Genomic DNA, 221692 nt, shown 5'->3' with positions numbered 1-221692 from the left:
CTCGTGCAGCTGTTCGGCGAGTCGGATTCGATCCAGCTCGACACCTATTTTGTATATCCCGAGGAGTTGAAGACGGTGGCGCGCGTGCAGGTGTTCCGCGACTTCGTGGTCAGCAAGGCGCAGCGCTGGCCGTCCTGATTTCCGCATGACTGACATGCGGCCTCGGCTGTTGCTGCAGGACGCTCGTCAAGCTCATACTGTTTGCACGCTGAGCCTTCGCGTTGCGCATTTGTCCCCCTCCTCCAGTGGCGCGGGAGTTCAGTAATCCCTCTTGGAAGGTGATTGTGTCGGCCTCACGTGGCCAATACCTTAAGCCGGGCTCTTTGAGCCCGGCTTTTTTTCGCCCAAATCGGCCTTCGCCTTCCGCGTGTATTGACAGTTCCACGCATACCCCGCATCATTTGCAGATGATCACGAAGCCGTGCGCAGCAATCTCGAAAAAAGGCCCCCATCCCGGGGCCTCGGATTTTTGCGCGCACTAGCTAAGCTTCGTCATCGCTGCAAATCCCGAAAACCCCGCCGCCTGGACGGGGTTTTTTCATGTGCCCTCCGTCTCAGGCCTTTTTTCCCGAGAAGGAGATGGAAACATGACTGGTCTACAGGAACAATTGCACGGGCTGTGGCTGCCGCTGGTGACGCCGTTTCAGGGCGGCGCGCTCGACGAGCGGTCGCTGCGGCGGCTGACGCGGCACTACAGCGCGCAAAGCATCGACGGCTTCATCCTGGGGGCGACCTCCGGTGAAGGCATGACGCTGCGCGAGGCCGAGCTCGAACGGCTCGTCGCCGTCGTGCGCGACGAGATGGCGGCGGGCCGCCGCAACGTTCCGGTCTGCCTCGGACTATCAGGCGCCGACACCTCGCGGCTCAAGGAACGTCTCGACGAGACCGCGGACTGGCCGATCGACGGTTATCTGATCGCAAGCCCTTACTACGTGCGGCCCTCGCAGCGCGGGCTGCTGGCGCATTTCGAGACGCTCGCCGATCACGCCGCCTGGCCGCTCGCGCTCTACAACATTCCCTATCGCACCGCGGTGAACATCACCAACCAGACCATGCTGCGGCTCGCCGAGCACAAGAATATCGTGGGCCTGAAGGATTGCGGTGCGAGCCGCGAGCAATCGATCGCGCTGCTGCGCGACAGGCCGAGGGAATTTCGCGTGCTCACCGGCGAGGACGCGAACTATTTCGAGGCGCTTGGTGACGGCGCCGACGGCGGCATCGTGCTGTCGGCCCATGTCGAGACCGCGGCGTTTGCGGCGGTTTACGCCGAGCACAAGCGCGGCAATCACGACGCGGCGCTGGCGCGCTGGCAGGAGGTTGCCGAGCTGACGCGGCTGTTGTTCACCGAGCCGAGCCCGGCGCCGGCAAAGTACTGGCTGTGGCGGGTCGGCCTGATCGACAGCCCCGAAGTGCGACTGCCGATGGTGGAGGTCAGCAGCGAGCTCGCGGCGATGATCGATCGCGAAATCGAGCGACGCATGCAGGTCGCGGCGTAGCGCTTCCTTCACCCTCCCCTGGAGGGGGAGGGTCGCTACGCATGCAGCGAAGCGGAATGCGTAGCGGGGCGGGGTGACAGTCCCTCCACGTCCAACGCTGCCCGAGTTGGGAGATCACCCCACCCCGCTCGCGCTGCGCGCGATCGACCCTCCCCCTTCAGGGGAGGGTGAGCGCGCCCTTGGTTAACCGGACCCCAACGCCCTTCGCTCCCGCCGCACGGTGCATCCACGCCTCGTTTACGCACTGGTGCCTATCGTTGTCCCTTCGAAGCCTTCTCATAGGGGGAATGACCATGGGGCATCGCACCCAGCCTACGGCCGCGAGCCAGTTCGCGCCCGCCGATCTCTTGCAGGGAATTCTCGTCGTATCGTCGTTCGGGTTCTGGGCGGTGATGCTCGGCCTGATGCCGGTGCTGCTGTTTCGGGTCTGGCTCGCCTGAGGCGGCTCTTCGCGCAGATGGTTAAGCGGAGGTCGCAAATGCGCTCAAAATGCGAGCGGGATTGCAAGCCGGAATCTTAAAGCATCCCGCGTAACGTCCACGCCCATAAGCGAAGAAATCGCGGGGGCGTTTGTGAATAGTCATAATGAGATGGCGTCGCATTTCGGCGCCGGACACCAGAATCTGTCCACCGAACAGAACTTTACCACCGAGGACATTCTCTGGGCCGTCGGAATCTGGTCGGTGATCCTGACTCTGTCGCCGGTCATCGTGTTCTACATGCTGATGGTGGCGTAATCTTCATTTCGTCATTCCGGAGCGGACGAACGCCACAAACGCAAAACGCGCGGACATCCGCGCGTTTTTCGTCCGGGGAATGATTTAAAAAATTATGCAGCCTGCTTGTGCATTGCGCCGGATGCCGACGCCGTGCCGCGAATAGCCTTCACTGAACGCTCGATCGCCGCCCACAGCCTTGCGATTTCCTGAGCCGCACGGCTCTCGGCCTGATACTCCCGCGCGCCTTCGCCGTGGCTCAACGCCATCAGCAGATCCGAACGGTTGGTGATCTGGCCGCCCCACACCGGAGCACGGAATTTCGCCAGCGCTTCGCGAGCGATGGTGACGATCGGGCTTTCGGCTTCGTCGCGCTTGGCCGGCGCACCATTCAGCACGACCGCGTAGGGCTTGCGCGCGGCGCGGCACATCTGGATGGTTTCCTGCACCGCGTTGACGTCGAACACGCCAGGACGGGCGGGAATCACGACCATGGTGGCGTTGCGGATCGCGTCGTCGACGACGGCCGACAGGTTCGGCGGCGTGTCGATCAAGACCCATTCATAACCGTCGCGCTTGGCAGCGGAGACGATGCCGCTGACGGAGTTCACGGCCGCCTTGATCGGCGGTTCGTTGGTACCACGCAGCTTGTGCCACAGCGTCAGCGAGCCCTGAGGGTCCGCGTCCACCAGCATGACCTGTTTACTCGCCTTGATCTGCGCGGCGAGATGTGCAGCCAGGGTACTCTTGCCCGAGCCGCCCTTACGCGATGCAAAAACAATAACGTTCATACCTTCGGCCTCCAGATTGACCCCAGGCCGCGAAAATGAATCACGACGCTGATTCGTGAAAGATAAATTTATCGGGAGTGGCGCCACGGTCACGAAATAACAAGGCGGGCTGGCTTTTGAGTCACACTGTGATGTGCGGGGCGCGACGAGAGCTGCAATGGACGTGCGCGCGCGTGTGTGCGTTTCTTGAGCAGTCGTTCGGGATAGAGCGGAATGCAACCTCGCCGCGCAAACCGGCATCCGACTCTTTTCCGTCGCGCTTGCGTCGCAGGCCTCACGCCAGTCGGCGCGAACAAAAGGAGTCCGTTACCTTACGAAGTTTCGCAGGGGGAACGCGGATAGCCTCAGCCGTCGCTGGTCTTTTTCTTCTTGGCCGCCGGCTTGGCGGTCTTCTTCGCGGTTTTGGGCGCGATGTTGGTCGGCCTGCCGGCGCGCTGCTCGCTTGGCTCCGGTCCGCGGCGGAAGAACACCGCGCATGGCGGCGAGAGCTGCGCCTTCTTCTTGATCATGCAGGCGGTGATGGCATCGACGTTCGGCACGAACTCGCCGCACAGCCGCATCGCATCCGGCGTGCAGGCCTGCTGCTCCTCCTGGGTGTAGGCGAAGCCGGCACCGGGCTGGACCAGCACGGCGAGGGCCATGCCGAGAGTGGCAGCAGCCAAGGATGTCTTGAAGCGAAGCGCCGGCATTGAAACCCCCACATGTCGAGTCAGAGGGAATAGTGGGTGAACGGCGGTTCGTTGGCAACGAGGGGGGACGCGAAAGGTCGGAGCTGTGCGGTCTCGGCAACAGGCGGGCCAGCCCGGCACCAGCTAGGGCTCCGCAGTTCCCGGGGCTCCCTCGCAAAAATCGCGAAAACAACCCCATGCACAGTAGCCAAGCCACGGTAATCCCTCGCGTTTCACCTCTTAGGATTAAGCGAACCGCGTTTGACTTGTCGGGCAAAACAGGGGCATCATGTCGTCATCAAGCAGATGCGCGTGAGGTGGTTGGCTCGTCTCCTGCGCTTGTCGAAAAGCGCACGGAGGAGGACGGTCGCATGGAAGGGAATGAGGCGGAGCTGCCGCTGGCGGGTGTCACGGTGGTCTCGCTCGAGCAGGCAATCGCAGCGCCGCTGGCGAGCCGGCACCTGGCGGACTGGGGCGCGCGGGTCATCAAGATCGAGCGGCCGGGCACCGGAGATTTCTGCCGGGACTACGACCACGTGATGAACGGCATGTCGAGCCAGTTCGTCTGGACCAACCGCTCCAAGGAAAGCCTCGCCATCGACATCAAGAGCGAGGACGGCCGCGAGGTACTCGACGCCCTGCTGCCGCAGGTGGACGTGTTCATCCAGAATCTCGCTCCCGGCGCGGCGGAGCGGCTCGGCCTCGATGCCGCATCGCTGCTGCGCAAATATCCGCGCATCATCGCCTGCGACGTCTCGGGCTATGGCAGCGGCGGCCCCTACAGCGACAAGAAGGCCTATGATCTCCTGGTCCAGTGCGAGGCCGGCGTGCTCGCCGTCAACGGCACCGAGGCGGAGCCGGCCAAGGTCGGGCTGTCCGTGGTCGATATCGCCACCGGCATGTACATCCTCAACGGCGTGCTGATGGCGCTGTACCGGCGCGAGCGGACCGGCAAAGGCACGGCCTTCCAGGCCTCGCTGTTCGATTCCATCACGGACTGGATGAGCTATCCCGCCTTCTACACGGAGAGCACCGGCCGGCCGCTGCCGCGCACGGGCGCGCGGCACGCGACCATCGCGCCTTACGGCCCGTTCCGGGTCGGCGACGGCAGCACGATCTTCTTCGGCATCCAGAACGACCGGGAATGGCGGTCGCTGTGCCGCATCGTGCTCGGCGACGCCGGCTTCGCCGACGACCTGCGCTTCCGCACCAATCCGCTGCGCATGCAGAACCGGACCGAACTGGAGGCGCATATCGAGCAGCGCTTCGCGGCGATGACCGGCGACGAGGTGCTGCGGCTGCTCGACGAGGCCGCGATTGCCAACGCGCATCTGAACTCGGTCGAGGCCTTCCTGAAGCACGAGCAATTGCATGCGCGCGGGCGCGTGCAGAGCGTCGGCTCTCCCAACGGCCCGGTGACGAGCTTCCTGCCGGCGCTGACCATTCCAGGCCTTACGCCGCGGATGGATCCGGTGCCTGATTTGGGCGAGCACAACGAGGCCATCCTCCGCGAGCTCGGCCTCGGCGGGGAGAATTGACGATGGCCTCGCTGCGGCCGAGCCGGGCCTGGTTGGCTGTTCCCGCCCATCGCGCCCGTCTCGTCGCCAAGGCGGCGGCTTCAAACGCGGATGCGGTGTTCATGGATCTCGAAGACGCCGTGCCGCCAACCGAGAAGGGCGCCGCGCTGGAAGAAGCGGTGCGGTCGCTGTCATCGCTCGACTGGGGCGACAAGCGCGTCGCGGTCAGGCTGAACGCGGTCGACAGCCCGTTCATCGCGGACGAGATCCGCGCGCTGGCCGCCCTGCCCCAGCTGGATGCGGTGATCGTGCCGAAGGCGGAGCGCGCCGGCGACATCGTCGCCATCGCCGATCGCTTGCGCGCCGCCGGGCCGGACCGCGCCGCGCCCGTCGCGCTCGACCTGCTGATCGAGACCGCGCTCGGCCTCGTCAATGTCGATGCGCTGGCCGCAGCGCACCCAAGCGTCGCCGCGCTGCATCTCGGCGTCGGTGACCTCGCGGCCTCGCTCGGCGCACGCACCTCCGACATCGGGATTTCGCCGGACGGCTACCGCCATCTCGGATCGGCGCAGAGCGGCTACGCTTCAGCGCCGCTCGACCTGTTCGCCTATCCCATGATGCGCATGCTGGTGGCCGCGCGCGCCTTCGGCCTGCGCGCCATCGACGGCCCCTGCGGGGCGTTCCGCGACGCCAGGCTGACCGAGGCCAGTGCGCAGAAAGCCGCGGCGATGGGCTTCGACGGCAAGCAGGTGATCCACCCCGATCAGATCGAGCCGACGCTGCGCGCCTTCACGCCGTCGGAGGAAGAGCTGGCGCAGGCGCGGCGCGTGGTCGAGGCCATGGAAACCGCGGAGGCGCAAGGCCAGGGCGCGGTCACGCTCGACGGCAAGATGATCGACTATGCCAATGTGCGCATGGCGCGCCGGATCATCGAGCTGGGATCGTAGGCGCGCATGGCAACCTTGCTGATCGTCGCGCCGGTGTTTGCGCTGATCGCGGCCGGCTATGCGTCGGTGCTGTTTCGCTTCGTCTCGGAGGGCGCGCACAAGGGCATCAGCGAATTCGCCTTCAGCATCGCGATCCCTGCGCTGCTGTTTCGCACCATCGTCGTCTCGGAATTCCCCGATGTCAGCCCCTACAGGATGTGGGGCGCCTATTACGGCGCGCTGGCGCTGATCTGGCTCGCGGGGATGGCCGTCTCGGCGCTGCTGCGCCGCGGGCGCGGCGGCAGCGAGGATGGCGTGGTGTTCGCGATCGGATCGGTCTACGGCAACATCGTGATGCTCGGCATTCCGCTCGTGCTCTCCGCGCTCGGCAACGAGGCGGCGGGCCCGATGGCGCTGATCCTGTCGGTGAACACGCCGCTGCTCTGGCTGTGCGGCACGCTGCAGATGGAGTTCGTCAGCCGCAAGCAGGCGGGCTCGCCGCTTGCAATCGTCTGGCCCGTGATCGCCGACCTCGCGCGCAACCCGTTGATGCTGGCGATCGGCTTCGGCGTGATCTGGCGCTTCTCCGGCCTCGGCCTCACCCCCGTCGTCGACCGCACCATCGAGCTGCTGGCGCAGGCGGGCTCGCCGACGGCGCTGATCGCGCTCGGCATCAATCTGTTTCGCTTCGAGGTGAAGGGCGAGAAGCTGAGCATTCTTGTGATGTGCGCGCTCAAGCTCGCGGCCATGCCGGCAGCAGCGTTCGTGCTGGCAAGGATGCTCGACCTGCCGCCGATCGCCGCCGGCGTCATCGTGCTGTTCGCGGCGATGCCGACCGGCGCCAACGCCTACATCTTCGCGGTGCAGTATCAGCGGCTGGTGAACCCGGTCTCAGGCGCGGTCGCGCTGGGCACGCTGCTGGCGGCGCTGACATTGCCGGTGGTGGTGTGGGTGGTAACGCGGTGAGGCGTCCGGGGCTTTGCGGGCAACGCCGCACGGCCTCCCCGCGTCGAATTGCCAATCAGCGCAGGCCGAAGAACGAGAGCACCGCAGCAATCACGACGATCAGCCCGATGATATAGATGATACCGTTCATAGCTCCACTCCCTCAGCGTTGTCAGTCCTGCCGCAGCTACAAACACTCAGGGACATGAAAAGGTTCGCCGATGCCGGCTGCCGTTTTCTGCCGAAACCGGGGAACGAAAACGAACCATCCTGCTTCGGCGCGCTGGGCGCCGCGCGATGATTTTGCCTTTACACGCAAAGGTCGCCAGGCTTGCCTGATACCTCTTTCAGGGAGGGTGACATGGGACAGCGCGAAGACATGCTCACATTGATCAGGGCCGGCTACGCCGCGCGCGACGGCGGTGACACCGATAGCCTGGTCTCAGCTTTTCATCCCGAGGGCGTGTTCACCTTGATGGGCAACAAGAGCGCGCTCGAATTGACAGGAACAATGCAGGGCCACCCGACCCTGCGCGAGGCTTTCACTCAGTTCACCGCCGGCTTCGGCTTCGAAGGCCGCGAAATCCTGAGCGAGCTGGTCGACGGAGACCGCGTCGCCGTCCATTCGCGCGTCAATGTGCGATACCACCCGACCGGGAAAGCGGTGGGCACCGAGATACTGGACCTGTTCAGATTTCAGGATGGGAAGATTGTGGAGTTGATTGAATTTGCGGATACGGCGCAGATCAAGGCGATGATTGCGTGAGGCGCGGGCCCGGTACATTGTCGCCGTCATTCTGATGACGGCCGAGCGCTATTCAGTGCGCTGGCCCACGCGCCAGCCCATCTCCCAAAAGTCTGCCTCGAGGCGGGTGGCTTCCTTGAAGATCGCGATCAGCTCTGCCTCGCGGGCCGGCGTGGCGTAGAGATCGGCGAGATGATCCAGATGCGCCCGCGCGTTGGCAGCGACCTCCTGGTACGGCACGCCGGCGTACTCGGCGATCCAGACGCGATAGGCGTTCGTCGCCGCGTCCGCATGGGGTCGCGCGGCAAGCCGCGTTGCGATCTCCGCGTACCCGATCACGCAGGGCGCAAGCGCCACCTTGAGCGCGAGCAGATCGCCGCGCATTCCCGCATCCAGCACGTAGCGCGTATAGGCCAGCATCTCGGCCGCCGGAGGAGCCTGTTCGAGGTCGGCCGGGGATAGACCCCAATCGGCACAGAGCTTCACATGCAGGTTCATCTCGACATCGAGAATGGCCGACAGCCCGGCCGCTGCCTCACGCATGTCGGCAAGCGTGGGCGACTTGTAGACCGCAAGCGCGTAGGCGCGAGCAAACTCGATGAGAAACAGATAGTCCTGAACGAGATAGTGACGAAACGCCGCCTCGGGGAGCGAGCCGTCCGCCAACCCGTTCGTGAAGGGATGTTCGGTGTAGGCCCGCCATTCAGTGGATGCTGCTGTCTTGAGACGCTCGAAGAAACTCACGATGTCTTTTTGCCTGGGTTGCTTGTCGATGAACGTCTCTGGTCCAATCGATAGCGCATTGCGAAGGGAGGAGCTACGGTGACAGACACAAAATTGGCTTTGAGCAGCGTTGCAGACACACCCCGCTTCGAGAGCTTGGTGCCCTGTCTGGTGCACAACCGTAACTGCTTCGATCGTGGATCATACCGCTTATCAGCCTCATCGAACCGGACACCTCACGACTAAATGCCCGCCGCTCACACCGCCCGGGCATCGACTCAGTCCCATGCGCGTCTCCTCGCGCAACTTCGTTTTTACGTACAGGTTGTGATTCCGAACGCCCATCTTGCAGTTAAGGCCAACCCTGCTAGCATGTTCATATTTCGTTCCGGTGAGACATGGCTCAGAATTCAACGATTGAGTGGACCGACGCTACTTGGAACCCAGTTACGGGCTGCACGAAAATTAGCCCCGGCTGTGATCATTGCTACGCTGAACGATTCTCTGAGCGCTTTCGGGGTGTGAAGGGACATCCTTTTGAGTATGGCTTTGATCTAACTATGCGCCCGGAGCGACTTGAGCAGCCGCTCGCTTGGAAGCGCCCGAGGATGATCTTCGTGAACTCAATGAGCGATCTCTTCCACAAGCTCATCCCTTCCGACTTCATCTCAACTGTCTTCGATACGATGGAGATGGCCGACTGGCACACCTTTCAAGTGCTGACCAAGCGAAGCTCGATTCTCCGGTCGTTTATAAATGCTCGATATCAAACTCGTCCGGCACCATCGCATATTTGGCTCGGAGTATCGGTGGAGGACAGCAAACGAACGTCACGTATACGCCATTTGCAAGAAACCAATGCCAGCGTCCGGTTTGTATCCATCGAGCCTCTACTTGGGCCGCCGGGTACGATCAATCTCTCCGATATCTCTTGGGTAATTGCCGGGGGTGAGAGTGGACCGGGTGCGCGTCCGATGGAACTTGCTTGGGCACGCTCGGTCCGCGACCAGTGCATCGCCCAACGCGTACCATTCTTTTTCAAACAATGGGGCGGCTTGCGACCGAAATCCGGTGGCAGGGATTTGGATGGTAGGGAATGGAATGAATTTCCCGTTCGCTCGAAACTTCAGGCCGCTGAGTAGATGCGATGCCTGATCCAAGCCTTTATGTCGGCCGTGAACAAACGTACGTAAAGCACTTTTTTCTCGAGCGTTATCTCGAGCGAGTCGCCTACATCATCTACTCGTTCCAAAGCGATTTCGTTTACGTCGATGGATTTTCTGGCCCATGGAAGTCAGCCGCAGAAAGCTACAACGACACGTCCTTTAGTCTCGCGCTGAAGCAGCTGCGGGCCGTCCGGTTGGGGCAGAAGGAGGGACGTAGGAAGGACGTGACGTTCAGGTGTCAGTTTGTTGAAAAGGATCCTCGGGCGTTTGCAGAGCTGAAGACGACGGTCGCAGGCATCGATGATGTGACGATTGAACTGATCAACGGCAAGTTCGAGGACCACATCGCAGATGCCGTAAAGTTTGTCGGGCAGTCCTTCTCATTGATCTTCATCGACCCGACTGGGTGGACAGGCTAAAGCCAAAGTCAGACCGGACCTATTTTTACCTGATCTACGCCACACGCCATCGCAAGGGAATTGAGGAGTTTCGCGCAATCGAGCAGGAGGCGATTAACGTCCAAGAGAGCCTTCGCAACGACGTGAAGTATCAAGCGGCAGTATTACGCACCGGCCAGCCCGGATTATTCGGGTCAGCGATCTCAGATGGTGCAGTCGCTTCTTATAAAGATGAACGCAAGATGCAGCTTGATCAGGCCTACGCCAAGCTTCTTGAACTGCTCCGTTCTCATACCGAAGGCATATCGTTCGGAGCCATTATCGGGCCAATCATGGAGACGCCGCTTACGTGGAAGAGCGACCTTAACGCTTGGATCAACGACTTGCGGAAGCAGGGTAAGGTTGAGGTTCTTGGGATGAAGCCAAGAGAGCGAACCTACAAACCAGAGCATCGAATTGTCCCAAGGGGTGTATTGTAATTTGGCCTATCGCCGCAGCCCCCTTCACTGGAGCTGTGATGTGCGCGCGCCGGTGGTAACGCGAAGCGGCAGTGTTGGACGACTCACGCCTGTTACCGGGCCACGCTGAACTGTTGGAATCGCTGGTACAGTTGGGTGGGCTCGAACCACCGACCTCCTGTTCCACAGACAGGCGCTCTAACCAACTGAGCTACAACTGCATCCTTGCGAGCCGCCCTGAAGGGGTGCCTGAAAAGGCTTGACGCCTGAGGGGGCTGGACGGGGCGGAAACTAGGTGCAACGGCCCGGTTTGGCAAGGCCGCAATGGGGTGAAAAACCGGGTGAAATCGCCCTGTGTGCTGGCGCTTATAGGGCGTTCAAGCTTCCACAACCTCGCGGCCGGGCTTGTCCCGCCTGCGGGGCCGAAGCCCCTTCGGCGCGGCGAAGGCCCGGCCATCCACGCCTTTGCCCGCGGCACTGAGAACGTGAATGCCCCGGACAAGCCAGGGCATGACGACCTTCTGGAAGCGCGAGAGGTGAAGAAAAACCCGGGCGTTTCGGCCCGGGTTTCTCTCAACTCAAACCGGCCTTACCGCTCAGGCGGCGGGCTTGTAGTACTTCGAGGCACTCGCCTTGATCGGCTCGGCGGTCTCGGCGGCGACGCGCTGGGTGAGCTCGACCAGCTCCTTGGCCTGGGACTGGAAGGTCTCGAACTGGGTGCGGGTGTGGCCGGTCCACAGCTCCAGCGCCTCGGTCGGCGACTTCAGGCCGAACAGCTGCTGGGCGAAGTCGAGCTGGGCGTTGCTGTTGGCCTTCATGAACTCGACCAGCTTGGCGGTGTACTCGCTCGCGCCCTTGGAGGCGGAGGTGAAGACGGCCTCGACGGTGCCGTTGTGGGTCTCGGCCGCGTCCTTGAACTTGGCGTAGCTCTCGCGGGCCTGCGCCGCGCCCTTTTCGGCGAACGCACGCATCTGCTCGGGAACCTCGAACGGAATGATCGAGGCAGAAAACGGATCAGTCGCACCTGTCATGGTCGTCCCTCACGATAATGAAAATAATGGAGTGAGCCTTCTGGCGCGCCCGCCGGCCAACCGGGGCCATCTGATGGCGGGAACGAAGACTGGCAACGCGAAACAAACGATGTGGCTCGCCCAGTGCCCAGGATTATGGCAGCCTATCGTGTCAACATTGTGCAGCGCAACGCGCCAACAGGGTGCATTGCGAAATTTAATCTAGGTGAGGGCGAGGTTCCGGTATTGGGGAACCGGGGGTTGAGGGTGGATGTGCGCGCTATCCCGCCGTCATTCCGGGGCGCGACGAAGTGGCGAGCTATGGTGCGCAATTGCGCACCGGAGAATCCATTCCTCCACCGTCTCTGCGGCCTGATGGAGTCCGGGCTCCCGCTGCGCGCCCCGGAATGACGGAGGAGAGACTTTCGAATCCCTTGGATGAACCGGGCGGCGGCTTGCGGGGGTGGCCGGATTAAGGTTATCGCGGCTTTGGGGGACCTCCGAGGGGCCGGGCCGTGGACCTGCCCGCGCCCGCGGGCGATAACCCTTTCTTAAGGCTGTCATTCCCGGCAGCCGCCAGCTTCATGCGTGAGACTAAAGCCGGTCGGATGACGAGTTCGGATTTCCAGTTGCGAGGTGTGGGCGATCCCCGGCTGGCCGTGCATGCGACCTCTCAGCAGCCCGCCTGGCTGTGGTCGACCGACGGCGCGCGCGTGCTGTGGGCCAATCCGGTCGGCGCAAGACTGTTCGGCGCGGCAAACAGCGCTGCGCTCGCGGACAGGATGTTTGGCCCGGCGGACAGCCATCGGCGTCAGGTTATCAGGCTCGCCCGGCAACTGCCGGCGAACGGCTCCATCAGGCTCGAACGTCTGCGCGGTTTCGGCGCCCGGCTCGGCACGCTGATGACCTGCGCCTGCGCACGGCTCGACTTTGCCGACGGCAGTCATGCGGTGCTCGTCACCGCGATGGACCCGAGCTTGCGCACCATGCCGCTGGTCGAGCGGCTGCTTCGTCTGGTCGACGGCGCCAAGGTGCCGATGGCCGCTTTCGCGCCCGACGGCCTGTTCGTCGGCGCCAGCGAGGCCGCCCGCTCCCTGCTCGGCTTTCGCGATCTCGGCGAGGCCGGCCTCGACCGTGCCCGAAGCGATGCGCTGCGCGAAGGCCGCGCCGAGACGCCGATCGGGATCGGCCAGATGGTGCTGCAACGGGTCGGCACGGGCGCCGATGTCGGCCTGGTCGCGTTGATCGAGCCGGCCGCCGCCGCGCAAGCCGCGCCTGCCGAGCATGTAGCTGAGCGCGCGCCAAGCGAAGCGACGCCGGCCAGCATCACGGAGCCCGCGGCGGCGATGCCAAACGAGCCACCGCCCTCGCACGAGGCGCCGGAAGGCATCGCCTTGTTCGACGCTTTCGCGGAGCCGGTCGAGGCGCCCGCGAGCAATGAGACGATCGCGGGCGAACCGCAGCCAGCCGCGACGGTTCAGGCCGCGGCCGAGGAGACTGTTCGAGACGCGGCCGGCGAAGCCGCGCTCAAAACTCCGGTTGAAAACCCGCCGGCAGCCATTGTGTCGCCGCAGGCCGCGCCGATCACATCAGTCATGGTTGAGCCGCCGTCGGGCCACGAGCCGCCCGCACCGCGTCAGCATCCGCTGCGCTTCCTCTGGCAGATGGATGCAGAGGGCCGCTTTGTGCTTCTCTCCGACGACTTCATCCGCCTGATCGGCGCGCGCACCGCCGCGGGCTTCGGCCGCCCCTGGCGCGAGATCGCCGAGCAATTCTCGCTCGATCCTGATAGCCGCGTCGCGCAGGCGCTGGCGAGCCACGACACCTGGGCCGGAATCACCGTGAACTGGCCGACCGACAGCGGCGAGCATCTGCCGGTCGAGCTCGCAGGCCTGCCGGTCTACGATCACGCGCGCAACTTTGCCGGCTTCAAGGGCTTTGGCGTCTGCCGCGATCTCGACGCCCTCAACCGGCTCGATTCGCTCAGGCGTTTCGAACTGCGGGCCGAACCGCCGCCTCCGCCGATCGAGCCGCCGGCATCCGAGGCTGAGCCAGGTCCCGAGCCCGAACTGCCCGAACCCACAAGCGACGCGAATTCACATCCAACCGAACCGGACATGACAGTGGAAACGCCCGTGGAGACTCCCCTGGAAACACCTCCCAATGTCGTGCCGTTCCGCCCGCATGGCGATGTAAGGTCACAGGGTGACCAGAGGTCACAAGGTGACCAGAGAGCGCCGACGCTGACGCCGGTCGAGAACAGCGCGTTCAACGAGCTTGCCCGGCAATTGTCCGAACGGCTCGAGCGCGAGCGCGAGACGATCGCGGCAGATAGCGCCGAGACGACGGCGGAGATCACCCCCGAACCACCGGCGCCCGAGCCCGAGCCCGAGCCGCCGCAAGCTGCGGCCGAATGGCTGACCGAGCCCGCGCCGCCGCCACGCGGCGCCAGCGCGCGCGACCGCACGCTGCTCGACCTCTTGCCGACGGGCATCCTGATCTACCGGCTCGACCGCCTGCTCTACGCCAACACGGCGTTTCTCGCGCGGATGGGTTATGCCGACATCCATGCGCTGGAGGATGCCGGCGGGCTGGATGCGCTCTATGTCGAGCCCGGCGTGTCCTCCGCGAGCAGCACCTCGCAAGCCGGCACGCCCGTGACGATCAGCGCGACGGTTGCGAACGGCGAGCAGCCGCTCGCGACCACCGAAGCGCATCTGCACACGATCGACTGGGACGGCGAGAGCGCGCATGCGCTGATCTGCGCGCTGCCGCAGGCTGCACCTGCCGTCACCGCGCCCGGCATTGCCGAGCCCGTCATCACCGCGGCGGTCGTCGCCGAGCCCATTGCCCCGGAGTCCTTCCCTTTCGCGGCCGAGCTCGAGCCCGCCCCCGGCGAGGCCGAGGCCGAAGATCTCGCCGCGATCCTCGACACCACGGCCGAAGGCATCGTGATGTTCGATGCCGAAGGCAACATCCACGCCTGCAACCGCAGCGCCGAGGCGCTGTTCGGCTATGACGGCGAAGCGCTGCTCGAGCAGAATCTGGTGACGCTGTTCGCGCCCGAGAGCCAGCAGATCGTCGCCGACTATTTCGAAAGCCTGAAGAGCCAGGACATCGCGAGCCTGCTCGACCACGGCCGCGAAGTGCTGGGGCGCGAGAAGAAGGGCGGCGCCATTCCGCTCGCGATGATCATGGGCCGCACGCGGCCCGACGGGCCGAACTTCTTCGCCGTGTTCCGCGATCTCTCGCAGAGCAAGAAGGGCGAGAGCGAGCTGACGCAGGCCCGCCGCCTCGTCCACAGCGCGGCCAACGCGAAAGCAGACATGTTGGCGCGGATCAGCCACGAGATCCGCACGCCGCTCAACGCCATCATCGGCTTTGCCGAGGTGATGATCTCCGAACGCTTCGGCACGCTCGGCAACGAGCGCTACGGCGAATACATGAAGGACATTCGCGCCTCCGGCGAGCGCGTCATCGCCATCATCGACGATCTGCTGGAGCTGTCGCGGATCGAGACCGGCAAGCTCGACCTGAATTTTGCGAATCTGAACCTCAACGATCTCGTCGAAGCCTGTGTCACCATCATGCAGCCGCAGGCCAATCGCGAGCGCATCATCATCCGCACCTCGCTCGCGCATGCGCTGCCGCAGGTCAGCGTGGACGCGCGCGCGATGCGGCAGATCGCCATGAATTTGATCTCGAACTCGATCCGGCTGGCCAGCGCCGGCGGCCAGGTCATCGTCTCCACCGCGCTGTCAGACCGCGGCGAGATCGCGCTGCGCATCCGCGACACCGGCCATGGCCTCACCGAGCGCGAGGTCGCCGCCGCGATGGAGCCGTTCCACACCCCGCCGCCAGGCGATGCCGCGGACAGCGCGGCGCTCAACCTGTCGCTGACCAAGGCCCTGGTCGAAGCCAACCGCGCCCGCTTCAACATCAAGAGCGCCGGCCACGGCACGCTGATCGAAGTGGTGTTCGCGCCGGCGCTAGCGGGGGCGTAGGACGGACGCAATAAGTCAAACGCCCAAGCCGTCATTCCGGGCTCGTCGCTCCGCGCCCCCCGGAATGACGACCGGTTGGGACGTTGCTTACGCCGCGCGCACCGTATCCAGGAACCTGCTGACCTCGATCTTCAGGCGGCTGCTGTCGTTCGACAGGGACTGCGCTGCGGAGAGAACCTGCGAGGAGGCCGAGCCGGTCTCGGTCGCGCCCTGGCGCACGCTACTGATGTTGGCGCTGACCTGGGTGGTGCCGGCGGCGGCGTTCTGGACGTTGCGCGAGATCTCGCTGGTCGCGGCGCCCTGCTCTTCCACCGCGGCGGCGATGGTGGAGGAAATCTCCGACAGCCGTTCGATCGTGCCGCCGATGGACTTGATGGCGCCGACCGAATCCTCCGTCGCGATCTGGATGCTCGAGATCTGCTGACCGATATCGCCCGTCGCCTTCGCGGTCTGCGCGGCGAGCGCCTTCACTTCCGAGGCCACCACGGCAAAGCCGCGCCCGGCTTCGCCCGCGCGGGCGGCCTCGATGGTGGCATTCAGCGCCAGCAGGTTGGTTTGGCCCGCGATGGCGTTGATGAGCTCGATCACGTCGCCGATTCGGGCGGCCGCCTTCGACAATTCGCCGACACGATCATTGGTCTGCCCGGCCTGGCTGACGGCCTCGCCGGCCATGCGGGCGGAGGCCTGCACCTGCCGGCTGATCTCGTTGACGGAGGCCGTGAGCTCCTCCGCGGCGGAAGCAACCGACTGCACGTTGGTCGCGGCTTCTTCCGAGGCAGCCTCCACCAGCGTGGCAAGCTCGGTCGAGCGGCTGGCGGTGGTGGTCAGGGACGTGGCCGAGGCCTCGAGCTCGTTGGCGGCGGATGACACCGTCTCGACGATCTCGCCGATCGCGCCCTCGAAATCATCGGCCATCCTGATCATGTCGGCGCGGCGGCGCTCGGCGGCGAGCTTGTCCTGCCTGATCTTCTCCTCGGCTTCTTCCTGCGCCTTCCGCTCGGCATTGATCTTGAACGTCTCGACCGCTTGCGCGATCTCGCCGATTTCGTCGGGACGGCCGAGCCCCGGCAGAACGACGGCGAAATTGCCGTTGGCGAGCTCGATCATCGCAGCGCGCATCGCGGACAGCGGCCTCGAGACCGATCGCCCGATGAACACGCCGAGGCCGAGCACGCCGGATGCAATCAGCGCGATGGCGACGCCGATCCACCATTGAATGCCGTCGCGCTCGACATCGTTCAGCCGGTCGGCTTCGACACGGATCCCATCGACCGATTTCGACACCTGCTCGATGACCGGCTCGACGGCGGCGAACGCCTCGGACATCGCCTTCTGCCGGGCCGCGAGCGTGAGCGCTGCGTCCATCCAGGCGGAAAAATCACGCTGATAATCGGCAAGTTTCGCGCGCAGCTCCGTCTTCGCGGCATCCGACATATCGGCAGCATCGAGGCCCGAGAGAAACTCGCCCGCGCGCTTCTTCATATCCGCGCCGTATCTGGCGTCGCGGCGCAGCATGAAATCCTTCTCGTGACGGCGCATCATCAGCATGGTCACGCGGAGCGGCGCATTGTGCAATTGATCGACCCTGGCTTCGATGTCGTGCACGGAGGCCCGCAGGCGTCCCTCGAGGCCGGACTTCTCGTCGAGCCCAAGCCGCTGCTTGGTCTCGACCACGGCGGTGAACTGCGCCTGATAATCCCTCAGCGAGGCATTCATCGCGTCGATCTGGCGCACCAGGTCGGGCTTGCCGAGCGCGGCGATCCTGCCGCGCATCTTCTCGATGTCGACGGCAACCTCCCTGCCGATCTCGACCTGGCGCTGCGCCTTGCCGGCATCATTGCGTAGCAGGAAATCCTTCTCGGCGCGGCGAGCCTCGAGCAGCTCGATCGCGATCCTGCTGTTCAGCTCCTGGATCGTGCGCGCGTTCTCGGCCGCATCGCGATAGACCGCCATCGCGCGCTCGCCATAGAGATGGATGCCGCCGATCAGGACGACGCCAACGACGCCGATCACGCCGATTGCCGTGATCTTGTGAGTGAGACGGAGGGAAAGGAACCGCATCTGATAAACCCGATGGTGGCAAATGCGGTTGATGAAGCCCCAAGGGGTGAAAGCTTCCGTTAATTTGCGGGCACGTACGAATACGTGTATTCGCCACAGCGCTCGCCCTTGTGCACGGTGAGATGCACAAGCCGGTTCCAAAAAAGAAACACGGCGCTTGCGGGCGCCGTGCTTCCTGTCGTCTCGCCTTGGAAAGCGGATCGTCTCAGCTATAGATTTCGAACAGCCCGGCTCCGCCCTGGCCGCCGCCGATGCACATCGTCACCACGCCCCACTTGGCCTTGCGGCGCGCGCCTTCCTGCAGCAGGTGGCCGGTGAGACGGGCGCCGGTCATGCCGAAAGGATGGCCGATCGCGATCGAGCCGCCATTGACGTTGTACTTGGCGGGGTCGATGCCGAGCTGGTCGCGGCAGTACAGGCACTGGCTGGCGAAGGCTTCGTTGAGCTCCCACAGATCGATGTCGTCGACCTTGAGGCCGGTGCGCTTGAGCAGCTTCGGAATCGCGAACACCGGACCGATGCCCATCTCGTCTGGCTCGCAACCGGCGGTCGCCCAGGCGACGAAACGGCCGAGCGGCTTGAGGCCGCGCTTCTCGGCATCCTTGGCTTCCATCAGCACGACGGCGGCGGCGCCGTCCGAGAGCTGGCTGGCATTGCCGGCGGTGACGAACTTGCCGGGGCCCTTCACCGGCTCGAGTTTGGCGAGCCCCTCCAGCGTGGTCTCGGGGCGATTGCATTCGTCGCGGTCGACGACGTAATCGACGATCGACTCCGCCTTGGTCTGCTTGTCGACGACCTTCATCCTGGTCTTCATCGGGACGATCTCGTCCTTGTACTTGCCCGCCTGCTGCGATGCCGCCATGCGGCGCTGCGATTCGAGCGAGAACTCGTCCTGGTATTCGCGGCTGAGCTTGTAGCGCTCGGCGACGATGTCGGCGGTGTCGATCATCGCCATGAAGATATCAGGCGCGACCTTGAGCAATTCAGGATCGATCGATTCCTTCGGCGTGCCGCCGCCCGGCATCGAGATGCTCTCGACTCCGCCGGCGACGATGCAGTCGGCGCCGTCCGAGCGGATCGAGTTGGCGGCCATCGCGATGGTCTGCAGTCCCGAGGAGCAGAAACGGTTCACCGAGACGCCGGCCGTGGTCTTCGGCAGGCCCGCGAGCAGCGCGGCCTGACGGCCGATATTCGGCGCGCCATGGGCGCAATTGCCGAGATAGCAGTCCTCGACGTAATCCTTCTCGACGCCGGCGCGGTCGACCGCGTGATGAATGGCATGGGCCGCGAGCGACATCGGCGGCGTGATGTTGAACCCGCCGCGGCCTGACTTCGCGAGGCCCGTGCGCGCATAGGAAACGATGACGGCTTCACGCATGTGTTTTCTCCCTTGTCGAACGATTTGAACGGAGCGTCCTGACGCCATTGGTACACAAAGTTGGAAGGCTGAGGGAGAAATAAAATCGCCGCCTCCGGTAAGGAGGCGGCGATGTTCCGCGGGTCGGAATTTGGATGCGGGCGTCACTCTATCCGCTCGTCATGCCCGGGCTTGTCCCGGGCATCCACGTTCTTCGTTCCGCGAGCAAGGCGTGGATGGCCGGGTCAAGCCCGGCCATGACGAAGGTGAGAGTTGATCAGAACGTCAGCGCCTTGGCCTGCTTGACTTGCGGCAGTGCCTGCACCTTGGCGAGCAGATCCGGCGGCACTGCCCCGTCGACCTCGACCAGCGCGATGGCATCGCTGCCGGGCGCGACGCGGCCGAGATGGAAGGTCGCGATGTTGAGCTTGGCGTCGCCGAGCAGGCTCGCGAACCGGCCGATGAAGCCCGGCTTGTCCTCGTTGGTCACGTAGATCATCGATTTGCCGAACTCGGCATCGACGCGGATGCCCTTGATGTCGACGAGGCGCGGCTTGCCGTCGGCATAGACCGTGCCCGAGACCGACCGCTCCTGCCGTTCGGTGGTGACGGTGACGGTGATCAGGCTCTCATAGTCGCTCTGGGCGGCGCGGACGATCTCGTCCACCACCATGCCGCGCTCCTTGGCGACGACGGGCGCCGACACCACGTTGACCTCGCCCAGCATCGGCCGCAGCAGGCCCGACAGCACGGCGGAGGTGATCGCCTTGATCTTCATCTCGGCGACGTGGCCCTCATAGGTGATCTCGACCTTGAGGATGCCGCTCTCGGTGAGCTGGCCGGCAAACGAGCCGAGCTTCTCGGCGAGCGAGATGAACGGCTTCAGCTTCGGCGCCTCTTCCGCAGTGATCGAGGGGAAGTTGACCGCGTTCGAGATCGCGCCGGTGAGCAGGTAATCCGACATCTGCTCGGCGACCTGGAGCGCGACGTTCTCCTGCGCTTCCGTCGTGGAGGCGCCGAGATGCGGCGTGCAGATCACGTTGGGATGGCCGAACAGCACGTTCTTGTTGGCGGGCTCCTCGACGAAGACGTCGAACGCGGCGCCGGCGATGTGCTTGGAATTGAGCGCATCGACCACCGCCTGCTCGTCGACGAGACCGCCGCGGGCGCAGTTGATCAGGCGCACGCCCTTCTTCATCTTGGCGATTGCGGCCCCATCGATGATGTTCTTCGTCTTCTCGGTCAGCGGTGTGTGCAGCGTGATGAAGTCGGCGCGCTTGAGCAGATCGTCGAGCTCGACCTTCTCGACGCCGATGTCCCTGGCGCGCTCGGGCGACAGGAACGGATCGAACGCGATCACCTTCATGCGCAGGCCGAGCGCGCGGTCGGCCACGATCGAGCCGATATTGCCGCAGCCGACGACGCCGAGCACCTTGCCGGTGATCTCGACGCCCATGAAGCGGTTCTTCTCCCACTTGCCGGCCTGGGTCGAGGCGTCGGCCTGCGGGATCTCGCGGGCGAGCGCCAGCATCAGCGTGATGGCGTGCTCGGCAGTCGTGATCGAATTGCCGAACGGCGTGTTCATCACGATGATGCCCTTGGCCGTGGCGGCGGGGATCTCGACATTGTCGACGCCGATGCCGGCGCGGCCGATCACCTTGAGGTTGGTCGCCTTCTCCAGGATCTTGGCGGTCGCCTTGGTCGCGGAGCGGATCGCAAGGCCGTCATAGTTGCCGATGATCTCGGCGAGCTTGTCCTTGTCCTTGCCGAGGTTGGGCTGGAAGTCGACCTCGACGCCGCGGTCTTTGAAGATCTGCACGGCGGCGGGGGAGAGCGCGTCGGAAATGAGAACTTTGGGTTTGGTCATGGGGGGTGTTTTCCTTCACACCCTCCCCTGGAGGGGGAGGGTCGGCGCGAAGCGCCGGGGTGGGGTGAAGCTGCAACAAAGAAAATTGCCGGTGCGCCGTGTGGAGAGATCACCCCACCCCGCCGCACCTAACGGTGCGTCGACCCTCCCCCTCCAGGGGAGGGTAAGAACTCAGGCCGCCTTGGCGAGCGCGGCCTTGGTCTCGGCAAAGGCCCAATCGATCCACTGCGTCAGCAGCTCGACGTCCTTGGCCTCCACCGTGGCGCCGCACCAGATGCGCAGACCGGCCGGCGCGTCGCGGTAATAGGCGAAGTCGTAGCCGGCGCCTTCCTTCTCGACCAGCGCGACCAGCTTCTTGCTGAAGTCGGCCTGCGCGTCCTCGGAGAGCGAGGTGATGGCGGGATCGGTGAACTTCAGGCACACCGAGGTGTTGGAGCGGATCGCGGCATCCTTGGCCAGGAAGTCGATCCACGGCGTCTTCGCCTTCCAGTCGGCGAGCACCTTGGTGTTGGCGTCGGCACGCGCGATCAGCGCCTTGAGGCCGCCGATCGACTTGGCCCAGTTCAGCGCGTCCAAATAATCCTCGACGCAGAGCATCGACGGCGTGTTGATGGTCTCGCCGACGAAGATGCCTTCGTTGATCTTGCCGCCCTTGGTCATGCGGAAGATCTTTGGCAGCGGCCAGGCCGGCTTGTAGGTCTCGAGCCGCTCCACGGCGCGGGGCGAGAGGATCAACATGCCGTGCGCAGCCTCGCCGCCGAGCGCCTTCTGCCAGGAGAAGGTGACCACGTCGAGCTTGGCCCAGTCGAGCGGCTGGGCGAATGCAGCCGACGTCGCGTCGCAGATGGTCAGGCCTTCGCGATCCGCCTTGATCCAGTCGGCGTTCGGCACGCGCACGCCAGAGGTGGTGCCGTTCCAGGTGAAGACGACGTCGCTCGCGGGATCGACCTTCGACAGATCGGGAATCTCACCGTAAGCCGCGTTCAGCTTGGTGACGTCCTTGAGCTTCAATTCCTTGACGATGTCACTGACCCAGCCTTCGCCGAAGGATTCCCAGGCGAGCGTGGTGACGGGCCGTGCACCGAGCAGCGACCACAGCGCCATCTCGACCGCGCCGGTATCGGATGCCGGCACGATCCCGATGCGGTAATCGGCGGGCACCTCGAGCACTTCGCGCGTCAGATCGATCGCGAGCTTGAGCTTGGTCTTGCCGACCTTCGCGCGATGCGAGCGGCCGAGCGCTGCGTCCTTGAGATTTTGTGCGTTCCAGCCGGGGCGTTTGGCGCAGGGGCCGGAGGAGAAATGCGGCACGTTCGGCCGCGAAGCGGGCTTCGCTACAGTCATGATCTACCCTTCCAGATAGTAAGCCTCCCGTTGGGGGGAGGTGTCCCGCCGCGGCTGATACGGGAATCGGGAGGGGCAGTCAAGGAAGTTCCGGCGCCTCACGGCGGCTTGACGGTGATTCCGCTGCGATACCAGGGGATTCAACGACGGCGAGCGCATTGAGCAAGTCCGTGGCTTCACTGATCAATTGCGCCGCCTTGCGGCGGCTGCCGACTTTCAAAATGCACTGGTCATTAGCCTGCACGACATAGTCGTTGCCGACCTTGACCATCGAATAGCTTGTCATTGAAATCCCCGAACCGAGCCGAGCCCGGTGGCTAGATGCCGCCGTAGCACCGATCGTTCCTTCATCAACGTGAACGACCGACGGGTAGTTTACCGCCTCTTAACATGAACGAATGCGCGATCTGAATTTGTTGATTGCGCAAGGCCCGCAAGCAACTGGCTCAAAAGCGGACAGTCATGCCGACGTGACTCGCTGTGAATCCGAGCCGCTTGTAGAATCGCTGCGCATCGACGCGCGTCTGATGCGTCAGCAATTCGACCAGGCTGCAGCCGCGCGCCTTTGCTTCCGCGATTGCCCACTGCACCAAGCGCTCGCCGATCCCGCGGCTGCGACAATCCGTGGCAACCCGCACGTCTTCGAGAAGGCCGCGCACGCCGCCTTGCGAGCTGATGCCCGGCAGGACAGCGAGTTGCAGGCAGCCGACCACCCTGCCCTCGATCTCGGCCACCACGAGCGCCAGATTCGGATCACGCGCGACCCGCGCGAATGCGTCGTAATAGGCAGCGGGCAACGGATCCTCGACACGCTCGCGCCCGCGGCCGAGATGATCGTCGGCGAGCATCGCCACGATCGCGGGAACGTCGTCGCGGCGCGCGCGGCGAATGGAGACGGACTCGGCGCTCATCGCGAAAACTCCACCTCAGTGCGCCGGCGGAAGGCCGAGAAACGCTTCGACTTCGCCGATCCAGCGGCGGACGGAAGCATAACGGCCGAGGTCGAAGGCGCCTTCATGCGCCGCGCGGGTATAGGCGAGCAGGGAGACATCGGCGAGTGAAACTTCCTCGCCGGCGAAGAAGCTGCTGGCCGCCAGATGCTGCTCCATGCGGTCGAGCGCCGCATAGCCGCGCTTCACCTTCTCGGGATCCAGCTCGGACGCATCCTTGCCGAGATAGACGAGGACGAAGCGGCACACCGCGATGTAGGGCTCGTGGCTGTACTGCTCCCAGAACAGCCATTCATCCATCTTGGCCGCAGCGAAGGCATCGCGCGGAACGAGCGCGCTGTCGCGGGCGAGATAGCGGATGATGGCATTGGATTGCGCCAGCGCGCGGCCGTCGTCGAAGGCGATCGTCGGCACCTGGCCGGCGCCGTTCATCCCAAGGAATTGCGGCGTGCGGGTCTCGCCCTTGCGGGTGTCGATCTCGATCCACTGATAGGGCAATGCGAGCTTGTCGCAGACCCACTTCACCTTGAGGCAATTGCCGGAATTGCTGTCGCCGTAGATCTTCATCGCTGCCGCCCCGCTTTGCAGCGACAGAGCATCAGGACGACGAAGCTGTGTCAACCGGCTGCGAACGCGGGCTTAGAATTTGTAGCCGGCACCCACGCGGAAATTGTTCAAGTTGACCGAGATGTTCTTGGCGTTCGAGAACCCGACATGCTCCCACTCGCCGCGGAGGATCAAGCAGTCGAGCAGAGCGTATTCGATACCGATGCCCGCCGTCCATCCGTAGATGAAGCTGTTCGCACGCCGCTCAGTCTGCGTCATCGTACCTGAGTCGATGGTCGTACGCGTCGTGACGCCGGTGTTCGGATCCGTAAAGTCGTCGTATTTCAGATACGACACCGTCGCGAACCTCGACACATCGGCGCGTCCGATCGCAAGGCCGCCGAACGCATAAGGCATGAAGTCTCCGCCGGACCATCCGACCCGACCTCGGAAGGTCGCATAGTCCTTGAGCTGCAACGCGGCGCCGCCGCCGAGCGTCGTATCGTAGGTGTAGACGTGATTCGTAGGCGCGGTTTCACCTGGGATCAACCGCGTCATGGAATCGCTCGCGCTGCTCCCGTGATTGTTCATGTAGCTGTAGTTGGCTTCGACGCCCATCACGGCGTCATAGAACTGCCAATTGCGGCCGACATAGGCACCGAATCCCGTGCCCTGAACGTGGTTCTTCGGCAGCAGCGACCAACCACCAACCGGCGCCTGCAGGATGCTGTCGCGCAGCATGAAATCCGTCATCGATTTCGGGGCGCGGCTGAAGTCCATCTCGGACGTGGCGAAACCGAATTGACCACCGACATAGAAGCCTTCCCAATTGACTGAGGACTTCGACAGACCGTCGGTAAAGCCGCCGCGCAGAATCGGCAGGTCCGGCATGTCGGCCGCGTGCGCGGCAGACACCGTCCCCAACATCGCTGCCGCCAAGATCAGCCTACGCATCGCAACGCTCCATCGGACTCGAACTGTTGCGATGATCATCGCCTGTTAACCTTAACCAATGGTTGCGCCGGCCGCCTTCGTCGCGACCAGGCCATGAAAAATCCGCAAAGCAAAACGGCGCGGGATGATCCCGCGCCGTTAAGAAGTCCTAACCGATCGAAGTTTCGATCAGCCCTTGGTGACCAGCGGCGGCGGCATGTAGGCCGGCGGGCTGTTGAGATCCCAGCGGACGCCGATCTTGACGTCGTGCGAGGTGATGTCCCTGATCTTGATCGACGTCGGGCCCGAGGCGCTGTTGTCGAACAAGCGGTAGTTGCCGGGCGCCGCGTCGCCGAGGTTCATGTAGCTGTAGGCGAGTTCGACGGTGAACCCGGGATTGACCTTGTAGGCGAGACCGGCGTGAGCGGCCCAGGCGAGGTTCCACTTTCCGTGGTCGCCGAAGTAGGCAACGCTGTTGTTGAGCAGCGGGTTGTAGGACACGCCGTCGTCGCGGAAGCCGCTGATCTTGTTGTAGGAGCCACCGACACCCGCGCCGATGAACGGAGTGATGCACCACCAGGTGCCGAGATCGACATAGGCGTTGGCCATGACGACCCACTCGGACTTGCTGCCGCTGTAATTGTTGACGCCGACGAAGCCGGGTCCAACCACGTTGTCGCTGCCGTGCAAGTTAGCCTTGCCGCGGTACTGGCCGATCACGTCGGCACGAAACCAGTTGTTGAAGCGGTAGCCGGCGCCGAGGCCAAACAGCGGCGAGGAGTCAAAGCCGACGCCCTCGGTTGTCTTCGAATATCCAGCCGGCAGGGCGCTCTCGATGCGCTTGGCGCTCTGGTTGGTCATGCCGATATCGCCACGGAGATACCAGCCGCCAAAATCGGCGGGCGGAGCCGGCGGCGCGTACATGGGAGGGGGCGCCGCGATCGGCATATCGGCGGCGAACGCCATCGACGAGATCAGGGTTGCCGCACCCGCGGCAAGGAGAGACTTAACGCTACGCATTGGCTTCGTCCTTTTGGCCGGTGAGGCAAATACGCAGGCCTCACGTTCTGGAAACTCACGGAGGGACGATGCCAGCAAATGTTTAAGCGCCACTTAACCCTAATTTTTAAGGTTGATTTTTTCTCACCTCACACGCGGATGCGGCTGGAGCGTTGCAAAAATGCGGCGGTCGCGCGCCGCAATTGCTAACGATTGATGAAGCCGCAATGCAGCGAAGCAGGATTTGTTAACGGGTGTGCCGGGGCAGCCTGGGCAGAAACACCGCAAGCAGGCCGATCGCCGGCAGATAGGCGCAGACCTGGTAGACGAACTCGATCGAGGTGTGATCGGCGAGCTTGCCGAGCACGGCAGCTCCCAGCCCCCCGATGCCGAAGGCGACGCCGAAGAACACGCCGGAGATCATGCCGAAGCGATGTGGCACCAGCTCCTGCGCGAACACGATGATCGACGACGTCGTCGAGGAGATGATCAAGCCGATGACGACTGACAGCACAGCGCTCGCAGCGAGCCCGGCATAGGGCAGCGCCAGCGTGAACGGCAACGCGCCCAGGATCGAAATCCAGATCACGATCTTGCGGCCGAAACGATCGCCCAAGGGACCTCCCAGAAACGCGCCGACCGCGTTCGCCGCGAGGAAGATGAAGAGATACATCTGCGCCGCCTGCGTGGAGACGCCGAAGCGGTCGATCAGATAGAAGATATAGTAGCTCGACAGGCTCGACACGTAGAGCTGCTTTGAGAACAGCAGCGCGACCAGAACGAGCAGCGCAACGGCGACGCGTCGCGGGCTCGGCGCGTCGGGATGGGACTGAAGCGCCACCGACTTCTTCGCCTTGATCTGCGGCGCATACCAGCGGCCGATGCGCCAGAGGATGAGGATCGCCAGGAACGCGATCGAGGAGAACCAGGCGATGCTGCCCTGCCCGAACGGCACGACGATCAGCGCCGCCAGCACCGGTCCCATCGAGGTGCCGAAACTGCCGCCGAGCTGGAACACCGATTGCGCAAAACCGTAGCGACCGCCGGAGGCGAGCCGCGCGATGCGTGCGGACTCCGGGTGAAACACCGCAGAGCCGAGACCGACCAGCGCGGCCGCAACGAGAATGACGAGATATTGATGCGCGGCGCTGAGCAGCAAGAGGCCGAAGAAGGTCGAGGCCATGCCGATCGCCAGCGAATAGGGCTGCGCCTTCTTGTCGGTGTAGTGCCCGACCACCGGCTGCAGCAGCGAGGCGGTGAACTGGAAGGCCAGCGTGATCATGCCGATCTGCGCGAAGTCGAGCGCGTAGGTGTCCTTCAGGATCGGATACACCGACGCGATCAACGACTGCATGGTATCGTTGAGGAAGTGCGAGACGCTGATGCCGGCGAGCACGACATAGGCCGGCCCTGCCGCCTTGGCGGCGGGTGCCACGTCAGCGACGACGACCGGCTCGGTCAGCGTTTCCTCGGAGACGACGACAGGCTTGTTCAATGCAACGATCCCGGCGCGGCAGATTGCCGCGACGTGCTGATTACGATGCAAGCGGCGGCCAGGCCACCGCCAATCGCTGATGGCTGGGATGCGTGTCTACCCTCTCCATGAGTCCAGTATCACGGGGGCAAAGGCGCTCTTGCGTACGATACTGCCCGCGGGGTGCGATCACCTCACCCCGCTCGCGCTTGAAAAACCTTACGCCGCCGCCTGGCCCAGCGCGGAGACGATGGTGTCGACGACATCCTCGACCAGGACCCGGTCTTCGCCTTCACCCATGACGCGGATCACCGGCTCGGTGCCGGAGGAGCGGATCAGCAGACGGCCGTGGCCGTTGAGGCGATTTTCGCCGTCGGAGATCGCGGACTTCACCTGGGAATCGTCGAGCGGCTTGCCGCCCTTGTGGCGGACGTTCTTGAGGATCTGCGGCAGCGGATCGAAGCGGTGGCAGACCTCGGAGACGGGGCGGCGCAGCTTCTGCACCACCGCCAGCACCTGCAGGGCGGCAACGAAGCCGTCGCCGGTGGTGGCGTAGTCGGACAGGATGATGTGGCCGGACTGCTCGCCGCCGAGATTGTAGCCGCCGTTCAGCATCTGCTCGAGCACGTAGCGGTCGCCGACCGGCGTGCGCACGAGATCGATCCCCTGCCCTTTCAGGAAGCGCTCGAGGCCGAGATTGGACATCACGGTGGCGACGATGCCCGGACGCGACAGCCGGCCGTCTTCCTTCCAGCTCTGCGCGATCACAGCGAGCAACTGGTCGCCGTCCACGACATGTCCGCGCTCGTCGACCAGGATGACGCGGTCGGCGTCGCCGTCGAGCGCAATGCCGATGTCGGCGCGCATCTCGCGCACCTTCTTCGATAGCGCTTCCGGCGAGGTGGAGCCGCAATCCTTGTTGATGTTGAAGCCGTCGGGCTCGACGCCGATCGGCACCACGTCGGCGCCCAGCTCCCACAGCGCTTCCGGCACCACCTTGTAGGCCGCGCCGTTGGCGCAATCGATCACGACGCGCAGGCCATCGAGCGAGAGATCGCGCGGCAGGGTGCGCTTGGCGAATTCGATGTAGCGGTCATGCACGCCGTCGATGCGGCGGGCGCGCCCCAGGCTCGCACTCTGTGCGAGCCGCTTGTCGATGGGCTCGTCGAGCAGCTGCTCGATCTGCCGCTCGACGTCGTCGGAGAGCTTGAAGCCCTGCGGCCCGAACAGCTTGATGCCGTTGTCCTCGAACAGATTGTGCGAGGCCGAGATCATCACGCCGAGATCGGCCCGCATCGACTTGGTCAGCATCGCGACCGCCGGCGTCGGCATCGGGCCGACCAGCAGCACGTCCATGCCGACCGAGGTGAAGCCCGCGACCATGGCGTATTCGATCATGTAGCCGGACAGGCGGGTGTCCTTGCCGATCACGACCCGGTGGCGGTGATCACCGCGCTGGAATGCAAGGCCTGCGGCCTGACCGACCTTGAGCGCGAGCTCCGGCGTGATCAGTCCGTTGGCGCGGCCCCGTATCCCGTCGGTCCCGAAATATTTGCGGCTCATATCGTCCCCCAAGCAACAACCAGGGGATCCCCTCTACAACCACGGGCTGCCCGAACGGGGCCCGCATCCCTGATTTGCTGGGGCCTATATAATGCCTGTGCGGCTAACTTGGCTTCAAAAAATATGATGAATCGTTACGGAACCGGGGCTGCCACCGGCGCGATAACGTCTTGTTAACATTATATTTCCTGCCCATCGCGCCGAAACAGCGCGGAACCCGCTAATCGCTGCGCTTCACATGGCCATCCCCGCGGCTCGGCGCCGGCTGGGTGACGTTGACGGGATCGGACCCCGGAAAGGTCTCCTCCAACCCCTCTTCCAGCGCAGCCTCGAGATCGCGCTTTTCCTTGATCTCTTCCGGGGAAGGCTGAGCGTGCGGCCTCGTCATGGCGCTCTCCTGCAAAACGTTCTGCAAACGATTTGGCTGTGCATCCAACCATGCTAGATGACCTCGAAATCTTCCGATGCAAGACTTCCGAGTGAGACGGGCCGGGGAAACGAGCATGAAGCATATTACCTGTATCGACGATCTTCGCGCCCTGCATAAGCGCCGCGTGCCGAAGGCGTTCTTCGACTATTGCGATCGCGGCTCCTATGCCGAGGAAACGCTGCGCGCCAACCGCGAGGACATGCAGGCGATCAAGTTCCGCCAGCGCATCCTGGTCGACGTCTCCAAGCGCGACACCTCGACCACGATCCTCGGAGAGCCCTCGACCATGCCGCTGATGCTGGCCCCCGTGGGCCTGCTCGGCATGCAGCATGGTGACGGCGAGATCCACGCCTGTCGCGCCGCGCAGGCCGCCGGTATCCCGTTCACGCAATCGACCATGTCGATCTGCTCGATCGAGGACATCGCGGCCAATGTCGAGAAGCCGTTCTGGTTCCAGCTCTACGTCATGAAGGACCGCGGCTTCATCAAGGATTTGATCGAGCGCGCGATCGCGGCCAAGTGCAGCGCGCTCGTGCTCACCGTCGACCTCCAGGTGATCGGTCAGCGCCATGCCGACATCAAGAACGGCATGACGGTGCCCCCCGAATGGTCGCTGTCGAAGCTGCTGGATTTCGCCAGCAAGCCGACCTGGGTCTCCGGTGTGCTGCAAGGCAAGCGCCGCACCTTCGGCAATATCGCAGGTCACGTGAAGAACACCGAGGATCTCAACCGCCTTGCCGAATGGACGGCCTCACAGTTCGATACGTCCCTGAACTGGAAGGACGTCGAGTGGGTCCGCAGCATCTGGCCGGGCAAGCTCGTCATCAAGGGCATCCTCGACGTCGAGGATGCCGAGGAGGCCGTCAAGACCGGGGCGCAGGCCCTCGTCGTCTCCAACCATGGCGGCCGTCAGCTCGACGGCGCGCCCTCCTCGATCGAGGTGCTGCCCGAGATCGCCGACGCGGTCGGTGACCGGATGGAGATCATGTTCGACGGCGGCATCCGCTCCGGCCAGGACGTGATGCGCGCGCTCGCGCTCGGCGCGAAGTCCTGCATGCTGGGCCGCGCCTATGCCTACGGCCTTGGCGCCGGCGGCCAGGCCGGCGTCGCCAAGGCGATCGACATCATCCAGAAAGAGCTGCTCACCACCATGGGCCTGTGCGGCGTCAACCGCATCGACGAGATCGACGATCATGTGATTGCGATGTGAGGATTGAGGCGCGAAAGGCCCGCCTCGACACCACTGTCGTCCCGGATCTTCGCTGGCGCTTGTCCGGGACGACGGCGGAGGTCGTGGCGCGTGTGCGCGCTACACCCGCTCCTGCTCACATCGGCGGCGTCAGGCCGTCACGGCCGACGCTGACGCGGTTGGTCTCGAACGAGCCGTCCGGCAATTGCTTCATGAAGGCGATGACCTTGGCGCCGGCCTTCAACTCGGATTTGTCGCCGGGCACGAAGGTCACCACCGGCGTGTTGTCGGCCACGAACACCTTCTTCTCGCCGTCCTTGTACTTGACCAGCAGCGTATGGCCGTCATTGCCGACGACGCTTTCCGCCACCGTGGCATTGGTCATGCTGGAGTTGGGCTTGAGATCATAGGGCCGCGAGCCCTCGCCGGTGCCGCGCATGCTCTCCGGAAACACATGCACCTCGACGGCGTTCTGGCCGCCGTCCGGCCCCGGCACCGTGGTCGCGCCGATGAACGAACCCGGCTTGATGTCGGCGAGCGAGATCCTGGTAATGCCCGAGACGTTCACGTTAGGAGCGATACGCAGCTTGACGTCCTCGCCGCTGCGCGACTTCACCTGCATGATGTCGCCATTGACGGCTTCGATGGTGCCGCGCACGCGCGTCGGCACCGGCGCCTTCTGGGCGAAGGCGCAGTAAGTCGAGACGGCCACCATCGCGACGGCGATCAGCGGACGTGTGAAAGTTGCACGTTGAACAGACATGACGGTCTCCGATTGTCCCCACGGATAGAGAACTCCGAGACACCGTGCGCTATTCTCTCAAGTCTTTGTGAGATCGGCCTCGACCAATGCGCGCAGCTCGGCCGTGACCTCAGGCCGCCGGCCGAACCACAGCTCGAAGCCGCGTACCGCCTGATGCAGCAGCATGCCGAGCCCGTCGGCGGTCCTCAGGCCACGCGCCGCGGCGGCGGCGAGCAGCGGCGTCACCAGCGGGACATAGACGAGGTCGGCAACGACCGCCGCCGGCGGCAGCCGTGCGACATCAACATCGAGTGATGGTTGGCCATGCATGCCGAGCGAGGTCGTGTTCACGAGAAGTTTTGCGCGCGGCAGCACATCGTCGATGCCGTCCCACGGCAGCGGATGCACGCTTGGCCCGAACTGCCTTGCCAGCGCCTCGGCCCGCGCGAGGGTACGGTTGGCAAGATGGACGCGTTTGATGCCGCGGTCGAGCAACCCGAATATGACCGCACGCGAGGAACCGCCGGCGCCGAGCACCAGCACCTCCTCGGCCGCTCCCCAGCCGGGCGCGCTGGCGTCGAGATTGTTGATAAAGCCTTCGACATCGGTGTTGGTCGAGCGCAGCTCGCCGTCGGCAAACCACAGCGTGTTGGCCGCGCCCACCGCCTTTGCACGGGCATCGGGCGTCGACAGCGCCAGCACGCCCTCCTTGTGCGGAATGGTGACGTTGGCGCCGACGAAGCCGCGCAACGACAGCCGCAGCACGAAATCGCGCAAGTCGTCGGGCGGCACCGCCTCGATGACGTAGCCGCCTTCAATGCCCAGCGTGCGCAGCCAGTAATGATGGATCAGCGGCGAGCGCGAATGCGCGGCGGGCCATCCGATCAGACAGGCTGCAGGAGCTTTGGGCGCGGTCATCTTTCCCTCGGGGGTCGTGTTCCCGAGGCGATCCATTTCGTGTCGCGCCCGGCCTGTCAAGCGCGGTGCCGCGGTGGCGGCGGGAAGTGCCTGCCGTCAACTCGCAGCCGCCTCCTCGCCCGCGCCGCCCTTGATGTCGGCAATCGCGCGCTCGAGGCTCGTGCGATAGCGCGCGCGCGGCGGGGTCACGCCATGGGTGAGCAGCGCCCTGCGGACCGTGGGCGAAGCCCCCGTGATGAACAGCCGGATGCCCTGGCGGTGCGCCTTGGCGGCGACGCGGCCGAGCACGTTGGCCGCCGTCGAATCCAGGAACGGCACCGCGGAGAAATCCACCACGAAGGCCTTGCGTTTGTCGGCGACCCCGTCGAGCACCCCTCCGATCGCGGAGGCCGCGCCGAAGAAGAACGCACCGGTGATGCGATAGACCAGCACGTCGCGATCGACCGCAAGCGCAGGATCGTAGGGCACGCGATCGCCATTGCCGTCGTCGGGACGATCACCGGCGACCAGTGGAGAACGCTCCTCGATGCCCGTCATCTCCGCCATGCGATGGATGAACAGCACCGCGCCGAGCGCGAAGCCCACCAGGATGCCCTCGGTCAGATCGCGGAAGATCGTCAGCAGGAACGTCGCGAGCAGCACGACGGCGTCGCCCCATGACGAGCGCAGCAGCGTCGCGAATTCGTGCTTCTCCGCCATGGTCCAGGCCACCACGACCAGCACCGAGGCAAGCGCGGCGAGCGGGATGTAGCTCGCGAGCGGCGCCGCGATCAGCATGAACAGCAACAGGAAGACGGAATGCAGCATGCCCGCGAGCGGCCCGCGCGCGCCGGCACGGATGTTGGTCGCGGTGCGCGCAATCAGTCCGGTGACGCAAATGCCGCCGAACAGCGCGGAGCCGATATTGGCGGCGCCTTGCGCCACCAGCTCGCAATTGGAGCGGTGGCGGCGCCCGGTCATGCCGTCGGCGACCACCGCGGACAGCAACGATTCGATCGCGGCCAGCAGCGCGAACGCGATCGCATCCGGCAGCACGGCGCTCGCCTTCGCGATCGAGAACGCCGGCAAGGCTGGCGACGGCAATTCGCGCGGAATGCCGCCGAAACGCGAGCCGATGGTCTCGACCGGGAGCGAGAACACCGCACATATGACAGCCGCGAACACGACGGCGATCAGGATGCCAGGCCAGGACGGCCGCCACCGGCGCAAAATCGCGATGATGGCGACGCTGACGATGGCGACCGCGACGGCTGAGGGATTGACGGTATTGATGCCACCGGCGAGCGCAACGAGCTTCGGCACGAATTCGCTCGGCTCTTTCCCGGCGAGCGTGATGCCTGCGAGATCGCGGAGCTGGCTGGCGAAGATGATCACGGCGATGCCGGCGGTGAAGCCGACCGTCACCGGATAGGGAATGAACTTGATGTAGGTCCCGATCCGCAGCAGGCCCGCGGCGATCAGAAACAGGCCCGCCATCATGGTGGCGAGAATGACGCCGTCGACGCCGTGGCGCTCCGCGGTCGCTGCGACCAATACGATGAACGCGCCGGCAGGTCCGCCGATCTGAAACCGGCTGCCGCCGAGCAGCGAGGCGATGAAGCCGCCGACGACGGCGGTGTAGAGGCCGCGGTCCGGCGTCACGCCCGAGGCGATCGCGATCGCCATCGACAGCGGCAGCGCCACGATCGCAACGGTCAGGCCCGCGAAGACGTCGGCGCGGAAATCCGCAAGGCCGTAGCCCTCCCGCCAGACGGTGACGAGCTTGGGCAGATACAATTCGGCAAAGGTCGGCTGACGCAGCTGATGCAGCCGGCTGGCGTGATCGCTTGTGATGCTCATCTCGGCAAAGTGCTCCGCTGCCCCACGATGCTCCAAAACATCGTGCGCGTCCCTGTTGCCGAGGTGCGACGATGCACTAGCCCATCTTGATCCCGAGCACGATCAACGTCCCGATCATGCCCCGACGCGGCGCGGCGGCCCGGGCTCCTTCAAGCGAACGCCACGCCCGCCGCTGTCGCTGCGGACCTGCTCGCCGATGAGCTCGACGCCGGCCCGGTCGAACGCCTCGACCACCTTGATCAGGGTCTCGACCACGCCACGCACGTTGCCGGTGCTGGCCTCCATCCGCTGGATGGTCGGCAACGAAACGCCGGCGAGCTCGGCCAGGGTTTTCTGGTCAATGCCGAGCAGCGCGCGGGCTGCCCGCATTTGAAACGAGGTAATCACCTTGGCCTCACGTATGAGATAGTATAAGTGATATCCTAAACATATACAATGATGTAAAATACATCATCTTAGGACGAATGCAAGCGCCTCCTCCGTCATTGCGAGCGCAGCGAAGCAATCCAGAATTCCTCCCCGGAAAGACCCTGGATTGCTTCGCTGCGCTCGCAATGACGCTTGGAGAAACCGCAGCCTTAAGGAAGCTCCGCACGCGCGGAGGCAGCCGCTCACGCTTCCCTCTCACCGTAAGAACGGGGAGAGGGAGTGAGAGGGCGGTGCGTCCCTTACCGCGCGAAACCGATCACGCGGCGTGTTGATGCGCGGCGATGATCTGGTCGGCGGCGCGGCCGGTGACTTCGGCCATGTGGTCGAACTGGCGCGTGAAGCTGCCGGCCCCGGCGGTGGCCGAGCGCAGCTCCACGATCAGCTCGCCGATCTCGGCTTCCGGCATCATGGCGCGGACGCAGTCCCAGCCACTCCAGCCGTCGCGAGTGTCGAAGCCGAGGATCTGGCCACGCCGCGCCGACAGGATCGCATTGATCTTGGCGGTCGCATCGGTCGGGCAGACGATCTCGACGACGTGGATCGGCTCCAGCAGCACCGGCTGGCATTGCGGCAGGCCTTCATTGAGGCCGATCCGCGCCGCCGTGCGGAAGGCAAGGTCGGACGAGTCGACGCTGTGGTAGGAGCCGTCGGTCAGCGTCACCTGCACGTCGGTGACGGGGAAGCCGAGCGGACCGCGCGCCAGTCCGTCGACGACGCCTTCCTCCACCGCGCCGATGTAGTTGCGCGGCACGGCGCCGCCCACCACCTTCTCGGTGAATTTGAAGCCGTCGCCGCGCGGCAGCGGCTTGATGTCGAGCACGACGTCGCCGAACTGGCCGTGGCCGCCGGACTGCTTCTTGTGGCGCCCGCGCTGGGTGATCGGCTTGCGGATGGTTTCTTGATAGCCGATCCCGGGCGGATGCGAGGTGAGCTTGATACCGAAGCGGTCGCGCAGCCGCTCGCTGGCGACGCGCAGATGCATCTCGCCCTGCCCCCACAAGACAGTGTCGTGGGTCTGGGCGTTCTGCACGACGACGAGCGAGGGATCCTCCTCGTGCAGCCGCGCCAGCGCCTGGCCGAGCTTGACGTCGTCCTTGCGGTCGGTGGCGGCGATCGAGATCGCAAGCACCGGCGGCGTCGGCTCCGTGACGGCCAGCGCGGCCGGCGGGGTCTTGCCGTTCGATATCGTATCGCCGGTCCTGACGGGATCGAGCTTGGCGAGCGCCACGGTGTCACCGGCTTCGGCCATAGCGCGCTTGGTGTCGTAGGCGCCGTTGACGGCGAGGATGCCGGAGATGCGCCCGGAGCCGCCGGAGGCGGATTGCAACGTGGCACCGTCGTCGAGATGGCCGGCAAGCAGCCGCGTCAGCGACAGCTTTCCACCATGCTGCGAATGCAGCGTCTTGAAGACGTAGCCGAGCGCATCCTTGCTCTCGGGCACGCCGAGACGTCTTGCGGTCTCCGCGACGCCCGGCGCCTCGTGACGCAGCGCCTTCATCAGGCGCAGCACGCCGTTCTCGCGCGCGGCGGCGCCCAGCAACACCGGGCAGATCAGCCCCTCGCGCAACTCGCGGGCGAGATCGTCGAACACGGCATCACGCGGCGGCTGGATGTCCTCGAGCAGTTGCTCCATCAGCGCATCGTCGTGATCGGCGAGCTTCTCCAGCATCGAGAAGCGGGCCTCCTTCTCGCGATCGAGATCGCCGCCTTCGAGCGCGATCACCTCGGAGGCCTTGTGCTCGCGATAGATGAAGGCGCGTTCCAGCGCGAGATCGACGAAGCCCTCGATCAGCTCGCCCTTCCAGATCGGGATCTGGCGCAGCACCAGCGGCACGCGGGAGGCGGGCTGCAGCATCGCGAGCGTCTCACGGATGCGCTGGCTCGCGCGGTCGATCTTGTTCAGGAACAGGAAACGCGGGATCTTCAGCTCCTCCAACTCGCGCAGGATGATCTGAAGCTGCGGCAGCTTCTTCTCGTCGGCCTCGCAGACCACGATCGCCGCATCGACCGCGGGCAACGCGGCGCGCATGTCGTGGGCAAACTCGACGGAACCGGGACAATCGAGGAAGGTATAGCTGTCGCCCATGAAACTCGTGGTGGCGGCAGTCAGCCCGACGGTCATCTTGTGATGACGGGCCTCCGGGGTGGCGTCGCCGACGGACGTTCCGGCGTCGACGCTGCCGGCGCGCGGGATTGCGCCCGTTCGCGCCAGTATTGCTTCGAGAAGTGTGGTTTTACCGCTTTGGAAAGGGCCCACCAGCGCGATGCACCGTGGACCTCGGGGACTTCTGACGTCTTGTCCCATTCGCCGCCTCCTTCTTGTGGAGCTCGGCCCATGATTGGGTCGGCAAACGGAGATGCTCTGCCCGTCCCCGAGATTTGGCAAGCATCAAACGTCGCTGCGGTGCGTCGATGGTGTTCCACCTCTCCCGAGAGAGGCAAGCAGCACTTCCGTCGTCGGGCGTCAGCGGCCCGGACGAAGTTCCAGGCTCTCGAGGCCAGCGGCAACGTTGAGGCCGACCTGACCCTGAACGCTGAGCGGCTGGAGCGAGATCGAATTGTTGGAGCCGCCGACCAGCACGTTGCCGCCAAGGCCGACGCCGACCGAGGCGCTGCCCTGCGCGCCCGCGTAGTTGCCGGAGAGATCGCCGGGGCCGAGCCGGTCGACCGGTGCGAACACGCCCCACGCCAAAGCCGTCTCCTGGGTGATGCCGATGTCGAGACCGACTTTACGGATCGTCGCGACGTAGCGATCGTCGGGCAGGCCGTCGGCACGCAGCACGCAGCCGAGATGGGTCACCGATCCCACGATGAAGCCGACACTGGCGCCGCCACGGCATTCGAGCACACCGACCCGCGCCATCCGCTGCTGCGCGCCGGCAGCAGCGACGGAGACAATGAGGCTGGCGGCGGCGAGCCCGGCGAAGATGAACGAACGGCGCATGAAATATCTCCGGCGATGATGTGATGCGAGCAGAGAGCGCCCGCCCCGCGTGGAGCGTCTATGCCACAAGAGGCTCAATGGTGCCAGATCGCGCGCGGCGATAAGCGTGCGCGCAACAAAAAGGCCCGCCAGTGGCGGGCCGTTTCGCGAGGCCTTGCAGCGTGCTTACCGCAGATTCCCGCAGAAGCGCTGGATGCGCTTGCAGGCGTCTTCGAGATCCGAGGTCTTGGTCGCGTAGGAGATGCGGAAGGCAGGTCCAAGGCCGAAGGCCGAACCCTGCACCACGGCGACGCCTTCGGTCTCCAGGAGCTCGGTGACGAAGTCCTCGTCATTGCCGATCACCTTGCCCGACGGCGCGGTCTTGCCGATCGTGCCGGCGCAGGACGGATAGACGTAGAAGGCGCCCTCGGGACGCGGGCATTCGATCCCCTTGGCCTGGTTGAGCATGGAGACGACGAGGTCGCGCCGCTCCTTGAACACCTTGTTGTTGGCGGGGATGAAGTCCTGCGGACCGTTCAGAGCTTCCACCGCGGCCCATTGCGCGATCGAGGACGGGTTCGAGGTCGATTGCGACTGGATCGTCGACATCGCCTTGATCAGCTGCGCGGGGCCACCGGCATAGCCGATGCGCCAGCCCGTCATGCAATAGGCCTTCGATACGCCGTTCACGGTGAGCGTGCGGTCGTAGAGCTTCGGCTCGACCTGCGCGACCGTGGTGAACTGGAAGTCGTCATAGACGAGGTGCTCGTACATGTCGTCGGTCATCACCCACACGTGAGGATGCTTCACCAGCACGTCGGTGAGCGCCTTCAGTTCCGAACGCGTATAGGCGGCTCCCGTCGGGTTCGACGGCGAGCACAGGATCACCCATTTGGTCTTGGGCGTGATCGCACGCTCGAGCGCCTCGGCCTGGAGCTTGAAACCGGTCGCGGCGGTGCAGACCACCGGCACCGGCTCGCCGCCGGCGAGCGCCACCATTTCAGGGTAGCTGACCCAATACGGCGCGGGAATGATCACCTCGTCGCCCGGATTGATGGTGGCCATCAGCGCGTTGTACAGCACCTGCTTGCCGCCGGTGCCGACGATGATCTGGTTCGGCTTGTAAGTGACGCCGTTCTCGCGCTGAAACTTGGCGATGATCGCGTCCTTCAGCTCGGGAATGCCGTCGACCGCGGTGTACTTGGTCTTGCCGGCCTCGATGGCGTGGATCGCCGCCAGCTTGATGTTGGCGGGCGTGTCGAAGTCGGGCTCGCCGGCGCCGAGGCCGATGACGTTGCGGCCCGCCGCTTTCAGCGCGCGTGCTTTATCCGTGACCGCGATGGTCGCGGACGGCTTCACACGGTCGAGCGCAGCGGCAAGGAAGGACATCGTCATCTCCTGACAAGCGTCGTGAAACATTTCGCCTCACGACTCCGATTGTGGGAATGCAGCCACCCTAAAACGTGAGTCACTGCACCGCAAGAAACTTCGGCCCGATCCCGGAAAAACTTACGGGCGGAACGCGTTTCGAGGCGAGATTTCCCGCAATTTTCCGCAACTTTGCCTCCGGATTTGCTCATATCCGGCAAGGCCTGTCCTCGGAGCAATTTTGCACGTTGGAATGCGCGCAGAAACCGGCACGCCGTCCTGCCCGGGCTGGTCCCGCCTGCCCGGGCGAAGCCGCTTGGGCGAAGCGAGCCCAGCCAGACGATGCGGAGGCATTGGTCCCGCCCGTTCGTCGATACGATGCTCTGCCTGCTTCACGATCTCGCAGGGCAATGCGCCGGAGCATTGACGCAAGCGTGATCCGATTTGCAGCGTCGCGCGAAAATGATCTTCTGCACCGTTGCAGTGCGGTAGGGTTTTCGAGTTTTTCTATTGGCCGGCCCTTGCGGCGGATTCGCATCGGCATCATTGTTTAGCCGCGTCGCGAGGTCACGAGCGCCGCGCCTTCCCATCCCCGGATCCGAACTTCCCAGAATGTACAAGCTCTATTCGATGCAACGCTCAGGCAACAGCTACAAGGTCCGCCTTGCGCTGGCGCTGCTCAACCTGCCTTACGAAGCGATCGAGGTGGACATTCTGCGCGGCGAAAGCCGCACGCCGGACTTCCTGACCAAGAACCCGTCGGGACAGGTGCCGCTGCTCGAGGTCGGCGGCGACCGCTATCTCGCAGAGTCCAACGCCATCCTCTGGTATGTCGCCGTCGGCACTCCGCTTGCGCCCGAGAACCGCATCGACCGCGCCGAGGCGCTGCAATGGATGTTCTTCGAACAGCACGCGCTCGAGCCGAACATCGGCGCCGCCTATTTCTGGCTGTCACTGGTCAAGGGCGGCCGCGACCTCCAGACCCATTCGCTGGAAGATTGGATGGAGCGCGGCTATGGCGCGCTCCAGGTGATGGAAAACCACCTCAAGACCAACGCCTATTTCGCCGCGCGCCAGCTCACGGTCGCCGACATCGCGCTGTACGGCTATACCCACCTGGCCGACCGCTGCGACTTCGATCTCGAGGCCTTCCCTGCGATCCGGGACTGGCTGAAGCGGGTGGAAGCCGCTCCCGGCTTCGTATCGATGGACTGGCGGCCAGCCGATATCGACGACCCCGCCAGCATCGCCGCCAGCGCCTGACGGCGCCCGTCCTGCCCGGCTCCAGGAAATAGCGGGTATAAAGGTAATATTTGCCGCAATTTGGCCATTTTCAGCACGAGAGCCGCCGCAATGTTGCCGGTTGAAACTGGGAAATTGTGGAAAGTCGCGGGTGATTCGCTCGCGCATTGAAGGATTTAGACCATGATACGGGCGTCCGGCACGGCAGGCTTTCGCGGCCATCCCGATACCGTCGCGTCTTCCCGGCTGACCAACGCGGTCGCGGCCTCGCTCGCCGTCGCCGCGCTCTCGCTGTGCCTGATCGTCACCCTGACGGTGCTGTCGACCAAGGCGACCATGGCGATGGGTCTGCCGGTCTGATTCCCGTTTCATCCTGGTCCAGCCGTCAAGGCGCTGCATGCCCCGGGCCGACCGGCATCGCAACGGGACGTCGATGAAATCACCTGTGGTAGTCGTTGCAATCACATTGACCGCGGCCATCCTGGTCGCGGCATCACTGTTGATTGTCGTCGGCACCCGCAAGGGCCCGGGAACGTCGACGCTGAATGGGCCTGCGCTGCAACAACCCTTCAAGCTCGCGCATCTGATCTAAAATCATCCGAAAGCCTTACACTTGCCGACAAGCGGGCCTTAAGCACACCGCGCGAAAACGCATCGCTGTGGCGCAACGATCAGTCAGAGTTGCGGTCTTACCTCGTTCGGGAGGAGCGAGACTGGTCCATGCGGTTCGGATGGCGTGCGATCTCCGGTCCGGTGCTGACGGCAGCAACCCTGCTGCTGGCGATGCTCCTCGATCGCCTTGTCCCCACTCCCTCGCCCGCGCCGTTGCTCGTCGGCATCGTGGCGCTTGCCGGCGCATTGTCGGGTCTCGCCTCGGCCATGACCAGCGCAGCCGTCGCGGTGATCGGCGCCGCGCTGCTCTTCCTCAACCAGCACGGCGTCGCCGGATATGGCAACCCCGATCTGGTCCGGCTCGGCCTTCTGGCCATCACCGCTGCCGGCACCGCAGCCATTACCGGCCTGATGCGCGAGCGGCTGCTCGGCACGTTCGCGGCCGAGCGCCGAAGCCACGCCACCGCCGCACGGCTGTCGGCCGCGCTCGACCAGGTCGATATCGGCATCGTGCTGCTCGATGCCGAGACGCGGGCCGAGTTCATAAACCGCGCGTTCCGCGATTACTTTGCGGTGCCGGACGAGATCGCCGACGGCAAGCCGCCCTTCATCGCGCTGATGTATCACGGCCGCGACACCGGCGCGTTCGAGCTGCCCGAAGACGAGCTCGGGACCTTCATCGCGCAGCGAATGGAGATGGTGCGGATCGGCGATGCTACGCCGATCAACATCGCCTTGCGCAACGGCGAGGTGCTGCGCTTCGTTTGCGCCGCGCTGCCCAACGGTGGCCGGATGCTGAGCTACACGCCGGTGACCGATCTGGTCCGCCACACCGACGCGCCGTCACGAGCCGACTACTACCGCTCGCTGCGCGATCCCGCAGGCCGCAAGCTGATCCGGTATCTGCGGGTCGCGGAGTGATGTAACGACACGATTGATCGGCAACGCGATCATCACGTATGAAGGACATCTCTTCGTCGTGCCCCGAGATCGCGGAATTTTCCATGTCGCTCACCATTCGCTCCGTCACCAGGCAGGACTACGATCACTGGCTGCCGCTGTGGGACGGCTACAACGCCTTCTACGGCCGCTCCGGCCCGACCGCGCTCGCTCCCGAGATCACGCGGATGACGTGGCAGCGCTTCTTCGACGCCTATGAGCCGGTGCACGGGCTGGTCGCCGAGAGCGACGGCAAGCTGCTCGGCATGACGAACTATCTGTTTCATCGCAGCACCACCGCGATCGAGCCGTCCTGCTATTTGCAGGACCTGTTCACGCTTGAAGCCGCACGCGGCAAGGGCGTCGCCTCGGCGCTGATTCACGGCGTGTATGAGCGGGCGAAACTGGCGGGATCGCCACGCGTCTATTGGCAGACGCACGAGACCAATCTCACGGCGCAGCGCCTGTACGACAAGGTCGCGGAGCGGTCCGGCTTCATCGTCTATCGCAAGCTGTTCTGATCGCAGCACGCATCCTGTGGATAACTCCGCCTGTCACCCGCGCGTAACATAGCGCGGCTACGCTGCACCTGCGTCTGATCTGGCCCCCCGTCACCGATCAAGCGCCCCAAAGCGGTCCCCGTCAGTCGCCGCGTCTGACAGGGGCCGCATTTTTTTGTCCGCCTTGCCGGCATGGCAGCAGCGCGGCGAGCGCCTTGCTGGGGCGGCGCGCGGTGGTCAGAATGAGTGGCTGCTCATCTCTGACAGGGTCTCCCATGGAAATTCGCAATCTCGGCGCCTCCGGCCTTCGCGTGTCTGCGGTCGGACTCGGCTGCAACAATTTCGGCCAGCGCACGGATCTGGAGACCTCGCGCAAGGTGATCCATCGCGCGCTCGATCTCGGCATCACGTTGTTCGACACCGCCGACATCTATGCCGGCATGGGCGGCTCGGAGACGGTGCTCGGCACCGTGCTCGGCGACCGCCGCAAGGACATCGTGCTCGCCACCAAATACGCCAAGCCGATGGCGACCGACGGCACCAGGCAGGGCGCCTCGCGCCGCTACATCATGGACGCCGTCGAGGCCAGCTTGAAGCGGCTCAAGACCGACTACGTCGATCTCTACCAGCAGCACGACTATGACCCTCTGACGCCGATCGAGGAGAGCCTGCGCGCGCTGGACGACCTCGTCCGCCAGGGCAAGGTGCGCTACATCGGCAATTCCAACTTCCCGGCCTGGCGCATCGCCGAAGCCGAGTTCACCGCGCGCGCGATGAACGTCAGCCGCTTCGTCTCGTGCCAGGACGAATACAGCCTCGTCGTGCGCGACATCGAGAAGGATCTGCTGCCGGCGGCGCAAGAGTACAAGCTCGGCCTGCTGCCGTTCTTCCCGCTCGCAAGCGGCCTGCTCACGGGCAAGTATCAGCGCGGCGCGGCCGCACCTGCCGACACCCGCTTTGCAAAGGCACCGGCCCTGCGCGACCGCTATGTCACAGCGCGCAACGAGGACATGGTCGAGAAGCTCCAGGCCTTTGCCAAGGCCCGTGGTCACAGCATGCTCGAGCTCGCCTTCTCCTGGCTTGCCGCGCGCCCGCAGGTGTCCAGCGTGATCGCCGGCGCCACGCGCGTCGAGCAGATCGAGGAGAACGTCAAGGCGATCTCCTGGAAGCTCAGCGCCGAGGAGATGGCCGAGATCGACAAGATCACTCTGGGCTGATCTTCGACGCGGCGCGTTACTTGGCGCCGCGTCCGACCGTCTGCATCACCTCAAAGCCTTCGAACTGGGGATGGCCGAGGTAGAGCGGCTTGTTGTCACCGGCCCGGTGATGCGCGGCCCGAAATGCTTCCGACTTGGTCCAGGCCTCGAACGCGGCGTGGTTCGCCCAGACCGTGTGCGATGCATACAGCGTGTGGTCCTCGAGCTCGGGGCCCCGCAGCAGATGAAATTCGACGAAGCCCGGCACCTTGTCCAGATGCGTGTCGCGCGAAAGCCAGACCTGCTCGAAGGCGGCCTCGGAGCCCTTGGCGACGCGGAAGCGGTTCATGGCGATGTACATGGGGATTCTCCTGATGCTCGGGCGATTATCTCGTCATTCCGGGATGCGCCGCAAGGCGCAGGCCTGGAATCCATTTTGCAGCAGAGCCAGCGGGGAGATGGATTCCGGGCTCGCGCTTCGCGTGTTCCGGAATGACGACGGATATGTCTCAGCCGACCAATCCCTTCATCGGCCTTGCACTCGCGCTGTCCGGGAACACCGTCTCGGCCAGCACGCGGTCGGACAGGCCGAACTGATCCTGCAGCACGCCCTTGATGACCGAACGCAGATCCGTTGTGGGCTTGAGGTCACGCCCTTCATGGAGGTTGGCGAGCTTGAGGCCCGGCCAGTCCGAGATGACGCGGCCGCCCGTCACGGCGCCGCCGGCGAGCAGCGCGATCGTGCCGGTGCCGTGATCCGTGCCGTCGGTGCCATTGATGCGCGCGGTGCGGCCGAATTCGGTGGCGACCACAACGACGGTGTCGCGCCAGCGATCGCCGAGGCCGCTTTCGAATTCGGCGATTGCGCCGTCGAGCCCGCCGAGCAGGAAGGCGAGACGGCCGACCGGGCCGCCTTCATTGGCATGCGTATCCCAGCCGTCGAAAGCAAGTGCGGCAATGCGCGGGCCGTCGTCCGCCGCCATCAGCTTGGCCGCGCCACGCGCCACCTGGCGCATCTGCGCGACGGCATTGCCGGGCTTCCGCTTCATGTCGTCGCCGCTCGCGGCCTTGTCGAGCTGGAGGCCTTGCGACAACGCCATGGCCAATGCGGGATCGCGGTGACGGTAGAGATCGACGAGGCGCATCGCGGTGTCGTCGTCGGCTTGCGGCAGCGCCACCGGCGCCCAGCCGACCGTCGGCGCATTGCCGCGCAGCACCAGCGGCGTGGTGGGTCCGACCGCAAGGCCGCTCGATACGCGCTCGCCGCGCGGCAGCGCTTCCAGCGCGCGGTTGAGCCAGCCGGATTGCACGCGTCCCGGGCCGGCGTAGCCGCTTTCGAGCACGTCCTGGCCGTCGAAATGCGAGCGGTCGCGATAGGGCGTCGCCACCGCGTGGATCACCGCGGCATGCCTGTCGCGGTACATGCGCGCAAATTCCGGCATGGCCGGATGCAGCACGAAGAAGCTACCGAGCATGATCGCGGGATGCGCCCCATCTGCGCTGAGCGCGATCGAGCCGTGCAGGCTGGCATAGTCGGGGTCGCCGAGCGGCGCCACGGTCGCCAGCCCGTCGAGCGCGCCGCGCAGGATCACCACGATCAGGCGGGGATCGCGCCCATCGGCGGCGCGTGCGAATTTCGGCAGGTAAGCCCAGGCCGCGAACGAGGCGCCGCCGAGCAGCAGACCGCGGCGCGAGGTGAGAAGCCGGTTCTCGACGCAATCGATCATCGTCATCTCCGTTGCATTTCCGGCGACATCAACAGCAGCGTCAGCGCCTGCTGTCGCGACTCCGCACGCTCGACCGCTCGCCGCGTCTCGATGGAGGCCGCATCGGCTGCCGCGAATTCCAGGAGGTCGATCGGATCGATATTGCTGCCGAGCCGCGAGCCAATCTGCGCCGCGATGTCGAGCCTGAGCTTCATGCCCTCGGGCGCGGCCCAGGCTGCGTTGGTGTCGGGAAAGCCGTTGGGCCCGGCCGGCGACCATAGCGGTTGCCCCAGCAGATTGAGGCCATTGAGATAGCGGCTCGGATCTTCCGGCACCCGCGCGAGCAGCCGGCCGCTCGCGACGAGGAACTCGTAAGGCGAGCGCATCTTGGTCAGCGGCGCTTGCCACGCTTCCTCGGAATCGACCAGCGCCATGGCAAGCGCCTTGAGGTCGCCATCAGTCTTGACGAAGACATCGCGCAGGCGCGCGACGAGTGCCGGCGGCGGATCGTCGGCAACGAAGTGGCGGACGAATTTGGCGGCGATGAAGTTCGCGGTCGACGGATGCCGCGCGATGTCGGCGAGCGCGGCCTCGCCTTGCGCGAGCCCCGTCGGCTCATAGGTCTTGCCGAGCAGCATTTGCGGCCCGGGCTGGTGCGCATTGGAGTTGAACACGAAGGAGCCGGGGGCGCCGAGCTGCCCTTGCCGGCCGGCGAAAGTCCAGCCGGTGATGATGCGCGCGAGCGAGGTGACGTCGTCCTGCGTGTATCCCCCGCCGACGCCGAGCGTATGCAGCTCCATGATCTCGCGCGCCAGATTCTCATTGAGCCCGCGCTTGCGGTTCTGGCCAGCGCGCGAATCCGGGCCGAGCGATTGCTGGTTGTCGAGGAAGAACAGCATCGCCGGATGCTGCTCGACGGCTTTCAGCATGTCGGCGAAGCGCCCGAGCACGTGCGGCCTGATCGCCTCGCGCTCGAACGCGCCGGCCCAGATCCGCGCCAGCTCGCCCTTGCTCGCTGAGATGCAGAAATGGTTGGACCAGAACACGACGAGGCGCTCGGTGAAGCCGCATTCGGCCAGCGTGGCGCGCTGCAGCCGCGCCAGCGCCTCGGCGCGGAAGGTCTTTTGGATGACGTTGAGCGGCTGCGGAGCCGGCTTTGCGGCCGGCGGCGCAGCGGCGTTGGGCTGCATCGCCTCCGGCTTCGCCGCGTTATCCGCCGGCTTTGCCTCCGTCATCTGGCCGGCGACCTCCGTTGCTGCCGCATTCAGCGAGAGATTGCGGCGGAGGGCGGGCTTCTGCTCGGCTGGCGCAACCGGCGGCGTCTCGGCCGGCCCGGCGGCCTTCGCGGCTTCGCGCGCCTGCCTGACCTGATCCTGATAGGCGAACACGGCTTGCCCGAGCTGCTGAGTCGATTGCAGGCCGGGCGCCTCCAGCAGCACGCCGCTCGCACGCGCGAGCTCGGCCTTCACGAAGCCGCGCGGATCGGAGCTTGCGTTGACGAGATCGCCCGAGGCGCCGCCGCGGGCGCCGAAGCCAAAACGGTTGAGCGCGACGAGCGCGGCTTGCGAATCGCGGGCCATCGATTTGTCCTTCGCGTGGCGGGAGCCGCTTTCCGAGTCCGCGCGCGATGCCTAATATACCGCAACGACCGATGAACCCGACATGAAAATCACGGCGAAGCTTCGACGTAAATCATGACAAATCCGCAAGAATCTTCGTCCCAGGAACCACGCCGCCTCGCCTGCTCCCGCTGCGGCACCGAATTCGGCTGCGACCTCTCGGGCACCTGCTGGTGCGCGGAGGAAACGGCGCGCCTGCCGATGCCGGTCAAGGGCGAGGATTGCCTGTGCCGGGACTGTCTGAGAAAGGCGGCGGCAGAGGCAGCGAGCGCGGAGTAAGGGTGTAACGCTCTGGGTGATGCCGGAGCCCGGGCCACACCCTCGGTGTCGTCCCCGCGAACGCGGGGACCCATAACCCCAGGGAGACGTTTGGCGAAGACTGGTCGTGCGGTACTCCGACCATCCGCAATCGATACATCACGCGGTATGGGTCCCTGCGTTCGCAGGGACGACCGTGAGGAGTAGAGTTCGCCCTACACGGGATGCCCCGGCGATCGCCTTGCCATGCCGTCGAACGCGTCGAGCAGTTTTTCGCGCCAGGCATAAACCGGATCATCGGCTTCCAGCAGCTTGAACGGGCTCACCACGCGCGCCCATTGGAAGCCGCCGAACACGATGTAGTCGGCGTAGTTCGGCGCCTCGCCGCCGAGATAGGGCTGCTTCTTCAGCGTCTGCCGCATGATCTCGAGCGACTTGCGGAAGGCGACCACGCCGGTGTCGCGGCTCGCCATAACCTCTTCCAGGCTCTTGCCACCGAACCGCGCCTCACGCGACTTGCGGAAATAGTCCGCGTCGGTCTCGGCCAGATTTTTCGGGATGTCGGCAACGATCAGCGGAAAGATGCCGCCGACGATGGCGATGTCGCCGAAGGCGTTGATCATGCGCGCCATGGCGCGGCCGCCCTCGCCGCCGAACAGCGACGGACCGTCCGGGAAATTGTCCTCGAGATAGTTCGCGATCGTCCAGGAATCGACCACCGCCCTGTCGTCATGCAGCAGCACCGGCACCTTCTCGGAGCCGTGCGGCGCAAGCGCGCTCTTCTCGGTGAAGCGCCAGGGCAGAGATTCCGCCGACAGACCCTTGTGCGCGAGCACCATCCTCGTGCGCCAGCAATACGGGCTGAACGGGCGCGAAGCGTCGGTGCCGACGAGTTCGAACAGCTTGAGTGACATGCAAGGCGCCTCCATTCCGCTCCGTCATTGCGAGCGCGGCGAGCAATCCAGCCTGCCGCCGCAAAAGACATTCTGGATTGGTTCGCTCGCGCTCGCAATGACGATGTGGGAGACGGATGTGCGCTTCACCGCCCGTTTGTCAGCAACCTCTCCCCGTTCTCCGTCACCGCGATGACCAGCCCGAGGCCGGCAATCGTCTCGCGCGCGACGTAGCCGCGGTCGGCGGCGTCTTCCCAGATGGTGAGGCGCGGGCACGAGGTCTTCCACGTCGCGACCACCTCGGCATAGGCGCGCGGCTCACGCGCGACCCATTCGACGAAGTCCAGCACCAGCGGATCGGCTGTCTCGCTCATTGCAAAACTCCCTTGTCGAAGGCGACCGCTACCTCCGTGCGCAGCATGAGCCAGCCGCCATAGGCGATGTAGTAGCAGGCGATGGTGGTGATCAGTTTGTTCGACCAGGCCAAGAATTGCTGGTCGGTCATGGCTTCGAGGATGCGTCGCGCCAGCGTGGTGCCGAGCATCGAGGCGGCAATCGCGACACCGGCAAGCACGGGATCGAGGCTCGCCGCCTGGTCGATGATGCCGCCGAAATAGATCAGCTTGGTGAAGTGGCTGACGAGCTGGCACATCGCCTTGGTCGCCACCTTCTCGCGGCGGCCGAAATCGCCGCCGAGGAAGAAGGTGTCGAGCAGCGGGCCGGAGACGCCGGTCATCAGCATCAGGCCCATGCAGATCGTGCCGTAGACCGTGCCTTGCCAGAGCCTGTCAGGATCCGGCTTGATGCTCGCCGGCAGCAGCCGCGCCATGAACGGCGTGATGCCCAGCAGCAGCAGCGCCATCGGCTTGTCCGGCACGTAGCGGGTGAACGACCAGGCCGCGAGCGCGACGGCCGCGCCGACCAGATAGTTCGCGACCGGCCGCCAGCGAATATGCGCCCGCCACAGAAACGCACGCCAGCCGTTCGAGGCCATCTGCGTGATCGCGTGCAGCACCATCGCGGCCGGCAGCGGCATCAGGGCCAGGAGCACGCCGATCAGGATCAGCCCGCCCGCCATGCCGAACAGCCCCGACAGAAACGCGGTGGCGACCATCAGCAATCCGAGGGCAGCGGTCATGATGGGCGTCACGAACGTCTCCTGTCGGTGTGTGGCGAAGGCGAACGTGCCTTGCTTGCTCATCTCGCGCAAACTGGGTTATCTTGGTCTGGCATCAGCTTTCCTGAGGGTCTGGCATTTGCGGCGGCTGCTGTTTCTCAACGGCATCAAGGCATTCGAGGCGGCGGCGCGGACCGGCAGCTTTGCTGCGGCCGGGCTCGAACTGAGCGTGTCGGCGGCCGCCGTCAGCCGCATGGTCCATCTCCTGGAAGAGCGGCTCGGCGTCGCGCTGTTCGAGCGCAAGGCCAATCGCCTGGTGCTGACCCAGGCCGGCCGCGCCTATCAAAGCGGGCTGACGCCGATCTTCGACGCGCTGGCGAGCCTCACCGCGCAGGTGACGGCGCCCTCGAGCGTCCGCGTGCTCACCATCGGCGTCGGCCACACCTTTGCGATGCGGTGGCTGATCCCGCGCCTGTCGGAATTCCGTAACGAGGAGCCCGACATCGAGGTTCGCTTCACCACCGGCGGCGCAGCAGTACCGTTCGGGGAGGACTGGAGCTGCGGCATCAAGCTCGGCACCGGCGACTGGCCCGGCCTCGTCGCCGAGCCGCTGTTCGCCGGCGACCTCACGCCGGTCTGTGTGCCCCGCCTCGCGAGCGGCCTGAAGCGCCCGGCCGACCTGAAGGGACCAAGCCTGATCCGTGTCGCGCACTCACCCGAGGACTGGCCGATCTGGCTGAAAGCCGCGAACCTCGCTCGTATCAACGCGCGCGGGCCGGAGTTCCAGTTCTACGGCCAGGCGCTGCAGGCCGCGGCCGACGGGCTCGGCATCGCCATGGGGATCCGGCCCTATATCGACGACGACCTCGCCGCCGGCCGGCTGGTCGCGCCATTTGACCTTTCGGTCCCCAAGGGCATGCGCTGGTACCTGCTCTATCGCAGCTTCCAGACCGAGCAGCGCGACTTTGCCGCGTTCCGCCGCTGGATCATGCGCGCGGCGGCGGAACCCGCGGCCCGCCCCGTGAAACGGAGCGGCCGCACCGCCGCTCGGAACTGACGCCCCAAGACCGACGTCCCAAGACTGCGTCCAAAGACAAAAAGCCGGCCACTTGTGAACGGCTTCACATCCCAAATTCCGCATTCGTGGTCCCCTAACCCTCCAACAAGACACGTACGGAACACTTTGGGGACGACCATGACGACCATCTACGACGGCTTTGACATCGAATCCTTCGAGGCCGGCAAAGGCCTCTGGCACGCCCGCATCCGCCGCGCCGATCTCAGCCCCCTCGCCATCGACGGCGTCCTGTTTCCGGCCATGGAAGTCGGTTTCGCCTGGCCCGACCAGAACGCCGCGATCGCCGACGCCAAGCACCATATCGACCGCTTCCGCCGGCGGGCCGATAGCGACGACGAATAAGCGAGCAGGACGGCAAGCGAACCAGGGACAGCACAAAGGGGGCCACCGGTCATGTCCGTCATCGAAATCGAAGACACCTCGCAACCGAGGATCTACACCCGCGCCGTGCTCTCCAACTGCCCCGAATGCGACGGGGATCTCTCGGTGCTCCGCGTGATCGGCGGGCGCGCCGGATGCGAGTACTGGACCATGCGCTGCACCGATTGCGGCGGCATCCACCTCGACGTCCTGAAGCCGAATGTCACGGCGCAGGACGACGAGGGGCCGCTGCCGGCGGCGTGAGGCTCGAGGCTGCTGCCAACCTGCTGTCAGCAGCCTGCATGACGACGGGCATTCGCCCTTTATCGCGGGCCGGACTCGTCCCATATTCGCTTCATGGCGAAGAAACCTGCATCCTCCGAAAAATCCGGCAAATCCCCCAAGACCAAGGCTCCGAACTCGAAGGCACATCGCCCCGATGTGCAGCCGATTGGGCCGGCGCTGGCCGAATTGCTCAATCCCGCGATCAACCGCGGCGATGCGGGGCTCGGATCCGGCACCGGGCTGCAGCCGCCGCCGGACAATTCGCGCGACCGGCGATCCGGCGGCGAGGCCGCGGCGCATCGGGCGCGGGCCTCGACGCCCAAGGAGTTTCCGCAGGATGTGACGCGGCCGATGCCGTTGCGGCCCCATCCGCAGCCGCCCGGCGCGCGCTCGTCATCCGAACTGGCGGGCTTGGAGGAAGCGCCGCAGGCCAATTACGGAACCGCCGCCACGATCCCGACGCTCGATCCGGAACTGGCGCGGCAGCTCGGACTGCCCACGGAGGAAGACGACGCCGAGGCGCTGGCGCGTCCGCCGCGCAGCAAGATGGAGGCGCTCGGCGTCAAGGCGACCGCCGATGCGCTGGAGTCGCTGATCCGCGAGGGCCGTCCGGAGTTCCGCAAGGACGACGGCTCCACCAAAGTGTGGACGCCGCACCGGCCGCCGCGCCCGGAAAAGTCCGAAGGCGGCGTGCGCTTCGAGATCAAATCGTCCTACGAGCCGCGCGGCGATCAGCCGACCGCGATCGCCGAGCTGGTCGAGGGTATCGGTCGCAACGACCGCACCCAGGTGCTGCTCGGCGTCACCGGCTCGGGCAAGACCTACACGATGGCGCAGGTGATCGAGAAGACGCAGCGCCCGGCGCTGATCCTTGCGCCGAACAAGACGCTCGCCGCCCAGCTCTACGGCGAGTTCAAGAACTTCTTCCCTGACAACGCGGTCGAGTATTTCGTTTCCTATTACGATTACTACCAGCCGGAAGCCTACGTCCCGCGCACCGACACCTATATCGAGAAGGACTCGTCCATCAACGAGCAGATCGACCGCATGCGCCACTCGGCGACGCGCGCGCTGCTCGAACGCGACGACGTCATCATCGTCGCCTCGGTGTCCTGCATTTACGGTATCGGCTCGGTCGAGACCTACACCGCGATGACTTTCGCGCTGAAGAAGGGCGAGCGCATCGACCAGCGCCAGCTCATCGCCGACCTCGTCGCGCTGCAATACAAGCGCACCCAGGCCGATTTCACCCGTGGCACCTTTCGCGTGCGCGGCGACGTCATCGACATCTTTCCGGCGCACTATGAGGACCGCGCCTGGCGCGTGAACCTGTTCGGCGACACCATCGAAACCATCGAGGAGTTCGATCCGCTCACCGGCCACAAGCAGGACGAGCTCGAATTCATCAAGATGTACGCCAATTCGCACTATGTGACGCCGCGCCCGACGCTGGTGCAGGCGATCAAGTCGATCAAATCAGAGCTGAAGCAGCGGCTCGACCAGCTCCATCATCAGGGGCGCCTGCTGGAGGCGCAGCGGCTGGAGCAGCGCACCACTTTCGACCTCGAGATGATGGAGGCGACGGGAAGCTGCGCCGGCATCGAGAACTATTCGCGCTATCTCACCGGACGCCGCCCCGGCGAGCCGCCGCCGACGTTGTTCGAATACGTCCCCGACAACGCGCTGATCTTCGCCGACGAAAGCCACGTCACCATCCCGCAGATCGGCGCCATGTTCCGCGGCGACTTCCGCCGCAAGGCGACGCTGGCCGAGTACGGCTTTCGCCTGCCGTCGTGCATGGACAACCGCCCGCTCCGCTTCGAGGAATGGGACATGATGCGGCCGCAGACCGTCGCGGTGTCGGCGACGCCGAGCGGCTGGGAGCTGAACGAGAGCGGTGGCGTGTTCGTCGAGCAGGTCATCCGTCCCACCGGACTGATCGATCCGCCGGTCGATATCCGCCCGGCCCGCACCCAGGTCGACGATCTCGTCGGCGAGGTCCGCGCCACGGCGCAGGCGGGCTACCGCTCGCTGATCACGGTGCTCACCAAGCGCATGGCGGAGGACCTGACCGAATACCTGCACGAGCAGGGCATTCGCGTGCGCTACATGCACAGCGATATCGACACCATCGAGCGCATCGAGATCATCCGCGATCTGCGTCTGGGCGCCTTCGACGCGCTGGTCGGCATCAACCTGCTGCGCGAAGGCCTCGACATTCCCGAATGCGCGCTGGTCGCCATTCTCGACGCCGACAAGGAAGGCTTTTTGCGCAGCGAGACCTCGCTGATCCAGACCATCGGCCGCGCCGCGCGCAACGTCGACGGCAAGGTGATCCTCTATGCCGACCAGATGACGGGCTCGATGGAGCGCGCCATCGCCGAGACCAACCGCCGCCGCGAGAAGCAGGTCGAGTACAACACCGCCAACGGCATCACGCCGGAGAGCGTGAAAAAGCAGATCGGCGACATCCTCAACTCCGTCTACGAGCGCGACCACGTGCTGGTCGAGGTCGGCGGCCACGACATGACCGACGACGTCATCTCGATCGGCCACAATTTCGAAACCGTGCTCGCCGATCTGGAAACGCGGATGCGCGAGGCCGCCGCAGATCTGAACTTCGAGGAAGCCGCCCGCCTGCGCGACGAAGTCAAGCGCCTGCGTGCCACCGAGCTCGCGGTCGTCGACGACCCCACGGTCAAGCAACGGACCGTCGCGGGCAAGGCCGGCGCCTATGCCGGCACCAAGAAGTATGGCGAGGCCGCCAATCTCCCCGTCAGCGCCATGAAGAACAAGAGCGCCGCAACGGCCCTCAAGGCCGGCGCCGGCAAGGGCTCACGCGTGCACAAGCCGCACCTCGACGAGATGCACGGCCCGGAGTCGCTGCCCTATCGCGAGAAGCAGACGCTGCCGGCGAAGCCGTTCGGAGGGAACAGCCGGATCATCCAACCGACGGATTCACGGCAGTCGGGCCCGGAGTTCGGACCTGCGCCGAAGTCGACGGGCGGGCAGCCGGGGCGGCGGGGTGGGTGGAAGAAGAGGTAGGCACACTATCGCTTCACCACTGCCGTTCGTGACTATGAATTATCAGATGCGCAATTGCGCATCATAGCTCGCCGCTTCGCGACGCCCCGAAATGACGAGGAGGGATTTGTGCCCTTCACCCCACGCTCGCCGTCACCACCGCCATCACCGACAGCAGCAGCACGATGGTGACAAGCTGGAGCGAGGCGACCGGCTGGGTGCGCCATGCGGTGATCTTGTCGGACAGCGACAGATGGGCCTCGAAGAACTTCGGCTCATAGACGGTCTTGAAGAAGACGGGGAAGCTCGGCCCGAGGGCTACCGCGATCAGGGCGTGGGTCAACGAGGCGATGGCGACGAAGATGGCGACGCCGGGGTCGCCGGAGAGGTCGTGGTCGCCGCAGAGCTTGAGCAGGAAGGCGGCGGCGGCGAAGGTCGGGAAGCTCTGCAGGGTCGCGGTCAGCGCGAGGCCTTCGAGCGCGTTGTGCAGGCGGGATTTTCTGGCGGTGGCGATGGCGGCCATGGCACGTCTCCCTGATGACATGGCAATGACGTTAGGCGGGACGTCGAAGCGGTGATGTGAGATGGGTCACGCGGCCCCTTCACCTCGCCCCGCGCTTGTCAGCCCAAGCTTGGCGGGTGCGGGTGGTCGCCGGTCCATGCGTGACCTCCGGCATTGCGCTTTCGTCCATGCGCGCCTGCGCGCCACGCGGCTGACTGCGGCGGGGAACCGGGCGACGAAGCTCCGGCTCAACCGGCAATTGCACACCATGAACCTGGCATTGTACTCGCGCGTCATACCGGTTGGAACATCCCGGTGATCGTGCGGATTGCCGGTGCGTGAGCCCACGCGTTAGCCTTGCGTAACGCACAAGACCAACAAGGACGGGCGGAATGACGGTGGAGAAGCTGAATCGCCAGCGCGTCGTGCAACTGCTCGATGCTTTCGCGCGCGGCGATCTCGAAGCCGCGCTGGCGTGCTGCACCGACGACGTCGACTTCCTGACCCACGCGCCCATCGACGTGCTGCCGCACATGGTGCCGCGCCACGGCAAGGCGGAGTTGCGCGAACTTTGGCAGACGATCTGGTCGCGCTATTCGGAGGTCCGCTACAAGGCACCCGTCATCGTCGCGGAGGGCGACGAGGTCGCGACCTACATGCAGACCTATTTCAGGAAACGCAGCAACGGCCGGGTCGTGCAGTTCGACATGGCGGTGTTCTACAGCTTCCGCGGCGGGCTGGTGGCGCAGATCCGCGAGATCATCGATTCCTACGATCTGGTGCAGCAGGTGCTGGAACGCGAGATCGGGCCGTTGATCTTGGGGCCGGGGGTGGACGGGTAGCCCGCCGTCTCGATGGGAACCCGCGCCGGCCAAAACCGGGAAACTACGGGGTTCTGTTGCAATTCTCACAAATTGCGCGCAATTGTGCATTGCGAAAACGTGAATTGCGTTTTGGCCGAAACCCCCTATTTTGTTCGTATACAAACGAGTTGAGCCTCGGCACCTGACTGTGCATGGGGTTGTTTTCCGTTTCTTTCGCAAGCCAGCTTCAGGACTGCCCAAAATGACAGAGCACAGCCTCTGGCGTTTCTCGCGCGCGTTGCACCGCGCGATCAACGACAGGCATTTCGCTGATATCGAGGCCCTGATCGACGAGGACGTCGAATGGGCGCTCTACGGCCCGATCGACATGTTTCCGTTCCTCGGCGCGCGCCAGGGCAAGGACGCCGTGCTCGAGGTCATCCGACAGCTCGCCGACAATTTCCAGGTCCGCCGCTTCGACCGCGAGAGCATCATGCTCGGCATCGATTCCGCGGGCTCGATGGTGCGCTATTCGCTGACGGCGCTGGATTCGAACAAGCCGATCAGCTTGCGGGTCGCGCAGTTCGCCCAGTTCAGGGCGGGCAAGCTCGTCAGCATGCGCGTCCTGATCGACACGTTCGACCTGGTCGAGCAGGCACTCGGCCGCGCCATTCATCTGCCGAAGATGACCAGCGTCGGCTAACGCATGATCCGGACCCGAAGGGTCCGAAAAGATCATGCGAACAACAACCTGAAGCGCGATCATCGCGCTTCAGGGGGGACGCCAACGGGCCCCGTCGTTCGGGACCGATGACGATGCCGGCCGCGACGTCCTGGCCTCCAGCCCCGCCGGATGCCGTCGCGTCACAAGATCGTCATCGGGCGCGCGCCTTGCGCGCGGCCCGTTGGTTCGCCGCCTCGAAAACCCGCCACAATTTCGCAACGATGCATCAGCATTTTCAGCGCGGAATGGCGCATGGTCTTTGCTGACGGCCGATATATATTATCGGAAAGCATGCGCTGGGGCTTGCGGGCAGGACGATGGAATTCTCGACAGGGTTTGGCTGGACAAGGCTGCCGATGCTGGCGGCCGCATTCGTTTTGGGCTCGGCGCTGACGGTCTCGGCGCAGATCATTCTGCCCTTCTCCTCCCCAGCAGCCGCGCCTGACGACGAAGCCGAGACGGAGGCCGTGGCGGAGGCTCCCGACGTCAACGACCCCGACGTGCTCAAAGGCATCGACGTCGACAAGCTCGACTGGAGCCAGCTCGCGGTCGACGCCGGCACCGGCATTGACCCGATGGCCGCCAGGAAGCGCGCCCAGTCCGCCGCCAAGGACGGACTGGACTGGTCGTCGAACGCCAATGCAAACGGCTCCTCGGCGGTGACGGTCAAGCAGTCGGTATTCTCGTTCTGGGATACGAGGATCGGCGCCAACATGACGGTGACCAGCGAGCCGCGAACGATGTCCGAGCTGCTGGCGCAGAAGGCCACCAATGGCGGCAACCTGCCGCAATCCTCCGGCAGCGCCTGGGCGACGGCGACCGCGCCCGGCGCGGGCTCGATCTGGGACAAGACCGCGGTGGAAGCCCGCGTCGATCCCGGCGCGGAGCAGAGCAAGATCGGGGCGTCGCTGATCAAATCGGTGCCGCTGTCGGGCGACACCTCGCTGACGCTCCAGAACGGCTACAGCGTCAATCAGCAGGGCACCACCGCCGTGCCCGGCATCGGCGGCCACATCACTACGCGCAATTACGAGACCGACCAGTCCGCCAAGGTCACCCTCGTCGACACCGGCACCAGCATCACCGCCGGCCAGACGCTGTCGACCACCGACGACAAATGGCTGCGCAAGGTCGGCGCCGAGCAAAAGCTGTTCGACAACGTCACCGTCTCCGGCTCGGTCGGCGAAACCTCGCAAGGCGCCATCAACAAGAGCCTGACGGCCGGCTTCAAGAAGAGCTGGTAGGGCGAACCCCGCTCTATCTCCTCATCCGGAGGACGCTCAAGGAGCGTGTCCCGAAGGACAGGTCCCTGCTGCGGGAGCCGGGCCTTTCATGGTTCGAGACGCGCGAAGGGCGCGCTCCTCACCATGAGGGGATAGAGGCTAGTCTCCGCCGCATTCACACTCTCCTAACCATGCGCCACGGCAAAACCCCCGAATGGTCCGCCCTTGCCGCATCTCGGCCCATTTGCGGTCAAAATCGGACGCCCTGATAGGGAAGCCTCACAGACGTCGTCGTGCGGGGGACACTCGCGCTGCGCTCAACGCGAACAGGGGAACAACGATGAACGCCATGCGTCCCGAAAAGATCGAAGCCACCGAGACCGAGACGGTCGACACCAACCTCGCCGCCGTGACGGAAGTCGAAGCCGGCATCCGCGATTTCGTCCGCAACGACATCGCCTATCTGCGTCGTCCGGCTGCTACCACCACCGCCGACGCGCCCCCGCTCGACCCGAGCGCGGAAGCCACGGTCACCAACGTCAACTCGCTGATCCAGCGCGTCGCCGGCACCTCGCTCGCCGAGATCGAGAACCTGATCTCCGAGCTTGAGAGCCTGCGCGACCTGCTCCACGCAGAAGGCCAGCGCGTCCAGCGCGAGATCTCCGGCTATGCCCAGCTCAGCCAGGCCGCGATGAAGTCGACCCGCATGATCGCCGACAACGTCGCGCAGTGGAAGCGCGCCGCCGACGGCCTGCGCAACAGCTGATTGCTCGACGAAAGCATCACCGAACCGCCGCGTTCCCGAAAGGGGGCGCGGCGGCTTTGATTCTGGGAGGTGCGACAGGCCCACACTGTTCCGCCAACAGAGGTGTCATTGCCCGCGAAAGCAGGTGATCCGGTATTCCAGACGGCGGTGATCGGGCCGAGAGGCCTCGGCGTACTGGATGTTCCGGATCAAGCCGGGGCATGACAGTGGTGTGGTCGCGAAAGGTAGGACAGCGCGGCAGTGGACAGACGTTCACACACTCACCGCAGCCAGCACGGCGATTTGAACCCTCCACCCTTCCGCAGCGACGAATGCCAAGCGCCCGTGGCCTGTTCGGCCGGGCCTGGGGACATTTTCACATGGAAAGCATTCGGCCCGACACCACGGACCCGATACCGCTGCGGCCCGCGCCGAATCAAATCGGCACGATCATGCTGCGCTTTGTCGGGCTGCTGGCGGTTGCGATCGCCATCCTGGCGTTCGTCTATAGCCGCTGAGGTGCGGCCGGAGGGCCGGCCGCGAAAATTAACGAACTCTTACCGGCTCGCGTCGACGGTCGAGGCTTCCAGGGTGTAGGCGCCATCGGCATAGCCCTTCACCACCATGCCGGCGACCAGCATCACTGCCAGCGTCGCGGTCGCGAAGATGAATCCAACAAACTTGAGTGCGCCGCGATCTGCCATGGTCCTCGTCCCCTGTCTCTGCCCATTCGTTTCAAATAGACAGCGACAGGTTCATAATTAGTTAGCAACTCGATGGTTCCGCCGAACTGCTTCGCGCTAACCATGTTGCGCAGGCTTATGGCAGCCGTCCCAAAACGCGTCCATAGCGCGCGGGCAACACTCGCGCACATTTGGGACCGTTCATCCTGGAACAGATCTAACCGGCCTCCACGCGCGTCGGCACGAAGGCGCTGGCAGTGATGGAGTAGACGTCCTCGCCGCGCTGATTGGTGCCGGTCGTGCGGGCGGTCAGGATGCCCCAGCCGGGACGCGAGGCGGAGGTGCGCTTGTCGATGACGACATTGACGTAAGAGACAACATCGCCGGCGAGCACCGGCCTGATCCAGCGCAGGTCGCGAAAGCCCGGCGACGGGCCCCACACCGCAACCACCTCGCCGCGCGCCGCGGCCTCGCGCGCCAGACGCTGGCCGTCGGCGACTAGCAGGCTCATGCAGGCCGAGCCGACATGCCAGCCCGAGGCGGCGAGCCCGCCGAACAGCGAGTTCTTGCCCTCCTCCTCGTCGAGATGAAAACGCTGCGGATCGAACCTGGCGGCGAAGTTCTTGATCGACTGCGCCGTGAACGTGTAGGCGCCGATCTCGCGGCGCTGACCGATCTCGATGTCCTCGAAGAACCGCATCAGGCCGTCCCCTCGCGCCGCTTGATCAGGATCGGTGAGGTCATCTCGGCGAGCGCCTGCCCCGCCGCGTTGCGCGCGGTGCATTTGAACGTGACGATGCCGAGCTCGGGCCGGCTCTTCGAGGTACGCGCTTCCAGCACATCGACATCGAGTGTCAAGTCGTCACCCGGCCTGAGCGGCGACAGCCAGCGGACCTCATCCACACCGGGAGACCCTAGCGAAGCGGCTCGGGTGATGAAGCCGTCGGCCATCATCCGCATCATCAGCGAGCAGAGGTGCCAGCCCGAACCGGACAGGCCGCGCAGCATGCTTTTGGCTGCGGCCTCCTCGTCCAGATGCATGGGCTGCGGATCGAACTCGGCGGCGAAGGCCAAAATCTCGTCGCGGGTGACATGGCGCGGGCCGAATGTGCCGAACCGGCCGGGCGGGAAATCTTCGAAGGTCAGGGTCATCTCGGGTAAGCTTTGCGGGAATGACAGATTGTGGCCGCACTTTGCGGCAATCTCAACCCGCCGGCCCGCATGGCTCGTGCTACATACGGGGTGGCGGCGGCCTTGAGTCGGACCAATCGAGGGCCAGAACCCGAGTACCAAGGCCGCTTTGCGGGCCCGATTTGCCCTGGGGAGAGCAATGTTTTCATTCAGCGACCTTTTCCAATGGGACCGCTTCATCACGCCGACGATCATCAAGACCTTCTATTGGCTGGTGATCGCGCTGATCTGCCTGTTCGGCCTCTCCGGCATCTTCTCAGGGCTCGCTGCAATGGCGATCAGCCCGTTCGGCGGCTTCCTGATGCTGCTGTCGTCGATCGCCAGCGTCGTCGTCGGCATCGTGTTCTCGCGCATCGTCGCGGAGCTGATCCTGATCGTGTTCCGCATCAACGAGCATCTCGGCGCGATCCGGGACCAGGGCGGAGGGATGCGCTAGCCCGTCATTCCGGGGCGCCTCGAAGAGGCGAACCCGGAATCCATTCATCCATTGGCTCTGACGCCCGATGGATTCCGGGTTCGCTCTTCGCGCGCCCCGGAATGACAAGCCTTACGTATTGAACCGGAAATGCATCACGTCGCCGTCGGCGACGACGTATTCCTTGCCTTCGAGCCTGAGCTTGCCGGCATCGCGTGCGCCGGCTTCGCCGCCCAGCGCAACGTAGTCCTCATACGCGATGGTCTCGGCGCGGATGAAGCCCTTTTCGAAATCGGTGTGGATCACGCCCGCCGCGCCCGGCGCCTTGGTGCCGCGATAGATGGTCCAGGCGCGCGCCTCCTTCGGGCCGACGGTGAAGTAGGTGATGAGGTCGAGCAGCGTGTAGCCCGCGCGGATCAGGCGGTCGAGGCCGGCCTCCTCCAGGCCCAGCGTCTCCAGGAAGTCGGCGCGCTCTTCGCGTGAGATGGTCGCGATCTCGGATTCGATCTTGGCGGAGATGACGACGGCGACGGCGCCTTCCTTGGCGGCCTGCTCTTCAACGGCCTTGGAGAACGCATTGCCCGTTGCGGCCGAGCCTTCCTCGACGTTGCAGACGTAGAGCACCGGCTTGGACGACAGCAAGCCCAGCATCCCGAAGGCGCGCTCCTCCTCGGCTTTGCGCTCGACGAGGCGCGCGGGCTTGCCCTCGCGCAGCAGCACCAGGGTGCGGTTGACGAGGTCGAGCTGCTCCTTGGCGTCCTTGTCGTTGCCCTTGGCCTTCTTGGTGAGGTTGTCAACCCGCTTCTCGAGGCTGTCGAGGTCGGCGAGCATCAGCTCGGTCTCGATGGTCTCGATGTCGGCGAGCGGGGCGATCTTGCCCTCGACATGCGTGATGTCGGAATCCTCGAAGCAACGCACCACATGCGCGATGGCGTCGACCTCGCGGATGTTGGCCAGAAATTGATTGCCGAGGCCTTCACCCTTGGAAGCGCCGCGAACGAGGCCCGCGATGTCGACGAAGGTCAGCCGGGTCGGGATGATCTGTCCCGACTTGGCGATCGCCGCGAGCTTGTCGAGCCTGGGATCGGGCACGGCGACCTCGCCGACATTCGGCTCGATGGTGCAGAACGGATAATTCGCGGCCTGCGCCGCGGCCGTCTCGGTCAGCGCATTGAACAAGGTCGACTTGCCGACATTGGGCAACCCGACGATCCCGCATTTAAATCCCACGAGCGCTATTCCTTACCGTTCTCGTCCTTGGTCAAAAATCCCTTCGCCTGCATGGCAAGATGGACCCTGTTGGCGAAGGTCGCGTCCGTGCCCTTGGCAACCAGGCCTGCGTGGTCGGCCACCGCCTCGCACAGTGTCGCCACCCAGTCGTTGTCGGCCTTGGCGAAGTCCGACAGCACGTGGCCGTGCACCAGTTCCTTGACGCCGGGATGACCGATGCCGAGACGAACCCGGCGATAGTCATTGCCTATATGCGCCGAGATCGAACGCAGGCCGTTGTGTCCGGCAATGCCGCCGCCGATCTTCACCCGCACCTTGCCCGGCGGCAGTTCGAGCTCGTCGTGGAACACGGTGACATCGCCAGGAGCGATCTTGAAGAAGCCCGCCGCCTCCTGAACGCTGCGGCCGGAATCGTTCATGTAGGTCGTCGGCTTGAGCAGGATCACGCGCTCAGGTCCAAGCGTGCCTTCCGAGGTCTCGCCCTGAAAACGACGGCGCCATGGTGCGAAACCATGACGCCGCGCGATTTCGTCGACGGCCATGAAGCCGATATTGTGCCGGTTGCGTGCGTATTTCGCGCCGGGATTGCCGAGCCCAACAAAGAGTCGCATGACGCAGCGCGCCCCTCGCTCGGCGCGCGATCAAGGACCGCGCGCCAGCTCTTTGAGAGATTACTTCTTCTTGTCGCCGCCGGCGGGAGCCTTGGCAGCAGCGGCCGGAGCCGCAGCGGCCGGAGCCGCAGCGCCAGCCGCCGGAGCTGCCGCGGCAGCGCCAGGAGCTGCAGCCGCAGCCGCGGCCTTCTGCTCCTCGGCGTAGCCTGACGGCGGCACGATGGTGACGAGGGTCGCGTCCTCGCGGGTCAGCGCCTTCACGCCGGCCGGCAGCTTGACGTCGGACAGATGCAGCGAGTGACCGATTTCGAGCGAGCCGACATCGGCCTCGATGAATTGCGGGATGCTCTCGACGCCGCATTCGAGCTCGATCGCGTGGGCGACGATGTTGACGGTGCCGCCGCGCTTCACGCCCGGGGACGTTTCCGACTTCACCACGTGCAAGGGCACGCTGATGCGGATGGTGGCGCCTTCGCCGAGCCGCATGAAGTCGACATGGATCGGGAAGTCCTTGACCGGATCGAGGTGATAGTCGCGCGGAATCACGCGGTGCTTCTTGCCCTCGAGATCGATGTCGACCAGCGTGGTCAGGAACCGGCCGGCGAGGATGCGCTGGCGCAGTTCGCGATCTTCGATCGAGATCGTGACGGGGGGCTGGTTGTTGCCATAGATCACTCCGGGCACGCGCCCGGCGCGACGCTCAGCCCGGGCGGCCCCCTTGCCGCTCTTCGGACGTGCGGTCGCCTTCAATTCCTTGACGGTCGTCGCCATGTCGTTAAGTCCTTGTTTTTGCAAATTTTAATGGGCCGCAACGCGGCCCATGGCATACGCCGCAGCAAGCCTCCAGGGGTGCGGGGGCCGCGGACGTGGCGGGCTTTTACCCGGAAGATGCGGAAATGACAAGGAAATGCAGGGATTTTTTGCGGTGGTGAGGGTCGTTCCGTATCCGTCGTCCCGGGGCGATGCGGAGCATCGAACCCGGAACCCCCGAGATTTCCAGGTGCGCAATCGCGCACCATGGTTCGCGACTTCGTCGCGCCCCGGAATGACGCCGAGAGGTCTTACCCGCCGAGCTTGGCTTCCAGCGCCGCGATGCGCGCCTTCAGCGCCTCGTTCTCCTCACGCGCCAGGCGCGCCATGTCCTTGACCGCCTCGAACTCCTCGCGCTTGACCAGGTCCATGTCGCGCAGGAATTTTTCGGCCTGGGTGCGCATCACCGTGTCGAACTCGCGCTTGACGCCCTGGGCGGCACCGGCGGCGTCGTTCATCAGGCGGCCGATCTCGTCGAAAAACCGGTTGTTGGTCTGGGTCATGTCGGTCTCCTGGCGGGCTTCCGATAAACTTTGCGAACTCGCGAGGAGACAATGGCAATCCGATCAAACCGGTTCAAGTGCCGACCGGCGGTATCCTTGTCATGCCCCGGTTTCCTTGCAATCGTGTTCAACGTCCCTGCATAACAAGAATCAGACGGCGTCCGCTGGTGCTCCTTCGCCGCAATCTCGCTCAGACATAGAAGGCGCGATGCCCTTTCTGCTCATCGACTTCCCGGCCTTCAAGCCGATCGCGCTCGAGATCGGCCCGTTCGCGATCCGCTGGTATGCGCTGGCCTATATCTGCGGCATCGTATTCGGCTGGCTCTATGCGCGCTCGCTGCTGAAGAACCCGCGTCTGTGGGGCGGGCCCGCGCCGATCTCGCTGGTGCAGATCGACGACTTCATCCTGTGGGTCACGCTCGGCATCATCCTCGGCGGCCGCACCGGCTACGTGCTGTTCTACAATCTGCCCTTCTTCATCGATCATCCCGCCGCGATCTTCAGATTGTGGGAGGGCGGCATGTCCTTCCACGGCGGCTTCCTCGGCTGCGTCGTCGCGGTGATGGCATTTGCCTATCGCAACGGCATCTCGATCCTGTCGCTTGGTGACATCACCACCGCGGTCGCCCCGGTCGGGCTGCTGCTCGGGCGCATCGCCAATTTCATCAACGGCGAATTGTGGGGTCGCGCCACCGATGCCAGCCTGCCCTGGGCGATGATCTTCCCCAACGATCCCACGCAGCTGCCGCGTCATCCGAGCCAGCTCTACCAGGCCGGTATGGAGGGCATCCTGCTGTTCACGGTGCTCGCAATCATGATCCGCTTCGGTGCCCTGAGGCGGCCCGGGATGATCCTCGGCGCCTTCATCCTGATCTATGGTCTGGCCCGGATCGCCGGCGAATTTTTCCGCGAGCCGGACGCGCAGCTCGGCTTCCTCTGGGGCGGATTAACCATGGGCATGCTGTTGTCGATCCCGATGCTTATCGTCGGCCTCATACTTATTGTATGGGCTGTCAGGCGCGGTGCTCCGAAGCCCATCGAGGCCGTTCGTTAATTCATTTCGAGAAAGTACGCCGTGACCGACCAGCCGCTACTCGACGAGATCAAGGCGCTGATCAAATCCTCCGGCCCCATGCCGGTCTGGCGGTACATGGAACTGTGCCTGATGCACCCGCGCCATGGCTATTACGTCTCGCGCGATCCGCTCGGGCGTGAGGGCGACTTCACCACTGCGCCCGAGGTCAGCCAGATGTTCGGCGAGCTTTTGGGACTATGGTCCGCCTCGGTGTGGAAGCAGATGGGCTCGCCGCAATTCTTGCGGCTGATCGAGCTCGGGCCCGGCCGCGGCACCATGATGGCGGACGCGCTGCGCGCGCTCCGGGTGCTCCCGCCACTGTACCAGGCACTTCATATCCACATGGTCGAGGTCAATCCCGTCTTGCGCGAACGGCAAGGCGCGACGCTGTCCGCCGTGCGCAACATCGACTGGCATGACAGCATCGACGACGTGCCCGATGGTCCCAGCATCATCCTCGCCAACGAATATTTCGACGTGCTGCCGATCCACCAGATGGTGAGGCTCGAGAACGGCTGGCACGAGCGCGTGATCGAGATCGATCCCAACGGCAAGCTTCAATTCGGCGCCGCGCCCGAGCCGACGCCACGCTTCGACGTGCTGCTGCCGCCCTTGGTGCGCGCAGCACCCGTCGGCGCCGTGTTCGAATGGCGGCCCGACAGCGAGATGATGAAGCTCGCCACGCGCGTGCGCGACCAGGACGGCGCGGCGCTGATCATCGACTACGGCCATCTGCGCAGCGATGCCGGCGATACGTTTCAGGCGATTGCACGCCACACCTTCGCCGATCCCCTGAAGGCGCCGGGCCAGGCCGACGTCACCGCCCATGTCGACTTCCAGGCGCTGGTGCGTGCGGCCGAGGATGTCGGCGCACGCGTGCATGGGCCGGTGACGCAAGGCGACTTCCTCAAGCGGATCGGCATCGATACAAGGGCCGCCGCCCTGATGCAGAAGGCAACGCCGGAAGTGGCCACCGACATTTCGATCGCCCTCAAGCGGCTGACGGACACCGGCCGCAGCGGCATGGGCTCGATGTTCAAGGTGCTCGGCATCTCCGAGCCACGGCTGACGGGCCTTGCCGGCCTCAGCGACCTCGAACAGGCCGGAGAAGCCTCATGACGCTCGTTTCGCCGCTGCTGTCGGCGGTGCCCGGCCTGCGCCATGCCTTCTTCACCCGCGAAGGCGGCGTCTCCGGCGGCATCTATGCCGCGCTGAACGGCGGGCTCGGCTCCAGCGACGATCAGGCCCTGGTCGCGGAGAACCGCCGCCGCATGGCCGAGCATGTCGGCGTCGCGCCGGAACGCTTCCTCAGCCTGCACCAGATCCACTCGCCCGACGTGCTCGTCGCCGAGGCCCCCTGGCCGAGTGGACCGCGACCGAAGGGCGATGCGCTGGTGACGAAAACGCCCGGCATCGCGCTCGGCGTCTCCACCGCCGATTGCGGACCCGTGCTGTTCGTCGACCCCAACGCGCGCGTGATCGGCGGCGCGCATGCGGGGTGGAAGGGCGCGCTGACTGGCGTGCTGGAGGCAACGATCTCGGCAATGGAGAGGCTCGGCGCCACACGCGGCGGCATCATCGCGGCGATCGGCCCCTTGATCCGCCAGGAGAGCTACGAGGTCGGCAACGAGTTCGTCGCGCGCTTCATCGAAGCGGATGCGGACAACGCCATGTTCTTCATTCCGTCGGTGCGCGAGGGACACGCGATGTTCGATCTCGCCGGCTTCATCCGCAAGCGCCTGGACGCCGCCGGCATCCTGATGATCGACGATCTTGGTGTGGACACCTACGCCGACGAGCGCTTCTTCAGCTATCGCCGTTCGGTCCATCGCAAGGAGCCGGATTATGGCCGCCACGTTCACGCGATCGCGCTGGAGGGGTGAACACACGGGCAACACGCCGTCATTCCGGGGCTCGCGAAGCGAGAACCCGGAATCCATCGTGCAGCAATTCTCGCCGCGAAATGGATTCCGGGCTCGCGCCGAGTGGCGCGCCCCGGAATGACAGCGTGTTTGTGGCTCGCCCGCCCTAGACCTTAATCGATTTTAACGATATCGCTGCCCTCCATAATGAGGGACGCGTCATTCATCTTCGGCCGCACGGGTTCGCGCCTGCTGGCGGTCACGCTGCTGGCGGCGGCGACCGCGCTCGGCGGCTGCGCCGGCGGCGGTGGTGCTGCCAATTCCTATGCGATGGCGCCGAGCACCGGCAGCGGCGCAACCGTTGCCTTCGAATCGATCGACGGCCCGCCGCCGCATGTTTTCGACCGCATGGTCGGCGTGCTCGACAGCGAATCCAAGCTGCGCAGCCTGTCCGTCGTCTCCCGCGAGGGCGCGGCTGCCTACCGCGTGCGCAGCTACCTCTCCGCCCAGGTGGTACGCGGCAAGACCGTGATCGCCTGGGTCTGGGATGTCTACGACGCCAACCAGCAGCGGGCGCTGCGCCTCTCCGGCGAGGAACCGACCTCCACGAAGGCTGGACGGGATGCATGGACGGCAGCCGACGATCTCGTGCTGCGGAAGATCGCCCAGGCCGGATTCAGCGGCCTTTCCAACATGATCAACGGGACGCCGGATGCGCCTGGCGCAGCTCCAGGGCTGCGGGGACCGGCAGTGGCGAGCGTCATTCCGATTGCGCCCGCGCCGGACATGCCGACCTCGGCCCTCGGCTATGCCGAGCGATAACCCCCGCTAAACCACGGCCTCAAGTCGCGGCCAAGCCGTTGGCCCGACTCAGGATTTTCGAAGGGAAAACGTAGCATCCCGGGTTGCCATTGCAGCCCCCGGCCTGATATTTCCTCGCCCGTTGTAACCGTGCTTCCAGTGGGATCTGAGATGTTGAACGTCGTATCCAGCAAAGCGCGGGAGGAAGCGTCCATGTCGGCCAAAAACGGCTCCATCAAGCTCGTCGCCGGCAACTCCAACCCGGCCCTCGCCCAGGCGATCGCGCAAGGCCTCGACCTGCCGCTGACCAAGGCGGTGGTGCGGCGCTTCGCCGACATGGAGATCTTTGTCGAGATCCAGGAGAACGTCCGCGGCTCGGATGCCTTCGTCATCCAGTCGACCTCGTATCCCGCGAACGATCACCTGATGGAGCTGCTGATCATCACCGACGCGCTGCGCCGCTCCTCGGCACGCCGCATCACCGCGGTGCTGCCCTATTTCGGCTATGCGCGGCAGGACCGCAAATCGGGCTCGCGCACGCCGATCTCGGCCAAGCTCGTCGCCAATCTGATCACGCAGGCCGGCGTCGACCGCGTAATGACGCTCGACCTGCATGCCGGCCAGATCCAGGGCTTCTTCGACATCCCGACCGACAATCTCTACGCCGCGCCGCTGATGGTGCGCGACATCAAGGACAAGTTCGACCTCTCCAAGACGATGGTGATCTCGCCCGACGTCGGCGGCGTGGCCCGCGCGCGCGGCCTTGCCAAGCGCATCAACACCCCGCTCGCGATCGTCGACAAGCGCCGCGAACGGGCGGGCGAGTCCGAGGTCATGAACGTGATCGGCGACGTCGCCGGCTATACCTGCATCCTGATCGACGACATCGTTGACTCCGGCGGCACGCTGGTGAACGCGGCCGACGCGCTGCTCGCCAAGGGCGCCAAGGAGGTCTACGCCTACATCACACACGGCGTGCTCTCCGGCGGCGCGGCCGCCCGCATCACCAACTCCAAGCTGAAGGAGCTCGTGATCACCGACTCGATCCTGCCAACCGAGGCGGTGACCAAGGCGCCGAACATTCGCACCCTGCCGATCGCCAGCCTGATCTCGGACGCGATCGCGCGCACGGCCGCCGAAGAGTCGGTGTCCAGCCTTTTCGACTGATTGTTCTGACAGCCGTCATTCCGGTTTGCCTCAGAGAGGTGAGCCGGAAAACCCATCTGCAATCCTGTAGATCGATCAATTCCGGGCGCGTTCTACGCACGTCCCGGAATGACGGCCCGTCTACCTCTCGCCCCGTCCCGCCATACTGACCGCGCGGGTTGTTGCGGGCGGCGGCCCGTGACATCATCGGATGCCGAGTCATCGCCGCCCTCTGGATGCCTGATGCCACGCCGGAAACATGCTTGGGAAAAGCTGTCGGATGACGCGTTGCTCAAGCAACGCCTCCGCAGCCTGAATGTCAAAGTCGAAGGCACCTGGCTCGAGGACTGTGTCGGCACGCTCTATGAGGAGCTCGAAGAGCGGGGCATCCGGCTGCGGCCGCACACATGGATCTCGAGCGAGTGGTTCAGTCCGGGCGATGTCCCAGGCATCGCCATCCCCTTCTATCTCGCCCATCCGCGCCTGATGAAGCTCGAGAAGAGGATGATGTTCGACGTCGAGGGTGGGACGTGGCGCGAATGCATGGCTATCCTCCGTCACGAGGCCGGCCATGCCCTGCAACACGGCTACCAGCTGCAGCGCCGACGCCGATGGCAGCAGCTGTTCGGCCCGTCGTCGAAACACTACCCGCGCTACTATCGGCCCAACCCTGCCAGCAGACGCTACGTTCAGCATCTCCGGCTGTGGTACGCGCAGAGCCACCCGGACGAGGATTTCGCCGAGACGTTTGCAGTGTGGCTGCGGCCGCGCTCGAACTGGCGGACGCGATATGCCGGCTGGCCGGCGCTCAAGAAGCTCGAATATGTCGACGAGCTGATGGGCGAGATCGCGGGAAAGCGGCCGGAGATCACGACGCGGGAGCGCGTGGACCCGCTGAGCCGGCTGAACCAGACGCTCGAAGATCACTACAAGAAGAAGCAGGCGTTCTACGCCTTTACGCCGCCGAAGACTTACGACCGCGACCTCTCCCGGCTGTTCTCGGCTGATCCGCGCCATTACCGCTCAAAGCCGGCTTCGAGCCTGATCAGGCGCCACCGCGCCAAGATCAGGCAATTGGTCGCGCGATGGACCGGCGAGAACCAGCTCACGCTCGATGCCGTGCTCGACGACATGATTTTCCGCTGCCGCGAGCTCGACCTGCGCGCCGTCGGCCCCGAACCAAAGCTCGTTCTCGATTTCACAGTCCTCGTGACCGCCAAGACGATGCACGCGCTGTTTGGCCCGTCTCGGCGCAAATGGATCGCGCTATGAGACGCCTGCGGATTCTTGTCCTCATGCATCCGGACTTCATGCCTCCGGACTCGAGCGACGGATACAGCGCGCAGGAAATCAACACGTGGAAAACGGAATACGACGTCGTGAGCACTCTGCGCGCGGCCGGCCACGAGGTTCGCGCCCTCGGCGCACAGGACGAGATCAAGCCGGTGCGCGAGGCGATCGAGGAGTTCAAGCCGCACGTGGTGTTCACGTTGCTGGAGGAATTCCACAACAACGTCGCCTATGACCAGCACATCGCGAGCTATCTCGAGCTGATGAAGGTCGCTTATACCGGCTGCAATCCGCGCGGCTTGATCCTGGCGCGCGGCAAGGATTTGTCGAAGACGCTGGTGCATCATCGCCGGATCGCGGCGCCGGCTTTCGCCGTCTTCCCGATGCGCCGCAAGGTGAAACGTCCGACACGTCTTGCGCTGCCGCTGATCGTCAAGAGCCTGAACATGGACGGCTCGTTCGGCATCTCTCAGGCCTCGATCGTCGATACCGACGAGAAGCTCGCCGAACGCGTCGCCTTCATCCACGAGCGGGTCGAATCCGCAGCCATCGCCGAGCAGTTCATCGAGGGGCGAGAGCTCTATGTCGGCGTGCTCGGCAACAACCGGTTGCGCGTCTTGCCGGTTTGGGAACTGAAATTCGGCACCATGGGCGGGCGCAGGTCACGACACATCGCCACCGAGAAAGCCAAGCACGACACCGATTATCAGGAGAAGGTCGGCATCGTCGACGGGCCGGCGAAGGACCTCGCGCCCGAAGTCACCGCACGCATCCAGCGCGCCGCGAAGCGCATCTACCGGGCGCTCGGCCTCGACGGCTACGCGCGCATCGATTTTCGCCTCGCTGCCGACGGCACGCCCTATTTCATCGAGGCCAATCCCAACCCCGAGATCGCGAAAAGCCAGGAATTCGCCACGGCCGCCAAGCATGCCGGCCTCGAATACCCCGACCTCCTGCACCGCATTCTGACCCTCGGGATCAGCCGGGCCAAGGCGGGTGTGTCGTTGGGCTGACGACAGCCCGCGCCGCGCCGAAGGATCGACGTCGCGCCTGTTCTACGCAAGGGATCGTCATTCCGGGGCGGCGCGTCAGCGCCGGCCCGGAATCCATGTCGTAGCCATCCGTGTCGATGGATTCCGGGCTCGCGCTCCGCGCGTCCCGGAATGACTATGCCTACCCTACGATTCCCGCCGCGACCTGGCCGCGCAGGCGCTCCAGGCCAAGCAAGGTCTCAGCACAGGCGGCGGCGACCTCGACGCCCTTGATGGCGAAATGCTTGCGGAAGAAGTCGTAATGCACCTCGGTTTCGTGGAACTGCTGCGGCGTCAGGACCGCCGAGAACACCGGCACCTCGGTGCGGAGTTGGACGTCCATCAGCGCCTTGATCACGGTGTCGGCGACGAACTCGTGGCGGTAGATGCCACCGTCGACGACGAGGCCCGCCGCGACAATCGCGGTGTAGCGCCGCGTCTTGGCGAGGACCTGCGCGTGCAGCGGGATCTCGAACGAGCCCGGCACCTCGAACACGTCGACATGGGTGAGGTGCCGCGCCTCGGCCTCCTTGATGAAGGCGATGCGGGCTTCCTCGACCACGTCGCGGTGCCAGCAGGCCTGCACGAAGGCGACCCGCTGCGGCTTTGCGAAGCGAGGGTGCTCGGTTGCGGGTCCTTGCGGAACCGGCGGTTGGACGACTTCGGACGTTTCGGCTTGGGGATCTTGCAACATCTGATTCATGGCTTTCCTCGTTTAAGGACCAGAATCAGGGCACACGGAACGACAAACAGCCGCATCTTGCGATGCGTCTGCCACCGACCGTTCTCTTTCATCCGGACTTTAACCGTCGGCTTCGGAGTTGCACCGAATCTGCTGACCCTTCCCTTCGGGATAACCCTCGCGGAAGGCGCTCGCGGGCTTAGGCCTTTCGGCCCTTACCGCCGGTGGGGACTTTCACCCCGCCCTGAGAACATCGGCCGTTCGGGATGAACGGCCTGCCGGGAAATATGCAGCTCTCGCGCGGTCGCGGCAAGCGCGTTCCGCATGGGCAAATCGCATGGTCCCATGCCAGCGCCGTGGGAGCGGCCCTCGCGGCACGGAATTAACGATTGGCGCCCTCCCCCTGGATCCGATTCCGGTTTGTTCTCCTCCATCCGGATTGGGGACTCCCGGCGTTAAGAATTGTGGCGGAGATGAGCTGTGGACGAACGAGTCATGGCTTGTGGACGGACTCGGGACCCCGTTGCGCAGATTCCGCAAATCACATCACTTGATCCGCGACAGGCCCGCGCTGATCCAAGGGATCGCAAGTGCGACCCTGGGATCGCAAGAGCGACCCTGAGGGGAGCGCAACAGCGATCCCAGGGATCGCCGCAGCGACGTTAGGGAGCGCGCGCCGGACCAACCGCGTGCGTATCAAAGACAACAAGAAGGCAAGAGGTCGAGACGGCATGTCCCTGCTCGAAGGCACTATCGATTCCAAAAGCCATCCGCTCGCGGTGGTCGAGGATATCGCTGCCAGCAACAACTGGCCGTTCGAACGCTCCGGCGAAGACGAACTCACGATTGTCTCGAAGGGACAATGGACCGACTACCAGCTCTCCTTCACCTGGATGGGCGAGATCGAGGCGCTGCATCTGGCCTGCGCGTTCGACATGAAGATTCCGGTTGCGCGGCGCGGCGAGGTGCAGCGGCTCGTCGCCGCCGTGAACGAGCAATTGTGGGTCGGCCATTTCGATCTGTGGACCACCACCGGCATGGTCATGCACCGCCAGGCGCTGGTGCTGCCGGGCGGCCTCACCGCCTCGACCGGACAGTGCGAAGCCATGCTCGCCGGCGCCATCCACGCCTGCGAACGTTACTTCCCGGCGTTCCAGTTCGTGGTGTGGGCCGGCAAGACCACGACCGAGGCGATGGACGCGGCGATGTTCGATACGGTGGGAGAGGCGTAAGGTCGCGCCCTCTCTCCACTGTCGTCCCGGACCCGCAGCGAGGATCCGGGACCCATACCGCGTGATTCATCTTGTGGCACGCGGCTTGTTGCCAACACCGCCATCCACTAGAACCGCCTGTGGTAACGTGACGAGCAAGCGCTCGCGCGGGGGTCCCCGCTTCCGCGGGGACGACACCGAGCTTGTGGCAGCAGCGATGGCAAACAACCCCCTCCAGAACATCACCGGCACCATCCTCCTCGCCGGCGCCGGCAAGATGGGCGGCGCGATGCTGACCGGGTGGCTTTCCGGCGGGCTCGACCCGCGCCGCGTCGCGGTAATCGATCCGCACATCTCACCTGAGATCACTGCGCTTGCCGCCAAGGGCATCGCGCTCAATCCGGACATGAAGACCGTCGGCCCGGTCGAGACGCTGGTCGTCGCGGTGAAGCCGCAGATGTTCCGCGAGGCCGGCGCCAGATTGAAGGCGCTCGTCTCAGGCAACACCTCAGTGGTTTCGATCATGGCGGGAACCACCATCGCCTCGCTCAAGGAGGTCTGTGGCGGCGCCGTGGTGCGCGCAATGCCGAACACGCCGGCCGCGATCGGCCGCGGCATCACTGTTGCAGTCGCCGCGAACAATGTCAGCGCCGCGCAGCGCGCGGTGGCCGATGCGTTGCTGCGCGCCACCGGCTCGGTCGAATGGGTCGAGGATGAAGGCCTGATGGACGCGGTGACTGCGGTGTCCGGCTCGGGCCCGGCCTATGTGTTCCTGCTCGCCGAGGAGCTCGCCCGCGCCGGCGTCGAGGCCGGACTGCCCGAGGCGCTGGCGACGAAGCTTGCGCGCGAAACCGTCGCCGGCTCCGGCGAGCTGCTGCACCAGTCGGAGCTGCCGGCCGGCACGCTGCGCCAGAACGTCACATCGCCCGGCGGCACCACCGCCGCAGCGCTCGGCGTGCTGATGGGCGAGCCTGGTCTGCGCGATCTCATGATCCGCGCGATCGCGGCGGCGACGAAGCGGTCGAAGGAATTGGCGAAGTAGGCAGATCAAAAGCGCTTCGGCCTCCCGGTGGCCGGACGCGAACCGATCCCGACTTGTTGCCGGAAGGGAGAGCGATCGTGAACCTCTACGCAAAACTTCTCGAACGACAGGCCGAGCGGCGTCCCATCAAGATCGGGCTGATCGGGGCGGGCAAGTTCGGCGCAATGTACCTGCATCAGGTTCTGCGCACGCCGGGCATCCATCTCGTGGGAATTGCCGATCTGTCCCCGTCGCGTGCCCGTGAAAACCTGAACCGGGTTGGCTGGCGTCCGGAGCAATTCGCAGCAAGCTCGCTCGAGGATGCGCTCAAGACCGGCACGACCTTCCTGACCGACGACTGGGAAGCGCTGGTGAAGTGCGAAGGCGTCGAAATGATCGCCGAGTGCACCGGCAATCCCGTGGCGGCGGTCGAGCACTGCCTTGGCGCCTTTGCTGCGGGTAAAGCCGTCATCAACGTGACCGTCGAAGCCGACGCCTTCTGCGGGCCGATCCTCGCGCAAAAGGCCAGGCAGGCCGGCGTGATCTATAGCCTCGCCTATGGCGATCAGCCGGCGCTCGCCTGCGACCTCGTCGATTGGGCAAGGGCTTGCGGTTTCCCGGTCGTTGCGGCCGGCCGCGGCCACAAATGGCTGCCGCATTATCGCGAGTCGACGCCCGAAACCGTCTGGGATCATTGGGGATTGACCGCCGAGCAGGCTGCGCGGGGCGGCATGAATCCAAAAATGTTCAACGCGTTCCTCGACGGCTCCAAGCCGGCGATCGAATCCGCCGCAATCGCGAACGCAACCGGGCTGCAGGCGCCCTCGCAAGGCCTCGCATTCCCGCCGGGATCGGTCGACGACATCCCGACGCTGATGCGTCCCCATTCCGAGGGCGGCATTTTGGAATGCAAGGGCCAGGTCGAAGTCGTGTCCTGCCTGACGGCTGAAGGCAAGCCGATCCCCAACGACATCCGCAAGGGAGTCTGGGTCTGTTTCGAGGGCGACAGCGAGTACATCCGCAACTGCTTCCAGGAATACAGCGTCGTCACCGATCCCAGCGGCCGCTACATGAGCTCCTACAAGAAGTGGCATCTCATCGGTCTGGAGCTCGGAATTTCGGTCGCCTCGATCGCGCTGCGCAAGGAGGCGACGGGGGTCGCGACCACGTTCAACGCCGATGTCGTCGCGACGGCCAAGAAGGATTTGCGCGCGGGAGATACGCTGGACGGAGAAGGCGGATACACAGTCTTCGGCAAGCTGACGCCGGCGAGCACGTCGCTGGCCAAGGGCTATCTGCCGCTCGGGCTTGCGCACAATGTGCGATTGACGAGGCCGGTCGCAAAGGACGCGTGCATCACCTGGGCCGATGTGGCGATCGACGAGACGCTGCCCGCCGTGCGTATCCGCAAGGAGCAGGAAGCGTTCTATTCCTCGCCGGGCGCGCGCTAAATGCCGTAGGGTGGGCAAAGCGAAGCGTGCCCACGATCTGTATCCATTGTGAAGGGACGGTGGGCACGGCGTTTTGCGCCTTTGCCCACCCTACGGCACTGAGTCCTTCGCTATGCCCCCAGGCGCTTATTGAACATCTCGACATTGACGAGCCCGCGCGCGTGGCGGCCTTCGCCGAGCTTGCGCATGCCTTCGAACGCCTCGACCTCGAAGCGGATCACCCGCCGTTCGACTGCAACGACCCTCGCGGTGGTCCGCACCGTTGCCCCAACCAGCGCCGCGGCGAGATGGCGGATGTCGACTTCGGTGCCGACGGTGACCCAGCCAGGCTGGAGCGCGGCACGGATCGCATCGCCCGCCGTCATCTCCATTTCCAGGATCATCATCGGCGTCGCATAGACCATCGGCATGCCAGGCACGAAATGCCCGACCGTGCGCTCCGCCGGGACCACCAGCGTGCGCTCGGCGCTCATGCCGATCGTGATGAAATCGCGTGCGTCCATGGTGCTTGCTCAGTGTCGTCCCGGACAAGCGAAGCGCAGATCCGGGACCCATAGCCACAGGGAGTAGTTTGACGAAGACTCGGCGTTACCGGCGCGCCCACAACCACGCCCTGTGGTTATGGGTCCCCGCGTTCGCGGGGACGACACCTGGACTTGCCGAACCTGCGCTACTTCTTCGCCGCTGCCGCGCGTTCCACGAACGTCTTGCCGCCCTTCATCTTGTGGCGGAGCGGGGCTTCGTTGATCTGGATGACGACGGCATCGGCGTCGACGCCGAGATTCTTCACCAGCGCCTGGGTGATGTCGCGCATCATGCCGGCCTTCTGCTCGTCGGTGCGGCCTTCGGCCATGCTGACGGTGATCTCAGGCATTTTTCTCTCCCTACCGGCCGAACACCGGCCATTGACGGCCGCCATCAAACAAGACGTGGCTGCCCGGGACAAGCCCGGGCATGACGGCTTGGCGGAATGGCTATCCCCACTTTACGTCATGGCGGGCCAAGACCTCGCGCACCCTGGCGACGAGATCGGCTTCGCTGCAGGAGAACTGCGCCGGCCGGCTCTCGCGCCATTCCTGGTTGGAAGCGATCGCAGCGGCGGCCTTGGCGCCTTCGATCAGGTCCTTGATCTGCAGCTCGCCGCGCGCCTTCTCATCCGAGCCCTGGATGATCACGCAGGGGCTGTTGCGACGGTCGGCATATTTGAGCTGGTTGCCCATGTTCTTGGGATTGCCGAGATAGAGCTCGGCGCGGATGCCGGCGGTGCGCAGGGATGCCACCATCTTCTGATAGTCGGCGACGCGGTCGCGGTCGAACACGGTGACGACGACAGGGCCGAATTCGGGCCGCGTGTCGAGCTTGCCGAGCAGCGTCAGCGCGGCCTGCAAGCGCGACACGCCGATCGAGAAACCGGTTGCCGGAACTGGCTCGCCGCGGAAGCGCGAGACGAGACCATCATAGCGTCCGCCGCCGCCGACCGAGCCGAAGCGCACCGGGCGGCCCTTCTCGTCCTTGGTCTCGAGCAGGAGTTCGACCTCGTAGACGGGGCCGGTGTAATATTCGAGGCCGCGCACGACGGACGGATCGATCTTGATGCGGTCTGCACCGTAACCCGAGGCCGTGACCAGTTTTGCAATTTCCTCCAGCTCGCTCACGCCAGCCTGACCGACTGCACTCTTGGCAAGGTAGGTTTCCGCTGCGGCAATGGCCTCTTTCCAATCCTCGCGCGGCTTGGTGATGGCGAGAACGACGTCAGCTTCATCCGCGCTTAGATTGGCGCCCTTGGTGAAGTCGCCCTTGCCCTCTTCGCTACCGTCCCATCGTCCCGGACCAAGCAGCTTGCGCACTTCGTCGGCGGAAAACTTGTCCAGCTTGTCGATCGCGCGCAGCACGATGAGCCTGCGGGCCGCGTTCTCCTCGCCGCCGAGACCGATGGCTTCCAGCACGCCGTCGAGCACCTTGCGATTGTTCACCTTCACGACATAGGAGCCGCGCGCAATGCCCAGCGCCTCCATCGTGTCCGCCGCCATCATGCAGATCTCGGCATCCGCCGCCGGCGTCGCCGAGCCGACCGTGTCGGCATCGAACTGCATGAACTGGCGGAAGCGGCCGGGGCCGGGCTTCTCGTTGCGGAAGACGTAGCCGACGCGGTAGCTGCGGTAGGGCAGGACCAGGGCGTCGGTGCCGTAGCGTTCGCCGACATAGCGGGCGAGCGGCGCAGTCAGATCGTAGCGCAAGCTGATCCACTGCTCGTCGTCGTCCTGGAAGGAGAACACGCCCTCGTTCGGACGGTCCTGGTCGGGCAGGAACTTGCCGAGCGCGTCGGTGTATTCCATCGCCGGCGTTTCCACGGGCTCGAAGCCGTAGAGCTCGTAGACGGCGCGGATCTTCTCGACCATCTCGCGCGTCGCCCGGATCGCTGCGGGGTCGCGATCCTCGAGCCCGCGCGGCAGGCGCGCCTTCAGTTTCTGCGGTTTTTTGGGTTTTTCGGCCATGCGCGGCGTTTACCAGCCGGGGCGCGAGGCGGCAACTGCCCTACGGCTGCTCCATCCGCGCCCGGAGCGCGTCGGCGTCGGCTTTCGGCATGGATTTGAGCAGCGGCTTGATGGTTTCGCCGCCGACGATCTTGCCGTTGCGCATGAACATCCAGTCCGAGATGTCGGCCTCGGCGAACTTGACCTCGTCGCCGGCCCGCTTGCCCGGCAGGTCGCGCGGGTCGTTGGCGAACACGCCGGAATAACTGCCGTTGGGTAGCTTCTTGATCTCGGCGATCCAGATGTGCTCCCCGCCCTTGCGGGTGGAAAAATGAGCTTTGAGAGAATGCCCCGTCTCCGACGGCTTTGGCGCGTCATAGGAGGCCCAGAAGGTGGGAAGCGAGCCACGGGCGCGCGCGATCGCGGCATTCATCTCGGGATCGCCGGTGCGGACGTCGACGATCGGCGAGCGATCCTGCGCGACGACCTCGTGCGTGGGGCCGATGGCCAGGATGCCGAAGACGGAAACGCCGGTGATTGCGGCGAGAACGACCCATTTCATGGTTTGGGAGAGCTTTGCTGCCATGATCGCGCGATGTCCAGGATGACTCAATGTATCCTGACTTTGTCGCGGAGTTGTGGCGGCGCGTTCATGGAGTTAGACGCCACCGGCGTTCGGCGGATGCTGCGCAGCGCGCCGCCTCTCGGCGGCGTGGTGCGCTGCTGATCCGGGGTCCAGCAACTGCACTCTGGGTCCCGGCTCGCGCTTTGCGCGTCCGGGACACGAGGCCTCAAAACACCTTGCGGATCCAGTTGTGCGGATCGTTGGTGCGGCCGTACTGGATGTCGACCAGTTGCTTGCGCAGGCCCATCGCGACGGGACCGGCGGCGCCGCCGCCGATCTCGAAATCGCCGCTGACCGAACGCACCTTGCCGATCGGCGAGATCACCGCGGCGGTGCCGCAGGCAAACGCTTCCTTCAGCTTGCCGCTAGCCGCATCCTTGCGCCACTGGTCGAGCGTATACGGCTCTTCGCGCACCGTCTTGCCCGCATCCCTTGCGAGCGCGATGATGGAGTCGCGGGTGATGCCGGGCAGGATGGTGCCGAGCGGCGGCGTCGAGAGCGAGCCGTCGTCGAACACGAAGAAGACGTTCATGCCACCGAGCTCCTCGATGTAGCGGCGCTCGATCGCGTCGAGGAACACGACCTGATCGCAGCCATGCTGCATCGCTTCGGCCTGGGCGCGCAGGCTGGCGGCATAATTGCCGCCGCATTTGACGGCGCCGGTACCGCCGACCGCGGCGCGCGTGTAATTCTCCGACACCCAGATCGAGACCGGCGCGGGCCCGCCCTTGAAGTACGAGCCCACCGGCGAGGCGATGACTGCGAAGATGTATTCGGAGGACGGCTTGACGCCGAGGAAGGTCTCGCTCGCGATCATGAAGGGACGCAGATACAGGCTGCCCTCGCCGCCCGGCATCCAGGCGCGGTCGATGCGCACGACCTGCTCGACCGCCTCGATGAAGACGTCCTCGGGCAGCTGCGCCATCGCCATGCGGTCGGCGGAGTCCTTGAAGCGCCGCGCATTGGCGTCGGGGCGGAACAGGTTCACGCCGCCATCGTCGCGCTTGTAGGCCTTGAGGCCCTCGAAGATCTCCTGCGCGTAGTGCAGGACCGCGCCGGCCGGATCGAGCTGGAAGTTGGCCCGCGCCTCGATCTTCGCTTCGTACCAGCCGCCCTTGGCCTGGTTGTAGCGGACGATCGCCATGTGGTCGGTGAAGACCCGGCCGAAGCCCGGGTCCACCAGCTTGGCGACACGATCCTTCTCGGGTGTCGGATTGGATGCGGGCTGGATGTCGAATGTCATGCTCATGTCCTTGGCTCCCGCTGCCGGTATCGGCGCTGTTCTGGCGCCGGCCGCCCTGTTTCGGGCCGGCTGGCTTCATTAGGTGTCTGGCTGAACCACCGCCAGCCTTGTTACGGCCGGTTTCCCGTGGCCAGCATGTCGCCGAGGACATGCTTTTGCGGAACGCGGAAGTCCAGTATGTTTTGCCGAAATGCCGCTCGACAATCGCACGGTAGACCTGCTCCGGCCGTCGTCGCCTGTCCGGCCCTTTCCGCCGTCCCTGCTTCGACGCCACCCGCCGCGAAACGATCTAAAATTTCGTGTGGGTTGACCGTTTTGTAACATTGAACCCAAGATACGTCAATATGCCTGACATAAATTTCGCGACTTCCTCTCACGACGCCGCCGAGCCCAAGCCGGCCACAGACGGTGGAGGCAATTTGCGCTGGGATATCATCGAGCTACTGTTCTTCGCCTATCGCGACTTCGTCGGCGATCCCGACCAGGAGCTGGAGGCTTTCGGCTTCGGCCGGGCACATCACCGGGTCATGCACTTCGTCTACCGCTATCCCGGCCTGAAGGTCGCTGACCTGCTCGACGTCCTGCGCATCACCAAGCAGTCGCTCGGCCGCGTGCTCAAGCAGCTGCTGGACGAGGGCTACATCGTGCAGAAGACCGGCGACAATGATCGCCGCCAGCGCCTGCTCTACGCGACGCCCAAGGGCGAAGCGCTGGTGCAGAAGCTCGCCGGGTTGCAGACCACGCGGATCACCAAGGCGCTCGCCGAGATGAGTCCGCAGGATGCCGAGACCGTCAAGCGCTTCCTGCGCGCGATGATCGATCGGGACGATCCCGACAAGGTGCTCGAGACGATCTTCGCTTCCGTCAACAACGCCAAGGAGTGACCGTGCCGCTCGCTGCCACTCTCGCCCGCCCGCCGGCGCGCCCGGCCGATGACGCACCACATCTGCTGCTCGTCGACGACGACCGCCGCATCCGCGATCTGCTCTCGCGCTTCCTCGCGGCAGAGGGCTACCGCGTCACCACCGCCGCAAGCGCCGGTGATGCACGATCGAAACTGCTGGGCCTGCATTTCGACCTGCTGATCCTCGACGTGATGATGCCCGGCGAGACCGGCTTCGATCTCGCCCGCTTCATCCGGACATCCTCCTCGGTGCCGATCGTGATGCTGACGGCACGTCATGAAGCCGAGGCTCGCATCGAGGGCCTGCAGATCGGCGCCGACGACTATGTGGCGAAACCGTTCGAGCCGCGCGAGCTGGCGCTGCGCATCAACAACATCCTCAAGCGTGCCGCCCCGCCGCCGCAGGCCGCTACGATCGAGAAGATCGCTTTCGGTCCCTACATCTACCATCTCGAGCGCGGGGAGCTGCGCCAGGGCGAGGAGGTCATCCACCTCACCGACCGCGAGCGCGAGATGCTGCGCATTCTTTCGGAGACTCCGGGCGAGACCGTGCCGCGCAGCGCGCTGACCGGCAATGGCAGCGTCAATGAACGCGCCGTCGACGTGCAGATCAATCGCCTCCGGCGCAAGATCGAGACCGACCCGGCCAATCCGCTGTTTCTTCAGGCGGTGCGCGGCATCGGCTACCGGCTGGTGGCCTCGCCATAACACAGTGAAGCGCGCCAGATGAGCACGATCGATACCGGCCTCACGCTTCTGAAGAGCGCGGCCGGTCGCGTCTCCGCCGTCAATGGCTGGATGGGCAATGCGTTCAAGGGCTGGATGCCGACCGGCCTCTACGCCCGCGCGCTCCTCATCATGATCGTGCCGATGGTGGTGCTGCAATCGGTCGTCGCCTTCGTGTTCATGGAGCGGCACTGGAACACGGTGACGCGCAGATTGTCCGCCGCGGTGGTGCAGGACATCGCCGCGCTGATCGACGTCTACAAGGGTTATCCGCAGGACCGGGATCGCGACCAGATCCGCCGCATCGCCCAGCAGCGCCTCGGCCTCGTCGTCGATTTCCTTCCCGCCGGCGACATGCCGCCGCCGGGACCAAAGCCGTTCTTCTCGCTGCTCGACCAGACGCTGTCGGTGCAACTCGGCCGCCAGATCGGACGCTCGTTCTGGATCGACACGGTCGGCCGCTCCAATCTCGTCGAGATCCGAATCCAGCTCGACGACGCCGTGATGCGCGTGTTCGCGCAGCGCAGCGCAGCCTACGCCTCGAATTCGGAGATCTTCCTGTTCTGGATGGTCGGCACGTCCTCGATCCTGCTGATCGTCGCCGTGCTGTTCCTGCGCAACCAGATCAAGCCGATCCTGCGGCTTGCGGACGCCGCCGAGAGTTTCGGCAAGGGCCGTGAGGCGCCGAACTTCCGCCCACGAGGCGCGCGCGAGGTGCGGCGCGCTTCGGTCGCCTTCCTCGAGATGAAGTCGCGCATCGAGCGCACCATGGAGCAGCGCACCGCGATGCTCGCCGGCGTCAGCCACGATCTGCGCACCATCCTGACCCGCTTCAAGCTCGAGCTGGCGCTGATCGGCGACAGCCCGGAGCTGGAGGGGATGCGCAAGGACGTCGACGAGATGTCGATGATGCTGGAGGACTACCTCGCGTTTGCGCGCGGCGATTCCGGCGAGCAGTCGCAGCCGACCGACATGGCGCAGGCACTGGAGGAATTGCGCGGCGACGCCGAACGCCACGGTCATACCGCGACCGTTGCCTTCCACGGCCTGCCCGTCGTGACAGTGAAGCCGGCCTCGTTCAAGCGCTGCCTTGCCAACCTCGTCACCAACGCGGCGCGCTACGGCAAGAGCATCGCCATCGCCGGCCAGCGCGATCACCGTTATTTGACCGTCACGGTGGACGATGACGGGCCGGGCATTCCCGCGCATTTGCGCGAAGAGGTGTTCAAGCCGTTCCTGCGGCTCGACAACGCCCGCAACCAGGACGAAGGCGGCACGGGCCTCGGCCTCGCCATCGCCCGCGACATCGCCCGCTCGCATGGCGGCGACATCACCCTCGGCGACAGTCCGATGGGGGGGCTAAGGGCGAGCGTGAGGATCCCGGTGTAGCAGAATCTGCTGCAACAAACTCGACGCTCGTCCTTTCTCTCCTTGGGAGGAGAAGGAACCTACTTCGGCAGCAGTGCCTTCAGCTTGTCCATATCGCGCACGTTCATCTTGAAGCCGCCGGGCATCACGATGTCGCCGGGCTTCTGATCCGGCTTGCAGGCCCCTAGCCATTTGGCTTGCAGCGTCATGGTGCTGTCGCGGCCGGCCGTACCTGCGATACCGCCCTTTGCGTGCGAGGAGGTCTTCACCGTGTAGGCCGAGTTGAAATCGCCCGTGATCTCGGCATGCGAGGTCGTGTTGACCCCAGCGACATTGCACTCGGAATCGCTGACATAGCCGGTCGCGGTCTTCTTGATCTCCTGCTTGGCGCAAACCTGCTTGGCCATCGGCGAGACGTTGTTGCTCATCTCCTTGTCGACTGTCTCGTCGGTGCAGTGCTGCATGGTCATCTCGGGCACCGGCGAGCCTGATGTGACCAGCTTCATTTCCCAAAGGCCGGCCTTGCGCACCGGCAAATCGTCGGCGCTGGCGCCGGCTGCCGAGAACGCAAGACAAGCGGCCGAGCCGAGCAAAGCGAGTTTGCGCGTCATGGGGGAGACTCCCGGCTGAGAGATTGCGGCGTTACGAAGCGCTTCAGTACAGCGTGCGGATCGGCTGGGCGGCGGCGCCATAGGGCACCCAGCGGCAGGAGAAGGAAATGTAGCCGCCCTCATAGGCCTGCACGCCGAGGAATTTGACGACCTTGCCGTAGCGCGCACAATGATCGACCGCGACCTGTCGCGCATCGACCTGGGTTGCCATGGAATAAGCGACGATGCCGCCGGTGTCGTTGCCCTTGAACGCCGGCACGTAGTCGGCACGCGCCGACTGGCTCGCCGTCAGGCCCGAGACAACCAGGCTGGCGAGAAGACCCGCGGCCGCAATGATTCGCATTACCGTCACTCCAATTGGCTAGCGCCAGTCTACGGTGCCGGGATCGCCGTGAAAAGAACTGAAGGCCCGTCAGCGGGGGCGTTGCAGTCAACTCCTGGCGAAGTGTTGCCGCGCTGCACTTGACCTCCCCCGGCCTTCGCGGCACCGTCCAACCTTCGCAAGACCTTAGCTGTCTGGATTGACCATGCGCGCCCCCTCCCTGAAATCGCTCCGCTTTGCCGCTTTGCTCGGCCTCCTGTTCGGAGCGCTGTCGCTCGGCGAGGCCAGGGCCGCCAATCCGCTGGAGTTAAATTTCTGGCTGAGCGGCCCTCGCTATGACGGTGCCGTTGCCGATTGCGACTGGGCTCTCCCGCGGATCGCGAACGAGTTCGCCGAAAAGGAATCCACATTTTGGAATTCCTCGTTGAAGATCACCGGCTTCGCGGCCGTTCGCGAAACCGCGTTCCGGCCCTGGCAGTCCGACAACATCCCGCGCCGCTACTGCACCGGCGAAGCCATGCTCACCGACGGCAAGATGCGCAAGGTGCACTTCTCGATCATCGAGGATGGCGGCTTCGCCGCTTACGGCAATGGCGTCGAGTGGTGCGTGGTCGGCGTGGACCGCAATTGGGCCTACAATCCGGCCTGCCGAGCCGCCAAGCCTTAATTCGAGAGGCCCTAGCTTGAAGAGCCCTGATTCGGGCCCTTTGCGGCGTCAGCAGTAGCCGCCCGAATTTTGTTCTTGAAATGTTCTTGTCGCCTGCTAGGCTTTCGCACACAGTCTAGTTGAGGGGCGTTGCCATGTTTCATTCCAGATTGCATTCGTTCTCCCGCCTGATGATCTCGCTGGCTCTTTCCCTGATCCTTGCCGCGGGCCTGGCCTCGTTCTCCGGTGACGCAAAGGCCCAGGACAAACGGCAGAACGCGCCGGGCGAATTCGACTTCTATGTGCTGGCCCTGTCGTGGTCGCCCTCGTTCTGTGAGGAGGCGGCCGAGCGTGGCGGCCGGTCGCAAATCCAGTGCGGCGGACGGCCCTACGCCTTCGTGGTGCATGGGCTGTGGCCGCAATACGAGAATGGCTTTCCGGAATATTGCCAGCGGCCCGCGCCGCGACTGAACCGCAACATCGTCTCCTCGATGCTCGATTTGATGCCGGCCCCGGGCCTGATCTTCAACGAATGGGACAAGCACGGCACCTGCTCCGGCCTCGAGGGCCGCAGCTATTTCGAGACGATCCGCAAGGCGCGCGCCGCGATCAAGATCCCGGCCGAATATCTCGATCTGTCGCAGGCCAGGACCGTGGCGCCGGCGGAGGTCGAGGAGGCCTTCATCAAGGCCAATCCCGGGCTGAGCAGCGCCGCGGTCTCGGTCACCTGCAACCGGACCAGGCTCTCCGAGGTCCGCATCTGCCTCAACAAGGACCTGCAATTCCGCGCCTGCGACGAGATCGAACGCCGCGCCTGCCGCCGCGATCAGGTCACCATGCCGCCGATCAGGGGTGGATAGGCCGAGGTCTCCTGCCCCGGATGCGGTCCAATGCGCGGCGAACGCGGCATAGTGCACTGCTGATCCGGGGGCCATCACGCAAGAAGAAAAAGCTGTATCCCGGCTCGGCGGCGCAGCGTCACACGCTGCACCGCGTCCGGGACACGTGATTGTGCCTCTTTGCTCAAGCCATCACGTGGCGTAGTGCTCTTCCCATGAATTACCGTCACGCCTTCCACGCCGGCAGCTTCGCCGATGTCATCAAGCACATCGTGCTGGCGCGCATCATCACCTATCTGCAGGACAAGCCGGGGGCGTTCCGCGTCATCGACACCCATGCCGGGGCCGGTCTCTACGATCTCGACAGCGACGAGGCGCGCAGGAGCGGCGAATGGCTGACCGGCATCGCGCGGCTGTTGCAGGCCCGCCTGTCGAACGAGAGCGCGGCGCTGGCCAAGCCCTATCTCGACATCGTCCGCGCCTTCAATCCGAAGGGTGAGCTCAAGGCCTATCCGGGCTCCCCCTTGATCGCGCGCGGTCTGCTCAGGCCGCAGGACCGGCTCGTCGCCTGCGAGCTCGAGCCGAAGGCGCGAAAAGCGCTGATCGGCGTGCTGCGCCGGGACGAACAGGCCCGCGTGGTCGACCTCGACGGCTGGGTGGCGCTGCCGGCCTTCGTGCCGCCAAAGGAGCGGCGCGGCGTCGTGCTGATTGATCCGCCCTTCGAGGCAAAGGACGAGTTCGAGCGGCTGGGCGAAGCCTTCTCGACGGCCTTCGCGAAATGGCCGACCGGCATCTATGTCATTTGGTATCCGGCCAAGAACCGCCGTGCCACCGACATGCTGGCCGAAACGGTCGCGCGGCTCGCAGCTGCAGCAAAACCACCGGGAAAATGTCTGCGCCTCGAATTCAGTGTCGCGCCCCAGCTCGAAGGCGGGGCCCTCGCCTCGACCGGGCTCCTGATCGTCAATCCGCCCTACACGCTGCAGAGCGAGCTCAAGACGATCCTGCCCGAGCTGGAAATGCCGCTCGGCCAGGGCGGTGCTGCCAGATTCCGATTGGAGGTACCCAAGCCTTGAAGGCAAGCCGTAACACTCCGGCATTCTTGGGAAAAATATGCAGGAGCGGTAGTCAATCTGCAGAGAACCGTATTATGCTGTTTCCGTGACTGGCTTTACGTTCCGCTTCCGCGAATGGTTGCGGCGGAGTGAAGGCCTAAGAAAGATCCGGCCGGACCGCCAGCGGTCCGCCCAAGGATGGCCAGCTCTCCCGGGCTTCGTAACGCCCGGTCATGTCGTGACGTGAGTCTGCGTCGCGGCGGAGGAGCAATGAGGGGGAGTTTCCCGATGGCCATGACGGGAACGGTCAAGTTTTTCAACGGCGAACGCGGCTACGGTTTCATCAAGCCTGACGACGGCGGCCGCGACGTCTTCGTGCATATTACTGCTGTGGAGCGGGCCGGACTGAAGGACCTTGCGGAAGGGCAGCGTATTACTTTCGAAGTCGAACCGGACAAGAAGGGGAAGGGACCGAAGGCGGTCAACCTTGTCATCCTCTCCTAGCGGGCCTGACGAGCAACATTCGGCGCAACATTTCGCGCAAAAAATCCCGGCCGCGAGCGGCCGGGAGTTGTTGTCCGGTATTTTCTTCTTCAGCTATCAGAAGCGATAGTTCACGCCAGCGCGCACGACGTTGGCGCTATAGCCGTTTGACACGCCCGTAATTGCGAACTGACTGGTCGACAGATCGATGTAGAGATATTCGAGCTTGGCGCTCCAGTTCGGAGCCAGGCCGACTTCCGCACCAGCACCGATGGTCCAGCCGGCGGTCGTGTGCGATTCAGACCAGCCGAAGGTCTGCGCGCGCAGCTCGCCGAAGGCGAGGCCGGCGGTGCCGTAGAACAGCACGTTGTTGAAGGCATAACCGGCGCGGCCGCGCAGGGTGCCGAACCACGGATTGGAGAACTTCCACGGCGCGAAGGTATCGTCGGCGCCGGCGGCCTGGATGTCGCCTTCGACGCCGAACACGAACGGGCCGTTCTGGAAGTTGTAGCCGGCCTGCACGCCGCCGACGAAGCCGGACGGCTTTGAAGGATTGTTGTCGACCGAGCCCCATTCATAGCCGATGTTGCCGCCGAGATAGGGGCCAGCCCAGCTATACGCATTGAGCGGCTGGTTGACGGTATAGGGCGCACGCTGCCCGTAACTGAGATCGGCGGCCTCTGCCGAAGCTGTCCAGCCGGCTGCAACCAACGCGGCTGCGCCCACAACGAGCCTCTTCATCACTTAACTCCAACGCAACTGCCGCCACCGGTGCGATGCCCGCGCCGCCGCGCGCGGCAAACCGCATGGTTACGGAACCACCACCTTTTCGCGTAAGATTTATCGAGAGTTTTAAGTTAAAGGCCTGTTAAGCCGGGTTACCGCGCTGTTAACAGGCTTAAGCAAGTGTTACCGGGAACTGCGTCGCGGCCTGTGCGCGCCGCATGGCCGGAACTTCAAATCGGCACCCCCAGCGCCTAAATTCGCTCCATGGCTCACGATTCCACCGACAATCCGGACGACCGCGCGCACAAATTGCCGCGGGCTGCCGCGAGCGACACGCCGCCCGACCTCGATCCTGCCACCACGGGCGGCGACGATGAGGACGAGGCGCGGCTGCCTGATATCCTGGAAGAGAGCGGCGCAGTCGGCGAAGGCCCGCTGGCGAGCGGCCACGAGGCGATCGAGCGCGCCGTCCGCCTCGCCCCCACCTCGCCCGGCGTCTATCGCATGCTCAATGCGAATGCCGACGTGCTCTATGTCGGCAAAGCCAAGAACGTCAAAAAGCGCCTGTCCAGCTACGCGCGGCAAAACGCGCCGCAGCCGGCCCGCATCCTGCGCATGATCGCCGCCACGGTGACCGTGGAGATCGTCTCGACCAATACCGAGACCGAAGCGCTGCTGCTGGAAGCCAACCTCATCAAGCAGCTTCGGCCGCGCTTCAACGTGCAGCTGCGCGACGACAAGTCGTTTCCCTATATCCTGATCACCGGGGACCATTGGGCGCCGCAGATCCTGAAACATCGCGGCGCGCAGAGCCGGCCCGGACGCTATTTCGGTCCGTTCGCCTCCGCCGGCGCGGTCAACCGCACCATCACGGCCTTGCAGCGCGCGTTCCTGATCCGCTCCTGCACCGATTCCTTCTTCGAGAGCCGCACCCGGCCTTGCCTGCTCTACCAGATCCGCCGCTGCGCGGGCCCCTGCACCCGCGAGATCGACTTCGGAGGCTATACGACGCTGGTGCGCGAGGCGAGCGACTTCCTGTCGGGCAAAAGCCATGCGGTGAAGCAGGAGCTGGCGGGCGAGATGGAGAAGGCGGCGAGCGAGCTCGAGTTCGAGCGCGCCGCGCTCTACCGCGACCGCCTCGCCGCGCTGTCGGCAATCCAGTCGCAGCAGGGCATCAATCCGCGCACGGTCGAGGAAGCCGACGTGTTCGCCATCCACCAGGAGGGCGGCTTCTCCTGCGTCGAGGTATTCTTCTTCCGCACCGGCCAGAACTGGGGCAACCGCGCCTATTTTCCGCGCGCGGAAAAGACCTTCACCCCGGAAGAGGTGCTCGGTTCCTTCCTCGCCCAGTTCTACGACGACAAGCCGCCGCCGAGGAATATCCTGCTCTCGCACGAGATCGAGGAGACCGATCTGCTCGCCGATGCGCTGGCAATCAAGGCCGGCCACAAGGTCGAGGTTGCCGCGCCCAAGCGTGGCGAGAAGAAGGAGCTGGTCGCTCACGCGCTGACCAATGCGCGCGAGGCGCTCGGCCGCAAGCTCGCCGATACCGCCACGCAAAGCCGCCTGCTCGACGCCATAGCGGCAACCCTGAGCCTGCCGCATTCGCCCAAACGAATCGAAGTCTACGACAACAGCCACATCCAGGGCACGAACGCGGTCGGCGCCATGATCGTCGCCGGCCCGGATGGTTTCGTGAAGAACCAGTACCGCAAGTTCAACATCAAATCGGAAGGGATCACGCCCGGCGACGACTTCGCGATGATGCGCGAGGTCCTCGAGCGGCGCTTCAAGCGCCTGATCAATCCGCCCGAGGAAGGCACGGTCAAGGCGAAGGACGACGACTTCCCGCAATGGCCCGATCTCGTCATCATCGACGGCGGCCGCGGCCAGCTCAACGCCGTCCGCGAGATCTTCGCAAATCTCGGCCTGACCCAGGTGTCGCTGATGTCGGTGGCCAAGGGGCCGGACCGGGATGCCGGCCGCGAGACCCTGTTCATGCCGGAACGCGAGGCCATCAAGCTGGAGCCGCGCGACCCCGTGCTCTATTTCATCCAGCGCTTGCGCGACGAGGCCCACCGCTTCGTCATCGGCTCGCACCGCAAGCTGCGCAAGAAGGACATCCGCGAGGCCGGCTTGCAGGAGATTCCGGGCATAGGCCCGTCACGCAAACGTGCCTTGCTGCATCATTTCGGGACCCTGAAGGAGATCGAACGCGCCTCGATTGCCGATCTCGGCAAGGTTCCGGGGGTGAGCGCCGAGAGCGCCCGCAGGATTTTCGAGTATTTCCATCCCCAGCCGGGATGAACTAAAGGAGTCGCGGTCATATGCTCGTCGCATCCCGCACCCCATCTGGGAGCGGGACGGTTGACCTTCAGGCCGCAGCGGTATTGGTAGGACGGATGAACATCGCCACGACACGAGGGACGACCAGCCGCGCGATGTCCCTCCCGAACATCCTGACCTATGGCCGGATCGCCGCGATCCCGGTCGTGGTCGGATGCATCTACGCGCAGTCGATTCTGGATCAGCCGCTGTGGCTGCGCTGGGTGGCGGTAGCCATCTTCATCGGCGCCGCGGTGACCGACTACCTCGACGGCTATTATGCGCGGATCTGGAATCAGCAATCGGCGTTCGGCCGGATGCTCGATCCGATCGCCGACAAGCTGCTGGTCGCCTCGTGCCTGCTGATGCTGGCCGCCGACGGCATCATCCACGGCTGGTCGCTGTGGGCCGCCATCGTGATCCTGTGCCGCGAGATCCTGGTCTCGGGCCTGCGCGAATATCTTGCCGCGCTTCGCGTCAGTGTGCCCGTGACCAAGCTTGCCAAGTGGAAGACCACGGTCCAACTCGTTGCCATCGGCTTTCTGCTCGCGGGACCTGCCGGCGATGAGGTGGTGCCCGTCGTCTCGATGATTGGCCTGGCGCTGCTGTGGGCCTCGGCGATCGTGACCATTTATACCGGCTACGACTATTTCCGTGCCGGCATCCATCACCTCATCAAGGAGGACGAGGGATGAAGGTGAAATATTTCGCCTGGGTGCGCGAGCGCGTCGGCAAGGCGGAGGAGACCATCGAGCCCCCTGCGACCGTGCACACCGTCGCGGAGCTGATCGCCTGGCTGTCGAGCCAAAGCGAGGCCTACGCCTACGCATTCGAGAAGCCGAAGGTGATCCGCGCCGCGATCGACCACGCCCATGTCAAATCGGACGCCGTGATCACCGGCGCCCGCGAAATCGCGTTCTTCCCGCCAATGACCGGCGGCTAGACCATGGCCTCCCCTGTCTCCACCTGCCCCGTCACGATTCGTATTCAGGAGGATGATTTCGATATCGCCCGCGAAATCGCGTTCCTGACCGGGAGCCGCACCGACATCGGGGCCGTCGTGAGCTTTTCCGGCATCTGCCGCGCCGACGAGGACAGCGCGAACATCGCAGCGCTGACGCTCGAACATTACCCCGGCATGGCCGAGGAAGAGATCAGGCGTCATGTCGACGAGGCGACCTCGCGCTGGCCGCTGAACGGCATCACGGTGATCCATCGCGTCGGCCGCTTCATGCCGGGCCAGAACATCGTGCTGGTGCTGGCCGCCTCGCAGCACCGCCAGGCCGCCTTCCAGGCGGCCGAGTTCCTGATGGATTATCTCAAGACGAGCGCGCCCTTCTGGAAGAAGGAAGAAAGCGACGCCGGCACCGGCTGGGTCGAGGCCCAGGCCCGCGACGACGAAGCCGCCGCACGCTGGACCCGATCCTGATGGCAAAACCATCCAAAAAGTCCGGGCGCGGCCGCGCCGCGCCAAGATTTGCCAAGATCGGTCCGGGCGAACTTCTCACGCTGCTCGATTACGTCCGCTATGCGGTGAGCCGCTTTGTCGAAGCCGAGCTAGCCTTTGCCCATGGCACGACCGATCCGGTTGCCGAGGCCGCCTTCCTGGTCAGCGAGGCGCTGCACCTCAATCCCGAACAGTTCGAGATGTTCGCCAACGCGCGCGTCACGGCCGCGGAGGGCAAGACCGTCCTCGATCTCATTCATCAGCGGGTCACCACGCGCAAACCGGCCGCCTATCTCGTCAACAAGATCTACATGCGCGGCCTGCCCTTCTATGTCGACGAGCGCGTCATCGTTCCGCGCTCCTTCATCGGCGAGCTGCTGGAGTCGCATTTCGGCGGCGAAGAAAGCGCCGGCGCGCTGATCGACGATCCCATGGCCGTCGAGCGCGTGCTCGATCTGTGCACGGGATCGGGATGCCTCGCCATCCTTGCCGCGCATCATTTTCCGGACGCCACCGTCGATGCCGTCGACATCTCCAAGGGCGCGTTCGAGGTCGCCGCGCGAAATGTCGGCGAATACGGGCTCGAGGACCGGATCAGCCTGTATCGCGGCGACCTGTTCGCCCCGCTCGGCGATGCGCGCTACGACCTGATCATCACCAATCCGCCCTATGTCGATGCCGAAGGCATGGCGGCGCTGCCGCCGGAATGCCGGGCCGAGCCGAAGCTCGCCTTCGATGGGGGCCGCGACGGCCTCGACGTGGTGCGCCGGATCCTGCGCGAGGCGCCCGAGCACCTGACGCCGGAGGGCGGGCTGATCTGCGAGATCGGCCGCGGCCGTGATCTGGTCGACGAGGCCTTTCCGGAACTGCCGCTGCTCTGGCTCGACACCGAGGAATCCGAGGGCGAGGTGTTCTGGATCGCAGCCGCCGATCTCAACTGAACGCTCCTGGCCGCGGGCCCGAACGGAACAAGTCAAATTCGGCCACGTTCATCCCCCGACGAATTTTCTCGCTCTCGGAGGATGTCCAGATGCTCGCGCCATCGGGCGAATTGCTACGCGCCGGCATGGCGCTGAAGCTCAACCACGTCAAACGCGCCGCTCAATCCTATCTGCGTGACCAGACCAGCCAGGCCACCGGCAAGGTGACGTCTTACGCCGTTGCCGGCGGGCTGTTCGCCGTCGCGGGCCTGTTCGTTGTGGCGGCATTCTTCGTCGGCCTGATGGCTCTGTACCGCTGGGTTGCCATCGCTTACGGGCAGTTCTGGGGGTTTGGTGCCGTCGGCGCGGTGCTGCTGGTGCTGGCCGCGATCTGTGCCGGCGTGGCGGCCGCTCAGATGAAGCGCAAAGCCAGGCCGATCGTGCCACTTGCCAGCCGTTTGCGCGTGGCCATAGCGACCCCGCGAATTCCGCGCGGAACGGTCAAGGAGGCGGTGAAGGAGGTCGCGACCGCGATTCCCCTTGCGCCGCTCGCGCCCGGCGAGCGCCGCCATGGCGCAAGAGCGTTGCCAGCGCGCACCAACCGGCCCGTGCAGCTTGGCTTGATGCTCGCGGCAATTGGACTGGCGGGGTTCACTGCGGCACGCCGCAGGCGTCACGGCCATCGATTGGACGCTTGATGCTGGTGCGGCGCTCCGAGCAGATCGACAGCTGGCTGCTGGTGGCGGCGACCGCCGTCTTCGTGCTGACGGCGGAGCGCTACTTTCAGGACTCCGGCCTGGTCCGGTCGGGACCTCCCCAAGACCGCCGCAAAGGCGAGGCGAATTCACCGGAAACCCATCCGGCGGGCGCGGCCGTGCAGCCTGGCCGCGGCCGTCATGCGAAGAGCCCGTTCACGATTCCCTGGGCGGGCTGGAAGGATATCTTCTGGCGCACTTATCAACGCATCGACGAGGATCGGCTGCTGGCGACCGCAGGCGGCGTCGTATTCTTTGGGCTGCTCGCGGTTTTCCCTGCCGTCACGGCGGTGGTCTCCTCCTACGGCCTGTTCGCCGATCCCTCCACGATCAGCTCCAATCTCCACACGCTTGCGACGATGCTGCCCGAAGGTTCGTTCCAGATCGTCGAGGATCAGGTCGCGCGCGTGGTCTCGAACGGCAATACCACGCTCGGCGCCACCTTCCTGCTCGGCCTCCTGCTCGCGATCTGGAGCGCCAATGCGGGCGTCAAGGCGATCTTCGATGCCCTGAATGTCGCCTATGAGGAGCGTGAGAAGCGGAGCTTCGTCAAGCTCAACATGGTATCGCTGGCCTTCACGGTCGGCGGCATCGTGGCGCTGCTGCTGATGGTCGGTGCCGTCGTCGCCTTCCCCCTCGCGCTCAATCACCTCGGCATGGCGCCCGAAAGCAAGCTGATCGTGGCGCTGGCGCGATGGCCGCTGCTGTTCCTCATCCTGCTGGTGGCGCTTGCGATCCTGTACCGCTTCGCGCCCAGTCGCGATGCCCCGCGCTGGCAATGGCTGAGCCTCGGCGCGGTGATCGCGGCCCTTCTCTGGATCGCCGGCTCGGCGCTCCTGTCCTGGTATCTCTCCGAATTCGCCAATTACAACGCGACCTACGGCTCGCTCGGAGCGGCGATCGGCCTGATGACGTGGATGTGGATGTCGGCGATCGTCATCATGTTCGGCGCCGAGCTGAATTCGGAGATCGAGCGGCAGACCCTGCGGGATACGACCGAGGGGCAGCCGAAACCGCTCGGCACCCGCCAGGCGGTCTCTGCCGACACGGTCGGTGCAAGCGCCCCATTCTAGCCGATGAGGACGATCGGGCCGGAGCTTGCCCGGCCCGATCAAGCGGCATCTCAGCGCTTGGTGATCACGACTTCCAGATACTCGCTGTGCACGACGATGGTGCCGTCATCGGCATGGTTGAATTCGCCGAGCAGCGCCAGCAGATCGCGTCTCAGCGCAGCCTGGCCGCTCTCGTCGAGCGCGGCAAACGCCTTCAGTGTCGGCCCGTAGAAGGTCTTGAAGACATCGAGCCAGTGCTCGGGCGAGCGGTAGCGGAACACGAACATGCGAGGCTCGGCCGAGATGTCGGAGGCTTGGCTTGCGAACATCTCCTCGAGTCGTGCCCGCGTGCCCCACAGCGCCGGCGACTTCACGCCGGCCGGCGGCGGCAGATGCTTGCCTATGGTCTTGAACAGCTGGCCGATGAAGCCCTGCGGGGTCCAATTGGCCAGGCCGATCTTGCCGCCGGATTTGCAGACGCGTGCGAGCTCGGAGGCCGCCTTGTCCTGGTCCGGCGTGAACATCACCCCGAAGGTCGAGAGCACGACGTCGTAGCTCGCGTCCGCAAACGGCAGGGCTTCGGCGTCCGCCTCGCGAAATTCGACCGTCAGGTGGTCCGCCGCCGCGCGCTCCTGCCCGCGCTTGAGCAACTCCGGAACATAGTCGGTGGATGTGACGTCACACCAGCGCCGGGCCGCGGCCAGCGTCGCGTTGCCGTTGCCGGCAGCGACGTCCAGCACCTTGCTGCCGGCTCGCAAATCCAGGGATTCGCAGAGTTGCTCGCCGACGATCTGCAGTGTGGTCCCGACCACGGCATAGTCGCCCGATGACCAGGCGCCATGCTGGCGCTGCTTGACGGCGGCTAGATCGGGCTGAGCCGGAGCCTGTTTGAGTGCGGCGGATGTCGACATGGCAATTCTCCAGGGTTTGAAAACGCCGGGACGATAGGGTGTGCGCGACGCGCTGGCCTTGAGAGCGGCGTTATTTTACGCTGAGATCACCTTGATTTCCGAGCCGGAGCCGAGACTGGCGTGCCGTTTCATTTCGAGGATTTCGTGCTCGATGCCGAGCGGCGCGAACTGCGCCGCGCGAAGGCGCTGATCGCGCTCGAGCCCCAGGTGTTTGATCTCCTGCTTTATCTCGTTCGTAACCGCGAGCGCGTGGCGACGCGGGACAATCTGCTCGACGCGGTCTGGAACGGCCGCGTCGTCTCGGAATCAACCCTCACCAGCCGGATCAACGCCGCGCGGCGCGCGGTCGACGACAGTGGTGAGGAGCAGCGGCTGATCCGAACCATCGCGCGAAAAGGCGTCCGGTTTGTCGGCAAGGTCACCGAGCTCTCGGAGGCGGCGACGCCGGCAGTGGCGAGCCGGCCGGCCACCGCAACACCGGCGGGCTTGCCGCTGCCCGACCGGCCCGCCATCGCGGTCCTGCCGTTCGTGAATATGAGCGGCGAGGCCGAGCAGGAGTATTTCTCGGACGGCATGAGCGAAGACATCATTACCGCTCTGTCGAAGCTGCGCTGGTTCTTCGTGATCGCGCGCAACTCCTCGTTCATCTACAAGGGCCGCGCGGTTCATCTGCGTGAGGTCGCGGAGGAGCTCGGCGTCCGCTATGTCGTCGAAGGCAGCGTCCGCAAGGACGGTGATCGCGTGCGCATCACCGCGCAACTTAACGACGTCGCCACCGGCAGTCATCTCTGGGCGGAACGTTACGATCGCGAGCTCGCCGACGTGTTTGCCGTGCAGGACGAGATCACCGAGGCCATCGTCGCCGCGATCGAGCCGCAGCTCTATGCCGCGGAAAGCTATCGCGCCCAACGCAAGCCGCCGGACAGCATGGACGCTTGGGATCTCGTGATGCGCGCGCTTTCGCATTACTGGCGTGTGACACGGCAGGATCACGTCGTCGCGCAGGCACTGCTCGAGAAGGCCATCGCGCTCGACCCCAACTACGGCAAGGCGCTCGGACTGCTCGGCACCAGCTACATGTTCACAGCCCATATGGGCTGGATGGAGATGAGCACTGCGATCCCCGGCGCCGAACGTGCCGCACGAGCCGCGATCCGTGCCGACAACGAGGATGCCTGGGCTCACAACGCGCTCGGGCACGTCAATCTGTTTGCACGCCGGTTCGAGGATTCGCTGGCCGAATTCGAGACCGCGTTGCGGCTCAATCCGAATTTCGCCCTGGCGCAGGGCTATTATGGATTGGCGCTCGGCTATTGCGGCCGCTGGCAGGACGCCGACGAGGCCGCTCGACGGGCGATCCGCCTCAGCCCGCGCGATCCCTATGCGCCCGTCTATTACGGCATCGCCGCTTATGCCCGCTTCCTCGGCGGCGATGACGCGGAGGCCATCCGGCTCGCCCAGGAGGCCCTGCGCCAGCGCAGCGATTTCGTCGGCGCGCACCGGGTGCTGACAGCGGCTGCCGGCATGGCTGGGCAGACGGATCTCGCCCAGGCGGCGCTGAGGGAGCTGCGCCGTGCGCAGCCGAACATCTCCCTCGCCTGGCTCGCCGAGTTCATGCCGGTCAAGCTTGCCCGCGACCGCGACCGCTACATCGATGGCTTTCGCCGGGCTGGATTGACATGAGCCGCGACCAGGCCGCTATCCCCTCGAATCAACAATGATGTTAGGGTCATTCGGCCTAGGGGGAGCACGAGGCGTGACGGGATCGCAACGCGACCCGTATTTTCCCGGGCGAGGCAGTCAGCTCTTAAAGGCGTAACGCGCGGCATGATTCGCATTTCGACGATCTTCATCGCCTTCTGCATGGTTCTGGTCGCGGCCTCGCTCGGGCTTGTGCTCTACGCCGTCGCCGGCATCAGTGGAACCGAATCGGCGATCGTGGCGCTGACCGTGCTGACCTTCCTGATCCTCTACAACGCGGTGTCGATGCGGCTGCGCGACCGCAGCGACGTCGGCGGCCAGATCGCCGATCTGTCGCGTGGCACCGCCGATCTCGCCCGCCAGGTCGCCGAGTTCGGCCGCCGGCTAGCTGCGATCGAGGGACGCATCGCCTCGTCCAATTCGACCAACTCCGACCGCATCCAGTCCGTGGTCGGCGAGATCAATGAGCTCGGCGGCTTGGTCAAGCAGCTCGCAACCACCGTGTCGGCCCATGAGGACTTGCTGGCCGGCGGCGCACCGACGCCGGCCGCCGCCCCGGCGGCCTGGTCCGAGCCGGAGCAGCCCATCGATCTGGCGGCGCCGCTCGACGAACGCCCGGCTGCCCCTCCCCCGCTACCCGCAGCACCTCCGCCTCCGCTGGCGCATCCGCGGCCGGCGCCGGCGGTCCAGCCCCAGACCATCAACCCGTCTCAGACGGCCTCCGGACGCAACCAGACTCAGCTGCTGGCGACGCTCCGCAACGCCGTCGAGGAGAACCGCATCGACATCTTCCTCCAGCCGATGGTGACGCTGCCGCAGCGCAAGGTGCGGTTCTACGAGGCGGTGACGCGCCTGCGCGACGACCGCGACCAGTTGATCGCAGCCGAGGAGTTCATCAGCATCGCGGAGGCCTCCGGGCTGATCGGGCGGATCGACAACATGGTGATGCTGCGCTGTGTGCAGGTGCTGCGACGCCTGATGGTGCGCAACAAGGACGTCGGCGTGTTCTGCAATGTCGCGGCTTCAACGCTCGGCAATTCCACCACCTTCGCGCAATGCCTCGACTTCCTCGAAGCCAACCGGGCGCTGGCGCCCTCGCTGGTGCTGGAGTTCAAGCAATCGACGTTCCGCAATCTCGGCCCGGCCGAGACCGAGAATCTCGCAGCGCTCGCCCAGCGCGGCTTCCGTTTCTCGATCGACCATGTCACGGATCTCAGGATCGAGCCGCGCGAGTTGGCCGACCGCGGGGTGCGCTTCATCAAGGTTCCGGCCACGCTGCTGCTCGACCCCAGGCAGTCCTCGGCATCGGACATCCATCCCTCCGACCTCTCCGACCTGCTCGGCCGCTTCGGCATCGACCTGATCGCCGAAAGGATCGAAGGCGAGCGCGCGGTCGTGGACCTGCTCGACTATGACGTGCGGTTCGGCCAGGGCTTCCTGTTCGCGCCGCCCCGGCCATTGCGGCCGGAGGGGGCATCTGCTACCGGCGGGGCCGCGCCGAACCAGGCGCAGGACATTCAGGGATCCAATGGCTCCGCTCCCCCCAGCCAAGGCACGACATCTGGCACGACGTCAGCCGCAGCTCCGGCACAACGCATCAGCGGCAACGCGGCGCTTGCGCGCCGCATCTGACCGGCCGCGCGCATCATGACCACGCTGCATTTCGCCGAAAGCCTGCGCGAGCTCGTGGGCGGCGTCGATGTCGTGCTCAGCGACATCTGGGGCGTCGTCCATAACGGCCTCGAATCCTTCCCCGAAGCCTGCGAGGCGCTGCACACCTATCGCAGCCGCGGCGGTACGGTGATCCTGATCACCAACGCACCGCGGCCGGCCGACTCGGTGCAGCGGCAATTGCGCAAGCTCGGCGTCGCCGACGAGACCTATGACGCGATCGTGTCTTCGGGCGACCTGACGCGGCTCTATGTGGCCGAGCATCCCGGACGCAAGATGTTCTGGCTCGGCCCCGAGCGCGACAACTCGATCTATCGGGGTCTCGATGCCGTGACCGCGCCGCTGGAGGAAGCCGATTACATCGTCTGCACCGGCCTTTATGACGACGAGACCGAGACGGCGGAAGACTATCGCGGCATGATGCTGAAGGCGCGCGAGCGCAAGCTGACGCTGGTCTGCGCCAACCCGGATATCGTGGTGGAACGCGGCGACCGGCTGATCTATTGCGCCGGCGCAATCGCGGAACTCTATCGCGAGCTCGGTGGCGAAGTGATCTTCTACGGCAAGCCGCACCGCCCGATCTATGAGCGCGCGATGGCGCTCGCCGGCGAACGCCAGGGCCACCAGATCGACCGGAAAAAGGTGCTCGCGATCGGCGATTCCGTCCGCACCGACCTGACCGGCGCGCGCGAATTCGGCATCGACTGCCTGTTCGTCACCCGCGGCATCCATGCAGAGGAGTTCGAGGGTCTTGATCAGCTCGACCCGAATTCGGTGGCGGAGTTGTTCGGGCACCCGCCGAAGGCGCTGATGCGCGAATTGAAGTGGTAGAAAATATCGCGCCCCGGACGCCACAAGCGCGTTGACGCGCGTCTTCGACGCGCTATGGCAAAGCGCTGCAGAGCCGGGGCCAGAGGTTGCGAGTGATTTCGTAGATCGACTGGGTCCCGGCTCAGCGTCGCGTCACTAGCGTGCCGCGCCTTGTCCGGGACACCAAAGTGTTACGCGCTCGCCATGTCCGGGAAGACCGCCTCGATCTTGGTCTTCAGCGTCGCCGCGTTGAACGGCTTGACGATGTAATTGTTCACGCCGGCCTTCTTGGCCGCGATCACGTTCTCGGTCTTGGATTCCGCCGTGATCATGATGAAGGGCGTGGTGGCGAGGTTCGGATCCGCGCGCACTTCGCGCAGCAGGTCGTAGCCCGTCATCGGCTCCATGTTCCAGTCGGAGATCACGAGCCCGTACTTCTTGCCGCGCATCTTGTTCAGCGCTGCCGAGCCGTCGCTGGCATCATCGATGTTCTCGAAGCCAAGCTGCTTCAGCAGATTCCTGATGATACGGATCATGGTGCTGTAGTCATCCACCACCAGAACCGGCATCGACAAATCAACCGCCATCTCGACTCCCCCAACGCATACGCAGGAAATATTAGGATCGGACCTGCCCAGGCCGGGAAGCCCGGCAGTTCCACGCTCAAGGACTAGCACCAAGGCGTTAAACAGCGCGTTAATTGGGGGCGCCCCCAAAGAACTGAAATCGCATTCGATACGGTTGCCCCCTCCCGCTTGACTTCGCCGGGCGGCTCAAGCCACGGTCCCGGCCGGTCCCGCCGGTTCGAGAATTCCCCTGATGGCTCCGCATTTTACCGTTATCCGCGACACCACGCCGGACTCCGCCATTCCAAGGGGTGCCGTGGTCGCCATGGGCAATTTCGACGGCGTTCATCTCGGCCACCGCGCCGTTATCGCCGCGGCCCTGGAAATGGGCCGGGCGCAGGGCCGCCCTGCGCTGGCGCTGACCTTCGAGCCCCACCCACGGCGGTTCTTCAGCCCCAACACGCCGCAATTCCGTCTGACGGACGAGCCGGCCAAGCTGCGGCTTCTGGCCGGCACGGGGCTTGCCGGCGCCGTGGTCATGACCTTCGACAAGGCGCGCGCCGGAACCAGCGCGCAAGATTTCATTCACCATGACCTGATCGGGCGGCTCGGCGTCAGCGGCATCGCCGTCGGCTACGACTTCCATTTCGGCAAAGGACGCGTCGGCTCGCCGAGCCTGCTGGTCAACGAGGCGCCCCGGCTCGGCATCGAGGTCGACGTGCAGCCGCATGTCGATATCGACGAGCGGCCGGTGTCCTCCAGTGCGATCCGGATCGCGCTCGCCGAGGGCCAGCTGGATGAGGCGACCACCATGCTAGGCGCCCCCTGGTTCATCACCGGCGAGGTCATCCACGGCGAGAAGCGCGGCCGCGGCCTCGGCTATCCCACCGCCAACATCCGCCTGGACGCCAATTGCGGCCTGAAGCACGGCATCTATGCGGTGCGGGTTGGCCGCGGAGCTGAGCGGCTGGACGGGGTGGCGAGCTTCGGCCGCCGTCCAACCTTCGACAATGGCGCTCCCCTGCTCGAAATCTTCCTGTTCGACTTCAAGGGCGACCTCTACGGGCAGGCGCTGGACTGTGCCTTCATCGGCTTCATCCGCGAGGAGCTGAAATTCGACAGCCTGGACGCCCTGATCCGCCAGATGGACGACGATTCCGCCCGCGCCCGCGCCATCCTGGCCGCCGCCCCGGACGCGTTTCCGCGGCTGGGCGTGATCGATTGAGGGCCGAACCCGGTCTGCCCGAACCTTTGCGCTTCCCTTGGCCCCCTGCTATGGAGTGCCCATGTTTGCGCGGCGCATCATAGGGATTAGCGGCCCGGCTTCCGCCTGAGCTTTCGGCTCGGCGCAAGACCGGGATTTTGTCGTTTCACCCCGCGATTCCGCATCGCCATTCGTTCCCGCGCCCTTCCGAGCCAGTCAGCCTCATGTCCGAAAAGCCGCAGAAGTCCCAAAAGTCCGAAGCCAAAGACTATTCCAAGACCCTGTTCCTGCCGCAGACCGAATTCCCGATGCGCGCCGGCCTGCCGCAGCGCGAGCCGGAGATCCTCAAGCGCTGGTACGAGATCGGCCTCTACGAGAAGCTGCGTCAAGCTGCGAAGGGCCGCGCCAAGTTCGTGCTGCACGACGGCCCGCCCTATGCCAACGGCAACATTCATATCGGCACGGCGCTGAACAAGATCCTGAAGGACCTCGTCACCAAGAGCCAGCAGATGCTCGGCTTCGATTCCAACTACGTGCCGGGCTGGGACTGCCACGGCCTGCCGATCGAGTGGAAGGTCGAGGAAGAGCACTATCGCAAGAAGGGCAAGCAGAAGCCCGACTTCCGCGACAGTGCCGCGATGATCGATTTCCGCAAGGAATGCCGCGCCTACGCCACGCATTGGCTCGGCGTGCAGCGCGAGGAGTTCAAGCGTCTCGGCGTCATCGGCGACTGGGATCATCCCTACGCCACCATGAGCTATCCGGCGGAAGCCCAGATCGCGCGCGAGCTGATGAAGTTCGCCGCCAACGGCACGCTGTATCGCGGCTCCAAGCCGGTGATGTGGAGCGTGGTCGAGAAAACGGCGCTCGCCGAGGCCGAGGTCGAGTACGAGGACCACACCTCCGATACGGTGTGGGTAAAATTCCCCATCACGTCGCCCGCGCATGGCGCGCTCGCCTCCGCGAGCGTCGTGATCTGGACCACCACGCCCTGGACGCTGCCGGGCAACCGCGCCATCTCGTTCTCGCCGAAGATCGCCTACGGCCTCTACCAGGTGACGGACGCGCCCGCGGACAATTGGACGAAGACCGGCGATCTCCTGATCCTGGCCGACGCACTGGCCGCGGATGTGTTCAAGCAGGCGCGCGTCACGTCCTATGAGAAGGTGCGCGACATCCCCGGCGATACGCTGGATGCGGTGGAATGTGCGCATCCGCTCAAGGGCATCGCCGGCGGTTATGACTTCATCGTGCCGCTGCTGGCTGGCGATCACGTCACCGACGACACCGGCACCGGATTCGTGCACACCGCGCCCGGCCATGGCCGCGAGGACTTCGATGTCTGGATGGCACAGGCGCGCGATCTCGACGCGCGCGGCATCACCACGGCGATCCCCTATACTGTCGACGAGAACGGCGCCTACACCGATCATGCGCCGGGCTTTACCGGCAAGCGCGTCATCAACGACAAGGGCGAGAAGGGCGACGCCAACGAGGCCGTGATCAAGGCGCTCGTCGAACGCGGCATGCTGATTGCGCGCGGCCGGCTCAAGCACCAATATCCGCACTCCTGGCGCTCCAAGAAGCCGGTGATCTTCCGCAACACGCCGCAATGGTTCATCGCGATGGACAAGGACGTCGCGCAGGGCGGCAAGGCGAAGAGCGGCGACACGCTGCGCGCCCGCGCGCTGCACGCGATCTCGGTGACGCAATGGGTGCCGCCGTCGGGCGAGAACCGCATCAACGGCATGATCGAGGCGCGCCCCGACTGGGTGATCTCGCGCCAGCGCGCCTGGGGCGTGCCGATCGCCGTGTTCGTGCGCGAGAAGAGCGACGGCTCCGCCGAAATCCTCCAGGACGAGGCCGTCAACAGCCGCATTGGCGACGCCTTCGAGAAGGAAGGCGCCGACGCCTGGTACGCGAAGGGCGCCCGCGAGCGCTTCCTGGGATCCCGCGCGAGCGAGGACTGGCAGAAGGTCGACGACATCCTCGACGTGTGGTTCGATTCCGGCTCGACGCACGCTTTCGTGCTCGAAGACCCCGTGCAGTTTCTTGGCCTCGCCGGCATCAAGCGCAAGGTCGACGGCGGCACCGACACGGTGATGTACCTCGAAGGCTCGGACCAGCATCGCGGCTGGTTCCACTCCTCGCTGCTGGAGAGCTGCGGCACCCGCGGCCGCGCGCCTTACGACATCGTGCTGACCCACGGCTTCACCCAGGCCGAGGACGGCCGCAAGATGTCGAAGTCGCTCGGCAACACCATCGAGCCGCAGGCGGTCATCAAGGAGTCCGGCGCCGATATCCTTCGGCTCTGGGTGGCGTCAGCCGACTACACCGACGACCAACGCATCGGCCCCGAGATCCTGAAGAACACGGTCGAGACCTATCGCAAGCTGCGCAACACCGTGCGCTGGATGCTCGGCACGCTGCATCATTACAAGCCGGCAGACGCGGTCGCGCCCGCCGAGATGCCGGAGCTCGAACGGCTGATGCTGCACGAGCTCGCAATCCGCGCCGCCGCCATCGGCAAGGCCTATCGGGAGTTCGACTTCAAGACCGTGGTCGCGATCCTGTCCGCTTTCCTGAACAGCGAGCTGTCGGCGTTCTATTTCGACATCCGCAAGGACACGCTGTACTGCGATCCGCCGTCGTCGCCGACGCGCAAGGCGGCGCTGACGACGATCGACCTGTTGTGCGCCTCGGTCCTGAAATGGCTGGCGCCGATCCTCAGCTTCACCGCAGAGGAAGGCTGGCGCATGTACCGGCCCGATGCCGAGCCCTCGGTACACCTGACGCTCTTCCCGACCGATCTCGAAGACTTGCGCGACGACAAGCTCGCCGCGAAGTGGGAGACGATCCGCAACGTCCGCCGCGTCGTCACCGGCGCGCTCGAGCTCGAACGCGCCGCCAAGAACATCGGCTCCTCGCTGGAGGCCTCGCCGGTGATCTATGTCGCCGATCGCGACATGCTCGCCACGCTGTTCGATGCGGATCTCGCCGAGATCTGCATCACCTCGAACTACGAGGTGCATGAGGGCGAGGCGCCGGCGGCTGCGTTCCGTCTCGATGCCGTGCCCGGCGTCGCGGTCGTGGTGGAGAAGGCGGTCGGCACCAAATGCGCCCGCTCCTGGAAGATCTCCCCGATGGTCGGCGACGACGCTGAATACCCCGACGTCACCCCGCGCGACGCGAAGGCGCTGCGCGAATGGAAGGCGTTGGGGGTGACGGTCTGATCCCCGCCATGTCCCCGCTCGGCGCCGGCATCTTCGCGGCCGCGATCACGCTCGTGGCCGACCAGGCCTCAAAGCTCTGGCTGCTGAACGTCTTCGACCTTGCCCGTCGCGGCGTGGTGAAGGTGACGCCGTTCTTCGACCTGGTGCTGGCCTGGAATATCGGCATCAGCTTCGGCTGGCTCCAGCACGACAGCCAGGCGGCGCAGCTCGCGCTGATGGCGGTCAAGGTCCTCGCCGTGGTTGCGCTGGCGATCTGGATGGCCCGCTCGCACACCCTCCTCGCCACCATCGCGCTCGGCCTGATCATCGGCGGCGCCATCGGCAACGGCATCGACCGCCTGGCCTATGGCGCCGTCGTCGATTTCGCCCTGTTCCACATCGAGATCGGCGGAAATACCTATAATTGGTATGTGTTTAACCTCGCGGACGTGGCGATCGTTGCTGGGGTGGCGGCGCTATTGTATGATTCCTTCCTGGGGGTACCCGCCGCAAAAGCGCCCTGATCCCGGCCGATACGGACCGGCAGGTGGAACCCGGCTTTTGCGAGGGTTGGGCCGCGTTTGAGCGGCAATCTGCCACAATATGGAACAGGTACAGTAATGCGCAGCTCGAAGACCAGCGGTTCGATGGTTCGAGACCCCCAATCGGGGTTCTGGCGGGCGTTGAAATTGTCCGCTGTCGCGCTCGGCATTGGTCTCGTCATGTCGACCGGCGCCGCCCGCGCTGGTGACGACGACGAGGACGACGACATGACCTTCGAAGAGAAGCTCATCGACAATCTGATGTCCGGCCTCGGCGCCAAGAGCATGGAGAAGCCCGGCATCGAGTACCGCGAGCGCTCGCCGCTGGTCGTGCCCCCGAAGCTCGACCTGCCGCCGCCGGCCGCGACGGAGGCCGCAGTCGCACCCAACTGGCCGAAAGATCCCGACGAGAGGCGCCGCAAGGAAGCTATCGCCGCGCGGAAGAAGGCGAACAAGCCGACCGAAAGCTGGCAAGCAGGCCGGCCGCTCTCGCCGAGCGAGATGAACGCCACCAGGACGGCCGCGCCGTCCCGCCAGAGCAATGAGCCGGCCCAGCCGGGCAGTAACCCCGCTAATCCGACGCTCAGCCCCGCCCAACTCGGATACACCGGCGGCCTGTGGAAGCTGTTCAAAGGGAACGATCCCGAATCAAAGCAGTTCACGGCGGAGCCACCACGCCAATCGCTGGTAGAGCCGCCGCCGGGATATCAAACGCCGTCGTCGAACTACGCCTACGGCTCCGGGCCGGATAATTCGAAGCGAACCTATTTCGACGTCCTATCCGGCAAGGAGAAGGAGCAATAGGGCTCCTGCTTCGCCCCGGCGTTTCGGCGGGCTGGGAGCTGGCTGCCGGCCCTAGTGCGGCTTCGGCTGCTGGCTCGGCTCCCGAGTTGATGCGTTCTCTGCTTCGTGACGCGAAGCCTCAGCCGCACGGTGTACGATGCCGTGCCTCCGAGCCCGACATCCGGACCTCGGCCTTTCACTAGGGATCATGATGTCCGCAAAACGATCGGCTGCCTGCCTCCTTGCCGCGCTGCTTTCGACCAGTGTCCTGACGTCAGGCGCGGCCCTTGCCCAGACCACCGTCACATCGGCTCCGCCCGCCAGCTTCACGCTCGGCAATGGCATGCAGGTCGTGGTGATCCCGGATCGCCGCACGCCCGTGGTCACGGAGATGATCTGGTACAAGGTCGGCTCGGCCGACGAGACGCCGGGCAAGTCCGGCCTCGCCCACTTCCTCGAGCATTTGATGTTCAAGGGCACCTCGAAGCACCCGGCCGGTGAATTCTCCCAGACCGTGCTCCGCGTCGGCGGCAACGAGAACGCCTCGACCTCGGTCGACTACACCAACTATTACCAGCGCGTGCCGAAAGAGCAGCTGCCGACCATGATGGAGTTCGAGGCCGACCGCATGACCGGCCTCATCCTCAAGGACGAGAACGTGCTGCCCGAGCGCGACGTGGTGCTCGAAGAATACAATATGCGCGTCGCCAACAACCCGGACGCGCGGCTGAACGAGCAGATCATGGCCGCGCTCTATCTCAATCATCCCTACGGCCGGCCGGTGATCGGCTGGCATCAGGAGATCGAGAAGCTGGATCGCGAGGACGCGCTCGCCTTCTACCGCCGCTTCTACGCACCGAACAACGCGATCCTGGTGATCGCCGGCGACGTCGACGCCGCCGAGATCCGCCCGCTGGTCGAGCGCAATTTCGGCTCCATCCCGGCGCAGCCCGCAATTCCCGCACGGCGCGTTCGTCCGCAGGAGCCCGAGCCGGCCGCGCCGCGCACCGTCACGCTGGCCGACCCGCGCGTCGAGCAGCCGAGCATGCGGCGCTATTACCTCGTGCCCTCCGCGACCACGGCTGCGGCCGGTGAGAGCGCCGCCCTCGACGTGCTGGCGCAGTTGATGGGCAGCGGCAGCAATTCCTATCTGTACCGCGCGCTCGTGGTCGACAAGCCGCTCGCGGTCTCCGCCAACGCCAGCTATTCGAGCATCTCGCTCGACCCGACGCAGTTCGCGATCTCGGCCGCGCCGAAGCCCGGCGTCAGCTTCGCCGAGGTCGAGCAGGCGGTCGACGGCGTCATCGCCAATGTGGCGCAGAACCCCATCCGCGCCGAGGATCTGGAACGCGTGAAGACCCAGCTCATTGCGGAAGCGATCTACGCCCAGGACAACCAGGCGGTGCTGGCGCGCTGGTATGGCGGCGCACTGACCACGGGCCTGTCGATCGAGGACATCAGGAGCTGGCCGGACCGCATCCGCGCGGTCACCGCCGAGCAGGTTCGCGCGGCCGCGCAGAAATGGCTCGAGAAGAAGCGCTCGGTGACGGGTTATCTGATCAAGGACACCACCACCGCCAAGCGCGAGGAGAAGCGTTCGTGACCTATCCCCTTCGCGCGCGTCATTTCGCGCTGTCCTTCGTCGCCGGCGCGGCCCTCGCATACGCTGCGGTCTCGCCGTCGCATGCAGCCGCAAAGATCCAGCGCCTGGTCTCGCCGGGCGGCATCGAGGCCTGGTTCGTGCAGGACGCAACCGTGCCGCTGATCGCCATGGAATATTCCTTCGCCGGCGGTTCGGCCCAGGATCCCAAGGACAAATCGGGCGTTGCCAATCTGGTCGGCGATCTTCTCGACGAAGGCTCCGGCGATCTCGATTCCAAGACGTTCCACGAGCGGCTCGACCGCCGCGCCATCGAGCTCTCCTTCAGCGCCACCCGCGATACCTTCCGCGGCAGCCTGCGTATGCTGCGCGACAACAAGGACGAGGCTTTCGACTTGCTCAGGGGCGCGCTGACCTCGCCGCATTTCAACCCCGCCGATGTCGAGCGCATCCGCTCGCAGGTCATCTCGGGCCTGCGCCGCGAGACCACAAACCCGACATCGCTGGCGAGCCGCAAATTCCTGGAGGTCGCCTTCGGCGATCATCCCTATAGCCGGCAGAGCAACGGCAACCTCGACAGCGTGCCGACCATCACGGTCGCCGACATGAAGGACTATGTGGGCCGCGTGCTCGCAAAGGATGGGCTCAAGATCGCGGTCGTCGGCGACGTCGATCCGGCCACGCTCGGCAAGCTGCTCGACCACACCTTCGGCAGCCTGCCCGCCAAGGCCAATCTCACGCCCGTCCCCGACGTCGAGGCCGCAAAGCCGCCGCAGCGCGCCTTCGTGACCCTCGACGTGCCGCAGACCGTGATCACGTTCGGCGGCCCCGGGGTGAAGCGCAACGATCCCAACTTCATGGCAGCCTATGTCGTCAACCACATCCTCGGCGGTGGTGGATTGTCCTCCCGGCTCTATCGCGAGGTCCGCGAAAAGCGAGGCCTCGCCTATTCCGTGTACGAAGCGCTGCTCTGGATGGAGCATTCGGCGTTGTTCATCGGCAATACCGGGACGCGCGCCGACCGCGCCGGCGACACCATCGATGCCATCGAAAAGGAGGTGCGCCGGATCGCCGAGGAAGGCCCGACCCAGAAGGAACTCGACGAGGCCAAGTCCTACCTGAAGGGCTCGCAGATGCTGGCGCTCGACACCTCCTCCAAGCTGGCGCAGGCACTGCTGCAGTACCAGCAGGACAAGCTGCCGATCGACTATATCGAGAAGCGCAACGCCGTCATCGACGCCGTGACGCTGGACGACGCCAAAGCCGCCGCCAGGCGCCTGTGGGGCCAGGGGCTGCTGACTGTCGTCGTCGGCCGCGCCCCGCAGGCCGCGGCGCAGCCGGCGACAGCACCGGCGACGAAGTCGAACTGACGGCCGCAGGTTCGGTACGTCTTCCTGAAATGGCCGGGCTCGCCCGGCCATTTACGTTTCCGGTGATGCGCCATTGCCGAAAGTGAACGTCCACGATATGTCCGGGCATCACGAATGGTGCCATCATGCTGCGGATATCCCGCGATCTCGTCATCGACGAGGACGACATCGAGATCGGCTTTGTCCGCGCCTCCGGCCCGGGCGGGCAGAATGTCAACAAGGTCTCGACCTCGGCCCAGTTGCGCTTCGATACACGCAAGCTGACCCTGCCGGAGGACGCCGCGATTCGGCTCGCCCGCATCGCCGGCCAGCGCATGACCAAGGACGGCGTGATCGTGATCCACGCCCAGCGCTTTCGGACCCAGGAGCGCAACCGGCAGGATGCCATCGACCGGCTCGTCGAGATCCTGTCCGAGGCGATGATCCGGCCGAAGCCCCGCCGGGCCACGCGGCCGACTTTTGCCTCCAAGCAGCGCCGGCTCGACGGCAAGAAGCGCCGCGGCGACGTCAAGGCCGGACGCGGCGGTCGCTTCGACGACTAAAGCATGATCCGGAAAAGTGCGCAGCGGTTCTTCAAAAAGATCATGTTCAATAACAACCCAAAGCGCGATGACGATTCATCCTGATCGCATCGCGCTTGGGCAGACGCAGCCGAAGGACTCCGGCCGACAGGCGGCCGGAGTCTTGCCGTTCTCCCGGCGGGATTAGTAACGCTTGGACGGAGCTGCACCGCCCGTCGTGGAATCGTCGGCCGTTCCCCTGTGCGCAGCGCTGCCCGTGGTGCCCGTGCCTTTGGTGCCCTTGGTCGACTTCATGCCGGTCTTCTCGCCCGCCGCGCCCGGCTGAGCGTTCATCTCCTCATCGCCGCTGCCCATCGTGCTGCCTTGCATGGGTTTGCTCTGCACGGTGCCGCCGGGCTTTGCGGTGGGGGGCGCGCTTTGAGCGAGAGCAGGCGCGGCAACGAGAGCCGACAGAGCGCATGCGATCATCGAGGACTTCACCAACTTCATCCATTTCTCCTGGATTGTTTCGCGATGTATGGCTCGGCCGTTCCCGACGCCGCTTGCCTGCGCCGACCCATCGCATCGCGTAAAGAAATCAAGCGGCGCAATCGTCATGCAATGCGCATGGTGTGGTGAACGTTTAGGGATTTGACGGCGGTTTCGCGGAATTGTGCTCCGCATATATGGCAGCGCGGAACACCCACACGACGCGAGCGTCTCCGCTCGCGGCAAAACAGCCCGCTACTACCACCGTCCATCTGACGCCGCCTAGAGTTTGCACAGGCTGATGTCGATGTTGGATGGGCGAGCTCTTGGCGATGCGCGCAGTCGTGCTGGGATTGTGCACCGCGATGGTGCTGGTGGTGCGGGTTGCCGATGCGCAGATGCCCTTGCCTGCCGCAAAGCCGCCGGATGGCAGGACACTCTTCAAGCAGCAATGCGCGGTGTGCCACACCACGAGCCTGTCAGAACCGGTGCGGCAAGGTCCGCCGCTGGTCAAGATCGTGGGCCGGCCTGCCGGCAAGGTCGAGGGCTTTCGCTATTCGGAGAGCCTCGCAAAGGCGGACTTCGCCTGGGACGAGACGAAGCTCGACGCCTGGCTGACCAATCCGCAAGGAATCATCCCGGGCGTGACCATGGTCTACCGGCAGGCAAAGCCGGAAACGCGCGCTGCGATCATCACCTACCTGAAGGAGCAGAACTGAATGGCAAAGCCCGTTCATTCCATGATCCGCGTGCTCGACGAGGCGCGCTCGCTCGACTTCTACAGGCGCGCCTTCGGCCTGGAGGTCGCCGACCATCTGAAGTTTTCCGACTTTGCCCTGATCTATCTGCGTCATCCCTCCTCGTCGTTTGAGGTGGAGCTGACCGTGAATTTCGATCGCAAGGAGCCGTACTCGCTCGGTGACGGCTACGGTCATCTCGCCGTGGTGGTGGAGGATCTCGAGGCCGAGCATGCGCGCTTCGAGCGCGAGAAGCTCGCACCGGGGCCCTTGCGCGACTTCAAGCACGACGGCAGGACGCTGGCGCGCTTCTTCTTCGTCAGTGATCCCGACGGCTACAAGATCGAGGTGATCCAGCGGGGCGGACGTTTCAACTGATTCAATCATGAGATCAAAATTGACGGAGGAATGCCATGAGAGAAGTCGATCGCCGAAGCAAGCACAGCCGCCGTGTTTTCCTCAAGGGCGCGGCAACCGCCGTGCCGGTCGTTGCAGTCGCGACAAGCGTCGCCATCAGCATCGAAGATGCGTGGGCCGATGAAGCGAGCGCGCTCTCGCCCGCCACGATGAAGACGCTGCTGAAGGTCGCGCGCGACATCTATCCGCACGACGTTCTCGGTGACAGCTACTACATCACCGCAATCAAGCCGTGGGACGGCAAGGCGGCCAAGGATCCCGCCGTCAAGTCGCTGATCAGCGACGGCATCACGCGGCTCGACCAAAACGCGCGGGACCGCCACAAGGTAGCCTACGCCGCAGTGCCCTGGGAAGCTGACCGGGTCGTGCTGCTGAAGGAAATCGAGCAGAGCGACTTCTTCCAGAAGGTCCGCGGCGATCTCATCGTCTCGCTCTACAATCAGAAAGAGGTCTGGCCGCGGTTCGGCTACGAGGGATCGTCGGCCGAGCACGGCGGCTACATCAACCGTGGCTTCGCCGACATCGACTGGCTGCCGAAGGCTTGAGACCCACCCCAACGGTTCAGGAGAACGCATATGGCAAAATTCGATCTGAACGATTCCAGCGTTGTGGTGATCGTCGGCTCCGGTGCCGGTGGCGGCACGCTGGGCAACGAACTCGCGCAGAAGGGCGTCAAGGTGGTCATCCTCGAAGCGGGTCCCCGCATCGAGAACCACGACTTCGTCAACGACGAGTGGGAGAGTTTCTCCCAGCTCGCCTGGACCGATGCCCGCACCACGTCGGGGACTTGGCGCGTCGCCAAGGATTTTTCCGGCCTTCCCGCCTGGATCGTCAAGGCGGTCGGCGGCTCGACGACCCATTGGGCCGGCGCTTCGCTGCGTTTCGACGAGCACGAGTTCAGGGTCAAGAGCACCTACGGCAACCTTCCCGGCGCCAATCTCCTGGACTGGCCGGTCACGCTTGCGGAGATGGAGCCGTGGTACGCCAAGGCCGAGAACAAGATGGGCGTGACCCGCACCAACGGCATTCCCGGACTTCCCGGCAACAATAACTTCAAGGTGCTCGAAGCCGGCGCGAAGAAGCTCGGCTACAAGACCGTGCACACCGGCAACATGGCCATCAACAGCCAGCCGCGCGACGGGCGCGGCGCCTGCCAGCAGATCGGCTTCTGCTTCCAGGGCTGCAAATCCGGCGCGAAATGGTCAACCCTCTACACCGAGATCCCCAAGGGGGAGGCGACCGGCAATCTCGAGGTCCGCCCCGGCAGCATGGCGGTCAAGATCGAGCATGATGCCGGCGGCAAGGTGACCGGCGTCGTCTATGCCGACGCTGCAGGCGCGATGCAGCGCCAGAAAGCGCGCATCGTCGCGGTCGCCGGCAACTCCATCGAAAGCCCGCGGCTGCTGCTCAACAGCGCCTCGACCATGTTTCCCGACGGCCTTGGCAACTCATCGGGCCAGGTCGGCCGCAACTACATGCGGCACATGACGGGCAGCGTCTACGCCGTGTTCGAGAAATCGGTGCACATGTATCGCGGCACCACCATGGCCGGCATCATCCGCGACGAGGCCGCCAACAACCCCAAGCGCGGCTTCGTCGGCGGCTACGAGATGGAGACGCTGTCGATCGGCTTGCCGTTCATGGCGGCATTCCTCAACCCGGGCGCCTGGGGCCGTCCGTTCACGTCAGCGCTCGACGGCTATCCCAGGATGGCCGGCATGTGGCTGGTCGGCGAGGACATGCCGCAGGAGACCAACCGGATCACGCTCGATCCTGTCGTCAAGGACAAGTTCGGGCAGCCTGTCGCGAGCGTCCATTTCGACGACCATCCTAACGATATCGCGATGCGCGCGCACGCCTACAAGCAGGGCGCCGCGGTCTACGACGCTGTCGGCGCCACCGTAACCTATCCGACGCCGCCCTATCCGAGCACCCACAATCTCGGCACCAACCGGATGAGCGAGAAGCCGCGAGACGGCGTGGTCAACAGGTTCGGACAGAGCCACGACGTCAAGAACCTGTTCGTCTCGGACGGCAGCCAATTCACCAGCGGCGCCGCCTGCAACCCGACGCTGACCATCGTCGCGCTCGCGATGCGGCAGGCGGACTACATCGCGGGCGCGATGCAGAAGAAGGAGATCTAGGGTCGGCGTCATCGATCGCCGAGACGCATTGAGGCGGGATTGCGCATCCCGGCTTTCGCCGGGACGACATCGAGGGTGGCGCGGCTACTCGGCCGCGTCGAGGATGGGCGCAACCGAGGCCTTGAAATCCTGCACCGGCGCCATGCTCCTGGATCGATAGATCAAGCACGAGCAACGCAGCAGCGAGGCGAAATTATTGACCTCGCCGTGATGGTCGAGCACCTCGTTGTAGAGCGTCGTCAGGAACTTGCCGAGGCTCATGCCCTCCTTGGCCGCGATCTCCTCCAGCGTGTCCCAGAACGCCATTTCCAGCCGGATCGAGGTGCAATGGCCGTCGATCCGCAAAGACCGGGTCTGGGATTCGTAATCGCGTTGGGGCTGATGCGCGAAGAGATGGCACATGGCGTCCTCCCGTCCTGTTGCCGTTTTTTCACGATGCTACACCGCTGCCCGGCGGCTCACAATCTCGACCACGGCGAAAGGGCGGTCCATCTGCACCGCGCGTTTTTCTCGAACGCCCAATGTCTTCAATGTGATAGGGAGCCTTCTTCCCCAGGCCCTCACACCACTGTTGCCCAACACATGCTTTTGACGCAACACGGCCTAGAATAGCGCTGTCCGCGAATCCGGATCGCAAGCCGAAGTCAGAGCCTCATGCCCGTCCGCCAATTGCCAGAACAGGTCGTCAACCGCATCGCCGCCGGCGAGGTGGTCGAGCGCCCGGCGAGCGTGGTCAAGGAACTGGTCGAGAACGCGATCGATGCCGGCGCGAGCCGGATCGACGTCTTCACCGATGGTGGCGGGCGGCGGCGGATCGGCATTACCGACGACGGCGGCGGCATGACCGCGAAAGATCTCGCGCTTGCGGTCGAGCGTCACGCCACGTCGAAACTCGACGACGAGGATTTGCTCCAGATCCGCACCCTCGGGTTCCGCGGCGAGGCGCTGCCCTCGATCGGCTCGGTGGCGCGGCTGGCGATCACGACGCGCCATGCCAGCGAGTCCCATGCCTGGGCGCTCTCGGTCGAGGGCGGCGAGAAATCCGAGATCATGCCGGCGGCGCTGGCGCATGGGACGCGGGTCGAGGTCAATGACCTCTTCTATGCGACACCGGCACGGCTGAAGTTCCTGAAGACCGACCGCACCGAGGCCGAAGCGATCCGCGAAGTGGTCCGGCGCCTCGCGATGGCGCGGCCCGATATCGCCTTCACCCTCGCCGGCGAGGAGCGCGCGCCGGTAACCTGGGCCGCCGCGCTGCCCGGCGCGGCGGGACGGCTGACCCGGCTCGGCGACATCCTGGGCGCGGAATTCCGCAGCCATGCCATCGAGGTCCACGCCGAGCGCGAGGGCATCGTCGTCGCCGGCTATGCCGCGGCGCCCGCGCTGACCAAAGCCAACGCACTCGGGCAATATCTCTTCGTCAACGGCCGGCCGGTGCGCGACAAGCTGATCCTGGGAGCCGTGCGCGCGGCCTATTCCGACTATCTGCCGCGCGACCGCCATCCGGTGCTGGCGCTGTTCGTTGCGCTCGATCCGCGCGAGGTCGACGCCAACGTGCATCCGGCCAAGACCGAGGTGCGCTTCCGCAATGCCGGCCTCGTCCGCGCATTGATCGTGCACGGATTGAAGGAGGCGCTCGCACGCGAGGGCCGCCGCACCGCCGCCAACAGCGGCGAGAGCGCACTGTCCGCGTTCCGCCCCGCCTTCACGCCACAGCGTCCGGCAAGCTGGGACTGGCGGGCCTCGCCGTCCGCCCCGGTCGCGCCGATGCCGTCCTTCGAAGGCGGCGCGGCGCCTGCCTTCGCCGAGCGCGCGCAAGCCGCTTTCGACGTTGGCGCGCCCAGTGCTGACGTGCGGTTCGAGACGCAGCCTGTGGCTGACCTCGTCGACCGGCCGCTCGGCGCGGCGCGCACGCAGATCCACGAGACCTACATCGTCTCGCAGACCCGCGACGGCCTCATCATCGTCGACCAGCATGCCGCGCACGAGCGCATCGTCTATGAGCGGCTGAAGGCCTCGCTGGCCGCGAACGGCGTGCAGCGGCAAATCCTCCTCATTCCCGAGATCGTCGAGATGGACGAGGCGACGGTGGAGCGCCTCCTGGATCGCAGCGAGGAGTTGGCTTCGTTCGGCCTCGCCATCGAATCCTTCGGCCCCGGCGCAGTCGCCGTGCGCGAGACGCCCTCGCTGCTCGGCAAGACCAATGCCGGCGGGCTCTTGCGCGATCTCTCCGAGCACATGGCCGAATGGGACGAGGCATTGCCACTGGAGCGCCGCCTGATGCACGTCGCGGCCACCATGGCCTGCCACGGCTCGGTGCGCGCCGGCCGCCGCTTGCGGCCCGAGGAGATGAACGCCCTGCTCCGCGAGATGGAGGACACCCCGAACTCCGGCCAGTGCAATCACGGGCGACCGACCTATGTCGAGCTGAAGCTGAGCGATGTGGAGAAGCTGTTCGGGCGGAGGTGATGGTGCCGTGGCGAAGGTGCCGTAGGGTGGGCAAAGCGAAGCGCGCCCACCACCTGTCTCCATCATGCAGAGATCGTGGGCACGGCGCGTTGCGCCTTTGCCCACCCTACGGCAGCACGGCCCTACGGCCTCTTCAAAAACACGAACTCCGTATCGTCATACGCCCGACGCTCCAATTCCTCGTATCCCTCCGGCGTCACGAACTGCGCGGCCTTGGCCTCTTCCACCACCAGCAGCGCGCCCGGCGTCAGCCAGCCGCCATCGCGCAGGGACGCCAGCGCCTTCTCCGCAAAGCCCTTGCCATAGGGCGGATCGAGGAATACCAGCGAAAACGGCTCGACCGGATGCGCAGGCCCGAGATCGGTCGCATCACGGCGATAGACCTTGGTGACGCCACCTAAGCCCAGCGTCTCGACGTTGTTGCGCAGCAGGGCCCGCGCCTCAGCGCCATTGTCGACGAACAGCACGAACTTCGCGCCGCGCGAGGATGCTTCGATGCCGAGAGCGCCGGTGCCGGCGAAGAGATCGAGTACGCGCGCGTCGGAAATCGGATCGTCATAGGCGTGCGCGAGGATATTGAACACGGACTCGCGCAAGCGGTCCGCCGTCGGGCGGATGTCGCGCGAGGACGGCGAGGCGAGATTGCGCCCCTTCAAGCGACCGCCGACGACGCGCAACGTCAGTCCTCCCGCGGCATCAGATCGCGCTTGCCGTGATAGCCGCGCTTGGGACGGCGCGGCGGGCCGTAGCCGCTGGCCTCTTCCTCGTTGCGCTCGCGCGCCTCTTCGCTCCCGGTGCGCTGCACCAGCACGCGGCGGCCCTTGCGGTCGTTGATCACGCCGCGCTTGCTGACGGGCTTCTTCTCACGCGGCGCATCGTCATCACTCGAAGCGGACTTCTGCGGCACGTCGAACTGCGCCCCCGACTTCTCGATCACCTTGTCGCCGAGCTGGTCGCGCAGCACCCGCGACTTGATCTCCTCGACCTGGCCTTCGGGGACTTCGCCGAGCTGGAACGGACCATAGGAGACGCGGATCAGCCGGTTCACCTCGAGCCCGAGATGGGCGCAGACGTTGCGCACCTCGCGGTTCTTGCCTTCGCGGATCGCAAATACCAACCAGACATTGGCGCCCTGGTCGCGCTCCAGCGTCGCTTCGATCGGGCCGTATTTGACGCCCTCGACCTCGATGCCATTCTTGAGCTCGTCGAGCTGCGCCTGGGTGACCTCGCCATGGGCGCGAACGCGGTAGCGGCGCAGCCAGCCGGTGTCGGGCAGCTCGAGCGTGCGCGCGAGCCCGCCGTCATTGGTGAGCAGCAAGAGGCCTTCGGTGTTGAAGTCGAGCCGGCCGACGCTGATCAGCCGCGGCAGGCCTTCCGGCAGATTGTCGAACACGGTCGGACGCCCCTCGGGATCGTCATGCGTGGTCATCAGCCCGCGCGGCTTGTGATAGAGGAACAGGCGTGTGCGCTCTCGCTCCGGCAACGGCTTGCCGTCGACCAGGACCACGTCGTTCTTGGTGATGTCGAGCGCGGGCGAGTTGATGACCCGACCGTTGACGCTGACGCGGCCCTGCGTGACCATCTCCTCGGCGTCGCGGCGCGAGGCAAGCCCCGCACGCGCCAACGCCTTGGCGATGCGCTCGCCGGCCTTCTTCGGCTTCGGCGCCTCTTCGCGACGGGGCCGCCCCTCGAAATCGCGGTCGCGCTGGCGATAGGCGCCGCGGCCGCCGAAGGCCGGACGCTTCTCGAAGATCCTGCTCTCGTCCTCGTTTTCACGGCGCGGGCGATCGCCGAAACGGCCTTCGCTGCGCGGATGGTCGTGCCAGTCGGAACGGCCTTCCGATCGCTCGCGCGGACGATCGAATTTCGGACGGTCCCGGAACGGACGATCACCCGAGGGACGGTCGTCGCGCGAGCGCGAAAAGCGCGGACGATCTTCGCCGCGGCCACCATCGCGACGGTCGTCGCGCTTCTGCCAGGGCTTGTCCTCGCCGCGGTCACGACCGCCAAAATCCTTGCGCGGCCCGCGATCCCCACGGTCGCGTTCCGGTGCACCACGCGAAAACTTTCGCTCGCCGTCGAACTTGCGCTCCGGGCGATCACCGCGCGGCGCGCGATCACCGCGGTCGAATTTCGGACGGTCGCCGCGCGGCTTGAAGCTGCGCTCGCCACGATCCTCGCGGGGCCCGCGATCCCCCCGGTCGCGTTCGCGATCCGGCCCGCCACGCGAAAACTTCCGCTCGCCGTCGAACTTGCGCTCGGGACGATCGCCACGCGACGCGTAGGGCTTCTTGTCGCCAAACTTGCGATCGCTGCTCCGGCCGGCGGGGCGGGACTCATCGCGATCCCGACGCGGCGGACGATCGTCACGGCCAAAAGACGGGCGATCACTACGCGGCTTGAAGGGCCGCTTCTCGCCGTCGCGCGAGGAGCGATCGGAGAACGGACGGTCTTCACGCGGCTTGAAGGGACGGTCGCCACGCGGCTTGAAGCTGCGCTCGCCGCGCCCCTCACCACCGCGGTCGTCGCGCTTGAATTTCGGACGGTCGCCGAAGTCGCGGCGCGGGGCATCGCCCTCCTCGCGGCGGCGGAACGGACGGTCGCCACGATCAGCGCGAGGCGGGCGGCTGTCGCGGTCGCCACGAGGCGGGCGGGCGTCGCTCCTGCCCTCGGGGCCGCGCTTGGCGAATTTCTTCTCGGGGCCACGCGGCTTGCCGGACCGGCCCTTCGGTGGTCCCTTCGGTGGTCCCTTGGGCGATCCCTTGGGAGGGCCTCGCCGGCCGCGGGAATCGTTGTCTTTGTCGCTGTCGCGAGGCATGAATAATCTCACTCAGGGGATAGCCGGAAAGCATTGTGCGCGCTCATTCAGAGCCGCACGCTCAGGCAAATTCGGTAAGCACTTCTGCTGAAGGCGCAGCTACTAGCAGGTTTCTGGCGATGATACGAGGCATGAAAGCCCCTTCTTTCATGGATTTGGCGCTTCGGGCGGCCGAAAATGCCGGAAAATCGGGCGAAGTTCCGATCGGATGCGTGGTGGTCCGCGATCACGAGGTCATCGCCACCGCCGCCAACCGGACGCTGACCGACCATGACCCAACCGCCCATGCCGAGATCGTCGCCCTGCGCGAGGCCGCGAAAAAGATCGGCAGCGAGCGCCTCGTGGACTGCGACCTCTACGTGACGCTGGAGCCCTGCACCATGTGTGCGGGCGCCATCTCCTTTGCGAGGGTCAGGCGCCTGTATTACGGCGCGGCCGATCCCAAGGGCGGCGCGGTCGAGTCCGGCGTGCGGTTCTTCGCCTCGCCGACCTGCCATCACGCGCCGGATGTCTATTCCGGCGTCGGCGAGAGCGAGGCGGCGCGGCTGCTGCGGGAGTTCTTTCGGGAGCGGCGCTAGTCCGCGAGGAAGAACTCGCGGAGCGCGCTCGCGGTGTCGTCCGGATTCTCCTCGGTGAGGAAGTGGCCGGAATCCACGGGCATGCCGACCACGTTCGTCGCCCATTGCCGCCACGTGTCGAGTGGCGTCGCCGCGGCTTGCGCGATCCCGGCATTGCCCCACAGCGCCAGCATGGGAATGGTGATCTTCTTGCCGGCTTCGAAATCGGCCTTGTCGAGGTCGTAGTCGAAATAGGCGCCGGCACGGTAGTCCTCGCACATCGCATGCACGCGGGCGGGATCGCGGAACGGGGCGAGATAGTGCTCGAGCGCGCGCGCGTCGATGGCATCCAGCGTCCTCGACTTGGTCTGGCTCGCCATCTTGAAGCGCAGGAAGAACTCGCCCTGCCCTGAGATCAGCGTCTCCGGCAGCGGATAGGGCTGCGCCAGGAAGGTCCAGTGATAGATCTTCAGCGCGTAGGCGCGGTTCATCCGCTCCCAGTAATTATAGGTCGGCAGGATATCGAGCACGGCGAGCTTCGACAGCCGGCCGGGGTGGTCGAGCGCGAGGCGGTAGGAGACGCGGCCGCCGCGGTCGTGGCCGGCCAGCGCGAAGTGGACGTGGCCGAGCCGCTCCATCACCTCCACCATCGCCTTGGCCATCGCGCGCTTGCTGTAGGGGATGTGCAGCGCGTCGCTCTCGGGCATGTCGGACCAGCCATAGCCGGGAAGATCGGCGATGATCAGCGTGAAGGCGTCGGCGAGCTCTGGCGCCACGCGGTGCCACATCACGTTGGTCTCGGAGAAGCCGTGCAGGAGCAGCAGCGGCGGCCCCTTGCCGCCGACGCGGGCGAAGATGCGGCCGAACGAGGTATCGATCCATTCGGAGGCAAAGCCCGGATAGAGGTCGGCGAGATCGGACATCTTGTTGCATCCTTGTTGGGTCAGCCGGGGCCGGCCCTCGACCCCAAAAGTGCGAAAACAACCCCATGCACAGTAGCTAAGTTCAAGCCCTGCCTGCGTTTTTTTGGAGTGCCGACGGGCGCGGCCGAAATGACGCGCGGGAGCAAAAAAGCCTGTCAGCTCATGGTCTTGTCAGCTCCTGGTCTTGTCAGCTTCTGGCCTTCTCCGCCTCCACGGCCTGCCAGCCGATGTCGCGGCGGCAGAAGCCCTCGGGCCAGCTGATGCGGTCGACGGCCTGGTAGGCGCGCGCCTGCGCCTCCGTCACGGACTTGCCGAGCGCGCAGACATTGAGCACGCGGCCCCCGTTGGCGAGGATCGCACCATCCTTCTCGACCGTGCCGGCGTGGAAGATCTCGACGGTGTCCACTTTCGCGGCTTCCTCCAGCCCGCCGATGCGCGTGCCCTTCTGGTAGTCGCCGGGATAGCCTTGTGCGGCCATCACCACGGTGAGCGCGGATTCCGGATGCCAGCGCAGATCGAAATTCTTCAATTGGCCGTCGCAGGCGGCGAGGAACGCCGGCACGATGTCGCTCATCATGCGCAGCATCAGCACCTGGCACTCGGGATCGCCGAAGCGGACGTTGAACTCGAACAGCTTTGGCCCCTGCGTCGTCAGCATGATCCCGGCATAGAGGATGCCGCGGAACGGCGTGCCGCGCTGCTTCATGCCCGCGACCGTCGGCAGGATGATCTTGGCCATGATCGCGTCGTGGATGGCGGGCGTCACCAGCGGCGTCGGCGAATAGGCGCCCATGCCGCCGGTGTTCGGGCCGACGTCGTGGTCGAACACGCGCTTGTGGTCCTGCGCGGAGGCCAATGGAATGGCGGTCTCGCCGTCGCACAGCGCGAAGAAGCTGATCTCGCGGCCGGGCAGGAATTCCTCGATCACGACCTCGGCGCCGGCCTCGCCGAAGGCGCCCTCGAACATCATGGCGATGGCGTCCTCCGCCTCGCGCACGGTCTTGGCGACGACGACCCCCTTGCCGGCGGCGAGCCCGTCAGCCTTCACGACGATCGGCGCGCCCTGGCTCTGCACATAGGCGCGGGCTTCCTCGGCATTGGTGAAACGCTTGTAGGCGCCGGTGGGAATGCCGAACTCGGTGCAGAGCGCCTTGGTGAACCCCTTGGAGCTTTCGAGCTGGGCCGGAATCTTCTTCGGCCCGAACGCCTTGATGCCGGCAGCCGTGAGATCATCGACAATGCCGGCCGCCAGCGGCGTCTCCGGCCCGACCACCACCAGCTCGACCTTGTTCGCCTTGCAGAAGTCGATCACCGCCGCATGGTCGGCGACATCCAGCGCCACGCATTCCGCCTCCTTCGCGATCCCGGCATTGCCGGGCGCGCACCAGAATTTGGTGACCAGGGGGGAGGCCGCGATCTTCCACGCCAGAGCATGTTCGCGGCCGCCGGAACCGAGCAGGAGAATGTGCATCGAGGGCTCAGAATGAGGGGTTTTGCTGGGGCGGAGGTCGCACGAATCGGCGGGGGGCTCAAGGGGGTTGGGGGCGAACTTCCCCGTCATTCCGGGAGCACCGGTAGAACGCTAAACGCAGAATTCGAGGGGCGGTGCCGTACGTAGAGCGGTCAGCGCCTTTGAGCGATTGCGTGCTTTTAGAGCAAAGCGCAACATTAGGTTTAAATCACGTTCTAGATTATCTTCGTAGTCATTTCACTTGGGAGGGATTCTATGACGAAAGTTCTTTCATTCGATGATGCGATGCAATCAGTCTCTGGCCTTTCAAAAAGGCACCTCCTGCTTGGGAATGGTTTTAGCATTTCCCTAAAGCCCGACATTTTTTCCTATGGCGCCCTGTTCGATAGCGCAGATTTCGATTCGAAGCCTCACATCAAGGAACTCTTTAAAGATTTGAAGACGCAAGACTTCGAGATTGTAATCAAGCATCTGCAAGATGCAGCCACTGTGTTAGATGCATACGGCCGCTCGGCCCCAATGCAGGAGGGCGAGCAGAGGCAGCGATAGATGCTTGCACAATCCGCTGGCGTCGTAGGTCTGCTGCTGCCTTGAAGTCGGCCAGGCGCTTGCCGGCGATCACTTTTCGCCGTGCGAGCAATCGGCTACATGGGATTGCATCCCCACCGCGCGTCCTGACTGCGGACCCCATAGGCCTGATGAATGACCCCTGAGAAGCCGCAGCCGGGCGCGCCCGCCCTGGAGAAAGGGCTTGACCTTCTGGAGGCGCTGGCGGGCGCCGCACGCGGTCTCAGCCAGAAGCAGCTCGCCGAAGCCGTCGGCCGCTCCGTCAGCGAGATCTTCCGGATGCTGGTGGCGCTGGAGCGTCGGGGCTATGTCGCGCGAGATCCCGCGACCGGCGAATATACTCTGACGCTGAAACTGTTCCGGATCGCCTCGCAATTCCCGCCGACCGAGCGGCTGCTGAAGGCCGCGCTGCCGGTGATGGAGCAGCTCGCCTCCCGCGTGCAACTGTCCTGCCACCTCACGGTGCTGCACGGCGAGCAGTTCATGGTGATCGCCCGGATCGAGCCGGAATGGCTGATGGGCTGGTCGGTCAAGGTCGGCGCGGTGTTTCCGCTCACCCAGCAATATGCTTCGGCGAAGGTTTTGGCGGCCTTCCAGCTCGAGGGCCGGCGCCAGGAGCTTGCACAGGTCATCGCCGCCAATGACCGTATCAGCGCCAAGAAGGCGCTTGCCGCGCTGGACCGCATTTCCTCGGACGGGGGAAACTTCTCCAACGACGACGGCTATACGCGCATCCTTGCCTATAGCTGCCCGATCATCGAAGCCTCCGGCCGCGCGGTGGCCGCGATGACAGTCCCGCTGGTGAGGCAGGATCAGATCCCCGCCACCGAGGCCAGCACCATCGCCGCCGAGCTGCGCAGCGCGGCAAGGATCGTCTCCGAGAAGATCGGCGGCGTGTCCTGAACCGTGATGAGATCAGGTTTGATTGCTGCAACGTAGGCGCACGACTTTCACAAGCGCAGGGCCGTCGCATTTGGAGCGGTCTCGCCTGTGGCCATCCTTCGAGACGCCCGCCGCCGGCGGGCCCTCAGGATGAGGACGGAGTGTGTGGCCACAGTGTGAGCGGGCACGATGCCGCCAAGCCTCATCCTGAGGAGACCGCAAAGCGGTCGTCTCGAAGGACGAGGCGCGCGCTCAGGTCTTTCAACCCGCCGCAATCGCTTCAGCCGAAGCCAACACGCGCGATCGCGCAAGCAGATCGACCGGTCGTGCTCGGCTGCTTTCACTCCTTTTGTTTGTCTTCCGCGCTTTTTCCATCGGAGCTTTTCGAGCGCTCTTCGAAACGATCGGCCCCCTTGGCCAGATCGTGCCCCATCCTGCTCTCGTTCTTCGCTTCGTCCTTGGAGGTTGCTTCTCGCAAGCCTTCGGCGGCCTGCTCCCCCGCCTTCGACGATTTTCGTTTGTCATCCATTGGTGGCTCCTTCCTGATAAAGACGCCTCCCAGGAAGCTCGCTGGTTGATCCCGGATTGGACGTGCCAACGTTCCAATCAGATCACCCGGACATGGTTCCTGCTCCCGGACGTCAGCCTCGTTGGCCGGCGCTCTCAGCCGAGATCATGGAGCTCCTTGCCAAGCGGCGGCGCCAGGCGGAAATCGGAAAAGGCGACTTCCAACCCGGACCGCTCCGGCGTGCAGGCCATGGGTCCGACAAGGTAGGAGGAACTCCGGGCGAATGGCGCAAGCCGCATCAGAGGCCACGTCTGTCCATCGCTGGATGCCTGCAAACGAAGGACGCCATGCGCGATCGTGACGCGCAGCCGGAAGTCACTGGGGTCGTGCTCATAGGGGGCTGTTGCCCAATCGGATTGCTCGTTGGTCAGCACGCTGGACAGCATGGCGCGCCCGTCCGAAAACTCTATCCCAGCCTTAAGCCAACGTCGTTCATCTATTCGCACCATCAGGCCCGCCTGATCGTAGAGCGCTTTGAAATCACCTCTGACACGAAGCTCGGCGGTGAACGCATCTCCCGCCTGAAAGGCGAGGAAGTGCCCGCTATCGCGGATAAAGCCGTAATGAGTTTCGCGCCAAAAATCGGTGGCCTGGTCTGTTTCCAGCCCGAGATAGTTGCCCGTTTCGGACCATTTTCTCGGCTCGTTCAACCAGACGCCGGCAGACTTCCCAAACATTCCTCATGCTCCATTGCAACGCCAGTGCAACCTGAGCACAACGCGTCTGTCCGCCCCCAGGTCCGCCCTGGGCTACAAGCAGCAATGCCTGGCCGATCATGAGATTTCGGCCCCTCGCTCCGGAGGCGGACATGTCTTGATGCGTACAGACCCTAGGCCAGCGTCATTCCGCCATCAACGACCCAGGCGGCGCCATTCACGTGCGCAGCCTCGTCGGAGGCGAGGAACGCTACGATGTTCGCGACATCCTGCGGCCGGCCATGAGCCACCGCATCGCTTCGGCGCAAGGCAATGCCGCCGTTGCGCGCCTGGCTCTCCAACTCCCGGATCATGCGCGACTCGATCGGTCCGGGCAGCACTGCGTTCACCCTGATGCTCGTTCCGGCGACATCGAGCGCCGCCGTGCGTGTCAACCCGAGCACGGCGTGTTTCGAGGCGACGTAGCCGGCAAGCCCTGCACGCCCCCGGATCGCAGACGTCGAGGCGGTGTTGATGATGGCGCCCGTCCCACGTTGCATCATGCGTGCGAGCACGTGCTTGAGGCCGAGAAATACCCCCTTCACGTTCACCTGCAGCAGTTGATCGAATGTCTCGTCCGGATATTCGTGGAGAGGCGCGACGACGCCCTCGATGCCTGCGTTGTTGGCGAAGATCCCGATCGGCCCCAGGCGCGCTTCGGTCGCCTCGACGAAAGCGGTTGTATCCCGAGCGAGCGAGACATCGGCGGGAATCGCGAGTGCCCTCGCCCCGGCCTGCTCGACCAGCCGCGCGGTGGCGTTGGCGGCCGCTTCATCGCGGTCGACGATCGCGACCGCAACGCTCATCCGCGCCAGCCTCAGCGCAATGGCGCGTCCGATATCGCCCCCGCCGCCGGTGACGAGCGCCACCGGCCGCCGGTCACTTGCCGTCACGACTTCAGAAACTCGCAGCCGCCATCTGCCAGGGGCCGCCAGGCCTCGGACGGCGCGATGGTCTTGACCAGCTTGTAGTAATCCCAGGGCTGCTTGGATTCCTCGGGCTTTTTCACCTCGAACAGATACATGTTGTGCAGCTTGCGGCCGTCGGCCCGCACGCTGCCCTTGCCGAACAGGGGATCATCCGTCGGCAGCTTCTTCATCTGTTCGACGACGGCCTTGCCGTCGCTGGAGGCGCCGAGCGCATCGACGGCCTTGAGGTAGTGCAACGTGGTGGCGTAGGCGCCGGCATGCAGCGCGGTCGGATAGCGGCCGTTGTTGCGTGGCGCGAAGCGCTTGGTCCAGGCACGCGTGTCTTCGTTCAGATCCCAGTAGAAGGCTTCGGTGAATTGCAGCCCCTGCGCGATCTTCAGGCCCAGCGAGTGCACGTCGCTAAGATACAGCACCGTCGCGACCACGCGCTGGCCGCTCTGGGGAATGCCGAATTCCACCGCCTGCTTGATGGAATTGATGGTGTCGCCGCCGGCATTGATCAAGGCGATGATTTCCGCCTTCGACGACTGGGCCTGCAACAGGAACGAAGAGAAGTCCTGCGTATTGATCGGCGTGCGCACGCCGCCGAGAACCTTGCCGCCGGCTTTCTGCACGACATTCTTGATATCGGCTTCCATGGCATGGCCGAAGGCGTAGTCGGCGGTGAGCAGGAACCAGCTCTTGCCGCCGCTCTCGACGACAGCGCGCGCGACGCCGGAGGAGAGCGCGTAGGTATCGTAGGTCCAGTGCACGAGGTTCGGCGAGCACGCCTTGCCGGTCAGGTCGGACGAGGATGCGCCGGAGACCAGCAGCGTCTTGTTGTTCTGCTGCACGATGTTGCGAACCGCGAGCGCGACGGCTGAATTCGGCGCATCGACGATCACGTCGACGCCCTGGCGGTCGATCCACTCGCGCGCGATATTGGCACCCACATCGGCCTTGTTCATGTGGTCGCCGCTGATGATTTCGATCGGCCGGGTCATCTTGTGGGCCGCCTGGAAATCCTCGACGGCCATTTTGGCCCCCAGCACCGAGCCCGGACCGGTGACATCCGCATAGAGGCTGGACATGTCCGTCAGCACGCCGATGCGAAGCGGTTTCGTCTCTTGCGCCTGCGCGCCGAGACCTGTCATGCCCAGGGCAAGGCCACCAGCGCCGGCCGGCAGCCCACGGCGGCTCACCCGATATCGATCGACCATGTCCAATCCTCCCTTGCCGGTTCGTGCTTTTGCACGCTTGTTTATTTCGTCGCCCGCGCGCGCATCGCGCGCAGGCCGATCTTGTCGTTACGGAACGAGCCGTTCGATAAGCCGCCGGTCTTCGACCTCAAATCCGCCGCCATACACGTCCGACACCATGAAATGCGCGCCCAGGATTTCCGGATCGAGGTCGGCGATGGGATCGTACGCGCTGGCGTGCAGGGTCATGGTGGCGCGGCCCGGCGCCGGCTTGGAATATTTCAACGGCGTGCGGCGATAGACGATGTCGGCATAGGCGGTGGCGAGCCGCTCGGGATCCGGCAGGCGACGCACGTGGATCTCGCCCGCCGGCAGTTCGTCGCCGTCGACGATGCGTATGACAGGTGCCGAACTGTCCGGCGTGAAGGAGAAATCGGCGAGCGGAATGCCGCGGCGCCGGACCCACCCCGTGATCGATCCGTCGGGATGCTCATCGAACGCGTAGTGGGTATCCTTCTTCGTGTAGCCGAACACCTCGCGCCCGGCGCAGATCCCCATGGGATCGCTGCAATACATGAAGATATGCGTCTCGGTGAACAGCCCCTTGTAGCGCACCGGCACGGAGATCATCAGGTCGAACATCTCGCCGGCGTGCACGGCCAGGGAATGCCCGGGCGAACGCATGAAACGAAAGGCCACGCGATCGCTCGCGATCTCGAACGGGGTGTCGGCCAGCAACGCGGAAACCTTGCCCGGGGCCACGCGGGTCATGACCTCGACCGTGCGCAGGGTGCAGCCCCACTCGACCGGATAGGCCGGCGAATAAGGCGGGTTGACCCCGCTGTTCGGCTTGAGCCGGTACGGCCCAAACATGCGTCCGCGCGGGTCGTTGGGATCGGTGACCACAGCCATCAGGTCCGCTTCCTCATTCATATGTGATTTTTAATTTTCATATATGAAATGTGAGGCGAGTCAAGCTCCGCTCACATGGGCCTGCTCGCGGCACCGAATCGATTGGCGCGGCGCGGCGAAAATCCTTAACGTCGGGCTCGATCCCCCCAACCCGAATCGTTTGCTAGATGCCGCCTGCGGAACAACTGAACAACGCGTTCGAATTCACCGTCTCCGAGCTCTCCCAGTCCCTGAAGCGGACGGTGGAGGACACCTTTGGCCATGTCCGGGTCCGGGGCGAGATCTCGGGATTCCGCGGCGCCCATTCCTCCGGCCATTGCTATTTCGCGCTCAAGGACGAGAGCGCCAAGATCGAGGCGGTGATCTGGAAGGGCGTGCACGGGCGGATGCGCTTCAAGCCCCAGGAGGGGCTCGAGGTCATCGCGACAGGCAAGCTCACGACCTATCCGGGCTCCTCGAAGTACCAGATCGTGATCGAGGCGCTGGAGCCCGCCGGCATCGGCGCGCTGATGGCGCTGATGGAGGAGCGCAAGAAGAAGCTCGCCGCGGAAGGCCTGTTCGACGAGGCGCGCAAACAGCTCCTGCCCTGGCTGCCGGAGGTGATCGGCGTCGTGACCTCGCCGACCGGCGCCGTGATCCGCGACATCCTGCATCGGCTGGAGGACCGCTTTCCCCGCCGGGTGCTGGTGTGGCCGGTCAAGGTGCAGGGCGAAGGCTCGGCCGAGCAGGTCGCGGCCGCGATCCGCGGCTTCAACGCGCTGCCCGAGGGCGACAGGATTCCGCGGCCCGACGTGCTCATCGTCGCGCGCGGCGGCGGCTCGCTGGAGGACCTCTGGTCGTTCAACGAGGAGATCGTGGTACGCGCCGCGGCCGAGAGCATGATCCCGCTGATCTCGGCGGTCGGGCACGAGACCGACATCACGCTGATCGATTTCGTCGCCGACAAGCGCGCGCCGACGCCGACGGCCGCGGCCGAGATGGCAGTGCCGGTGCGCAGCGATCTGTTCGTCGAGGTCGCCGATCTCGGCCGTCGCACCCGCGCCTATTGGCAACGCGCGCAGGAGAGCCGCCGCAGCGAGCTGCGCGCCGCCGCGCGCGCGCTGCCGGCGGCCGGGGATCTGCTCGCGATCCCGCGGCAACGGCTGGATTCGGCGGGCGCCTCCCTGCCCCGCTGCCTCAAGGCCAACACGCACGCGCATTTCCGCAGATTCACCGCGGCGAGCTCGAAGCTGACGCTGCGGGTGCTGCACGGCCAGATCTCGCAGGCCGACCATCGGCTGACAGTATGCGGCGAGCGGCTCGGCCTCTCCGCGCGCTCGCTGCTGCGACGGAGGCGCGACCGCTTTGCCGGGCTCGAGGTGCGCCTGCGCGCCTCAAAGCTCTCCAACGCGCAGGCGCAGCGCAATGCCATTTCCCGCCAGCGCGAACGCACCCATCGCCTCGGCGAGCGCGCCGGCCGCGCGCTTCTCACGCTGCTGCAGCGGCTGGAGGCCCGCGTCGAGAACAGCGGCAAGCTGCTCTCCGCGCTGTCCTATCGCAGCGTGCTCGCGCGCGGCTTCGCGCTGGTGCGCGATGAAGCGGGCCATCCGCTGCATGCGGCTGATAGCGTCGGGCCGAACGCGCGGCTCGAGATCGAGTTCGCCGATGGCCGTGTGGCGGCGACGGCGGATGCGGATCGGCCACCGCCTGCCGCCAAGCGCGCGCCGGCGCAGGCCAAGCCGGCCGCGCAAGACGCAAAAGCCGCACCGAAGCGTGTGGCCAAGCCGGTGGATCAGGGCAGCTTGTTCTGAGTGCGAAGGCGGCATTCCACCCTCGCTGTCATCCCCTGCCTTGTGCGCAATTGCGCACTGGCCGGGCGATGACGCAGGGTGTGTGGGGCGAGTGCAGCCACAAACTCGTCATTGCGAGCGCAGCGAAGCAATCCAGAATCTTCTCCACGGAGAGAGTCTGGATTGCTTCGTCGCAAGAGCTCCTCGCAATGACGGAGTATTGGGAGGGAGCGTGCGTGCCCTACCGGCAGGACAATCCCGCGTCGATCGTGGTCCAGAAGCCGCAATGTTCCGGCGCGCGCAAGGGGGCGCCGGCGTGGGCCTCGTAGAGGAAGATCGCGACGGAGAAGACGACCAGGGCGGAGGAGAAGAGGACGATGCGGTTGCGCATGAGGATTGCGTTGAATCGACATCGTGGTCGAACTAAGGCGCCGTCACGGGCTGAAACCGGCGCCACTCGCCACTCGTAGATTTTGGGTCGGCCATTTTCCGTGCAGGGCGGTGGTCGATGCGGGGCTGTCCGCCCAACGTTGTTCCTCGGGCGGCCCCGCTTCCGCCTTCGCTTCTAACGAGCTACAGCGCGACAAGTCCGCATCCGGGCTAACGCGCCAGCCACTCCGCGACATCTTTCTGCGATTGCGTGCGCGCCTCTGCATCCGTGCCGAGATGGACGCGTTCGGGCGCGGCGGCATCGTTGCTGCCGGCAGCCGCGTGCCGTGGCGTGTTGGCGCGGTCGAAATCGTGATTGGCGCCGGGATAGACCACGATGCGCGCCAGCGCGCTGCGGCCACGCGCGCCCTCGACCATCTGGCGGCAGGCCGGCGGCGACGAGACGTCGTCATCGGCGCCGATCAGCACCAGGGTCGGCACCCGCGTGCTCCAGCCGAGGCCGGCGGAGATCCGGCAGTCCGGATAGAACGCGATCGCGGCGCGGAAATCGGGCCCCGGATCGCGCGCCGCACTCTGCGGGCGCACGGCCCAGAGCAGCGCGCTCGCGCCATTGGCCCAGCCCATCAGGCTGACGCGGTCGCGCGCCACCCAGGACTGCTTCATCAGCCAGGCGCGCGATGCTGCGACATCCGTGACGCGCTCGCGCCGCGCCTTGACGTGCATCTCGCTGACGCGGCATTGCGGCCCGAGCTCGCGCGAGCCGTAACTGTCGGGCAGCAGCACGGCATTGCCCGCCCTGAGCAGCCGCTCGGCCCAGTCGCGATAGCGCGGCAGCACGGGATCGGAATGGGTACCGAGCCCGCCGCAGCCGTGCAACGCGATCACGGTCGGAAACGGGCCCTCCCCTGCGGGCTTGTAGAGCTGCGCATGGAGGATGCCGGACGCCAGCGGAATGTCGACTGCTTGCGGCGCCGGCGCGGCGCGCGCGGCCGACATCAGCAGCGACAGGAACAGGGCGGTCAATCGAAGGCGCATCGGACTCTGCCGTAGGAGATGCCGGAACCAGCGATCCATGGCGCGACGCGCCATCACGCGGAAACGGCTGCAAAACATCACAAACCGGTGGGTTTACCGGGCGGACAAGCCGCCCTATCTATGCTACATCCCGTCCAACACATCGTGCCCTCCAGGGGTTGCCCTGGAAACGGCCTTCCACGGAGACTTTCGACCGTGCTGAACAAGTTCGGCCCCTCGGGCCATGGCGAAGCGCAGGTGCAGTATCTCGACGGCGACTTCCGCGTGATCTCGCCGGGGACCTTCGTGCGTTGCGCTATCACCGACACGCGGATTCCGCTCGACGAGCTGAAGTACTGGAGCGTGGATTTGCAGGAGGCCTACGCCACCCCGGCCGCCGTGCTGCAGCGGCATTTTCCCGGCGCGCCGAAGCCGCAGCCGTGAGGCCCATGGCGCGCGGCTATCGCTGCTCCGTGCCATCGGACGAGCCTGCGCAAGTGTTGATGAAATCCTTCCGGGCCTTCCCGACGATCTTCTGATCGATCGCCTGCTTCAGGCAATCCAGGCGCGCCTGCGCCATGCAGAGCTGCATCTGGTCGCGCTTGTCCTGTCCCTGCAGAGCTTGGGTCGTCGCCAGGCACGTGACCCGCTTGGTCGCGGGAACGGGCACCGTGCCGGCCGGATTTGCCGGAGTTGTCGGCGGACTCGCTTGTGCAAGCACCGGCGCAATGCTCAGACACACAAGGCTCGCGGCGACGGCGGCAGACGGCAGCTTCATCGAACTCTCCTGATGGTCCGGAAGCGATAGACTCTTTGCGATGAATGCCCCCTGAATGAGAGGGTGCCGCAACTCCGGCAACGCGCACGCTTCGGCCGGCCAGAACGCGCGGTGCAGTTTTCTCGGCATCATCGAGATGCGGACATTGCTCGCGCACCTGGGTTGCGCGTCTGCGACCGAAATGGTCTCCGTCGAATCGGCCTGCGTTGCATCGAAGAGCGCGTGCACTCCGTGGTTACTCATTTCGCGCTGTAGTTGGATTTGCGCCGCGCCTTGGCGCCCTTAAGTTGTTTGACGAAGTCTCGGTGAAACACAGCACTGCTATATTGCAGGTCAGGTCGTTGGGGAATCGAGCGACCGGACGGCCATCGAGCTTCGGATTTGCCGCCGTCTGTGAACGGCCTCATATGGAAGAGCCGATCGGCGGACTACGATCGCCTCGGAAACTCGCGGTGGAATATCTGTAAATCGAAGGCAACGATGGGGGTGATCATGCCCACCATATTAGACCTGCTCTATCGTGAATATTGCCGCGCCCGTCTCGCTGAAATGCGCAAACAGCTTCTGATCTCAGCTAAACGCTCTGAAGCGTTCGAAGCAGATCATCGCCCTGCGGAGCAGGATGACGATGGGATCACGGAGGCACATCGCAAGACCGGTCACGTCCTGCCGAGTTGAAGCGACCCGACACGGCGATCTCTCCCGCGTAGCAGTGACCAAGCAACTGGCAGCAGTTTGGGAGTCAGCAATGAATACACCCGAGTGGTATGCCGTCATCGCGACCTGCATCTCGTGCCTGACCATTGTCGGTTTGATGGCCGTCGGGGCGTGGTGAGCAGGTTCCCATGCCTCTTTGCAGACATGGTTCCGATTTCGACATGAGCACAGCCGCTGCGTCGTTCGACTGCGGCGGCTGTGCGTTAGATTCGGACGTCAGCTTCCAGGCGGGGTATACGAAGAACGCAGCTTCGCCGCGTTCTGGCGGACATGCTTGATCTCGTCCTGCGTGAACAACCGAACCAGTTTCACGTTCTGCAGGGTGCCCGCCGTCACGGTCAGGCCGGAAATGGCCGGAGCCGTACTCGGATCAGGCACATCGAAGATCACCAGGACGCCGGGACCGTCGGCAGCAACGCTGTACATTGAAATCAGCTTTCCACCGGCCGCTTCAATGAGCTTCCTGGCGGCCTCCTGGCGATTGGTTGCCGGGTTTTCCAAGATGGCGTTGAGAGCGCGTGGTGTGTATTGGCCGGTGAGGCAAAAATGCATGGCATGTTCTCCTCTGCTTTTGGCAATGACTCTCCGTGCCGCTCCGAACTGGTCGTTGCGGCCGTCGCACCTGAAATAATGAAGATCGCGCCCGCCGTGGGCATAAACGCCGTCTATGATTGCCGGGAGTTCGGCACGTCCTGGTGACGGCTCTCTTGGAAGGCTACATCAGTTGCCAGGTGTGCGGAAGAGAATTCGTCCGCCGCGCTTTACGAGCTACGGCAGAGACGCTTGCCTAATGCACGAGATCAACGCGCGCTGAACCGCCGCTCGCGCGCCCTGTACAGATGATCGCTGATCAATTGCCGCAGCTTTGCCGGCTCGTCGAACTCGAGTTGCACCGCGAACGACACGATGCCGTCGGGCACGCCTTCACGGCCGCGCAAACGCGCGAGATCCTTTTCCGTGGTCACCAGCGTGAGCTGCTCGCGCTGGGCCTCGACGGCGAGGGCGGCCAGCTCCTCATTCGAAAACATGTGATGGTCGGCGAAGGCACGCGTGCGCGCGACATCTATTCCGCTGGCGCGCAACGTGCGGACAAAGCGCTCGGGATCGCCGATGCCGGCGAAGGCGAAGACCCGCTTGCCGGATAGCTGCGCGAGCGATGCAGCAACGGGCTTCAGGTGCGCGCGCAGCTCCGGCTTGTCGCGCTTGGCAAGCTCTGCCGCGACGTCGTTGGCGGCGCGGCCATCGCCGATCAGCACCAGCGCATCGGTGCGCCCGAGCTGCGCCCTCAGCGGCGCGCGCAGGGGACCGGCGGGAAACACGTTGCCGTTACCGAGGCCGCGCTCGCTGTCGATCACGATCAGCGAGGCGTCCTTGAGCAGGCGCGGGTTCTGAAAACCGTCGTCCATCAGGATCACGGTGGCGCCTTGCGACTTCGCCAGCGCGGCGCCATCGAGACGATCACGCGCGACCGCGACCGGGACGTCGCGCGCCATCATCAGGGGTTCGTCGCCGATATCGGCCGCGGTGTGGCGTTCGAGGTCGACCATGACCGGGCCTTCGAGGCGGCCGCCATAGCCGCGGCTGAGCACCACCGGCGTCTCACCGAGCTCGCGCAGGAGCCTGGTCAGCGCCAGCACGGTCGGCGTCTTGCCGGCGCCGCCGACATGGTAATTGCCGACACAGATCACGGGAATGCCGGCGTCCGCGCCTTTGCGCAGCATGCGCCGCTCGGTAATCGCGCCGTAGAGCAGAGCCAGCGGCTGTAACGCATAGGACGTGAAGGAGCGCGGCCGGTACCAGAAGGCCGGCTCACGCATTGGCGGCCCCCATCTCGATCCGCAATTGCAGCAGATAGGGCTCGAGCGCCGTCATGGTGCGCTCCAGTGCGCCGCCGAGCTGTTCGACCACGCCGCTGCCGGCGCGCTGCATCTTGTCGCGCGTGACGGGATCGGCCAGCAACTGGCCGAGCTGCTTGACCAGCGCCTCCTGCGTGTCGGCCTGCCGCGCGCCGCCGCTCGCATCGAGCGCCGCATAGACATCGGCGAAGTTGAACACGTGCGGACCATGGACGATCGCAGCACCCAACTTGATCGCCTCGATCGGGTTCTGCCCGCCATGATGGATCAGCGACCCACCCATGAACACGATGGGCGAGAGCCGATAGAACAGGCCGAGCTCGCCCATGGTGTCGGCGACATAGATATCGGTCGTCGCCGTCGGCAGTTCCTCGCGTGAGCGCAACGCCGGCTTCAGGCCCGAGGCCGTGATCTGGCCTGCGATCGAGGAGCCGCGATCGGGATGCCTCGGCACGATCACGGTGAGCAACTGCGGGAAGAAACCGACGAGGCTGCGATGCGCCGCGACCAGCATCTCGTCCTCGCCCGGATGGGTCGAGGCCGCGACGATGATCGGCCGCCCGCGCGTCATCGCCATCAGCCGCTCGAGCCTGGCGGGATCGGCCGGCGGTGCCGGCACGTCGAGCTTGAGATTGCCGGTGGTGACGACGTCGCGGCCGCCGAGCGCGGAGAAGCGTTCGGCATCCGTCTTCGACTGCGCCAGGCAGATGTCGAACCGCGACAGCAGCGCCGAGATGGTGCCGTGCATACGCTGCCAGCGCGGGAACGAGCGCGGCGACATCCGCCCGTTGATCAGCACCATCGGCACCCGGCGCGCTGCGCCGGCGAGGATCAGGTTCGGCCACAGATCGGATTCGATGAACAGCGCCAGCGACGGCGTCCAATGGTCGAGGAAGCGCGCGACATAGCGGGGGGAGTCATACGGCACGTACTGATGGATGACGTCGGCCGGAAAGCGCTTTGCGACGACGGCGGCCGAGGTGACGGTCCCTGAGGTGAGCAGGATGCGCAAATTGAGATCGCGCAGGCGCTCGATCAGCGCCGCGGCGGCGAGCACCTCGCCGACACTGGCGCCGTGGATCCAGACGAGCGGGCCATGCGGCCGCACGTCCCGGGACAGGCCCCGGCGCTCGCCGACGCGCGCGGGGTCTTCCTTGCCCTGCTTCAGTCGCCGCTTGATCAGCGCAGGCGCGAGCGGCACGAGGCCAGAGGCCAGGCGCCGATACATCCGCAGCGTGATCGGCAGCGCAATGGGCAGCGATTTAGGCATCTTGAGGCCCCGGGCGGCCGAGTTGCGCGTAAGCGCGGCGGGTCGCCTCGTTCAACGTCTCTTCCAGCTCCAGCCGCAGCGCTTCCATCGCGGCGGCGTCGGCATCCGGGGGAACGTGGATTTCCTTGATGCCAACCAATGCGCCGCGCCCGAATGGCAGATTGATGGTGGTGCGGTCCCAGTTCTTCAGCCGGATGAACCGGCTGGTCGCCATCGCGAAAGGCATGATCGGCCGCCCCGATTCCCGTGCCAGCATGATGATGCCGAGCCCGGCCACGCGCGCGCGCTTGGGGACATCGGCGGTCAGCGCGACATTACAGCCGTCCTGAAGCGTCCGCACCATTTCCTTGAAGGCGCCGACCCCGCCCTTGCGGTGGAATGCGCCGCCATGATCGCCGGAACCGCGGATCAGGCCGATGCCGAGCCGTTCCACCGCGATGGCGTTGAACTCGCCGTCACGGTGACGGGAGATCAGCACCTTGGCCCGATAGGAGGCCTTGTTCTGGTTCTTGATGAAGGGCGTAAGGAAATGCTGGCCGTGCCAGAACGCGAAGATCGCAGGGAGCTGCGGCTCAACCCGCGCATAGACGTCGGGCGGATCCAGCGTGAATTTGTTGGTCCGCCAGACCAGACGCAGATATTCGGCCGCCAGGACCCCGACGGCACGCTGAAACCAGCTGCTTCGCAGCGTATTGCGAAGCAGTTTTTTCAACGTGCCGGTTCTTGATTCGGGTCGAGCAGCCGGTGGAGATGGACGATGAAGTAGCGCATCTGCGCATTGTCGACCGTGCTCTGCGCCTTGGCCCGCCAGGCGGCGTGGGCGGTCGCATAATTCGGATAGAGGCCGACGATCTCGACGTCGTCGAGATTCTTGAAGGTGTTTTGCGTGAGATCGACGAGCTCGCCGCCGATGACGAGGTGAAGCAGTTGTTGCGGGGCACTATCTGGCATGAGTTCTGTTCCTAACGGGCTGCCCGGCAAAGCAGTGTTCGAGAAGCACGACAAAAAGCGCCTTAGGCCAAGGGACGGTTTCGAAAATGCGCGACAATGCCCGCATGACGATCGCGTCCCGCTGCCACCAGCACCCCGTGCGCCACTTCCCGGCGGTTATAGAGGATGGGTTCTCCGGAGAGGTCGCTCATTCTACCACCCGCTTCCTGCACGATCAAATCGGCCGCCGCAAGGTCCCAATCATGGCTGTTGCCGCCCGCAAAAGCCGCATCCAGTGCGCCATGGGCGACCCGGCACAGGCGCAGCGCGAGCGAACCGATTCGCGGATGCAGCTTGATCTCGCCGAGTGATGGCTTGAGCCGTTCGACCAGCGGTTTCGGGCCGGCGACGCGCGCGAAGTCCAGCCCGGATCCCGGCGAAGCCTGCACGGCCGCGCCATTGAGCGTGGTGCCCTGGCCGCGCGCGGCGAAGAAGAACTCCCCGCTCGTCGGCGCGAACACCGCGGCCAGCACCGGCGATGCATCCTCGACCAGCGCGACGCTGACGCACCATTCGTCATGGCCGCCCAGATAGTTGCGCGTGCCGTCGATGGGATCGACGATCCAGGTCAGCCGCCGCGACAGCCGCGCCGCGTCGTCGGCGCTCTCCTCGGAGAGCCAGCCATAGTCCGGAGTCGCCGCGCGCAGGCGGGCTTCCAGCAGGTCGTTGACGGCGATGTCGGCTTCCGACACCGGCGAAGAGGCGCCCTTGGTCCACTTCTTCAACTCGGTGCGGAACATCGACTGCGCCAGCGCGCCCGCTTCCCGCACCGTGTCTTGCAGCAGCGCCGCGTCGCGCGTCAGGATGGCTTCGCCAGGGGAGTTCGCGTCAACGTCCGCCAAGCGTCAAACCCTCGATGCGCACCGTCGGCGCATTGATGCCGTAGCGGAACTCGAGATTGTTCGCCGGCTGCATCGACTTGAAGATTTCGAACAGGTGGCCCGCGATTGTCACCTCGCTGACGGGATAGGTGATCTCGCCGTTCTCGATCCAGAAGCCGGAGGCGCCGCGGCTGTAATCGCCGGTGACGCCGTTGACGCCGGAGCCGATCAGATCGGTGACGTAAAATCCCTGCTTGATGTCGGAGATCAGCTCGGCCGGGCTCGGTGTGCCGGGCTCGAGATGAAGATTGTAAGGGCCGGGCGACGGCGAAGACGACACGCCGCGATGGGCGTGGCCGGTGGTGGTGAGGCCGAGCTCGCGCGCGGTGGCGCAGTCGAGCAGCCAGGTCGTCAGCACGCCCTCGTCGACCAGCGCGATCTTCTTCACCGCGACGCCTTCGGCGTCGAAGGTCTGCGAGCGCAGGCCGCGCTTGCGCAGGGGATCGTCGATGATGCGGATGTTCTTCGCGAACAGCTGCTGGCCGAGCTTGTCCTTCAGGAAGCTGGTCTTGCGCGCGATCGAGGCGCCGTTGATGGCGCCGACGACATGGCCGACCAGGGAGCCGGCGACGCGCGGATCGAACACGACCGGCACCTTGCAGGTCTCCACCTTGCGCGGATTGGAGCGCGCCACCGTGCGCTCGCCGGCGGAACGGCCGACGGCGTCCGGGGACAACAGGTCGGCGGCATGCGGTGCCGAGGTAAAGTCGTAGTCGCGCTCCATGCCGGTGCCTTCGCCCGAGATGGCGGTGGCCGAGATGCCCTGGCTGGAGCGCAGATAAGAGCCGTGAAACCCGGTCGAGGTGACGAGCACCATGCCGCCGATGCCGGCGGAAGCGGAGGCGCCGCCGGATTTCGTGACGCCCTTCACGCCGAGCGCCGCAGCTTCGGCCGCGAGCGCGCGGCGCTCGAGCTCGCTGGTGGCAGGCACGTCGGGATCGAGCAGATCGAGATCGGGGAAGTCGCGCGCGAGCAGCGCGGGATCGGCGAGGCCGACATATTTGTCGTCGGGCGCAACGCGCGCCATCGCGACCGCGCGTTCGGCGAGCTTGGTGACGGCATCGCCGCTGACGTCGTTGGTCGAGACCACCGCCTGGCGCTGGCCGACCAGCACGCGCAGACCGACATCATCGCCCTCGGACCGCTCGGATTCCTCGACGCGGCCGTCGCGCACCTCGACACCTTGCGAGACGCCGCGCACCGCGACCGCATCGGCCGCGTCCGCGCCGGCGCGCCTGGCAGCCTCCACCAGCCGCTGCGCGAGATCGGAGAGCGCGGACTGATCGAACAGGTCGCGATTGGCTTTAGGCGAAAGCGTTGAGCTTGGTGAAGAGTTCACGAACGAAATCCTGTTGGGGCGGGGTTCGGGACCGGAACCCACAGATGTGCCCTAATGGCGCGGACTTCAAGCATTTTCAGCCCGCCAAAAGCTCAGATTCGCCGGTTGCGCGCAACGTCTCGTCAATCATGCGCGCCAAGCTCTTGTCAATCATGAGCAGCGGTGAGGATGGATTAACCAGCCTTTTTAAGCGGTTTCGGACGAGCGCGCGCTAAGGTCCTCGCATCGACCGGGAATATAATCCCGGCGGGGAGAACTAGAGCCGTGAGGCGTCAAACAGCAACATGCGGGGTCGGTCCCGCCGGGTCGAGCCGCTCTCTGCGGCTCGACCCTCTTTCCCTCCCGGTCCGCTTCGATGCGCATGATCCGCGCGCCGACGGATACACGAGGCAGATCGAGCTTCATCGCGAGCGTGTCGTGCTGCGTCGTGCCGTCCGCGGCATGCAGATGGCGATCAACGTCCGCGTCAGCGACTTCACCGGTGTCGCGCTGCGCGGCAATGACGAGGCGCAAGCCCTCGTGCTCGTGCATCGCGATCCCTCGCTCTCGGTGCCGCTGCTGGTCGGCGTTGATAGCGAAGAACTCGCGGAAGCCTGGGCGGTCTGGAGCGAGCTCTTCGCACTTCCGCAGCTCGACGAAGGTGCGCGCAAGCCCGCAGCCCGCCGCCGCCGCGCCAATGCGATCCGAGCCCGCCGTCCGAAATTCCTGATGCGCCGCCGTGTTGCGATGGCGCGCGAGCTCACCGTTCATCAGGGCGAGCGCGAGATCATCGCCAGGAATTGAACGACAATCACGGTACCGTAGGGTGGGCAATGCGAAGCGTGCCCACCTTTCTATCGATCATTGAAAGATCGTGGGCACGGCGAGCTACGCCGACCGCATCACCGCGTCGGCCAGCAACCCCGCGAACAGCATCAGCCCGGCATCCCTGTTCGAATAGAACAGGCGCTTGCACAGCTCGGGATCGTCGATCCGCAAGCGCGCGATCTGCCACGCCAGATGCGCGGCAAAGGCGGCAAGGCCGAGCCAGGCCGGCCAGCGCGCATCGCCCGAAGCCAGCGCGACGCCGATCAGCATCACCGCGATGCCATAGAACAGGATCAGCGCCTGATGCGTATGGGCGCCGAACAGGCGCGCGGTGGATTTGACACCGATCAGCGCGTCGTCCTCGGCGTCCTGATGCGCATAGATCGTGTCATAGCCGATCACCCAGGCGATCGAACCGGCATAGAGCACCAGCGCGGTGACGTCGATGCGTCCGAAGGTGACGGCAAAGCCCATCAGCGCGCCCCAGGAGAAGGCGAGCCCGAGAAAGACCTGCGGCCACCAAGTGACGCGCTTCATGAAGGGATAGATGGCGACGATCAGGAGCGAGGCGATGCCGGTCATGACGGCAAAGCGGTTGAACTGGAGCAGCACGACGAACCCGACCAGCGCCAGAGCGACCAGGAAGGCCAGCGCCTGCTTCACGGTGATCTGCCCCGCGGGCAGCGGCCGCGAGCGGGTGCGCTCGACCTTGTCGTCGAGATCGCGATCGGTGATGTCGTTCCAGGCGCAGCCCGCCCCGCGCATCGCGAAGGCGCCGACGAGGAACAGGACGATGGTGAGCGGAAGGTCGCGGACGTCATGCGCCATGCCGTTCGCGAGCGCTGCCGACCACCAGCACGGCATCAGCAGCAGCCAGGAGCCGATCGGACGATCGAAGCGGGACAGGCGCAAATAAGGCCGCGCCCATTGCGGCGCACGCGTATCGACCCAATTGCCGGTGGAATCGGCAACGCGGGCGGATGTGCTAGTGCCCAGTTTTCGAAGTTCGTATTCCATCGCGGCGTATCCCGGTACGAACTTCGAAAACTACAGGGGCACTAGCCAGAAAATCTCAATTCACGTGCCGCTTATCGATTTGAAGTTCCTATCAGGATCTCGCGACGAGCATCGTAGGAACTTCAAATCGGCGACACGTGTATCATCGCGTGAGGACGTTGCCGTTGAGCGTATCGAAGGTGCTGCCGCCCTTCTTGCCGGCATTGGCCTCAGGTGCGGAGCCCGACCCCAGCACCTCGCTCAGCGACGGGCCGGCCGGACCGCGAGGCTGGTTCTGCATCTGTGCCGCGACGTTGCAAACCTTGGTCGCCATGGCCTCGGTGTTCTTGTGGCCGGCCTTCATCTGATCACCGACCTGCGCCGGGATTCCGCATTTGGCGGCATTGGCCTCGATGTACTTGAGCATCTTCGACTCGGCCTGGCTGAAATTGCGGATCAGCTTGCAGGCCTCGTCCGGCGCCGCATGACGGTCGCTCGCGGCCTTGATCAGCTTGCCGCGCTTCTCGGCTTCTTCGCGCAGGGGCATGAACGCCTTCATGCAGTCCTCGCCGGGACCGGCTTGCGTCGGCGGAGCTGCGCTGAACGCGCCAGCGCCCCCGAGGGGCGCAGCGCCATTCACGGGGAAGGACGATTGCGACGGCGCCGTGCCGACCGAAGCGGTCGGCGCCGAGCCGTTCACGGGGGGAAACGCGGAACTGGTGGCAGCCTGATTCGGCAGCGGCGCCGGGAAGGCGCTTTGCGCATAGGCGCCCGCGGCGCTCAGGGTGACCATGGCGGCAGTGATCGGAACCATCAAATGACGGATCATCAAGAAGGTCTCTCCGGCAGGAGCTTACGGGGTCCGGCGTCTTCCCAATTGAAGCGCAACCAGCGTGCTCGCGATTTTACGATTCCCGCCGGCCCTTAACAACCCGTCGAATAGGGCAAGAGCGCGGCGCGCCGACGCATGAGCTTGGCAATATTTACCCCCGAAATGGCTGCTTTCGGTTAATAACGGCCTCAAATTGGACTTTTGAACGATGCCTTCCCACGATTTTCGTGCTCCCCGCCTGTTCGTCGATGCTCCCCTGGCCCAGGACGCCAGGGTCGCGCTCGACCGCGACCAGAGCAATTATCTCGGCAACGTGCTGCGGCTTGCCGCGGGGGCGGAGGTTTTGGCGTTCAACGGCCGCGACGGCGAGTGGCAGGCCGCCATTGAAGGCCGCAAGCGGCCGGACGGCCTCGTCATCCTTCAGCAGACCCGGCCGCAGGACCGGCTCGCCGACCTCGCTTACGTCTTCGCCCCGCTCAAGCACGCCCGGCTCGACTACATGGTCCAGAAGGCCATTGAGATGGGCGCCGCCACGCTGCAGCCGGTTCTGACCCGGTTCACCCAGGCCTCCCGGGTCAATACCGAGCGAATGCGGGCCAATGTCGTCGAGGCCGCCGAGCAATGCGGGATTTTGAGCATCGCCAGCGTCGCCGAGCCGGTAGCCTTGGAGCGCTTCCTCAGCCAGCGCCCGGCCGACCGCCTGCTGATCTTCTGCGACGAGGCGGCCGAGGTCGAAAACCCGGTTCAGAGCCTGCAAGCCGCTCGGGCGGCTGGACAGGGTATTGACGTCCTGATCGGCCCCGAAGGCGGCTTTGCCGAAGAGGAACGGGCCCTGCTGCTGCGGCAGCCCAAGAGCCTTCGGCTGGCCTTGGGCCCCCGGATCATGCGGGCGGACACCGCCGCTGTGGCGGCGCTGGCGCTGGTGCAGGCGGTGCTGGGCGATTGGGGCAACTGATCCCGGCATTGCCCACCCGTTAAGCGATTGATCCTTTGGAGGTCGAAACCGCGCATCGGCCATGCTAAGGGCTGCGCCAATCCTGTCCTTAATCCCTTGCCTGCCCGGTTTTACCGGGACGATGGATCCCGTTATGACCGCGACTGCCACCACGAATGCTGCCGGCTCCGCCGCCTGGGCGGATACGCTGCTCTTGTCGTTCGCGCAGGCCGGTTACGTCAGGGCCGAGCCCGCCATCCTGCAGCCGGCGGAGCCGTTTCTCGACCTCTCCGGCGAGGACATCCGCAAAAGCCTGTACCTGACGACCGATCTGTCCGGCGAGGAGCTGTGCCTGCGCCCGGACCTGACCATTCCCGTTGCCCGCGACTATCTCGCCTCCGACCGCGCCGGCCAGCCGGCCGGGTTCAGCTATCTCGGCCCGGTGTTTCGTTACCGCAGCGGCCAGGCCAGCGAATTCCTCCAGGCCGGCATCGAATCGTTCGGCCGCCAGGACCGCGCCGCGGCCGATGCCGAGATGCTGGCGCTGGCGCTGGAGGCGACCGCGGCCTTCGGCGTCCGCGACGTCGAGATCCGCACTGGCGACGTGGCTCTGTTCAACGCGCTGCTCGACGCGCTCGACCTCTATCCGGTCTGGCGCCGCCGCCTGGTCAAGGATTTCAACCGCAAGATCAGCCTGGAGCAGGATCTGGAGCGGCTGGCGGCCGCGACCACCGCTGGCCCCAGCGAATACCAGGGCGTGCTCGCCGCGCTCGCCGGTTCCGACCGCAAGGCGGCGCTCGCCTTCGTCACGGATCTGATGTCGATCGCCGGCACCACCAATGTCGGCGGGCGCACCACGGCCGAAATCGCCGATCGCTTCCTCGAGCAGTCGACGCTGAAGGGCGGCGCGCTGCCGCGCGAGGCGATCACCGTGCTCAAGCGCTTTCTGTCGATCGCGGGCAATCCCGACGACGCCATCGCCGCGCTGCGCGCGCTCACCTCTGATGCCAAGCTCGACCTTGCCGCGGCCATCGATCAGTTCGAGAGCCGGGTCGGCTTCATGGCCGCACGCGGCATCGACGTGAAGCAGACGCGCTTCTCGACCGCGTTCGGACGCGGCCTCGACTATTACACCGGCTTCGAATTCGAGCTGCATCATCGGGGCAACGGCGCCGAACCGCTGGTTGCCGGCGGCCGCTATGACGGGCTGATGACCCAGCTCGGTTCAGTCGAGCCGATCCCGGCGGTCGGCTTTTCGGTCTGGGTGGACGCGCTGACCCGGATCGGCCGCAAGGTGGGAGCGTAACATCATGAGCGCGCCATTCGTTCTGGCCGTTCCCTCCAAGGGCCGCCTGCAGGAAAACACCGAAGCCTTCTTCGCCCGCGCCGGCCTCAAGCTGTCGAAAGCCGGCGGCGCCCGCGACTATCGCGGCACCATCGCGGGCCTCGACAATGTCGAGGTCGCCTATCTCTCGGCGAGCGAGATCGCCGCGCAGCTTTCGCGCGGCCTGGCGCATCTCGGCGTCACCGGCGAGGACCTCGTGCGCGAGACCATCGCGGACGCCGACAAGCGCGTGTCGCTGATCGAAGGGCTCGGATTCGGCTATGCCGACGTCGTCGTCGCGGTGCCGCAGGCCTGGATCGACGTCCGCACCATGGCCGACCTCGACGACGTCACCACCGGCTTCCGCGAGCAGCATCACATGCGGATGCGGGTCGCGACCAAGTTCGTCAATCTCACCCGCGCGTTCTTCCAGGCCCACGGCATCAGCGATTACCGCATCGTCGAGAGCGCCGGCGCAACCGAAGGCGCGCCGGCGGCCGGCAGCGCCGAGCTGATCGTCGACATCACCACGACCGGCGCGACCCTCGCCGCCAACGGCTTGCGGGTGCTCGACGACGGCGTGATCCTGCGCAGCCAGGCCAATCTCGTGGCGTCGAAGGAGGCCGACTGGTCGCCGCAGGCGCGGGAGACGGCGCGAATCATTCTCGATCACATCGCAGCGCGGGCGCGGGCCAACAAATACCGCGAGGTCCGCACCCGCTTCCGGCAATGCGACGCCGCCCTGCTCGGCGAAGCCCACAACCGGTACGGCGTCGAGACCCCGTTCGGCGGACCGACCTCGTCAGGCATGCTGACGTTGCACTGCCCCCCGGGGCAGCTCTATGCGCTGGCAAGCTTCCTGCGCGAGCATGGCGCCGAGACCGTCTCGGTGGTTTCGCTCGACTATGTGTTCGACCGGGAGAACCCGCTGTTCGCCAAGCTCGAGGCGTTCCTGCGGCGATGAGCCCCGGGTCCGTTCGGCTTTTCCGTTCAGCTTTGCGACAGCAAACGGCAGCTACCATATGCTGTTGAGATGACTTTGAACGCTTCTGGAACCTTGATCGATGACGCTGGGCTCTGACGTGTCAGGCATGACGACCACCGCGGGCAGCGCCGCCGCGAAGGGACTGTCGATCGTCGTCCCCGTCTACAACGAGGCGGCGGGCCTTGCCGCCCTGCACCAGCGAATCTGCGATCTCGCGAAGACCATGCGGGAGCGCTATCGGCTGGCTTGCGAGGTCGTCTATGTCGACGACGGCAGCAAGGACGCGACGCTCTCGATCGCGCGGTCATTGCCGGCCGATTCGATCGGCGTCCAGGTGGTGTCTCTGTCGCGCAATTTCGGCAAGGAGGCGGCGCTGATGGCCGGCCTCGACCACGCCCGGCTCGGCGCCGTCATGTTCATGGACGGCGACGGCCAGCATCCGCCGGCCCTGATCGAACAGCTGGTGCGGCACTGGATCGATGACGGCTACGACGTCGTCTACACCGCCAAGGCGCATCGCGACAACGAGGGCTTCCTGCGCCGCGTTGCCGTGCACGGCTTCTACGCGCTGATCAATTGGGGCGCGCGCCAGAAGATTCCCGAGGACGCCGGCGACTTCCGCCTGCTCTCGCCGCGCGCGGTCGCCGCCCTCAGGCAGCTGCCGGAACGCAACCGCTTCTTCAAGGGACTCGCCAGCTGGATCGGCTTCCGCCAGATCCGCGTCGACTACGAGCCCGCGGCGCGGGCCCATGGCGTCACCACATTCAACGCCGCAAGCCTGCTTGGCCTGTCGATCGAGGGCCTGACCTCGTTTTCGGTCGCACCCTTGCGCTTCGCGAGCCTGCTCGGTGTCATACTCGCCGGTGGCGCCTTCCTGTTCGGCCTTTCGATCCTCTGGGAGGTATTGACGACCGGCAAGCAGGTGCCCGGCTATCCCTCGCTGGTGATCGGCCTGATGACGATCGGCGGCGTGCAGCTCATCATGATCGGCATCGTCGGCGAATATATCGGCAAGATCCTCTCCGAGCTGAAGGCGCGCCCGATCTACTTCGTCGCCGAGCACAGTGAAAAGCACTTCGAGGCGGACAAGGCTGACGACGCCGCGAAGCGGACGGCGGCCGAATGAACGCGGCCGCGGACCTGCGGCGGATCTGGCTCTGCGCCGACGATTACGGCATCAGCCCGGGCGTCAACCGCGCCATCCGCGACCTGATCGAACGCGGCCGCCTCAACGCCACCTCGGTGATGATGGTGGGCCCGGCGATCGCGCGCAGCGAGGTCGAGGCGCTCCAGGCGGCCGCGACCACGAGCCCGCGCTGCGCGATCGGATTGCACGTGACGCTGTCGGCGCCGTTCCGCCCGCTGACCATGCACTTCCGTCCGCTGGACGGCGACATGTTCATGCCGTTTCCGAAGCTGTTGCGCGCCAGCTTGGTGCGGCGGCTCGACCCCGAATTCTTCCGCAACGAGGTGAAGGCGCAGCTCGCCGCCTTCGCGGAGGCGTTCGGCCGCGCGCCTGATTTCGTCGACGGTCATCAGCACGTGCAGCTCTACCCGCAGGTGCGCGACGGCTTTGTCGAAGCGGTCGCCGAAGTCGCGCCAAACGCCTGGGTGCGTCAGGGCGGCCGAGACCTGCCGCTCAGGGAGCGGCTGGCCTCTCCCAAGGCCATGGTGCTCGATATCCTCAGCGCGCAATTCCGCCGCCGCGCCGGCAGCGCCGGCCTCAGCTTCAACCCCGGCTTTGCCGGTGCCTATGACTTCACGCGGGTGGCCGATTTCGGCGAGCTGATGCGGCAATTCCTGGAAGGCCTGCCGGACGGCGGCCTCGTGATGTGCCATCCCGGCTTCGTCGACGATGTCCTCGCCGGCCTCGACCCGATGACGGATGTCCGCGAACGCGAGCACGCGTATCTCTCAGGCGATGCCTTCGCGCGCCTGCTCGCGGACAGCGGCGCCACGCTGGGATGAAACCGGCGATAAAGGCTGCGGGAGGGCAGCTTGTCGCATACCGAAATTTAATCCGGCCGGCACTGTTGGGGCCACAATGGAACCCTACATCTGCCTCGCGCTTGGTTTGCGCAGAGGAGATAGATCATGACGCCGCAGGAACGCCAGCTCGTTGACGACCTTTTCGACCGGCTTTCAAAGCTGGAAAGCGCACCACGCGATCCCGACGCGACCGCCGCGATCTCCAACGGTTTGCGCAAGGCGCCGAGCGCGATCTACGCGCTGGTGCAGACCACGCTGTTGCAGGACGAAGCGCTGAAGCGCGCCCATGCTCGCATCCAGGAGCTGGAAGCGGGGCAGGCTCCCGAACAGGCACAGTCCGGCGGCTTCCTTGATTCCATGCGCGAGTCCCTTTTCGGCGGCGGTCCGTCGCGGGGCTCGGTTCCGAACGTGCCGCCGCGCGACGCGCGGCCGGCCTGGAACACCGGCCAAGCCATGCAGCAGTCCCAGCCAGGCTACGGCCAACCGCCTTACGGACAGCCCTATGGCCAAGGTCCTGGTCAAGGCCCCGGTCAGGGCTTGGGAGGATCGCCGGTCGGCGGTGGCGGCGGCTCGTTCCTCGGCACGGCGGCGGCGGCTGCGGCCGGCGTGGTTGGCGGCTCGCTGCTGCTCTCCAGCATCCGCGGCATGATGGGCGGATCGCATCAGCAGGCGTTTGGCGACACCAACGCCTCGGGCGACCGCAGCCCCTGGGGAGGCGGCGGCGGCGACCAGTCGTCCGGCGGATCGCTCGCGCGTGACGCGGGTCTCAACGACATCGGCTCGAACCGCGATTCGCGCCAGGGCTTCTTCGACCAGGCCTCGAACGACGATCGGAACAACAACGATCAGAACTACGGCGACAATCACGACGACGGCAACATGGACATGGCCGACGACAGCGATTTCGGCGGCGGAGACGACGGCGATAGCGATTACGCGTAAGGGCCAGTCCGTACCTTCGCAAACGAGAACGGCCGCCGATGAGGCGGCCGTTTTCATGTCCAGCTTCTCCCGGGCGGGAGACGAGTGAAGAGTCAGAGCACCACCACCTTGGTGCCGACATTGACGCGGCCGTAGAGGTCGATGACGTCCTCGTTGCGCATGCGGATGCAGCCGGAGGAGACGTTGGTGCCGATCGTCCATGGCTCGTTGGAGCCGTGGATGCGGTACAGCGTCGAGCCGAGATACATCGCGCGGGCGCCGAGCGGATTGTCCGGACCACCCTCCATGTGCCGGGGAAGGTCGGGGCGGCGCGCGATCATTTCAGGCGGCGGCGTCCAGGCCGGCCATTCGCGCTTGGCCGTGATCGACTTCACGCCGGACCAGGTGAAGCCGGGACGCCCGACGCCGATGCCGTAGCGCATCGCCCTGCCGTTGCCTTCGACGAGATAGAGGAACTTGTTCGGCGTATCGACCACGATCGTGCCGGGACTTTCCTTGCCGCTATAGTCAACAGACTGTTTCTCGAACCTCGGATCGAACGGACGCTGCCGCGGATCGGCCGCCTCCTGCTGGAGCGTGCTTTGCTGATATCCGCCCTGCAGCTGCGGCTCGCCCATCGGCGGCAGGCGGCGCTGATCGTAATAGCCGGGCTGCTGCTGATACACCGGTTGCTCCGGCGCGTAGGCCGGACCGCGGCCGGGACCGTCGCCGAACAGGAACTCGATGAAGCCGCCGCCCATGTTCGAATTGGATGCGACGCGCACCGGCGCCGGCGGCACCCGCGGCTGGTAGAGCACCGCAGGCGGATCGTTTGGCACCGAATTGTCGAAGGCGCCGGCACTGGTTGCGCCGGCAATGAGGATGCAAGCGCTGCCGAGCAGCGCAACAGACATTTTCTTGAACATCGACGTACTCTGTACTGTTTCGTCTAGATCACATGCGCCGTGGAGGGCTGATGGCCGGTCCGCGCCCCTCGACGTGGTCAATAAAAAGCAAAAGCCGTTTTGTTTGGTAAACGTATCGGCCGTTTGGATTCACCACGTCGCCAACCGAGGGGCAATTTGGCGATCAGCGTTTATTTTCGATGAACGCGGCGCGGCCATGGTTAATCGCTTCTTTGCGAGGGGTCGCGCGACGCCGCACAACAGTTCCTGCTGTGAACTTCGTGTTAAATCGCTTCTGACTACAAAGTCGCGTGAGTGAGGTGGGGGGAGTTTCCTGATGGCTGTTCACCGCAAACGTTTTCGCGTCGAGGATATCGCTGGTGGCGAGATGCCGATTTTGGACGTAACCGAAGAGGCAATGCCGATGCATAGCGAGATCATGGCCGAGCTACGTGCGATCCGCGCACAGATGGCGAAGGGCAGCGCGCCGCTATCGGGCAGCGCGGCCATGGCGGCAATCGACGCCTCCACCGCCCACGAGCTCTCCGAGGCTCGCACCATGCTCGAAACCTATCGGGCCCAGATCGAGCAGTGCGAGAAGCTGAAGGTCGAGCTCGACCTCATCCATGACGCGATCGACCGCACCAAGCGCGAGATCGCCACGCTGCACGGCAAGAGCTTTGACGGCGGCGAGATGGCCAAGGTCAACGGCGAACTCGGCGCGGTCGTCGGCGGCACCGAGCACGCGACCCAGCAGATCCTCGAAGCCGCGGAATCGATCGACCAGGCCGCCAGCGCAATGTCCAAGGTGGACTCGGTCGACCAGCAGAAGCGGCTCGCCGACGACATCCAGGAACGCGTGATCTCGATCTTCGAGGCCTGCAACTTCCAGGACCTGACCGGCCAGCGCATCAGCAAGGTCATGACCACGATGAAGTTCATCGAGCAGCACATCAATGCGATGATGGAGATCTGGGGCGGCGTCGACGCGATCAAGTCCCACGTGCCTGCGCATGCGCATGTCGACAACCGCAGCGAGGACGAGAAGCTTCTCAACGGTCCGAAGCTCGCCGGCGACGTCGGCCATGCCTCGCAGGACGACATCGACGCGCTGTTCGACTGAGCGGACGCGACAGACGGAAAACAAAACGCCGGCCGAGAGGCCGGCGTTTTTTGTTTGCCGTCATTGCGAGGAGCGAAGCGACGAAGCAATCCAGGCTGCCTCCGCGGAAGCAGTCTGGATTGCTTCGCTACGCTCGCAATGACGAACGGTTAGGCCGGGACCTCGCTACGCCCTCGGCGCGCAGCGGACGTAGACCATGTTGCCGTAGCGGGTGGCGGCGTCCTTGTCGATGAAGCGGGTGATCAGGACCCGGCCGTCGAAGGAGATGATCTCGCGGTCCTGGTCGCCGGGGGTCGGGCCCGCTGGTCCGATGTAGTTCTTGCCGCTCGGCGACCCCTTCAGCCGCAGCTCCTGGGGCGTTGCCTGATCGGCCAGATGCATGATCACGCCGCCGGAGGAGCCGGCGGTGATCACATAGGGATTCTTGCACTGGGCCCGGGCGGCAGCCTCGGTGCGGGCGCGGTCGGCCGGGTTCTGGAACGAGGCCAGACCCCAGCGGCCCACGATCTCGTCGGCGCGAATGGTCGCGGGCATTTCCGGAGCTACTCCCGGCTCGGCTTCGGGCGGCGGCGCGGACGACGTCAGAGACGGCAGGCTGAAGCCGCCGCCGCAAGCGCCCAGCAGCAGCGCCAGACAAGAGGCGGCCGCCAGATTGGCAACCGTGCGCGCGTGAGCCGAACTGATCATGGCATTCCCCCGAACAAAACCATGGCCGCACCCCTCCCGCAGCCAAGCGCAAAACCGCTGCCGGAGCAATGACGTCCTTTGACACGCCGGCGCCCCGAACACGTTTCCAATGCCACCATCCTATATCCGCCTCACCAATCGCTTAACCACCTTTGCTTGACAGGATCGCGGCCAAGCCATATTTCCGGGCGTACTATTAGCACTCGGAAAGCCCGATTGCTAAGCGCGCCGTTCGATTCTCGGGATAGGGGATGGACGGAAGCGCCGCCCCACCCACTTCCACTACTTCCGAAGCGAGCCTCCAAAGGGAAACGTCATGGCTAAATCCAAATTTCGTCCGCTGCATGACCGTGTCGTGGTCAAACGTATCGACGCCGAGGAAAAGACCAAGGGCGGCATCATCATTCCGGACACCGCCAAGGAAAAGCCGTCCCAGGGCGAGGTCGTCGCCGTCGGCCCCGGCGGCCGGGACGAAGCCGGCAAGCTGACCCCGATCGACCTCAAGGTCGGCGACCGCGTGCTGTTCGGCAAGTGGTCGGGCACCGAGGTCAAGATCGACAACGAAGACCTCCTGATCATGAAGGAGTCGGACATCATGGGCGTTCTGGCCTAAGGCCATCCGCCTGAACAGCCGCTGAATGTGATGCCCGGATCACGCGATCCGGGCATCCATCATTCCGCCGTACAGCACAAAACAAGACACAGCACGAAACACGAGGGATTGCAGACATGGCTGCCAAAGACGTCAAGTTTTCCGGAGACGCGCGCGAACGCATGCTGCGCGGCGTCGACATTCTCGCCAATGCCGTCAAGGTGACGCTCGGCCCGAAGGGCCGCAACGTCGTCATCGAGAAGTCGTTCGGCGCGCCCCGCATCACCAAGGACGGCGTCACCGTCGCCAAGGAGATCGAGCTCGAGGACAAGTTCGAGAACATGGGCGCCCAGATGGTGCGTGAGGTCGCCTCCAAGACCAACGACCTGGCCGGCGACGGCACCACCACCGCGACCGTGCTGGCCCAGGCCATCGTGCGCGAAGGCGCCAAGGCGGTTGCCGCCGGCATGAACCCGATGGACCTCAAGCGCGGCATCGACAGCGCGGTGGCGGCCGTCATCAAGGACATCGAGAAGCGCGCCAAGCCCGTCGCCGCCTCCTCCGAGGTCGCCCAGGTCGGCACCATCTCCGCCAATGGCGATGCCTTCATCGGCAAGATGATCGCCCAGGCGATGCAGAAGGTCGGCAACGAGGGTGTCATCACCGTCGAAGAGAACAAGTCGCTCGACACCGAAGTCGACATCGTCGAGGGCATGAAGTTCGACCGCGGCTATCTCAGCCCCTATTTCGTTACCAATCCCGAGAAGATGACGGCCGAGCTCGAGGACGCCTACATCCTCCTGCACGAGAAGAAGCTCTCGGGCCTGCAGGCCATGCTGCCGGTGCTGGAAGCGGTGGTGCAGTCGGGCAAGCCGCTCGTCATCATCGCGGAGGACGTCGAGGGCGAGGCGCTGGCCACCCTGGTCGTCAACCGTCTGCGCGGCGGCCTCAAGGTCGCCGCGGTGAAGGCGCCGGGCTTCGGCGATCGCCGCAAGGCCATGCTCGAGGACCTCGCGATCCTGACCGGCGGCCAGCTCATTTCCGAAGACCTCGGCATGAAGCTGGAGAACGTCACGGTGAAGATGCTGGGCCGAGCCGGCAAGGTCGTGATCGACAAGGAGAACACCACGATCGTCAAGGGTGCCGGCAAGAAGCCGGAGATCGAGGCCCGCGTCGGCCAGATCAAGGCCCAGATCGAGGAAACCACCTCGGACTACGACCGTGAGAAGCTCCAGGAGCGCCTCGCCAAGCTCGCGGGCGGCGTCGCGGTGATCCGCGTCGGCGGCGCGACCGAGATCGAGGTCAAGGAGAAGAAGGACCGCGTCGAGGACGCCCTCAACGCCACCCGCGCCGCGGTGCAGGAAGGCATCGTCCCCGGCGGCGGCGTCGCGCTGCTCCGCGCCAAGAAGGCCGTGGGCCGTCTCACCAACGCCAATGCCGACGTCCAGGCCGGCATCAACATCGTGCTGAAGGCGCTTGAAGCCCCGATCCGCCAGATCGCAGAGAATGCCGGCGTGGAAGGCTCGATCGTCGTCGGCAAGATCCTGGAGAACAAGTCCGAGACCTTCGGCTTCGACGCCCAGAACGAGGACTATGTCGACATGGTCGCGAAGGGCATCATCGATCCCGCCAAGGTGGTGCGCACCGCGCTGCAGGACGCCTCCTCCGTGGCCGGCCTGCTGGTCACCACCGAGGCCATGGTCGCCGAGACCCCGAAGAAGGAAGCTCCGCCCGCCATGCCCGCCGGCGGCGGCATGGGCGGCTTCTGAGCCGATCCATTCATTACAATGTTGCGAAGGCCGCCTCCGGGCGGCCTTCTTTTTTGCAGACTCTGCCTTCAGCTTTCCGATTCAACCGATGGCGAAAACCCACTACGGTGGCGCGCCGATTCTTGATCAGGGATTTCCGCGATGCGCGCGCTTCTGGTTTGTCCGACAGCCCTTTTGGCGGCGCTGCTCGTCGCTTCGCCCCAACCCGCATCCGCGCAGATGAAGCTGTCACCCAAGGCCGCGGCGCCCGGCGGCGTGGAGACGCGCTATTTTACCTCGATCGACGGGCTGATGGACGGCAATGCCGACGTGATCCTCAAGGAAACGCGCCAGGGCAAGACGGTCACGGCGGCGGTGCTGGACGTCTGCTATCCCGTCGCGAAGAACTCCGACCGCAAGGACCGCTTCGTCGTCAATCTCCAGGTCGCGGGCCAGACGCTGACCGGTACCACGCAGAGCACCGGCGAGAAGGCTCCGGTCAGCGTCAAGCTGCTGCGAAAGCAGAGCGGGGACAGCGTCGAGTTCCGCGGCCAGATCAGCATCGGCCAGGTGGTGACCGAGGTGACCTCGCCCGATAATTCCGACCTCAGCGAGAAGGAATTTCAGGACAACCAGACCTCCGACGACGGCATCACGCCGCAGCCGAAGGATTTCACCGACGTCTCGCCGGAGGCCATCGCGGTCAAGGTCAAGCTCGATGCGGCGACCGACTTCCTGAAGAGCCTGAAGGGCCAGGAGATCGAGGTGACGCTGGCCAGCCTCAGTGTCGGCTGCGACGCGCTGCGCGCAGGCGAGCAGACCATCAACATGTCGGTCGATCCCGAGCGCGCCAGCGCGCTGCTGGCGAAATTCAAGGCGATGCCGGGCGTCACCGCCGCAGGCTGGACCGCGGGCATGACCGAGATGGACCGCACCATCCGCTTTCCCGCGGCCGACTGGCGCGAAGGCGACAAGATCAACCGCAACAAGCTCGCAGCCGCGGTCTCGAACGTCTTGAGCCGAACACTCGCCGCAAAGCCGGTCTCGCAGAACTTCAATCCCGCCACGGGCAAGCTGAAGCTGGTCTTCAAGCGGCCGAACCAGGATTTTCCGGCGCTCGAGCTGACCGACACGATCGAGGTCGCGGGGCTCGTCTCGCCCGACAAGCCGGGCACGACCGACAAGCTCATGCTCTGGATCGGCAGCCCCGCGACGACCACCGCCGACGAGAGCAGCGGCGCCAAGCTCAATCTCTCCGACGACGCCTCGATCGACGAGGAAGGCGAGCAGCCCGACGACAACGGTTCGTTCGAAGCGCTCACCAGGGAGCTCAGGGGTCAGCGCTGGGATGCCGACAAGTCGGTGTGGAAGTGACCCGCTGATCAATCGTGCCCCGGACGCAGCGCGATGCGCCTTGTCCGGGACACAAGAGCAACTTTCGAGGGGCCTAATTCCCCGTTGTGCGAAAGCGCAGCGACTTCGGGCCGATCAGCGTCAGCACGTCGCCCTGGCGCTTCCAGGTCTCGACACTGGAGAGCGCAGCGACGAGCTCGTCGTCGGCCTGCGCCCTTGCCGGCGGGCATGAACGGTCCTGGATCTGACCGGGGACGAAGATCACGGTGTTGCCGGCGACCGAGAACTGGCCCTTGCCGCCCTTGCACCAGAGCTCCAGCACGACTTCGCCATGGTCGCCGATCTCGATGTTCGGAATCCGCTTCGAGCCTGCTTGCGGCAGCGCTTCCAGCGTCATCTCCGTGCCGAAGGGGAATCCCTCCTGCGCTCCCGCGAGCGTGGACATCGCGAGTACTGCAACTGCCGCACACACCAATCGCTTGAGCGAAACCATGAGACCTCTCGTCCGACCTGATTTGCCGCACCTTCTATAAGACGGCGGCGTCCTTGAGAAGGTTCTCCCGCTGCAGCCGTAGATGCAAAATCCCCGCGGAGGCGAGCCTCGCGGGGATTTGCGTCGAAGCCTGGCGCGACCTGCTACTTCAGCACCATCGCCGTGAACGGCCATACATAGGCCTGCAACGTCACGAACAGGCCGACGAGACAGGCCAGCACGATCGAGTGCCAGAACACGAAGCGAAGAATCGTGCCTTCATGGCCGTACCAGTTGGTGGCCGTAGAAGCGACCACGATCGACTGCGCATCGATCATCTTGCCCATGACGCCGCCGGACGAATTCGCCGCGGCCATCAGGATCGGCGACAGGCCGAGCTGCTCGGAGGTGATCTTCTGCAGGTTTCCGAACAGCACGTTGGAGGCAGTGTCGGATCCCGTCAGCGCAACACCGAGCCAGCCGAGCAGCGTGCCGAAGAAGGGATAGAGCACGCCGGTGGCCGCGAAGGCGAGGCCAAGCGTCGCGTCGACGCCGGACAGCCGCGTCAGCGTGCCGATCGCGAGCATCGCCGAGATCGTGATCAGCGAGATCGCGCACAGCCGGATGGTGCGGCCGTACTCGATCGCGAGCTTGCCAGGACCGACACCCATCAGGAAGCCGGAGATGATCGCCGCGATCAGCATGCCCGTGCCGGTGAAGGACAGGTAAGTGAAAGCGAACACCGCGCTCTCCTTGGTCGGCCCTGGCGCAACCGGCGGCATCTTGTTGATCATCTGATGCAGCTCGGGAATGGGATAGTTCCAGACGAAGATCGAATTCGCCCAGCCTTTGAAGGTGCCGTTGCCCCAGATCAGCATCACGATGCAGACGATGATCCACGGCAGCAGCGCGCTGAACAGCTCGTTCTGCGTCAGCGGCGTCTTGTCGAGCGGCTTTGCCGCCGTCATGGTGGCGGCCGATTCATCATTGCCGCGCAACGCCGGCGACAGCCAGAGCTGCCTGGGCTGCCAGACCTTCAGGAACAGGATCAGCGCCCCCATCGAGATCAGCGACGCACCGATGTCGACGATCCAGGGATTGATGAAGTTGGAGATCACGAATTGCGGGATCGCGAACGACAGGCCGGTGACGAGGATCGCCGGCCAGACATCCTTCATACCCTTCCAGCCCGCGAATGCCCATACCACCCAGAACGGCACGATCAGTGAGAAGAGCGGCAATTGCCGGCCGACCATCGCGCCGAGAATGTAGGGATCGAGCCCCGTGACCGAGGATAGCCCCTGGATCGGCGTGCCCAGCGCCCCATAGGCAACCGGCGCGGTGTTGGCGATCAGCGACAGGCCGGATGCCGCGAGCGGCGAGAAGCCGAGGCCGATCAGCACGGCGCCGGTGATCGCGACCGGCGTGCCGAAGCCGGAAGCGCCCTCGAAGAACGCGCCGAACGAGAACGCGATCAGCAGCAATTGCAGCCGCCGGTCCTCGGTGACGCCGCCGACCGCCCGCTTGAGCAATTCAAAGCGGCCGGTTCTCACCGTTACCTGGTAGAGGAAAATGACGTTGAGCACGATCCAGCCGATGGGGAAGAAGCCGGTCACGATGCCAAGCACCGAAGCGCGGATCGACATGTTCGCCGGCATGGTGAAGACGAAGATCGTGATCAGGTTGGTCACGATCACGGCGATGACCGCGGCGATATGGGCCTGGACGCGTCCGCTCGCGATCAGGACCAGCAGCGTGACGACCGGCACCGCCGCCGCAATCGTCGACAACACCGGGCTGTGCAACGGATCATAGATTTGATTCCACATAGTCTTCTCCCCACGCATGTTATGGCAGTCGGCCCGCGTGGACGGCCGAACCTGCTTGATGCTCGAAGCGATAACCCCCGGATGGATATGAATTCCTCGCGAATGCAGCGGTTCCCGTCCACTCACAAGCTCGCGAAATCCCGGAGCCGCCTGCCCCGCGCCGTGGAGCCCCATGCTAGGGTTGCAAGCTGCGGCAAGCCAACGCAAATTGCAGAAACTTGCGACTTTAGTCTGAGCGCGCCCATTTCCGCCATGGCCTCAAGTCCTTGGCTCCGGGTGGTTGTGCACATCCCCCTAGGAGACCCTGCTCTGTGAAGAACATCAGCGCCACGCTCGCGATCGTCTGGCGAATCGCCGCTCCCTATTTCTGGTCGGAGGACAAATGGGCCGGCCGCGGCTTGCTCGCCGTCGTCATTGCCATGGAGCTGGTGCTGGTCGCGATCAATGTGCTCCTCAATCAGTGGCAGAACCGCTTCTACAGCGCGCTGCAGGCCTACGATCTGCCCGAGTTCGTCAGGGAGGTCTGGATCTTTCTTGGCCTCGCCTTCACCTTCGTCGCGCTGGCTGTCTACAAGCTCTACCTGAACCAGTGGCTCCAGATCCGCTGGCGGCAATGGCTGACGCAACATTATCTCGGCGAATGGCTCGACGGCGCCACGCATTACCGCATGCAGCTCAAGGGCGACGCCGCCGACAATCCGGACCAGCGTATCACCGAGGACGTCAAGACCTTCGTCGAACAGACGCTGAGCATCGGCCTCGGCCTTCTGTCCTCGATCGTGACGCTGGCCTCGTTCATCGTCATCCTCTGGGGTCTGTCCTACAAGGCGCCCTTGTACATTTACGGCACCGACATCATCGTCCCCGGTTTTCTGGTCTGGTGCGCGGTGGCCTACGCGATCGCGGGCACTGCCCTGACGCACTGGATCGGCGCCCCGCTCGTCAACCTGAATTTCGAGCAACAGCGCTTCGAGGCGGATTTCCGCTTCAACCTCATCCGCGTGCGCGAGAATTCCGAGCAGATCGCGCTCTTGAAGGGCGAGGACGCGGAGCGAGGGCGGCTGCTGCGGCGCTTCGGCTTCGTCATCGGCAATTGGTACGAGATCATGAGCCGGACCAAGCGCCTGACCGCGTTCACGGCAAGCTACGGTCAGGCCGCAACGCTCTTTCCCTATGTGGTGGTCGCGCCTGCCTACTTCGCCAAGCGCATCCAGCTCGGCGACATGATGCAGACCGGCTCGGCGTTCGGAAGCGTTCAGGATGCGCTGTCCTTCTTCGTCACCGCCTATCGTTCGCTCGCCGAGTGGCGCGCGGTGATCGCCCGCCTCGACGGCTTCGAGATGTCGGTCAGCTCAGCCGCCCGCGGCGCGACCCGGGAGCCGACCATCGAAGTCGCGCCCTCGAAGGGCACGGCCATCGCGCTCGAGCGGCTCCTCGTCAAGCTACCGAACGGCACCCCTCTGGTCGCAGCCGCCGGCTTCACGATCCAGCCGTCGGAGCGGGTGCTGGTCACCGGCGCGTCGGGCTCCGGCAAGTCCACACTATTCCGCGCCATCGCCGGGGTCTGGCCGTTCGGCACCGGCACGATCACCGTTCCCGAGAAGTCCAGGCTGATGATGCTGCCGCAGCGGCCGTATTTCCCGATCGGCCCGCTGGGCGACGCCGTGATCTACCCTGCCGAGCACGGCACCTTCCCGCCCGAGCAGATCCGCGACGCCCTGGTCGCGGTCGGCATGAAGCGGCTGGCAGACCGGCTCGACGAGGACGGTCACTGGAACAGGACATTGTCGCTCGGCGAACAGCAACGCCTTGGTCTTGCCCGCGCGCTGCTGCACGTGCCCGACTATCTCTTCCTGGACGAGGCGACGGCTTCGCTGGACGAGCCGTCCGAGGATCGGCTCTATCGGCTGCTGACGGAGAAGCTGCCACAGGCCACCATCGTCTCGATCGGCCACCGCTCGACGCTGGACGCTTTCCATACCCGCAAGGTGGCGTTGGTGGAGGACGGCGAGATCCACGTCCTCGGCAAAGCCTCGTAGCCCTTCGCATTTCGGCCTCGCGTCGCGCCAGGCACCAGCCCCAAAGCAAAAAGGGCGGCAGATTGCTCTGCCGCCCTCGTAGATGGTTTCCGGAAGAAACTTACTTCAGGTTGCTCATCGCCGTCAGGTCGAACGACAGCTTGGCAATACCGGCAGCGCCGCACCAGCTGGAGCCGACGCCCGAGGGATTGATGGGCGTCAGGAACGTGCCGGTCGAAGCGGTGAGGTTGCCGCGCGCCGAATAATCGCTGGTGAAGGCGTTGCAGTCGCCCTTCGACAGATCGGTGTCCGAGTAGCGCAGGTCCAGCGTCATCACCTTGTAGGTGAAGCCGATGCCGACGTTCCAGGTGTTGTAATCGGCGTAGTTGATGCCGTTCGGGAAAGCCGCCGTACCATAGAAGCTGTCGGAGGTGCCGAGCCACTGACGGCCGAACTCACCCGACACGTACATGCCGACGCCGCTCGAGCCGAACACCGTGCTGGGCGCGGTATACTTGCCCACGATCGAGGTGTAGTTGCCCCAGGCGCCCGAGTTCAGGAAGCTCGGGGTGTAGTATTCGGTGACACCGAACGACCAGTTGTCGTTCACCGTGTAGGTGAACTTGCCGTAGACTTCGAAAAAGCTCAGGTCCCGCTTGATGACGTTGGTGTTCAACAGGGCCTTCTCGGCGCACTCGGCGCCCTGGAAGTTGCCGGCGAAGTCGATGGCAGGCGCACCGTAGTAGCAGGTCCCACCCGGATACAGGTAACCCCAGACGCCGATGTCGAAGGCGAACGCGCCGAAGGTCGGGCGGATACCGCCGTAGACGTCGATTTCGGCAGCGGCGCGGTTCGGGAAGGAGATGCTCTCGCCGGCCACGCCGATATAGAGCTGGAGGTCCTTGGTGACGTTGTAGCGCGGCTCGAAATAGGCGGCGACCGACGGCTTGTTGTTCGACTGAGTGATACCACGGAAGACGTAGTTGCTCATGATCGCGCCGCCGAAGGCGATATCCCAGGGATCGAACGCCGGCGGCGGCGGGGCCTTCAGCGCTTTGACCCGCATGTCTGCCGCGAAAGCCGAACCCGTCGTCACCATTGCCAGCGCCGTTGCCAACAAAGCCACTTTTTTCATTTCGATCCCCATCGCCAAATTCTTACTAGTCGGATCCCGGAAGCCCCCCGGGGCGAACGACCTGTGTGCAAAATTGCGTTACTGCGACAATCTGGATTGGAGGCCACGATCCGTGAAGCAAAAAGCGCGGGCATCTGCCGACTTTTTAGGCGTTTTGACGTTTCCACGAAAGGTTATCAGCCTGTGTGTCTTCTCGATCACATTATTTGCATTCCAAACTGCACGAAGGGACCGTGCAAGTACGGGCAAGGCGGGTCACGTGGCAGCCGGGCTACGAATCGGACAGGCGCGGGAAAGAGGCGGCTTCCGGCGGGTACTTGGCCGATGCAAAAAGGCCGCAGCGTCACCGCAGCGGCCTTCCTGTTGTCGATCGCGGTCGCTGGATAGGACCTAGTTTTGCCCCTCGGCCGGCGCCGCTTCCGCAGAAGACGAAGGCATCGCCCAACTCGTCTCGGCCGCCGGCTCGGGAGCCGGACTTGCCGCCGGCGCTGACGGCTTCGGCGCGGGAGCTGCCTTCGCCTTCCTCGGTGCCGCCTTCTTCGCGGCCTTCTTCGGCGCAGCCTTCTTGGCCGTGGCCTTCACCGCCTTCTTGGCGGCCTTCTTCGGGGCTGCCTTTTTCGTAGCTTTCTTGGCCGACGTCCTGGCCGATTTTTTCGCGGACTTCTTCGCGGACTTCTTGGCTGCCTTCTTGGCGGATTTCTTCGCCGCTACAGCCTTCTTCGCCTTTTTGGCCTTCTTGCTTTTCTTCTTTTTCGCTTTCGCCATCGTGGTCCTCCTGTTGCCGCCAAACAATGGTCGATCGGGCGATTTCAGCCGTCACCTCCGGACGAAAGCCAAAGCCTTTGAAAGCTCAAACTTGCGCGTTCAATGCCGGCCGCGACCCGCCCGTAGCCCAATCGAGAAGCTCAATCGTGTGTACGACCGGAACTGACGTGCCACTGGCAATCTGCACCATGCAGCCGATATTGCCCGCGGCAATCATGTCCGGCTTGACGCTCGCGATGTTGGCGACCTTGCGATCGCGCAACCGGCCCGCAAGCTCGGGCTGGAGAATGTTGTAGGTCCCCGCCGAACCGCAACACAAATGGCTCTCCGGCACATCTTTCACCACGAATCCATTCTTGGAAAGCAATTCTTTCGGAAGGCTCGTGATTTTCTGCCCATGCTGCAACGAACATGCTGAGTGATAGGCAACGACGATGTTGTCCTGCCGCGCGGTCGGTTCGAGTCCGAGTCCGGCGATGTATTCGGTGATGTCCTTGGCGAGCGCAGACACCTTCGCCGCGTCGGCCGCGAACGCAGCATCCTCGCGCAGGAGATAGCCATAGTCCTTGATCACCGTGCCGCAACCGGACGCGGTCACGAGGATGGCGTCGAGCCCCTCGCCGGCCGCTTCGCTCCGCCACGCCGCGATATTGGCCCGGGCCCGCGCCAATGCATCCTGGTCGTTGCCGAGGTGATGGGTCAGCGCGCCGCAGCACTGCTCGTCCCGGACCAGGACAACCTCGATGCCGTGGCGGGTGAGAAGACTGATGGCAGCCTGGTTGATGCGCGGCGCCAGCACTTGCTGGGCGCAGCCTTGCAGCAGCGCAACGCGGCCGCGCTTCTTGCCGAGCGCCGCGAACACGCTGCCGCCGGCAGGGCCCGGCGCCGGCAGCCGGTCTGGAGCCAGCGCCAGCATCGCCTTGAGGCGCGCGATCAGGCCGGGCGTGGCCGAGGGACGAGGCGTCGGCAGGAACACGGCAAGCGGACGGGCGAGCCGGGCCAGCACCATACTCGCGCGAAAACGCTGGGGATCCGGCAGCACGAAGGCCAGCACCTGGCGCAGCAGCCGCTCGGTGAGCGGCCGCTGATAGCGCTGCTCGATCCTGACCCGGGCCTGGTCGACGAGATGCATGTAGTTCACCCCGGAGGGGCAGGTCGTCATGCAGGCCAGGCACGACAGGCAGCGGTCGACATGCTTGACCACCTCGGCCGTCGGCGCCTGGTCTTTCTCCAGCATCTCCTTGATCAGGTAGATGCGGCCGCGCGGGCTATCGAGCTCGTCGCCGAGCAGCACATAGGTCGGACAGGTGGCGGTGCAGAAGCCGCAATGAACGCAGGCGCGCAGGATCTTGTCGGCTTCCGCGATATCGGGGTCGGCGAGTTGCGCCAGTGAGAATTCGGTCTTCATGCCCCAACGCTCCGCCGCAAGCGTCCCCGGTTGAGAATGGTCTTTGGATCGAAACTGGCGCGCACCCGCTCGCTCAGCGCAGCAAGCCCCGGTGCTTGCGGATGGAAGATGTCGACTTCCCGCCTGACATCCTCGGCCGCCCGGATCAGCGTGGCGTGCCCTCCGACAGCGTTCGCATGCGCGCGTACGGCCGGAGCATGCGCGTCCGGCTTCGGCGGCAGCGCCGCCCAGATCAGACCGCCGCCCCAATCGTAGATCACATCGCCCCCCGTCTCGCGCGCCAATTGCGCGCCGAGTATGGCGCCCGAGGCCGGCGGGCAGACGATGCGCCAGACCGGCCAGGCGCCGAGCGTGCCGCCGGCCGCGAACGGCAGCACGTCGCGGATCGCCGCCCACAGTGCCGCGGATGCCATGTCCTCGACCAGCGTCGCGGTGCCGAACGGCGCCAGCAATTCGCGCAGCGATCCGGCGCGGTGGGCGGCGGAAGCCGTGATGCCCTCGAGCCGCAGCATGGTCAGCGCCTCGCCCTCCCCTCCGAGATCGCCAAGCCCCTCGGTCTTGGCCCGGAGCATCGATTTCGGCAGATGCGCGGCACCCGAGACGTCGAAGGGCGAACCGAGCGCCGCGGTCATGGCCTTGTTGGCGACGGCATCATCCAACCCGCGCAGCAGCAGCGTCCGCTCGGCCTCGGGCTTGGGCATCACCTTCAGCGTGACCTCGGTCATGACGGACAGCGTGCCCCAGGACCCTGCGAGCAGCTTGCAGAGGTCGTAGCCGGTGACGTTCTTCACCACCTTGCCGCCGGTCTTGAAGCTGTCGCCGAAACCGGAGACGGCATGCGCCCCGAGCAGGTGATCGCGCGCGCCGCCCGCCTTGATGCGCCGCGGGCCGGCGAGCCCCGCCGCGATCATGCCGCCGATGGTGCCTGATACGGGCGTGCCGAGCAGCGGGGCGGTGTTGACAGGTTCGAAGGCGAATTGCTGGTTCTTTGCGTCGATCAGCGACAGCACGTCGTCTAGCGGCGCACCTGCCTGGAGCGTGACGATCAGCTCGTTCGGCTCGTAGGAGGTGACCGCATTGAGCGCGGAGACGTCGAGCACGGCATTGGTCGCCATCGCATGGCCGATGCCGCGCTTGGAACCATGACCGATGATCTCGATCGGCTGCTCATTGGCAATCGCCGCGCGCACCACCTCTTCGACGTCTTTGGCGTCTCTGACCTTAAGCGTATCCACGACTGAGCCGGTATCCAAGTTTAGAGCGGAAAGCAAATCTGGCGTTGACGCTAGAACCGCGGCAAATCCGGAAACGCCAGCTTGCCCGCATGCACATGCATGCGACCCAGCTCGGCGCAGCGATGCAGGGTCGGGAACACCTTTCCGGGGTTGAGCAGGCCCTGCGCGTCGAAGGCGCATTTGAGGCGTTGCTGCTGGTTGAGATCGATCTCGGTGAACATCTCCGGCATCAGATCGCGCTTCTCGATGCCGACGCCGTGCTCGCCGGTGAGCACGCCGCCGAACTCGACGCAGGCGCGCAGGATGTCGGCGCCGAAGGCTTCGGCGCGCTCGATCTCGCCCGGCTTGTTGGCATCGTAGAGGATCAGCGGGTGCAGATTGCCGTCGCCGGCATGGAACACATTGGCGCAGCCAAGCTGGTATTTTTCGCCGAGCTGGCGGATGCGCGCGAGCGCCTTCGGCAGCGCGCCGCGGGGAATCGTGCCGTCCATGCAGAGATAGTCGGGCGAGATGCGGCCCACCGCCGGGAACGCAGCCTTGCGGCCGGCCCAGAACAGGTTGCGCTCGGCCTCGGAATTGGAGATTTGGCAGGTGGTCGAGCCACAGGCATTGGAGATGCTCTCGACTCGCGTGATCAGTTCGTCGACCTCGATCTTGGGACCGTCGAGCTCGATGATGAGGAGCGCTTCGACGTCGAGCGGATAGCCGGCATGGACGAAGGCCTCGGCGGCGTGGATCGCCGGCTTGTCCATCATCTCCATGCCGCCGGGAATGATGCCGGCACCGATGATGCGCGCCACGCATTCGCCGGCCGCCTCGACTTGCGCAAAGCCGACCATCAGCGCGCGCGCCGTCTCCGGCTTTTGCAGGATGCGGACCGTGACCTCGGTGATGACGCCGAGCAGACCTTCCGAGCCCGTAATGACGCCCATCAAATCGTAGCCGGCGTTCTCGCACCCCTTGCCGCCAATACGCAGGATTTCGCCGCTCATCAGCACGATCTCGCAGCCGAGCACGTTGTTGGTGGTCATGCCGTATTTCAGGCAGTGCACGCCGCCGGAATTCTCCGCGACATTACCGCCGATCGAGCAGGCGATCTGGGAGGACGGATCGGGCGCATAATAAAAGCCGGCATGGGCGACCGCCTGGCTGATCGCCAGATTGGTGACGCCGGGCTCGGTGACGACGACGCGGTTGTCGAAATCGATCTCACGGATGCGCTTGAACTTGCCGAGCCCGAGCAGCACGCCGTCTTCGAGCGGCAGCGCCCCGCCTGACAGCGAGGTGCCGGAGCCGCGCGGCACCACCTTGATGTTCTGTCCTGCACAATATTTCAGGATCAGCGAGACCTGCTCGGTGGTATCAGGCAGCACCACGACCATCGGCGGCTGCCGATAGGCGGTCAGGCCGTCGGATTCGTAGGCCCGCATCTCGGCAGGCGTATCGATCACGCCCTCGCCGGGCACGATTGCGCGCAAGGCGGCGACGATTTCGCTGCGACGCGCCAAAACAGCCTGGTCGCTTGCTGGCATCATGATGGCCATTTTGAGAAGCCTTCGTCCGACGGATGGAATTGTCTCGGCAAATCAATCATGTCTTGCCGTCTTTGGGTAGGTCCTCCGAAGGTCGCATTGCTTTGTTGCAGCGCAAGTTCTCTCTGGGACAAGTCGGCTATCATGAAACCTGTCAAAGTTTCGCGGCTTGTCCACTTACATCGGACCTGCCAAAACCACGACCCTCCATCTGACCCGGGAAGAGACGAAGAGCACACTTATGACAAAACTGACTTACGGCGCGCTGACGATCCTCACCCTCATCGCCACCGCACCCGCCGCGATGGCGCAGGATGTCGCGGCCGGCAAGACATCGTTCAACAAATGCCTGGCCTGCCACGCGATCGGCGAAGGCGCCAAGAACAAGGTCGGTCCCGAGCTCAACGGTCTCAACGGCCGCAAGTCGGGCACCACCGAGGGCTACAATTATTCGGATGCGAACAAGAATTCCGGCATCACTTGGGACGAGGCCGTGTTCAAGGAATACATCAAGGACCCCAAGGCCAAGATCCCCGGCACCAAGATGGCGTTCGCCGGCATCAAGAACGAGACCGAGATCAACAATCTCTGGGCCTTCATTGCCCAATACGACAAGGACGGGAAGGTCAAGCAGTAAGCCTGCACAAGGTAGCCGCGGCAGCTTCGGTTCTGATCGGATCAGGATCGAAGCTGCGGCATTTTTTGTGACGCATAGTCTCACTCTCTCCACGTCATTGCGAGGAGCTCTTGCGACGAAGCAATCCAGAACCTCTCCGCGGAGAGCTTCTGGATTGCTTCGCTGCGCTCGCAATGACGGAGTATGACGCAAGGGCATGGCTCTTCCCGTTACATCTCGCTTGCAGACATCGCTTCTCGTCCTCGCGGCTTGTTTCGCCCGAGCTTTGCTTCGTCACTCCACCCTCTAATCCAAGAGGGCGCAGGGAAGGCCGGGTGCCGACAACGCACCCGCGGTCCGCTGCGCGAAATGCACACGCAGGAAGAACCGCACAGCAGCATACAGGTGGTGCCGATCACTCGGCCTTCCCTGCGCGGTGGTCGGACGGCTTATGCCGTGCTCTCCCGGGAGCCGAACTTTCCTTTGGCCTCCCTCGTCCTCGCGGAATTCACCGGTACCCGCGCCGGTTGACGCAGATGCCGCCTCCGCAAGAGCTTGACCGTAGCAACGACGGCCAGGACCACACGGTTTTGCCGTACGCACGGCCCGCCATTTCGCCCGCAGTTTTCCCGGCCCTGTCGACGAAGCCGAAAACTTGCAGACGAGACGAACCTAGCAGCGCCGTTCGTCCGCGCGCGGCCACGGGCTCACCGGGGACTACCCTCCCTGCCCGCACCTCTCGCGCCCGACGCTGCCGCGTCCACCGCAGACCCGGCTCGCGAAAATGACGACCTCATGATCGCCCCTCTTGAGTGAGCCGGGATGCACGACACATACGCCGAAACCGAATTTCGGTAAAGTGGAATATTTTCGCGGAAGAGGATTGACTGCGGGCGACACAGGCAAAGTGCCACGTCTTTTGCCGTCGTCGAAAGATCGTGGGCACAGCGCAAGTGCGCCTTTGCCCACCCCAAGAGAGTTCGAAGACGCTCTAATCGGCGGCCGCCTGTGCCGGGGCGATTTTTCCGATCATCGTCTCGATCTCCGCTTTGACGCGATCCGGCACCGCGTTCTGCACCATGTGGCCGAGATCGGGCAGCACGATCAGCTTCGCATTCGGCACCGTGGCCGCGAACGGGCGGGCGTGGATGTTGGTCCTGACCGTCTTGTCGGGCTCGCCGGCGATGACCGTGACCGGGGCTCTGATCTCGCCGTAGCGCGGAGCCTGCGCGGCGACCGCTTCCTTCAGCGTCACCAGATCATAGGCATTGGCGATGAATTCGCGCGGACGCAGCAGCAGCGGTGTTGCGGAATCCTTCACGAAACCGTCCGGCATCGTCTGCGGCAGGAACACGTTGCGCGCGCCGGCTTCGGCAACGAAATAGCCGAGCGGCAGCGTGACGGTGTAGGCGAGCAGCGGACCGATCACCGGCGTTGCAATGATCTCGTTGTATCGGCCGACGCCGCCGCGCCAGGGATGGGTGACGGGCGCAAGCATGACGAGGCCCGCGACGCGGCCGGGATGATCGAGCGCAATCCGCGCACCGAGCGCGCCGCTCCAGGAATGCACGACGAAGATCGCACGCTCGATCCCGAGCTTGTGAAGCGCATCGTCGATCATCCGCGCCTGGACCTGCGGGGTGGAATCCTGACGCCGCGCGCGCGTGCTCCAGCCGTGGCCGGGACGGTCGACCAGGATGACGCGATGGTCTTTGGCGAGGAGATCGCCGAGCGGGCGCCGCATCGCTTCGAGATTGGAGCTTGCGCCGTGCAGCATCACGATCGGCAGGCCTGCATCGCGCGGACCGATATCGACGACGTGAAGCGTCGCCCCGTCGACCTCGACCATCCTGCCTTGCGGCGGAAAGGCCCGCTGCACCGCCACGATTCCGGCCTGCGTGACCAGCGCCAGCAGAACCAGCGCCGCCACGACTGACATTACGATCATGGAGAGAATCCGGGAGAGCCTGGGCACAGGGGAGTTACGGGTCCGATCGGCGGCAGTTTCGATCCACCGGCTTTCCATGCGTCCACCAAAAGCGCCGGGGCTGTGGATATGTGCATAATTGAGGAACGTAAAAACTCAATGGAATCAACAATATTCTCAGACGACACGCAAGCCTCGGAACAGCTTCATGCAGCCGTCATCGCGGCTTCCATATAATCGCCATGGTCGGTTCCGCCATCTAGGCGCGGGTGGGCGCCGATCCTCCTCGCAGGCCCCAGGGGATGTGGGAAAGACCGGCAGAATTTGTCCTGGTTTGAACCGAAGGATTTTTCGATGAGCATCAGATCGAACGACAGCGCGATCGACGAGATCGTCGCAAGCTGCAACGGCGACCTGCGCGGCGCCGTGCGGGCACTGCTCCTGATCAACGAGCACCTCGAGACGGAGCTTGCAAAGGCTTACGCCGCCGCCGCCGATCGCGGCCTGGTCGAGCGCGGCGGCAGCGTCCTGCATTAAGCGCAGCCTAGTTCGAGCCGTCCTCGGCCTTTTCCTCATCGGGCGTGGGCGCGGGACAGGCGCGGATCGTCGAACGGGCAAGCTTGGCATCGGCCCTGGACTTGTAGGGACCGTCGCCGAACCAGATGTCGCCGATGATGACCGGATTGCTGGTCACGATATTGCATTTTCCGGTCGCGCGGTTGCCGACCACCCAGAACAGTCCGTCGGCGAAGCTCGACGCCCCCGACGCCAGCAGCAAGCACCCTGCAAAGATCAAACGCTTCATGGCTTTGGCTCCTGCCATTGCAGGTAGGCCTGCGGCGGCATCGGCAATAGTCCGCAAGACGCCGCGCCTTCGAACGTGGTTAACCCGCGCCGGCCGCAATCATTCAGGCAATGATCAACTTATCCGCTAGATGTCGCGACCTTCGACCTTCTCGGTCAACGCCTTGACCTGATCGGGGATCTTTTCGAGGTGCGGGTTGACCGCGAGTGCCTTGCGATAGGCCTCGAGCGCGCGCTTCTCGTCGCCGACCTCCTGCATGATCATGCCGAGGCCTGCGAGCGCGCCGAAATGGCGAGGCTCCCGGACCAGCACTTGCTGGATATCGGCCAGCGAACGGCCATAGTCGTTCTGCATGTAGTAGAGCGTGGCGCGCCGGTTCCAGGCCTCGATGTAGTCGGGCCTGAGCTTGATGACCGAATCCAGCAGCTTGATCGCGACCTCGATCTTCTTGGCGTCGACCGCGGTCTTGGCGCGCGCCATCAACAACGCCGCGGTGTCGCTCGGTGTCTGGATCCAGATTGCCCAGATCCGCGCTTCGACATGCTTGGCGCTGGCTTCGTCGGGTGCCGCCTTCAGCGCGCCGAACAGAAACTCGAGATTCTTGCTGCGGTCGACCTTGGGCAGCTTGGCCGGTGCCTCGGGAAGCTTCTTCTGCTTGCCGGGCGGCTCGACCTGCTGCGCCAGAGCTGGAGCGAGGCCGACACTTCCCAGCACAAGTGCCAGACACAGGGTGCGCGGATGCGGGAATCTCAAAGCCATGGCCGAAGTCTAAACGCGCAAAGCCGCCCTTGCAAAGCAGGGCGGCGTCAAACTCGTGTGAGATCGTGGTCTTGCGGGCGCGCGGGCGTCCGGCAGGGCGAGATCAGCCCTGACGTGCCTTGAAACGGCGCTGCACCTTGTTGATCACATAGACCCGGCCCTTGCGGCGGACCAGGCGGTTGGCGCGATGGCGACCGCGCAGCGATTTCAGCGAGTTACGGACCTTCATGGCAGAATCCTGAACGTTCGAAAGGCCGTGTTCGGCACTACCGTTTCGGCACGCGCGAATGTGGCAAAATGAGATTTTTCCCGCTGGCGGACCGACCGCCCGGGACGGGGCGGTTCTTAAGGCATGGCGGCAGGTGCTGTCAATGTTAACTGCCGCCTTCCGAACCGGCAAATTCGCGAAAACAACCCCATGCACAGTCGAACGGGCCGGATCGGCCTGATTTATCCCCGGGGGTTCAAGGCGTTCAAGGACACCTTGCCAAATTCGTTATATCATATAATCAATTCGGCAACCCGTCGGGAGGACACCCATGCCGAAGCTGAAGCTGCCTGATATCGACAAAGTCGTCGCCATCGACATCCACACCCATGCCGAGGAGCCCTGCGGCTGCCATGCCGACGACGGCTATGACGACTTCCAGGCGCAGATGGCGGAGTACTTCAAGTCGCCGAACAAGCATCCGCCGACCGTGCCGGAGACCGCGGCCTATTACCGCTCCAAGAACATCGCCGCCGTGATCTTCCCGGTCGATGCCGAGCGCGAGACCGGCTTCCGCCGCTACAACAATTACGAGATGCTGGAGGTCGCCTCCGAGCATCTCGACGTCCTCATCCCCTTCGTCTCGATCGACCCGCACAAGGGCAAGCTCGGCGTCCGCGAAGCGCGCAAGCTGATCGAGGAATACGGCGTGCGCGGTTTCAAATTCCATCCGACCATGCAGGGCTTCTACGCCAACGACCGCATGGCCTATCCGCTCTACGAAGAGATCAACAATGGCGGCGCGATCGCGCTGTTTCACACCGGCCAGACCGGCGTCGGCTCGGGCATGCCGGGCGGCATGGGGATGCGGCTGAAATATTCCAACCCGATGTACATGGACGACGTCGCGGCCGATTTCCCCGACCTCAAGATCATCCTCGCCCACCCTTCCTTCCCCTGGCAGGAGGAGGCGCTGTCGGTCGCGACCCACAAGCCCAACGTCTACATCGACCTGTCGGGCTGGTCGCCGAAGTACTTCCCGCCGATCCTGGTGCGCTACATCAACTCGATTCTGCAGGACAAGATGCTGTTCGGCTCGGACTGGCCGGTGATCACGCCGGACCGCTGGCTGTCGGATTTCGCCAAGATCGACATCCGCGACGAGATCCGGCCGAAGGTGCTCAAGGCCAACGCGAGGAAGATTCTGGGGATCTAAGCGCATCCCCTCATCGCGTCGCGCATCGAGGGCTTCGATCGAATGACCGAAGCCCTCACGCTCAACACTCAGACCTGCGCCAGGCCTCCATCGGCGAACACTTCGCCGCCGGTCATGAAGCTGCTGTCCGAGGACGCCAGGAACGCGGCCACCGCCCCCGTCTCCGAGGGATCGCCGACACGCCCGATGGGCGTGGTGCTTCCGAGCGCATCAAATGCCTCCTCGCCGACGATCTCCAGCGCCAGCTCCGTCTTGATCGGCCCCGGAGACAGCACGTTGACGCGGATGCCGGTGCCGCGCAGATCCAGCGCCCAGCTTCGTGCCAGATTGCGGATCGCGGCCTTGGTCGCGCTGTAGATGCTGAATTGCGGCGTTCCCATCACGCCCGTGCTCGAACCGGTCAGGATGATCGACGAGCCTTCCCTCATCAGCGGCAGCGCCTTCTGCACCGAAAACACCAGCCCCTTCACGTTGACGTCGAAGATGTGATCGTAGTGCTCGACCGTGATCTCGCCGAGCGGCGCAAACAGCCCCGTTCCGGCATTGGCGAACAGAATGTCGAGCCCTCCCCGTTCGGCTTTCACTGCCGCGTACAGCCGGTCGAGATCGGAGAGGTCTGTGACCGATCCCCTGATCGCGCGCGCCGAGGACCCGAGTTGCGCCACCGCGGCGTCGAGCGGCTCCTGGCGCCGCCCGAAGAGATAGACGAACGCGCCTTCCTCGATGAACCGTTTCGCTGCTCCCAGTCCGATGCCGGTTCCGCCGCCGGTCACCACTGCCGTCTTGCCTTGTAGTCTGCTCATGATGTGCTCCTTCACTGAGGTTGCACTGAGCTGGCGGCGTACCCACTTATCGACAAGTATGCACCTTTTGGTAAGTGCCCAAAAATGTCAGATCCAGCCTTTCCGCCCACGCAGTCTCCACCGGATGTCCAGCGTTGCACGCCGACCTTGCCCGGCTTCACATGCGGCCTCGATGCGACCTTGCGGGTCATCGCCGGCAAGTGGAAGCCGCTGATCCTGTACTTCCTCGCCCAGGACGGCCCGACCCGCTACGGCGAACTGCGGCGCGCCGTGCGCGACGTCAGCGACAAGATGCTGATCCAGCAACTCAAGGAATTGGAAGCCGACGGTCTCGTGAAGCGGACCGACTACAAGGAGGTGCCGCCGCGGGTGGACTATAGCCTCACCCCGTTGGGCCATAGCCTCGCCCAGGCTCTCGTGCCGCTCTGCACGTGGGGCACGGAGCACATGGCGGAGGTCAGCCAAGTCTTCGCCGAGCGGGCGACGTGGACGCGGCGAGGACGTCAGCCGACTATCTAGCTTGCGCGGTGGGCCACAAGCCGAAATGCCGACTTGCCACCCGCGCCCTACCGAACCTGCGCTCGCAGCGCGATCCAAAGAGCAAACAGCTCAGCGGGCGCGGGTCGGTCACCGCTGAGCGCGGTCTGCACGAGAACAAGCTTCAGGTCCGGATCGACAAAGACAAATTGTCCGCGGAAACCCTGGAGCGAGAAGCGCCTGGTGTCTGCGGAAAACCAGACTTGATAACCGTACTTCGCCAGGGGGGAGTCCGTGGGAAGCGCATCAGCAGCCGATGCCGTGAGCCAGTCTGCAGGCACGATCTGCTTGCCATTCCAGTTGCCGTGATTGGCCAGCATCAGGCCGAGGCGCGCCCAATCGCGCAGCACCGCGTTGACATAGGCAAACGTGATTTCCTGCCCGGTCGCATCGACGATCCACGTCGCATCGGCTTCCGCCCCCATTGGCTGCCAGAGTTTTTCGGCGGCATAGTCGGACACGGTGCGCTTGGTGGCGGCCGCGAGCACAAGGCCCAGCACCAGCGATTCAGCGGACGAATAAGAAAAACGCACGCCGGGCGGGGAGAGACGCGTATTGAACTGCTTCACCGCGAAGAGGCTGCCGGGAGAGCCCGGCTCAACCGTCATACGGGCCAGCTTGTTGATATCGCTGGATCTGCTGCCGTAATCCTCCGAGAACGCGACACCTGAAGACATCAGTAGCAGAGCCTTGATCGGCGTCCGGCCGTATTCGGTGTCCTTCAGGTCAAGGACATAGCTTTCCGCGAGATCGTCGACGGACCGGATGGCGCCCTCCTTGACCGCGATCCCGATGAGCAGCGAAAGCACGGTCTTCGCCATCGAGAACGACGCCAGGCGATCCCGATCGGTGCGTCCGTACTGGTAACGCTCGACCAGAATCGTATTGTCTTTCGCAATCAACAGGCCGGTGACCGGTTGCCGATCGAGGTAGTCATCGAGCGTCAGCTTGAGTCCGGCGAAGGCATAGTGAATGACGGGTTCGTGCGCTGCGCGAGCCAGCGGGATCGACTGTTTCGGAGCACTGATGGTGCGTGCGGGAAACAGCGTGTCGTAGCGGCTCAGCGCGCCTACCCGGCAGCGCTTCTGATCGACATAGTCGATTCCCTTGCAAGCCGGATATCCGTCCTGCTGGCCAAATTCGTCTGCCGTCGGTCCATCCGCACGAAAGCGGGGACCGGCGGCTTGTGTTGCCGGCTCTGCTTGGGCGAAGGCGCGCTGCGAATTCAGCGTAAGCACCTCCAGAAGGAGGGGAAACGCCACCGCACTGGCGACGCGAAGTAGCTGTTTGAAGCTTCGTCCGATCATTGAGAGGGCACCCAAAGCAAATGAAGCTGGGGGCAGATGCTAAATGACCCTCATGCGTTAGCCAATGCCGGCTTGGGATCAGCAGCAGCCTCACGGGTACCGATCAGCCAAGTCCGCCAAGGCTGATCAGGAGACACCCGTCGACCCGTCGATGTGTTGAGATAAAAATTCGGCGTCCTCACCGACACCCCAGAGAAATGCCGACTGGACCTTGTGCATTCGAGGCAAACCGAGAAAATAAACGCCGGGAACTGCGGTAACTCCCCGACGCTGGATGGGTGCTCCACGCGCGTCCAGCACATCGCAGTTGATCCATCCGAAATCATAGCTGTAGCCGACCGCCCATATGACAGTGGTTATCGCAACGGAATTCAGATCGAGCATCGCGATTTCTGGAAGACTCTTTGGCTGCTTGGCCATCAGATCTGAGAACTCGCCAGCGGGTGGGGCATCGATACCATTAGCCTCGATATGCGCGTCGATGGCACTAACCGCTTGTCGGAACGTCTCGTCACCTGCGTCGAGGTTTGCATTCAGATCCGTTGCGAAAAAGACGCACGTTTTCTCAACATGCTGAAGACTGCCGAGAAGCGTCACCCCGCGCTCCGCTAAGTCACGCAAATCAACCGTTGCGCCTCCCTTGTAACCAGTAACCAGAGGCGGCCTGAAACCCGGTTGAAGCACGTCAACAGTCCGGTTGTTGAGGCCCATCTCTTCGTTCCATCTGCCGGTGTCACGCCCACGATAGCGTCTTGGAACACGCCGGTGTCCGCGCAGGGAGTAGTATACGCCCCGTCCCTGGAGAAGCAGGTCCTCTACGATTTGAAAGCCGGACGCGCCGGACCCCACGACCAGGACATTGCCGGGCGGAAGATCGGACGGACGGGTATAGCGGCTCGCCGTGATTTGGCGGACGCTCGCCGGCAGATGTGCAGCGCAGGGCGGCAGTGTCGGCAATTGATAGGGGCCGGTTGCTACGACGACGTTAGCCGCCGCCATGGACATCGAGCCTGCGCTCACAACTAGACGACCACTCTCGTCTCGATTCAACCCGGTAACATTCACCCCGCAACGCAGGGGCGCTACATTGCGGGCAGCGTAGTCCGAGATAAACCGAACGATGTCATCTCGTTCAGAAAAGCCATCGGGGTCGTCTCCATCATAGGCCCTCCCCGGAAGCCGGATCATCCAGTTGGGAAATTGGAAATGAAGGGAATCCCAACGCTCGCTGCGCCATCGCTCGGCGACACGGCCGCGCTCCAGGATGACGTGCTCTCTTCCGGATTTCGCCAGGTAATAACTCAATGCCAGTCCGGCCTGGCCGCCGCCGATCACGATCGTTTCCACCAACTCGAGCATGACAGACACCTAGACTCCGCGGGGGGAGCGAGTTGGCCAGTCCTTGCTGCGCCAAATGGACATCTCCAATGCCTTGGGTGTCATTCGGGTTTGATCTGCGCCGTGCGGATCACATTGCCCCAGCGCTCGGTCTGCTCGGCGATGAGCGCGCCGAAATCGGCCGGTGAGCCCGGCAGCGGCGCTCCGCCGAGGTCCGCCAGCCGGGCCTTGATGCCTGGATCTGCGAGAGCCGCATTTATCTGGACGTTGAGCTTCTCGACTATTTGGACCGGCGTGCGTTGGGGCACTCCAATCCCGACCCAGCCGACCGACTCGTAGCCGAGCACCACCTCCCCCACGGGCGGGATATCCGGCAGAGCGGGAGACCTTGTCGCTGTTGTTACTGCCAGCGCGCGCAGCTTCCCGGACTTGATATGCTCGAGTGACGAGAGAATCGGGTCGAACGCCAACTGAATTTCGCCACGCAGAAGGTCGGTCAACATGGCCGCCGATCCTCGATAGCGCACATGCACGATGTCGATGTCCGCCATGATCTTGAACAGCGCGCCGGCCATGTGCTGGGGACTGCCATTGCCCGCAGACCCGAAATTCAGCTTGCCCGGGTTGGCCTTGGCATACGCGATCAGTTCCGCCACGGATCTGACTGGAAGCGAAGGATTCACGACCATGATGAGCGGAATTCGCATGATTCCGGCGACCGGCGCGACATCCCGGATGAAGTTGAAGCTGAGCTTCTCATACAGCGTTGCGTTGATGGCGTTGAACGATCCGGCCAGCAGGAGAGTATAGCCATCAGGATCCGACGCCACGACGGCCTCTGTCCCGATGTTGCCGCCCGCGCCCGGCCGGTTCTCGATGGTGCAGGGCTGCCCCAGGCGTTCGCCCAACCATTGACCGATCAGTCGGGCGCTGATGTCGGCGGCGCCTCCCGCAGCTTGCGGGACGATCACGCGGATTGGCCGCGCCGGGTAGGTCTCCGCTCGCGCGGTCAGGGCCACCGCCGGGAGGGTGGCAAGTCCTGCGGCAAGTTGAAGCAATCTGCGGCGGGTGACCGTCATGACTCCTGTCCTTGTGCTGCAACTGATGGCTGTGACAGTGTCATGCGCCTTGGTTTGCCGCTTTGCGGCTGGCTTACTTTATCCTTACCTTAAGCTTCATTTCGAGGGGCAGGCCGCTCCCGCGAATATCGGAGTGAAACTTGCTGTACCGGTTCGAAACGTACGTGCTCGACACGGACCGCCGGGAGCTTCGGAAAGGCGACGAGCTGGTACCGCTGGCGCCTCAGGTCTTTGATATCCTTGTCCTTCTGATTCACCATCGCCACCGCGTCGTAAGCAAGGACGAGCTCATCGGCGCGGTCTGGGGCGGCCGCATTGTATCGGAAAGCGCATTGACGACGCGGCTGAACGGCGCTCGCAAGGCAATCGGCGACACTGGCGAGGCACAGCGACTGATCAAGACTCTGCGCCGCGCAGGAGTCCGTTTTGTAGGCGAGGTAAGAGAGGAAAAGCAGCCGGCGGTCACTCCGACTGCGCCAACGCCAGTCGCCGGCACGGCCTCGCTGGAACAGCCATCGATCGTCGTTCTGCCCTTTGCGAACCTGAGCGGTGATCCGCAGCAGGACTATTTCACTGACGGTGTCGTCGACGACATCATCACCGAGTTGTCCCGATTTTCTGAATTGTTCGTCATCGCGCGCAACTCGAGCTTCACCTACAAGGGCAAAGCCGTCGATGTCCGGACCGTGGGACGCGACCTGGGCGTGCGGTATGCGCTGGAAGGAAGTGTACGCAAAGCCGCGAAGCGCGTTCGCATCACCGGGCAGCTGATCGACGCCGAAAGCGGAAAGCATATCTGGGCCGATCGTTTCGAGAGCTCGGTCGAGGACATTTTCGCGATGCAGGATCAGATGGCGCATAGCGTCGTGGGCGCGATCGCGCCCCGGCTGGAACAGGCAGAAATCGAACGGGCGAAGCGAAAGCCCACGGAAAACCTGACCGCCTATGATTGCTTCCTGCGCGGCATGGCGGACTGGCACGATTGGACCCGGTCCGGTCACGAGGCGGCGCTCAAGCACTTCCGTCGCGCGACTGAACTCGACCCGACCTTCGCGAGGCCGCATGCGCTTGCCGCCGGGTGCTATCTCATGCGGAAGTCGAACGGGTGGGTCGTCGATCGCAAGACGGAGATGGCCGAGACCGAACGCCTGGCGAGACTGGGCGCAGACCTGGGCCGTACGGATGCCGTCGCGCTCGCCTGGTGCGCACACGCGCTTGCTCACGTCGTCGGTGACATCAAGGCAGGTATCGCCCTGATCGATCATGCCCTGCAATTGAACCCGAACCTTTCGGTTGCGTGGCAGCGAAGCGGTTGGATCCACGTCTATGCCGGAGAGCCCGAGGTGGCGATCCAGCACGTCCGCAATGCCATGCGCCTCAGCCCACTAGACCCCCTGATGCATCTCGCACACTGCGCCATTGCTTACGGATATTTCTTTCTTGGAGATCTCGATCAATCTTCCGCCTGGTCTGATCGTGCGCTGCAGATGCGACCCGATTGGCCAGCTGCACTGCGCGTCCTGGCGATGAGCCACGCCCTGGCCGGTCGTGAGCGAGCAAGACAAGAGGTGATGACGCGGCTACGAGCGATGCAACCTACGTTGCGGCTATCGAACCTTCATGAACAGATATTCCTCAAGCGGCCGGAGCACTTTGAGAAATTTATCAGCGCCATGCGTAAAGCAGGACTGCCCGAGTAGCCGAACTGCGCCTGCCACTGCCCTGAGTTCGGATTGGGCCAATAAGCGACGTCAGAGCGCCTACTCGATCACCACATCGGCCCGCGTCAGCAGGGCCGGCGGCATGTTGACGCCGAGTGCTTTGGCAGTCTGGAGGTTTATTACGAGTTCGTACTTGGTCGGCCGTTCGACCGGCAGATCGCCAGGTTTCGTACCCTTGAGAATCTTGTCGATGAGGGTCGCAGACCGACGAAACTGATCTGGCAAGTCAGTTCCGTAGCTCAAGAGGAAGCCCGCTTCGGCGTATTCTCTCACCGCAGAGATTGCAGGCAGCCGATGTCTGATGGCCATGACGCCAATCAGGCCGCGATGGTTGAACAGCACTCCATCGCTCAGCACGATGAGCACCTGCGCGCGTTCACTCACCATCGTCGCGAACGCTTGTTCAAGTATGTCCGAGCCGCGCGCCTCGGCCGGAACAAGCGTCAACCCCAGCGCCTTGGCAGCTTCCCGCAGCGACGCCAGCCGGTCCTGATTGGGCGGAAAGTCCGGATTCCATAGAATGCCCACACGCGAGAGGTTCGGCAGAGTGTCCTTCAGAAATTCGAGCCGCTTGCCGTTGATCTCATCGCCGGGCTCGGAGCTAAACCCAGTGATATTGCCACCCGGACGCGCCAGACTGGCGACGAGTCCTGCACTGACCGGCTCGGCACTGTTGGCCATCACGATCGGGATCGTCCGGGTCGCCTTCATGGCTGCAACCGTGGTCGCATTGGTTCCGGACACGATAACGTCCACGCCGAGCCCCACCACCTCTGCGGCAAGCGCCGCCAGCCGCCCCACGTCTCCGTCGGCAAAGCGGTACTCGATGACGACATTCTCGCCGACGCGATAGCCAAGACTCCGCAGGCCGGCTTCGAAGGCTTTAACATTGCGAAGTGTTTGCTCCCGCGACGCGCTCGCGAGATATCCTATCCTGTAGACCCATCTTGCCGGTTGCTGCGCACGCGCGCCGAGCGGCCACGTTGCTGCCGCGCCGCCGATCAGCCCCATGAACTCGCGTCGTCGCATTGAGCACCGCGGAGTAAACGCCGGTCGATGTCCAAAGCCTAGCACTTTGCGATGAGACCGCCAGTGCGAACGGGCAATTAATGGTATAGCTGATGATTTACGAACTCCCTCAAGAGGAGTTCGTTGTGACCACAGCTGCCTGGAAGGATAGCCAATGCCCACCAAAGCCGTCGTGTTCGACGCCTACGGGACGCTCTACGACATCCAGTCCGTCGCAGAGGTCACCGAGGATGCGTTTCCGGGCTATGGGGAGATCATCACGCAGGTCTGGCGGATCAAGCAGCTCGAATACACCTGGTTGCGCTCGCTAATGCAGCGCTACCAGGATTTCGCCGCGGTCACCCGCGACTCGCTCGCCTATACGCTGCGCGTGCTCGGGCTTGCCTATGAGAGCGAGGCGTTCGAGGGTGTGATCGAGAAATATCTGAATCTCGATCTCTATCCGGACGCGACAACGGCGCTTGCGGCCCTGAAGCCGCGACAACTCGCGATCCTGTCCAACGGCAGTCCGGCCATGCTCGATGCGCTGGTGCGCAACTCCGGCCTCGATGCCCTGCTCGATGCCACCATCAGCGTCGATGCCAGGAAGATCTTCAAGCCGAGCCCGGAAGCTTATTCGCTGATCGGCGAGGAGCTCGGGACCGCGCCGAACGAGGTTCTGTTCGTGTCCTCCAATCCCTGGGACGTGGCGGGCGCAAAGTCGTTTGGGCTGAATGTCGCCTGGATCGAGCGGGTGACGCCGGGAGCCATGGCGCTGGCTTGCGTCGAGAACGAACTCGTGGCACCGCTAACGATGTTCAGGGCGATCCGCACCCAGATGGACGAGCTTGGCGTTGCGCCGGACCACCGCGTCAGGGCGCTGTCCGAGCTGCCAATGATTGCTTAGGCATCGCCGCCCGCAAGTCTGACATGAGCTGCCCGGAATGAGCCTGGAATCCGTTCGCGCCTTCTTCGCCGAGAAAGCCCCCGACATCTCCGTCATCGAATCCCCGATCAGTTCGGCCACAGTGCAGCTTGCCGCCGAAGCCTTTGGCGTCGAGCCCGGAATGATCGCCAAGACGCTGTCCTTGCGCGTCGGCGAGCGCGTGATCCTGATCGTGGCCGCCGGCACCTCGCGGATGGACAACAAGAAGGTCAAGGCGCAATTCGGCGGCAAGCCGAAGATGCTGGGGCTGGAAGAGGTCGCCGAGATCACCGGCCACGAGGTCGGCGGCGTCTGCCCGTTCGGGCTGAAGGCGCCGCTGCCGGTCTATTGCGACGTCTCGCTGAAGGCCTTCGACGTCGTGGTGCCGGCCGCGGGCTCGACCCACAGCGCGGTGCGCATCACGCCGGAGCGGATGGCCGAGCTCACCGCGGCCGAATGGGTCGATGTCTGCGAGGTCAGGCCGTAAAGCGGCACCGGATACGATGCCTGATGCATTTGCCCGCGAGGCAGGCTAGCATGGCGGCGATGACCGACGACAAGGTGAAACGACGACTGACCACCGTGCTGTGCGCTGACGTGTACGGCTATTCTCGTCTCATGGAAGCAGACGAGACCGGGACGCTGGAGACGCTCCGCCGCTACCGCGCGGCCATTGCGCGACTGGTCGAGCGTCATGACGGCCGCATCGTGAATACCTGGGGCGATGCCGTGATCGCCGAGTTCGCCAGCGTCGTCGAGGCCGTGCAATGCGCAGTCGAGATTCAGCAGGAAATCTCGTCGGACGCGCCCCGAACGCCCCCCATGCAGTTTCGCATCGGCATCAACCTCGGCGATGTCATGGTGGACGGCTCCGACATCTACGGCGACGGGGTCAATATCGCATCGCGGCTGCAAGAGCTTGCCGAGCCCGGCGGCGTCGTGATCTCGAGCTCCGTCTACGATCAGGTGCACAACAAGCTGTCCGTGGGCTTCGACTGCCTCGGTCAGCGCCCGATGAAGAACATCGCCCCCCTGACCAGTTACCGGCTGACCCTGGGTAGCCAGGCCACCGGACCAGGGAGCTTCGCCATCGAGGAGAGCGCAACGTCCTCAGAGAGAGCGCGTGCTCAGCGGATCGACGACAGGCGGGTGCCATCTTCGCCGACGAATGTCGTCTTGAACTGGTTCGCAAAGCTGCCTCGCCCGGTTGCAGCAGCCCTCACCGTGTCGGCCTTCCTGATTGCGATCAATCTGTTCACCAGCAACAAGATCTGGTTCCACTGGCCAGTGGCAGCCATTCTCTTCGGTATGGCCATGCGGATGGTGCTTGGAAGCAGGCCTGAATCGGACAGCAGAAGCGAGCGCTGAACAAGGCGGCACGACAGCGTCCTGGCGCTGCGCGTGCCTCCGGATCATGCATTCAATAGAGTCTAGTCGTCGTTATCGTCATAGGGACGCGGTTGCACCTGGGAAGGTGGCGGCGCATTGTTATAGCGCGGCGGCGGCGCGGCGCGATTGCGCGGCATCTGCTGTGGCGGCATCTGCTGCGGCGGCATCTGATTGTTGGACTGGAACACCGCGCGGCAGCCGCTCGAGAGCTGCGGCGTGTTCTGCTGCAAGCAGGCCGTGATGCGGCTCACGTCCGGAATCTGGTCGCTGCACAGGCGCCACACATCCGGTGTGCAGGCCATCTGCTGTTCCATGGTTCCACGATATTCTTCGGCGAATGCTGCGCCCTGCGCGACGATGCCGCCGACAGCGAGCGCCACACCCAGCGCAATCCGCTCTGTTCGCATGTCCAGTCCTTCTCGATTCCAGCGAATTCTCTTCAATCAATGAGGCGGGAGCCGGTTCTGGACCAACAAAAAAATGTGAAATCGAGCCTGGAACCTACTCCACCTTGCCGATCTTCTTCACGGCCGCGATCAGCCGCGTGCTGTCCAGCGCGACGAACTCGGCGAAGGCCGGCGCGTCCTGATAGGCGACGAGGCTGCCCGAGGTCTCGAACGCCTTGAGCACGTCGGGACTCGTCATCACCTGCGCCATCGCCTCGCGCAGGCGTGTCGCGACCGGCGCGGGAAGAGAGCTCTGTGCGAACAGCCCGGCCCAGATGTAAAACTCGACGTCCTTGTAGCCGAGCTCCTGGAAGGTCGGCACGTCGGGGAAGCTCGCGATGCGCTGCGCGCCGCAATTGCCGAGCACGCGCAATTTGCCGTCGTCGACCTGCGGCTTCAGCGTGCCGGGTGCCGCGGCGATCGCCTGCACGGTGCCGCCGAGGATCGCGGTGAGTGCCGGACCTGCGCCGCGGAACGGCACGTGCAGCAGCTTGATGCCGGCATTGCTTGCGAACATCTCCATCGCCACATGGAGCGTGCCATAGGGCCCTGACGAGCCGTAGGGGATCTGACCCGGGCGCTTCTTCGCATCCTCGACGAAATCCTGCGCCGTCTTCCACGGCGCGGAGGCGGGCACCGCCAATAGCGTGGGATCGGCGAGCACGCGCGCGATCGGCATGAACTGCGAGACCTCGTAGGCGACGGGGCGGTCGAACAGCCGGTCGGCCTCGGGGAGCACCGCGAGCGAGGACAGCGTCATCAGCAGCGTGTAGCCGTCCGGCTCGGCGCGTGCCGCCGCGGCATTGCCGACCGAGCCGCCGCCGCCCCCGGCCCTGTTGTCGACGATCACGGGCTTGCCGAGGATACGCTCCAGCGCCATGGCGACGGGGCGCGCGGCAAGGTCGGCCTGGCCTCCGGCCGGGAACGGCACGATCAGGGTGATGTTGCGCGAGGGGTAGGCTTGCGCGAAGACCAGGCCCGGTGCTGCAACCCCCAACAACGGCAATGCCGCAGCCGCGCGCAAGAGACCGCGTCGATCCATGATGGTGCCCTCCCTGATTTTTCTTGTTTTCGCTGCCAGCCTAACGCGCCAGGCGGCAAGAACAAGACGTTTACGAAATGTTAGCCATGTCGGGCTCCTTCCGGAACGCATGTCCGGACCCGCTGTTGCCCTCTCAGGGAGAGTGGATGATGCGGAATCTGGCGACCATCGACGTTGCGCTGGACGAGATGCTGGTGAATCTCGCGGCGATCGTGTTGCGGCTTTCAAAGCCCGAATTGACGCAGACGCCGGAAGCGCGGCGCGCCCTGGCGCAATCCGTCCATCAATATGCAGTTTGCGCCAAGCGTTCGAGCGACCCGCGCGTTCACGAATTGAAGTCGCAGCTGGAGGAAACGCTGAAGCCGAGCCTGCGCATCGTCGCGATCGACGGCGTGAAGGTGTCGTAGTCAAACACCGTCATTGCGAGGAGCCCTTGCGACGAAGCAATGACGGAGATCGTTGAAGCCGCGCGCGCTCCTACGACATCTTGGCTTTCCCGCGCGTCCGCCGCTTGCATGTGCCCGGCAGCTTGGCCGCGAGAAAATCACCGAGCGCTTCGACGCGCGCGGGGCGCGGGCCGCCGGGCGGGGTCACCAGATGCACGGCGCCTTCGGCCTGTTTCCAGTCCTTCAGGATCACTTCGACCTCGCCGGACGAAATCGCTTCACCAACGATGAACTCGGGCAACTCGGCGATGCCGAGGCCTGCGAGCAGCGCCGGCATCAACGCCTCGCCATTGTTGACGCGAAGCTGGCCGCCCGGGCGCACGCTGGCCTGCTCGCCGGCCGAATTGGTGTAGTGCCAGACGTTGGGCGTGGACAGATAGGCGTAGCTGAAGCATTTGTGCTCGGCCAGATGCATCGGATGCGTCGGCCGTCCGTGTTGCTTCAGGTAGGACGGCGCAGCCACGGTGTAGCGCGGCATGGTGAAGAGCTGCCGCGCGATCAGTGAGGAATCCGGCAGGCGCGCGATCCGCACCGCCATGTCGAAACCTTCGCCGATCAGATCGACGGTCGCATCGCTCAAATGCAGATCGACCGAGACTTCCGGATAGGCCTCGAAGAACTCCGGCAGCAGCGGCGCCACCGCCTTGATGCCGAACGTCATGGGCACGGCGAGCCGCACCAGGCCGCGCGGCGCCACCGATTGCGCCAGCGCCTCGTTCTCGGCGGCCTCGCCGTCGGCCAGAAGGCGCGTGGCGCGGTCGGCGAGCTTGTGGCCGGCATCCGTCAGCGCGAGGCGGCGCGAGGTGCGGTTGAACAGGCGGGCCCCGAGCCGCTCCTCGAGCCGGGTCACGGCCTTCGAGACCGTCGCCTTGGACATCGCGAGCTCGCTCGCGGCCCCTGCAAATGACCGTAACTCCACGACTTTCGCGAAAATCGCGAGCGCCTCGAAATCGGGGAGTTTTGCCATGGCAGCCGGTCCGATCTGAAGTTTAGGAAACAATGTGTTTCGATAGTTTCTATTTCTATACCACAGGCGGAGGCTTATCCAAGGGGTCATCAGACATTCAGGAATGGAGAAATCCAATGACCAAGAAGCTCTCGGGCAAGGTTGCCCTCGTCACCGGCGCTTCGCGCGGCATCGGCGCCGCTTCGGCCCGCGCGCTCGCAGATGAAGGTGCTGATGTCGCCATCAGCTATGTCGCCTCGCCGGACAAGGCGGAGGCCGTCGTCGCCGACCTCAAGGCCAAGGGCGTCAGGGCCCGCGCTTTCAAGGCCGACCAGGCTTCCGCGAAGGACGTCACGCAACTGGTCAACGACGTCGCCAGGGAATTCGGCAAGCTCGATATCCTCGTCAACAATGCCGGCGTCGCCGCCGGAGGTGCGATCGACGATGCCAATGCCGACACGGAAGCGCTCGCCCGTCAGGACCAGGTCAATGTGCATGGTGTGATCGCGGCGATCCGCGCCGCTTCGCAATTGATGGGTGAAGGCGGCCGCATCGTCACTGTCGGCTCGATGCTGGCCGACCGCGCTTCGTTCCCCGGCCTTGCCGACTACGTCGCCACCAAGGCAGCCGTGGTCGGCTACACCAAGGGTGCGGCACGGGATCTCGGCCCGCGCGGCATCACCGTGAACGTGGTGCAGCCCGGCTCGATCGACACCGACATGAATCCGAAGGATGGCGGCGAGTTCGCCGAGACCCAGCGCAAGCAGCACGCACTGCAACGCTTCGGCCGTCCCGAGGAAGTCGCCGCCGGCGTCGTTTTTCTCGCAAGCCCGGAAGCCTCCTTCGTCACCGGCACCGTGCTCAATGTCGACGGCGGATTTGGCGCGTGACGCCAAGCTCTCTCCTCCAATCAGGAACACGTCCATGATCGAACTCAGACCTTTCGCAAAGCTCGGCGGCGCGGACCACGGCTGGCTCAAGGCCAAGCACCATTTCTCCTTCGCCGGCCATTATGACCCCAACAACATGGGTCATGGCGCCCTGCGGGTGTGGAACGACGACGAGATCGCGCCGAACACCGGCTTTCCCGCCCATCCCCACGCCAACATGGAGATCATCACCTATGTGCGCGAGGGTGCCATCACCCACCAGGACAGTCTCGGCAACGAGGGCCGCACCGAAGCGGGCGACGTGCAGGTGATGAGCGCCGGCAGCGGCATCCGGCACTCCGAGTACAATTTCGAGCCGACGCAGACGCGGATCTTCCAGATCTGGATCGAGCCCACGGCGCGCGGGGGACAGCCCACCTGGGGATCCAAGCCGTTCCCGAAGGCGGACCGCTCCGGCAAGCTCGTCACCATCGCGAGCGGGATCGAAGGTGATGCCGACGCGCTGCCGATCCGCGCCGATGCGCGGGTGCTCGCCACCACGCTGAAGGCGGGCGAGAGCGCGGAGTACGCGCCGCAGACGTCACGGCACCTCTACCTCGTGCCGGCGGCGGGTGCCGTCGAGATCAACGGCGTCCGCGTCAACGCCCGCGACGGCGCCGCGATCCGCGACGAGGCCAGGCTGACGATCACCGCGCTGGAAGATTCGGAGATCGTGCTCGTCGACGCGGCCTGACGACCTCAACAAGATCAATCCATCAAATCTGAAACGGAGACCACCATGACCAAAGTTCTCGTCCTCTATTATTCCGCCTATGGCCATATCGAGGCGATGGCCAACGCCGTCGCCGAAGGCGCACGCGAGGCCGGCGCCACCGTCGACATCAAGCGCGTGCCGGAGCTGGTGCCGGCCGAGGTCGCCAAAGCCTCCTATTACAAGGTTGATCAGGCCGCTCCCATCGCCAAGGTCGAGGACCTCGCCAATTACGACGCGATCATCGTCGGCACCGGCACCCGTTTCGGCCGCATGGCCTCGCAGATGGCGAATTTCCTCGACCAGGCCGGCGGCCTCTGGGCCAAGGGTGCACTGCACGGCAAGGTCGGCGGCGCCTTCACCTCGACCGCGACCCAGCATGGCGGCCAGGAGACGACGCTGTTCTCGATCATCACCAACCTGCTGCATTTCGGCATGGTCGTCGTCGGCTTGAACTACGGCTTCGCCGGTCAGATGAAGCTCGACGAGGTCACAGGCGGCGCGCCCTATGGCGCCACCACGATCACCGGCGGCGACGGCAGCCGCCAGCCCAGCGCCAACGAGCTCGCCGGCGCGCGGTACCAGGGCCGCCAGATCGCGGAGACGGCAAAAAAACTGCACGGTTGACGGGGATCGCGGCATTCCCGTTCGGGAATGCCGCACCGTTTGGTGCAGCGGCGGCATTGCCGCCGCCCGACATTCAGACGCTCTTCTTCCTGACAAGCTCGCGGCCGATCGGCCGCACCGGCTCGCTCCGCAGCACCAGCGATGTCGTGACGGCACCGAATCCGGCAATGCGATCCACGATCGTCTCGAGATCCTCAGGAGCGGGAACGAGCACCTTGAGCACGAAACAGTCATCACCGGTCACACGATGGACTTCGATGATGTGGGGAATCTCCGCGAACCTCTTGAGGCATGTCTTGATGTGCTCATGCGTGGTCCGCAGACGCACCAGCGCCATCAGACCAAGCCCGAGCGCGCGCGGATTGATGCGAGCGCCGTAGCCCTCGATGATCCCGGCGTCCTCGAGCCGTCTGACGCGCTCGGACACCGCGGGCTGGGACAACCCTACGGAACGGCCAAGCTCGGACAGCGGCACGCGCGCGTTGACCTGCAGCGCCTCCAGGATCTTCAGGTCCTTGGCATCGATGCTCCCGAAGCGATCCAACCGAATTCTCCATTTCACCTTGAGATCATCGGTAAACGGCCGATTGCGCCGATGACTTGCCATGTGATGCAGGACCGGGATCGGTCACACTGCCGCCTCAACTCAGATATCACGGGACGATCATGCACGACATCATCACATTGCCCGGCCTCGGCGGCTCAGGCGACACCCATTGGCAGACGCTGTGGGAATGCTCCGAGCCGCGCTTCACGCGATTTCGACCGGCGAACTGGGACCGTCCGGAGCTCGACGACTGGGAGCAATCGCTGCAGCGAGCGATCGTGCGCAGCCCGAAGCCGCCTGTCCTGGTTGCCCATAGCCTCGCATGCCTGCTGGTGGCGCATTGGGCCGCTCGCTTCCCGACCGCAATTGCCGGCGCATGTCTGGTCGCCGTCCCCGATCCCGACGGCGCCAATTTTCCTTTGGAAGCCGCCACGTTCAAGCCCGTCCCGGAGCGCGTCTTGCGCTTTCCTTCGCTGATCATCGCGAGCACGAACGATCCCTATGGCGCGATCGAGTTCACGCAGCGACAAGCACGCATCTGGCAGTCCGGTTTGGTCGCGCTCGGCCCACTCGGCCACATCAATGCGTCGAGCGGGCTCGGCGACTGGCCGCAGGGTCGCGCGCTGCTGGAGGCCTTTCGTGCGGGGCTTCCAAGATGACACACGCAAGTCTCGCTCGGATCAACGCTTCCCCTTGCCCATGGCCCGCGCCGCGAGGGCGGCGAGCCTGGGGTGGCGGCGCAGGCCCTGCGCGGCATGATCGCGCCATGCAAAGGGCAAGCCCCGCCAGGACAGCGCGACGCTGACATCGGTCAGCGGCACCCGCTCGGCGCCGAAGCGGCGCTTGTAGTCCAGATTGCCGATGCTGAGGTCGAAGCGGCGCACGCCCCGTGCATGCAGCCCCGCTATCGTGCGCTCGGCGACCAGCAGCCCCGGCGAGCAGCTCGACCATGAATCGCCGCCATGGCTGATGCGCAACAGGTAATAGGTCGCGCCGTGCATGACACCGAGCGTGGTGGCGACGATGCCCTCGTCGCAGACCAAGGCCGAGACGACGGCGTAGCCTTCCGCAAGGCCTTGGCGGGCAACCTCGCGATAGAACCGCGCATGGGTCTTATCGTTGAGGACGAACGGCGAGCCGAGCTTTCGCATGCGTGCCTGCTGCTGTTCGTCCATCACATCCAGCAGCTCTTGTGCGCGCGCGACATCCGTTGCGATCTCGAACCGCGCCCCCGCATGGCGGGTGAAAACGCGCCAGCAGCGCGGCATCTGCATGCGCTTGATCGACGCCTGGTAGACCCGATAGTCGTCGCCCGTCAGCACGAGATTGCAGTTGAGCGAGGAGGATCCCGTCCGGCCGAGCGACACCAGCGGGTTCGCCTTGCCGCCGACCTTTGCCGGCATCTTCCTCAGGCGGAGGAGATCGAGGCCATCAGGCAAGGCACGCAACGCCTCGACCAGCGCCTTGCCGATCGCATCCGTCGCCACCGCATCGTGCGCCAGGATCGGCGCGTTGTTGTCGGAGACGCCGAGATCGGCGAATTCGACGATGCGGATGCCGCGCCTGACGTGGCTGATCATCGGCACGATCGCGACGTCCTTGCCGGTGGCGGCATTGGAGATCACGGCGATCAACGGCGCGACGTCATCGAACGCCTGGTACCAGGCTCCCAGCCAGCAGCCATGCTGGAAAGCAGTGCGATGCCCGGCGTTCAGGCGCGAAGCGGCCTGGCCCCAGTCACGTACGAAATCGACCACGATGCCCGACGTGCTGGACACCCGACCATCTGGTTGCTCGACGCTGAGGACCGTCATCCGCGGGGCATACGATTACTGAATGTTGGCAGATAGATTGTGTTTTGTCGCAGACCACGGGGAATGTTGCTTATCGTTAAGCGATTGCCACGGCGGACAGCCCTGAACGCGACAAGCCGTCATTGCTTCGGTTCCGTCCGCGTGACGCACTGGAACCTCGCCAGGAAGTGCAGGCCGGCCACCGCCAGAGCGAACAGGAACCAGATCGGATTCTGCCGTTCGAGCAGAAAGGTCTCGGTCGCTCCATAATAAAGGCCGAACAGCCACACGGTCAGGAACAGCTTTGCCAGCGCGCCACTGCGGTTGTGAGCCTGTGCTGCGTGAAAATTGCGGAGCGGTGCGAGCACGAAGATGAGAATCACGAGCAGCAGTCCCGGCAGGCCGATGGTGACCACGAGGTCGAGATAGCTGTTGTGGCTGTGGGCCGCCGATGTCGCCCATTCGGCGCCCTGGGTGGTTTGCCGTGCCGTCACGTCGTCCCAGAAGGCCGCATAGCCGTGACCGATCATCGGCTTTTCGGCGACGGCCGCGAGCGCGAACTCCCAGATCGCGGAACGGCCCGTAAAGGTGGGATCCAGCGGAAGCAGCCGCGTCATGGCACCGAGCGCGGGGCTCAACACGCTGCCGACCGTCAGCAGGTTCATCGCGATCAGCGGCACGAAGCACATGATCCGCTTCAGCCACAGGCCGGGCGTGACATAGACCAGCGATGCGAGTGCGTAGATCGCAAGGCACAGCACCGACGACGTCTTGCCGCCGGTGAAGATCAGGAAGATGCCGGCGAGCGCTGCGATCACGGGGCCCATCACGAACGATCCGACGGCCGACAGATAGATGCCGACATAGACCAGGATCGTCATCACGGGTGAGGCGACGTTCTTGTGGCCAAAACTGCCGCGCCAGTCGCCGGCGAGCTGCGGCTCGGCGATATCGAGCGCGGTGTGGATCGAATATTGCGGCGCCAGGAAGACGCCGAGATAGCAGAGCGCGAGCAGCACCAGCGCGGCGGCGCCCAGGCACATGTTGAAGCTGCGCTGCGTCGGCGGCAGCAATGGCAGCACGACGGCGAGCGACGTCACGCTTGCGAGGAGCACGAACCGCTGGATCGAAACGCCTCGGCTTTCGGAGAGAACGATGCTGATGATCAGCCAGCCCACGAGACAGAGGTGAAGCGGCGTCACCAGGCTCTTCAGCGCCGGTCCATCCGTCGCGGCGACGAACAGCACCGCAATCGCAGCCAGGAGCCCCCAGGACACATAGGTCAGCGCCATTCGTCCGCCGACGACATTGCTGATGTCAGGGTTGCGCAAGTCGGGGAAGGGATCGAGCGTCACCAGCACCAGTAGCAGCGACGCGACGGCGACGAGACAGCGCGCAGCCTGCCCGGCATTGAGCCGCGCCAGGCCATCGCGCAGGACATGGCCGAACGATCGGGCCTCGAGGTCCATCATGTCAGCGGCGCTGCGGTCGATGCTCCGGTCCATGGCTCAAAACATCTGATGACGCCGGTGAAGCTCCAGGTCCTGGCTCAACCCTGCTGAGCGTCCCTCAACAGGCGTGCCGGGGGCCTGCTCCGCCGGTTGCCGCACGATGCTCCGCGCAATCTCGTAATATTGCAGCGCGCGTTGCTCCAGCGTGAGGCTGTCCAGGACAAAGCCGCGCGGATCGAATCCGCCGGCAGCACACCCGGCCCAGAACTTGTCCCAGCCCGCCTCGAATCCCGCGATGTCCAGGAACTTGGCTCCGCAGCGGTCGTCCCAATAGGGCACCGACGAGACCGGCGCGAACTGCACGCGGTGCGGATAGTAATCGGGATCACGCCAAGGACCGCCCGGATCCCAGGCGAACACCGGAACGCCGCAAGACAAGGCCTGCTGATAGGCGATGCCCTGGCTTTCGTTCTGGCACAGGAAGATCATCGCGCGCGAGCGCGCCAGCGCCGCCTGATAGTCTTCCTCCTTGTAGCTGCCGTAGCGCAGCTCCGTGAACGAGCGCCCCTCTTTTCGCAGACGGGCGCGGACGGGCTCGATCAGCTCCGCCGCATAGCGCTCGCGCTCCCAGTGGACCTTGTCGTAGATCAGCACGTCGACCTTCTTCTGCGATGGCTCAGACGGTGTCCAGAGATCGGTGTCGATGCCGACCGGCCATGCCTCCGTCTGGGGCCAATACGGCCGGTACATGTCGACGTACCAGGGGCCGGGCACCACGACCTTCTTGACCGGCAGACGCTTGAACAAATCGGGGTCGTCGAGCGGATGATTGTGGGCGGCCACACCGAGCAGGATCGGGTTCTTCCATGCGAACTTGTCGAGCAGGAAGGTGCGGCCGACGATGCAGGCGAGCTCGTCCGGGTGCTGCGCGATGTAGCCGTAATCGTTGACGCGGTAGCGGATGCCGAGCCGATCGAGCCCCGCGCAGAGATTGAGGAACACGCGAAGCTGTCCGCTCATGCGCGGCTCGCCGAGCAGCAAGCGACGCGCCACGCGCCGCAGATGCCGGTCGCCGGGGAACCAGCGGTCGTCCTTGTCCTCATAGAACAGGTTGAGGATCATCGCGTCGGGGTCGGGTTTGAATGTCTTTGCGGGCACTGGATTCCATCCGCGGCAGCCGGATGCGCATTCTCGCATGGGACCGGCTGTCGCACTCTTCCAAATTTGCCACAGGCTTAATGCCAGCGGCTTAACGCTAATTGGCGAAACCACGCTCACGCGTGCCTTCGCGGCAACGATCTCGCCGCAATGCAGGTATCATTCGCAAGCAACCAACGTTGCGATCGATCGCATCGTCCATTCAACAGATGCGCCCTGGTTAACAGACTCTTAAAGGCGAGCCGTGGCTCAGATCACTGCCGAAGACGTTCTCGATTTGCCGGCCAACACGCGCGTCGTTACGCCGGCCCGCCAGCCGCTGCCGTCGAGCTCGAGCACGTCGGTATCCATCGTCATTCCCGCCAAGAACGTTGCGGCCTATGTCGGCGAAACCCTCGCCAGCGCACTGGCGCAAAGCGGGGTGGGAGAAGTGATCGTGGTGGACGACGGCTCGACCGACGACACCGCCGCGATCGTCCGCGCCGTTCGCGACCCGCGACTGCGCCTGATGACGAATGATTCCGCCGGCGTATCAGCGGCGCGCAATCTCGGCGCGCGATCTGCCAGCGGCGAGTGGCTGCTCTTCCTCGATGCTGACGACCGCCTGCGTCCCGGCGCGGTGGCTGCACTGCTGGCGGCCGCACGCGGCGCGCCCCGCGCGGTTCTCGTCTACGGCGACTACAACACGATCGACAGCGAGGGACGGCAGATCGGCCGGCGGGGCCTGCTGAAGGGGCGCCGCAAGCCGTCGGGCGACGTGCTGGCCCGGCTCGCGGCCGGCAACTTCATCGTCAACGGCGGTATCGCGCTCGCGCGTGCCGAGGCCTTCCGCGCCATCGGCGGTTTCGACACCTCGCTCAGATACTGCGAGGATTGGCACTGCTGGTGCCGGCTTGCCGCGATCGGCGAGTTCGAGTTCGCTCCGAAGCTGCTGCTCGACTATCGCCTGCACACGGCCAACACCATGAACGCGGCGCTGCGAACGCCGAAGGATTTCTTCCCGGCAATCGCACGGGTGTTCGATGATGGGCTGATCCTGGCGAGACTGCCCGAGCGCATGACGGCCGGGCTGCGCCTCGCCGCCGAGATTCATCTCGTCACCTATTCGGCGATGCAGGCGGTCCGCTTCAGCAGATATCGCGACGCCTTCGCCTACCTCGCGATGATCGGCCGGCGATCGCTCAAATCGCTGCCGCGTGCCACGGTGAGGGTCGCCCTCGCCCGTTTCGGCATCTGACCGGCAGCTTCGGCGTCAGGACACGATCTTCGAGGCCTCGTAGGGCTTCGGCTCGACACCCAGCGCCGCCAGGGCGGCACCAAATGCAACCATGACCGGATGCATTGCGACGACGGCCTTCGACGACGTCAACAGGCCTGCGGCGCGAACCAGCGACAGCGGCAACCGTCCGAGCATCTGCGCGAACACTCGCGCCCGCGCGGCCGGGCTCTGCGCGGCCTTGTATTGCACACGATAGTTGATCGCGCCGATACGCAGGCCACGCTTTGCGATCCAGCCGAGGGTGGTGCGGCTCGTTGGCACGGTCTCGGTGATCACCGCCTCGGCCGTCCAGTGGAAGATCATGCCGGCATCGCGGCACCGCACGAAGAAGTCGCAATCGCCGCCGCCGAGGAAATTGAAACGCAGGTCGAAGGCGGGACGCTCGAACCGCTCGAAGGCCGCGCGCGTGATCAGGCAATTGCCGCAGCCATAGATCAGCGGCACCGCGCCGGAATAGTCGTAGGCCGGACAGAAGGCGGGATGACGCGAAAGCCAGGGCTTGCTGTCGTCGTCGAAGACCGGCAGCACCGGCCCTCCGACGATTTCGGCGCCGGTTGCTTCCGCGGTACGGACCATCAGCTCGAGCCAGTCGGGTGATGCGATCTCGTCGTCGTCGATCATCAGGAAGCGGGTCGCGGCGGGAAACAGCGCCTGCGCGGTCTCGAACGCAGCGTTGATCGCCTGGCAATTACCTTGCCGCTTCTCGACGAGACAGATGCCCTGCAGCCTGCCTTCGACCAGAAATTCCGCCGCGACCGGCGCGCTTTCGCGCAGTGCGGCGTCGTTCTCGACCATGACGACGGCAAAGGAACGCGGGGTACGCTGGTTCACCAGGGATTCCAGCGTCAGCCGCAAATGCTGCGGCCGGCGGAAGCAGGGAATGCAGACGACGATGCCGACCGACAGGTCGATGACGCGGGAGCTCGCCACGATCTCCCGGTCGGGATCGCGCACGGCATCCGAGATACGCATGGCGGACAGGTCTGTCGGGATCAATGTCATGACGCTCTAGATGTCCGAGATATGTTGAGAAAGCCCTGCTTCATCACACGTCCCACGACGGCACATCGCCGCGGGACAGATGCGTCCCGAAATGAACGGATGAGCGGAAGCGCGTGCCTGCGCCCCGCGCCGATCTCCCGGCCGTCTTGAACCGACATCATGCGCTTTAACCGGCTTCTCCCGCGAAATCATGCGTGCGTGATACTGCAATTCGCGGTCCATGTGCGAACGACGACCCAACATGGACAATGCCGTAGTTAATGCGCATGCGCATTAACCCGGCCGTAAGCACTGCGACCGGTGAGACGACGCGGCATCAGATTTGCTCTTCGGGCAGGCGAGTTTTTTCCTGTAAATTTGATTAGAACAAGCGCGGACAAGAAACATGAACAAGCCAGCCACGATCGATTTCGCGACTGCCACCGCGATCCATACCACGGCCGTTGCACCCGTCCAGGCGCTCCACGACCTCGTCGCCGGCGAAGCCCGTGACAGCCTGCTCGCCGTTCACGACGTGCTGCGCCGCGAGCTGCCGAAAGGCCAGCTCGCCATCTACGAAGCCGGCGGCGGCTCATGCAGCGTCCTGCCACCGGAAATGCTTGACCGCAGCAAGGTCACCGTCGTCGATATCGACGAGGACCAGGTCCGCAACAACAGTTACGCGGACGAGGCGATCCTCGGCGACGTGCAGACCTACCGCTTCGAGCCCGAGACCTTCGATCTGGTGATCTGCTATAACGTGATCGAGCATCTGCCGAACGTCGACGCCGCGCTCCTGAATTTCCGCGATGCGCTCAAGCGCGGCGGCATGGTGCTGATCGGCGCGCCCAATCCGCGCTCGCTGTCCGGCGTCGTCACCAAATATTCGCCGCACTGGTTTCACGTCTGGTTCTACCGGCACATCCGCGGCATCAAGGACGCCGGCCTGCCCGGCGAGCCGCCATTCCCGACCTTTTTTCACCCGCTGGTCACACTGTCCCGGCTCGAAGCATTCGCGGCCGCCAACGGCCTCGAGATGATCTACCGCCGCGAGGTCGAGAGCCCGCGCTATCCCGAGATGCGTCGGCGCAAGCCGCTGTTCGCCTCTCTCGTGGACACCGGCGCCGCGTTGCTGAACGCGGTGCTTCCGCGCGGCATCGACGTCCGCCGCGGCGACTACCACGTCATCCTGCGGAAACGCTGATCATCATGGCGCGTGCGCAGCCCATCACGGAGCAAGCGGAGCCTCGCGGCCACGCCGTGCGCGGTAACGAACCGTTAATCTCCAGGAATCTCACGCGCCCCGAGGGGCATGGGGACGCAGCGCGAAATGGCATGGGCTTAAACGCTTTGTTTGCCATTTCGGTGAATAGTCCCTCAGTGAGTATGGTTAATTTTCCCTGTTGCGTTGATTGGGCACCTATATCCCGGGTGCATGGCGTAGAGCGAAGAGTAACCCCTCAGCCTGCGGCAATTGGAATGAAAGCTGGGGATCATGCTTGACTACAACCAGCCGATAGATCGGACCGGACCGGAGCCCCAGCAACAGAGTCCTCAAGCCGGCTTCAACGTGCTGGAGCTCGCCAACCTGCTCTGGCGGCGCAAGATTGCGATTGCCGCGGCCGCTCTGCTCGGCGCAACGCTTGCCGTCACCGTGGGCAAGAGCCTGACGCCCCGCTACACCGCCACCGCCCAGCTTTATGTCGATCCGCGCGAGCTTCAGCTCGTCGACCGGGAGCTCACGCCGCGCGCCCAGGACGTCTCCGGCATGTCCATGGTGGTGGAGAGCCAGGCGCGCCTGATCACCGCCAACAGCGTGCTGCTCAAGGTGATCCAGCAGGCCGGTCTCGAGAAGGATCCGGAATTCGGCGGCAGCGATGCCAGGAGCCTGATGTCGTCGCTGCTCGGCTTGATCGGCCTGCAGCCCCGGGCGCCCTCCGCTGCGGCCAACAACGAGGTGCAGCTTGCGGCGCTCGAGGCGCTGAACAGGCACATCACGATCCGCAAGACCGAGAAGAGCTTCATCGTCGACATCGAGGTCTGGTCGATCGATCCGGCGAAGGCGGCGATGCTCGCCAACACCCTGACCAGCGCCTATCTCGCCGAATCCCGCAACTCGCAGGCCTCGGCCGCACGGCGCGCCACCAGCGATCTCTCCGGCCGCCTCAAGGAGCTGCGCGAGCGGCTGCGCGGCGCCGAGACCGCGCTCGCTACCTACAAGGCCCAGAACAATTTCGTCGGCACCCAGGACGCGCTGATCAGCGACCAGCAGCTCTCCGCCAGCAACCAGCGGCTTTCCGCGGCGCGCGCGGCGACGATGGACGCGCAGGCGCGGCTCGACCAGATCGAGGCGAGCCGCCGCACCGCGGCCGATGCCGGCGCGAATTCGGAAGCGCTGCAATCGCCGACGATTGCGAATCTGCGCGCGCAATATGCCGACGCCCGCAAGAAATATGCGGAGCAGGCCGGCGAGCTCGGGCCGCGTCATCCGGCGCTGCGCCAGACCGAAAAGCAGGTCGAGGACCTCAAGCGCACCATCAACGAAGAGATCGACCGCTTCGCCCAGTCCGCCAAGAACGACCTGACGCGGGCCCGCGACTACGAAGCTTCCCTCAACCGGGCCCTGGAAGCGCAGAAGCGGCAGAGCGTCCAGCTCAGCCAGGCCGCCGTGCGCCTGCGCGAACTCGAGCGCGAAGCCGACGCCAGCCGCGACGTCTATCAATCCTTCCTCAAGCGCTCCCGCGAGACAGAAGAGCAGGAGAGCCTGAATACCTCGGCGGCTCGGGTCATCGGCGAGGCGACGGTACCGCAACGGCGCTCGTTCCCGCCGGCGATGAGCATGTTCGCCATGATCGGCTTCATCTTCGGCGCGCTCGCAGCGTCGGGCTGGTTCGTCGCGGCCGAACTCCTGTTCGCCGGCGCAGCCGCACCGGCACCCGCACCAGCCCGCCCCGCGCGCAAGCCGATGCCGGAGAAACCGCGCGCTCGCGAAGTTTCGCGCGCGCAGGAAGCCTCGCGGCTCGAGCAGGTGTCGCGAAGCCCGGAAGTCGCGCAGATCCCGCCCGAACTTGCCGCGCCGCCGCTGCAACCCGCGATGGTCGAAAGGCCTCTGATCGAAAAGCCGCTGATCGCGCGTCTCCAGGAAGCCGACGTCATTCACACGCTCGGCGCCATTCTCGCCACCGGCGGCGGCGTCGATCTCACAAGGCTGGGCTGGCCGACATTGCGGCCGGGCTTTCCCATGACGAGGCTGCTCAACGCCTGGCGCGACATGCGCAGTGCCATGGCCCGGCGTGCCGGCGGCAAGGCAATGCCGGTCATCGCGCTCGTCGGCGGCGGCGAGACCACCGGACGCAACGTGAGCGCCTTGAATTTCGCACTCGCGGCTGCGCGCGACGGCGTCCGCGTGCTGATGATCGACGCCGATCATCAGGCCCACGCGCTGTCGAACAAGGTCAGCCGTCCCGGCAAGAGCGAGCCGAGCAAGCTCGGCTGGCTCTCCATCGGCAGCAAGGCCGCGCGTGAGATCAAGACGATCAACGGCATTTCGGTGCTGCCGGCCGGCGACGGTGATGCCGGCAAGGCTGCCGACGCGATCCGCAAGGCGATTGCACAGGCGCGCGCCGCGGGCGGCTATGACCTCGTGGTCCTCGACGGCCCCGCGATGCCCCTCTCGGCCGCCGGCCGCAAGCTGCTCGAAGACACCGACGCGCTGGTGGCGGTGCTGCCGACCAGCCACGACATCAACGACAGCCTGGAAGAGATACTGACCGCGCTCGGCAGCGCCGAGCGCAAGCTCGTCGGCGTCGTGCTCGACGAGCTCACCCCCGCAATCGAAACGCGCCAGCGAGGCAGACAATATGCTTGAGCGCCGCGTCAACCTCGACGGACGGGCAGCGACTGCCGACGTGCCGCGGACCACCGTCGGCGGGCTTCGCATGGCCGCGCTCGACCTGGAAGCCACCGCCGATTTCATGATCGAGGCGACCAATCCGGATCATCGCATCGGCCGTCCGTTGTTCCTGACCTCGGCCAATGGCGAGGTCCTGGCGCGCTGCTCGACCGAGCCGCAGACCGAACGCCTGTTCCGCGCCGCCGACCTCATCAACGCCGACGGTCAGCCGCTGGTCGCGGCCTCGAAGCTCCAATCCTGGTTTCCGCTGCCCGAGCGCGTCGCGACCACGGACCTGTTCCACATCGTCGCGCGCAAGGCGGAGGCGGTCGGCCGCACCTTCTACATGTTCGGCGCCAGCGAGGCCGAGAACCTCGCTGCGGTCGAGAACGTCCAGAAGATGTATCCGAAGCTCAAGATCGTCGGGCGCAGCCACGGCTATCTGCGCGGCGAGGCGCTGCGCGCCAAGGTCGAGGAGATCAACGCGCTTGCGCCTGATTACCTGTGGGTCGCGCTCGGCGTGCCCAACGAGCAGGCATTCGTGGAAGATTTCACGCCGCATCTCACCAATGTTGGCGTCATCAAGACATCCGGCGGCCTGTTCAATTTCCTGTCGGGCAGCCGCGCGCGCGCGCCGGAATGGATGCAACGAATCGGGCTCGAATGGGTCTGGCGCACCTGGCTCGAGCCACGCCGCCTGTTCTGGCGCTATTTGACCACCAACCCCCGCGCGCTCTATCTTCTCTTCAGCCGCAAACGGCCCCTCCGCTAAGAGAAGAGCAGAAGACGACATGACCGACCGACCGACCGTCCTCGTCACAGGGGGCGCGGGCTATATTGGCTCGCATGCCAGCCGCGCATTGACTGCTGCCGGCTATCAGCCCGTCGTTTATGACAATCTCTCGACAGGCCATCGCAGCTTCGTGACCGGCCCCCTGGTGACGGGCGATCTGCTCGACGGCACGGCGCTGGCCCGCGCCTTCGCCGACCACAAGATCACGGCGGTGATGCATTTCGCGGCGGCGAGCCTGGTCGGCGAATCCATGACCGATCCGCAGAAATATTACGTCAACAATGTGCAGGGAACGCTGTCGCTGTTGCAGGCGATGCGCAACGCCGGCTGCCATCGCATCGTGTTCTCCTCGACCGGCGCCGTCTACGGAAATGCCGACTCCAAGGAACTGCCGGAAGACTTTCCCTGCACCCCGATCAATCCCTACGGCGCGTCGAAGTTGATGATCGAGCGCATGCTCGCCGACTATCGCACGGCCTACGGCTTCGGCGCGTTCTGCCTGCGTTATTTCAACGCCAGCGGCGCCGATCCCTCAGGCGGCATCGGCGAGCTGCGCGACAACGAAACCCACCTCATTCCTCGCGCCATGATGGCGCTACAGGGCCATGTCGACTTCGCGGTGTTCGGCGACGACTACGACACGCCCGATGGAACCGCGATCCGCGATTACATCCACGTCACGGACCTCGCCGCAGCACATGTGGCGGCCCTGAAGCTTCTCGAAGACGGACATGCCGGCGGCAGCTTCAATCTCGGCACCGGCTCGGGTTTTTCCGTGCGCGAGATCCTCAATGCCATCAGGCAGGAGACCGGGCGCGAGGTGCCTCACACCGTCAAGCCGCGTCGTGCCGGCGATCCCACTTATCTGGTCGCCGACCCCTCCGCGGCGCGAAAGGTGCTGAACTTTGTGCCGCGTCACTCCGACCTGCCGACGGTGATCCGCACCGCCTGGGCCTGGCACCAGAAGGCGCATCCGTTCCGGCCGCGCTAGTCGGCCATATTGTTCCTTGCCGGTAGGCACCTTCAGCCGCTAAAGAGAATGAAGAGACTATGACAGCTACGCTGGCCGCTTATCCGGCCGTCGCTAGCTCGTGACCCCGATTGGGCGGCATACGGCCTTCGAGAGACGCCGTTCTTCCAAACTTCACGACCACGACCGAGTGCGCGCATCGGCCTGGTTTCAGGCGCGACAAGGAGCACCGAGCGAATGCATCAGGCTGCAAGCCTGCAATTCGAGCGCGTGGTGAACGAGTTCGCCCGCTGGCTCGCCGTGCCCGAGGACGAGCGCTCGCCGGCGCCGGCCTGGTGGTGGGGACCCGCGATCGCGGTGCTCGACCTGCGCCAGCCGATGCCCGCTGCGTGGTCGCACGCGCTCGGCCTCGAAGACGGATCGACCTTTGCCGGGGGCGCGCGCCTGCTTCTCGCGCTGTTCGAGGATCAGACCTTCGTGTCTTGGCCGGAAGAGTTTCCGCGCAAGTCGGAAAGCAAGGATGACGAGACTCGCGAGCTGCACCCGCTGCCGTCAGACGACAGCGCGTTTCGGCCGTAACGCTACGGCTTCGGTCGCGGCAAGGTCCTGCTCCGGCTGGAGCGGCGGCGCCACGGGCAGCGTCATCGGCCGCAGCAGCTCGGCCATCTGCCGCGCCGGCAAGGGCTTGGAGATGAGGAAGCCTTGCATCTCGTCGCAGCCATGGCTGCGCAGGAACGCTTCCTGCTCGACGTTCTCGACGCCTTCGGCGACGACGGTCATGCCGAGCGCCTTGCCCATGCTGATGATCGCCTGCGCGATCGCCTGGTCCTCCGAATCCTGCGGCAGGTCGCGCACGAAGGAGCGGTCGATCTTGATGGTGTCGATCGGGAAGTGCTTCATCAGCGACATCGACGAGTAGCCGGTACCGAAATCGTCGATGGCAAGACGAATGCCGCGGCTCTGGATGGCGTCGAGCACCTTGAGCGCGCGTCCGACATTGCGCATCATCATGCTCTCGGTGACCTCGAGCTGGAGCAGCACCGGCGACATGCCGGAGGCCGCCAGCGCCTCGTCGACGTCCTGCAACAGATGCTCGTCGGCGAACTGGCGCGGCGACAAATTGACCGCCATGGACAACGGCAGCAGGCCGCGGCGCTGCCAGGCCATGGCCTGCGCGCAGGCCTCGTTGAGCACCCAGCGGCCGATCGGCACGATCAGGCCGGTCTCCTCCGCAAGCGGAATGAACTGGGCCGGCGAGACGTTGCCCAGGTCGGGATGCGTCCAGCGCAGCAACGCTTCCACGCCGGTAATCTGACCGGTCTCCATCTCCACCTTGGGCTGGTAGTTCAGGGAAAACTGCTCGCGCTCCAGCGCCCGGCGCAGCGCGCTCTCCAGCGAGAGCCGTTCGATCGACTGCGTCTTCACTTCGTTGGAGAAGAAGCGGTAGCCGTTCTTGCCGTCTTCCTTGGCCAGATACATCGCCATGTCGGCGTTCTTGGTCAGCGTCTGTGCGTCGGAACCGTTCGCCGGATACATCGCGATGCCGATCGAAGCCGTGGTGTGGCACTCGTGCCCCGCCAGCTCCATGGGCTCGGCGAGTGCCGTCAGGAGCCCGGTCGCGATCCGCTGGACGTCATCGATCTCGCCGCATTGATCGAGGATCACCACGAACTCGTCGCCGCCGAGCCGCGCCACGACGTCACTTGCCCGCAGCGCGCTGCGCAGCCGGTTCGCCACTTCGAGCAGGAGCAGGTCGCCGGCCTCGTGGCCCAGCGAATCGTTGATGACCTTGAAACGGTCGAGATCGATGAACAGCACCGCAAAATGTCGATCGCGGCGCTCTGCCCTGTTGATCGCCTCGCGCAAGAGCCCGTTGAAGGTCTCGCGGTTCGGAAGGTCCGTCAGACTGTCATGCGAGGCGAGGTATTCGATCCGCTCGTCCGCCTCGCTCTTGGCGTCGGCGCGATCGAAGTTCTCCATCGCAAACGACACGTTGTCGGCGAGACGCTGCAGCAACTCGACGAACTCGGCCGTGAAGGTACTTGGCTCGGTCGACATGTAGATCATGACGCCGACGGCCTGGTCGTGCACGATGAGCGGAAATGCCGCGCCCGACCGCGCGCCGTCGCTGCGGACGACGGCATGGAAGGCGCGTACGCGATCGTCGTTGAGGTAGTCGTTGCTGATGCAGGGCCGGCGTGTGCGGAACGCCGTACCGCTCATCCCGCGCCCTTCGGGCCGCTCGGGATCGATGGAGAGACGGACGTTGCGTGTCGTGTCGGCGGACGGGCCGGCGGCGGCCACGATCTCCAGCTGGTCCGTACCGGCTCTGGTGAGCGCGATCGTGGTCGAAGTGAACTTGGCGCCGTCCGACGCCGCGAGGCACACGAGGTCGAACAATTCGGCGCGCGACTTCGCCCGCATGATCGCCTCGTTGGTCGCGCTCAGAGCGGCGAACATGCGCCTCAGCCGCTCCTTCTGCGCCTCGGTGCGGGCCTTTTCCTCGGCGCGATCGAAATTGTCGAGCGCGAACGAGACGTTTTCCGCGAGGCGGGCCAGCAGCTCGACCAGATCGGGCGTGAATGTATCTTCCTCCGGAGCAAGGAACAGCAGGATGCCGATCGGCTCCTGACCGGCGCGCAGAAGCGGGAAGCTTGCGGCGGCGCGGGTCCCGTCCTCGACTGCCTTGGAGTGCCAGTGTGCCGAGCGTGGGTCGTTCATGTAGTCGTTGATCACGCTGGGCCGGCGCGTCCGCACCGAGGTTCCGATGATTCCCTGGCCCTCGGGATGATCCGGGGAAATCGCACAGCTGCGCCCGACCATCCGCTCCTGAAGCCGCCCCTTCGCGGCGACGACCCGGACCATCTCGCATGTCTCGTCGATGATTCCAATCGTCGCCGAGGCGAATACGTCGCCCAGCACGGCCGCCTGACATGCGACGTCGAACAGCTCATCCCGAGTCTCGGCGCGCATGATGGCTTCGTTGGTGGCGCTCAACGCCGCGAACATGCCGCTCAGCCGGTCTCGCTGCTTGTCGGCCTTCGCCTTCTCCTCGGCGCGGTCGAGATTTGCAATTGCAAATGACACGTTGCGCGCAAGGCGCTCCAGCAGTTCGACCAGCTCGGGCGTGAACGTGCCGGTCTCGAGGGAATTGAACAGGAACACGCCCTCTGCGCGATCGCCGTTCAGCAACGGCAGCGCGGCGGAGGACTTGACGCCGGTGCGGCGCGCGCTGTCGTACCAGGGCTTGAGGCGATCATCGGACAGCAGGTCGTTGGTCAGGCAAGGCTGTCTGGTGCGGAAACACGTGCCGGTCAGGCCTCGTCCTTCCGGCACCTCGTCGGTCGTGGCGAATTTGAGCCTTCGCACTTCGTCGGAATTCGGCCCTGCGGAGGCGACGACGCGCAGCAGTTCGGAGGCAGGCTCGGCGAGCGCGATCGTGGCCGAGCCGAACTTGCCGCCCTGCACGGACGCTTCGCATACGAGATCGAACAGTTCCGCACGCGACGTCGCCCGGATGATCGCTTCATTGGTAGCGCTCAGCGCGGCGTACATGCGCGCCAGCCGCTCCTCCTCGTGCGCGATCTGCGCCTTCTCCTCGTCGCGATCGAAATTCTGGAGCGCAAAGCACACGTTCTCGGTCATGCGCAACAACAGCGCGACGACGCCCTCGTCCTTCGCCCAGGACTTGCTGACGAAGAAGTACATCACCCCGATGCTGGTTCCGCGCTTGATCAGCGGCGCCGCGACACACGCGACCGCCCCGGCGTTGATGTTGGCCTGTTCCCAGGTCGTTCCCTTGGTCCGACTGACAAGGTCGTCTTCGACCATCGCCTTCTGCGTCCGGAAGACCTGGCCGGAGATGCCACGCCCGTGAGGATTTTCGGGATCGATCGAGTAGCGCGCCTGCCTGATCAGGTCGAGATTTTGTCCGGTCGCCGCCACCGGCGTCAGCCAGTGCGACTCCTGCTCGCGCAGCAGCACGAAAGTCGCCAGCGATTTGCCACCGTGCACGGCCGCGTCGCAGACGCGCTGATACAGGTCCAACTCGGTATTGGCCTTGAGGATTGCCTCGTTGGTCGCGCTAAGCGCCCGAAACATGCGATTGAGCCGCCGCATCGCCGCTTCGCTGTCCCGGCGCGCTTCCTCTCGCTCGAAATTGTCCAGCGCATAGGAAATGTTGGCCGACATGCGCTCGAACAGCGACACCATCTGCTCGTTCAGCGAGCCGGCTTCGCGGCGGGTCACGTAGAGCACGCCGACACTGTTGCCGTTGCAGAGCAGCGGCAGCGCCGCAGCCGCGCCGATGGCGGCCGAAGCCGCGCCCGCGCGCCACGCCAGCGAACGCGGGTCGTTCAGATAATCATTGCTGATGCACAGCTTCTGCTCGCGAAACGCCTCGCCTCCGACGCCTGATCCCTCGGGGGTACCGGCTTCCGTCGTGATCACGATCGAGCGCAGTCGCGGAATGTCGTCACCGCAGCCGGCCGCGAACCGCAATCGATTGCCGTCCCGCTCCACCAGGAACACGGCGACCGCCAAAAAGTCCCCGCTCGAAAACCCGGCGTCGCAGACCTTCTGGTACAGCTCGTCCGGCGATTTCGCGTAGAGGATCGCTTCGTTAATGGCGCTCAACGCCGCAAATGTGCGCGCGAGTGTCGTCGGCACGATCTCAGCTCCCGGGCATTCTGCCTATTTCTCCCGGGTGCCTTTATGAAGCGCGATCGCCTAAGTGGTCGTTATTGCGCGCTGCAAACCGTCGATCAAAGTGAACGAGCTGCGAACGACGGGTGCGAAACTGTCGAAAATACCGCCGCGCGGGACGAATCTTCGGCCAAAGGCGCCTTCTCCGTACAAACTTGCAGCGCTGTATTGGTTTACGGGAGATTGATATCGCGACGGCGCTTTGAGACGATGGCAGCCAACGAGCAGCCCGCCAAGGGTACCAGGCCGAGGGAACGCCATGCCGATCGCCGGAGCCGACCGCCCCACGCGCATCGGCGCCGCTCTGCTCCGTGCCGCCGGAGCTTCCGGAACGGGCTGCGCCCGCTGGCGCGCGCACAGGCCCGGCCGGTCCTCGATCTGGCCCGGCGGCATCAGGAGAACAGCAGCATGAATCGACAGATGGTCCTGGTCGGCTTTCTCCAGGCGCAGAACTGCACCAATTTGCCGAGCTCCTGGCGACATCCGGACTCGCGCAATGATTGGATGTCGGCGGACTATTATCAGGAGATCGCCAGGATCCTCGAGGCCGGCAAGTTCCACATGGCCTTCTTCGACGACCGCCTGGCAATGCCGGACCGCTACGGTAACGACCACGCCCACACCGTCGAATACGGCATCCGCTGCGTGAAGATGGACCCGCTGATCGTGCTGACCACGATGGGCATGGTCACCGAGAAGCTCGGCCTCGGCGCGACCTGCTCGACCACCTATTACGAACCGTTCGACGTCGCCCGCCGCTTCGCAACGCTCGACCTGATGTCGGAGGGACGCGCGGGCTGGAACGTCGTCACCTCGCTCAACGACGGCGAAGCTCTCAACATGGGCCGGGATTCGCATCCCGAACACGACTCCCGCTATGACCGCGCCGACGAGTTCATGGACGTGGTGCTCGGTCATTGGGACACCTGGGAGGACGGTGCGCTCATCATGGACAAGCAAAGCGGCCGCTTTGCCGATCCGAACAAGGTGAAGCGGCTCGACCACAAGGGACCAGCTTTCAAGTCGCGCGGGCCCTTCACCGTACCGCGCTCGGATCAGGGCCATCCCGTGATCATCCAGGCCGGCGCGTCCGGCCGCGGCCAGCGTTTCGCGGGGCGATGGGGCGAGGTGATCTTCACCGCCGCGCGCAATCTCACTGCGGCCAAGGAAGGCTATGCCTCCGTGCGTAACGAAGCCGCCAGGGCCGGCCGCGACCCCGACCAGATGTTCCTCTGCAATTTGACGACGCCGGTCTGCGCGGCCACCAAAGCCGAGGCCGAGGACAGGATGGCGCTGATCAACAAGCTGCCGCTGCAGATCGACGCGCTGTCGCTGCTTGCCGAAGCGCTCAACTATGATTTCGCTTCCAAGGACCTCGATGAGCCGCTGACGGCGGACGAGCTGAAGAGCATGCAGGGGATTCTGGGCATCCGCGATGGCGTGCTGAAGACTTCGGGCAAGAGCAACCCGAGTGCGCGCGACTTCGTCACCTTTTCCGGCCGCGGCCAGGTCCAGGACGCGATGGTGGGCGGACCCAGGGAGATCGCGGACAAGCTCGAGGAGATGTTCGTGGAACGCGGCTGCGACGGTTTCGTCATCGCCGCGACTTACGTACCCGGCTCCTACGCCGATTTCGTGCAGCACGTCGTGCCGGAGTTGCAGCGGCGCGGATTGTTCCAGAGGGAATACCGCGGCAAGACATTGCGTGAAAATCTCGGGCTGAAGCGGCCGGCCGCCGGTACCTGGAAGGTGCAGCGGCGCGGCGCCGCGGAGTGACAACAACGAAGACCCGGTCGTGTCGGCCCCTCAAGGAGAGGAGATGGATTTGTGTGCGCCGTGCACTCAAAACGGCAACGCGACCCCCGTCTTGATCTCCTTCAGCACCACATTGCTGCGGACGTAGCGGATGCCGGGGATGCGGAACATGAACTCGTCGAGAAACCTGTTGTAGGCGGCCATGTCCTGCACGACGACGCGCAGATGATAATCGGCATCGCCCGTGGTCGCAAAGCACTCCAGCACCTCGCGACGTTTGGTGACGCGGGACACAAACTCGTCGACGAATTTGGCGTCGTGCCGCTCCAGCGAGACATGGAGGATGGCGGACATCGCAAAGCCCGCCTGCTCGCGCGCGACCAGTGCCGCGTAACCCTGAATGACCCCAGCCTCCTCTAGCGCGCGCATCCGGCGCCAGCAGGCAGAGGTCGACATTCCGACCTCGTCCGCGAGTTGCTGGTTGGTGGCGCGACCGTCCTTCTGGAGGTGCGCGAGAATCCGCCTGTCCTGCTCTTCGATCATGAACTTCACCAAATCGGACGATTCTACCGGATTATATGACAATTCGGGATAATCTACCAGAACGACCGCCTTTTCAGGAAAGATAGGTAAGACCTACCAGCGGCCCGGGCCTAACCTTCCTCCATCCAGGGATGCCGCGGGAGGTCCGTATGGACGCCATTCCGTTACTCGACCCCTATGAACTGTCCGATCGCTACGATCGCGAACACGGCCGTGTCTTCCTCACGGGAACGCAAGCCATCGTCCGCATCGCGCTCGACCAGGCGAGGCGCGACCGCGCGCGTGGGCTGAACACCGCCGGCTTCATCTCTGGCTATCGCGGCTCGCCGCTCGGCGGCATCGATCTCGAGCTATGGCGCATCCAGGAACGTTTGAAGCGGGACCGCATCGAATTCCTGCCCGCCGTGAACGAGGACTTAGCTGCGACCGCCGTGCTCGGCTCGCAGCAGGTCGAAACGCAAGGAGACCGCGAGGTCGATGGCGTGTTCGGGCTCTGGTACGGCAAGGGCCCGGGCGTCGACCGCTCCGGCGACGCGCTCAAGCACGGCAATGCCTACGGCTCCTCGCCGCATGGCGGCGTGCTGGTGGTCGCCGGCGACGATCATGGCTGCGTCTCCTCCTCAATGCCACACCAGTCCGACGTCGCCTTCATGAGCTGGTTCATGCCGACGCTGCATCCCGCCAGCGTCGGTGAATATCTCGCGTTCGGCGAATATGGCTACGCGCTGAGCCGCTTCTCCGGCATGTGGGTCGGCTTCAAGGCGATCTCGGAGATCGTGGAGTCAGCCGCCTCCGTCGCGTTGGGCTCGCCCCGAAGCTTCCGCATGCCCGACTTCACGCCGCCGCCTGGTGGACTGCACTATCGCTGGCCCGATTTGCCGGGCCCGCAGATCGAGGAGCGGCTCGAGGCGAAGAAGCACGCGGTCTACGCTTTCGCCAAGGCCAATCCGATCGACCGCCACATCTACGACATCCCGAACGCGACCTACGGCATCGTTACGACGGGAAAGGCGCATCTCGATTTGATGGAGGCGCTGCGACTGATGGGCCTCGATGAAGCGGCCTGCCGCAGCATCGGCATCGACGTCTACAAGGTCGGCATGGTCTGGCCGCTGGCGTTGCATGACGCTATGGATTTCGTGAAGGGCAAGCGCGAGATCCTCGTGGTCGAGGAGAAGCGCGGCATCATCGAGAGCCAGTTCAAGGAGTATTTCTACGACTATCCGGGAGCGAAGCCCGAGCGCATGGTCGGCAAGCACGACGAGCAAGGGGCGCGGTTGATCTCGTGGATCGGCGAATTGTCGCCGCGCGCGCTGGCTGGCGTGCTCGCGCGGCGGCTCGATCCGATGTTCCCGGGCCTCAACCTCGCCGCGCGCGCGGCCGCGCTCCTGCCGGAGGCAGCACGCACCATCAACGTCTCTGGCGCAACCCGCACGCCCTATTTCTGCTCGGGTTGCCCGCACAACACATCGACCAAGGTGCCTGAGGGATCGAAGGCATTGGCCGGCATCGGCTGCCATTTCATGGCGAGCTGGATGGACCGCGAGACCTCGTCGCTGATCCAGATGGGCGGTGAAGGCGTCAACTGGGCGGCCTCGTCGCGATTCACCGGCCATAAGCACATTTTCCAGAACCTCGGCGAAGGCACCTACTATCACTCGGGCTCGATGGCGATCCGGCAGGCGATCGCCGCCAAGGCCAACATCACCTACAAGATCCTGTTCAACGATGCCGTCGCCATGACCGGCGGCCAGCCGGTCGACGGTCCCGTCAGCGTCCATGCGATCGCGCACAGCGTCCGCGCGGAAGGCGTGACGCGCATCGCGCTGGTGTCCGATGATCCCGCGCAGTTCTCGCCTGGCGACCTGCCGTCCGGCGTCACCGTCCATCCGCGCGAGGAGATGGATGCCGTGCAGCGCGAGCTTCGCGAGGTCTCCGGCGTCTCCGTCCTGATCTATCAGCAGACCTGTGCCACCGAGAAGCGGCGCCGTCGCAAGCGCGGGCAGATGGCCGACCCCAAGCGCTTTGCCTATGTCAACGACCTCGTCTGCGAAGGCTGCGGCGACTGCTCGGTGGAATCCAACTGCCTCAGCGTCGAGCCGAAGGAGACGCCGTTCGGCCGCAAGCGCCAGATCAACCTCTCATCCTGCAACAAGGATTTTTCCTGCCTCAACGGCTTCTGCCCGAGTTTTGTGACTGTCGAAGGCGCGACGCGCCGGAAAAAGACTGCGAGTCGGATCGACGCGGTAGGCCACGCCGCGACGCTTCCCCTCCCTGCGACCGCAACGCTCGACCGGCCCTACGACCTGCTCGTGACCGGCGTCGGCGGCACCGGCGTCATCACCGTCGGCGCGCTGATCGGCATGGCCGCACACCTCGAACGTCGCGGCGTCTCGGTGCTGGACTTCACCGGCTTTGCGCAGAAATTCGGGCCTGTGCTGAGCTATATCCGGCTTGCACCAAGTCCCGAGGCCCTGCAGCAGGTGCGTATCGACCAGGGCGCCGCCGATGCCCTGATCGGCTGCGATCTCGTCGTCAGCTCTTCGCCCAAGGCGTCCGGCACCTTCCGCAAGGGTACGCGGGCCGCGGTCAATACCGCGGAAATGCCGACCGGCGACGTCGTCCGCTTCCGTGACGCCGATCTCGCCTCCCCTGCCCGCCTGCGCGCGATCGGCTGGGTCATCGGTGCAGACAATCTCAGCACGATCAACGCCAACGCGCTGGCCGAACGGCTGCTCGGCGATGCCGTCTATGCCAATATCATCATGCTCGGCTTTGCCTGGCAGCGGGGGCTGGTTCCGATTTCGATTGCAGCGCTGCTGCGCGCGATCGAGCTCAACGGCGTCGCCGTCGAGCACAACAAGCAGGCCTTTGCCTGGGGCCGGATTGCGGCTTCCGATCCGGACTTCCTGCCAAAGGTGAACGAAACGCTCGCGGCCGAGACACTCGACCAGATCATCGACCGTCGCGCCGGCTTTCTCACCGCCTATCAGGACAGTACCTATGCGGCAAGGTACCGGACGATCGTCGCGAGGGTCCGCCGGGCCGAAGCTGCTCTGAACAGCGAGGCTCTGACCGAGGCAGTCGCCCGCGCCTTGTTCAAGCTGATGGCCTACAAGGACGAGTACGAGGTGGCGCGGCTGCACATGCAGAGCGGATTCCTCGACGAGCTCAAACGCGAATTCGAGGACGGCTTCAAGATCCAGTATCACCTCGCCCCGCCGTTCCTGCCGTCGCGCAACGACGCTCGTGGACGCCCGCGCAAGCGCGCGTTCGGTCAGTGGATCCAGACGCCTCTCACCCTGCTGGCGCGGTTGAAGGGGCTGCGCGGAACGCCGTTCGATCCGTTCGGCTACGCCGCGGAGCGGCGCACCGAGCGCGAATTGATTCCGTGGTATCAAGGCCTAATCGAGCGGATGCTCGGCGAGCTCGAACCCGCGCGGCTGCCGGCTCTCATCGCAATTGCAAAGGCGCCGATGGAGATCCGCGGCTACGGCCCGGTCAAGGACACCGCGATCAAGGCTGTGAAGACAGAGGTCGAGCGGCTGTTTGATGAACTCCACACGCCATCGCCGGCAAAGATGCGCGCCACCGGTTGACGCGAAGCCGCCGAGGCTTCAGCTTCAAGGCCCGAGGGGCACTGCCCCGCTCATCGGGTGACGCATCATGGATTTCGACCAGTTGACCCTCAGCCAGGCCGCCGCGGAGCTCCGGGCCGGGACAGTCACGAGCACCGCGCTGACGACGGAGGCTCTCGCCCGTGCCAAGGCCAACCCCGATCTCAATGCCTTCGTCACGCTGGACGAGGCCGGCGCCTTGACGGCCGCCGCGGCATTCGATGCGACGGGCGACACGAGCAAGCCGCTCGGCGGTGTGCCCGTCGTGATCAAGGACAACATCGAGGTCGCGGGACTGCCTTGTAGCGCCGGCACACCCGCGCTCAAGGACTACGTTCCAAAAGCCGATGCGCCAGTCGTGGCAAGGCTGCGCGCGGCGGGCGCGGTCATCATCGGCAAGACCAGCATGCACGAGCTGGCCTTTGGCATCTCGGGCTACAATACCGCATTCAAGACCGGCGCCGAGTTCGGCGTACGCAATGCCTATGACCGCGCCCTGATCGCGGGCGGCTCCTCGTCCGGAACGGGTGCGGCCATCGGCGCGCGGATCGTCGCGGGCGGGCTCGGCACCGATACCGGCGGATCGGTCCGGGTGCCGGGCGCGCTGAACGGATGCGCTTCGCTGCGCCCGACCGTCGGGCGCTATCCGCAAGAAGGCATCGCGCCGATCTCGCATACGCGGGACACCGCGGGCCCGATGGCTGCGACCATGGCCGATGTCGCGCTGATCGATCGCGTGATCGCGGGTGGCGATGTGCTCGCGCCGGCCGACCTGAAGCAGGTACGGATCGGCGTCGTGAAGTCGATGCTGACCAATCTTGATGCCGATACCGAAACCGCGTTCCAGGCCGCTATCGTGCAGATGAAGGCACGTGGCGTCGTGGTGGTCGAGGTCGAGATGCCACAGCTCGCCGAACTCAACGGCCAGATCGGCTTCCCCGTCGCCCTGTATGAAGCCTATGACGACATGGTCCTGTATCTGAAGCACACCGGCACGGGCCTCACCATCGAAGCGCTGGCGAGCGAAATCGCGAGTCCCGACGTGAAGGGCACCTATGACGGCCTCGTCATCCCGCGCAAGCTGCCGGGTCCGGACGGCACGCTGGTTGATGCCGGGCCGATCTATGATACCGCGGTCAAGACGGCGCGTCCCGCGCTTCAGGCGCTCTACGGCGATACATTTTCAAGCAACGGGCTCGACGCGATCGCTTTCCCGACCACGCCGCGGGTCGCGATCGCCTCCAACCCCGACTCCAGCAGCCTCGAGAACTTCGGACTCTTCATACAGAACACCGATCCCGGCAGCAATGCCGGTATTCCCGGAATCCAGATCCCGATCGCGCTCGGCGCCAGCAGCAAATTGCCGGTCGGACTCGAGCTCGACGGCCCTGCCGGAAGCGATCGCCGCCTGCTTGCGATCGGCATGGCGCTCGACGGCGTGTTCGTCCGGCTGCCGCCGCCTTCCTGAGGGAATAGCGCGAGGCGCGGGCTTTCGAACGTCTAACCTTCCGGCGGCGTCGCGCTGCGACATAACGACTTCATGCGTACGGATTGATCAGCTTCTGCTGCTCGGCGCTGTGATGCACCAGCATGTCGATGAAGGTCCGGACCTTCGCCGACAGGTGATGCCGGTGTGGATAGACCGCGTTCATCGACATCTCGACCGGACGATATTCGGGCAGCAGCCGAACGAGGTGCCCAGCGTCGAGATCGCCCTGGACGAGAAAGCCGGCCATCAGGCAGACGGCCGCGCCCTCCAGCGCCACCTTCCGCAACGCTTCGCCGCTGTTGGTGATGAAGCTGCCGGAGACGCGCACCGATGCCGGCGAGCCCTTGCGATCGAAGAAGCGCCAATCGTCACCGAAGGGATAGTTCAGATGTCGCGCGCAATTGTGCGCGGCAAGCTCGCCGAGCTTGTGAACACGACCATGCTTTTCGAGATAGTCGTGCGAGCAGCACAGCACGTGGCGCCAGGTGGCGAGGCTGCGGACGATCAAGCTGGAGTCCGGGGGCGAGGTCATGCGCAGAGCGACGTCATAGCCCTCCTCGATGAGGTCCACCTCGGCTTCGCCCATGCGCAGATCGATCTTGAGTTCCGGATAGGCCGACAGGAGCTTTGCCGCGACGGGCGCCACGAAGGGCACCATGTGCGTGGCCACGTGGATGCGCAACGTACCGCGCGGCACCAACTGCAATTCGCTGGCGATGTCGTCGGCCTGTTCGAGATCGGCGAGAATCTGGGTGGAACGGTCGTAATAGGCCTTGCCGATTTCGGTGAGGCTCACCTTGCGCGTGGTGCGGTTGAGCAGGCGCACGCCGAGCCGGTCCTCCAGCGCCTGCACGTGGTTGCTCACCATGGTGGTCGACATGTCGAGCTTACGGGCTGCGGCGGAGAAGCCGCCGGTTTCGACCACCCGGACAAAGGCGGTGAGGCTGGTAAAGCGGTCCAAGGCTCGACGCTCCAATTATCCGCTAAAACTGGATAATGCTTCCATCAATTCCGGGATTATCACAATTGGCTGGACAACGCATCTTAGGGTCGTCCAGACGCTTTTCGGCGTCCGTGAAGTTTTCGAGGATGCCATGTCGAACGCCTCTTATGTCGCTGAAACCAATAAACAAACCAGCCTTCGCCCATCCCGCCAAGCCATCAAGCGCGCAGCCTTGGGCCTGGCATTGGCACTCGGCGTCGCCGCCGCCGGCCATTACGGCTATGACTATCTGACGACGGGCCGCTACCTCGAATCCACCGACGACGCCTATGTGAAGGCCGATTCCACGATCATCGCACCCAAGGTGTCCGGTTACATCGCAAAGGTGCTGGTCGGCGACAACGAGAAGGTTCGGGCAGGCCAGGCGCTGGCCAAGATCGACGACCGCGACTTCAAGGCGGCGCTCGACCAGGCGGAAGCCGACGTCGCCGCCGGCGAAGCCTCGGTGCGCAATATCGACGCCCAGCTCGAACTGCAGCAGCCGATCATCGAGCAGAGCACGGCCGATGTCACCTCCGCCGGCGCCAATCTGAAATTCGCTCAGGAGGAGCGCGCCCGCTACGACGACCTGATGAAGTCGGGCTCCGGCACCATCCAGCGCGCGCAGCAGACCGACGCGGCGTTGCGCGCCAGCAGCGCGCAATTGCAGCACGCGAAATCCGGCCTTCTGGCCGCACAGCGCAAGATCGACGTGCTCACCACCCAGCGCGCCCAGGCCACCGCTCAGCTCGAACGCGCCCGCGCCGTCGCGCAGCAGGCGGCGCTGAACCTGTCTTATACCGAGATCAATGCGCCGGTCGACGGCACTGTCGGCGCCCGGAGCTTGCGAGTCGGCCAGTATGTGCAAGCCGGCACGCAATTGATGGCGGTGGTGCCGCTCGATGCGGTTTATGTCGTCGCGAATTTCAAGGAGACCCAGCTCACGCATGTGCGACCGGGACAGCCGGTCGAATTGCACGTCGACAGCTTCCGCAACAAGACGCTGCGCGGCCATGTCGACAGCCTGTCGCCGGCGAGCGGGCTCGAATTCGCGCTGCTGCCGCCGGACAACGCCACCGGCAATTTCACCAAGATCGTGCAGCGCGTTCCCGTGAAGATCGTGCTCGACGACCACAGCCTCACCGGCCTGCTGCGCCCCGGCATGTCGGCGGTGCCGACCGTGAACACCAAGCAGGCGGTTCTGACAGAGCGCGAGACGGCCAAGCGTCTGGCCGACACCACGTCTCGCGCCAATGGCGGCTGAAATCCATGAGCACGCTCCAACCGACCGTCAATGCTACCGGTTTCTCCGCCTCCGCAGCGCCCGCCGCACCGGCGGTGTCGGCCAAGACCTGGATCGCGGTGATCGGCGCCACGCTCGGCGCTTTCATGGCGGTGCTGAACATCCAGATCGTCAACGCCTCGCTGGCCGACATCCAGGGCGCGATCGGCGCCGGCATCGACGACGGCGGCTGGATTTCCACCTCCTATCTGGTCGCGGAGATCGTGGTGATTCCGCTCTCCGGCTGGCTCGCACAGGTATTCTCGATCCGGATCTATCTGCTCACCAACGCGATCCTGTTCCTCCTGCTGTCGGCGGCCTGCGCCCTGGCTCAGGACCTGCCGCAGATGATCGTGCTGCGCGCCGTGCAGGGCTTCACCGGCGGCGTTCTGATTCCGATGGCGTTCACGCTGATCATCACGCTGCTGCCGCGCGGAAAACAGCCGGTCGGCCTTGCGTTGTTCGCGCTGTCCGCGACGTTCGCTCCTGCGATCGGCCCGACCATCGGGGGATATCTCACCGAGAATTTCGGCTGGGAGTACATCTTCTACGTCAACCTCGTCCCCGGCGCGATCATGGTCGGCATGCTCTGGTACGCGCTCGACGCACAGCCCATGAAGCTGTCGCTGCTGCGCGAGGGCGACTGGGCCGGCATCATCACCATGGCGATCGGGCTGTCCGCGCTCCAGACCGTGCTCGAGGAAGGTAACAAGGACGACTGGTTCGGCTCACCCTTCATCGTCAAGCTGTCAGTGATCGCGGCCGTTGCGCTGGCCGCCTTCCTTATCATCGAACTGACGGTGAAGAAGCCGCTGCTCAATCTGCGCCTGCTCGTTCGCCGCAATTTCGGCTTCGGCATGCTCGCAAATTTCCTGCTCGGCATTGCGCTCTACGGTTCCGTGTTCATCCTCCCACAATATCTCTCGCGCATTCAGGGTTATAATGCCGAACAGATCGGCATGGTGCTGGCCTGGACCGGATTGCCGCAGCTCCTCTTGATCCCGTTCGTGCCGCGCCTGATGCAGAGGTTCGATGCGCGGATCATCATCGGTGTCGGCTTCGTGCTGTTCGCCGCTTCCAACTTCATGAACATCTATATGACCAGCGACTATGCCGCAGACCAGCTGCTGTGGCCCAACATCGTCCGCGCCATCGGCCAGGCGTTGGTGATGGCGCCGCTGTCGGCCGTCGCAACCGCAGGCATCGAGCCGGAGAACGCGGGCTCGGCTTCCGGCCTGTTCAACATGATGCGCAATCTCGGCGGCGCCGTCGGCATCGCACTGCTCCAGACCGTACTGACCAAGCGCGAGCAGTATCACTCCAACGTGCTGATGCAGTCGGTCTCGGTGTTCGAGCAGGCGACGCGCACGCGGCTGGAGCAGCTCACCCAGTATTTCGTCAATCACGGCATCCTCGACCGTGCAGACGCCGCGCATCGCGCCTATGTCGCGATCGGGCGTATCGTGCAGAAGCAGGCTTATATCTTCGCCTTCAGCGACACCTTCTATCTGCTCGGCATGGCGCTAATCGTGGCTTTGGCCGCCGTCCTCTTCCTGAAGAAACCCGGCCAGGCCTCGGCCGGCGGAGCCCACTGATCCCAACCAGAGAGAGCAAGGAGAACGACCATGAAGCCCCGCATGAACTACTACCAGGCCGCGCCCGAAACGATCAAAGCACTGATGGCACTAGAGACGCAGATCCAGTCGACGGGCCTGGAGAAATCATTGATCGAACTCGTCAAGATCCGGGCATCGCAGATCAACGGCTGCGCCTTCTGCATCAACATGCACACCGAAGACGCGCGCAAGCGCGGAGAGACCGAGCAGCGCATCTACCTGCTCAATGCCTGGCGCGAATCCCCGCTCTACTCGGACCGCGAGCGCGCCGCGCTGGCCTGGACGGAATCGGTAACGCTGATTTCGCAGACGCATGCGCCCGACGATGTCTATGAGCAGGTCCGTGCGCAGTTCTCCGAGGAGGAAACGGTAAACCTGACCATGCTGATCGGCGCCATCAACGCCTGGAACAGGATCGCGATCGCGTTCCGTGCGCTCCATCCGGTGAAGGTGAAGGCGTCGGCGGCGTGAGGCATCCGCACCTGTCATGCCCCGCGAAGGCGGGGCATCCAGTGCGCCGCGGCCCATCGGGCCCATCACTGTCGTCACGACGTACTGGATCGCCCGGTCAAGCCGGGCGATGACAGCTGCACCTGCGGCTCAAACCGCCGTCGCCTTGGCGAATTCCACGTAGATCTCGCGCAGGCGCGTTGCCATCGGGCCGGGCTTGCCGTCGCCGATCTTCTTGCCGTCGATCGCAACCACCGGCTGGACGAACAACGACGCCGAGGTCGCAAAGGCCTCCTTGGCGGCCAGTGCCTCGGCGACCGTGAACGAGCGCTCCTCGACGCGAAGCTGACGCTCTTCGGCGAGCGCCACCACCGCCTTGCGGGTGCAGCCGGGCAGGATGGCGTTGGAGTTCTTGCGCGTCACGATGACGTCGTCCTTGGTCAGGATGAACGCCGAGGACGAGCCGCCCTCGGTGACGTAACCGTCCTCCAGCATCCAGGCCTCGCCCGCTCCGGCTTCGGCCGCCGCCTGCTTCGCCAATACCTGCGCCAGCAGCGCCACGCTCTTGATGTCGCGCCGCTCCCAGCGGATGTCGGGCACGGTGATCACGTTGATGCCGGTCTTCGCCGACGCCGCGTTGACGATGTCCTTTTCCGAGGTGAACATCACCAGGCTCGACTTGATGTCGCCCTTGGGGAAGGCGAAGTCGCGGCCCGTGTCGGCGCCGCGTGTCACCTGGAGGTAGACGAGGCCGTTCACGACCTTGTTGCGTGCGATCAGCTCCTTCTGGAGCTCGGTGATGCGCTCGACCGTCTCCGGAAGCTTCAGCTTGATCTCGCCGACCGAACGCTCGAGCCGCGCCAGATGCGAGGCGTTGTCGACCAGCTTGCCGTCGAGCACGGCCGAGACCTCATAGATGCCGTCTGCGAACAGGAAGCCGCGATCGAGGACCGAGATTTTGGCGTCCGAGAGCGGGACGAACGAGCCGTTGACGTAGGCGATCGGGTCCAAGGCAGATCTCCTGAGGAGGGAAAGGGATTTGCCTGCCCGTATACGGGATTTGTTGGGGCCACGAAACCCTCAACCCGTCATTTCCGGGGCGGCGCGAAGCGACGAGCTATGGTGCGCAATTGCGCACCTGAGAATCCATTTCGCCCCGCGCACGCGGCCTGATGGATCCCGGGTTCGCGCTACGCGCGCCCCGGGATGACGACCGGTTAATGCGACAATATCTTCGACAGGAACTTCTGCGCGCGGTCGCTGCGCGGCTGGCCGAAGAAGTCTTCCTTCGCCGCGTCCTCGACGATCTCGCCGCGGTCCATGAAGATCACGCGATTGGCCACCTTGCGGGCAAAGCCCATCTCGTGGGTGACGACCATCATGGTCATGCCCTCATGAGCGAGGTCCACCATGACGTCGAGCACCTCGCTGACCATTTCAGGGTCGAGCGCCGAGGTCGGCTCGTCGAACAGCATGACGATCGGATCCATGGCGAGCGCACGGGCGATCGCAACGCGCTGCTGTTGTCCCCCGGACAGGTTCGCGGGATACTTTTGCGCCTGTTCCTTGAGGCCCACGCGCTCCAGCAATTGCATGCCTTTCGCCATCGCCTTGTCGCGCGGCCGGTCGAGCACCTTCTGCTGCGCGAGGCAGAGGTTGTCGATAATCTTCAGATGCGGGAACAGCTCGAAATGCTGGAACACCATGCCGACCCGCGAGCGGAGTTTCGGCAAGTCGGTCTTGGGGTCGTTGACCTTGGTGCCGTCGACGCTGATGTCGCCGCTCTGGAACGGCTCCAGCGCGTTGACGCATTTGATCAGCGTCGATTTGCCCGAGCCTGAGGGACCGCAGACCACCACGACCTCGCCCTTGGTGACGCTGGTCGTGCAATCGGTCAGCACCTGGAAGCTCGGCGTGTACCATTTGTTGACGTGGCTGATTTCGATCATGAGCGGCTAGCCCTAGCGGATGATGGCGATGCGCGCCTGCAGGCGGCGGACGCCGAAGGACGCGATACAGGAAATGGTGAAGTAGACGACCGCTGCGAACAGATACATTTCGACCAGACGCCCGTCGCGTTGCGCCACCTTGCTCGCCGCTCCCAGGAAGTCCGTGATCGACAGGACGTAGACCAGCGAAGTGTCCTGGAACAGCACGATGGTCTGCGTGATCAGAACCGGCAGCATGTTACGGAAGGCCTGCGGCAGCACGACGTAGCGCATGGTCTGGGCGTAGGTCAGCCCCAGCGCGCTGGCGGCGGCCGGCTGTCCGCGCGAGATCGACTGGATGCCGGCACGCATGATCTCGGAGAAATACGCCGCCTCGAACATGATGAAGGTGATGAGCGAGGAGGCGAAGGCGCCGACGCTGATCGGGCGCGAGGCACCGGTCACCCACTGCCCGATATAGGGCACCAGGAAGTAGAACCAGAAGATGACCAGCACCAGCGGCAGCGAGCGCATGAAGTCGACATAGACGCCGGCGACCCGGCCAAGGATCTTGAAGCCGGAGAGCCGCATCAGGGCGAGTGCCGTGCCGAACACGAGACCACCGAGCGCTGCAAGGCCCGTCAGCGTCAGCGTGAACGTCATGCCCTCGAAGAACAGATAGGGCAGCGCGCGGCGGATGACGTCGAAATCGAGATTGCCGAACATCGCTTATTTCCCCGTGATGTAGCCGGGGATCGCGACCCAGCGCTCGAGGAAGCGCATGGCGGTCACGACGACGGCGTTGACGAGAAGATAGAGGATGGTTGCGGCGGTGAAGGCCTCGAACACCTGGAACGAGAATTCCTGCATCGAGCGCGCCTGCCCCGTCAGCTCGAGCAGACCGATTGTGATCGCAACCGCGGTGTTCTTGATGGTGTTGAGGAATTCGGAGGTCAGCGGCGGCAGGATGATGCGAAACGCCATCGGCAGCAGCACGTAGCGATAGCCCTGCGCGGTGGTCAGGCCCAGCGCCGTTGCGGCCATCTTCTGCCCGCGCGGCAATGAGCCGATGCCGGCCTGCAGTTGCACGGCAACGCGCGCCGACATGAAGAAGCCGACGCCGATCGCCGCCGTCCAGAACGGGGCGTTCGGCAGTTGTTTCAGCCAGGTGCCGGCGGCTTTCGGCAGCAATTCCGGCAGCACGAAGTACCACAGGAAGAGCTGCACGAGCAGCGGCATGTTTCGGAAGAACTCGACATAGGCAAAGCCGAACCAGTTCGCCCCCTTCGACGGCAGCGTGCGCATCACGCCGACGAGCGAGCCGGTGATCAGCGCGATGACCCAGGCCAACGCCGCGGTCTTGAGGGTCAGCACCAGGCCCGACAGCAGCATGTCGAGATAGGTACCGGTCCCCATCGGGTTCGGCTGGAAAAAGATTCCCCAGTTCCAGTTGTAGTTCACGTATCCCCCGCGCGAACGCGCCCGTCATTGGACGACCCGGACGCCTATGCAAATGTCCGGCCACCCTGGTGTCAAGAGTGGCCGGACATGATTTCGATCGAAAGTTCGAGGTTTTGCCTACTTATAGTCGTCCGGGTTCGGCGAATCCGTCGGCTTGGCGAACTCGTTCTTCAACTCGGCCGAGATCGGCGTGTTGAGGTTCAGCCCCTTCGGCGGGATCTTCTGGGTGAACCATTTGTCGTAGATTTTCTGGGCTTCCCCGGAGGTGTAGAGCGCAGCGGTTGCCGCATCGACCACCTTCTTGAACGGCGCATCGTCCCTGCGCAGCATGATGCCGTAGGGCTCCGGCTTGGAGAACGCATCCTTGGAGATGGCGTAGTCGTCCGGCGACTTCGAGCCGGCGACGAGGCTCGCCAGCAGGATGTCGTCCATCACGAAGGCGACCGCGCGGTCCGTCTCGACCATCAGGAAGGCCTCGGCGTGGTCCTTGGCCGGGATGATGTTGGCGCCGAGGCTCTTGGCGACGTTGGCCTCGGTGAGCTGCTTGATGTTGGTGGTCCCGGCGGTGGAGACCACCGTCTTGCCCTTGAGATCGTCGATCGACTTCAGGCCGCTCGACTTCTTGAAGACGTAGCGGCTGGCGGTCAGGTAGTGGGTGTTGGTGAAGGCGACCTGCTTCTGACGCTCGGCGTTGTTGGTGGTCGAGCCACATTCGAGGTCGATGGTGCCGTTCGCCATCAGCGGAATGCGTGTCGCCGAGGTCACCGGGTTGAGCTTGACCTCAAGCTTGTCGAGCTTGAGCTCCTTCTTCACGGCGTCGACGATCTTGTAACAGATGTCCATGGCGAAGCCGACCGGCTTCTGGTTGTCATCGAGATAGGAGAACGGGATCGAGGAGTCGCGGAAGCCGAGCGTGATGGCGCCGGTGTCCTTGATGTTCTTCAGTGTGCCGGTCAGCTCCTGGGCTCCGGCCTGGCTGACGGCGAAGGTCGCGGCGAGCGCGAGCCCAATGCTACGGAAATGTTTCACTTTTTTGTCCCCTTTCAGGATGATGCGGCCAGATGCAAGCACAAATCGGCCCGGATTAGAATGTGACTTTTGGCTGGATCGCGGCTCAGGTTAACGGCTCAGGTTAGGGGTTCTGGCAATTGACCGAGATCCCAGAACAGGCCGGCCATCACCGTCAAGGCTTCTTCGGTCAGAGGCAGCAGGATGTGCTCATTGGGCGCATGCTGGGAGCAGCCGGGATAGGAGTGCGGGACCCAGATCGTCGGCAGGCCGAGGATCTCGGAAAATACGTCGTTGGGCAAGGAGCCGCCGAAATTCGGCAGCACCGCCGGCGGCTTGCCGGTGGTCTCGCGCACCGAATCCGCCGCCCATCTGATCCAGGGGCTGTCGAAGTCTGTGCGCGATGCAGCAAAACTCTGGGCCGCCCGCACCTCGACCATCGGAAAACCCTTATCAACCAGATGCGCGCGGATGGCCTCGATCAGCCCGTCGATCTTGGTGCCAACCACGAAACGCAATTGCAGCACGGCATTGGCATGTCCGGGAATGGCGTTGGCCGGCTTCTCGATATTGCCGGACGACATCGCCAGCACTTCCAGAGTGTTCCAGGCGTAGAGCCGCTCGGCCGCCGACAATCCCTCCTCGCCCCAGTCCTCCGCGAGTGCCGGCTCGTCCTCGGTAGGGACCACCTGCACATCGGCCAGATAGCTGCGGATCTGGTTGGTGAGCCGCGGTGGTTTCAGGGCGTCGAGCCGGAGGCGGCCGTGGCCATCGACCAGCGTCGAGATCGCGTTGACCAGAATGGTCGCGGGATTGGACAGCACGCCGCCCCAATTTCCGGAATGGTGGCCGCCATCGCGCAGGTTCACATCCAGATGAATGCGGATGCCGCCGCGACAGCCCAGGAACAGCGTCGGGCGGTCGGCGGACAGGCGCGGCCCGTCGGAGGCCATGAACAGATCTGCCTTGAGCGCGTCGCGATTGAGGTCGCAGACCTTGCCGAGATCGGGCGAGCCGATCTCCTCGCCCATTTCGACGATGAACTTGGCATTGAAGCCCAGCTTGCCGCCACGGGCGTCGCGGACCGCGCGGAGCGCCGCCATGTTGATGCTGTGCTGCCCCTTGTTGTCGGCGGTGCCGCGGCCATAGAGCCGCGCGCCGGCAACCGTCGTGCGCCAGGGATCGCGCCCCTCGCGCCACTCGCCTTCCATGCCGTCGACGACGTCACCATGGCCATAAATCAGCACGGTGGGCGCCGTTGCGCTCTCGTGATGCTCGGCGAACAGGAACGGCGCCTTGCCGCTGGGGGATTCGACGATACGGCTGGTGAAATCCAGCGCAGCAAATGCCGGCTGCATCTCCTGCTCCAGATATGCGCGCAGCTCGGCGCCGCGGCAGGGGTTCTGGCTTTCGGTCTTGAAGGCCACGCGGCGGTCGAGCTCGGTGAGAAACGCGCCGGACTTGAAATCCTCACGGGCGCGGGCGATGGCGTCGGCTCTGGTCATGACGTGCTTTTCGAGACTTTGAGACGAAGGACTTTACCCGCACGGGTTGGCCTTCGAAAGTGGCGGGGAGTTCGATCGTTCCTGTATTCTTTTGTCGTTCGCTTCTAGTTCTCTCGGGATTTCGTTCTTGCTCTCTTGAGATCGGCTTGCCAAGTGCAGCAGCGGACCTGATTTGGCCTTGCCATGCGCAGGTTATATGCAAGAACTTCGCCAAGTTCGGGCGGCACGACTACCATTCGAAGAGCGCGCAGTACAGAGCGCCGGGGAACGATCATGGCCAAGCAGATCAGGCTCAACGCCTTTGCAATGAATTGCGTCGCGCACCAGTCGCCGGGTCTGTGGACCCATCCGCGCGATCGCACCGCCGAGTATAACCGCCTGCCCTACTGGATTGATCTCGCCAGGACGCTGGAGCGGGGCCGCTTCGACGGGCTGTTCCTGGCCGACGTGCTCGGGGTCTACGACGTCTTTGGCAACAGCCCTGACGCGGCCCTGCGCAACGCAGCACAGACGCCGTCGAACGAGCCGCTGCTGCTGCTCTCGGCGATGGCCGCGGTGACGCAGAATCTCGGCTTTGGCGTCACCAGCAATTTGTCGTTCGAGCCGCCCTACCCGTTCGCACGGCGAATGTCGACGCTCGATCATCTCACCGAGGGCCGGATCGGCTGGAACGTCGTCACCGGCTATCTCGACAGCGCCGCCCGCGGGGCCGGCAAGGACAAGCAGACCGGACATGACGACCGCTACGACATCGCCGACGAATATATGGAGGTGGTCTACAAGCTCTGGGAAGGAAGCTGGGAGGACGACGCCGTGCTACGCGACCGCAAGCGCGGCATCTTCACCGATCCCACGAAGGTTCATCGCGTCAATCATGAGGGCGCGAACTACCGGATCAATAACACCATCCATCTCAGCGAGCCCTCGCCCCAGCGCACGCCCGTGCTGTACCAGGCCGGCACCTCGCCGCGCGGCCGGCAGTTCGCGGCCAGGCATGCCGAATGCGTGTTCATGTCGGGACCGTCGGCCAAGATCATCGCGCCGCGCGTGGCCGCAATCCGCGAGGAAGCCGCCAGGATCGGCCGCAACCCGGCGGAGATCCTGATGTTCTCGATGATGACGATCATCCTCGGCCGGACCGAAGCCGAGGCGAAAGAAAAGTACGCCGACTATCGCCGCCACATCAGCCCCGAAGGCGCGCTGGCGCTGATGTCGGGGTGGACCGGCATCGACTTCTCCGGCTACGAGCTCGACCAGCAGGTGCGTCACGTCCAGAACGATGCCGGCCGCAGCGCGCTCGATAACGTCACCCGCGGCGATCCCGACCGCGTCTGGACCGTGCGCGACGTCATCGAGCATGTCGGCATCGGCGGCGCCGGCCCCGTCGTGGTCGGCACGCCCGAGAGCGTCGCCGACAAGATCGAGGACTGGTTCGAGCAGACCGACGTCGATGGGCTCAACGTCGCGTTCGCGATCTCGCCCGGCGATTTCGAGGATATCTCGGACATGCTGGTGCCGGAGCTGACGCGGCGCGGACGGTACAAGCCGGAATATGCGAAGGGCACACTGCGGGAGAAGCTGTTCGGCGATGGTCGCGCAAGGCTCGGCGCACCGCATCCGGCGGCGGGTTATCGGGTGGGGAAGACGGGGTAGGCTGCCCGTTGCTCGTCATTGCGAGCGCAGCGAAGCAATCCAGAATCTCTCCGCGGAAACAGTCCGGATTGCTTCGTCGCTTCGCTCCTCGCAATGACGGCTGACGCCGGCCCTACACCTTCCCGTCCACCATCACCTCGATCAGCTTCGTTCCCGGCCGGCCAAACGCCGACGCCAGCGTCGCCTGCAACTCGGCGGGATCGCTGACCTTGATCGCCTCGCAGCCCAGCGCTCTCGCGACGCCGGCGAAATCCACGGGGGGATCGACGAAATCCATGCCGACATAATTGTCATCGCCGTGGAAGGCGAGCAGGCGCTGCTTGATGATGCGGTAGCCGCCATTGTTGGCGATGACGACGTTGAGCGGCAGCTTGTGATGCGCCGCGGTCCACAGCGACTGGATCGAATACATCGCGCTGCCATCGCCCGAGAAACACACGACGGGGCGATCCGGATTGGCGATGCTGGCGCCGACCGAGGCCGGCAGGCCCCACCCGATGCCGCCGGAGGCAAGTCCGTGATAGCCGTAGCGGTCGCGGTGCGGATGCAGTGCCGTGATCTGGCGGCTCGAGGTGAGGCCTTCGTCGACCAGGATGGCATTGTCAGGCATGGCCTCGACCATCCGCAGCACCAGGAAGTCGGGATCGATCGGGCTGCGGCCGGCGCTCCTGCCGATCTGCTCGACCAGCGCGGCGCGGCGCGCGGTCCAGTTCTTCGGCGCCAGCTCGGCGAGGCGCTGTTTTGCACGGCTCGCGAGTGCGGCGCCGCCCAACTCCTTCAGCACCGGGATCAGCGCGCGCAGCGTTTCCTTCAAATCCGCCTTCAGCGCGATCTCCGCGCCGTAGTTCTTGGCGATCTCCCAATCGACGAGGCCGATCTGCACGATGCCCAGACCATCGGGCAGCGCATCGACCTCGCTATAGACGGACATCCGCAAGGGATCGCCGCCGAGCGCGACCAGGAGATCGTGCGGGGCGAGTGTATCGCGCGCGACCTTCTGCACGCGCGCCAGCGTGCCGACGAAGCTCGGGCTCTGCGAGAGGAAGTGCGACCCATAGGGCGTGGACGATTGATAGGCCGCGGCACCGAGCAGCTCGGCGAGTTCGGCCGCCTCCTCGAGCGCGTCGCTCTTGACCACCTCGTCCATGGTGACGATGACGGGGCGCTCGGCCTTGAGCAGGCGCGCGGCGAAAGCCTTCAGCGCTTCATCCGACGGCTTGGTGCGGGCATCGATCCGGGTGGAGCGGCCGAGATCGATCCCGGCCTCGCTGTTGAGGATGTCGCCGGGCAGCGAGATGAACACGGGGCCGGTCGGCGGGGTCATCGCAACCTTGGCGGCGCGGCGGACGATGCGCGGCAGATCTTCCAGCCGCGTCACTTCGACCGCCCATTTCACCAGCGGCTCGGCCATGCGCACCAGCGGGCCATACAGCACCGGCTCCATCAGGCCGTGGCCCTGCTCCTGCTGTCCCGCGGTGAGGATCATCGGCGTGCCCGTGAACTGGGCGTTGTAGAGCGAGCCCATGGCGTTGCCGAGACCGGGCGCGACATGGACGTTGCAGGCAACGAGCTTGCCGGAGGCCCGGCTATAGCCGTCGGCGATCGCGACCACCAGGCTCTCCTGCATCGCCATCACATAGGTAAGGTCGGGATGGTCCTTCAGCGCATGCATGATCGGCAGCTCGGTGGTCCCGGGATTGCCGAACAGATGCGTGATGCCCTCGTCCTTGAGCAGCGCGAGAAAAGCGGAGCGGCCGGTGATCTTGTTCTTCATGTTTCCTCCAGGAGCGGACGTTGCCGCAAGGACGGCGGCATGATGGCCGAAATTTCCGGAGACGCGCAAGGAAGCGCGGTCATGGCTGCGTTGCGCGGGAACGCAGCGCTAAGCCTCCTCCCGCCCCAGCTCGAACGGATCTTCACCTCTCGATCGCTTCTTCCTTCTCGAGCGCTGCCAGACCACGCCGGGAAAACCTT

General features: G+C 64.9%; 221 protein-coding genes, 1 tRNA gene and 1 riboswitch (2 of these 223 running past the window's edge). Of the genes, 113 read left to right on the top strand and 109 right to left on the bottom strand.

All coding sequences use genetic code 11. The features are described from left to right. From ACFDR6_RS17120 to ACFDR6_RS17105, 4 genes are all read left to right on the top strand, one after another. A protein-coding gene (locus tag ACFDR6_RS17120) for a LysR family transcriptional regulator (protein WP_063197141.1) crosses the window boundary here: on the top strand, positions 1-138 show its end. Its footprint begins 786 nt before the window's first position; 138 of the gene's 924 nt are visible here — the last part of the coding sequence; its start codon lies off the left edge, out of view; its stop codon occupies positions 136-138. 449 nt (positions 139-587) lie between these two features. Then, entirely contained in the window at positions 588-1496 is a 909-nt protein-coding gene (locus ACFDR6_RS17115; protein ID WP_212080451.1) for a 4-hydroxy-tetrahydrodipicolinate synthase family protein, read from the top strand. Positions 1497-1789: 293 nt separating this feature from the next. Then, positions 1790-1936 (top strand): hypothetical protein, encoded by a 147-nt coding sequence (locus ACFDR6_RS17110; RefSeq protein ID WP_375858929.1) that lies wholly within the window; start codon positions 1790-1792, stop codon positions 1934-1936. Positions 1937-2068: 132 nt separating this feature from the next. Continuing rightward, positions 2069-2233, top strand: coding sequence for a hypothetical protein (locus ACFDR6_RS17105; RefSeq protein ID WP_375859135.1), 165 nt, complete (start codon positions 2069-2071; stop codon positions 2231-2233). A 92-nt stretch (positions 2234-2325) separates the two neighbouring features. Here ACFDR6_RS17105 and ACFDR6_RS17100 read toward each other — a convergent pair whose 3' ends face one another. Both ACFDR6_RS17100 and ACFDR6_RS17095 read right to left on the bottom strand, forming a co-directional pair. Then, positions 2326-3003 carry an AAA family ATPase gene (locus ACFDR6_RS17100; RefSeq protein ID WP_200457091.1) on the bottom strand — a complete coding sequence of 226 codons (678 nt, stop codon included), beginning with the start codon at positions 3001-3003 and terminating at the stop codon, positions 2326-2328. 344 nt (positions 3004-3347) lie between these two features. Continuing rightward, complete coding sequence (locus ACFDR6_RS17095; protein ID WP_212080442.1) at positions 3348-3692, bottom strand: hypothetical protein; 345 nt, start codon at positions 3690-3692, stop codon at positions 3348-3350. Positions 3693-4042: 350 nt separating this feature from the next. Between ACFDR6_RS17095 and ACFDR6_RS17090 the strand changes: the two genes are divergently transcribed. The 4 genes from ACFDR6_RS17090 to ACFDR6_RS17075 all read left to right on the top strand — a co-directional run bounded on the left by ACFDR6_RS17090 (position 4043) and on the right by ACFDR6_RS17075 (position 7825). Beyond that, entirely contained in the window at positions 4043-5209 is a 1167-nt protein-coding gene (locus ACFDR6_RS17090; RefSeq protein ID WP_375858928.1) for a CaiB/BaiF CoA transferase family protein, read from the top strand. 2 nt (positions 5210-5211) lie between these two features. Next, positions 5212-6135: an HpcH/HpaI aldolase/citrate lyase family protein gene (locus ACFDR6_RS17085; RefSeq protein ID WP_375858927.1), complete on the top strand. Its 924-nt coding sequence runs from the start codon at positions 5212-5214 to the stop codon at positions 6133-6135. A 6-nt stretch (positions 6136-6141) separates the two neighbouring features. Next, on the top strand, positions 6142-7080 hold the full coding sequence (locus tag ACFDR6_RS17080) for an AEC family transporter (RefSeq protein WP_375858926.1): 939 nt from the start codon (positions 6142-6144) through the stop codon (positions 7078-7080). 340 nt (positions 7081-7420) lie between these two features. Further along, a complete protein-coding gene (locus ACFDR6_RS17075; protein WP_375858925.1) occupies positions 7421-7825 on the top strand; it encodes a nuclear transport factor 2 family protein in 405 nt (134 codons plus the stop codon). 48 nt (positions 7826-7873) lie between these two features. Here the strand turns inward: ACFDR6_RS17075 and tenA are convergent, their stop codons facing one another. Further along, positions 7874-8548 carry a thiaminase II gene (gene tenA, locus ACFDR6_RS17070; protein WP_375858924.1) on the bottom strand — a complete coding sequence of 225 codons (675 nt, stop codon included), beginning with the start codon at positions 8546-8548 and terminating at the stop codon, positions 7874-7876. 377 nt (positions 8549-8925) lie between these two features. Here tenA and ACFDR6_RS17065 point away from each other — a divergent pair, with 377 nt between their 5' ends. From ACFDR6_RS17065 to ACFDR6_RS17055, 3 genes are read left to right on the top strand one after another with little or no spacing between them, the layout of a single operon-like run. Beyond that, entirely contained in the window at positions 8926-9669 is a 744-nt protein-coding gene (locus ACFDR6_RS17065; RefSeq protein ID WP_375858923.1) for a DUF5131 family protein, read from the top strand. A gap of 5 nt (positions 9670-9674) precedes the next feature. Beyond that, positions 9675-10112, top strand: coding sequence for a three-Cys-motif partner protein TcmP (gene tcmP / locus ACFDR6_RS17060; RefSeq protein ID WP_375858922.1), 438 nt, complete (start codon positions 9675-9677; stop codon positions 10110-10112). Further along, a complete protein-coding gene (locus tag ACFDR6_RS17055; RefSeq protein WP_375858921.1) occupies positions 10100-10570 on the top strand; it encodes a hypothetical protein in 471 nt (156 codons plus the stop codon). The genes tcmP and ACFDR6_RS17055 overlap by 13 nt, the downstream gene beginning before the upstream one ends. Positions 10571-10693: 123 nt before the next feature. Here the strand turns inward: ACFDR6_RS17055 and ACFDR6_RS17050 are convergent. Both ACFDR6_RS17050 and ACFDR6_RS17045 read right to left on the bottom strand, forming a co-directional pair. Then, positions 10694-10770 (bottom strand) — tRNA-His (locus tag ACFDR6_RS17050). Positions 10771-11145: 375 nt separating this feature from the next. Beyond that, on the bottom strand, positions 11146-11580 hold the full coding sequence (locus ACFDR6_RS17045; RefSeq protein ID WP_212080418.1) for a phasin: 435 nt from the start codon (positions 11578-11580) through the stop codon (positions 11146-11148). A gap of 587 nt (positions 11581-12167) precedes the next feature. Between ACFDR6_RS17045 and ACFDR6_RS17040 the strand changes: the two genes are divergently transcribed. Beyond that, a complete protein-coding gene (locus ACFDR6_RS17040) occupies positions 12168-15563 on the top strand; it encodes a PAS domain S-box protein (RefSeq protein WP_375858920.1) in 3396 nt (1131 codons plus the stop codon). A gap of 87 nt (positions 15564-15650) precedes the next feature. Here ACFDR6_RS17040 and ACFDR6_RS17035 read toward each other — a convergent pair whose 3' ends face one another. The 12 genes from ACFDR6_RS17035 to ACFDR6_RS16980 form a co-directional block, all read right to left on the bottom strand. After that, positions 15651-17624 (bottom strand): methyl-accepting chemotaxis protein, encoded by a 1974-nt coding sequence (locus ACFDR6_RS17035; RefSeq protein ID WP_375858919.1) that lies wholly within the window; start codon positions 17622-17624, stop codon positions 15651-15653. Positions 17625-17829: 205 nt separating this feature from the next. Continuing rightward, positions 17830-19002 carry a thiolase family protein gene (locus tag ACFDR6_RS17030; protein ID WP_212080412.1) on the bottom strand — a complete coding sequence of 391 codons (1173 nt, stop codon included), beginning with the start codon at positions 19000-19002 and terminating at the stop codon, positions 17830-17832. A gap of 256 nt (positions 19003-19258) precedes the next feature. Beyond that, positions 19259-20848, bottom strand: coding sequence for a phosphoglycerate dehydrogenase (gene serA, locus ACFDR6_RS17025; RefSeq protein ID WP_212080410.1), 1590 nt, complete (start codon positions 20846-20848; stop codon positions 19259-19261). Between the two features lie 171 nt (positions 20849-21019). Next, positions 21020-22192, bottom strand: a complete 1173-nt coding sequence (locus ACFDR6_RS17020; protein WP_375858918.1) for a phosphoserine transaminase — start codon at positions 22190-22192, stop codon at positions 21020-21022. A 79-nt stretch (positions 22193-22271) separates the two neighbouring features. Beyond that, positions 22272-22478: a hypothetical protein gene (locus ACFDR6_RS17015; RefSeq protein WP_212080406.1), complete on the bottom strand. Its 207-nt coding sequence runs from the start codon at positions 22476-22478 to the stop codon at positions 22272-22274. Between the two features lie 160 nt (positions 22479-22638). After that, positions 22639-23103, bottom strand: coding sequence for a GNAT family N-acetyltransferase (locus ACFDR6_RS17010; RefSeq protein ID WP_212080405.1), 465 nt, complete (start codon positions 23101-23103; stop codon positions 22639-22641). A 15-nt stretch (positions 23104-23118) separates the two neighbouring features. Next, a complete protein-coding gene (locus tag ACFDR6_RS17005) occupies positions 23119-23709 on the bottom strand; it encodes a glutathione S-transferase family protein (protein WP_375858917.1) in 591 nt (196 codons plus the stop codon). 72 nt (positions 23710-23781) lie between these two features. After that, the gene (locus ACFDR6_RS17000; protein WP_375858916.1) at positions 23782-24642 is read right to left on the bottom strand and encodes an outer membrane protein; all 861 of its coding nucleotides are present in this window, start codon (positions 24640-24642) and stop codon (positions 23782-23784) included. A 168-nt stretch (positions 24643-24810) separates the two neighbouring features. Next, positions 24811-25641, bottom strand: a complete 831-nt coding sequence (locus ACFDR6_RS16995) for an outer membrane protein (protein ID WP_375858915.1) — start codon at positions 25639-25641, stop codon at positions 24811-24813. Between the two features lie 226 nt (positions 25642-25867). Then, positions 25868-27115 carry an MFS transporter gene (locus tag ACFDR6_RS16990; protein WP_212080398.1) on the bottom strand — a complete coding sequence of 416 codons (1248 nt, stop codon included), beginning with the start codon at positions 27113-27115 and terminating at the stop codon, positions 25868-25870. Between the two features lie 198 nt (positions 27116-27313). Beyond that, complete coding sequence (gene glmM / locus ACFDR6_RS16985) at positions 27314-28657, bottom strand: phosphoglucosamine mutase (RefSeq protein ID WP_212080396.1); 1344 nt, start codon at positions 28655-28657, stop codon at positions 27314-27316. A 220-nt stretch (positions 28658-28877) separates the two neighbouring features. Continuing rightward, positions 28878-29045, bottom strand: a complete 168-nt coding sequence (locus tag ACFDR6_RS16980; RefSeq protein ID WP_212080394.1) for a hypothetical protein — start codon at positions 29043-29045, stop codon at positions 28878-28880. Positions 29046-29160: 115 nt separating this feature from the next. Here ACFDR6_RS16980 and ACFDR6_RS16975 point away from each other — a divergent pair, with 115 nt between their 5' ends. Then, positions 29161-30297, top strand: a complete 1137-nt coding sequence (locus ACFDR6_RS16975) for an alpha-hydroxy acid oxidase (RefSeq protein ID WP_375858914.1) — start codon at positions 29161-29163, stop codon at positions 30295-30297. A 115-nt stretch (positions 30298-30412) separates the two neighbouring features. Here ACFDR6_RS16975 and ACFDR6_RS16970 read toward each other — a convergent pair whose 3' ends face one another. The 7 genes from ACFDR6_RS16970 to ACFDR6_RS16940 all read right to left on the bottom strand — a co-directional run bounded on the left by ACFDR6_RS16970 (position 30413) and on the right by ACFDR6_RS16940 (position 38516). After that, positions 30413-31039 (bottom strand): hypothetical protein, encoded by a 627-nt coding sequence (locus ACFDR6_RS16970; protein ID WP_375858913.1) that lies wholly within the window; start codon positions 31037-31039, stop codon positions 30413-30415. A 57-nt stretch (positions 31040-31096) separates the two neighbouring features. Then, on the bottom strand, positions 31097-31936 hold the full coding sequence (locus ACFDR6_RS16965; protein ID WP_317242391.1) for a shikimate dehydrogenase: 840 nt from the start codon (positions 31934-31936) through the stop codon (positions 31097-31099). A gap of 96 nt (positions 31937-32032) precedes the next feature. After that, entirely contained in the window at positions 32033-33775 is a 1743-nt protein-coding gene (locus tag ACFDR6_RS16960; RefSeq protein WP_375858912.1) for a SulP family inorganic anion transporter, read from the bottom strand. A 114-nt stretch (positions 33776-33889) separates the two neighbouring features. Beyond that, positions 33890-34162: a helix-turn-helix domain-containing protein gene (locus tag ACFDR6_RS16955; protein ID WP_026201995.1), complete on the bottom strand. Its 273-nt coding sequence runs from the start codon at positions 34160-34162 to the stop codon at positions 33890-33892. Between the two features lie 298 nt (positions 34163-34460). Further along, entirely contained in the window at positions 34461-36509 is a 2049-nt protein-coding gene (locus ACFDR6_RS16950; protein ID WP_317242389.1) for an elongation factor G, read from the bottom strand. Positions 36510-36668: 159 nt separating this feature from the next. Then, a complete protein-coding gene (locus tag ACFDR6_RS16945) occupies positions 36669-37148 on the bottom strand; it encodes a DUF992 domain-containing protein (RefSeq protein WP_375858911.1) in 480 nt (159 codons plus the stop codon). A gap of 165 nt (positions 37149-37313) precedes the next feature. Beyond that, positions 37314-38516 carry a pyridoxal phosphate-dependent aminotransferase gene (locus ACFDR6_RS16940; protein ID WP_212080379.1) on the bottom strand — a complete coding sequence of 401 codons (1203 nt, stop codon included), beginning with the start codon at positions 38514-38516 and terminating at the stop codon, positions 37314-37316. 591 nt (positions 38517-39107) lie between these two features. On the opposite strand from ACFDR6_RS16940, the gene ACFDR6_RS16935 reads away from it, so the two are divergent. The 6 genes from ACFDR6_RS16935 to ACFDR6_RS16910 all read left to right on the top strand — a co-directional run bounded on the left by ACFDR6_RS16935 (position 39108) and on the right by ACFDR6_RS16910 (position 43005). After that, positions 39108-39758 carry a glutathione S-transferase family protein gene (locus ACFDR6_RS16935; RefSeq protein ID WP_212080377.1) on the top strand — a complete coding sequence of 217 codons (651 nt, stop codon included), beginning with the start codon at positions 39108-39110 and terminating at the stop codon, positions 39756-39758. 162 nt (positions 39759-39920) lie between these two features. Next, positions 39921-40097 carry a hypothetical protein gene (locus ACFDR6_RS16930; protein ID WP_212080375.1) on the top strand — a complete coding sequence of 59 codons (177 nt, stop codon included), beginning with the start codon at positions 39921-39923 and terminating at the stop codon, positions 40095-40097. Between the two features lie 73 nt (positions 40098-40170). Continuing rightward, on the top strand, positions 40171-40329 hold the full coding sequence (locus tag ACFDR6_RS16925; RefSeq protein WP_212080373.1) for a hypothetical protein: 159 nt from the start codon (positions 40171-40173) through the stop codon (positions 40327-40329). Between the two features lie 128 nt (positions 40330-40457). Beyond that, positions 40458-41270 carry a PAS-domain containing protein gene (locus ACFDR6_RS16920; RefSeq protein ID WP_212080371.1) on the top strand — a complete coding sequence of 271 codons (813 nt, stop codon included), beginning with the start codon at positions 40458-40460 and terminating at the stop codon, positions 41268-41270. An 83-nt stretch (positions 41271-41353) separates the two neighbouring features. Beyond that, positions 41354-41809, top strand: coding sequence for a GNAT family N-acetyltransferase (locus ACFDR6_RS16915; protein ID WP_375858910.1), 456 nt, complete (start codon positions 41354-41356; stop codon positions 41807-41809). A 254-nt stretch (positions 41810-42063) separates the two neighbouring features. Continuing rightward, positions 42064-43005, top strand: a complete 942-nt coding sequence (locus ACFDR6_RS16910) for an aldo/keto reductase (protein WP_375858909.1) — start codon at positions 42064-42066, stop codon at positions 43003-43005. Positions 43006-43021: 16 nt separating this feature from the next. Here ACFDR6_RS16910 and hmuQ read toward each other — a convergent pair whose 3' ends face one another. The 3 genes from hmuQ to ACFDR6_RS16895 all read right to left on the bottom strand — a co-directional run bounded on the left by hmuQ (position 43022) and on the right by ACFDR6_RS16895 (position 46270). Next, positions 43022-43345 carry a heme-degrading protein HmuQ gene (gene hmuQ, locus ACFDR6_RS16905; RefSeq protein WP_212080358.1) on the bottom strand — a complete coding sequence of 108 codons (324 nt, stop codon included), beginning with the start codon at positions 43343-43345 and terminating at the stop codon, positions 43022-43024. 148 nt (positions 43346-43493) lie between these two features. Then, entirely contained in the window at positions 43494-44717 is a 1224-nt protein-coding gene (locus tag ACFDR6_RS16900) for a DUF1501 domain-containing protein (RefSeq protein WP_375858908.1), read from the bottom strand. Continuing rightward, on the bottom strand, positions 44714-46270 hold the full coding sequence (locus ACFDR6_RS16895) for a DUF1800 domain-containing protein (RefSeq protein ID WP_317242383.1): 1557 nt from the start codon (positions 46268-46270) through the stop codon (positions 44714-44716). The genes ACFDR6_RS16900 and ACFDR6_RS16895 overlap by 4 nt, the downstream gene beginning before the upstream one ends. Before the next feature lie 114 nt (positions 46271-46384). Here ACFDR6_RS16895 and ACFDR6_RS16890 point away from each other — a divergent pair, with 114 nt between their 5' ends. Then, positions 46385-46588, top strand: a complete 204-nt coding sequence (locus ACFDR6_RS16890; protein ID WP_317242382.1) for a cysteine-rich CWC family protein — start codon at positions 46385-46387, stop codon at positions 46586-46588. Between the two features lie 194 nt (positions 46589-46782). Here ACFDR6_RS16890 and ACFDR6_RS16885 read toward each other — a convergent pair whose 3' ends face one another. From ACFDR6_RS16885 to ACFDR6_RS16875, 3 genes are all read right to left on the bottom strand, one after another. Then, complete coding sequence (locus ACFDR6_RS16885) at positions 46783-47481, bottom strand: glutathione S-transferase family protein (RefSeq protein WP_375858907.1); 699 nt, start codon at positions 47479-47481, stop codon at positions 46783-46785. A 125-nt stretch (positions 47482-47606) separates the two neighbouring features. Continuing rightward, positions 47607-47834 carry a hypothetical protein gene (locus ACFDR6_RS16880; RefSeq protein ID WP_375858906.1) on the bottom strand — a complete coding sequence of 76 codons (228 nt, stop codon included), beginning with the start codon at positions 47832-47834 and terminating at the stop codon, positions 47607-47609. After that, on the bottom strand, positions 47831-48610 hold the full coding sequence (locus tag ACFDR6_RS16875) for a TSUP family transporter (RefSeq protein ID WP_375858905.1): 780 nt from the start codon (positions 48608-48610) through the stop codon (positions 47831-47833). Before ACFDR6_RS16875 ends, ACFDR6_RS16880 begins: the two co-directional genes overlap by 4 nt. A gap of 106 nt (positions 48611-48716) precedes the next feature. Here ACFDR6_RS16875 and ACFDR6_RS16870 point away from each other — a divergent pair, with 106 nt between their 5' ends. The 4 genes from ACFDR6_RS16870 (at position 48717) to uvrB (ending at position 53345) form a co-directional block, all read left to right on the top strand. Continuing rightward, the gene (locus ACFDR6_RS16870; RefSeq protein WP_212080776.1) at positions 48717-49634 is read left to right on the top strand and encodes a LysR substrate-binding domain-containing protein; all 918 of its coding nucleotides are present in this window, start codon (positions 48717-48719) and stop codon (positions 49632-49634) included. 138 nt (positions 49635-49772) lie between these two features. Beyond that, positions 49773-49997, top strand: coding sequence for a hypothetical protein (locus ACFDR6_RS16865; protein WP_317242379.1), 225 nt, complete (start codon positions 49773-49775; stop codon positions 49995-49997). Between the two features lie 51 nt (positions 49998-50048). Next, entirely contained in the window at positions 50049-50279 is a 231-nt protein-coding gene (locus tag ACFDR6_RS16860; protein WP_375858904.1) for a hypothetical protein, read from the top strand. A 93-nt stretch (positions 50280-50372) separates the two neighbouring features. Beyond that, positions 50373-53345, top strand: a complete 2973-nt coding sequence (gene uvrB, locus ACFDR6_RS16855) for an excinuclease ABC subunit UvrB (RefSeq protein ID WP_375858903.1) — start codon at positions 50373-50375, stop codon at positions 53343-53345. Between the two features lie 115 nt (positions 53346-53460). Here the strand turns inward: uvrB and ACFDR6_RS16850 are convergent, their stop codons facing one another. Then, positions 53461-53847 carry a hypothetical protein gene (locus tag ACFDR6_RS16850; protein ID WP_212080344.1) on the bottom strand — a complete coding sequence of 129 codons (387 nt, stop codon included), beginning with the start codon at positions 53845-53847 and terminating at the stop codon, positions 53461-53463. 371 nt (positions 53848-54218) lie between these two features. Between ACFDR6_RS16850 and ACFDR6_RS16845 the strand changes: the two genes are divergently transcribed. From ACFDR6_RS16845 to ACFDR6_RS16825, 5 genes are all read left to right on the top strand, one after another. Then, a complete protein-coding gene (locus ACFDR6_RS16845) occupies positions 54219-54668 on the top strand; it encodes a nuclear transport factor 2 family protein (RefSeq protein WP_212080343.1) in 450 nt (149 codons plus the stop codon). Between the two features lie 223 nt (positions 54669-54891). Beyond that, the gene (locus ACFDR6_RS16840) at positions 54892-55332 is read left to right on the top strand and encodes a nuclear transport factor 2 family protein (RefSeq protein WP_375858902.1); all 441 of its coding nucleotides are present in this window, start codon (positions 54892-54894) and stop codon (positions 55330-55332) included. Positions 55333-55670: 338 nt separating this feature from the next. After that, complete coding sequence (locus tag ACFDR6_RS16835) at positions 55671-56597, top strand: hypothetical protein (protein WP_375858901.1); 927 nt, start codon at positions 55671-55673, stop codon at positions 56595-56597. Between the two features lie 319 nt (positions 56598-56916). Further along, positions 56917-57342: a hypothetical protein gene (locus ACFDR6_RS16830; protein WP_212080337.1), complete on the top strand. Its 426-nt coding sequence runs from the start codon at positions 56917-56919 to the stop codon at positions 57340-57342. Positions 57343-57701: 359 nt separating this feature from the next. Then, positions 57702-57839 carry a hypothetical protein gene (locus ACFDR6_RS16825; protein ID WP_212080336.1) on the top strand — a complete coding sequence of 46 codons (138 nt, stop codon included), beginning with the start codon at positions 57702-57704 and terminating at the stop codon, positions 57837-57839. Positions 57840-57878: 39 nt separating this feature from the next. Here ACFDR6_RS16825 and ACFDR6_RS16820 read toward each other — a convergent pair whose 3' ends face one another. The 3 genes from ACFDR6_RS16820 to ACFDR6_RS16810 form a co-directional block, all read right to left on the bottom strand. Next, positions 57879-58025, bottom strand: coding sequence for a hypothetical protein (locus ACFDR6_RS16820; RefSeq protein ID WP_212080335.1), 147 nt, complete (start codon positions 58023-58025; stop codon positions 57879-57881). A gap of 196 nt (positions 58026-58221) precedes the next feature. Next, positions 58222-58704, bottom strand: a complete 483-nt coding sequence (locus ACFDR6_RS16815) for a MaoC family dehydratase (protein ID WP_212080331.1) — start codon at positions 58702-58704, stop codon at positions 58222-58224. Beyond that, on the bottom strand, positions 58704-59156 hold the full coding sequence (locus ACFDR6_RS16810; RefSeq protein WP_317242371.1) for a MaoC family dehydratase: 453 nt from the start codon (positions 59154-59156) through the stop codon (positions 58704-58706). Before ACFDR6_RS16810 ends, ACFDR6_RS16815 begins: the two co-directional genes overlap by 1 nt. Before the next feature lie 178 nt (positions 59157-59334). Between ACFDR6_RS16810 and ACFDR6_RS16805 the strand changes: the two genes are divergently transcribed. Next, a complete protein-coding gene (locus tag ACFDR6_RS16805; protein ID WP_212080329.1) occupies positions 59335-59631 on the top strand; it encodes a DUF4282 domain-containing protein in 297 nt (98 codons plus the stop codon). A 111-nt stretch (positions 59632-59742) separates the two neighbouring features. Here ACFDR6_RS16805 and ychF read toward each other — a convergent pair whose 3' ends face one another. The 4 genes from ychF to ACFDR6_RS16785 all read right to left on the bottom strand — a co-directional run bounded on the left by ychF (position 59743) and on the right by ACFDR6_RS16785 (position 62764). Then, on the bottom strand, positions 59743-60840 hold the full coding sequence (gene ychF / locus ACFDR6_RS16800) for a redox-regulated ATPase YchF (protein WP_317242370.1): 1098 nt from the start codon (positions 60838-60840) through the stop codon (positions 59743-59745). 5 nt (positions 60841-60845) lie between these two features. Beyond that, entirely contained in the window at positions 60846-61451 is a 606-nt protein-coding gene (pth, locus tag ACFDR6_RS16795) for an aminoacyl-tRNA hydrolase (RefSeq protein WP_375858900.1), read from the bottom strand. 60 nt (positions 61452-61511) lie between these two features. After that, the gene (locus ACFDR6_RS16790) at positions 61512-62222 is read right to left on the bottom strand and encodes a 50S ribosomal protein L25/general stress protein Ctc (protein WP_212080317.1); all 711 of its coding nucleotides are present in this window, start codon (positions 62220-62222) and stop codon (positions 61512-61514) included. 290 nt (positions 62223-62512) lie between these two features. Next, positions 62513-62764 carry an accessory factor UbiK family protein gene (locus ACFDR6_RS16785; RefSeq protein ID WP_007596812.1) on the bottom strand — a complete coding sequence of 84 codons (252 nt, stop codon included), beginning with the start codon at positions 62762-62764 and terminating at the stop codon, positions 62513-62515. 208 nt (positions 62765-62972) lie between these two features. On the opposite strand from ACFDR6_RS16785, the gene lgt reads away from it, so the two are divergent. The 7 genes from lgt (at position 62973) to ACFDR6_RS16750 (ending at position 69951) form a co-directional block, all read left to right on the top strand. After that, positions 62973-63818, top strand: a complete 846-nt coding sequence (gene lgt / locus ACFDR6_RS16780; RefSeq protein ID WP_212080315.1) for a prolipoprotein diacylglyceryl transferase — start codon at positions 62973-62975, stop codon at positions 63816-63818. 21 nt (positions 63819-63839) lie between these two features. Beyond that, on the top strand, positions 63840-64958 hold the full coding sequence (locus ACFDR6_RS16775; RefSeq protein WP_212080313.1) for a class I SAM-dependent methyltransferase: 1119 nt from the start codon (positions 63840-63842) through the stop codon (positions 64956-64958). After that, positions 64955-65722, top strand: a complete 768-nt coding sequence (gene pgeF / locus ACFDR6_RS16770) for a peptidoglycan editing factor PgeF (protein ID WP_212080304.1) — start codon at positions 64955-64957, stop codon at positions 65720-65722. Before ACFDR6_RS16775 ends, pgeF begins: the two co-directional genes overlap by 4 nt. A gap of 186 nt (positions 65723-65908) precedes the next feature. Beyond that, positions 65909-66523, top strand: coding sequence for a hypothetical protein (locus tag ACFDR6_RS16765; protein ID WP_375858899.1), 615 nt, complete (start codon positions 65909-65911; stop codon positions 66521-66523). A gap of 192 nt (positions 66524-66715) precedes the next feature. Next, complete coding sequence (locus ACFDR6_RS16760) at positions 66716-67669, top strand: ribose-phosphate pyrophosphokinase (protein ID WP_212080301.1); 954 nt, start codon at positions 66716-66718, stop codon at positions 67667-67669. A 222-nt stretch (positions 67670-67891) separates the two neighbouring features. Beyond that, on the top strand, positions 67892-68920 hold the full coding sequence (locus ACFDR6_RS16755; RefSeq protein ID WP_317242365.1) for a putative zinc-binding metallopeptidase: 1029 nt from the start codon (positions 67892-67894) through the stop codon (positions 68918-68920). After that, positions 68917-69951, top strand: a complete 1035-nt coding sequence (locus ACFDR6_RS16750; protein ID WP_212080299.1) for a D-alanine--D-alanine ligase family protein — start codon at positions 68917-68919, stop codon at positions 69949-69951. The genes ACFDR6_RS16755 and ACFDR6_RS16750 overlap by 4 nt, the downstream gene beginning before the upstream one ends. A 160-nt stretch (positions 69952-70111) precedes the next feature. Here ACFDR6_RS16750 and ACFDR6_RS16745 read toward each other — a convergent pair whose 3' ends face one another. Continuing rightward, a complete protein-coding gene (locus ACFDR6_RS16745) occupies positions 70112-70672 on the bottom strand; it encodes a 6,7-dimethyl-8-ribityllumazine synthase (RefSeq protein ID WP_212080298.1) in 561 nt (186 codons plus the stop codon). A 76-nt stretch (positions 70673-70748) separates the two neighbouring features. After that, a riboswitch (FMN riboswitch) is annotated at positions 70749-70907 on the bottom strand. Between the two features lie 475 nt (positions 70908-71382). Between ACFDR6_RS16745 and ACFDR6_RS16740 the strand changes: the two genes are divergently transcribed. The 3 genes from ACFDR6_RS16740 (at position 71383) to ACFDR6_RS16730 (ending at position 74334) form a co-directional block, all read left to right on the top strand. Next, complete coding sequence (locus tag ACFDR6_RS16740; protein WP_375858898.1) at positions 71383-71883, top strand: type III secretion system chaperone family protein; 501 nt, start codon at positions 71383-71385, stop codon at positions 71881-71883. A gap of 196 nt (positions 71884-72079) precedes the next feature. Next, positions 72080-72904 (top strand): pyrroline-5-carboxylate reductase, encoded by an 825-nt coding sequence (gene proC / locus ACFDR6_RS16735; RefSeq protein ID WP_212080295.1) that lies wholly within the window; start codon positions 72080-72082, stop codon positions 72902-72904. A gap of 77 nt (positions 72905-72981) precedes the next feature. Further along, positions 72982-74334 (top strand): NAD(P)H-dependent oxidoreductase, encoded by a 1353-nt coding sequence (locus tag ACFDR6_RS16730; RefSeq protein WP_375858897.1) that lies wholly within the window; start codon positions 72982-72984, stop codon positions 74332-74334. 110 nt (positions 74335-74444) lie between these two features. On the opposite strand, the gene ACFDR6_RS16725 is transcribed toward ACFDR6_RS16730, so the two are convergent. From ACFDR6_RS16725 to ACFDR6_RS16705, 5 genes are all read right to left on the bottom strand, one after another. Further along, positions 74445-74837 carry a thioesterase family protein gene (locus ACFDR6_RS16725; RefSeq protein ID WP_212080291.1) on the bottom strand — a complete coding sequence of 131 codons (393 nt, stop codon included), beginning with the start codon at positions 74835-74837 and terminating at the stop codon, positions 74445-74447. A gap of 167 nt (positions 74838-75004) precedes the next feature. Further along, positions 75005-75253 (bottom strand): tautomerase family protein, encoded by a 249-nt coding sequence (locus ACFDR6_RS16720; protein ID WP_375858896.1) that lies wholly within the window; start codon positions 75251-75253, stop codon positions 75005-75007. A 55-nt stretch (positions 75254-75308) separates the two neighbouring features. Further along, on the bottom strand, positions 75309-76829 hold the full coding sequence (gene hisS, locus ACFDR6_RS16715) for a histidine--tRNA ligase (RefSeq protein WP_375858895.1): 1521 nt from the start codon (positions 76827-76829) through the stop codon (positions 75309-75311). Positions 76830-76869: 40 nt separating this feature from the next. Next, positions 76870-77394 carry a YegJ family protein gene (locus ACFDR6_RS16710; protein ID WP_375858894.1) on the bottom strand — a complete coding sequence of 175 codons (525 nt, stop codon included), beginning with the start codon at positions 77392-77394 and terminating at the stop codon, positions 76870-76872. A gap of 205 nt (positions 77395-77599) precedes the next feature. Next, complete coding sequence (locus ACFDR6_RS16705) at positions 77600-78682, bottom strand: branched-chain amino acid aminotransferase (protein ID WP_212080277.1); 1083 nt, start codon at positions 78680-78682, stop codon at positions 77600-77602. A 338-nt stretch (positions 78683-79020) separates the two neighbouring features. Between ACFDR6_RS16705 and ACFDR6_RS16700 the strand changes: the two genes are divergently transcribed. The 3 genes from ACFDR6_RS16700 to ACFDR6_RS16690 are packed head-to-tail and all read left to right on the top strand — an operon-like array spanning position 79021 to position 81695. After that, complete coding sequence (locus ACFDR6_RS16700; RefSeq protein ID WP_249152868.1) at positions 79021-79560, top strand: MarR family winged helix-turn-helix transcriptional regulator; 540 nt, start codon at positions 79021-79023, stop codon at positions 79558-79560. Then, entirely contained in the window at positions 79557-80288 is a 732-nt protein-coding gene (locus tag ACFDR6_RS16695) for a response regulator (protein ID WP_317242358.1), read from the top strand. The genes ACFDR6_RS16700 and ACFDR6_RS16695 overlap by 4 nt, the downstream gene beginning before the upstream one ends. An 18-nt stretch (positions 80289-80306) precedes the next feature. Beyond that, positions 80307-81695: an ATP-binding protein gene (locus ACFDR6_RS16690; protein WP_317242357.1), complete on the top strand. Its 1389-nt coding sequence runs from the start codon at positions 80307-80309 to the stop codon at positions 81693-81695. 59 nt (positions 81696-81754) lie between these two features. On the opposite strand, the gene ACFDR6_RS16685 is transcribed toward ACFDR6_RS16690, so the two are convergent. Next, on the bottom strand, positions 81755-82285 hold the full coding sequence (locus ACFDR6_RS16685) for a DUF3617 domain-containing protein (protein WP_375858893.1): 531 nt from the start codon (positions 82283-82285) through the stop codon (positions 81755-81757). 43 nt (positions 82286-82328) lie between these two features. Beyond that, positions 82329-82628: a hypothetical protein gene (locus ACFDR6_RS16680; protein WP_212080269.1), complete on the bottom strand. Its 300-nt coding sequence runs from the start codon at positions 82626-82628 to the stop codon at positions 82329-82331. A gap of 184 nt (positions 82629-82812) precedes the next feature. Here ACFDR6_RS16680 and ACFDR6_RS16675 point away from each other — a divergent pair, with 184 nt between their 5' ends. From ACFDR6_RS16675 to ACFDR6_RS16660, 4 genes are all read left to right on the top strand, one after another. Then, the gene (locus ACFDR6_RS16675; RefSeq protein WP_317242355.1) at positions 82813-83274 is read left to right on the top strand and encodes a hypothetical protein; all 462 of its coding nucleotides are present in this window, start codon (positions 82813-82815) and stop codon (positions 83272-83274) included. A gap of 134 nt (positions 83275-83408) precedes the next feature. Then, positions 83409-84113, top strand: a complete 705-nt coding sequence (locus ACFDR6_RS16670; RefSeq protein ID WP_375858892.1) for a ribonuclease T2 family protein — start codon at positions 83409-83411, stop codon at positions 84111-84113. A gap of 194 nt (positions 84114-84307) precedes the next feature. Beyond that, positions 84308-85168 (top strand): 23S rRNA (adenine(2030)-N(6))-methyltransferase RlmJ, encoded by an 861-nt coding sequence (locus tag ACFDR6_RS16665; protein ID WP_212080264.1) that lies wholly within the window; start codon positions 84308-84310, stop codon positions 85166-85168. A gap of 267 nt (positions 85169-85435) precedes the next feature. Further along, positions 85436-85651 carry a cold-shock protein gene (locus tag ACFDR6_RS16660; protein ID WP_008544396.1) on the top strand — a complete coding sequence of 72 codons (216 nt, stop codon included), beginning with the start codon at positions 85436-85438 and terminating at the stop codon, positions 85649-85651. Between the two features lie 96 nt (positions 85652-85747). On the opposite strand, the gene ACFDR6_RS16655 is transcribed toward ACFDR6_RS16660, so the two are convergent. Beyond that, positions 85748-86371, bottom strand: a complete 624-nt coding sequence (locus tag ACFDR6_RS16655) for an outer membrane protein (protein WP_212080262.1) — start codon at positions 86369-86371, stop codon at positions 85748-85750. Positions 86372-86620: 249 nt separating this feature from the next. Between ACFDR6_RS16655 and uvrC the strand changes: the two genes are divergently transcribed. The 7 genes from uvrC to ACFDR6_RS16620 all read left to right on the top strand — a co-directional run bounded on the left by uvrC (position 86621) and on the right by ACFDR6_RS16620 (position 92876). Then, on the top strand, positions 86621-88663 hold the full coding sequence (uvrC, locus tag ACFDR6_RS16650) for an excinuclease ABC subunit UvrC (RefSeq protein WP_375858891.1): 2043 nt from the start codon (positions 86621-86623) through the stop codon (positions 88661-88663). Positions 88664-88758: 95 nt separating this feature from the next. Beyond that, positions 88759-89376, top strand: a complete 618-nt coding sequence (gene pgsA / locus ACFDR6_RS16645) for a CDP-diacylglycerol--glycerol-3-phosphate 3-phosphatidyltransferase (RefSeq protein ID WP_025033832.1) — start codon at positions 88759-88761, stop codon at positions 89374-89376. Next, the gene (gene moaD, locus ACFDR6_RS16640; RefSeq protein WP_212080259.1) at positions 89373-89624 is read left to right on the top strand and encodes a molybdopterin converting factor subunit 1; all 252 of its coding nucleotides are present in this window, start codon (positions 89373-89375) and stop codon (positions 89622-89624) included. Before pgsA ends, moaD begins: the two co-directional genes overlap by 4 nt. A gap of 3 nt (positions 89625-89627) precedes the next feature. Continuing rightward, the gene (locus tag ACFDR6_RS16635; protein ID WP_212080257.1) at positions 89628-90110 is read left to right on the top strand and encodes a molybdenum cofactor biosynthesis protein MoaE; all 483 of its coding nucleotides are present in this window, start codon (positions 89628-89630) and stop codon (positions 90108-90110) included. Next, positions 90110-91069 carry a 50S ribosomal protein L3 N(5)-glutamine methyltransferase gene (gene prmB / locus ACFDR6_RS16630; RefSeq protein WP_375858890.1) on the top strand — a complete coding sequence of 320 codons (960 nt, stop codon included), beginning with the start codon at positions 90110-90112 and terminating at the stop codon, positions 91067-91069. Before ACFDR6_RS16635 ends, prmB begins: the two co-directional genes overlap by 1 nt. A gap of 89 nt (positions 91070-91158) precedes the next feature. Then, positions 91159-91746: a phage holin family protein gene (locus ACFDR6_RS16625; RefSeq protein ID WP_212080253.1), complete on the top strand. Its 588-nt coding sequence runs from the start codon at positions 91159-91161 to the stop codon at positions 91744-91746. Continuing rightward, positions 91746-92876 carry a YihY/virulence factor BrkB family protein gene (locus ACFDR6_RS16620; protein WP_212080251.1) on the top strand — a complete coding sequence of 377 codons (1131 nt, stop codon included), beginning with the start codon at positions 91746-91748 and terminating at the stop codon, positions 92874-92876. The genes ACFDR6_RS16625 and ACFDR6_RS16620 overlap by 1 nt, the downstream gene beginning before the upstream one ends. Before the next feature lie 50 nt (positions 92877-92926). Here ACFDR6_RS16620 and ACFDR6_RS16615 read toward each other — a convergent pair whose 3' ends face one another. Further along, positions 92927-93766 carry a class I SAM-dependent methyltransferase gene (locus ACFDR6_RS16615; RefSeq protein WP_317242350.1) on the bottom strand — a complete coding sequence of 280 codons (840 nt, stop codon included), beginning with the start codon at positions 93764-93766 and terminating at the stop codon, positions 92927-92929. Between the two features lie 120 nt (positions 93767-93886). Here ACFDR6_RS16615 and ACFDR6_RS16610 point away from each other — a divergent pair, with 120 nt between their 5' ends. From ACFDR6_RS16610 to ACFDR6_RS16600, 3 genes are all read left to right on the top strand, one after another. After that, positions 93887-95449, top strand: coding sequence for a winged helix-turn-helix domain-containing protein (locus tag ACFDR6_RS16610; protein ID WP_375858889.1), 1563 nt, complete (start codon positions 93887-93889; stop codon positions 95447-95449). 144 nt (positions 95450-95593) lie between these two features. Next, entirely contained in the window at positions 95594-97099 is a 1506-nt protein-coding gene (locus tag ACFDR6_RS16605; RefSeq protein WP_212080246.1) for an EAL domain-containing protein, read from the top strand. 15 nt (positions 97100-97114) lie between these two features. Next, the gene (locus ACFDR6_RS16600; RefSeq protein ID WP_212080245.1) at positions 97115-97969 is read left to right on the top strand and encodes a TIGR01459 family HAD-type hydrolase; all 855 of its coding nucleotides are present in this window, start codon (positions 97115-97117) and stop codon (positions 97967-97969) included. Between the two features lie 170 nt (positions 97970-98139). Here the strand turns inward: ACFDR6_RS16600 and ACFDR6_RS16595 are convergent, their stop codons facing one another. Then, complete coding sequence (locus ACFDR6_RS16595; protein ID WP_008567674.1) at positions 98140-98535, bottom strand: response regulator; 396 nt, start codon at positions 98533-98535, stop codon at positions 98140-98142. 232 nt (positions 98536-98767) lie between these two features. Here ACFDR6_RS16595 and ACFDR6_RS16590 point away from each other — a divergent pair, with 232 nt between their 5' ends. The 7 genes from ACFDR6_RS16590 to arfB all read left to right on the top strand — a co-directional run bounded on the left by ACFDR6_RS16590 (position 98768) and on the right by arfB (position 107767). Continuing rightward, positions 98768-99739, top strand: a complete 972-nt coding sequence (locus ACFDR6_RS16590) for a bifunctional riboflavin kinase/FAD synthetase (protein ID WP_375858888.1) — start codon at positions 98768-98770, stop codon at positions 99737-99739. Between the two features lie 203 nt (positions 99740-99942). Next, positions 99943-102951, top strand: a complete 3009-nt coding sequence (ileS, locus tag ACFDR6_RS16585; protein WP_375858887.1) for an isoleucine--tRNA ligase — start codon at positions 99943-99945, stop codon at positions 102949-102951. 8 nt (positions 102952-102959) lie between these two features. Continuing rightward, a complete protein-coding gene (gene lspA / locus ACFDR6_RS16580) occupies positions 102960-103454 on the top strand; it encodes a signal peptidase II (RefSeq protein ID WP_375859126.1) in 495 nt (164 codons plus the stop codon). 96 nt (positions 103455-103550) lie between these two features. After that, positions 103551-104276 (top strand): hypothetical protein, encoded by a 726-nt coding sequence (locus ACFDR6_RS16575; RefSeq protein WP_212080241.1) that lies wholly within the window; start codon positions 103551-103553, stop codon positions 104274-104276. 190 nt (positions 104277-104466) lie between these two features. After that, complete coding sequence (locus tag ACFDR6_RS16570; RefSeq protein WP_212080240.1) at positions 104467-105858, top strand: M16 family metallopeptidase; 1392 nt, start codon at positions 104467-104469, stop codon at positions 105856-105858. After that, on the top strand, positions 105777-107225 hold the full coding sequence (locus tag ACFDR6_RS16565) for a M16 family metallopeptidase (RefSeq protein WP_375858886.1): 1449 nt from the start codon (positions 105777-105779) through the stop codon (positions 107223-107225). The genes ACFDR6_RS16570 and ACFDR6_RS16565 overlap by 82 nt, the downstream gene beginning before the upstream one ends. A 125-nt stretch (positions 107226-107350) precedes the next feature. Continuing rightward, complete coding sequence (gene arfB / locus ACFDR6_RS16560) at positions 107351-107767, top strand: alternative ribosome rescue aminoacyl-tRNA hydrolase ArfB (RefSeq protein WP_212080235.1); 417 nt, start codon at positions 107351-107353, stop codon at positions 107765-107767. Positions 107768-107929: 162 nt separating this feature from the next. Here the strand turns inward: arfB and ACFDR6_RS16555 are convergent, their stop codons facing one another. Next, complete coding sequence (locus ACFDR6_RS16555; RefSeq protein WP_212080233.1) at positions 107930-108235, bottom strand: hypothetical protein; 306 nt, start codon at positions 108233-108235, stop codon at positions 107930-107932. A gap of 311 nt (positions 108236-108546) precedes the next feature. On the opposite strand from ACFDR6_RS16555, the gene ACFDR6_RS16550 reads away from it, so the two are divergent. From ACFDR6_RS16550 to ACFDR6_RS16535, 4 genes are read left to right on the top strand one after another with little or no spacing between them, the layout of a single operon-like run. Further along, positions 108547-108933 (top strand): c-type cytochrome, encoded by a 387-nt coding sequence (locus ACFDR6_RS16550; protein ID WP_212080774.1) that lies wholly within the window; start codon positions 108547-108549, stop codon positions 108931-108933. Continuing rightward, positions 108934-109329 carry a VOC family protein gene (locus tag ACFDR6_RS16545; RefSeq protein ID WP_212080232.1) on the top strand — a complete coding sequence of 132 codons (396 nt, stop codon included), beginning with the start codon at positions 108934-108936 and terminating at the stop codon, positions 109327-109329. Positions 109330-109364: 35 nt separating this feature from the next. Beyond that, positions 109365-109913, top strand: a complete 549-nt coding sequence (locus ACFDR6_RS16540; protein WP_317242341.1) for a gluconate 2-dehydrogenase subunit 3 family protein — start codon at positions 109365-109367, stop codon at positions 109911-109913. A 30-nt stretch (positions 109914-109943) separates the two neighbouring features. Continuing rightward, a complete protein-coding gene (locus ACFDR6_RS16535; RefSeq protein WP_212080228.1) occupies positions 109944-111512 on the top strand; it encodes a GMC family oxidoreductase in 1569 nt (522 codons plus the stop codon). 84 nt (positions 111513-111596) lie between these two features. Here ACFDR6_RS16535 and ACFDR6_RS16530 read toward each other — a convergent pair whose 3' ends face one another. Beyond that, entirely contained in the window at positions 111597-111914 is a 318-nt protein-coding gene (locus ACFDR6_RS16530; RefSeq protein ID WP_212080226.1) for a ribbon-helix-helix domain-containing protein, read from the bottom strand. Positions 111915-112166: 252 nt separating this feature from the next. On the opposite strand from ACFDR6_RS16530, the gene mutL reads away from it, so the two are divergent. Then, positions 112167-113981 (top strand): DNA mismatch repair endonuclease MutL, encoded by a 1815-nt coding sequence (gene mutL, locus ACFDR6_RS16525; protein WP_375858885.1) that lies wholly within the window; start codon positions 112167-112169, stop codon positions 113979-113981. Positions 113982-114103: 122 nt separating this feature from the next. Here mutL and rsmD read toward each other — a convergent pair whose 3' ends face one another. Both rsmD and ACFDR6_RS16515 read right to left on the bottom strand, forming a co-directional pair. Then, positions 114104-114658 carry a 16S rRNA (guanine(966)-N(2))-methyltransferase RsmD gene (rsmD, locus tag ACFDR6_RS16520; RefSeq protein WP_375858884.1) on the bottom strand — a complete coding sequence of 185 codons (555 nt, stop codon included), beginning with the start codon at positions 114656-114658 and terminating at the stop codon, positions 114104-114106. A 2-nt stretch (positions 114659-114660) separates the two neighbouring features. Further along, positions 114661-116799: a pseudouridine synthase gene (locus tag ACFDR6_RS16515; RefSeq protein ID WP_375858883.1), complete on the bottom strand. Its 2139-nt coding sequence runs from the start codon at positions 116797-116799 to the stop codon at positions 114661-114663. Between the two features lie 119 nt (positions 116800-116918). Between ACFDR6_RS16515 and ACFDR6_RS16510 the strand changes: the two genes are divergently transcribed. After that, on the top strand, positions 116919-117377 hold the full coding sequence (locus ACFDR6_RS16510) for a nucleoside deaminase (RefSeq protein WP_212080218.1): 459 nt from the start codon (positions 116919-116921) through the stop codon (positions 117375-117377). On the opposite strand, the gene ACFDR6_RS16505 is transcribed toward ACFDR6_RS16510, so the two are convergent. Together ACFDR6_RS16505 and purD are read right to left on the bottom strand one after the other, a co-directional pair. After that, a complete protein-coding gene (locus ACFDR6_RS16505; RefSeq protein WP_375858882.1) occupies positions 117374-118279 on the bottom strand; it encodes an alpha/beta fold hydrolase in 906 nt (301 codons plus the stop codon). The genes ACFDR6_RS16510 and ACFDR6_RS16505 overlap by 4 nt on opposite strands. Before the next feature lie 187 nt (positions 118280-118466). Continuing rightward, the gene (gene purD, locus ACFDR6_RS16500) at positions 118467-119750 is read right to left on the bottom strand and encodes a phosphoribosylamine--glycine ligase (protein WP_375858881.1); all 1284 of its coding nucleotides are present in this window, start codon (positions 119748-119750) and stop codon (positions 118467-118469) included. A gap of 255 nt (positions 119751-120005) precedes the next feature. Between purD and ACFDR6_RS16495 the strand changes: the two genes are divergently transcribed. Both ACFDR6_RS16495 and ACFDR6_RS16490 read left to right on the top strand, forming a co-directional pair. Continuing rightward, positions 120006-120299, top strand: coding sequence for a DUF4917 family protein (locus ACFDR6_RS16495; protein WP_375858880.1), 294 nt, complete (start codon positions 120006-120008; stop codon positions 120297-120299). Between the two features lie 153 nt (positions 120300-120452). Next, positions 120453-121220 (top strand): IclR family transcriptional regulator, encoded by a 768-nt coding sequence (locus tag ACFDR6_RS16490; RefSeq protein WP_375858879.1) that lies wholly within the window; start codon positions 120453-120455, stop codon positions 121218-121220. Between the two features lie 319 nt (positions 121221-121539). On the opposite strand, the gene ACFDR6_RS16485 is transcribed toward ACFDR6_RS16490, so the two are convergent. From ACFDR6_RS16485 to ACFDR6_RS16465, 5 genes are all read right to left on the bottom strand, one after another. After that, positions 121540-121728 (bottom strand): hypothetical protein, encoded by a 189-nt coding sequence (locus tag ACFDR6_RS16485; RefSeq protein ID WP_375858878.1) that lies wholly within the window; start codon positions 121726-121728, stop codon positions 121540-121542. A 134-nt stretch (positions 121729-121862) separates the two neighbouring features. Continuing rightward, entirely contained in the window at positions 121863-122444 is a 582-nt protein-coding gene (locus tag ACFDR6_RS16480) for a DUF1349 domain-containing protein (protein ID WP_375858877.1), read from the bottom strand. A 152-nt stretch (positions 122445-122596) separates the two neighbouring features. After that, entirely contained in the window at positions 122597-123355 is a 759-nt protein-coding gene (locus ACFDR6_RS16475; RefSeq protein WP_375858876.1) for an SDR family NAD(P)-dependent oxidoreductase, read from the bottom strand. Then, positions 123352-124524, bottom strand: coding sequence for an ABC transporter substrate-binding protein (locus ACFDR6_RS16470; RefSeq protein ID WP_375859125.1), 1173 nt, complete (start codon positions 124522-124524; stop codon positions 123352-123354). Before ACFDR6_RS16470 ends, ACFDR6_RS16475 begins: the two co-directional genes overlap by 4 nt. 153 nt (positions 124525-124677) lie before the next feature. Next, entirely contained in the window at positions 124678-125481 is an 804-nt protein-coding gene (locus tag ACFDR6_RS16465; RefSeq protein ID WP_212080192.1) for an acetoacetate decarboxylase family protein, read from the bottom strand. 167 nt (positions 125482-125648) lie between these two features. Between ACFDR6_RS16465 and xseA the strand changes: the two genes are divergently transcribed. Further along, positions 125649-127271: an exodeoxyribonuclease VII large subunit gene (gene xseA, locus ACFDR6_RS16460; protein WP_375858875.1), complete on the top strand. Its 1623-nt coding sequence runs from the start codon at positions 125649-125651 to the stop codon at positions 127269-127271. A 220-nt stretch (positions 127272-127491) separates the two neighbouring features. Here xseA and ACFDR6_RS16455 read toward each other — a convergent pair whose 3' ends face one another. Together ACFDR6_RS16455 and ACFDR6_RS16450 are read right to left on the bottom strand one after the other, a co-directional pair. Further along, entirely contained in the window at positions 127492-127641 is a 150-nt protein-coding gene (locus ACFDR6_RS16455; RefSeq protein WP_375858874.1) for a hypothetical protein, read from the bottom strand. A gap of 209 nt (positions 127642-127850) precedes the next feature. Further along, positions 127851-128675, bottom strand: a complete 825-nt coding sequence (locus ACFDR6_RS16450) for a dienelactone hydrolase family protein (protein WP_375858873.1) — start codon at positions 128673-128675, stop codon at positions 127851-127853. A 195-nt stretch (positions 128676-128870) separates the two neighbouring features. Here ACFDR6_RS16450 and ACFDR6_RS16445 point away from each other — a divergent pair, with 195 nt between their 5' ends. Then, complete coding sequence (locus ACFDR6_RS16445) at positions 128871-129098, top strand: DUF2093 domain-containing protein (RefSeq protein ID WP_212080178.1); 228 nt, start codon at positions 128871-128873, stop codon at positions 129096-129098. 16 nt (positions 129099-129114) lie between these two features. On the opposite strand, the gene ACFDR6_RS16440 is transcribed toward ACFDR6_RS16445, so the two are convergent. Further along, positions 129115-129432: a hypothetical protein gene (locus tag ACFDR6_RS16440; RefSeq protein WP_375858872.1), complete on the bottom strand. Its 318-nt coding sequence runs from the start codon at positions 129430-129432 to the stop codon at positions 129115-129117. A gap of 480 nt (positions 129433-129912) precedes the next feature. On the opposite strand from ACFDR6_RS16440, the gene ACFDR6_RS16435 reads away from it, so the two are divergent. Then, a complete protein-coding gene (locus ACFDR6_RS16435) occupies positions 129913-130110 on the top strand; it encodes a hypothetical protein (protein WP_212080174.1) in 198 nt (65 codons plus the stop codon). A gap of 255 nt (positions 130111-130365) precedes the next feature. Here the strand turns inward: ACFDR6_RS16435 and ACFDR6_RS16430 are convergent, their stop codons facing one another. The 7 genes from ACFDR6_RS16430 to ACFDR6_RS16400 form a co-directional block, all read right to left on the bottom strand. Next, positions 130366-130701, bottom strand: a complete 336-nt coding sequence (locus tag ACFDR6_RS16430) for a GYD domain-containing protein (protein ID WP_212080172.1) — start codon at positions 130699-130701, stop codon at positions 130366-130368. A gap of 248 nt (positions 130702-130949) precedes the next feature. Continuing rightward, a complete protein-coding gene (lpxK, locus tag ACFDR6_RS16425; protein ID WP_375858871.1) occupies positions 130950-131966 on the bottom strand; it encodes a tetraacyldisaccharide 4'-kinase in 1017 nt (338 codons plus the stop codon). After that, on the bottom strand, positions 131959-133275 hold the full coding sequence (locus ACFDR6_RS16420; RefSeq protein ID WP_375858870.1) for a 3-deoxy-D-manno-octulosonic acid transferase: 1317 nt from the start codon (positions 133273-133275) through the stop codon (positions 131959-131961). The genes lpxK and ACFDR6_RS16420 overlap by 8 nt, the downstream gene beginning before the upstream one ends. Then, entirely contained in the window at positions 133268-133987 is a 720-nt protein-coding gene (locus ACFDR6_RS16415; protein WP_212080168.1) for a lysophospholipid acyltransferase family protein, read from the bottom strand. Before ACFDR6_RS16415 ends, ACFDR6_RS16420 begins: the two co-directional genes overlap by 8 nt. Next, positions 133984-134226 carry a DUF4170 domain-containing protein gene (locus ACFDR6_RS16410; protein WP_063197361.1) on the bottom strand — a complete coding sequence of 81 codons (243 nt, stop codon included), beginning with the start codon at positions 134224-134226 and terminating at the stop codon, positions 133984-133986. Before ACFDR6_RS16410 ends, ACFDR6_RS16415 begins: the two co-directional genes overlap by 4 nt. A 62-nt stretch (positions 134227-134288) precedes the next feature. Continuing rightward, positions 134289-135107 carry a 3'(2'),5'-bisphosphate nucleotidase CysQ gene (locus ACFDR6_RS16405; protein WP_317242321.1) on the bottom strand — a complete coding sequence of 273 codons (819 nt, stop codon included), beginning with the start codon at positions 135105-135107 and terminating at the stop codon, positions 134289-134291. Beyond that, positions 135094-136485, bottom strand: coding sequence for a TldD/PmbA family protein (locus tag ACFDR6_RS16400; protein ID WP_317242320.1), 1392 nt, complete (start codon positions 136483-136485; stop codon positions 135094-135096). Before ACFDR6_RS16400 ends, ACFDR6_RS16405 begins: the two co-directional genes overlap by 14 nt. 264 nt (positions 136486-136749) lie before the next feature. Here ACFDR6_RS16400 and ACFDR6_RS16395 point away from each other — a divergent pair, with 264 nt between their 5' ends. Continuing rightward, the gene (locus ACFDR6_RS16395) at positions 136750-137268 is read left to right on the top strand and encodes a DUF6101 family protein (protein ID WP_317242319.1); all 519 of its coding nucleotides are present in this window, start codon (positions 136750-136752) and stop codon (positions 137266-137268) included. A gap of 84 nt (positions 137269-137352) precedes the next feature. Here ACFDR6_RS16395 and ubiA read toward each other — a convergent pair whose 3' ends face one another. Both ubiA and ACFDR6_RS16385 read right to left on the bottom strand, forming a co-directional pair. After that, entirely contained in the window at positions 137353-138309 is a 957-nt protein-coding gene (gene ubiA, locus ACFDR6_RS16390; protein WP_375858869.1) for a 4-hydroxybenzoate octaprenyltransferase, read from the bottom strand. Positions 138310-138451: 142 nt separating this feature from the next. Continuing rightward, a complete protein-coding gene (locus tag ACFDR6_RS16385) occupies positions 138452-139117 on the bottom strand; it encodes a hypothetical protein (protein ID WP_317242317.1) in 666 nt (221 codons plus the stop codon). Positions 139118-139328: 211 nt separating this feature from the next. Between ACFDR6_RS16385 and ACFDR6_RS16380 the strand changes: the two genes are divergently transcribed. From ACFDR6_RS16380 to ACFDR6_RS16355, 6 genes are all read left to right on the top strand, one after another. Further along, positions 139329-140075 (top strand): 16S rRNA (uracil(1498)-N(3))-methyltransferase, encoded by a 747-nt coding sequence (locus tag ACFDR6_RS16380; RefSeq protein ID WP_375858868.1) that lies wholly within the window; start codon positions 139329-139331, stop codon positions 140073-140075. A gap of 133 nt (positions 140076-140208) precedes the next feature. Then, positions 140209-141360 carry an ATP phosphoribosyltransferase regulatory subunit gene (locus ACFDR6_RS16375; RefSeq protein WP_317242315.1) on the top strand — a complete coding sequence of 384 codons (1152 nt, stop codon included), beginning with the start codon at positions 140209-140211 and terminating at the stop codon, positions 141358-141360. A 4-nt stretch (positions 141361-141364) separates the two neighbouring features. Then, positions 141365-142342, top strand: coding sequence for an ATP phosphoribosyltransferase (gene hisG / locus ACFDR6_RS16370; protein WP_212080149.1), 978 nt, complete (start codon positions 141365-141367; stop codon positions 142340-142342). A gap of 100 nt (positions 142343-142442) precedes the next feature. Continuing rightward, positions 142443-143489: a glycosyltransferase family 2 protein gene (locus tag ACFDR6_RS16365; RefSeq protein WP_317242314.1), complete on the top strand. Its 1047-nt coding sequence runs from the start codon at positions 142443-142445 to the stop codon at positions 143487-143489. Continuing rightward, a complete protein-coding gene (locus ACFDR6_RS16360; RefSeq protein WP_375858867.1) occupies positions 143486-144331 on the top strand; it encodes a ChbG/HpnK family deacetylase in 846 nt (281 codons plus the stop codon). The genes ACFDR6_RS16365 and ACFDR6_RS16360 overlap by 4 nt, the downstream gene beginning before the upstream one ends. A 126-nt stretch (positions 144332-144457) precedes the next feature. Beyond that, a complete protein-coding gene (locus ACFDR6_RS16355; RefSeq protein ID WP_375858866.1) occupies positions 144458-145294 on the top strand; it encodes a DUF2076 domain-containing protein in 837 nt (278 codons plus the stop codon). 92 nt (positions 145295-145386) lie between these two features. Here ACFDR6_RS16355 and ACFDR6_RS16350 read toward each other — a convergent pair whose 3' ends face one another. After that, positions 145387-146199 carry a L,D-transpeptidase gene (locus tag ACFDR6_RS16350; RefSeq protein WP_212080144.1) on the bottom strand — a complete coding sequence of 271 codons (813 nt, stop codon included), beginning with the start codon at positions 146197-146199 and terminating at the stop codon, positions 145387-145389. A gap of 316 nt (positions 146200-146515) precedes the next feature. Between ACFDR6_RS16350 and ACFDR6_RS16345 the strand changes: the two genes are divergently transcribed. Further along, the gene (locus ACFDR6_RS16345; protein WP_212080143.1) at positions 146516-147301 is read left to right on the top strand and encodes a protein phosphatase CheZ; all 786 of its coding nucleotides are present in this window, start codon (positions 146516-146518) and stop codon (positions 147299-147301) included. Between the two features lie 165 nt (positions 147302-147466). Here the strand turns inward: ACFDR6_RS16345 and ACFDR6_RS16340 are convergent, their stop codons facing one another. Continuing rightward, positions 147467-147988, bottom strand: a complete 522-nt coding sequence (locus tag ACFDR6_RS16340; RefSeq protein ID WP_212080142.1) for a hypothetical protein — start codon at positions 147986-147988, stop codon at positions 147467-147469. A gap of 316 nt (positions 147989-148304) precedes the next feature. Here ACFDR6_RS16340 and ACFDR6_RS16335 point away from each other — a divergent pair, with 316 nt between their 5' ends. From ACFDR6_RS16335 to ACFDR6_RS16325, 3 genes are all read left to right on the top strand, one after another. After that, positions 148305-148601 (top strand): co-chaperone GroES, encoded by a 297-nt coding sequence (locus ACFDR6_RS16335; RefSeq protein WP_212080141.1) that lies wholly within the window; start codon positions 148305-148307, stop codon positions 148599-148601. A gap of 116 nt (positions 148602-148717) precedes the next feature. After that, entirely contained in the window at positions 148718-150349 is a 1632-nt protein-coding gene (gene groL / locus ACFDR6_RS16330; protein ID WP_212080140.1) for a chaperonin GroEL, read from the top strand. Positions 150350-150490: 141 nt separating this feature from the next. Beyond that, positions 150491-151702 (top strand): hypothetical protein, encoded by a 1212-nt coding sequence (locus tag ACFDR6_RS16325; protein ID WP_375858865.1) that lies wholly within the window; start codon positions 150491-150493, stop codon positions 151700-151702. Between the two features lie 73 nt (positions 151703-151775). On the opposite strand, the gene ACFDR6_RS16320 is transcribed toward ACFDR6_RS16325, so the two are convergent. Together ACFDR6_RS16320 and ACFDR6_RS16315 are read right to left on the bottom strand one after the other, a co-directional pair. Beyond that, complete coding sequence (locus ACFDR6_RS16320; RefSeq protein ID WP_375858864.1) at positions 151776-152174, bottom strand: META domain-containing protein; 399 nt, start codon at positions 152172-152174, stop codon at positions 151776-151778. A gap of 143 nt (positions 152175-152317) precedes the next feature. After that, positions 152318-153982 (bottom strand): L-lactate permease, encoded by a 1665-nt coding sequence (locus ACFDR6_RS16315; RefSeq protein ID WP_375858863.1) that lies wholly within the window; start codon positions 153980-153982, stop codon positions 152318-152320. A gap of 311 nt (positions 153983-154293) precedes the next feature. Between ACFDR6_RS16315 and ACFDR6_RS16310 the strand changes: the two genes are divergently transcribed. After that, on the top strand, positions 154294-156021 hold the full coding sequence (locus ACFDR6_RS16310) for an ABC transporter ATP-binding protein/permease (protein ID WP_375858862.1): 1728 nt from the start codon (positions 154294-154296) through the stop codon (positions 156019-156021). A 100-nt stretch (positions 156022-156121) separates the two neighbouring features. Here ACFDR6_RS16310 and ACFDR6_RS16305 read toward each other — a convergent pair whose 3' ends face one another. From ACFDR6_RS16305 to ACFDR6_RS16285, 5 genes are all read right to left on the bottom strand, one after another. Further along, positions 156122-157135, bottom strand: coding sequence for a TorF family putative porin (locus ACFDR6_RS16305; protein WP_212080133.1), 1014 nt, complete (start codon positions 157133-157135; stop codon positions 156122-156124). A 390-nt stretch (positions 157136-157525) separates the two neighbouring features. Next, complete coding sequence (locus tag ACFDR6_RS16300) at positions 157526-157900, bottom strand: histone (RefSeq protein ID WP_249152866.1); 375 nt, start codon at positions 157898-157900, stop codon at positions 157526-157528. Between the two features lie 85 nt (positions 157901-157985). Then, complete coding sequence (glcF, locus tag ACFDR6_RS16295; protein WP_317242303.1) at positions 157986-159308, bottom strand: glycolate oxidase subunit GlcF; 1323 nt, start codon at positions 159306-159308, stop codon at positions 157986-157988. Further along, a complete protein-coding gene (locus tag ACFDR6_RS16290; RefSeq protein ID WP_212080129.1) occupies positions 159305-160543 on the bottom strand; it encodes an FAD-binding protein in 1239 nt (412 codons plus the stop codon). The genes glcF and ACFDR6_RS16290 overlap by 4 nt, the downstream gene beginning before the upstream one ends. Positions 160544-160593: 50 nt before the next feature. After that, positions 160594-162087, bottom strand: a complete 1494-nt coding sequence (locus ACFDR6_RS16285) for an FAD-linked oxidase C-terminal domain-containing protein (protein WP_375858861.1) — start codon at positions 162085-162087, stop codon at positions 160594-160596. 229 nt (positions 162088-162316) lie between these two features. On the opposite strand from ACFDR6_RS16285, the gene cycA reads away from it, so the two are divergent. Then, the gene (gene cycA, locus ACFDR6_RS16280) at positions 162317-162712 is read left to right on the top strand and encodes a cytochrome c-550 CycA (RefSeq protein ID WP_212080124.1); all 396 of its coding nucleotides are present in this window, start codon (positions 162317-162319) and stop codon (positions 162710-162712) included. Between the two features lie 970 nt (positions 162713-163682). On the opposite strand, the gene ACFDR6_RS16275 is transcribed toward cycA, so the two are convergent. Beyond that, positions 163683-164639, bottom strand: coding sequence for an alpha/beta fold hydrolase (locus ACFDR6_RS16275; protein ID WP_375858860.1), 957 nt, complete (start codon positions 164637-164639; stop codon positions 163683-163685). 333 nt (positions 164640-164972) lie between these two features. Here ACFDR6_RS16275 and ACFDR6_RS16270 point away from each other — a divergent pair, with 333 nt between their 5' ends. Then, entirely contained in the window at positions 164973-165155 is a 183-nt protein-coding gene (locus ACFDR6_RS16270) for a hypothetical protein (RefSeq protein WP_212080120.1), read from the top strand. Positions 165156-165162: 7 nt separating this feature from the next. Here the strand turns inward: ACFDR6_RS16270 and ACFDR6_RS16265 are convergent, their stop codons facing one another. From ACFDR6_RS16265 to ykgO, 3 genes are all read right to left on the bottom strand, one after another. After that, positions 165163-165423, bottom strand: coding sequence for a hypothetical protein (locus tag ACFDR6_RS16265; protein WP_212080118.1), 261 nt, complete (start codon positions 165421-165423; stop codon positions 165163-165165). Positions 165424-165549: 126 nt separating this feature from the next. Then, positions 165550-166182: a tetratricopeptide repeat protein gene (locus tag ACFDR6_RS16260; protein ID WP_212080116.1), complete on the bottom strand. Its 633-nt coding sequence runs from the start codon at positions 166180-166182 to the stop codon at positions 165550-165552. Positions 166183-166285: 103 nt separating this feature from the next. Further along, entirely contained in the window at positions 166286-166411 is a 126-nt protein-coding gene (gene ykgO, locus ACFDR6_RS16255; protein ID WP_006611362.1) for a type B 50S ribosomal protein L36, read from the bottom strand. A gap of 310 nt (positions 166412-166721) precedes the next feature. Here ykgO and ACFDR6_RS16250 point away from each other — a divergent pair, with 310 nt between their 5' ends. Beyond that, on the top strand, positions 166722-167606 hold the full coding sequence (locus tag ACFDR6_RS16250) for an amidohydrolase family protein (protein ID WP_212080114.1): 885 nt from the start codon (positions 166722-166724) through the stop codon (positions 167604-167606). Positions 167607-167674: 68 nt separating this feature from the next. Here ACFDR6_RS16250 and ACFDR6_RS16245 read toward each other — a convergent pair whose 3' ends face one another. After that, a complete protein-coding gene (locus ACFDR6_RS16245) occupies positions 167675-168409 on the bottom strand; it encodes an SDR family NAD(P)-dependent oxidoreductase (RefSeq protein WP_212080111.1) in 735 nt (244 codons plus the stop codon). A gap of 84 nt (positions 168410-168493) precedes the next feature. Between ACFDR6_RS16245 and ACFDR6_RS16240 the strand changes: the two genes are divergently transcribed. Further along, the gene (locus ACFDR6_RS16240; RefSeq protein WP_375847584.1) at positions 168494-168928 is read left to right on the top strand and encodes a winged helix-turn-helix transcriptional regulator; all 435 of its coding nucleotides are present in this window, start codon (positions 168494-168496) and stop codon (positions 168926-168928) included. A 47-nt stretch (positions 168929-168975) separates the two neighbouring features. Here the strand turns inward: ACFDR6_RS16240 and ACFDR6_RS16235 are convergent, their stop codons facing one another. The 3 genes from ACFDR6_RS16235 to ACFDR6_RS16225 form a co-directional block, all read right to left on the bottom strand. Continuing rightward, a complete protein-coding gene (locus ACFDR6_RS16235) occupies positions 168976-170253 on the bottom strand; it encodes a serine hydrolase domain-containing protein (RefSeq protein WP_317242299.1) in 1278 nt (425 codons plus the stop codon). Positions 170254-170379: 126 nt separating this feature from the next. After that, positions 170380-171612: an NAD(P)-binding domain-containing protein gene (locus ACFDR6_RS16230; protein WP_375858859.1), complete on the bottom strand. Its 1233-nt coding sequence runs from the start codon at positions 171610-171612 to the stop codon at positions 170380-170382. Between the two features lie 80 nt (positions 171613-171692). Beyond that, positions 171693-172670 (bottom strand): Bug family tripartite tricarboxylate transporter substrate binding protein, encoded by a 978-nt coding sequence (locus ACFDR6_RS16225; protein ID WP_375858858.1) that lies wholly within the window; start codon positions 172668-172670, stop codon positions 171693-171695. 140 nt (positions 172671-172810) lie between these two features. Between ACFDR6_RS16225 and ACFDR6_RS16220 the strand changes: the two genes are divergently transcribed. Then, the gene (locus ACFDR6_RS16220; protein WP_375858857.1) at positions 172811-174370 is read left to right on the top strand and encodes a winged helix-turn-helix domain-containing protein; all 1560 of its coding nucleotides are present in this window, start codon (positions 172811-172813) and stop codon (positions 174368-174370) included. Between the two features lie 60 nt (positions 174371-174430). On the opposite strand, the gene ACFDR6_RS16215 is transcribed toward ACFDR6_RS16220, so the two are convergent. After that, positions 174431-175402, bottom strand: coding sequence for an ABC transporter substrate-binding protein (locus ACFDR6_RS16215; RefSeq protein ID WP_375858856.1), 972 nt, complete (start codon positions 175400-175402; stop codon positions 174431-174433). Between the two features lie 172 nt (positions 175403-175574). Between ACFDR6_RS16215 and ACFDR6_RS16210 the strand changes: the two genes are divergently transcribed. From ACFDR6_RS16210 to ACFDR6_RS16200, 3 genes are read left to right on the top strand one after another with little or no spacing between them, the layout of a single operon-like run. Continuing rightward, entirely contained in the window at positions 175575-176306 is a 732-nt protein-coding gene (locus tag ACFDR6_RS16210) for a haloacid dehalogenase type II (protein ID WP_375858855.1), read from the top strand. A gap of 37 nt (positions 176307-176343) precedes the next feature. Continuing rightward, positions 176344-176811, top strand: coding sequence for a YbaK/EbsC family protein (locus ACFDR6_RS16205; RefSeq protein WP_375858854.1), 468 nt, complete (start codon positions 176344-176346; stop codon positions 176809-176811). A 59-nt stretch (positions 176812-176870) separates the two neighbouring features. After that, positions 176871-177692, top strand: a complete 822-nt coding sequence (locus tag ACFDR6_RS16200) for an adenylate/guanylate cyclase domain-containing protein (RefSeq protein ID WP_212080770.1) — start codon at positions 176871-176873, stop codon at positions 177690-177692. Positions 177693-177754: 62 nt separating this feature from the next. Here ACFDR6_RS16200 and ACFDR6_RS16195 read toward each other — a convergent pair whose 3' ends face one another. Both ACFDR6_RS16195 and ACFDR6_RS16190 read right to left on the bottom strand, forming a co-directional pair. Further along, positions 177755-178120, bottom strand: coding sequence for a hypothetical protein (locus ACFDR6_RS16195; RefSeq protein ID WP_375858853.1), 366 nt, complete (start codon positions 178118-178120; stop codon positions 177755-177757). Between the two features lie 94 nt (positions 178121-178214). After that, positions 178215-179201, bottom strand: a complete 987-nt coding sequence (locus tag ACFDR6_RS16190; protein ID WP_375858852.1) for a tripartite tricarboxylate transporter substrate binding protein — start codon at positions 179199-179201, stop codon at positions 178215-178217. 149 nt (positions 179202-179350) lie between these two features. Between ACFDR6_RS16190 and ACFDR6_RS16185 the strand changes: the two genes are divergently transcribed. Continuing rightward, positions 179351-179608 (top strand): hypothetical protein, encoded by a 258-nt coding sequence (locus ACFDR6_RS16185; protein ID WP_375859124.1) that lies wholly within the window; start codon positions 179351-179353, stop codon positions 179606-179608. A 70-nt stretch (positions 179609-179678) separates the two neighbouring features. Here ACFDR6_RS16185 and ACFDR6_RS16180 read toward each other — a convergent pair whose 3' ends face one another. Further along, positions 179679-180614 carry a LysR family transcriptional regulator gene (locus ACFDR6_RS16180; RefSeq protein WP_212080091.1) on the bottom strand — a complete coding sequence of 312 codons (936 nt, stop codon included), beginning with the start codon at positions 180612-180614 and terminating at the stop codon, positions 179679-179681. Between the two features lie 116 nt (positions 180615-180730). Between ACFDR6_RS16180 and ACFDR6_RS16175 the strand changes: the two genes are divergently transcribed. From ACFDR6_RS16175 to wrbA, 3 genes are read left to right on the top strand one after another with little or no spacing between them, the layout of a single operon-like run. Beyond that, on the top strand, positions 180731-181483 hold the full coding sequence (locus ACFDR6_RS16175) for an SDR family NAD(P)-dependent oxidoreductase (RefSeq protein ID WP_212080089.1): 753 nt from the start codon (positions 180731-180733) through the stop codon (positions 181481-181483). A gap of 34 nt (positions 181484-181517) precedes the next feature. Beyond that, the gene (locus ACFDR6_RS16170; protein WP_375858851.1) at positions 181518-182216 is read left to right on the top strand and encodes a pirin family protein; all 699 of its coding nucleotides are present in this window, start codon (positions 181518-181520) and stop codon (positions 182214-182216) included. 45 nt (positions 182217-182261) lie between these two features. After that, entirely contained in the window at positions 182262-182861 is a 600-nt protein-coding gene (wrbA, locus tag ACFDR6_RS16165) for an NAD(P)H:quinone oxidoreductase (protein ID WP_212080085.1), read from the top strand. A gap of 73 nt (positions 182862-182934) precedes the next feature. Here wrbA and ACFDR6_RS16160 read toward each other — a convergent pair whose 3' ends face one another. Continuing rightward, on the bottom strand, positions 182935-183405 hold the full coding sequence (locus tag ACFDR6_RS16160; RefSeq protein ID WP_317242291.1) for an Lrp/AsnC family transcriptional regulator: 471 nt from the start codon (positions 183403-183405) through the stop codon (positions 182935-182937). A gap of 122 nt (positions 183406-183527) precedes the next feature. Here ACFDR6_RS16160 and ACFDR6_RS16155 point away from each other — a divergent pair, with 122 nt between their 5' ends. After that, positions 183528-184067, top strand: a complete 540-nt coding sequence (locus tag ACFDR6_RS16155; RefSeq protein WP_375858850.1) for an RBBP9/YdeN family alpha/beta hydrolase — start codon at positions 183528-183530, stop codon at positions 184065-184067. Positions 184068-184088: 21 nt separating this feature from the next. On the opposite strand, the gene ACFDR6_RS16150 is transcribed toward ACFDR6_RS16155, so the two are convergent. The 3 genes from ACFDR6_RS16150 to ACFDR6_RS16140 form a co-directional block, all read right to left on the bottom strand. Next, complete coding sequence (locus tag ACFDR6_RS16150) at positions 184089-185222, bottom strand: GNAT family N-acetyltransferase (protein WP_375858849.1); 1134 nt, start codon at positions 185220-185222, stop codon at positions 184089-184091. A 119-nt stretch (positions 185223-185341) separates the two neighbouring features. After that, positions 185342-186694 carry an O-antigen ligase family protein gene (locus ACFDR6_RS16145; RefSeq protein WP_375859123.1) on the bottom strand — a complete coding sequence of 451 codons (1353 nt, stop codon included), beginning with the start codon at positions 186692-186694 and terminating at the stop codon, positions 185342-185344. A gap of 15 nt (positions 186695-186709) precedes the next feature. Beyond that, the gene (locus tag ACFDR6_RS16140) at positions 186710-187810 is read right to left on the bottom strand and encodes a glycosyltransferase (RefSeq protein WP_212080081.1); all 1101 of its coding nucleotides are present in this window, start codon (positions 187808-187810) and stop codon (positions 186710-186712) included. A 244-nt stretch (positions 187811-188054) separates the two neighbouring features. Between ACFDR6_RS16140 and ACFDR6_RS16135 the strand changes: the two genes are divergently transcribed. Beyond that, positions 188055-189047 carry a glycosyltransferase gene (locus tag ACFDR6_RS16135; RefSeq protein WP_375858848.1) on the top strand — a complete coding sequence of 331 codons (993 nt, stop codon included), beginning with the start codon at positions 188055-188057 and terminating at the stop codon, positions 189045-189047. 15 nt (positions 189048-189062) lie between these two features. Here ACFDR6_RS16135 and ACFDR6_RS16130 read toward each other — a convergent pair whose 3' ends face one another. After that, the gene (locus ACFDR6_RS16130; protein ID WP_375858847.1) at positions 189063-190091 is read right to left on the bottom strand and encodes a glycosyltransferase family 2 protein; all 1029 of its coding nucleotides are present in this window, start codon (positions 190089-190091) and stop codon (positions 189063-189065) included. A 385-nt stretch (positions 190092-190476) separates the two neighbouring features. On the opposite strand from ACFDR6_RS16130, the gene ACFDR6_RS16125 reads away from it, so the two are divergent. The 5 genes from ACFDR6_RS16125 to ACFDR6_RS16105 all read left to right on the top strand — a co-directional run bounded on the left by ACFDR6_RS16125 (position 190477) and on the right by ACFDR6_RS16105 (position 196304). Further along, the gene (locus ACFDR6_RS16125; protein WP_375858846.1) at positions 190477-191274 is read left to right on the top strand and encodes a class I SAM-dependent methyltransferase; all 798 of its coding nucleotides are present in this window, start codon (positions 190477-190479) and stop codon (positions 191272-191274) included. Positions 191275-191565: 291 nt separating this feature from the next. Beyond that, positions 191566-193938: an exopolysaccharide transport family protein gene (locus ACFDR6_RS16120; protein ID WP_375858845.1), complete on the top strand. Its 2373-nt coding sequence runs from the start codon at positions 191566-191568 to the stop codon at positions 193936-193938. Further along, the gene (locus tag ACFDR6_RS16115) at positions 193931-194734 is read left to right on the top strand and encodes a WecB/TagA/CpsF family glycosyltransferase (protein WP_212080071.1); all 804 of its coding nucleotides are present in this window, start codon (positions 193931-193933) and stop codon (positions 194732-194734) included. Before ACFDR6_RS16120 ends, ACFDR6_RS16115 begins: the two co-directional genes overlap by 8 nt. 19 nt (positions 194735-194753) lie before the next feature. Next, positions 194754-195746 (top strand): UDP-glucose 4-epimerase GalE, encoded by a 993-nt coding sequence (gene galE, locus ACFDR6_RS16110; RefSeq protein WP_212080069.1) that lies wholly within the window; start codon positions 194754-194756, stop codon positions 195744-195746. 216 nt (positions 195747-195962) lie between these two features. Beyond that, positions 195963-196304, top strand: a complete 342-nt coding sequence (locus ACFDR6_RS16105; protein ID WP_212080067.1) for a hypothetical protein — start codon at positions 195963-195965, stop codon at positions 196302-196304. Here ACFDR6_RS16105 and ACFDR6_RS16100 read toward each other — a convergent pair. Continuing rightward, a complete protein-coding gene (locus ACFDR6_RS16100) occupies positions 196278-200393 on the bottom strand; it encodes a sensor domain-containing phosphodiesterase (RefSeq protein WP_375858844.1) in 4116 nt (1371 codons plus the stop codon). The genes ACFDR6_RS16105 and ACFDR6_RS16100 overlap by 27 nt on opposite strands. A 444-nt stretch (positions 200394-200837) precedes the next feature. On the opposite strand from ACFDR6_RS16100, the gene ACFDR6_RS16095 reads away from it, so the two are divergent. Then, entirely contained in the window at positions 200838-202205 is a 1368-nt protein-coding gene (locus tag ACFDR6_RS16095; protein ID WP_375858843.1) for an LLM class flavin-dependent oxidoreductase, read from the top strand. A gap of 66 nt (positions 202206-202271) precedes the next feature. Here ACFDR6_RS16095 and ACFDR6_RS16090 read toward each other — a convergent pair whose 3' ends face one another. After that, on the bottom strand, positions 202272-202727 hold the full coding sequence (locus ACFDR6_RS16090; RefSeq protein ID WP_375858842.1) for an Lrp/AsnC family transcriptional regulator: 456 nt from the start codon (positions 202725-202727) through the stop codon (positions 202272-202274). A 149-nt stretch (positions 202728-202876) separates the two neighbouring features. Here ACFDR6_RS16090 and ACFDR6_RS16085 point away from each other — a divergent pair, with 149 nt between their 5' ends. Beyond that, positions 202877-206326, top strand: coding sequence for an indolepyruvate ferredoxin oxidoreductase family protein (locus ACFDR6_RS16085; RefSeq protein ID WP_375858841.1), 3450 nt, complete (start codon positions 202877-202879; stop codon positions 206324-206326). Positions 206327-206393: 67 nt separating this feature from the next. Continuing rightward, positions 206394-207812, top strand: a complete 1419-nt coding sequence (iaaH, locus tag ACFDR6_RS16080; RefSeq protein ID WP_375858840.1) for an indoleacetamide hydrolase — start codon at positions 206394-206396, stop codon at positions 207810-207812. A gap of 70 nt (positions 207813-207882) precedes the next feature. On the opposite strand, the gene ACFDR6_RS16075 is transcribed toward iaaH, so the two are convergent. Beyond that, the gene (locus tag ACFDR6_RS16075; RefSeq protein ID WP_212080055.1) at positions 207883-208794 is read right to left on the bottom strand and encodes a LysR family transcriptional regulator; all 912 of its coding nucleotides are present in this window, start codon (positions 208792-208794) and stop codon (positions 207883-207885) included. A gap of 133 nt (positions 208795-208927) precedes the next feature. On the opposite strand from ACFDR6_RS16075, the gene ACFDR6_RS16070 reads away from it, so the two are divergent. Genes ACFDR6_RS16070 through ACFDR6_RS16060 form a run of 3 tightly spaced genes read left to right on the top strand, consistent with a single transcriptional unit; the run spans position 208928 to position 212184 of the window. Beyond that, positions 208928-210079: an HlyD family secretion protein gene (locus tag ACFDR6_RS16070; RefSeq protein ID WP_375858839.1), complete on the top strand. Its 1152-nt coding sequence runs from the start codon at positions 208928-208930 to the stop codon at positions 210077-210079. Between the two features lie 5 nt (positions 210080-210084). Continuing rightward, positions 210085-211692 (top strand): MDR family MFS transporter, encoded by a 1608-nt coding sequence (locus tag ACFDR6_RS16065; protein ID WP_317242276.1) that lies wholly within the window; start codon positions 210085-210087, stop codon positions 211690-211692. Between the two features lie 30 nt (positions 211693-211722). Then, positions 211723-212184: a carboxymuconolactone decarboxylase family protein gene (locus tag ACFDR6_RS16060; RefSeq protein ID WP_317242275.1), complete on the top strand. Its 462-nt coding sequence runs from the start codon at positions 211723-211725 to the stop codon at positions 212182-212184. A gap of 129 nt (positions 212185-212313) precedes the next feature. Here the strand turns inward: ACFDR6_RS16060 and ACFDR6_RS16055 are convergent, their stop codons facing one another. The 6 genes from ACFDR6_RS16055 to ACFDR6_RS16030 form a co-directional block, all read right to left on the bottom strand. Then, positions 212314-213174 (bottom strand): D-amino-acid transaminase, encoded by an 861-nt coding sequence (locus tag ACFDR6_RS16055; protein WP_375858838.1) that lies wholly within the window; start codon positions 213172-213174, stop codon positions 212314-212316. Positions 213175-213380: 206 nt separating this feature from the next. Further along, positions 213381-214112, bottom strand: a complete 732-nt coding sequence (locus ACFDR6_RS16050; RefSeq protein WP_212080042.1) for an amino acid ABC transporter ATP-binding protein — start codon at positions 214110-214112, stop codon at positions 213381-213383. A gap of 12 nt (positions 214113-214124) precedes the next feature. After that, positions 214125-214817: an amino acid ABC transporter permease gene (locus ACFDR6_RS16045; protein ID WP_212080041.1), complete on the bottom strand. Its 693-nt coding sequence runs from the start codon at positions 214815-214817 to the stop codon at positions 214125-214127. 3 nt (positions 214818-214820) lie between these two features. Continuing rightward, the gene (locus ACFDR6_RS16040; protein WP_212080040.1) at positions 214821-215552 is read right to left on the bottom strand and encodes an amino acid ABC transporter permease; all 732 of its coding nucleotides are present in this window, start codon (positions 215550-215552) and stop codon (positions 214821-214823) included. 117 nt (positions 215553-215669) lie between these two features. Next, positions 215670-216581 (bottom strand): amino acid ABC transporter substrate-binding protein, encoded by a 912-nt coding sequence (locus tag ACFDR6_RS16035; RefSeq protein ID WP_212080038.1) that lies wholly within the window; start codon positions 216579-216581, stop codon positions 215670-215672. A 98-nt stretch (positions 216582-216679) separates the two neighbouring features. Further along, positions 216680-218065 carry a M20 family metallopeptidase gene (locus ACFDR6_RS16030; protein WP_375858837.1) on the bottom strand — a complete coding sequence of 462 codons (1386 nt, stop codon included), beginning with the start codon at positions 218063-218065 and terminating at the stop codon, positions 216680-216682. A 273-nt stretch (positions 218066-218338) separates the two neighbouring features. Here ACFDR6_RS16030 and ACFDR6_RS16025 point away from each other — a divergent pair, with 273 nt between their 5' ends. Further along, positions 218339-219718 carry an LLM class flavin-dependent oxidoreductase gene (locus ACFDR6_RS16025; RefSeq protein WP_375858836.1) on the top strand — a complete coding sequence of 460 codons (1380 nt, stop codon included), beginning with the start codon at positions 218339-218341 and terminating at the stop codon, positions 219716-219718. A gap of 112 nt (positions 219719-219830) precedes the next feature. On the opposite strand, the gene ACFDR6_RS16020 is transcribed toward ACFDR6_RS16025, so the two are convergent. Both ACFDR6_RS16020 and ACFDR6_RS16015 read right to left on the bottom strand, forming a co-directional pair. Further along, positions 219831-221492 carry a thiamine pyrophosphate-binding protein gene (locus ACFDR6_RS16020; RefSeq protein WP_375858835.1) on the bottom strand — a complete coding sequence of 554 codons (1662 nt, stop codon included), beginning with the start codon at positions 221490-221492 and terminating at the stop codon, positions 219831-219833. A gap of 108 nt (positions 221493-221600) precedes the next feature. Next, positions 221601-221692: the 3' end of a GFA family protein gene (locus tag ACFDR6_RS16015; RefSeq protein ID WP_212080031.1), read on the bottom strand. It continues 412 nt past the right edge of the window; only the last 92 of its 504 coding nucleotides appear in the window; its start codon lies beyond the right edge, outside the window; it ends in the stop codon at positions 221601-221603.

Origin of the sequence: Bradyrhizobium tunisiense (assembly GCF_042263385.1) — a bacterium.
GTDB classification, from domain to species: Bacteria; Pseudomonadota; Alphaproteobacteria; order Rhizobiales; family Xanthobacteraceae; genus Bradyrhizobium; species Bradyrhizobium tunisiense.
Note: the sequence above shows the minus strand (reverse complement) of the source record. Positions and strands in the feature narration are given on the sequence as shown.

Bases quoted from the DNA above. Each gene is read 5' to 3' on its own strand.
- ACFDR6_RS17115 (WP_212080451.1), top strand. From the start codon at position 588: ATGACTGGTCTACAGGAACAATTGCACGGGCTGTGGCTGCCGCTGGTG.
- ACFDR6_RS17110 (WP_375858929.1), top strand. From the start codon at position 1,790: ATGGGGCATCGCACCCAGCCTACGGCCGCGAGCCAGTTCGCGCCCGCC.
- ACFDR6_RS17100 (WP_200457091.1), bottom strand. From the start codon at position 3,003: ATGAACGTTATTGTTTTTGCATCGCGTAAGGGCGGCTCGGGCAAGAGT.
- ACFDR6_RS17095 (WP_212080442.1), bottom strand. From the start codon at position 3,692: ATGCCGGCGCTTCGCTTCAAGACATCCTTGGCTGCTGCCACTCTCGGC.
- ACFDR6_RS17090 (WP_375858928.1), top strand. From the start codon at position 4,043: ATGGAAGGGAATGAGGCGGAGCTGCCGCTGGCGGGTGTCACGGTGGTC.
- ACFDR6_RS17085 (WP_375858927.1), top strand. From the start codon at position 5,212: ATGGCCTCGCTGCGGCCGAGCCGGGCCTGGTTGGCTGTTCCCGCCCAT.
- ACFDR6_RS17080 (WP_375858926.1), top strand. From the start codon at position 6,142: ATGGCAACCTTGCTGATCGTCGCGCCGGTGTTTGCGCTGATCGCGGCC.
- ACFDR6_RS17075 (WP_375858925.1), top strand. From the start codon at position 7,421: ATGGGACAGCGCGAAGACATGCTCACATTGATCAGGGCCGGCTACGCC.
- ACFDR6_RS17065 (WP_375858923.1), top strand. From the start codon at position 8,926: ATGGCTCAGAATTCAACGATTGAGTGGACCGACGCTACTTGGAACCCA.
- tcmP (WP_375858922.1), top strand. From the start codon at position 9,675: ATGCCTGATCCAAGCCTTTATGTCGGCCGTGAACAAACGTACGTAAAG.
- ACFDR6_RS17045 (WP_212080418.1), bottom strand. From the start codon at position 11,580: ATGACAGGTGCGACTGATCCGTTTTCTGCCTCGATCATTCCGTTCGAG.
- ACFDR6_RS17040 (WP_375858920.1), top strand. From the start codon at position 12,168: ATGACGAGTTCGGATTTCCAGTTGCGAGGTGTGGGCGATCCCCGGCTG.
- ACFDR6_RS17035 (WP_375858919.1), bottom strand. From the start codon at position 17,624: ATGCGGTTCCTTTCCCTCCGTCTCACTCACAAGATCACGGCAATCGGC.
- ACFDR6_RS17030 (WP_212080412.1), bottom strand. From the start codon at position 19,002: ATGCGTGAAGCCGTCATCGTTTCCTATGCGCGCACGGGCCTCGCGAAG.
- serA (WP_212080410.1), bottom strand. From the start codon at position 20,848: ATGACCAAACCCAAAGTTCTCATTTCCGACGCGCTCTCCCCCGCCGCC.
- ACFDR6_RS17020 (WP_375858918.1), bottom strand. From the start codon at position 22,192: ATGACTGTAGCGAAGCCCGCTTCGCGGCCGAACGTGCCGCATTTCTCC.
- ACFDR6_RS17015 (WP_212080406.1), bottom strand. From the start codon at position 22,478: ATGACAAGCTATTCGATGGTCAAGGTCGGCAACGACTATGTCGTGCAG.
- ACFDR6_RS17010 (WP_212080405.1), bottom strand. From the start codon at position 23,103: ATGAGCGCCGAGTCCGTCTCCATTCGCCGCGCGCGCCGCGACGACGTT.
- ACFDR6_RS17005 (WP_375858917.1), bottom strand. From the start codon at position 23,709: ATGAAGATCTACGGCGACAGCAATTCCGGCAATTGCCTCAAGGTGAAG.
- ACFDR6_RS17000 (WP_375858916.1), bottom strand. From the start codon at position 24,642: ATGCGTAGGCTGATCTTGGCGGCAGCGATGTTGGGGACGGTGTCTGCC.
- ACFDR6_RS16995 (WP_375858915.1), bottom strand. From the start codon at position 25,641: ATGCGTAGCGTTAAGTCTCTCCTTGCCGCGGGTGCGGCAACCCTGATC.
- glmM (WP_212080396.1), bottom strand. From the start codon at position 28,657: ATGAGCCGCAAATATTTCGGGACCGACGGGATACGGGGCCGCGCCAAC.
- ACFDR6_RS16980 (WP_212080394.1), bottom strand. From the start codon at position 29,045: ATGACGAGGCCGCACGCTCAGCCTTCCCCGGAAGAGATCAAGGAAAAG.
- ACFDR6_RS16975 (WP_375858914.1), top strand. From the start codon at position 29,161: ATGAAGCATATTACCTGTATCGACGATCTTCGCGCCCTGCATAAGCGC.
- ACFDR6_RS16970 (WP_375858913.1), bottom strand. From the start codon at position 31,039: ATGTCTGTTCAACGTGCAACTTTCACACGTCCGCTGATCGCCGTCGCG.
- ACFDR6_RS16965 (WP_317242391.1), bottom strand. From the start codon at position 31,936: ATGACCGCGCCCAAAGCTCCTGCAGCCTGTCTGATCGGATGGCCCGCC.
- ACFDR6_RS16960 (WP_375858912.1), bottom strand. From the start codon at position 33,775: ATGAGCATCACAAGCGATCACGCCAGCCGGCTGCATCAGCTGCGTCAG.
- ACFDR6_RS16950 (WP_317242389.1), bottom strand. From the start codon at position 36,509: ATGGGACAAGACGTCAGAAGTCCCCGAGGTCCACGGTGCATCGCGCTG.
- ACFDR6_RS16945 (WP_375858911.1), bottom strand. From the start codon at position 37,148: ATGCGCCGTTCGTTCATCTTCGCCGGGCTCGCCGCCGCCAGCCTCATT.
- ACFDR6_RS16940 (WP_212080379.1), bottom strand. From the start codon at position 38,516: ATGTCCTTCCTTGCCGCTGCGCTCGACCGTGTGAAGCCGTCCGCGACC.
- ACFDR6_RS16935 (WP_212080377.1), top strand. From the start codon at position 39,108: ATGTACAAGCTCTATTCGATGCAACGCTCAGGCAACAGCTACAAGGTC.
- ACFDR6_RS16930 (WP_212080375.1), top strand. From the start codon at position 39,921: ATGATACGGGCGTCCGGCACGGCAGGCTTTCGCGGCCATCCCGATACC.
- ACFDR6_RS16925 (WP_212080373.1), top strand. From the start codon at position 40,171: ATGAAATCACCTGTGGTAGTCGTTGCAATCACATTGACCGCGGCCATC.
- ACFDR6_RS16920 (WP_212080371.1), top strand. From the start codon at position 40,458: ATGCGGTTCGGATGGCGTGCGATCTCCGGTCCGGTGCTGACGGCAGCA.
- ACFDR6_RS16915 (WP_375858910.1), top strand. From the start codon at position 41,354: ATGTCGCTCACCATTCGCTCCGTCACCAGGCAGGACTACGATCACTGG.
- ACFDR6_RS16910 (WP_375858909.1), top strand. From the start codon at position 42,064: ATGGAAATTCGCAATCTCGGCGCCTCCGGCCTTCGCGTGTCTGCGGTC.
- hmuQ (WP_212080358.1), bottom strand. From the start codon at position 43,345: ATGTACATCGCCATGAACCGCTTCCGCGTCGCCAAGGGCTCCGAGGCC.
- ACFDR6_RS16900 (WP_375858908.1), bottom strand. From the start codon at position 44,717: ATGACGATGATCGATTGCGTCGAGAACCGGCTTCTCACCTCGCGCCGC.
- ACFDR6_RS16895 (WP_317242383.1), bottom strand. From the start codon at position 46,270: ATGGCCCGCGATTCGCAAGCCGCGCTCGTCGCGCTCAACCGTTTTGGC.
- ACFDR6_RS16890 (WP_317242382.1), top strand. From the start codon at position 46,385: ATGACAAATCCGCAAGAATCTTCGTCCCAGGAACCACGCCGCCTCGCC.
- ACFDR6_RS16885 (WP_375858907.1), bottom strand. From the start codon at position 47,481: ATGTCACTCAAGCTGTTCGAACTCGTCGGCACCGACGCTTCGCGCCCG.
- ACFDR6_RS16880 (WP_375858906.1), bottom strand. From the start codon at position 47,834: ATGAGCGAGACAGCCGATCCGCTGGTGCTGGACTTCGTCGAATGGGTC.
- ACFDR6_RS16865 (WP_317242379.1), top strand. From the start codon at position 49,773: ATGACGACCATCTACGACGGCTTTGACATCGAATCCTTCGAGGCCGGC.
- ACFDR6_RS16860 (WP_375858904.1), top strand. From the start codon at position 50,049: ATGTCCGTCATCGAAATCGAAGACACCTCGCAACCGAGGATCTACACC.
- uvrB (WP_375858903.1), top strand. From the start codon at position 50,373: ATGGCGAAGAAACCTGCATCCTCCGAAAAATCCGGCAAATCCCCCAAG.
- ACFDR6_RS16850 (WP_212080344.1), bottom strand. From the start codon at position 53,847: ATGGCCGCCATCGCCACCGCCAGAAAATCCCGCCTGCACAACGCGCTC.
- ACFDR6_RS16845 (WP_212080343.1), top strand. From the start codon at position 54,219: ATGACGGTGGAGAAGCTGAATCGCCAGCGCGTCGTGCAACTGCTCGAT.
- ACFDR6_RS16840 (WP_375858902.1), top strand. From the start codon at position 54,892: ATGACAGAGCACAGCCTCTGGCGTTTCTCGCGCGCGTTGCACCGCGCG.
- ACFDR6_RS16835 (WP_375858901.1), top strand. From the start codon at position 55,671: ATGGAATTCTCGACAGGGTTTGGCTGGACAAGGCTGCCGATGCTGGCG.
- ACFDR6_RS16830 (WP_212080337.1), top strand. From the start codon at position 56,917: ATGAACGCCATGCGTCCCGAAAAGATCGAAGCCACCGAGACCGAGACG.
- ACFDR6_RS16825 (WP_212080336.1), top strand. From the start codon at position 57,702: ATGGAAAGCATTCGGCCCGACACCACGGACCCGATACCGCTGCGGCCC.
- ACFDR6_RS16820 (WP_212080335.1), bottom strand. From the start codon at position 58,025: ATGGCAGATCGCGGCGCACTCAAGTTTGTTGGATTCATCTTCGCGACC.
- ACFDR6_RS16815 (WP_212080331.1), bottom strand. From the start codon at position 58,704: ATGCGGTTCTTCGAGGACATCGAGATCGGTCAGCGCCGCGAGATCGGC.
- ACFDR6_RS16810 (WP_317242371.1), bottom strand. From the start codon at position 59,156: ATGACCCTGACCTTCGAAGATTTCCCGCCCGGCCGGTTCGGCACATTC.
- ACFDR6_RS16805 (WP_212080329.1), top strand. From the start codon at position 59,335: ATGTTTTCATTCAGCGACCTTTTCCAATGGGACCGCTTCATCACGCCG.
- pth (WP_375858900.1), bottom strand. From the start codon at position 61,451: ATGCGACTCTTTGTTGGGCTCGGCAATCCCGGCGCGAAATACGCACGC.
- ACFDR6_RS16790 (WP_212080317.1), bottom strand. From the start codon at position 62,222: ATGGCGACGACCGTCAAGGAATTGAAGGCGACCGCACGTCCGAAGAGC.
- ACFDR6_RS16785 (WP_007596812.1), bottom strand. From the start codon at position 62,764: ATGACCCAGACCAACAACCGGTTTTTCGACGAGATCGGCCGCCTGATG.
- lgt (WP_212080315.1), top strand. From the start codon at position 62,973: ATGCCCTTTCTGCTCATCGACTTCCCGGCCTTCAAGCCGATCGCGCTC.
- pgeF (WP_212080304.1), top strand. From the start codon at position 64,955: ATGACGCTCGTTTCGCCGCTGCTGTCGGCGGTGCCCGGCCTGCGCCAT.
- ACFDR6_RS16765 (WP_375858899.1), top strand. From the start codon at position 65,909: ATGAGGGACGCGTCATTCATCTTCGGCCGCACGGGTTCGCGCCTGCTG.
- ACFDR6_RS16760 (WP_212080301.1), top strand. From the start codon at position 66,716: ATGTCGGCCAAAAACGGCTCCATCAAGCTCGTCGCCGGCAACTCCAAC.
- ACFDR6_RS16755 (WP_317242365.1), top strand. From the start codon at position 67,892: ATGCCACGCCGGAAACATGCTTGGGAAAAGCTGTCGGATGACGCGTTG.
- ACFDR6_RS16750 (WP_212080299.1), top strand. From the start codon at position 68,917: ATGAGACGCCTGCGGATTCTTGTCCTCATGCATCCGGACTTCATGCCT.
- ACFDR6_RS16745 (WP_212080298.1), bottom strand. From the start codon at position 70,672: ATGAATCAGATGTTGCAAGATCCCCAAGCCGAAACGTCCGAAGTCGTC.
- ACFDR6_RS16740 (WP_375858898.1), top strand. From the start codon at position 71,383: ATGTCCCTGCTCGAAGGCACTATCGATTCCAAAAGCCATCCGCTCGCG.
- proC (WP_212080295.1), top strand. From the start codon at position 72,080: ATGGCAAACAACCCCCTCCAGAACATCACCGGCACCATCCTCCTCGCC.
- ACFDR6_RS16725 (WP_212080291.1), bottom strand. From the start codon at position 74,837: ATGGACGCACGCGATTTCATCACGATCGGCATGAGCGCCGAGCGCACG.
- ACFDR6_RS16720 (WP_375858896.1), bottom strand. From the start codon at position 75,253: ATGGCGGCCGTCAATGGCCGGTGTTCGGCCGGTAGGGAGAGAAAAATG.
- hisS (WP_375858895.1), bottom strand. From the start codon at position 76,829: ATGGCCGAAAAACCCAAAAAACCGCAGAAACTGAAGGCGCGCCTGCCG.
- ACFDR6_RS16710 (WP_375858894.1), bottom strand. From the start codon at position 77,394: ATGGCAGCAAAGCTCTCCCAAACCATGAAATGGGTCGTTCTCGCCGCA.
- ACFDR6_RS16705 (WP_212080277.1), bottom strand. From the start codon at position 78,682: ATGAGCATGACATTCGACATCCAGCCCGCATCCAATCCGACACCCGAG.
- ACFDR6_RS16700 (WP_249152868.1), top strand. From the start codon at position 79,021: ATGCCTGACATAAATTTCGCGACTTCCTCTCACGACGCCGCCGAGCCC.
- ACFDR6_RS16690 (WP_317242357.1), top strand. From the start codon at position 80,307: ATGAGCACGATCGATACCGGCCTCACGCTTCTGAAGAGCGCGGCCGGT.
- ACFDR6_RS16685 (WP_375858893.1), bottom strand. From the start codon at position 82,285: ATGACGCGCAAACTCGCTTTGCTCGGCTCGGCCGCTTGTCTTGCGTTC.
- ACFDR6_RS16680 (WP_212080269.1), bottom strand. From the start codon at position 82,628: ATGCGAATCATTGCGGCCGCGGGTCTTCTCGCCAGCCTGGTTGTCTCG.
- ACFDR6_RS16675 (WP_317242355.1), top strand. From the start codon at position 82,813: ATGCGCGCCCCCTCCCTGAAATCGCTCCGCTTTGCCGCTTTGCTCGGC.
- ACFDR6_RS16670 (WP_375858892.1), top strand. From the start codon at position 83,409: ATGTTTCATTCCAGATTGCATTCGTTCTCCCGCCTGATGATCTCGCTG.
- ACFDR6_RS16665 (WP_212080264.1), top strand. From the start codon at position 84,308: ATGAATTACCGTCACGCCTTCCACGCCGGCAGCTTCGCCGATGTCATC.
- ACFDR6_RS16660 (WP_008544396.1), top strand. From the start codon at position 85,436: ATGGCCATGACGGGAACGGTCAAGTTTTTCAACGGCGAACGCGGCTAC.
- ACFDR6_RS16655 (WP_212080262.1), bottom strand. From the start codon at position 86,371: ATGAAGAGGCTCGTTGTGGGCGCAGCCGCGTTGGTTGCAGCCGGCTGG.
- uvrC (WP_375858891.1), top strand. From the start codon at position 86,621: ATGGCTCACGATTCCACCGACAATCCGGACGACCGCGCGCACAAATTG.
- pgsA (WP_025033832.1), top strand. From the start codon at position 88,759: ATGAACATCGCCACGACACGAGGGACGACCAGCCGCGCGATGTCCCTC.
- moaD (WP_212080259.1), top strand. From the start codon at position 89,373: ATGAAGGTGAAATATTTCGCCTGGGTGCGCGAGCGCGTCGGCAAGGCG.
- ACFDR6_RS16635 (WP_212080257.1), top strand. From the start codon at position 89,628: ATGGCCTCCCCTGTCTCCACCTGCCCCGTCACGATTCGTATTCAGGAG.
- prmB (WP_375858890.1), top strand. From the start codon at position 90,110: ATGGCAAAACCATCCAAAAAGTCCGGGCGCGGCCGCGCCGCGCCAAGA.
- ACFDR6_RS16625 (WP_212080253.1), top strand. From the start codon at position 91,159: ATGCTCGCGCCATCGGGCGAATTGCTACGCGCCGGCATGGCGCTGAAG.
- ACFDR6_RS16620 (WP_212080251.1), top strand. From the start codon at position 91,746: ATGCTGGTGCGGCGCTCCGAGCAGATCGACAGCTGGCTGCTGGTGGCG.
- ACFDR6_RS16615 (WP_317242350.1), bottom strand. From the start codon at position 93,766: ATGTCGACATCCGCCGCACTCAAACAGGCTCCGGCTCAGCCCGATCTA.
- ACFDR6_RS16605 (WP_212080246.1), top strand. From the start codon at position 95,594: ATGATTCGCATTTCGACGATCTTCATCGCCTTCTGCATGGTTCTGGTC.
- ACFDR6_RS16600 (WP_212080245.1), top strand. From the start codon at position 97,115: ATGACCACGCTGCATTTCGCCGAAAGCCTGCGCGAGCTCGTGGGCGGC.
- ACFDR6_RS16595 (WP_008567674.1), bottom strand. From the start codon at position 98,535: ATGGCGGTTGATTTGTCGATGCCGGTTCTGGTGGTGGATGACTACAGC.
- ACFDR6_RS16590 (WP_375858888.1), top strand. From the start codon at position 98,768: ATGGCTCCGCATTTTACCGTTATCCGCGACACCACGCCGGACTCCGCC.
- ileS (WP_375858887.1), top strand. From the start codon at position 99,943: ATGTCCGAAAAGCCGCAGAAGTCCCAAAAGTCCGAAGCCAAAGACTAT.
- lspA (WP_375859126.1), top strand. From the start codon at position 102,960: ATGTCCCCGCTCGGCGCCGGCATCTTCGCGGCCGCGATCACGCTCGTG.
- ACFDR6_RS16575 (WP_212080241.1), top strand. From the start codon at position 103,551: ATGCGCAGCTCGAAGACCAGCGGTTCGATGGTTCGAGACCCCCAATCG.
- ACFDR6_RS16570 (WP_212080240.1), top strand. From the start codon at position 104,467: ATGTCCGCAAAACGATCGGCTGCCTGCCTCCTTGCCGCGCTGCTTTCG.
- ACFDR6_RS16565 (WP_375858886.1), top strand. From the start codon at position 105,777: ATGGCTCGAGAAGAAGCGCTCGGTGACGGGTTATCTGATCAAGGACAC.
- arfB (WP_212080235.1), top strand. From the start codon at position 107,351: ATGCTGCGGATATCCCGCGATCTCGTCATCGACGAGGACGACATCGAG.
- ACFDR6_RS16555 (WP_212080233.1), bottom strand. From the start codon at position 108,235: ATGAAGTTGGTGAAGTCCTCGATGATCGCATGCGCTCTGTCGGCTCTC.
- ACFDR6_RS16550 (WP_212080774.1), top strand. From the start codon at position 108,547: ATGCGCGCAGTCGTGCTGGGATTGTGCACCGCGATGGTGCTGGTGGTG.
- ACFDR6_RS16545 (WP_212080232.1), top strand. From the start codon at position 108,934: ATGGCAAAGCCCGTTCATTCCATGATCCGCGTGCTCGACGAGGCGCGC.
- ACFDR6_RS16540 (WP_317242341.1), top strand. From the start codon at position 109,365: ATGAGAGAAGTCGATCGCCGAAGCAAGCACAGCCGCCGTGTTTTCCTC.
- ACFDR6_RS16535 (WP_212080228.1), top strand. From the start codon at position 109,944: ATGGCAAAATTCGATCTGAACGATTCCAGCGTTGTGGTGATCGTCGGC.
- ACFDR6_RS16530 (WP_212080226.1), bottom strand. From the start codon at position 111,914: ATGTGCCATCTCTTCGCGCATCAGCCCCAACGCGATTACGAATCCCAG.
- mutL (WP_375858885.1), top strand. From the start codon at position 112,167: ATGCCCGTCCGCCAATTGCCAGAACAGGTCGTCAACCGCATCGCCGCC.
- ACFDR6_RS16515 (WP_375858883.1), bottom strand. From the start codon at position 116,799: ATGCCTCGCGACAGCGACAAAGACAACGATTCCCGCGGCCGGCGAGGC.
- ACFDR6_RS16510 (WP_212080218.1), top strand. From the start codon at position 116,919: ATGATACGAGGCATGAAAGCCCCTTCTTTCATGGATTTGGCGCTTCGG.
- ACFDR6_RS16505 (WP_375858882.1), bottom strand. From the start codon at position 118,279: ATGTCCGATCTCGCCGACCTCTATCCGGGCTTTGCCTCCGAATGGATC.
- purD (WP_375858881.1), bottom strand. From the start codon at position 119,750: ATGCACATTCTCCTGCTCGGTTCCGGCGGCCGCGAACATGCTCTGGCG.
- ACFDR6_RS16495 (WP_375858880.1), top strand. From the start codon at position 120,006: ATGACGAAAGTTCTTTCATTCGATGATGCGATGCAATCAGTCTCTGGC.
- ACFDR6_RS16490 (WP_375858879.1), top strand. From the start codon at position 120,453: ATGACCCCTGAGAAGCCGCAGCCGGGCGCGCCCGCCCTGGAGAAAGGG.
- ACFDR6_RS16485 (WP_375858878.1), bottom strand. From the start codon at position 121,728: ATGGATGACAAACGAAAATCGTCGAAGGCGGGGGAGCAGGCCGCCGAA.
- ACFDR6_RS16480 (WP_375858877.1), bottom strand. From the start codon at position 122,444: ATGTTTGGGAAGTCTGCCGGCGTCTGGTTGAACGAGCCGAGAAAATGG.
- ACFDR6_RS16470 (WP_375859125.1), bottom strand. From the start codon at position 124,524: ATGACAGGTCTCGGCGCGCAGGCGCAAGAGACGAAACCGCTTCGCATC.
- ACFDR6_RS16465 (WP_212080192.1), bottom strand. From the start codon at position 125,481: ATGGCTGTGGTCACCGATCCCAACGACCCGCGCGGACGCATGTTTGGG.
- xseA (WP_375858875.1), top strand. From the start codon at position 125,649: ATGCCGCCTGCGGAACAACTGAACAACGCGTTCGAATTCACCGTCTCC.
- ACFDR6_RS16455 (WP_375858874.1), bottom strand. From the start codon at position 127,641: ATGCGCAACCGCATCGTCCTCTTCTCCTCCGCCCTGGTCGTCTTCTCC.
- ACFDR6_RS16450 (WP_375858873.1), bottom strand. From the start codon at position 128,675: ATGCGCCTTCGATTGACCGCCCTGTTCCTGTCGCTGCTGATGTCGGCC.
- ACFDR6_RS16440 (WP_375858872.1), bottom strand. From the start codon at position 129,432: ATGAAGCTGCCGTCTGCCGCCGTCGCCGCGAGCCTTGTGTGTCTGAGC.
- ACFDR6_RS16435 (WP_212080174.1), top strand. From the start codon at position 129,913: ATGGGGGTGATCATGCCCACCATATTAGACCTGCTCTATCGTGAATAT.
- ACFDR6_RS16430 (WP_212080172.1), bottom strand. From the start codon at position 130,701: ATGCATTTTTGCCTCACCGGCCAATACACACCACGCGCTCTCAACGCC.
- lpxK (WP_375858871.1), bottom strand. From the start codon at position 131,966: ATGCGTGAGCCGGCCTTCTGGTACCGGCCGCGCTCCTTCACGTCCTAT.
- ACFDR6_RS16420 (WP_375858870.1), bottom strand. From the start codon at position 133,275: ATGCCTAAATCGCTGCCCATTGCGCTGCCGATCACGCTGCGGATGTAT.
- ACFDR6_RS16410 (WP_063197361.1), bottom strand. From the start codon at position 134,226: ATGCCAGATAGTGCCCCGCAACAACTGCTTCACCTCGTCATCGGCGGC.
- ubiA (WP_375858869.1), bottom strand. From the start codon at position 138,309: ATGGAATACGAACTTCGAAAACTGGGCACTAGCACATCCGCCCGCGTT.
- ACFDR6_RS16385 (WP_317242317.1), bottom strand. From the start codon at position 139,117: ATGATCCGTCATTTGATGGTTCCGATCACTGCCGCCATGGTCACCCTG.
- ACFDR6_RS16380 (WP_375858868.1), top strand. From the start codon at position 139,329: ATGCCTTCCCACGATTTTCGTGCTCCCCGCCTGTTCGTCGATGCTCCC.
- ACFDR6_RS16375 (WP_317242315.1), top strand. From the start codon at position 140,209: ATGACCGCGACTGCCACCACGAATGCTGCCGGCTCCGCCGCCTGGGCG.
- hisG (WP_212080149.1), top strand. From the start codon at position 141,365: ATGAGCGCGCCATTCGTTCTGGCCGTTCCCTCCAAGGGCCGCCTGCAG.
- ACFDR6_RS16365 (WP_317242314.1), top strand. From the start codon at position 142,443: ATGACGCTGGGCTCTGACGTGTCAGGCATGACGACCACCGCGGGCAGC.
- ACFDR6_RS16360 (WP_375858867.1), top strand. From the start codon at position 143,486: ATGAACGCGGCCGCGGACCTGCGGCGGATCTGGCTCTGCGCCGACGAT.
- ACFDR6_RS16355 (WP_375858866.1), top strand. From the start codon at position 144,458: ATGACGCCGCAGGAACGCCAGCTCGTTGACGACCTTTTCGACCGGCTT.
- ACFDR6_RS16350 (WP_212080144.1), bottom strand. From the start codon at position 146,199: ATGTTCAAGAAAATGTCTGTTGCGCTGCTCGGCAGCGCTTGCATCCTC.
- ACFDR6_RS16345 (WP_212080143.1), top strand. From the start codon at position 146,516: ATGGCTGTTCACCGCAAACGTTTTCGCGTCGAGGATATCGCTGGTGGC.
- ACFDR6_RS16340 (WP_212080142.1), bottom strand. From the start codon at position 147,988: ATGATCAGTTCGGCTCACGCGCGCACGGTTGCCAATCTGGCGGCCGCC.
- ACFDR6_RS16335 (WP_212080141.1), top strand. From the start codon at position 148,305: ATGGCTAAATCCAAATTTCGTCCGCTGCATGACCGTGTCGTGGTCAAA.
- groL (WP_212080140.1), top strand. From the start codon at position 148,718: ATGGCTGCCAAAGACGTCAAGTTTTCCGGAGACGCGCGCGAACGCATG.
- ACFDR6_RS16325 (WP_375858865.1), top strand. From the start codon at position 150,491: ATGCGCGCGCTTCTGGTTTGTCCGACAGCCCTTTTGGCGGCGCTGCTC.
- ACFDR6_RS16320 (WP_375858864.1), bottom strand. From the start codon at position 152,174: ATGGTTTCGCTCAAGCGATTGGTGTGTGCGGCAGTTGCAGTACTCGCG.
- ACFDR6_RS16315 (WP_375858863.1), bottom strand. From the start codon at position 153,982: ATGTGGAATCAAATCTATGATCCGTTGCACAGCCCGGTGTTGTCGACG.
- ACFDR6_RS16305 (WP_212080133.1), bottom strand. From the start codon at position 157,135: ATGAAAAAAGTGGCTTTGTTGGCAACGGCGCTGGCAATGGTGACGACG.
- ACFDR6_RS16300 (WP_249152866.1), bottom strand. From the start codon at position 157,900: ATGGCGAAAGCGAAAAAGAAGAAAAGCAAGAAGGCCAAAAAGGCGAAG.
- glcF (WP_317242303.1), bottom strand. From the start codon at position 159,308: ATGAAGACCGAATTCTCACTGGCGCAACTCGCCGACCCCGATATCGCG.
- ACFDR6_RS16285 (WP_375858861.1), bottom strand. From the start codon at position 162,087: ATGGCCATCATGATGCCAGCAAGCGACCAGGCTGTTTTGGCGCGTCGC.
- cycA (WP_212080124.1), top strand. From the start codon at position 162,317: ATGACAAAACTGACTTACGGCGCGCTGACGATCCTCACCCTCATCGCC.
- ACFDR6_RS16275 (WP_375858860.1), bottom strand. From the start codon at position 164,639: ATGATCGTAATGTCAGTCGTGGCGGCGCTGGTTCTGCTGGCGCTGGTC.
- ACFDR6_RS16270 (WP_212080120.1), top strand. From the start codon at position 164,973: ATGAGCATCAGATCGAACGACAGCGCGATCGACGAGATCGTCGCAAGC.
- ACFDR6_RS16265 (WP_212080118.1), bottom strand. From the start codon at position 165,423: ATGAAGCGTTTGATCTTTGCAGGGTGCTTGCTGCTGGCGTCGGGGGCG.
- ACFDR6_RS16260 (WP_212080116.1), bottom strand. From the start codon at position 166,182: ATGGCTTTGAGATTCCCGCATCCGCGCACCCTGTGTCTGGCACTTGTG.
- ykgO (WP_006611362.1), bottom strand. From the start codon at position 166,411: ATGAAGGTCCGTAACTCGCTGAAATCGCTGCGCGGTCGCCATCGCGCC.
- ACFDR6_RS16250 (WP_212080114.1), top strand. From the start codon at position 166,722: ATGCCGAAGCTGAAGCTGCCTGATATCGACAAAGTCGTCGCCATCGAC.
- ACFDR6_RS16245 (WP_212080111.1), bottom strand. From the start codon at position 168,409: ATGAGCAGACTACAAGGCAAGACGGCAGTGGTGACCGGCGGCGGAACC.
- ACFDR6_RS16240 (WP_375847584.1), top strand. From the start codon at position 168,494: ATGTCAGATCCAGCCTTTCCGCCCACGCAGTCTCCACCGGATGTCCAG.
- ACFDR6_RS16235 (WP_317242299.1), bottom strand. From the start codon at position 170,253: ATGATCGGACGAAGCTTCAAACAGCTACTTCGCGTCGCCAGTGCGGTG.
- ACFDR6_RS16230 (WP_375858859.1), bottom strand. From the start codon at position 171,612: ATGCTCGAGTTGGTGGAAACGATCGTGATCGGCGGCGGCCAGGCCGGA.
- ACFDR6_RS16225 (WP_375858858.1), bottom strand. From the start codon at position 172,670: ATGACGGTCACCCGCCGCAGATTGCTTCAACTTGCCGCAGGACTTGCC.
- ACFDR6_RS16215 (WP_375858856.1), bottom strand. From the start codon at position 175,402: ATGGGGCTGATCGGCGGCGCGGCAGCAACGTGGCCGCTCGGCGCGCGT.
- ACFDR6_RS16210 (WP_375858855.1), top strand. From the start codon at position 175,575: ATGCCCACCAAAGCCGTCGTGTTCGACGCCTACGGGACGCTCTACGAC.
- ACFDR6_RS16205 (WP_375858854.1), top strand. From the start codon at position 176,344: ATGAGCCTGGAATCCGTTCGCGCCTTCTTCGCCGAGAAAGCCCCCGAC.
- ACFDR6_RS16200 (WP_212080770.1), top strand. From the start codon at position 176,871: ATGACCGACGACAAGGTGAAACGACGACTGACCACCGTGCTGTGCGCT.
- ACFDR6_RS16195 (WP_375858853.1), bottom strand. From the start codon at position 178,120: ATGCGAACAGAGCGGATTGCGCTGGGTGTGGCGCTCGCTGTCGGCGGC.
- ACFDR6_RS16190 (WP_375858852.1), bottom strand. From the start codon at position 179,201: ATGGATCGACGCGGTCTCTTGCGCGCGGCTGCGGCATTGCCGTTGTTG.
- ACFDR6_RS16185 (WP_375859124.1), top strand. From the start codon at position 179,351: ATGCGGAATCTGGCGACCATCGACGTTGCGCTGGACGAGATGCTGGTG.
- ACFDR6_RS16180 (WP_212080091.1), bottom strand. From the start codon at position 180,614: ATGGCAAAACTCCCCGATTTCGAGGCGCTCGCGATTTTCGCGAAAGTC.
- ACFDR6_RS16175 (WP_212080089.1), top strand. From the start codon at position 180,731: ATGACCAAGAAGCTCTCGGGCAAGGTTGCCCTCGTCACCGGCGCTTCG.
- ACFDR6_RS16170 (WP_375858851.1), top strand. From the start codon at position 181,518: ATGATCGAACTCAGACCTTTCGCAAAGCTCGGCGGCGCGGACCACGGC.
- wrbA (WP_212080085.1), top strand. From the start codon at position 182,262: ATGACCAAAGTTCTCGTCCTCTATTATTCCGCCTATGGCCATATCGAG.
- ACFDR6_RS16155 (WP_375858850.1), top strand. From the start codon at position 183,528: ATGCACGACATCATCACATTGCCCGGCCTCGGCGGCTCAGGCGACACC.
- ACFDR6_RS16150 (WP_375858849.1), bottom strand. From the start codon at position 185,222: ATGACGGTCCTCAGCGTCGAGCAACCAGATGGTCGGGTGTCCAGCACG.
- ACFDR6_RS16130 (WP_375858847.1), bottom strand. From the start codon at position 190,091: ATGACATTGATCCCGACAGACCTGTCCGCCATGCGTATCTCGGATGCC.
- ACFDR6_RS16125 (WP_375858846.1), top strand. From the start codon at position 190,477: ATGAACAAGCCAGCCACGATCGATTTCGCGACTGCCACCGCGATCCAT.
- ACFDR6_RS16120 (WP_375858845.1), top strand. From the start codon at position 191,566: ATGCTTGACTACAACCAGCCGATAGATCGGACCGGACCGGAGCCCCAG.
- ACFDR6_RS16115 (WP_212080071.1), top strand. From the start codon at position 193,931: ATGCTTGAGCGCCGCGTCAACCTCGACGGACGGGCAGCGACTGCCGAC.
- galE (WP_212080069.1), top strand. From the start codon at position 194,754: ATGACCGACCGACCGACCGTCCTCGTCACAGGGGGCGCGGGCTATATT.
- ACFDR6_RS16105 (WP_212080067.1), top strand. From the start codon at position 195,963: ATGCATCAGGCTGCAAGCCTGCAATTCGAGCGCGTGGTGAACGAGTTC.
- ACFDR6_RS16095 (WP_375858843.1), top strand. From the start codon at position 200,838: ATGAATCGACAGATGGTCCTGGTCGGCTTTCTCCAGGCGCAGAACTGC.
- ACFDR6_RS16090 (WP_375858842.1), bottom strand. From the start codon at position 202,727: ATGATCGAAGAGCAGGACAGGCGGATTCTCGCGCACCTCCAGAAGGAC.
- ACFDR6_RS16085 (WP_375858841.1), top strand. From the start codon at position 202,877: ATGGACGCCATTCCGTTACTCGACCCCTATGAACTGTCCGATCGCTAC.
- iaaH (WP_375858840.1), top strand. From the start codon at position 206,394: ATGGATTTCGACCAGTTGACCCTCAGCCAGGCCGCCGCGGAGCTCCGG.
- ACFDR6_RS16070 (WP_375858839.1), top strand. From the start codon at position 208,928: ATGTCGAACGCCTCTTATGTCGCTGAAACCAATAAACAAACCAGCCTT.
- ACFDR6_RS16065 (WP_317242276.1), top strand. From the start codon at position 210,085: ATGAGCACGCTCCAACCGACCGTCAATGCTACCGGTTTCTCCGCCTCC.
- ACFDR6_RS16060 (WP_317242275.1), top strand. From the start codon at position 211,723: ATGAAGCCCCGCATGAACTACTACCAGGCCGCGCCCGAAACGATCAAA.
- ACFDR6_RS16050 (WP_212080042.1), bottom strand. From the start codon at position 214,112: ATGATCGAAATCAGCCACGTCAACAAATGGTACACGCCGAGCTTCCAG.
- ACFDR6_RS16045 (WP_212080041.1), bottom strand. From the start codon at position 214,817: ATGTTCGGCAATCTCGATTTCGACGTCATCCGCCGCGCGCTGCCCTAT.
- ACFDR6_RS16030 (WP_375858837.1), bottom strand. From the start codon at position 218,065: ATGACCAGAGCCGACGCCATCGCCCGCGCCCGTGAGGATTTCAAGTCC.
- ACFDR6_RS16025 (WP_375858836.1), top strand. From the start codon at position 218,339: ATGGCCAAGCAGATCAGGCTCAACGCCTTTGCAATGAATTGCGTCGCG.
- ACFDR6_RS16020 (WP_375858835.1), bottom strand. From the start codon at position 221,492: ATGAAGAACAAGATCACCGGCCGCTCCGCTTTTCTCGCGCTGCTCAAG.